Raw genomic sequence first — 230686 nt, 5'->3', positions numbered from 1 at the left:
GGTGCCGGCGCAGCGGCTCGACCTCGTGGAACGAGCCCTCGTCGAGGAGCAGGGCGATCCGCTCGCGCACGGTGAGCTTGCCCTTGGCCTTCTGGGCGGCGGTCGCCCGCTCTCCCGGGCCGGCGAGCACGCGTTCGCGCAGTCCGGCCAATTCCGCGACCTGGGACTTCATGTCTCCCTGCCTCTACGTGAGGTGACGTGACGTCGGTTCTCGATGGGGCGGACCGGTACCTGACCGATCGTGCCAACCCGGGCTGACCGTGTGCTGACGGGTCGCTTGTGTGCGTCAACGCCCGCCCGGGTCAGGCGGGTTGCAACAGGCGGTCGCCGGTGAGGGCGGGGTCGTGGGAGAGGATCGCGCTCTCGACCCGGCGCAGGGCGGGGGAGGGGGCGATGCCGAGTTCGTCGTCGAGCCGGCGCCGCATCCGGCGGAAGACGTCGAGGGCGTCGGCCTGCCGTCCCGCGCCGTACAGGGCGATCATCAGCTGCTCGCAGAACCGCTCCCGTAACGGATGGTTGGTGTGCGCCTCGGCCAGCTCGGCGAGCACGGCGGCGTGCCGGCCGAGCCGCAGCTCGGCGTCGAAGCGCAGCTCCATCGCCCGCATCCGGTACTCCTCGTAGCGGGCGCCCGCCAGCTCGCACAGGGTCCCGCCGGGAAAACCGCCGAAGACCGGCCCGCGCCACAGCGCCAGCGCGTCCCCGAGCAGCCGGGCGGTGTGCCCGGCGTCGTCCGGCCCGGCGGCCTCGGCCAGCCGCACCGCACGGGTGAACTCGGCCGCGTCCAGCTCGCCTTCGCCGAGCCCGAGCCGGTAGCCGGCCGGATGCATCGTCACCCGCGACACCGGCCGGTCCGGCTCCAGCACCCGGAGTCTGCGGCGCAGCCGGCTGATGTGCGCCTGCAGGGCGTTGGCCTGGTTGTCGGGTACGGCCTCGCCCCACATCTCCTCGGCCAGGCTCTCCCCGGATACCGGTCGGCCCTCGCTGATCAGCAGCGTCTGCACCAGGATGCGCTGCAGATCACCGGGCACGTCCGCCGGGCCCGTGTCAGTGCGTATCTGCAGCGGGCCGAGAACGGAGAACCTCAGCATGGCTTTCCCCCTTGATGACAATTCCTCGACGGTGTTTCCGGGGTGGTGCTGCGGTGGAAGACGGGATACCCGAACACGCCACGCCCCGGCGGGCCTCGAATCCTTCTCCAGCGGCCCGCCGGGGCGTTCGCTCCGCCGGGACGGGGGGCGGCCGGCGGTTCCTGGGAAACCGGTGCTACGCCGTTGTCGGCGGAGCACCGGCTGAGGGTGAGTCTGTTTCCGTGCGGCCGAAACACTGAATTCGCGTTCACCCGCACACGGAAATCGTGGCCCGGCTCCGGTTCACCGTGCCGTTCACAGGGACCACATTGACAGTGCCTGCTGACGGAATGCTGACACGCGTCTGACGCAGGTAATGAATTCCCGACGGCCCTTTTCCCGGGCAACCTCCCGGTGTTGTACTCCCCTCGACGGAAAACGCTCCCGAAAGGGGTACCGGAATGACCGCGATCACCACCGAAACCGGAACGGACAACCGGATTCTCGATGCGATACGCAGGCACACCGACAGCGAGAACCCGAGTTCCTTCCTGGCGCTCAACAGCGGAAACAGTGTCTTCACCGTCCCGGGCGCCGACGGTGTCGTCGTCCACCGCCGTACCGGCCGCTGGGCCGTGCAGTTCGGCGGGCCCTTCGCCGCCGCGGCGGACTACGACACCCTCCTCGACGCGTTCCGGCGCCACGCCCACGACGAGGGTCTGCGTGTCGTCGGCGTCCAGCTCCAGCGCGCCGACGCCGAGCGCTATGCCGAGCGCGGCTTCACGGTCAACCAGGTCGGCGCCTCCTGGGCCGTGAGCCTCGCCGAGTTCACGCTGCGCGGCACCCGGTTCATGCAGCTGCGCAACAAGATCTCCCGCGCCCTGCGCAACGGCCTGCTGATCCAGGAGGTGGACGCGGCCGACGTGGGCGAGGCCATCGCCGCCATCGACTCGGCCTGGCTGGGCTCCAAGGGCGGCGCCCAGCAACTGGAGTTCCTCGTCGGCCAGATCGGCGGCGCGGCCCAGGCCCACCGCCGGCTCTTCGTCGGCACCATCGACGGCACCCCGGTCGCCTACATCTCGTACTCGCCGGTCCACGGCGCCCGCGCCGGCTGGATGCACGACCTCAGCCGCCGTGTCCCCGAGGGCTCCCCGGGGCTGATGGAGGCCATCAACGCGCACGCCATCGAGGTGTTCCGGGCCGAGGGAGTCGACTGGCTGCACTTCGGCTTCACGCCGTTCACCGGACTGGACGCGAGCCACGAACTCGACGGCCACAGCCCCGCGTTCCAGTGGCTGATGCACGCCCTGTGGGCCGAGGGCGCGGCGCTGTACCCGGCGCAGACCCAGCTGTCGTACAAGCAGAAATGGGCGCCCGACCTGCTCATCCCCGAGTACGTGGCCTTCGACGGACCGCAGGCCTCCCTGCCCGGGTTCGCCCACATCTTCCGTGCCTGCAACGCCTTCTGACCCGCCCTCACCACAAGGAGCCGACGACATGAGCCAGTCCACCGAGGAACTCCAGCACGCCATGGTCGAGCAGCTGATGGCCGTCATCGGGGCCCCCGACGACGAGACGGTCGCCGAGGCCGCCGACTCCGTCGTCCGGACCCTGGACGAGCGGATGCGCGCCGAGGCGGCCGCCTGAACGCGGCACCTGGCTGGATCAGACCGGCATCAGTGCCACATCAGTGCCGCACGGAACGCTGGACGTACGTTCGCCCGGCGGTCCGGGCCCGGGAGCACCGCACTGCGCTCCCGTCGCCCGGGGCCGCCGGGCGGACCCGGACAGGACCTGTCCCGCTGTCCCGCGACGGTGACCGCACGCGGGACCTGAAGTCGACTCGCGGCGCCCGCAGCTCCGCCCGGCAGCGGCGCCGCCGCCCCATCCGGGCACTTCTCCCAAGGAGAGCAACGCATGCAGCGTCCGCACACACAGACGGCCGGGGACATCCGGACGGCCGGGGCCCCGGCCTCCGAGGCCGTCCCGCGCCCCGGCGCCTCGGCGACCTTCGCCGAACTGCTCAAACGCGTCAAGGCCGAGGGCCTGCTCGATCTGGACCCGCGCTACTACGTGGGCAAGCTCGCCCTCAACACCACCCTGCTGCTGCTCGGGTTCGCCGCCTTCTTCGAGCTGGGCGACACCTGGTGGCAGCTCGTCACGGCCCTGTGGATGGGCCTGTGCGGCGGCCAGTCGGCGTTCATGTGGCACGACGCCGGCCACAAGGCGATGTTCCGCAGCAAGAAGGCCGCCTCCGCGGTCGGCTATGTGCACGCCAACCTGGTCAACGGGGTCAGCTACGGCTGGTGGGTCAACCACCACAACCGGCACCACTCCAACCCCAACCACCTGGACATGGACCCGGACATCGGCCGGCGCACCGCCATCTTCGACATCAAGCAGTACCCGACCCGCAAGGGCACCCAGAAGCTCGTCGTGCGCTACCAGAGCGTGCTGTTCTTCGTGCTGCTGGTGCTCGAAGGCTTCAAGATGCTGAAGACGGCGGTCCTGTCGATCGCCCAGGGCAAGACCAAGCGGCCCGTGCTGGAGACGTCCCTGATCCTGCTGCGCGCCGCCGTCTACCTCACCTGCGTCTTCACCGTCCTGTCCCCGGCGCTCGCGGTCGCGTTCATCGTCGTCCAGCACGCCTCCCTCGGCGTCTACTTCGGCATGATCTTCGCCCCGAACCACAAGGGCATGCAGATACGCGACGGCGAGGAGGAGACCCTGGACTGGCTGGAGCGCCAGGTCCTCACCTCCCGCAACATCCGGCCCAGCCTGCTGACCGACTTCCTCTACGGCGGCCTCAACTACCAGGTGGAACACCACCTGTTTCCGGCCATGCCGCAGAAGAGCCTGCCACGCGCCCGCGAACTGACCCGGGCCTACTGCGCCGAACGCGGAGTGCCGTACCACGAGGTCGGGTTCTGGGCCTCCTACCGCGAGGTCGCCTCCTATCTGCACGAGGTCAGCGCCCCCGTCCGCCGCGGCGACGTGGAGGAGGAGCTGCGGCGCCGGGCCCTGGAATCGGTCTGACCCCCACTCCCCATATCCACAAGGCGACTTGTCGCCACACCCCACACCCCACACCTCACACTCCACACCCCGGCCCCCGGGCCGCACACGCCCGGGTCCGCCGGTGGCCCGGGCGGTTCACTGGCCAGGGGCGGCGCGGGAATCCGTAAGGAGCCAGCTCCATGTCCCAGACCACCGCGGCGGCGGGCGGTCTCACCGCTCCCGCCCCGATCGGCGCCCGCCTGGACCGGATGCCGATCACCCCGCTGCACCGCAGACTCACCGCGGTCATCGGTGTCGGCCTGTTCTTCGACACCTTCGAGAACAACCTGTCCGGCACCATCGGCAAGGTGCTGCAGAGCGACTTCGGCTTCGGCGCGACCTCGCTCAAGCTCGTCCTGGCCGCCGCGTTCCTCGGCCAGTTCACCGGCTCCCTGACGCTCGGCCGGATCGCCGACCGGTTCGGCCGGCGCCGGGCCTTCCTGGTCAATCTGGCCGTCTACTCGGTCTGTTCCCTGCTCGGCGCCCTCTCGCCGAACGCCGCCTGGCTGATCGTGACCCGCTTTCTCGCCGGTGTCGGCATCGGCGCCGAACAGGCCCTGTCCGACTGCTACCTGGCCGATGTGCTGCCCGCGAGCCGCCGTGGCCGGTTCATCGCCTGGGCCTACACCCTCGCCTTCTGCGGGGTGCCCGCGGTCGGCTTCGCCGCGCTCTGGCTGGTGCCGCTGACCCCGCTCGGCGTGGCCGGCTGGCGGTGGCTGTTCGTGCTCGGGGCGCTCGGCTCGGCCATCGTGTGGTTCCTGCGCCGGGGACTGATCGAGTCCCCGCGCTGGCTGGCGGCGACCGGCCGCACCGCGGAGGCGGAGCGGCTGGTCGCCCGGCTGGAGGCCGAGGCGGCCGGCCGCGGCCTGCCGCTGACGGAGCCGGCGCCGCGGCCCGCGGCTCCCGTGGAGCGCGCCCGCCTGCGGGACATCCTCCGGCCCGGCCTGCTCCGCCGCACCCTCGTCCTCTGGCTGTTCTGCGTGCTCTCGGTCGTCGGCTACTACGGCTTCGGCACCCTCGCCCCGCAGATCGTCGCCGCCAAGGGCTACGGCATCGTCGCCGGCCTCGGCTTCACCGCCCTGTCCTTCCTCGGCTACCCGGTGGGCTCCGCGCTCGCCCTGCCGGTCGTGGACCGGATCGAGCGGCGCACCCTGATCGCCCTCTCGGCGGCCGCGATGGTCGCGGCGGGACTCGGCTTCGCCTGGGCGGGCTCCGCCGCCGCCATCGTGACCTGCGGCTTCGCCTACACCCTCAGCAGCAACCTCTTCTCCAGCGTCTCCCACGTGTACCTCTCCGAGCAGTACCCCACCGCGATCCGGGCCACCGCCTCCGGCGCCGCCTACTCGCTGTCCAAACTCAGCGCCGCCGCCCTGCCGTTCGTCCTGCTGCCGGTCCTGGACGCGCACGGTGCCGGTGCCCTGTTCGCCGTCATCGCCGCCGCCATGGCCGTGCTCGCGCTCACCGTGCTGACCCTGGGCGAGCGCACCACCGGCACCCCGCTCGACTGAACCCACCTGCCAACCGAAGGAATTGACCATGGCCTACGTCATCGGACTGCCCTGCGTCGACATCAAGGACCGCTCCTGCATCGACGAATGCCCCGTCGACTGCATCTACGAAGGCCGCCGCGCCCTGTACATCCATCCGGAGGAATGCGTCGACTGCGGGGCCTGTGAACCGGTCTGCCCGGTCGACGCGATCTACTTCGAGGACGACCTGCCCGAGGAGTGGGGCGGCGACCACGCGGCCTCCAACGCGGACTTCTTCGCAGGCCTCGGCTCCCCCGGCGGCGGCACCGCCCTCGGCCCCCAGGACCATGACTCGGCGCTGGTCAGCGCGGTGACGAAGGGGGTGCCGGCGGTATGAGCGGCATCCTCGCCGGCAAGCGGATCCTGGTCACGGGAGTGGTCACGGACGCCTCCATCGCCTTCCATGTGGCCCGGATCGCCCAGGAGGAGGGCGCCGAGGTGCTGCTCACCGGCTTCGGCCGGCTCTCCCTGATCGAACGGTTCGCGAGCAAACTCCCGGGGCCCGCCCCGGTCATCGAGCTGGACGTCACCGACCAGGACCACCTGGACACCCTCGCCGAGCGCATCGGCACCCACACCGACGCCCTCGACGGCGTGGTCCACTCCATCGCCTACGGCCCCCAGGGCGCCTTCTCCTTCCTCGACGGCACCTGGGCCGACGTCTCGACGGCCGTGCAGGTCTCGGCGTACTCCCTGAAGTCCCTCACCACGGCCTGTCTGCCGCTGCTCAAGCGGCGCGGCGGCTCGGTCGTCGGCCTCACCTTCGACGCGAGCGTGGCCTGGCCGCACTACGACTGGATGGGCGTCGCCAAGGCCGCCCTGGAGTCCACCAGCCGCTATCTGGCCCGCGACCTCGGCGCCCACGGCATCCGCTGCAACCTCGTCGCGGCCGGTCCCCTGCGCTCGATGGCCGCCAAGTCCATCCCCGGCTTCGCCGACCTCGCCGACGTGTGGAGCACCGACCGCGCACCGGCCGGCTGGGACCTCACCGACCCCGGCCCGGCCGCCCGCGGGGTCGTCGCCCTGCTGTCGGACTTCTTCCCGCGCACCACGGGCGAGATCGTCCACGTGGACGGCGGGGTGCACATGACCGGCGCGTGAGCGCGCGCACGCGAAAGGGGCGGGAGTCGCACTCCCGCCCCTTTCGCCGTGCCCTCACTCGGTCGCGCCCCCCGGCAGGATCCGCCGGAACCCGGTGTACGGCACCAGCGCCTCCGGCAGCACCACGGAGCCGTCGCCCCGGACGCCCTGCTCCAGCAGCGCGGCCACGGTGCGGCCGACCGGCAGGGCCGAGCCGTTCAGCGTGGCCGCCGGTGTCTTGCGGCCGTCGGCCCGCTTCACCCGGATGTCCGCGCGGCGGGCCTGGAAGGTGCCGCAGTCGGAGACCGAGGAGATCTCCCGGTAGGAGCCGCCGCCGGGCAGCCAGACCTCGATGTCGTACGTCATCCGCGCCGAGAAGCCCATGTCGCCCGCCGGCAGCAGCACGGTACGGAAGGACAGTTCGAGCCGGCGCAGGCACTCCTCGGCATGCCCGACCATCAGCTCCAGCTGCTCCTGCGCCTGCTCCGGCGCGCAGATCCGCACCAGCTCCACCTTCTCGAACTGGTGCAGCCTGAGCACACCGCGGGTGTCCCGGCCGTACGCCCCCGCCTCCGCGCGGAAGCAGGGGGTGCGGGCGGTGAAGGCGTACGGCAGGGTCCGTGCGTCCAGCAGCTCGCCGGCCACCAGGTTGGTCAGCGGCACCTCGGCCGTCGGGATCAGGAACAGCTCCCGCTCGCCCACCTGGGTGCGGAACAGGTCCTCCTCGAACTTGGGGAGCTGCCCGGTGCCGGTCATGGTGTCCCGGCTGACCAGGAACGGCACGGACTGCTCGGTGTAGCCGTGCTCACGGGTGTGCAGGTCGAGGAGGAAGTCGCCGAGGGCCCGCTCCAGCCGGGCCCCGGCACCCCGGGCCACGCTGAACCGGGCGCCGGACAGCCGGGCCGCGGCGGGGGAGTCGAGGATGCCGAGCGCCTCGCCGATCTCGGCGTGGTGGCGGGCGCCCTCCGCCGGGCGCGGGGCCGGGCCGCCGCGCCGTATCTCCAGGGCCTCCTTCTCCGAGTCGCCGTCCGGAACCGAGTCCAGCGGCAGATTCGGGACGGAGAGCATCAGCTCGCACAGCTCGCCGGCCGCCTTCCGGGCGGCGCTCTCCGCCTGCTGCACCTCGGCCCGCAGCGCCCGCGCGGCCTCCTTCTCCGCCTCGGTGGGCGGGCCGGAACGGCGGGCCTTGGCCGTACGGTTCAGCTCGGTGCGCAGCCGGGTGACCTCGGCCTGGGCGGCCGAGCGGGCGTGCAGCGCGGCACCGAGGGCGTCCAGGTCGAGTGCGTGGCGGCGGCGGGCCAGACGCCGTACGGCGTCGGGGCCCGCCTCGATCAGCTCGTGCGGATCATGCATGACGGTCTCCTGTCAGGGCGGGGGACGGCTGCGGTGCGGGCGCGGGGAGGTGCCGGGTGCCGAGCCGGCGGTAGCGCAGCGGGTGCGCGGCGCGCAGCCGGGCGGCGTACGCCAGCCCGCCGAGCGCGACCAGCGGCAGCAGCCAGGGCAGGGCGGCGATCACCTTCGACGGGGAACCGGTGAGCATGTCGAAGTTGCCGACGACCAGCCACACGGAGGCGGCGAGCCCGGCGAAGCCGAGCAGCGGGGCGAGGATCTCCCGCCACCAGTGCCCGCCGCCCCCGCGCAGCCGCAGCCCGAGCACGGACAGCGCGGCCAGCGCCTGCAGGGCGACGATGCCGAGGGTGCCGAGGCCGAGCATGCTGGTGGTGAGATCGGCGTACGGGTCGAGCCCGGCGACGGCGAAGCCGCCCACGACCACCGCGGTCAGCGCACTCTGCGCGAGGCTCGCCCGGTGCGGCGACCGGTGCCGCGGATGCTCGGCGGCCAGAGCGCTCGGCAGCAGCCCGTCCTCGGCGAGGACCTGCGCATACCGGTTGGCGGCGCTGTGCAGCGCCAGCGTCGCCGCGAACAGGCTGGTGCACAGCATCACTTGGAGCCCGGTGCTGCCCGCCTTGCCGAGGAAGTCGTCGCCGAGCACGAAGAACAGATCGCCCATCTCCTTGCCCGCGACCTCCCGCACCCGGCCGCTGCCGATCGCACCGACCGCCAGCCAGCTGGTCAGCGCGTAGAAACCGGCGATCAGGACGACCGCCGCGTAGGTGGCGCGCGGCACGCTGCGCCGCGGGTCCCGGGCCTCCTTGCCGTACAGGGCGGCCGACTCGAAGCCGATGAAGGACACGAACGCGAACATCAGCGAGACCCCGGCACCGGGACCGGCGGCCGTGTGGGGTGAGAACGAGACGGCGGGCAGCGCGTGCACCCCGTGCCGGGCGAGGATCGCCACGTCGAGGGCGGCCAGCACACCGATCTCACCCAGCATCAGCAGGGCGAGCACCCGGGCGCTGAGCGCGATCTCCCGGTACCCGAGCACGGCGGTCAGCACCAGCCCGACGGCCGCACACCACTCCCAGGAGACCGTCAGCCCGTGGGCGGCCAGCACCAGTTGGGTGAAGTAGCCGAGCGCGCCCGCCAGCCCGATGGTCGCGCAGTTGTAGGAGAGCAGGGCGACATAGCCGGCGGCCACGGCAGGCGGCCGCCCGAGCCCGTCGGCGACGGAGGCGTAGAAGCCGCCCGAGCCTCCGGTACGGCGGGCACTGACCGCGTATCCGACCGAGAAGCAGAGCAGCGTGACTCCGGCGAACAGGAACGCCGCCGGTACGCCCGCCCCGTCACCGAAGGCGAACGCGAGCGGCACGGTGCCGACCATCGCGGACAGCGGGGCGGCAGCGGCGACGATCAGGAAGAGGATGTGCCCGGTACCGAGCCGACCGGGTGGGGACGGGGATCCACTGGTGGACATGGGGACTCCAGAGCAGGGGGACGTGAAAGGGAAACAGCCGCCCGCGGAGCTTTCTCGGCGGGCGGCTGCTGCGGACGGCGTCAGGCGGGTGCGATCGCCAGCGCCGTGTTCTGCCCGCCGAATCCCAGCGAATTGCTCAACGCCAGATCGATGGGCATCTCGGTCAGGGTCTGGGCCAGCTTGATCTCGATCCGGGGATCCGGCATGACCAGGCCCGCAATGGGCGGAATCAGTTCGTGCTCCACACTGAGCACGGCGAACGCGGCCTCGACCGCCCCCGCCGCACCCAGCAGATGCCCGGTGACTCCCTTCGTGGACGTGACCAGCGGATCCCCGCGCAGGGTGCGCTGGATCATGCGGGCCTCGGACAGGTCGTTGAGCGGTGTCGACGTGCCGTGGGCGTTCACGTGCTGCACGTCGTCCGGGTCGGCACCCGCGTCCGCGAGCGCCGCCCGCACCGCCGCCTCGATGCCGACGCCGTCCGGATGCGGCGACGTCATGTGGTGCGCGTCGGCCGTCGCGCCGTAGCCGATGATCCGGCCGTGGACATGGGCGCCCCGCGCCCGTGCGTCCGCGACCCGCTCCATCACCAGGATGCCGGCGCCCTCGCCCGCGACGAATCCGTCCCGGTCGGCGTCGAACGGCCGGGACGCGGACGCCGGATCGTCGTGCCGTTTCGACAGCGCGCCCATCTGGGCGAACCCGGCCATGACCAGCGGGGTGACCATGGCCTCGCTGCCGCCCGCGAGGACGATGTCGCAGCGGCCGAGGGCGAGCAGGTCCCGGGCCGTGCCGATGGCGGTCGCGCCGGAGGCGCACGCGGTGGCCACCACCAGGTTCGGTCCGGTCGCCCCGAACTCGATGGCCGTCTGACCGGCCAGCATGTTCGGCAGCTGCATGGGCAGCAGCAGCGGCGACACCCGGTCGGCGCCCTGCTCGCGCAGCACATGGTGCTGGTCCTCGACCGTGCCCGGACCGCCGTCGGCGCAGCCCAGCACCACACCCACCCGCGCGCCGTCCCAGGTCTGCGGGTCCAGGCCCGCGTCGGCCACCGCCTCGTGCGCGGCGACCAGCGCGAACTGCACGAACCGGTCCAGCCGGTGGGCGCGCCGCGCACTCAGCAGGGTCTCGGGATCGAAGCCGGGCACCCGGCAGGAGATCTGTACGGGATTGTCCGCCAGTACCGGATCCAGGGCGGCGGCCGGCCTGCCGTCGCAGACCGCAGCCCAGCTCGGCCCGACCCCGATCCCGCCCGGGGTCACGAGGCCGAGCCCGGTGACGGCGATGTCCATGCCGGCCATCAGACCGTCGCGCTCCGCTCCTCCATGAGCCGGACCATGTCGGCCACGGTCTCGGCCTCCAGGAGGTCGTCGTCACTGATGTCCAGGTCCAGCTCGGACTTCAGCAGCAGCGACAGCTCCACCACGGCCAGCGAGTCCAGCTCGATGTCCTCCCGGGTGGCCTCCAAAGTGATGGCCTCGGGCGACACCTTGAGCTTGTTGGACAGGATTTCCTTCAGCTGCTCCAGCATGTCGGTTCCTTTCGAGGGAGTTCAAATGGTCTGCAACTGGGGCCAGTTGACAGTGGTCGCGCCCCAGGACAGCCCCCCGCCGAACGCGGTGAGCAGCACCCGGTGGCCCGCGGCGAGCCGCCCCTCGGCGGTGGCCTCGGCCAGCAGCAGCGGGATCGAGGCGGCGCCGGTGTTGCCGACGCGCGCGATGTTGCTCAGCTGCCGCTCGGCGGGGATGCCGAGCCGGTCCGAGACGGCGTCCAGGATCCGGGCGTTGGCCTGGTGCGCCGCGAACCTGTCGATGTCGCCGAGGCGCCAGCCGGCCAGCTCGGCGGCCTCGGTGGACGCGGCGGTCATGTGCTCCACCGCGTGCCGGTAGGTGTCCCGCCCGAGCATGCGGAAGTAGTGGTCCTCCGGGGCGGCCGGCCGGTTCGAGGACCGCTGCCGGGAGCCGCCGGCCGGCACCTCGATCAGATGGCTCAGCTCGCCGTCGCTGCCGAGCACCAGCGGGCCGATCGCCCCGGGCTCGTCGGCCCGGCCGGCCCGCAGCACCACCGCGCCCGCGCCGTCCGCGAAGATCACCGCGGTGGTGCGGTCGGCCGGGTCGACGATCGTGGTGAAGGCGTCGGCGGCGATCAGCAGCACGCTGTCCGCGATCCCGGCCGCGATCAGCCCGGCGGCGGACGCGAGGCCGTACAGGAACCCCGAGCACACGGCCGCCACGTCGAAGGCCGGCACCGGTCCGAGCCCCAGCCGCGCGGCCACCTGCGGCGCGGTCGCGGGACAGGGCTGGTCCGGGGTGGTGGTGGCGAGCACCACCGCCCCGACCCGCTCGTCCCCGGCGGACTTCAGCGCCCTGAGGCCCGCCTCCACCGCCAGATCACCGGTGGAGGTGCCCGGCGAGACCACGAACCGCTCGGCGATGCCGGTGCGTGAGCGGATCCAGGCGTCGGAGGTGTCCAGCCGGGCCGCCAGGTCGTCGTTGGTCACCCGGTTGGGCGGGACGTACGACCCGATGCCGGCGAGCACCGCGACCCGCCCGGCGCTCATGCGCCGGCCTCCGAGGCGAGGACCTCGACGGGCAGGCCCATGTAGGCCATGCGGACCTCGGCCATCTCGTCGGTCCACCGCTCCGCCATGTCGTAGCGCTGCTCGGCGGTGGTGTCGAGCAGCCGCACACCCGGCCAGATCTCGTAGTCCCCGATCCGGTCCGCGTGTTCGTGCATGCCCTGCTGGAACAGTTCCTCGCGGTGCAGGACGAACTCCCGGTCCGGGATCTCGTCCCACAGCTTCACGCCCGCACGCAGGATCTCCAGCAGCCGCGGCTTGTACTCCGGGTGCTCTATCACATGGTCGCGCAGGATGGTGCTGGCCACGGTGAGGTGCCGGATCTCGTCGATCGCGGTGCCGCGCGAGATCTCGCCGGTCGCCGGGGACAGCGGGGTCCACTTGCGCTCGCTCAGCTCGGCGGCCGGGGCGAGCACGCCCTCGATGATGATGGCGAACACGGCGACCCCGCCGGGGAAGTCGGCCCGGTCGCGGACGATGTCCAGGGTGAAGTCCACCACCGGGTCCAGGACCCGCTTGCGGTAGTCCCGGGCCATCTGCTCGATGTCCCTGAGCAGCGTCTTCCGCGGCACGCCCAGCTCCACCAGGTGCTCCCGGAACACCCGGGCGTGCCGGGCCTCGTCGAGCAACTGGGTGGCGTAGAACTCCATCTGCGGGATGCCGGGCGCGATCGAGACATAGTGGCCGAGCAGCCGGGTGGCCAGCTCCTCCGCCAGCGCCCGGAAGCCGAACTCCAGCACCAGCGCCTGGCGCAGCGGACCCGGCGCCTTCAGGAAGTCCGGGGTGAGCGCGTTGTCGTGGTGCCCGCTCACCCCGCGGTCGCGCAGGGTGCCCTGGGCGACGGAGGTGATCCAGTAGGCGAGGTCGCACTCCTCGGGGCCGAGGGTGAGTTCCTTCGCGCCGTCCAGCAGGCCGGGCGCCTTGTCCCAGTCGGCCTCGGGGGCTGTTGTCATAACGGGGTCGGTCATGATGCGGCGGCCTCCTTCGCCGGGCGCAGGGAGCCGGCGTACAGCCCGCCGGTGTAACTGAACAGCGGCAGCCCGTCGTCCGCCGTGGCGCGGACGACGTGGCCGAGCAGCAGCTCGCTGTCGCCCGCCGCGTGCGCGGAGTGGAAGCGGCACACGTAGTGGGCGAGCGCGCCCGCGATCAGCGGGGCGTGCGCGTACCGGTCCGCCGTCCAGGCCAGGCCCGCGAACGCGGCGTCGCCGTCCGGCCGGGCGCTGTCCGCGAACCGCCGTGCCACATCGGCCTGTTCGGCGCCGAGGACGTTGATCGCGAACCGGCCCTCGGCGGCCGCGAGCCGGGCGAAGGACGAGCCCGCCCGCAGCACGACCCCGACGAGCAGGGGTGAGCGGGAGACCAGGGTGACCGTGCTGGCGGTCGTCCCGTGCATCCGGTCCTCGGGGCCGGTGGTGAGCACCGACACCGGGGAGGCCAGGTGGTACAGGGCGCGCCGGCGCTCGGCCGGGTCCTGCCGGACCGGGCGCCGTACATCCGTGGCGGTGGTCATCGCACGGCCTCCGTCTCCCGTACGGCAGGTGAGGACAGATGTCCGACCGGCACCGGGTCCATGGCGTGCCCGACCGGCTTGGGGTGGGGCAGGCCCAGGTCGTCCAGCAGCCTCAAGTAGCCCTCCTGGCGGACCGGTTCGAAGGGCAGCGCGAAGGACTTCATGAAGTTGCCGAACAGGCCGCGGTCGCCGAACAGATGGAAGGGCAGCACCAGCAGCGCCCACTCCGGCTTCACCAGCCAGCACCACAGCGCGGCGACCGCGCCCTGCGTGATCAGGCTGTGCATGACGTTGTAGAGGACGTAGTACGCCTTGGGGATCGGCCGGCCGCCGCTCCTGCGGAACGCGACGGCGCCGGGGATGTAGCCGATCAGGTCGATGTAGAGGAACAGTCCGAGCGCCGGCAGCCAGCGGATGTCGCCGAAGTGGTAGACGATCAGGCCGGTGGTGACGGCGAGGCCCACCAGGTACTCGGCGCGGTGCAGCGAGTAGGTGCGCGGGGTCTCGAAGGGGTTCGCCTGGTCCATGGTCAGCTCCTCGCGCGGGTCCTAGGCGCCGACCGCGGCGGGCTGGGTGAGTTCGATGCCGCCCTGGATGCGCACGGCCGGGTACAGGCCGGTCAGCGCCCAGGCGACGGTCTCCTTGATGACCCGCTCGGCGATCGGGTCGAGGATGCCCTCCAGGCTCGGGATGCCGAAGTCGAAGTCGGCGTCGAAGCGGACGGTGACATCGCCACCGGACTGCTGGATCGACCAGGTCCCGCGGAAGGAGTCGAAGTCGCCGTCGGACTGCTCGAAGCGGATCTCGCCGCTGTCCGGCAGCACCGTGTCGTCCTCGGTCCAGCGCAGCAGGCCGCTGCGGAAGTGCAGCTCCCAGCTGGAGGAGGCCTTCGGGTCGGGGTAGGAGGCGTGCACGGTGGTCGCGTTGACGTGGGGCGCGAGGTCCGGGTACTTCTCCCAGCGCCGTACGGCGTGCAGGACCGTTTCGGCCTGCTCCGCGGGTATCAGGGCATCGAGTTCGACGTGCCGCACGATCAGTTACCGCCTTCCGGCATCTTGGCCGCGCCCTTGATCAGGTCGCGGGTGGCCAGGTCGAAGGAGTCGACGAGGAAGTCCACGTCGGTGTCGTCCAGCACGGCGGGCGGCGTGAACCGCACCACCGAGCTGCCGTTCATGGAGTGGTTGGCGACCACACCGTGGTTGAACAGCTCGATCAGCAGCTCGCCGGCGAGGCCCGCCTCGACCAGCTCCACACCGATGAGCAGGCCCCGGCCGCGCACGTCCACGACCAGCTCGGGGATGTTGCGCCGGGCGACCTCCGCGATCCGCGGCAGCAGCCGGGCGCCGAGGTCCATGGCCCGGGTGACCAGGCGCTCCTCCTTGACGGCCCGGATCGCGCCCTGCACCGCGGCCATCAGCACCGGCTGCCCGGAGAAGGTGGCGGTGTGGACGTAGGGGTCCTTGTCGAAGGGGCGGAACGCCTTGCGGGTGGCGACGGCCGCCGACACCGGCAGCACGCCGCCGCCGAGCGCCTTGCCGGTGAGCAGCACATCCGGGACGACGCCCTCGATGTCGGCGCCCCACCACTCGCCGAGCCGCCCGAACCCGGACTGCACCTCGTCGAGGATCAGGAACCCGTCGTACTCACGGACCAGTTCCTCGACCCGCTTGAGGTAGCCCTTCGGCGGGACGATGACCCCGCCCTCGCCCTGCACCGGTTCGAGGATCACGCACACCTCGCCCGGGTGGGCGCGGAGTTCGGCCTCCAGTGCGTCGGCGTCGCCGTACGGCAGGTGCTGGAAGTCGGGGACGAGCGGGCGGAACGGCGCCTGGTAGACGTCCTTGGCGGTCGCCGACAGGGCACCCATCGTCTTGCCGTGATAGCCGCCGCGCATCGAGATCGTCCGCTTGCGTCCGCCCGCGCGCGCCAGTTTGAGCCCGGTCTCCACGGCCTCCGCGCCGGACAGCGCGAAGTGCACCCGGTCCAGGCCGGACGGCAGCACGGAGACCAGGGCCTCGGCGGCGCGGGCCACCGTCGGCTCCAGCAGGATGCGGGTCGCGGTGGGGTGGGTGCGCAGCTGGCGCTCCACCTCCTCCATGACGATCGGGTGCCGGGCGCCCATGATGAACACGCCGTAGCCGCCGGCGTTCAGGAAGCGCTCACCGTCGCTCGTGGTGAGCCAGGCGCCCTCGGACGCCACCTCCATATGACTGCCGAACAACTCGGCGAGCGTGGCCCGGCCCTTGCTGAGGTGGGCCCGGTAGAGATTGAGGATCTCCGCCTCGTCGTCGACGGCCGAGGCCGCCGGTGATTCCTGCATAACGGTCACGTGTCGCTCACTCCAAAGAGATGGGTGGGTCATAACGCCGATGGGGTGCGGCACTCGCTACGCCAGAACCAGCGCACCCCCGCCGAAATAGGCGAGCAAGGGCTCCGCGGCACCGACGCGGGACGGCGGATGAAAGGCCAGCGCCCGGGTGGCGGCCGCGGCCTGCGCGCCGGCCGGGTTGCTGATGAAGTCCAGCCCGCCCAGCAGCTCCAGCGCCCGCCCCACGATGTCCGGCAGCGCGTTCTGCACGGCGTACCGGGCGACCAGCACCCGCGCCACCGACGCCTCGTCGCCGGGCTCGGGGCCGGTACCGGTGGCCACGCCCTCCAGCAGGGCGAGGGCGGCCTCCATGTCGACGGCGAGCGCCGCTCGCTCCTCGGCGCCGCCCCGCTTGCGCTCCAGCACCTGCTCCACCAGCGCGGCGGCGGAGCCCGCGTACCCGGCGGAGATCAGCATCTCGAACCACACGAACCCGGCGGACTGCAGATCGTCCAGGCGGGTCGGGTCGTCGGCGCCGGCCCGCACGACCATCTCGGCCGGCACGAACACGTCCTCCAGCCGCACCTCGTCGCTCTCCGCGCCGGCCAGCAGGTCGTTGCCCCAGAAGTCGTGCACGGACATGCCGGGCGCGTCGGCGGGCACGATCGCCAGCGCCAGCTCGGGGTCGCCGCCGTCCTCGCCGTGGATCGCGATGGACGCGGTGAGCAGGCTCATCGAACGGGACAGGCTGCACGGCTTCTTCGCCCCGGAGAGCAGGAACCCGCCCTCCACCGGGCGCGCGGTCACGGCCGGCTTGAGGATGTTCTGCGCGGTACGGCCCTCGGCCCAGCCGGAGGCCATCACCTGCTGCTCCGGCACGATCCGGTGCAGCAACTCGGTCTGCGCGGCGGTGAGCCGGCCGTCCTTGACGGCGAGCGAGTACAGCATGGCGGCGGTGAAGTGGTGCATGGACACCGCCGCGACCAGCGACGGCGACAGCGCGCCGAGCGCCAGCTGCACCCGCAGCGCCTCCAGCGGGGCGGCGCCGTGGCCGCCGTAGACCTCGGGGATGAGCAGGCCGACCCCGCCGTGGATGCGGAACAGGTCGATCACCGGGCTGCCGGGCTTCTCCCGCTCGGCGTACGGGATCTGCTCCAGCTCCTTGAGCAGTCCGGGGTGGAACCGCTCGCAGACGGTCCGGGCGGCATCGAGGGAACGCACGGGAAACCTCCGCAGGTCGGGGTGTGGTCAGGCGCCGAAGACCGCGTCGTACGGGCTGACGTCGCGGGCGATGCTGACTCCCTGGACGTGGGAGGTCTTGAGCATCGGGTAGTTGGCCTCGCCGAACGCGCCGCCGGTGCGGCCGGTGCCGCCGTGGCTCGGCAGATACGGCAGGAAGCCGATGTGGGAGTCGTTGACCTTCAGCAGGCCGCCGTTGACCGTGCGCCGGACGAAGGTCTCGACGACATGGTCCGAGCGGGACCACAGGGAGTTGCGCAGCCCGTAGTCGTTGCTGTTGACGAACTGCAGGAACGCTTCGAGCAGGGCGTCGTCGTTGTCGCGCTCGGCGACCACGATCGGGACCAGCGGGAAGAACGTCTCCTCGCGGACCACGTCGTAGGTCCGCGCCCGGTCCAGGCCGTCCACCCGCACCACTGTCGGCTGCAGGAAGACACCCGTCTCGGAGACCGTGCCGTCGACCTCGGTGCGGTGGCCGCCGGTCACCAGCTCGGCGCCGTTGTCCAGGGCCTGGCGCAGCAGCCGGAAGAAGCGCTCGCTGCGCCGGACCGGCGACAGCAGCACGTCCTCCTCCTCGGGCAGGCCCGGACGGATGCCCTTGACCTGCTCGCGCACCTCGGCGATCACCGCCTCGGCGATGTCCGGGTGGACCAGGACGTAGTTGGGCACCATGCAGATCTGCCCGGAGCCGTAGAACGCCTCCGTGATGGCCTCGGCGGCCCACTTCACGTCGGCGTCCTTCCACACCACGATGCCGTCGTTGCCGGCGAGTTCCAGGATCGGCTTCTTGCCGTGCGCCACGCAGGCCTGCTCGAAGCGCAGGCCCTCCTGGCTGCCGCCGATGTAGAAGATGTCGTCGATCAGCGGGTCGGCGATCCAGCGGTCCATGGTCTGCTTCGGGTTGGAGCACACCGCGTTGAGCACACCGGGCGGCGCGTCCAGCTCCTTCAGCAGCGGGGCGACGATGTCCCGCAGCAGCCACATCGTGGACAGCGCGATGCTGCGCGGCGCCCGCACCACGACCGCGTTGCCGGCCATGAGGGCCAGCACGCACAGAGCGGCACTGGGCAGCGGGGCGTTCTGCGGCGGATTGAAGGCGACCACGCCGTCCGGCTGGCGGTGCAGGATCAGCTTGCGGCCGTTGTACTCCTTCTCCACCCGCATCTGCTTCGTGTACCAGCGCAGGGAGCCGGGGGCGTAGATCTGCAGCAGGCAGCTCAGCTCCCAGCGGGCGAGCTTCACGGGGTGGGACTCGGCGACCAGCATGCGCAGGAACTCGTCCTGGTGCTTGATCAGTTCCTCGCGGAAGCGGGTGCCCAGGCGCATCCGCCGCTCCAGCGGTACGGCCGCCCAGTCGGGCGCGGCAGCGGCGGCGGCCTGGGTGGCCAGGTCGATGGCGGAGTCGTCCGCGATCGCGCAGCGCCCGACGACATAGGGGTGCCGCGCCGCCTCGGACTCCGGGTCCTGTTCGAGGGAGCGCTTCAGGCTCACGCTGGTGAACACGTCTTCCAGCAGGGAGCGTCCGCTGACGGTGTAGACCCAGCCGTCGCCCGCGACGTCCTTGCCCGCGATATAGAGGTCGTAGCTCTTCAATCCGGAAGGTGCCTCAGCACTCTCCTCCTGCGCGGCTTCGCGAAGCATCTTCAGCCTTTCGGATATGGCGTGTGGATTTCTTGAAGCGAAACCGAGCCTGACAGCGGAATCTGACCCGGCGCTGACACCGGACTGATCCAGCCAAAAGCCCGGCCGATCGGGCGGTCCCGGTCTGTCAGTGGGGCGTCAGCCTGCGCTGCTTGCATGAGGCGCATGCCACCTGTCGACAGCACGAGCCGGCGCCTGCGCGAGCTGCCGCGCAGCGAACTCGCCGAAGAAATCGAGTCGATCGTCCTCGGAAAGTTCCGGGCCGTTCTTCTCATGGACGAATCCGAGGATCTTCCCCTCGACGTCAGCTATTTCGATCTCGGCCTCACCTCGCTGCGGCTGACCGAGATACGGCAGAGCCTGGAGCGGCTGCTGGATCTGTCGATCAACGTCAGCGTGCTCTTCAACGAGCCGACGATCGCCCATCTCGTGGACCACCTGACCCAGGAACTCCTGGACATTCGCCAACCGAGCAACTGAGGAGTCGTTCCATGCCGCGTACGGAATCAGAGCAGGCGCCCGAGCCGGTCGCGATCGTCGGAATCGGTCTGCGGTTCCCCGGCGGCAGCGGCTCGCCCGACGAGTTCGACGCCTTCCTGGCGGAGGGCCGCAGCGGAATAGGCCCGATCCCGCGGGACCGCTGGGACGTCGAGGCGTTCACCCCCGAGGGCCCCGACGACAAGGGCAAGATCATCGCCTCGGCCGGCGGGTTCCTCGACCGCATCGACCTGTTCGACGCGGGCTTCTTCAACATCTCCCCGAAGGAAGCCCGCTACATGGACCCCCAGCAGCGCTTATTGCTGGAGACCGCCTGGCAGGCCCTGGAACACGCCGGTATCGACCCGGCGCCGCTGCGCCGCGGCAACGGCGGCGTCTACATCGGCGCCAGCTCCATCGACTACGCCCTGGAGCTGGACTCGCTGCCGTACGAGGAGATGGACGGCCACCTCGCGTCCGGCATCACCATGTTCCCGCTCTCCGGGCGCCTGTCGTACTTCCTCGGCTGGCGCGGCCCGAGCATGAGCGTCGACACCGCCTGCTCCTCCTCCCTGGTCGCCCTGCACCTGGCCGTGCAGGCGCTGCGCGCCGGCGAGACCGACATCGCGCTGTGCGGCGGCGTCAACGCCCTGCACCACCCGCGCATCCCGGTGATGTTCTCCAACGCCCAGATGCTCGCCCCGGACGGGCGGTGCAAGACCTTCGACGAGTCCGCCGACGGCTACGCACGCGCCGAGGGCTGCGGCATCGTCGTCCTCAAGCTGCTGTCCGCCGCCGAACGCGACGGCGACCGCGTCCTCGCCCTGGTGCGCGGTACGGCTGTCGGCCAGGACGGCGACAGCGCGGGCCTGACCGTGCCCAACGGACCCGCGCAGGAGAAGGTCATCCGCAGCGCCCTGGCCGCCGCCCACCTGGCCCCCGGGGACATCCAGTACGTCGAGGCACACGGCACCGGCACCCCCCTCGGCGACCCCATCGAGTTCGGCGCCATCGGCGATGTGTTCGTGGACTCCCACACCAAGGACCACCCGGTGCTGGTCGGCTCGGTGAAGACCAACCTCGGCCACATGGAGCCCGCCTCCGGCATCGTCGGCGTCATCAAGACCGTGCTCCAGCTGCGCGCCGGCACGATCTACCCGCACCTCAACCTCGACACCCCCTCGGGCCGCATCCCCTGGGACCTCTACCCGATGCGCGTGCCCACCGCCCGCGAACCCTGGCACGCCGAGGTACGGCGGGCGGTCGTCAACAGCTTCGGGTTCGCCGGGACCATCGGAGCGGTGGTGCTGGAGCAGGCTCCCGAGAGCGAGACGCGCGAAGCGGTCGAGGGCGCGGCACCGCTGTTCACCCTGTCGGCGAAGAACGCCGCAGCCCTGCGCGAACTGGCCGCCGAATACCGGGGGTTGGTGGACGATCAGCCCCTGGCGGCACTCTGCCACAGCGCCAACACGACCCGCGCCCACCACCCTTACCGCATCGCCGCACCGGTCGCCGACCGGGCCGCACTGGCGAGGCTCCTGGACCGGGCCGCCGAGCAGGAACACGAAGGGCCCTCGGGCATCCGCAAGACCGCGTTCCTCTTCACCGGCCAGGGCTCCCAGTACGCCGGCATGGGCGCCGCCCTGTACGAGGCCTTCCCCGTCTTCCGCGCCCATGTCGACGAGTGCGACGAGCTGTTCGCCGCCCACCTCGGCCGCTCCGTGCGCGACCTGCTGCTCGGCACCGCCGCCGACCCCGAGGCGATCGACCGCACCGAGTACACCCAGCCCGCCCTGTTCACCCTGGAGTACGCCCTCGCCCGGCAGTGGATGGCCTGGGGTGCCCGCCCGAACGTCCTCATCGGGCACAGCATCGGCGAGGTCGTCGCCGCCGCCGTGGCCGGGCTGTTCGACCTGCCCGACGCCGTCACCCTGGTCGCCGCCCGCGCCCGCCTCATGCAGGCCGTGCGCACCGAGGGCGGGATGGCCGCCGCCACCGCGCCCGTCGAGGACGTCGAGCCCCTGATCCAGGGCCGTGACGGTCTCGCGCTCGCCGGGGTCAACGCCCCCGACCAGACGGTGATCTCGGGCCCCACGGCCGCCCTGGACGAGGTCGCCGGCATCCTGCGGGACAGCGGCGTGCGCGTCGAGCGGCTCAAGGTCTCGCACGCCTTCCACTCCCCGCTGATGGCCGAGGTCTACGACGACTTCCGCGCCGCCCTCGACGGCATCACCTTCCACGAGCCGCAGATCAGCCTGATCTCCAACGTCACCGGCCGCCTCGCCCGGTTCCGCGAGATCGGCGACGCCGACTACTGGGTACGGCACATCGGCGAACCCGTCCGCTTCCTCGACGGCATCCGGGCCGTCGCCAAACGCGGCCGGCACGCCATGGTCGAGATCGGCCCGCAGGCCGGGCTCACCGCGCTCGCCCGGCGCGGCGTCACGGTCGAGGACCACCTGTGGCTCGCCAGCCTGCGCCGCCGCGACACCACGACCACGACCACCCTCACCGCGCTCGCCGACTACTACACGACCGGGCTCACCGTCTCCTGGGCCGACTACCACGCCGGGCACCCCGCCCCGGCCCGCGTGGACCTGCCGACGTACGCCTTCCAGCGCAAGCGCTACTGGCTGCCCTCCGTCACCCCGCGCCGCTCCGCCGCGCAGGGCAGCGCCCGGCACCCGCTGCTCGGCATCGAGGAGCGGTTCGCCAGCGGAGTACGGGAGTTCACCGCGGAGTTCACCGCCGAGGAACTCGGCGCGCTCGCCGACCTCGCCGACGGCGGCCGTACCGTCCTGCCCGCCGGCGCCTACGTCGATCTGCTGCTCGCCGTGCAGGACGCCGTCCAGGGCCACGCCCGTTCCGCCGTCCGGGACCTGTTGCTGCTCGCCCCGCTGGAGCTGCCCGCCGAGACCGTGACCGCGCTGACCACGCGCTGGCGGCCCCGGCACGGCGGCGGCGCCGAGGTCGAGGTGTTCACCGTCGTCGGCGGCGAGGAGAACCTGCACGCCACCGCCGTCGTCGCCGCCGACCCCGAACCCCTCGTCCCCGTCTCGGAGCTGGCCGAGCTGGCCGCCACGCTCGCCCCGGCCGGGCAGCAGATAGACGACGAGGACATCTACACCGACCTCGCCTCGGTCGGCCGCCCCCAGGGACCGCGCATGCGGCTGCTGCTGCGCGCCGCCCGGCACGGAGACGGGCTGGTCACCGGCGAGCTGACCGGCCGCGACGCCACCGCCGTCGAGCACGTCCCGGCCGAGCTGCTGGAGGCCGCCGTGCAGGCCCTGGTCGTCCTCGACCCCGAGGGCCCGGTGTTCGTACCGCGCGAGATCGCCGCCGTACGGCACTTCCGCAAGCCGCGCGGAGAGCTGCTGCGCCTGCTCGCCCGGGTGCGCGGCGAGCAGGACCGGCGGCTGGCCGACGTACTGCTGCTGGAGAACGGCGAGCCCGTCGCCGAACTGCTCGGCGTGCGCATGGCTCGGCCCGAGGGCCGCGCCGGCCGCCGCCAGTTCCTGCACCGCCCCGACTGGGTGCGCCGCGCCCTGCCGGTCAGGGAACACGCCCCGGCCCGGCACGTGGTCCTGCTCGACCCGTCCGCGGCCCGCGCCGCCGAACTCGCCGCCGAACCCGGCCTGAAGGTCACCTGGCTGACCGACCTCACCGACCTCAAGGCCACCCTGGAGGACCCGACGGTCACCGACGTCTGCCGGCTGTGGCGGCAGCGCCCCGAGCCGATGTCCGCCGCCCGGCTGCGCGCCGAGTGCGAGGACAACTACCGTGAACTCCTCGCTCTGACCGGCGCGTTGGAGGCCGCCGCCCGGCCGCCCCGGCTCTGGCTGGTCACCGAGGGCGCCCAGTGGCTGCCCGGCGACCCGGCCGGCGACGGCGGCCACCTCGGCGCCGCCACCCTGTGGGGCTTCGGCCGGGTGCTGCTCACCGAGTACCCGCAGTACCGGGCCACCCTCGTCGACCTCGCCCCCGGCAGCGGCCTCACCCCGCTCGCCGACGAGTGGCGGGCCGAGCCGCCCGGCGAGTACCAGGTCGCGATCCGGCCCGGCCGCCGCTATGTCCGCCGGCTGCTCGCCGGGGACGCCACGCTCACCTGGAGCGGCGATTTCGAGCTGCGCGCGTCCGACTCCGGGGACCTCTCCGACCTGGCCCTGGCCCCGGCCACCGGCCGGGCGCCGGCGCCGGACGAGGTCCAGGTCCGGGTGACCTCCGTGGGCCTGACCGCCAAGGACGCCCGCACCGCACTGGACACCGGCCGGGCGGAACGCGCGGCCGAGGGGGAGGAGGAACCCCCGCCGCTGCTCGGGCAGTTGGCCCGTGGCACGGTCCTCGCCGCCGCCCGCGGCACCGGCTTCGCACCGGGCGACGAGGTGCTCGTACGCCACGACGGCACCTTCCGCTCCACGCTCACCGTGCCCGCACCGGCCGTCGTCCACGCCACCGGCTCCGACGACACCGCGCCCGGCTTCCGCCTCGACGAGACCGGCGAGGCCCTGCGCACCGCCCTCACCGACCCCGCCCAACGCGCCTGGGTCACCCTCCCCGAGGACCCGGCCGAGGAGCAGCCCGACACGGTCGAGGAGGGCCCGGGAGGACTGCGCGCCGACCGCACCTACCTGGTCACCGGCGGCCTCGGCGGCCTCGGCCTGGTCACCGCCCGCAAGCTGGCCGCCCTCGGCGTTCGGCACCTGACCCTGGTCAGCCGCAGCGGCCGGGCCACCGAGGAGGCCTCCGCACTCCTCGCCGACCTCGCCGCCGACGCCGAGATCGACGTCGTACGCGCCGACGTCTCCCGCCCCGAGGACGTCCGGCGCCTGGTCCGGCACCTCGCGGCCGGGCCGTACCCGGTCGGCGGGATCGTGCACGCCGCCGGCTCCTACGACAAGAAACTGATCTCCGAGCTGACCTGGGAGTCCGTCGACGCCCAGCTCGCCGCGAAGGCCTACGGCGGCTGGCTGCTGCACGAGGCCGCCGAGGAATCCCTCCCCGAGCTGGACTTCTTCGTCACCTACTCCTCCATCGCCTCCGTCCTCGGCGGCGCCACCCAGGGCCACTACGCCGCCGCCAGCGCCGCCCTCGACGCGCTCGCCGAGTGGCGCGGCCGGCGCGGGGTGCCGGGCCTGTCGGTCAACTGGGGCGCCTGGGCCCGGGTCGGCATGTCCGCCCGGCTGGAGGAACACCTCAGCCAGGAGATCGAACGCAGCGGCGTCCGCTTCTTCTCCCCGACCCGCGCCCTGGACACCCTCGCCCGGCTCTGGGGGCGCCCGCGCACCCAGCGGATCGTCGGCGAGTTCGACTGGGACCGCTATGTCTCCGGCAGCGTCACCGGCGACCTGTTCTACGACCGGCTCGCCCGGCAGACCCCCGACGACACCGCCACCGGCCTCGACCTCGCGGCCCTGGCCGCGCTGCCCGAGGCCGACCGGCTCACCGCCGTCACCTCCGTGGTCCGCGACAAGGTCGCCGCCGCCCTGCACCTGGAGGAGGGCGACGAACTGGACACGAACAGCGAGTTCGTCTCGCTGGGCCTGGACTCCCTGATGGCCCAGCAGGTCAAGGCCGCGCTGGAGCAGACGTTCCGGCTGCCCCTGCCGGCCTCCCTCACCCACGACCACCCCACGGTCCGCGCGCTGGCCCGGTTCGTCTTCGGGCAGCTCGCCCCCGCAGCGTGAACAGCAAGGGACGGGAAACCGAGATGACCGACATACCGAGGGAGCGCTGGACGCTCCACCACTCCGCCCGCGCCCACGCCGGCAGCCGCCCGGACCATCCCGCGATCGTCTGCGAAGGCCGGGTCACCACCTACGACAAGCTCCACCGCGACAGCAACCGCGCCGCACACGCCCTGCACACCAGCGGCGTCCGGCGCGGCGACCGGATCGCCTACCTGGGCCGCGAGTCCGCGAACTACTACCTCGTGATGATCGCCTGCGCCAAGGCCGGCGCGGTCCTGGTCCCGGTCAACTGGCGGCTCACCCCGAACGAGGTCGACCACATCCTGCGCGACTCCGGCGCCGCGCTGATCTTCGTGGACGACGAGTTCTGGGACACCGTCGCCACCGTCCGCCACCAACTGCGCGGACTGCGCCGGGTGATCCGGGTCGACGGCACCGACGCCGACGGCGAACCCGCGCGCGGCGCGGGACTGCTCGCCTGGGCGGCCGACCAGCCCGAGACCGACCCCGCGCCCGGCACCGGCCCGGACGACGCCGTCATCCAGATCTACACCAGCGGCACCACCGGCCTGCCCAAGGGCGCCGTCCTCGCCCACCGCAGCTTCTTCACGCTGCCGCACGCGAGCCGCGCCGAGGGCGTCGACTGGATCGACTGGCGGCCCGAGGACGTGGCCCTGATCTCGCTGCCGGGCTTCGGGGTGGCCGGCATCGGCTGGTTCCTGCACACCTTCAACGCGGGCGGCACCAATGTGATCATGCCGCGGTTCGACCCGCAGGAAGCGGTACGGCTCATCCGCGCCCACCGCGTCACGACCACCTTCGCCGCCCCCGCGATGCTCCAGGCGATGGCGGGCGAACGCGAGGCGGGCCCCGAGGCGTTCGGTTCGCTCCGCAAGATCGCCTACGGCGCCGCGCCGATGTCCGAGACGCTGCTCAAGCAGTGCCTGGAGACCTACGACTGCGAGTTCGCGCAGATCTACGCCAGCACCGAGACCGGCAGCGTGGCGGTGTGCCTCCCGCCGGACGCCCACCACCCCGGCAGCACCCGGCTGACCTCGGTGGGCCGCCCCTGCCCCGGCACCGAGGTCAAGGTGATCGCCCCCGACGGCGCACCCGTGCCGCCCGGCACCATCGGCCAGATCTGCGTCCGCACCCCCTCCCGGATGCTCGGCTACTGGAACCTGCCCGAGGCCACCGCCCGCACCCTGGTGGGGGAGTGGCTGCACATGGGCGACGCCGGCTACCTCGACGAGGACGGCTACCTCCACCTCTGCGACCGCATCAACGACACGATCATCGTCGCCGGGCAGAACATCTACCCGGCGGAGGTCGAGAAGGCCCTCGCCGCGCACCCGGCGGTCGCCGAGGCGGCCGTGGTCGGCCTGCCCGACGACCGCTGGGGCGAGAGCGTCCACGCGGTGGTGGTCCTGCGCCCCGGCACCACGGCCACCCCCCGGGAACTCCTGCTCTCCCTGCGGGGCCGTATCGCCGACTACAAGATCCCGAACACCTACCACTTCGCGGACGCCCTGCCCCGCAACCCGTCGGGGAAGATCCTGCGCCGCGCGGTGCGCGACCGGCTGACAGCGCCGGCGAGGGACCCCCTGGGGAGCACACTGTGACATCACTGCGGATCGGCATCCTCCTGCCCACCCGTGAGCAGGCCATCAACGGCACCTACGCGGCAGCCCCGCTGCTGGACTTCGCCCGCCGGGCCGAAGCCCTCGGGTTCGACTCCCTGTGGGCCGGCGACTCCCTGACCGCCCGCCCCCGCCTGGACCCCCTGGTCGTGCTGTCGGCCGCGGCGGCGGCCACGCAGCGCATCACCGTCGGCACCGCCGCCCTCACCCCCGCCCTGCGCCACCCCCTCATCGGCGCGAACATGATCGCGAGCCTCAGCCATGTCGCCGCCGACCGGCTGATCCTCGGCCTCGGTTCGGGCTTCCCCATGGCCGAGACCGAGGAGGAGTTCGCCTCGGTCGGCGCCTCGTTCCAGGGCCGCGTCGGCCGCCTGGACGAGATCACCGCACTGTGGCGCACGGCCTGGCGCTCCGGGGAGGACGGCGAACCCACCGAGTTCGACGGGAGGTTCTGGCAGGCGGACCACCTGGACCGGCTCCCCGCACCGGCGCTGCCCGGCGGCCCGCCCCTCTGGCTGGCCGGCAGCGACACCGCCAAGGTCCTCGCCCGCGCCGCGACCCGCTACGACGGCTGGCTCCCCTTCCTCCCGGACGTCGACGCCTACGCCCGCGCCCGCCGCCGTATCCACGAACTCGCCGAGGAGGCGGGCCGGTCGGTCACCCCCGCGCTGTACGCCACGATCACCGTGAACAGCAACGAGGCGGCGGCCAAGGCCGAACTGGAGCACTACATCAGCCACTACTACGGCCGCTCCCTGCAGCAGATGAGCAGCATCCAGGCCTACGCCTTCGGCAGCGCCGAGAAGTGCGCGGAGTGGCTCGGCGGCTATGTCCGGGCCGGTGCCCGGCACCTGGTCGTGCGGATCGGATCCCTCGACCCCGAGCCCCAGTTGAAGGAGATCGCCGAGGTGCTGCTGCCCGCGGTACGCGCCCTCGGCCCGTCCACCACCGTTGGGAGTACCCAGTCGTGACCACCGCCCCCGGCACCCTCGGCAGCCAGATGTCCAGCGAAGGGCACTGGTTCCACCCCGTGGAGCCCTCGCCCGACGCCTCGATCCGGCTGTTCCTGCTGCCCCACGCCGGCAGCGGCGCCATCATCTACCGCGACTGGGAACGGCTGCTGCCGCCGGACATCGCCGCGCAGGCCGTCACCCTGCCCGGCCGCCACAACCGCCGCGAGGAGCAGACGTACGAGAACTTCTGGCCGCTGCTCGACGCGCTGCACGAGGCGGTGCTGAACGACCTGGACGAGCGGCCTTTCGCCTTCTTCGGGCACTGCCTTGGCGCCCAGCTGGCCTTCCGGCTGGCGATCCGCATGGAGGAGGAGGGCGGCCCCGCTCCCGTCATGGTCGGCATGTCCGGCTGGTCGCCCGTCGGCTTCTTCAAGCCGACCGAGGAGCAGAGCCGGATGCCGGAGCCCGAACTCATCGAATGGATCAAGAAGTTGGGGTCCTTCCCGGCCGAGATCTACGACAACCCCGAGATGCTCGCCCTGGTCGTGCCCGCCCTGCGCGCCGACCTCAGGGTCGCCGGGGACTACGACGACGACGGCGCCGGCGTCAGCTGCCCGCTCGCCTCCTACGGCGGCCGCAGCGACCCGCTCCAGGAGGCCCCGGACGCCATGACCCACTGGGCCGGCCGCACCCCCGACTACCACGGTCACCACGAGTACGAGGGAGGCCACTTCTACATCGACACCCACGCCCCGGCCGTCACCGCGCACTTCGCGCACCGGCTCCAGCGACTGGCCGCCGGCACGGTGCGCTGACCGTCCCGGGCCCGCGTCAGCGCGGCGTCAGCGCGGCGCGGGACAGTGCTCGGAGGACCGTCGTACCGAGCGCCGTCCCGTGTCCGTCGCATGCGCCGCGGACACTGTGGCACACCCCCCACCAGCACAAAACGACCTAGGAGGGTCGTCCATGACCACCGAAGCGGAACTGACCGGCAGCGCGGCCTCGGCCGCCTCGCCACCGGACATCGAGGAGGCTGAAGGCAAGCCCGCCTGGGGTGCGCTCTGGGTCGTGCTGGCCGGCCTGTTCATCACCAACGTCGACTTCTTCATCGTCAACGTGGCCATCCCCTCGCTCCAGCGGAACATGCACGCGACCAGCGCCGAGATCCAGCTGGTCGCCGCCACCTTCAACATCGGCCTGTCCGCCATGCTCATCACCGGCGGCCGGCTCGGCGACCTCTACGGCCGCCGGAAGGTCTTCTCCATCGGCCTGGCCCTGTTCACCCTCGCCTCACTGGCCTGCGGCATCGCCCCGAACATGGCCGAGCTGATCGTGGCGCGCGCGGTGCAGGGCGCCGCGGCCGCCCTGGTCATCCCGCAGGTCCTCGGCATCCTGACCACGGCCTACGCGGGCAAGGCCCGGGTCGCCGCGTTCAACGCCTACGGCATCACGCTGGGCGCCTCGGCCGTGTTCGGCCAGCTGATCGGCGGCCTGCTGATCAAGGCCGACCTCTTCGGCTGGGACTGGCGGACCATCTTCCTGATCAACGCCCCGATCGGCGCGGTGGTCCTGCTGCTCACGCCGAAGACGGTGCCCGAGTCCCGGGCCGAGGGCCACACCGGCCTCGACTGGACCGGTGTGATCCTGGTGACCGCCGGCCTCACGGCCATCGTGCTGCCGCTGGTCCAGGGCCGTGAGCAGGGCTGGCCGACCTGGACCTGGGAGTGCCTGGTGGCAGCGGTGCCGCTGCTGGCCGCGTTCTGGTGGACCCAGCGCCGCAAGGCGGCCCGTGACAAGTCGCCGCTGATCCACCCGAGCCTGTTCGAGGACCGCGCGTTCGGCGTGGGCGTCGTCTCGCTGCTGGTGTTCTTCGCCGCGATGGCCTCCTTCTTCCTGGTCCTCGCGCTGTATCTGCAGGAGGGCCGCGGCCTGTCCGCGCTCCAGTCGGGTCTGCTGTTCATCCCGCTCGGCCTCGGCTTCTTCATGGGCTCCGCACAGTCGCCCAAGGCCGCGGCCAAGCTGGGCAAGCAGGTCCTCACCGTCGGCGCGCTGATCCAGGCGGTCGGCAACATCGCGCTGGCCGCGACCGCCTGGCAGCTGGACAGCAGCGGTGCCGTGGCCTGGTGCATCCCGGCGATGGTCGTCGCCGGGTTCGGCATGGGCTTCGTCGTCGCCCCGCTCGCCTCGCTGGTCCTGGAGGGCGTCGCCCCGCACCACGCGGCCGCGGCCTCCGGTGTCTTCTCCACCGCCCAGGAGATGGGCAACGCCGTCGGCATCGCGGTCATCGGCGTCGTCTTCTTCGGCGCCGCCGGCCACCACGTCACCGCCCACTCCTACGCCCACGCCTTCAGCACGGGCCTGCTGGTCCAGGCGGGCATCTGCGCCGTCGTGGCCCTCCTGGTCCAGCTGCTCCCGCGCAAGGCGGAGACCTCCTGAGCCGCAACCCCACCCCCCACGGCGAATAGCACAACCCACCCGACGGGCACGCGAATCGAGACCTCCGCGTGCCCGTCACTCATGCACCGGAAAAACGGAGGCCGACATGCCAGAACTCCCCCTATGGCCCATGCCCCGCTCCTGCCCCTACGCGCCCCCGGACGACTACGCCGATCTGCGTGACGAACCCCCGCTGAAGGTACGCATCCGCGGCGGCGAAGCCTGGCTGGTCACCCGCCACGCGGATGTGCGCCAGGTGCTCAACGACGACCGCTTCAGCGCCGACGACCAGCAGCCCGGCTTCCCGATCCGGATCCAGCTGCCGCCCGAGCCCGGCGTGATGTCCTTCAGCCGGATGGACGACCCGGAGCACGGCCGGCTGCGCCGCATGGCGATGACCGAGTTCACCGCGCGCCGCACCCGCGCCCTGCGCCCCGAGGTGGAACTCCTCGTGACACAGCTGCTGGACGAGCTGGAGGCGGGCCCCAACCCGGTCGACCTGGTGGCGAACTTCGCCGTACGGCTGCCCGCCCTGGTGATCGCCCGGATGCTCGGCGTACCGGAGGAGGACGAGGCGGACTTCACCGAGCAGAGCCGGGTGATCCTGTCCCAGGAGGCCAGCCCCGAGGAGACGTACGCGGCCTTCCTCACGATGTCCCGGTTCCTGGACCGGCTCGCCGCGCAGCGCACCGCCGAGCCGCGGGACGACCTGATCAGCCGGCTGGCCAACCGGTATGTGGCGAGCGGCGAGCTGACCCACGAGGAACTCGTCGCCATGGCCCGCTTCTTCCTCGTCGCCGGGCACGAGACCACGGCCCACCAGATCAGCCTGAGCGTCCTCAGCCTGCTGCGCGACCCGGACCAGCTGGCCGAACTCCGCGCCGACCCCGCCCTGTTCAAGCCCGCCGTCGAGGAACTCCTGCGCTACTGGTCCATCTCGCAGGACAACCAGGTGCGCGCCGCCGTGGACGACGTCGAGCTGAGCGGGGCGAGCATCCGCAAGGGGGACGGCGTGATCGTCGCGATCCCCGCCGCCAACCACGACGAGTCGGTGTACCCCGGCGCCGGCCGCCTCGACATCCATCGCAACGCCTCCGGCCACCTCGCCTTCGGCTTCGGCGCCCATCTGTGCCCCGGCGCCTCGCTGGCCCGCGTGGAGCTGGAGGTGTGCCTGAGCCTCCTCTTCGCCCGCTTTCCCACGCTGCGCCTGGCCGTGGAGCCGCAGGAGGTCCGCTTCCGCGAGAACACGATCGTGTACGGGCTGGAGGAGCTTTCGGTCACCTGGTGACGACGCCCGAGACACCGAGGGCCCGGAGCCGCCGAGATCACGGCGGCCCCGGGCCCTCGGCGGTCGACCCGTGTTCAGGAGATGGCGTGGCTGAGCCAGAAGTCCAGCAGCCGGCGGTCGCCCAGGACCGTCATCCGCGGGCTCTCGGGCCGCAGCCGCCCCTTGACCACGAGCAGCAGATCCGAGGGAGAGGCGATCACGGTGGCGTCGGCCCGCCAGCCGTCCGGGGCACCCGTGGTCACCTGGACGCCCCCCGCGGCGCAGGTGACCAGCCAGCCGGAGGGGCCGTTCGCGGGCTCCTCCGCCGAGCGGAAGCACAGCGTCTCGCCACCGCGTGGCACCTCGGCGAACCGGGGCGAGAGGAACGGCCTGGCCTCGGGCACCCCGAAGGCGACCAGGCAGAAGTCCACGCAGTCCAGGGCGACCTCCGTGTCCATCGCGAACGGCAGGCCGGCCAGGAGGGACGCATCGGCCCGGTGCACGGCCGTCTCGAACACCGCCCAACGCGGCCAGAACTCCTTGTTCTGCTTGCCGTGCGGTGCCCAGATCGGCACCTCGGGCCCCACCCCGTCGATCGCCTCGACGAGCCGGTCCGCTCCCTCGACGACGAACCGCGCCCGCAGCTCCGGGTCGGCGAGGTGGCTCTCCTCGGCGGCACCCCGCGTCCCCAGCTCGGCCACGCGCTCGGTCCAGCTCCTGTCCTCGGCGGGATCACCGGCCGCGTCACCGGAGAGGTCACCGCCGGGCAGGATGAACTCGGTGGTGCGGGTGGTCAGGATCGTGGTCGCCCAGTCATGGCCCTGGCGCACATGCCGGACCAGGTCGCCCAGCGTCCACCCCGGGCAGGTCGGGACGGGCTCGGTGAGCGGGATCGTACGGCCGGCCTCGGCCAACAGGGCCGCCTCCCGGCGGAGTTCGGTGGTGCGGCGGCGGATGGTCAGGGCCGCACGGGTCGGCGCGGTCATGGGCATCACTCCTTTCGAGACGGGTGCGGAAGTCGGTGCGCGCGGCGGACGGAACAGGTGCCGTCGACGCGCCGATCCGTTCATTCGAACCCTCGGATCTGACCGGAAGCTGACGCGACCGACTGCGCGCGGCCCGATGTCAGCGGCGCGTCAGCGCCGGATCAGCGGTGCTCGGCAGAGTGGTTGCTGACCGGTCCGCCGCCGGTGCGACCGACGGGAAGGAGTACGCCAGCCATGGCAGACACCGCAGCCCCGGCTCCCACCCGGGCCCTCGTCCTGGCCAACCCGGCCTCCGGCAGCCACTCGCCCGAACTGGTCGAGGACGTACGGCAGTTGTGTGCCTCCTGCCTGGAGCACACCGAGGTCCACCTGACCACCGGCCCGGGCGATGCCACGGCCGCGGTGCGCAGGGCCCTGCAACGGCCCGCCGGGGCGTCCCCCGGGACACCCGACCTGATCGTCGTCATCGGCGGGGACGGCACCGTCCGGGAGGCCGTCCAGGGCCTGGTGCCCGTCACCGGGAACGCCACCCTCGCGGTGGTGCCCGGCGGCACGGGCAACTCCGGCTACAAGATGCTGTGGGGCGACCGCCCCTGGAGCGAGTCCCTGAAGGCGATCCTCACCGACTACGGCATCGGCGGCAGTGCCCGGCTGCGCCGCCTGGACCTGGCCCGCCTCGCCGAGACCCGCAACCATGTGTATCTGGGCGCCTGTTCGGGCGTGATCGCCGACGCGCTGATCACCGCCCGGGACCTGCCGCTGACCGGGCGGGAGCGCTACGCCCGCGCCTTCGCCGACACGGCCGCCGGCTATCTGCCCTACCCGGGCCGGGTCACCGTCGACGGCCGTGTCGTGCACGAGGGGCCCACGGTCCTCGCCAACGTCGGCGGCGGCCGCTACCGCGGCGGCCGGTTCCTGGTGCTGCCCGACTCGCTGCTCGACGACGGACTGCTCGACGTCTGTGTGATCGGCGGCGCCGTCCCGGCCGCCGAGGTGCCCGGACTGACCCTGGACGCACGGCACATGGACCATCCGGCGACCGTCTACGCCCGCGGGCGCACCATCACCGTCGAGCGCACCGACGGCCACCGGCTCCCGCTGGAGCACGACGGCGAGTACCAGCACGGCATCGGCGCCACCGCCACCTTCGAGGTGCTCCCCGGAGCCCTGCCGGTGTGGGCGCCCGCCACCCCCTGAACCACCTGTCCGAAGAACCGAAGAAGCACGCCGTTAAGGAGATCGCCCGCATGAGCGACCTGACCACCACCGTCACCCGCTACCTCGACATCTGGAACGAGGCCGACGCCGGCAAGCGCGCCGCGGCCATCGCCGAGCTGTTCACCGCCGACGCCCCGTACATCGACCCGCTCGCCGCGGTCGAGGGCCACGAGGGCTTCGGGGCCGTGGTGGCCGGCGCCCGCGACCAGTTCAAGGGCCTCAGCTTCGAACTGCACGGCGCCGTCGACGCCCACCACAACCAGGCCCGCTTCCAGTGGGGCCTGGTGACCGAGCCGGGCGCCGAGCCGATCGCCATCGGCTTCGACGTCCTCGTCACCGACGAGCAGGGCCGGATCAAGGGCGTCTACGGTTTCCTGGACAAGGTCCCGGCCGCGTAACACCGCCCACGCACACGCGGGAGCACCGGGCGACGGTGCTCCCGCAGCCGTGTTCCGCCCCCCGGACGTCCAGCCGCACGCACGGAAGGTGTAGCCGCCATGACCGCCGTCCTCGCGGAGAGCGTCGCCCGGACGCTGTGCGCCGACTGGGCCGAACAGGCCCGCACCGCCGCCCGGGCCGCCCGTGGCCGCGCCCCCGCCGACACCCCGCTGCGGGAACTCTCGCACTGGGCCGCGACCCTGCGCCCGCAGGACATCCCGTGCCGGGTGCTGAAGCTCGCCGCGAGCCAGGTGCTGTCCCAGATCTCCTCGATCCGGGCCGGCCTCCAGCACCCGCTCGGCAGAAGGCTGGTGGCCGCCTTCGGGCACCCCATGCAGCGCGACCCGCGCCAGGCGGCCGGCGTCTTCGCCGCGCTCGGCTCCTGGCTCAACCTGGACGACACCGCGTACGCCGGACACCTGTCGAACTCCACCGTGGCCGTGCCGCTCGCCTTCGCCTACGCCCGTCAGCTGGACGGGCTCTCACTGCTCACCGCCGTGGTCGCGGCCAACGAGTGCGCGGCCCGGATCACCGCGTCGGCGACGCTTGGACCCCTGCGCGGCCAGAGCGCCGTCCACACCCATCTGGCCGGGGCGGTGGCCGGCCGGCTGCACTGCGACCGGGCCCCGGCGACCCTGTTCGAGAACGCCTTCGGGCTGGCCTTCGCGATGCCCAACTGGCCGCTGATGCGGGCCTTCTTGGCCAGCGACGCCCGCCTGTTCAACACCTTCACACCGGTGCGCACCGCGATGGACGCCTGCGACGCCGCGTACGCCGGGCTGCGCGGGGCGCCGGACATCATGGAGCACAGCGACGGCTTCCTGGCCCGCTTCGCGACCGTGCCGCTGCCGCAGGCGCTGGCCAAGGGGCTCGGCCGCCGCTGGCACACGGACACCCTGTCGTTCAAGATGCACCCGGGCGGCCCCGGCATCGACGCGGCCGTGGACTGCGCGGCCGAGATCCACCGCGAACTCGGCGCGCTCCGGCCGCGGGACGTGGCCGAGGTGGTGGTCGAGGCGTCCCTGTACACGCTGTTCGCGGGGGAGCGGGCGGCCCGCTATGTCACCGGGCCGGGCTCCCCGCTGGGCGCGCTGGTCCTGGACGTGCCCTACCCGGTCGCCACCACGCTGCTCACCGGCGGATTCGGCGTCGACGACTTCTCCCCGCCGCTCCTGGACGACCCCGACCGGTGGGCGCTGGCCCAGCGGATACGACTGGAGCACGACACCGAGATGACCCGCGAACTCTTCCTGTCCGACGCCCCGTTCGGCGAGGCGGTGCGGGAGGCGGGGGAGCTGGCCGTGCCGTGGCTGCGCGGCTTCGGCGGCGACGAACTGGTCGACCTGGTGGGCGCGTCGGCCGCCGACGACCGGGACTTCTCCCGGTCCACCAAGGCGACCGGTGCCCGCGTCACCGTACGCCTGACGGACGGCCGTACGGTCTCGCGCACCCGGCTGATCCCCGTCGGCGCCGCCGGACCGGAGACCCGGGCGGGCCATGCCGAGCTGGTGCGGGAGAAGTTCCTGTCGGTGGGCGGCGCCCAGCAGGTCGCCGACACCGTGGACCGGCTGCACCGGATGCGCCCACGCGCGGTCCGCCGCTGGATAGAGACGGCGTTCCTGGACTGATCCACCCGCACCTGGCCCAGTCACCTGTGGTCGAGTCCGCCTTGCTCCCGCGCGACCGCACCCCGCAGTACCACCGCTCCCGCCGCCGGCCGGCGCAACGAGGCCACGAACTTGTAGCGCGAACCCCGGTACACCGACCGTACCCACTCCACCGGCTGTCCCTCCGCGTCCCGCGAATGACGGGACAGCAGCAGCATCGGCAGGCCGACGTCGGTGGCGAGCAGCTGTGCCTCGCGCGGGGTCGACAGCGAGGTCTCGATGGTCTCGTCGGCCTCCGCGAGATGGACGCCGTACACCTCGGCGAGCGCCGTGTACAGCGACGGATACGTGGCCAGGGACGTGCGCAGACCGGGGAAGCGGCGCGCGGACAGATGGGTCGTCTCGATCGCCATGGGGTCGCCGCTCGCCAGCCGCAGCCGCTCGATGCGCAGCACCCGCTCCCCGATGCCGATGCCGAGCAGCCCCGAGAGCCGCTCATCCGCCGGCACCTCCCCGATGTCCAGCACCTGTGAGGCGGGCGTGAGGCCCTGCGCCCGCATGTCCTCGGTGTGCGAGGTGAGCTGGAGCGTGCGGTACAGCTTGGGCTGGGCGACGAAGGTGCCCTTGCCCTGGATGCGGTCCAGGCGGCCCTCGCCCACGAGTTCCGTGAGCGCCTGCCGGATGGTGGTCCGGGAGGTGTCGAAGCGGACGGCGAGCAGGCGCTCGGCCGGCATGGCCGAGCCGGGCTGCAGCTCCTCGGCCATGGCGAGCAGCCGCTGTTTGATCCGGTAGTACTTCGGCACGCGCGCGGTGCGGCCGGACGCCGCTCTGTGCGGCTGGGCGCTGCTGACGTCGGTGGTCATGCCTGCCTTCCCGGCTGTGTCGACGGTCTCCCGTTATAGCGACCGACTGCCCTATGGTCTAGTCCAACTCGCCCGTGCAGGTCCGGTCCATCCGGACGCCCGGGCGAAAGGGGTGGAAACGGACGGACGCGCTCCGGTGACGTTCTCGTAACGGCCGGAATCGCCTTCCTGGACCACCCTTGACACCCCGAAAGGTCTAGGCCAAGCTCCACCGTACTGGTCTACACCATTAGTGGCCAGGTCCCGAGCCCTACGTGCAACAGCGTCGTACGCAGGTCACCGCCGAGGGCGTGGGGGGTTAGTGGCATCCCTGAGGAGGGTGGCGTGAAGCGCAAGCTCGCTGCCGCGATCGTGATCGCGGGCATGATGGTCTCCGTTGCGGCGTGTGGCGGAAACGGCGGCAAGGACAGCGGCAAGGACGCGGGACCGGCCGGCTGGAAGGGCCAGACGCTGACGGTCTGGACCATGGACGGCTCCGCGCCGCCGCAGTGGACCAAGGACGTCCAGACCGCCTTCGAGAAGAAGACCGGCGCGAAGGTCAAGTTCGAGATCCAGAAGTGGGACGGGATCCAGCAGAAGATCACCACCGCCCTCTCCGAGGACAACCCGCCGGACGTCCTGGAGGTCGGCAACACCCAGACCCCCGCCTACGCGGCCACCGGCGGCCTCGCCGACCTCGCCGACGTCAAGCAGGCGGTCGGCGCCGACTGGACCCCCTCGGTCTCCCAGTCCTCCCTCTACGAGGGCAAGCAGTACGCCGCCCCCTGGTACTTCGCCAACCGCGTCGTCATCTACAACAAGGCGATCTGGGCGAAGGCCGGCATCACGTCCACCCCGAAGACCCGCGACGAGTTCTTCAAGGACCTGGACACCATCGGCAAGAAGACCGACGCCGAGCCGCTCTACCTGCCCGGCCAGAACTGGTACTTCCTCGACGGCCTGATCATCGGCCAGGGCGGCGACCTGGTGAAGAAGCAGGGCGGCAAGTACGTCTCCAACCTCGCCGACCCCAAGGTCTCCGCCGCCATGCAGACCTACAAGAAGTACGCCTCCTACTCCAAGGCCCCCAAGGACAAGGACGAGGCCACCCCGCAGCAGGCCACCATCTTCGCCAAGGGCAAGACGGGCGCCATCATCGGCATGGGCTGGGAGGCCGGCACCGCCATCCAGACCAACAAGTCCATCGAGAAGGACCTCGGCTACTTCACCGTCCCCGGCGCGACCGCGGACAAGCCCGAGGGTGTCTTCCTCGGCGGCTCCAACCTCGCCGTCGCCCAGAACAGCAAGAAGCAGTCCCTCGCCAAGGAGTTCCTGAAGGTCGCCCTGTCCGACCAGTACGAGGGCGAACTGGCCAAGCTCAATGGCATCGTCCCGAACAAGACGTCCCTGCAGAGCAACCTCAAGGGCAACGCCGCCGCCGAGGCCGCCGCGCCCGCCGCCGCCGGCGGTGGCACCACCCCGCTGATCCCGGAGTGGGCCGCGGTGGAGAACACCCCGAACCCGATCAAGTCGTACATGACCGCGGTGCTGAACGGCAAGGACCCCGCGGCGGCCGCCAAGGACGTCGAGGGCGAGATCAACAAGCGCCTGGCCCAGCAGAACTGACGACCCGCGCCGGGGGCGCCCGCGGACGCCCCCGGCTCAGTCGTCCGTACGGCCGGTTCGGCCATGGAAGAGATGACTCATGTCAGTGCAGACCCAAGGCACGGACACGGCCGGGGAGCCCGCTGTCCGCAAGGCCCGGATACCGAGGCCGCCGCGGGGTGCGGACCGTGACTCCGGGACCCCGTCCCGCCGCGGTGCCGCCGCCCCCTACCTGCTCCTGCTGCCCGCACTGCTGGCCACGCTGGTTCTGCTCGGCTGGCCCCTGGTCAAGAACGGCATGCTGTCGTTCCAGAACCTCAACCCGCGCCAGCTCATCCAGCACCTCACCGAGTGGAACGGCATCGAGAACTACCGCCAGGTGCTGTCCGAGTCGGAGTTCTGGCACGTCGTCGAGCGCACCGTCTTCTTCACCGCCGCCAACGTCGTGCTCATCATGGTGCTCGGCACCCTGATCGGGCTGCTGCTGGCCCGGCTCGGCAAGAGGATGCGGCTGCTGCTCATGGTGGGCCTCGTGCTGGCCTGGGCGATGCCCTACGTCGCCGCCACCACCGTCTACCAGTGGCTGTTCGCCCAGCGTTTCGGCGTCGTCAACTGGGTCCTGGACAAGCTCGGCTGGCACTCCATGGCCGACTACAACTGGCTGGGCAGCCAGTTCTCCACGTTCTCCGTGGTCATCCTGCTGATCGTGTGGCAGTCGATCCCGTTCGTGGCGATCAACCTGTACGCCGCCACCACCACGATCCCCAGGGAGCTGTACGAGGCGGCGTCCCTGGACGGCGCCGGCACCTGGCAGAGCTTCACCTCGGTGACCCTGCCCTTCCTGCGGCCCTTCCTGTACGCCACGACCTTCCTCGAGGTCATCTGGGTCTTCAAGGCGTTCACGCAGATCTTCGCGATCAACCAGGGCGGCCCCGACCGCCTCACCGAGACCCTGCCGATCTACGCCTATGTCGAGGGCGTAGGCAACCAGCACTTCGGGGTCGGCGCGGCGATCTCCTTCCTGACCATCCTGGTCCTGCTCGCCATCACCTCGTACTACCTGCGCATGGTGCTCAAGCAAGAGGAGGACGAGCTGTGAAGCGCTCGCTCTTCGGCCGCATCTGGCCCAACGCGACCGCCGCCGTCCTCTTCGTCGGCTTCGTGTTCCCCGTCTACTGGATGTTCGCGACGGCCTTCAAGCCGACCAATGACATCATCTCCGAGAACCCGGTGTGGTTCCCGACGAACGTCACCCTCAGCCACTTCAAGAAGGCCGTCGACGCCGACCACTTCTGGACGCTGGTCGTCAACTCCGTCACCGTCACGGTCCTGTCGGTCCTCTTCTCGCTCGTCATCGCCCTGTTCGCGGCCTTCGCCCTGGCCCGGATGCGGTTCCGGGGCCGACGCGGGCTCATCGTGACGTTCATGCTGGCGCAGATGGCCCCCTGGGAGGTCATGATCATCGCCATCTACATGATCGTCCGCGACAACGACATGCTGGACAGCCTCGTCCCGCTCACCGTCTTCTACACGATGATGGTGCTGCCGCTGACCGTCCTGACGCTGCGCGGCTATGTGGCAGCCGTACCGAAGGACCTGGAGGAGGCGGCCATGGTCGACGGCTGCACCCGCTTCCAGGCCTTCGTCCGGGTCATCCTCCCGCTGCTGGCGCCCGGCCTCATGGCCACCTCGCTGTTCGGTTTCATCACCGCCTGGAACGAGTTCCCGCTCGTCCTGATCCTCAACAAGGACATCGAGAAGCAGACGCTGCCGCTGTGGCTGTCGCAGTTCCAGACCGCCTTCGGCGACGACTGGGGCGCCACGATGGCCGCCTCGTCGCTGTTCGCGCTGCCCATCCTGATCCTCTTCATCTTCCTGCAACGCAAGGCTGTCAGCGGTCTGACCGACGGCGCCGTGAAGGGATGACGCCCCGATGACCACACTCGCCACCGGCGCAGACACCCTCACCCGCGACGCCCTCGCGGTGCTCCAGCCGGGCTTCGACGGCACCACCGCGCCCGACTGGGTGCGCCGCCGCCTCGGCGAGGGCCTCGCCTCCGTCGCCCTGTTCGGCCGCAACGTCGTCACCGAGGGACAAGTCACCGCACTCACCGCGCAGTTGCGCGCCGAACGGGACGACCTGCTGGTCGCCATCGACGAGGAGAGCGGCGACGTCACCCGCCTCGACGTGCGCACCGGCTCCTCCTTCCCCGGCAACCACGCCCTCGGCGCCGTCGACGACCCCGGCCTCACCCGGGCCGTCTCCCGCGAGCTGGGCCGGCGCCTGGCCGCCTGCGGCGTCACCTTCGACTGGGCGCCCTCCGCCGACGTCAACGCCAACCCCGCCAACCCCGTCATCGGCGTGCGCTCCTTCGGCGCGAGCACCGACCTCGTCGCCCGGCACACCGCCGCCTGGGTGGAGGGCCTGCAGTCCACCGGCGTCGCCGCCTGCACCAAGCACTTCCCGGGCCACGGCGACACCAACGTCGACTCCCACCACGCCGTACCCCGCATCGACGTCGACGCCGACACCCTGTACGCCCGCGAACTCCCCCCGTTCCGCGCGGCCATCGCCGCCGGCACCCGGGCGATCATGAGCGCGCACATCCTCGTGCCCGCCCTCGACCCCGACCGCCCCGGCACCCTCTCCCGCCGCATCCTCACCGAGCTGCTGCGCGAGGAGCTGGGCTACCAGGGCCTGATCGTCACCGACGGCATGGAGATGCGCGCGATCTCCGGCACCTACGGCCTGGAGCACGGCGTGGTCCTCGCGATCGCGGCGGGCGCGGACGCCATCTGCGTCGGCGGCGGGCTGTGCGACGAGGCCACCGTGCTGAACCTGCGGGACGCGCTCGTGGCCGCCGTACGCTCCGGCGAACTGCCCGAGGAGCGGCTCGCCGACGCCGCCGCCCGGGTGCGCGCGCTGGCCCGCTGGACGGCCGAGGCCCGCAGCGACGCGGCCGGCACCGAGCCCCGCCCGGAGATCGGCCTGGTCGCGGCCCGCCGCGCCCTGACCGTGACCCGGGCAGGCAGCGCCGCACCGCTCACCGCACCGGTGTACGTCGCCCAGTTCGAGCCGGCCCGCAACATCGCCGTCGGCGACCAGACCCCCTGGGGCGTCGCCGCCGAGCTGGAGCGGCTGCTGCCCGGCACCGACTCCGCCTCCTTCACCGGCGACGGCGCCGGAGCGGCCGCCCTCCCCGCCGCCGGCGGCCGCCGGATCGTCGCCGTGGTGCGCGACGAACACCGGCACGACTGGATGCGCACCGCACTCGACACCCTGCTCGCCGCCCGCCCCGACACCGTCGTCGTGGAGATGGGCCTGCCGCAGGCCGCCCCGCGCGGCGCCCTGCACATCGCCACCTACGGCGCCGCCCGGGTCTGCGGTGTGGCGGCGGCGGAGGCCGTCGTCGCGGGCTGACCCGCGTACGCCACGGGCCGCCCGCCGGTGCGGGCGGCCTGCTCGCTCTTGCTCTTCTCCCGGATCTCAAACCGCACTTGTGCTCCAGAGGAACCGCATGCGAACGCCCCACCCCCACCTGCACCGAGCCGCCTCCGCGCGCCCCTACTTCAGCGCCGACGGCGAGACCTACCTCACGCCCACCCCACTGCGCCACATCGAGAAGTCCCAGCCCCTCAGGGTGCTCTCCGAGGACGACTTCGCGTTCTGGCAGACGTACGGCTATGTCGTCGTCCGCGAGGCCATCACCCCCGGCGAGGCCAAGCAACTCCTGGACTTCGCCTGGCAGTTCCAGGGCCTCGACCCCGACCGTCCCGAAACCTGGTACGAGGAACCGGAGTTCCGCTCCGAACTCGACCAGCACCTGTTCATCTACGGCTTCGTCGAGGCCTACCACCACCAGCTCATCTGGGACAGCCGCCAGACCCGGCGGGTCCACGACGCCTTCGCGGACGTCTGGGACTGCGACGAGCTGTGGGTCACCCTGGACCGGCTGAACCTCAACCCGCCCAACATACGCACGCGGTCCCGCTCCCTGATCGAACCCACCGAAGAGGGCTTCGACATCGAACTGCACTGGGACGTCGACACCACCCTCGCCGTCCTGCCGCAGCGCGTCCAGGGCATCATCGCCCTGGGCGACACCCGGCCGGAACTCGGCGGCTTCCAGTGCGCCCCGGAACTCTTCCGCCGCTTCGAGGAATGGCGCGTGGCCCAGCCGCCCGGCCGCGACCCGGTCCGCCCCGGCACCGACCGCGCCGCGTTCCCGGTGGTCCGCCCCGACCTCCAGGCCGGCGACCTGCTCATCTTCAACGGGCTGCTGGCGCACGGCGTGGCACCGAACCTCTCTGACAACGGTGTCCGAGCCGTCCAGTACCTGTCGATGATGCCCGCCCTGGAGGAGCACACGGCGCTGCGCGACTCCCGGATCGACTCCTGGCGCACCCTCGCCACCCCCGAGTGGAACGCCACCCTCCTCGGCGACGCCCGCGAGCCCGAGGCCCACCGCTACGGACCGGCCACGCTCAACCCGCTCGGCCGGAGACTGCTCGGGCTGGACTCCTGGACCGCCGCCACGGAAGAGGCACAGTGAACCGCATCTGCCTCTGCCTGCCCACCAACCGGGCCTGCCCCGCCACCATCGCCGCGACCCACCAGGAAGCCGCCTACGCGGCCGAGCGCTTCGGCGCCGACGTCCAGCTCCTGATCCTCGACTCCTGCGACGAGAGCACCCGCGCCGCGCACGCCCGGGTCGTCGCCGGACTCCACCCGGTGCCCGGCGTAACCGTCCACCACCTCGACGAGGACGCCCAGCGCGCCTTCCTGCGCCGCGCCGTCGAACGGGCCGGCCTGCCCGGCCCCGACCGCCTGCTCCGCCTCCTGCTCCCGCCCGCCGTCTCCTACGGCGCCTGCACCAACCGCGCCTTCCTGCTGGCCGCCGCCCTCGGCTGCGCCTCGCTGCACCGCAGGGACTCCGACAGCACCTACCAACTCCACGCCGGGGAACCGGTGTTCCCCGTCCACCACGAACTGCCCTGGCTGGGCCGCCCCGCCGCCGAGGCTGCGGCCGGCGGCCTGCGCACCGACCTCGACCAGGCGCTCTCGCGCCGCCCGGTGTCCCTCGCCGGAGCCTCCTTCATCGGCGAACTCTCCGTCGACATCCGGGAGATACGGCAGCTCGACGAGGGCGTGTACCACGACGTCGTCAGCCTCTGGGCACCCGGCGACTGGAGCGAGGACCGCAAACGGGAGCTGGTCGAGGAGTCCTTCACCGGCGCGGGCACCACACCCTTCACCGGCGACCGGGCGACCCTCACCCGGGTCGACCCCATGCGGGTCGACATGTGCAACATCGCCTTCGACCGCGCGGTGTACGAACGGATCCCGCTGCCGCCCGCCACCGACACCATCGGCAGCGACTACTTCCTCCTCCACGTGGTCCACGACGCCCGCCTGCCCGGCATCCTGCACAACCGGAACATCGAGAACTTCCACACCCCCGAACGCCGCACCGACACCGGTTTCCCCGCCTACCAGCGGCGGTTCGTGAAGTTCCTCCTGTCGATGCTCTACTTCCACGACGTCTACGCCCGCATGACCACCGAGGGCGACCGCCTCCTGGACGACCACGGCCGGATACGAGCCGACCGGATCGCCCGGCTCCTGCGCGACAGCACCGCCCTGGACCGGACCGAGAACGCCTGGCGCCTGGACCGCGTGGACACCGCGTACCGGAAGCTCGGCGGGCGGTACGCCGTCCTGGCCGACCAACTCGCCGTAGAGCGCGACCAGTTGATCGGCAATGCGGCATCGGACATCAATGACTTCGCCTACCTGACCGAGGTCTGGCCGTCACTGATCGAAGCAGCTCGCACATGACCGACCTGAAGGGGCGCGGAGAACTGCGCGAACCCCTCGCCACCCAACTCGCCGCAGCCGAGTCCGACCGCATCATCTACGACCTCACAGGCATCGAGCATCAGTACCACGCGCTCCTGAGCGAGTTGCCCGGAATACGCATCCGCTTCGCCCTCAAGGCCTGCCCGGTCGACGAAGTCCTCCGCTGCCTGGCAGAGCGCGGCGCCGGTTTCGACGCCGCCGGCCCCGCCGAGATCACCCAGGCCCTCCGAGCCGGCGCCCCCGCCGCCCGCATCCACTACGGCAACACCATCAAGTCCGACCAGGACATCGCCGAGGCCCACCGCCTGGGTGTCCGCACCTTCGCCACCGACAGCGTCGAGGACGTCACCGCCGTCGCCGCGCACGCGCCCCGCGCCCGGGTGTTCTGCCGCCTCGCCACCAGCGGGGAGGGCGCCCTGTGGGGCCTGAACCGCAAGTTCGGCTGCGCCCCGGGAGACGCCGTCCGCGTGCTGGCCACGGCCCGCGCGGCCGGTCTCACCCCGGCCGGGCTGTCCGTCCACGTCGGCTCCCAGCAGATGACCGCGGAGGGCTGGCAGCAGGCCTTCGACACCCTCGCCGAGACCCTGACGGCGCTGGCCGGGCAGGGGATCGCACCCGACCACGTCAACCTCGGCGGCGGCCTGCCCGCGCTCGGCTACCGGGACCGCCGCGGAAACCCCCTCGACCCGCCCCTCGACAAGATCTTCACCGTGCTCCGCGAGGGTATGGCCCGGCTGCGCGCCCTCAGCTGCTCGCCGCTCGCCTTCGTCATGGAACCCGGCCGCCATCTGGTCGCCGACCACGGCGCCGTCCGCGCCCATGTCTCCCGGCTCACCCGGCGCCGCCAGCCGGACGGCACGGACACGCACTGGCTGTACCTGAGCTGCGGCAAGTTCAACGGCCTGTACGAGATGGACCAGTTGACGCACCGGATGGTCTTCCCGGACCACCTCGACGCACAGGACCACGTCTCCGCGATCGTCGCCGGCCCCAGCTGCGACAGCGACGACGCCTACGGCGACGGCCGGCACCCGGTGCGCGTGCCCCGCTCGGTCACCTCCGGCGACCCGGTCTGGATCCTGTCCGCCGGCGCCTACGCCACCAGCTACATGACCCAGGGGTTCAACGGCATACGCCCGCTGCCCTGCGTCTGCGTACGAGGGTCAGGAAGGACACCACTGACATGAGAGACCTCATACGGGGCGTCACCGAGGCCGACTGGTCTCAGGTCGCGGCCCTGGAAGCGGAGGCGTACGCGGACACCTCGCTGACGGAGGGCGAGGCTGCGCTGCGCTCCCGGGCCTCGGCGGGCACCTGCTTCGTCCTCGACCTCGACGGCCGGATCGCGGGCTACGTCCTGGCCCTGCCCTACCCGAGATTCCGCTACCCCGACCTCGGCATGCCCGAACCGGCCGTCCACCGCCTTGCCACCAACCTCCATCTGCACGACCTCGTCGTCACCGCGTCCCTGCGGCGCAGAGGGCTCGGCACCCGTATGGCCGGCCATCTCGCGGACGCGGCCCGCACCCGCGGCTTCGCGACCATGTCGCTGATCGCGGTCGCCGGCAAGGAGCCCTTCTGGCGGGCCAACGGCTACCGCCCGCACCACGGGGCACCCCTGCCCGCCGGTTACGGCCGGGGCGCGGTGTACATGTCGACGCGGCTGGCCGCGCTGCGGAAGGCGAGCTGATGACGACACCCTCCTTCCAGCGCGCCAAGTGGTCGATCGCGGCACTCTTCTGCTTCCTCGGCTTCCAGTACGGCACCTGGGTCTCGCGCCTCCCCGCGCTCAGGACCCGGCTGGACCTGGGAGCCGGGGAGGTGGGCCTGCTGCTGATGGCCTGCGGGGCCGGCGCGGCGGCCTCCTTCCCGCTCGTCGCCGCGCTGACGCGCCGCCTAGGGTCGCGGCGGCTGTCATTGGCCTCGGCCGCCTGCCTCGTCGCCGTACTGGCGGCGCTGTCCGCCGTCCCGGACTACCCGCTCGCCCTGCTCGCCGTCTGCGTCGACGGGGTGGCGGTCGGCTGCCTCAACGTCGCCATGAACGCCCAGGGGGCGGCGCTGGAGCAGGCGTACGGCCGCACCGCCATGGCCCAGCTGCACGCCACGTTCAGCGCCGGCCTGCTCGCCGCCGCCCTGCTCAGCTCCGGCGTGACGACCCTGACCGCCTCCGTCCCGGCCCACTTCACCGCGGCCGGGGCCCTGTTGCTGCTCCTGCTCGCGCTCGCCCGCCCCGGCCTGCTGACCCACCCGGAGTCCCGGACGCCCAACGAGCCCAAGAAGCATCGAGGTTGGGCTCTGCCGTCCGGGACGACCCTGCTGATGGGCTGTGCGATGGCCTTCGGCACCATCGCCGAGGGCGCGATGAACGACTGGTCGACGCTCTATCTGAAGGTCGTGGTCAGGGCGTCGGCGACGGTGGCGCCGCTGGGCATCGCCGTCGTCTCGGTGATGATGCTGCTGGCCCGGGTGTGCGCGGACCGCTGGCGCACCCGCTTCGGCGACGGGCGGGTGGTCCGGGCCGGCGGCGCGGTGGCCGCCGCCGGGCTGGCCCTGGCCCTGGCGGCGGGCGGGGTGGCCCCGACCCTCCTCGGCTTCGCCTGTGTCGGCCTCGGTGCCGCCGCCATCACCCCGTGCGTCTATGTCGCGGCCGCCGGCCACGGCTCCGACGCCCTGGCCCTGGTCGCCGCGATGGGCACCACGGGCCTGCTGGCGGGCCCCGCCCTGATCGGTTTCGTGGCGGGCGCGACCGACCTGACCCTGGGCATGACCACGGTCGTCGCATCGGCGCTGATCGTCACGCTGACGGCGTTCCGGATCCCCTGGGCCGACCGCGACTCCGCTCCGGCCGCCGGGACTCCGGCTGCGGCGCACGAGAACGCGTAGGGCCCCGGCCGACGGCGGAACCGGGCGCGGGGCCGGGGCGCGTCACCGAAGGGCGATCACATTGGTGGCCTTCTCGCCGACCACGTCGAAGAGGACCCGCTGGCCCTCGCGCGTGGTCTGTGTCTCCATGCCGGAGAAGAGGCGCCGTTCACCGTCCTCGTCGGTGATGACGCCCACGCCGTCGGCGTCGTTGTACACGGCGATGGTTCCGAGCGGCATCGTCCTGACCTCCGTGGGTGGGTCGTGAACTCCTGATGTCCCCCGGTGAGCAGAGCATCACCCGCTGTGCCCGACGGGGGAAGGGGCATACGGCGCGTCGGCCAGTGTTTGACCGGATGTCATCTGTCTGCGGCGAGTCCCCGTTCCAGGCCAATTCTGTTCGCACCTATATCTCGTGCGATTACCGCGTCCCCTCATCTGAAAGAAATCCGATCGGACCCGTCGGTTTCTCTCTGAACCAGGTGCGCTACGGCGGCTTTCCGCAGGAGGAGGTAAACCGTGGCGTGCCCCTCATCGAGAAGCAGAGCGGCAATTTCGACATGGCCGACGAAGGAAAGAGGTTCCTGCAGAAGGGGATGGCCGGGTTCCGCCGAGCAGTCCACTCAGGCACTCAACAGCGACACCCTGGCGCCGGGGATGTCTCGGGGTCCGTGCGCGATCTGGAGGGCGAGCGCGACCCGTGGCTCGTCCGGCAGACGGCGCACGAGGCGTTCGACGTGATGGGTTTCCTCGGCCCCCTCTTTTCAGAAGCTGTCCGCGGTGGATCTCGCCAGCGGCGCTCAGCGCGTCGTCGCGAGCGGCCTGGGCGACATCGGCGAGGTGGCCGTGGACGGGAACGGCATGGCCTTCACCACGGACTACGGCGGCTCCCGGCTGCTCGCGGTGGACCTGTCCAACGGCTCCTCCCGCCTGGTCGCCGGCGTCCCCGCGGCGTACGGCGTCGCGCTGGACGGAGCGGTCAAGGCCTATGTCGGCAACTGGAACGACGGCAGCTGATCGCGGTCGACCTGCACAGCGGCGAGAAGAGGACAGTCGCCAGCGGTCTGGCGCATGCCTCCGGAGTGGCGCTGGACCCGAGCGGCAAGGCGTACGTCGGCCAGCGCGCCGCCCGGGCCCTGGGAAGCATCGGCAAGGTCGTGGCCCCCGCGCCGTAGGGGACGGGTCGTCCGGGGGCCCGACCCCGGACGACTCCTCACCGCACCGCTGCGGATCGGGTCAGGGCGGTCAGCAGCCGGAGCAGGGCGCGGTGTTGGTCGGGCTCCCGGAGATAGAAGTGCCCGCCGGGCAGCAGCGTCAGCTGGAAACGGTCCGTGGTGTAGCGCGCCCACTGGGCCAGCAGTTCGCGCGGCAGGTCCCGCCGGCCGCCGACCACGTACAGCGGGCTTCGCAACACGGGCCCGGGTGCGTGCCGGTAGGTCTCGGACACGCACACATCCGCTCGGAACACCCCCATCAGCAGGGCGCGCACCGCGCGGTCCTGGTGCAGGGCGAGCGGCACGCCGCCCCCGTACCGTTCGTCGATGGCCGCGAGCAGGTCCTCGTCCGGCAGGTGGCGCAGGCCGTCGTCGCGCGGATGGTGCGGTGGGGCGCAGGCGGAGACCAGAACGAACTCGGGACCGGGACGGCCCGCGGCCTGGAGCCGGCGGGCCGTCTCGTACGCCGTCAGCCCGCCCAGGCTGTGCCCGAAGAAGGCGTACGGAGCCCGGAAGGTGACGCTGTCCAGCAGCCCGGCGACCACCTCGGACATGGCGTCGAGGGGCGCGGCCCGCACATGCGAGCCCCGGCCCGGCAGCTGCACGCCGTGGATCTCCGTCTGACCGAGTTCGTCCGCCCAGCGCAGGAACTCACCCGGCGAACCCCCGCTGTGCGGAAAGCAGTAGAGCCGCAGAGCGGCCTGCGGGCGCGGCTGCCGGCACACCAGCCACGGGGACACGGCGGGCGTCCCGCCGGCGGGCCCGGTCATCCTTCGTCGTCCTTGCCGGGAGAGGACAGCGCGACCTCGATGCCCGTACCCTCGCCGACCGCCCGCCGATGGACGCTGCGGGCGCTGATGACGTCCTGGACGGCGAGACCGAGGGATTCGAAGACGGTGATCTCGTCGTCCGAGGTCCGGCCCGCACACCTGCCGAGCAGCACCTCACCGATCTCGCCCCGGAGGTGCTCGGCGCCGAGGCGTCCCTCGCGGAGGGGGACGAGAAGGTCACCGGCCTCGGTGAGAGCCGATTCCCGGCTGTCGGCCAGCACGGTGGACCGGGCGACCAGATCGCCCGTCAGCTCCCGCCGCTCGGGAAAGACCGCTCCGACGGCGTTGACATGCGTGCCGGGCGCGACATGAGCACCGTCCAGCACCGGTTCGGCGGCGGAGGTGACGGTGCAGATGACATCCGCTCCGGCGACGGCGTCCGCCGCCCGGGTGACGGCGCGGGCCGTGGTCCCGGCGCTGCCCGCGGGCAGCAGGGAACCGCACTCCGCCGCAAGGTCGCGTGCGCGAGCCGCGTCGCGGCCCCACACCCGGACCTCCCTGAGCGGGCGTACCCGCGAGATCGCCCTGATGTGGGCGCGGGCCTGGACGCCGGTGCCGAGGATCGCGAGCACCTCCGCGTCCTTGCGGGCAAGGAGGTCGGTGGCCACCGCGGAGGCCGCGGCGGTCCGGATCCCGGTGATGCTCGTGGCGTCGAGCAGCGCCAGCGGGACACAGGTCACCGGGTCGAGAAGGAGGACGACACCCGGGTGCGGGTCGAGTCCCCGCGCCGGATTCCCCGGCTGCACGGCGATGGCCTTCAGACCGAACCCCCCGCTCGGCCCGCCCACTTCACCGTCCCCGGTCGAGGGTACGTACGCGGGCATGGTGGCCAGCACCTCGCCTTCGGCGCCCGGGGTCATACGGCGCTGGGGCTGCCGGACCCGCCCGGAGCTGTACAGGGTGAACGCGGTGCGCATGTCCGCGATCGCGTCGGTCATCGGGTAGAGCCTGCGTACGGCTGCGGCGTCGATCACCAGCACGGTGGCCTCCTTCCTCGGACGACGACTCACAGGGGCAGGGACTGGCCGATGATCTCCTTCATGATCTCCGTGGTGCCTCCGTAGATGGTCTGCACCCTCGCCTGCGTGTACGCCCGCCCGACGAGGGAGTCCGTGCTGAAGCCGTATCCGCCGTGCAACTGCAGGCAGCGCCGGATCACGTCGTCGCAGAGTTCGGAGTTCCACCACTTGGTCATGGAGGCCTCCTCCACCGACAGCTCGCCCCGGTCGTGCGCCATCACGCACCGGTCGGTGAACGCCCGGGCGACCCGCAGGGCCGTCGTCATCTCGGCGAGCTGGAAGCGGTTGTACTGGAAGTGGCCTATCGGCTGCCCGAAGGCGCGCCGGTCCCGGCAGTACGCCAGCGTCTCCTCCAGAACCCGCTCGGCCAGGGCCAGAGAGGTGACGGCGATGGAGAGGCGTTCACGGGGCAGGTTCCGCAGCAGATACAGAAAACCCAGACCGCGCTGTCCGAGCAGGTCCTCCTGCGCGACCCGGACCTCGTCGAAGGAGATCTCCACGGTGTCCAGCGAGTGGATACCGATCTTGGACAGCGGTCTGCCGATCGTCAGACCGGGCGCCTGGGGCCGCAGTGCGACGAGGGTGGCGGCCGCCGGGCCGCCCGGCCGGCGGGCACCGGGGTCGGCTGCGGCGACGATGAACAGCCCGGCCAGCAGGCCGTGGGTCACGAAGCTCTTGCGGCCGCTGAGACGATAGGAGCCGTCCCCGGCGGGCCGGAGCGTGGTGCGGATCGCGGCGACGTCGCTGCCGGCGTCCGGTTCGCTGATGGCCACCGTGGCGATCAGTTCGCCGGAGCAGAAGCCGGGGAGCAGGCGGCGCTTCTGCTCCTCGGTGGCGAGCTGCGCCAGATACCCGCCCGCCACCTCGCTGTGCAGGTTGAACGCGGGGCTGAGGGTCCCGGCGCGGGCCAGTTCCTCGCCCCGTACGACGTGGAAGCGGTAGTCGTCGACGCCGCCCCCGCCGTAGGCGGTGTCCATGTCCGGGGCGAGCAGGCCCTGCCGGCCGGCGGCGCGCCAGACCTCCGGGTCGACGGCTCCGGCCTCCTCCCACTTGGGCAGGTTGGGGGTGATCTCGCGGGCCACGAACTCCCGTACGACCTGGCGGAACGCCTCGTGTTCCGCGGTGAAGATGTCACGCCGCACGGCTGCCTCCCGGGCCTTTCGTCCCCGCGCCGTCCAGGGGGCGGCAGTCGGGCAGCAGGGTGCGCAGCCGCTGGATCATGACATGGCAGTAGCCGGCGTTCTGCTCCATGGTGCGGTGCCGCGGCACGGGCATCTTGCCCTGCCCCGGATGCGTGAAGCGCACGGCCGTGCTCGCCGCGGTGCCGTCCGGCAACAGCCCGAGCCGGGCCGGCAGTTGTGCGTGCTTCTCAGGCAGGGCGATCGTGAGGGTGGTGTCCCCGGTCTCCAGCAGCCGCGCCTCGGACAGCGGGACGCCGGGCGGCCGCACGGACTCGCGGTAGATGTAGGGGCGGGCCACCAGATCGAGGTCGAGAGCCAGCCGGGCGGCCGGGTCCGACCACCACGGCTGCGTACGGGCGAACTCGGCGAGCAGCCGGTCGAACTGCTCCCGGTGCGAGTGCAGCACCAGATGAGCGGCCTTGCCGATGTTGAGCAGATCGTAGTTGTCGGCCGTGGAGACGGAGTCGGCGACGAAACGGCTGAGTTCGTGGTCCGACCGCTGCCAGTGGCGGGTGGCCGCGGCGAAGAACGCGTCGTACGGCTGGATGCCCGCGCGGTCCAGATAGCGGGCGAGCCAGTACGCGCCACGGGCGTTGTACAGGCTCTGCACCACGTAGTAGAACCAGGTGCCCTGCTCGCAGTCCTCCTTGCTCACCCACCGGGTGGCGACGACGACATCGGCTTCGGCGGCGGGGTCGGGGGCGCGTTCGGTCTCGATGCCGAAGATCTCGCGCTGGTCGTACAGCGCGGTGTTGTGCAGCAGGAGCTGCGGATAGATCGTCAGGGTGTCGGCCTCCATCCGGCACAGCCGCGCCACTCCGGCCCGGAAGGTGTCCAGGGTGTCCCCGGGGAGCGGCCAGATCAGCTCGATGAAGGAACTGATGTTCTTCGCGTTCAGGGAGCGCTGGAGGTCCGTGTAGGTGGTCTCGCGGATGTTCTGCCGGTCGATGAGGCGCAGGGCCTCGGGGTTGACGGTCTGCAGGGAGATCGGCTGACTGGTCACCAGTCCGCCGCGGACGAGGATCCCGGTGATCTCGGCGACCCGCTCCGGCCGGTTCTTGGCGGCGGCGATGACCAGGGACGTGGGGAACCCGAACTGCTCCTTGCAGTCCACGATATGGCGGCTGAGTTCCACGTCGCGCGGGGAGAGCCCCCAGTTGGCGTCGGCGATGAACACGCTGACGATGCCGTGTTCGGCGATCCACCGGATGTCGCCGCGGACGCGTTCCTCCTCGAACTTGTACACCTTGGAGTTGGTGGCCGCGCCCCAGAAGCAGAAGCCGCAGTGGAAGGGGCAGCCGCGGTTGGTCTCCAGCACGGTGAACGTGTACTCACCCTCGTCGAACAGGCCGGCCGCGAACGGCGACGGCACGTCGTCGAGGACCCGCATGCGGGGCGGCTTGTCGGTGGTGACCAGTGCCCCGTCCGGGCCGCGGTAGCTGATCCCGGAGACCTCGGTCAGATCGGGCGCGTCCCGCACAGCCACCTGGTGGAGGAATTCGTAGAACGGCTGCTCGCCCTCGCCGTTGCAGACGACGACGTTGCGCGTGCCGGGCGGGATGTACTGCTCCGCGTGGCCGATCACCTGCGCGCCGCCGAGCAGGAACCAGGCATCGGGGCGGCGCGCCAGAAGCTCGCCGAGCAGCTGCCGGACCAGCCCCATGTTCCAGATGTAGCAGCTGAAGGCGTAGACGTCGCTGTCCTCGGACAGCAGGTCGGCGAGGAGTGTTCCGGGGTCCTCGCGCAGCCCGCGGGAGAAGAACGCGAAGTCGCAGCTGTCCGTGATGGCGGGGTCCTGCGACGCGTACGCCTGGAGGTAGCCCGAGACGAGCGGGACGGTGTTCTCGTAGACGCTGAGTTCGACGAAGGTGACCCGGGTCATGAGGCGATCGCCTCCGCGGCGGTGCGCGCCGCCTCGACCGACGCGGCGAGGTCGGCCAGTACGGGGTGGGCGTACACATCGTCCGGACGGAGCGCGATGCCCTGCCGGCGGGCCCGGGCGACCAGCCGGATCACCCGGAGCGAGTCGCCGCCGATCTCGAAGAAGTCGTCCTCGGCGGCCACGCAGGGGACGCCCAGGACGTCCTGCCAGAGTGCCACCAGGGCCCGGACGCCGGAGTCGTCCCCGGTGCGCGGGGGCCCGGCCGCCGGCCGGCCTCCTGAGCCGTCGGCGCACTCCGGCTCACGCCGGGCGAGGGCGCGGCGGTCGACCTTGCCCTCCGGGGTGAGCGGAAGCTCCGGCACCACCGTGATCGTCGCGGGCACGAGGTGGTCCGGCAGCCGCTCGGCGACAAAGGCCCTGATCTGCCGTGGGTCGGGGGCCCCGCCGCGTGCGGTGACATAGCCGGCGAGCCGCGGTTCCGCCTCGTCGGTGCCGACGACCACGGCGCGATCCACCTCCGGGTGACGCCGCAGTACGGCCTCGGCCTCGGCCGGCTCCACCCGGACGCCGCGGATCTGCACCTGCTCGTCCAGGCGCCCCAGATAGTGCAGCTGCCCTGCCTCGTCCTGGCGCACCAGGTCGCCGGTGGCGTACATCCTCGCGCCGGGCAGCGCCCGGAACGGGTCCGTCCGGAAGGGGCCGTCGTCGTCGCCCGGCGCGTGCAGATAGCCGAGGGCCACGCCGACTCCGCCCACGTGCAGTACGCCGGGGGCGCCCTGGGTCACGGGCGTCAGCTGCGCGTCCAGCACGTAGGCGGTGACACCGGGCAGCGGCCGGCCGATCGGCGGCGGCACATCGCCGGCCGGCTCGTACCGCTCGTCGACGAGGGAGCAGGTGGCGACGACGGTGCACTCGGTGGGCCCGTAGTTGTTGTGCACGCGGAACGGCAGCCCGGCCGGCGGGCGGCGGGTGAGCCGGTCGCCGCCGACCAGCAGCTCGCGCAGCGCGCACCCCTCGTCCGGGCCCGGCCAGTCCAGCGTGAACAGGTGCTCGGCGAGCGGCGTGGGCACGAAGGACACGGTGATGCCGCTGCGGCACAGCCAGTCCCGGAGCCGCTCGGGGTCCTGCCGTACCCCGTCGGGCGCGATGTGCAGGGACGCTCCGGCGGCCAGGCAGGTCCAGGTCTCCAGGGCGAACGCGTCGAACGTGGGCCGTACGAGCTGGCTGACCCGGTCGCCCGGCTCCACCTGATAGCGGTGCCGGTACCAGTCGACGAGGTTCGCCAGGCCCGGGTGGCCGATGAGGACTCCTTTGGGCCTGCCGGTCGACCCGGAGGTGTAGTTGAGGTACGCCGGCCCGTCCGGCTCCGGCCCTCCTGCCGCGGCGGGAGCGGGCCCGGCACCCTCCGCGCGGTCGCTCTCCCCGCAGTCCAGGTACGCCATGCCGGGCAGGCGTTCCGGATCGACCCGGCTCAGCAGCTCCGGTCTGCTGACCACCGCCCGGGCCGTACTGTCGCCCAGCAGATAGCGGGTCCGCGGGGCGGGCTGCCCGGGGTCCAGCATCAGATACCCGGCTCCGGCCGACATCACCGCCGAACAGGCGGCCACGGCATCCACGGACCGTTCCAGCAGGACGGCGACGACGTCGCCGGACCGTACTCCGGCCGCGCACAGCCGTCCGGCCAGCTCGCGTGTACGGGCGTGCAGCCGGGCATAGCTGAGGGTGGCCGCCCCGTCGGTGACCGCGACGGCGTCCGGCCGCCGGGCGGCATGGGCGGCGATGCGCTCCGGGACGGTCGACCGGCCGTGCGGTGAGAGCAAAGGGGCTGGGGTCGCGTTGAACACTCCGTCGCCTCCTGACGCGGTGAACACCCCGTACGGGCGCACCAGTCTGTGCCGGGCCCGGCACGCCCGGCTATGGGACGCAGGTCCCTGGTGCGTACGGCGGCGCGGAGCGGTGGCGGGCCGTTGGTCCCGGACGGGCCGCGGACCCGGCCCGCCGACTTGGCTCACTCCCCACTTTCGTCAAGCGCGACAGCCGGTATAGCAAGGAAGGCATCTTTGCCGACTCCGCATCTGGGGGGCAGACGTGCGCCATCGATTACAGGGTTCACCCGGGCCGCACTCCGGCGGCAGCTCCGCGTGGTTCCCCTCTCACGGGGACTCCTCGGCGGACTCCCGCACCGGCACCGGGACCAGCTCACTCGGCAGTCGCACCCGACCACGGGTGCGACTGTTCTGCGTTCCGCACGCCGGGGCGTCCGCCGCCGCGTACCGGCCGTGGGTGCGGGCGGCGCCCGAGGGCGTCGAGGTGCGCCCCGTGGAGCTGCCCGGCCGGGGGTCCCGCTTCGGCGAACCGCCGCTGCGGCGGCTGGGGGAGGTGGCGGACGAGCTGTCCGAGGCCCTGCTCACGCTCCTGGACCGGCCGTACCGACTGCACGGGCACAGCATGGGCGCGCTCATCGTCTTCGAGACCGCCCGCCGCCTGCGGCGCACGGGACAGCAACAGCCCGAGCGGATCGTGGTCTCCGGGATGGCGGCGCCCCCGTCCTGGCCGTCCCGGCCGCCCCTGCACGCCCTCGCCGCCGACGAACTCCTCGACCGCGCGGGCGCGTTGCTGGGACTGCCCCGGGAGATCGCGCAGGACGAGGACGTACGGGAGCTGCTGCTGCCGGTGCTGCGCGCGGACCTGGAGCTGACCGAGACCTACCGCTACCGGCACCAGGATCCCGGCCCGCCGCTGAGCGTCCCGCTGACGGTGCTGTGCGGCACACGCGACCCGATGGTCCCCGCGGCGGACGCGGCGCGATGGGCGCGGATGACCAGCGGGCACTGCTCCGTCCAACGCTTCGAGGGCGGCCACCACTTCCTGCACGAACATCCGGGTGTCCTGGACGCCGTTCTGGACGGCCTCGGGTCTGCCTGCTCCACGCGACGTGAGGACCGGTGATACGCGATGCTCGGCGACGGCCACCGAACCCACCGCCAGGACTGTGGACGCTTCGACGAATGGCTCCGGCTCGCGGACCTCGACCGCATGACGCTCGCGGCGCTGCTCGTCGGCAGGACCCAGCAGTGCGGGCCGGCCCGGCGGGCGGACCCGGCCGGCCCGGTCGCGACCGCCGTGCTGTGGCTGTGCGACGAGTGCGGTGGCGCACCCCCGCCCCTGGTGCTGGACGTCCTCGTCGAATACGCCCGGGCCGTCCACGAGAAGGCCCAGCACACGGTGCGCCGCGCCACCGAACTGGCGGACCTCACGGCGGTCCTGGCGGCCGGCAGCGGGGCGGTCCCTGAGGCGGAACCACACCTCGCGCCCCCGCCCGGCCCGTCCACCCCGCCCGAGGAGCTGGACCTCACCGGCCGGGAGTACGAGATCCTGCGGCTGATCGGCGTGGCCCTGACGAACCGTCAGATCGCTTCCATGCTGGGGATCTCCGAGAAGACCGTCAAGAACCACATCACCTCGCTCTTCGCGAAGCTGGGGGTGTCCGACCGCACCGAGGCGCTGGTCGTCGGACTGCGCGACGGACTCCTCGCCGTACAGACCGGCTAGGACCTGTGTCCCATGGCAGCCCGTCCGCCGGCCTCACACACTGAAGGCCGACGAGGGCTCCCATGAGGACGGAGATGCTCAGTGGCAGAGGACGAGCGGTACCAGGTCGTGGTCAACGAGGAACTCCAGTACGCCACTGTCCCGGCCTCCTGGCCCCTGCCGCCGGGATGGCGGACGACCGGCCGGACCGGGACGGTCCAGGAGTGTCTGGAGTACGTGGAGACGCACTGGACGGACATGCGTCCCCTGTCGCTGCGCCGGGCCATGGAGCAGGCGGGCGCGAGCCGCCTGCGGAAGGGACGGTGAGGTGTGGCGGAACTACTGGAGTTCGGACGGGGCCCACTGCACGCGATCGACCTGACCAACCCGGTGGTGCATGCCGAACGCGAGCTGCGGCCGGTGTGGCGACTGCTCAGGGAGCGCGGTCCGGTCGCCCGGCATCCGGTACCCGGCGGGCCCGGGTTCTGGGTCGTGGCGTCGTACGGCCTGGCCATCGAGGTCTTCACCGGGCTCGACCGGTTCACCTCGGCCCGGGGCAACAACATCGCGACCCTGCTGCGCGGCGGGGACCCCGCGGGGGGCCGGATGCTCGCCGTCTCCGACGGCCCGCGGCACAAGCGCATCCGCCGGGAACTCGGGCGGGCCTTCACCCCGCAGGCCCTCGCCCCCTACGAGGAGCGGATCGCCGCGGGCATCGGGGAGCTGGTGCGCGCCGCGGTGGCCCGCGGGGACAGCGATTTCGCCCAGGAGGTGGCCCGTCCCGTCCCGATGGCCGTGGTGTGCGATCTGCTGCGGGTCCCCGAGGCCGACCGCCCCGCGCTGTACGCGGACGCCAGCGCAGCCCTCGCCTCCGAGGTGCCCGTCAGCGCGGACCTGGACACCCGGCTGGCCCGCAACGAGATCCTGCTCTACTTCGCCAAACTGGTCCGCTCCTACCGCGGGGAGCCCGGGGACGACCTGCTGGGGCTGCTGGTCCGGCTGACGGACAGCGCGGTCGAACTGACCGAGGACGAGCTGCTCTACAACTGCTACAGCCTGCTGCTGGGCGGCGAGGAGACCACCCGCTACACGATGAGCGGCGCCGTCCAGGCCCTGGCCGAATGGCCCGGCGAGTGGCGGCGGCTGGTCATGGGCGAGGTGGGCGTCGAGTCCGCGGTGGAGGAGCTGCTGCGCTGGACGACGGCTTCGATGCACTCGGGCCGCACCGCCCTGTGCGACAGCGAGCTGGCGGGGGCGCGGATCGCCGCGGGCGATGTGGTCACGGTGTGGAACGCGGCGGCGAACTTCGACGAAGCACAGTTCCCCGACCCCGACCGGCTCGACCTGGGGCGCACCCCCAACCGGCATCTGGCGTTCCTGCACGGTCCGCACATCTGCCCCGGTGCCCGGCTGGCCCGGCTGGAGCTGACCGCCCTCGTCCAGGCGCTCCTGACCCATGCGGACAGCTGGGAGGTCACCGGCGAACCGACACCGGTCTACTCGACCTTCATGAAGGGGTTCAGCGGGCTGCCGGTGCGGTTCACTCCGCGTCGCGGCGCCCGGCCCGCCCCGGGGACACCGGCCAGGACGGGAAGGACAGGAGACCACCGCAGTGACCACTGAGCAGACCTCCGCCGGCACACGTACCGCCGCGCGAACCGCTCCGGCGGACGCCGGCACCCCGCTGTCCGCGCTCCCGCCCCTGCTCCATGAGAGGTTCGCCGCCGTGGCCCGCGCCATGCCCGACGCCGTGGCGCTGACCTCGGACGACGGAAACCTCACCTACGCGCAGGTACGGGAGCGCGCCGGACGCCGGGCAGCATGGCTGCGAGCGGCCGGATCCGGTCCCGACACGGTCGTCGGCATCCATCTGGACCGCTGTGCCGACGCGGTGATCACCATGCTGGCTGTGCTGGAGGCCGGGGCCGCCTATCTGCCGCTGCCCCTCGACTACCCCGCCGCACGCCTGTCCCTCATGCTCCGGGACTCCGGGGTGACGCTGGTGGTGACCCGGCGCGCGGTGACGTCCGGCCCGTTCCCTCAGACGGTCCGTACGCTCCACCTGGAGGACGAGAGGGAGGACGAGCCGCAGGAAGGGGCGACCGTCGGACACCCCCCGGCACCCCTGCCGGACCCCGCCCCCCTCTCCCCGGACAACCTGGCCTATCTCGTGTACACCTCCGGCAGCACAGGCACCCCCAAGGCGGTCGGAGTCACGCACCGAGGCGCCGTCAATCTCGTCGACCCGGGCCAGTCCTATGTGGACTTCGGACCGGCGCAGACCTTCCTCCAGCTCGCTCCCCTGGCCTTCGACGTGGCCGCGTTCGAGATCTGGGGCGCGCTGGCCAACGGCGGCAGGCTGGTCATCGCCGCACCCTCCTATCAGGCCGTCGAGGAACTGCCCGACGTGCTCATCCGCGAGCGTGTCACCACGATGCTGATCACCACGACGCTCTTCAACGTGCTGTGGGACATACGGCCCGAGGCGTTCGACAGTGTGCGCCGGCTGATCGTCGGCGGCAGCGTGATGTCCGTGGACCGGGCCCGGCAGTTCACCGAACGGCACCGGCGGCGCGGCGCGGACAACCGGATCATCAACGGCTACGGGCCGTCCGAGGCCACGACGCTGGTCAGCGCGCACTCCATGGCGCGGATCCCGGCCGGCGAGACCAACCCCCCGCTCGGCACCCCGATCACCGGGGTGTCGCTGTGGCTGGTCGACGAACGGCTGCGCAGGGTCCGCCCCGGTGAGGAGGGCCAGATCTTCATCGGCGGCACGGCCGTCACCCGCGGCTACCTGGGCCGCCCCGGCGCCACCAGCCTGCGGTTCGTCCCCGACCCCTGGGCCGGTGCGCCCGGCGCCCGCATGTACGCGACCGGCGACAAGGGGCGGCTGCGCCCGGACGGCCTGATCGAGTACACCGGACGCTTCGACGACCAGGTGAAGGTGCGCGGCTACCGGGTGGAGCTGGGCGAGGTGGAGGCCGCCCTGCGCGACCACCCGCGGGTGCGGGACGTGAGTGTCGTCCTCGTACGGGACGAGTCGGGCGCCGAACGACTTGTCGCCCATGTGGTGCCCGAACCACCCGGAACGGACCTCACCCGCATTCTCAAGGCCCATGTGACCGACCTGCTCCCGGAGTTCATGAGGCCCAGCGCGTACGCCGGCCACGCCGAGCTGCCGCGCGGCCTGACGGGCAAGGTGGACCGGGAGGCCCTGGTCCGTCTGAGCCGGCCGGGCGCCCAGGAGGCGGACGGCACGTACGACGCGCGGGCGAGGCGGCGGCTGTCCCGGACCGAGGCGGTCATGGCCGGCATCTGGGTGGAACTGCTGGGCGTGCAAGGGGTCGCCCTGGACGACGACTTCTTCGAACTGGGCGGTGACTCGCTGCTCGCCGTACGGGCGGTACTGACGGCGGAGGAACGAGGCGTGCCGGTCACCCTGGCCCAGATCCTCACCCGCACCACGCTGCGCGAACTCTGCGCGGACCTGCCCGAGTCCTGAACCGCGCACAACGAACCGGCGGCCGCACCACGGCCGCCGGTCGATGCGCGTCAGCCGACGGGTGTGCTTTCGCCGCAGGCCAGGGCGTGCCGTTCGTACTCCGCGCCGTATTCACGGTTGCACCAGCGGTTGTAGGCCACGACACACAGGTCGCGATGACCGGGCGCGGGGCCGGTCGCGGCGATGTCGGTGGCGTGGTGCCACAGGGCACCGTCGTCGAAGACCAGAGCCTGGCCGGGTTCGAGGGTGACCTCGAAGAAGGGCTCGCCGCCACCGGAGGGCATCAGCTGATTGCGGCCGCCGGTGACGTTCCTGCGGTCCATCACCGCGATCATGCTGAAGTCGTGGCCGTCCCGGTGCGGTCCCTCCGGCACCGAGACACCCCGCTCACCGGCACGGGCGACCAGGCGGTTCTGGTGGACGTTCAGCTGCCACACCTCGTCGCGGTCGAGACCCAGTGCCCGGGCCCCCGCCAGGATCTGCGGGGCAAGGCTCACGCGCAGCGGATCGAAGTGACGGAGCACCCCACCGGCGAAGCCGTTGATCCGGGAGGACTGTACGAACGGACGGTGCGGCAGGAGTTCGAGCGACCAGTCGTCATGGGCCCGGTCGAAGACCATGCGGTACTGCGCGAAGCGGCGATGCCGCTGCTTGCCGCCGGCGTACGGGTCAAGCGGAAGCGAGGCGTAGTCGGCCAGGACCTGAGGGTCGGGTACCGGCACGCGGATCACCTGGTAACGCCCTGCCCACGGTGTCTCCATGGACCCTCCAGCTTCTTCAGGGGCGAGCGAGCTGATGACCGTTCATCACATGACATACCCGCCTATTTCGCCGATAAGCGGAATAGGCGGGTATGCGGCGGTACTTGGCAGAGCTGAGGTCAGATGTCCCGGAAGGTCTCGATCTGCGCCCCGACAGAGTTCAGGCGCTCGGCGAGATCCTCGTACCCCCGGTTGATGACGTACACGTTGCGCAGCACCGAGGTGCCCTCGGCCGCCATCATGGCCAGCAGGACGACGACGGCGGGGCGCAGGGCCGGCGGGCACATCATCTCGGCGGCGCGCCAGCGGGTCGGGCCCTCGACCAGTACCCGGTGCGGGTCCAGCAGCTGCAGGCGGCCGCCGAGGCGGTTGAGGTCCGTGAGGTAGATCGCGCGGTTGTCGTAGACCCAGTCGTGGATCAGCGTCTTGCCCTGCGCCACCGCCGCGATGGCCGCGAAGAACGGGACGTTGTCGATGTTCAGGCCCGGGAAGGGCATGGGGTGGATCTTGTCGATGGGCGCTTCGAGCTTGGAGGGGCGCACGGTGAGGTCCACCAGGCGGGTGCGGCCGTTGTCCGCGAAGTACTCGGCGCTGCGGTCGTGGTCGAGGCCCATCTCCTCCAGGACCGCCAGCTCGATCTCCAGGAACTCGATGGGGACGCGGCGGACCGTCAGTTCCGACTCGGTCACCACGGCGGCGGCCAGCAGGCTCATCGCCTCGACCGGGTCCTCGGAGGGGGAGTAGTCGACGTCGACGTCGATGTTCGGCACGCCGTGCACGGTGAGCGTGGTGGTGCCGATGCCCTCGACCTTGACACCGAGGGCCTCCAGGAAGAAGCACAGGTCCTGGACCATGTAGTTGGAGGAGGCGTTGCGGATGACCGTGACGCCGTCGTGGCGGGCGGCGGCCAGCAGCGCGTTCTCGGTCACGGTGTCGCCGCGCTCGGTCAGCACGATCGGGCGGACGGGGCGGACCGTGCGGTCGACCTGCGCGTGGTACTGGCCCTCGGTGGCCGCGATGTCCAGGCCGAACCGGCGCAGCGCGATCATGTGCGGCTCGATGGTCCGGGTGCCGAGGTCGCAGCCGCCGGCGTACGGCAGCTTGAAGGCGTCCATGCGGTGCAGCAGCGGGCCGAGGAACATGATGATCGAGCGGGTGCGTACGGCGGCCTCCGCGTCGATCGCCGTCATCTCCAGCTCGGCGGGCGGCACCAGCTCCAGGTCGACGCCGTCGTTGACCCAGCGGGTTCGCACGCCGATGGAGTTCAGCACCTCCAGCAGGCGGTAGACCTCCTCGATGCGGGCCACCCGGCGCAGCACCGTGCGGCCCTTGTTCAGCAGCGAGGCGCACAGCAGCGCCACACAGGCGTTCTTGCTGGTCTTCACGTCGATGGCGCCGGACAGACGGCGACCGCCCACCACGCGCAGGTGCATCGGACCCGCATAGCCCAGCGACACGATCTCGCTGTCCAGGGCTTCACCGATTCGGGCGATCATCTCAAGGCTGATGTTCTGGTTCCCGCGCTCGATACGGTTCACCGCGCTCTGGCTGGTGCCGAGCGCCTCGGCCAGCTGTGTCTGTGTCCAGCCTCGGTGCTGCCGAGCGTCACGGATGAGCTTGCCGATGCGTACGAGGTAGTCGTCTGCCATGGGGTTGAGGCTATCTCAGATATGAGATGGTGCCCGTCAAGGGGGTCCATTCGAGTGACGACACGTCAGTGACCGGTCCGGACGCGGCACTCCGTGTCGAATGCCGCAGTGTTCCCCTTTGTCGGCGAAGTGCCGTTATCAACGGATGGGTGCACCTTTGCTTGAGCCCTGGGCCCGGCCGGGCATGACCATCCAGCCCCCATGTACTAGAGTTATCTCGACATCGAGATATCTGCCGAGGCGCACCGTAGCCGCCACTCCGGTAAGGGTGACCTAACTTAGCCTTACCTTACTGGATCGGCCAAGTAGGCATGGCGGCACGATTGACGGTGGTACGCGCACATCAATGAAGGAGACTGTCGTGTCGGCGAACAGCTTCGACGCCCGCAGCACGCTGCAGGTGGGCGACGAGTCGTACGAGATCTTCCGGCTGGACAAGGTGGAGGGCTCGGCCCGCCTGCCGTACAGCCTCAAGGTCCTGCTGGAGAACCTGCTCCGCACGGAGGACGGCGCGAACATCACCGCCGACCACATCCGTGCCCTCGGCGGCTGGGACTCCCAGGCCCAGCCCAGCCAGGAGATCCAGTTCACGCCGGCCCGCGTGATCATGCAGGACTTCACCGGCGTGCCCTGTGTCGTGGACCTCGCGACCATGCGTGAGGCCGTGAAGGAGCTGGGCGGCGACCCCGCCAAGATCAACCCGCTGGCGCCGGCCGAGCTGGTCATCGACCACTCCGTCATCGCCGACAAGTTCGGCACGAACGACGCCTTCAAGCAGAACGTCGAGCTGGAGTACGGCCGCAACAAGGAGCGCTACCAGTTCCTGCGCTGGGGCCAGACCGCCTTCGACGAGTTCAAGGTCGTCCCGCCGGGCACCGGCATCGTCCACCAGGTGAACATCGAGCACCTGGCCCGTGTCGTGATGGTCCGCGACGGCAAGGCCTACCCGGACACCCTGGTCGGCACCGACTCGCACACCACGATGGTCAACGGCCTCGGCGTCCTCGGCTGGGGCGTCGGCGGCATCGAGGCCGAGGCCGCCATGCTCGGCCAGCCGGTCTCCATGCTCATCCCGCGCGTCGTCGGCTTCAAGCTGACCGGCGAGCTGCCCACCGGCACCACCGCCACCGACCTCGTGCTCACCATCACCGAGATGCTCCGCAAGCACGGTGTGGTCGGCAAGTTCGTCGAGTTCTACGGCGAGGGTGTGGCGGCGACGAGCCTCGCCAACCGCGCCACCATCGGCAACATGTCGCCGGAGTTCGGCTCCACCGCCGCGATCTTCCCGATCGACGACGAGACCCTGAACTACCTGCGCCTGACCGGCCGCAGCGAGCAGCAGGTCGCGCTCGTCGAGGCCTACGCCAAGCAGCAGGGCCTGTGGCTGGACCCGAAGGCCGAGCCGGACTTCTCCGAGAAGCTCGAACTGGACCTGTCCACGGTCGTGCCGTCCATCGCCGGCCCGAAGCGCCCGCAGGACCGCATCGTCCTCGCGAACGCCGCCCAGCAGTTCGCGCTCGACGTCCGCAACTACGTCGACACCGCCGACGAGGCCGGCAAGGAGTCCTTCCCGGCGTCCGACGCCCCGGCCTCCGTCGACGGCGTCCCGTCCCGTCCGGTCACCGTGACCGCCCCCGACGGCACGACGTACGAGATCGACCACGGCGCCGTCACCGTCGCCGCGATCACCTCCTGCACCAACACCTCCAACCCGTACGTCATGATCGGCGCCGCCCTGGTCGCCAAGAAGGCGGTCGAGAAGGGCCTGACCCGCAAGCCGTGGGTCAAGTCCACCCTCGCCCCGGGTTCGAAGGTCGTCACCGACTACTTCGAGAAGTCCGGCCTCACCCCGTACCTGGACAAGCTGGGCTTCAACCTCGTCGGTTACGGCTGCACCACCTGCATCGGCAACTCCGGCCCGCTGCCGGAGGAGGTCTCCAAGGCCGTCAACGACCACGACCTCGCGGTCACCTCGGTCCTCTCCGGCAACCGGAACTTCGAGGGCCGGATCAACCCCGACGTCAAGATGAACTACCTGGCCTCCCCGCCGCTGGTCGTCGCGTACGCCATCGCGGGCTCCATGAAGGTGGACATCACCCGTGACGCCCTGGGCAACGACCAGGACGGCAACCCGGTCTACCTGAAGGACATCTGGCCGACCGAGGCCGAGGTCAACGAGGTCGTCGCGGGCGCCATCGGCGAGGACATGTTCGAGAAGTCCTACGCCGACGTCTTCGCGGGCGACGCCCAGTGGCAGGCGCTCCCGGTCCCGACCGGCAACACCTTCGAGTGGGACGCCGAGTCCACCTACGTCCGCAAGCCCCCGTACTTCGAGGGCATGGGCATGGAGCCGGCCCCGGTCGAGAACATCACCGGTGCCCGCGTCCTGGCCAAGCTGGGCGACTCGGTCACCACCGACCACATCTCCCCGGCCGGCGCCATCAAGGCCGACACCCCGGCCGGCAAGTACCTCACCGAGCACGGTGTGGAGCGTCGTGACTTCAACTCCTACGGCTCCCGCCGAGGCAACCACGAGGTCATGATCCGCGGTACGTTCGCCAACATCCGCCTGCGCAACCAGATCGCGCCGGGCACCGAGGGCGGCTACACCCGCGACTTCACGCAGGAGGGCGGCCCGGTCTCCTTCATCTACGACGCCTCGCAGAACTACCAGGCCGCCGGCACCCCGCTGGTCGTCCTGGCCGGCAAGGAGTACGGCTCCGGCTCGTCCCGCGACTGGGCGGCCAAGGGTACGGCCCTCCTCGGCGTCAAGGCCGTCATCGCCGAGTCGTACGAGCGCATCCACCGCTCGAACCTCATCGGCATGGGCGTGCTGCCGCTCCAGTTCCCGGAGGGCCAGTCCGCCGAGTCCCTCGGCCTGACCGGTGAGGAGACCTTCTCCATCATCGACGTCGTCACGCTGAACGAGGGCACCACGCCGAGCACGGTCCAGGTCTCCACCGACACCGGTGTCGAGTTCGACGCGGTCGTCCGCATCGACACCCCCGGTGAGGCCGACTACTACCGCAACGGCGGCATCATGCAGTACGTGCTGCGCAACCTGATCCGCAAGTAAGCGGTACGGCACGGCACTTGAGGGCCGCATCCCCGAAAGCCGGGGGTGCGGCCCTCAGCCGTACCGCGACCAGGTCATCGCCGCGGCTCAGGTGGAACACAGCCTTCCCTCAGCGGACCGGTACAGCATTGCTCCATGCCGGCAAGAACGCGCAGAGGAGCCCCAGGATGACGCGCCGCCTGCTGCTCCTGCTCACCGCCATCGTCGTCTGCGTGTGCGGCGCGCTCGGGCTGACCACCGTCTTCGCCCAACGCGCCTACCTGATGGGTGAGTTGGACGACCGGGTGAACGACGCCGCCGTGCACGGGGTGACCGGTGCCGCGCGCCACCCCGAACGCCCCGGCGACCTCACCTTCCTGCGCACCGGCGGCCATCCGTCCGGACTGCTCGCCGCCCGGTTCGGCCCCGGCGGACAGATCCTGGCCGGAGCGGTCGTCCGCCGGGACGACGGTCCCGGCCCGCTCACCGCGGCCCAGCGCTCCGCTCTCACCGGCGTTCCCGACGACGGCACCACCCGCACCCGCACCGTCCCCGGCCTCGGCACCTACCGCGTCACCGTCCTCGACGCGAGCGGCATCCGCGTCCTGGCCGGCCTGCCCATGGACGACCTGCGGCACACCCTCGACGGACTCGTCCGGATCGAGGCCGCGGCCACCGCCGTCGCGCTCGCCCTCGCGGGCGGCGGCTGCGCCCTCGCCGTACGACGGCAGCTGCGCCCGCTCGGCCGGGTCGCCGCCACCGCCGCCGAGGTCGCCCGGACGCCGCTCGGACCGGACCGGCCCGCCGGCCTCGCCCGGGTCCCCGCACCCGATGCCGACCCCGGCACCGAGGCCGGCCAGGTCGGCGCCGCCCTCAACCGCATGATGGACCAGGTCGAGGCCTCGTTCGCCGAACGCCGGCGCAGCGAGGAACGCATGCGCCGCTTCATCGCCGACGCCGGTCACGAACTGCGCACCCCGCTCGCCTCCATCGCCGGCTACGCCGAGCTGATGAACCGCGGCGCCGCACCGGCCACAGCGGATCTCGCCTGGCGCCGGATCGGCGTGGCGTCGGCCCGGATGACCGGCCTGGTCGAGGACCTGCTGCTGCTCGCCCGCCTCGCCGAGGACCGGCCCTCGCAGACGGCCGAGGTGGACCTCGCGATACTGGTCGCGGAGGCGGTACGGGACGCTCGCGCGGCCGGCCCGGACCACGTGTGGCGCATCGAGCTTCCCCCAAGGCCCCCGCTCCCGGTCATGGGCGACGGGCCACGGCTGAGGCAGGCGGTGTCCGCGCTGCTGGCCAACGCCCGGGTGCACACCCCGCCCGGTACGACGGTCACCGTCAGCGTCGGGACCACCGCCGGCCACCACACCGTCAGGGTCCGCGACGACGGCCCCGGCATCCCGCACGACCTGCTCCCCGCGGTCTTCGACCCGTTCACCCGCGCCGACGCCTCCCGTACCCGCGCGGGCCTCGGCGAGGGCGGCTCGGGGCTGGGGCTAGCCGTGACGGCGGCGATCACCCGCGCGCACGGCGGCGCCGTCCACGTGGACAGCGTGCCCGGCCGGACCGAGTTCACGGTCGCTCTCCCGGCACCCGCTCCACCACCCCCGGCCGGCCGCCCCACCTCCCACCCCCTGAGCACGTCGGCCTGACCCCCGGCCCCTCCTCACTCCGCCAGGAGTGCGTCCAGGTCCGGGATGGTCAGTTCGGCCCAGATCACCTTGCCCTGAGGGGTGTACCGGGTGCCCCAGCGTTCGGCCAGTTGGGAGACGAGGAACAGGCCCCGGCCGCCCTCGTCGGTCGTCGCCGCGTACCGCAGATGCGGCGAGGTGCTGCTGCCGTCGGACACCTCGCAGATCAGCGTGCGGTCATGGATCAGCCGCACATGGATCGGATCGGAGCCATAGCGGATGGCATTGGTGATCAGCTCGCTCAGCACCAGTTCCATGCCGAAGCCCAGCTCGGACAGGCCCCACTCGGCCAGCTTCTCGGACACGGCGGCGCGCATCCCGGACACGGCGGCCGGGTCGTGCGGTACGTCCCAGTCGGCGACCTGTTCGGCCGGCAGCGCCCGGGTGCGTGCGATGAGCAGGGCGACGTCGTCCGCGGGACGCTCGGGCAGCAGCTCCTCCAGCACCGCCCGGCAGCTCTCCTCCGGCGGCCGGTCGGGGTGACCCGCCAGCGACCGGCGCAGCAGCTCCATCCCCACGTCCAGGTCGCGCGAGCGGTCCTCGACCAGACCGTCGGTGTACAGCGCGAGCTGGCTGCCCTCCGCCAGCTCGAACTCGGCCGTCTGGAACGGCATGCCGCCCAGGCCCAGCGGCGGCCCGGCCGGCAGATCCGGGAAGGTGACGCTGCCGTCGGGCGCGATCAGCGCGGGCGCCAGATGCCCGGCCCGCGCCATCACACAGCGGCGCGTCACCGGGTCGTAGATCGCGTACAGGCAGGTGGCGCCGACGATCTCACCGGCCGTCTCGGGACAGGCCTCGTCCTGGTCGATCCGGCCGACCAGGTCGTCCAGATGGCTGAGCAGCTCGTCGGGCGGCAGGTCGAGGGTGGAGAAGTTGTGCACCGCGGTCCGCAGCCGGCCCATCGTCGCGGCGGCGTGCAGACCGTGCCCGACCACATCGCCGACGGCCAGCGCCACCCGGCTCCCCGGCAGCGGGATCACATCGAACCAGTCGCCGCTCACACCCGACTGCGCGGGCAGATAGCGGTAGGCGACGTCGAGGGCGCTCTGCGCGGGCAGCGCCCTCGGCAGCAGGCTGCGCTGCAGGGTCACGGCCAGGGCGTGCTCGCGGGTGTACCGGCGGGCGTTGTCGATGCTGACCGCGGCACGCGCCACCAGCTCCTCGGCCAGCGACAGCTCCTCCGCGTCGAAGGGCTCCCGTTTGGAACGCCAGAAGTTGGCCATGCCCAGCACGATGCCGCGGGCCTGGATGGGCGCGGCGATGAGCGAGTGGATGCCGTAGTCGAGGATCTGCCGGGCGCGCTGCGGATCCTGCGCGGTCCAGCCGTCGGCGGTCGACAGGTCGGTCACCAGCTCGGACCGGCCGGCGCTGTAGCCGCGGGCCTGCGGAGTGGAGGGCAGGAAGTCGATCAGCCGGCCCTTCTCGTAGAGCGGGTGATCGTCCCGTATGCCGCTCACCGCGATGCGCCGCATGTCCGTCGCCGTGGGCGCCGGCTCCTCGCCGTGCAGCACGGCGTCGGCCACGTCCACGGTGACGAAGTCGGCGAAGCGGGGCACCGCGACCCGCGTCAGCTCGTCGGCCGTCCGGACCACGTCGAGGCTGCTGCCGATGCCCAGTCCGGCGTCGTACAGCAGCTCCAGCCGCTCCCGCGTCACCTCGGCCCGGCCGGTGATGGCCTGCAGCTCGGTGCAGTCGCGGAGGGTCACCACGGCCGCGCTGGGGCCGCCCGTGCGGTCCGTGGGCCGCTGGTTGACGGCCAGCAGCCGTCCCCCGGCGAAGTGCACCTCGTCGGAGGCGGCGCGCCCGGAGACGAGCAGCTCCACCGTCGCGGGGTCGAGACCCGGCAGCTCCCGCACGGTGCGCCCCTCGGCGTCGGGGGGCAGCTCCAGCAGCCGTCTGGCCTCGTCGTTGACCAGCAGCAGCCGGCCGTCGTCCCCGACGATGAGCACGCCCTCGCGCACCGAGTGCAGCACCGTGTCGTGATGCTCGTACATACGGGTCATCTCGTCCGCCCCCAGGCTGTGCGTCTGCCGCCGCAGCCGCCGGCCCACCAGTGCCGTACCGCCGGTCGACACCACCAGCGCTCCGGCCCCGGCGGCCAGGATGATCGGCAGCTGGCGGTCCACCTGGACGTTCACGTTCTTCACCTTGAGCCCGGCGGAGACGAGGGCGACGACCTTGCCGTGGGTGTCGTAGATCGGGACGGTCGCCTGTTCCTCGTGGCCGAGCGGCCCGTGGACCTCCTCGGTGTAGACCTTCCCGGCCAGTGACGGGCCGATCCGGCCCACGAACCGATGCCCGATCTTGCTCGGCATGGGATGGGTGTAGCGGATGCCCTGGGTGTTCATGACCACGATGAAGTCGACGCCCGCGGACTTGCGTGCCGCCTCGGTCAGGGGCTGGAGGATCTTGGACGGGTCGGGGGTGTGCAGCGCCTGCACCACGCCGGGGGAGTGCGCGAAGGTCTGCGCGACGGCGATCGACCGGCGCCTGGCCTCGGTGCTGGTGTCACGTTCCGACTGCAGGACGAGAGCGATGACGCCGCAGACCACGAGCAGGACCACAAGCGCCACTTGCAGAAGGAAGACCTGCCCGGCGACACTGCGCGGACTCCTGCCGGCCTTGAAGCGCCAGAAGCTACGCCTGAATCGGGCGGATGCATCCGACATGCGGCATTTGTAGCACTGGTCGGTCCCGCTGCCTATGGCCGTTTCGTGACGCGGGCACATTTTCCTCGCCTCGTGCGTCGCACAAGGAGACTCTCACCCCTCGGGTCACGGTGGCGGCGGGTTTGTGCGGCCCGGGAATCCCGGTCGCTCTGGGCGGACCCGGCGGTCGTGTGCACCGGGTCCGCGAGCCGGACGGGGGAGGGGGGTCGGTTGGACACCCGCCCGGGTGGTGCCGGCCTGTGACGTCGTCCTGCGGAGTGAGACAACGTTGTCCAATGGTCCGTACACGACTCTACCGCCTCAACCGACAACGATGTCAACCCACTTGGAGTAGCCCGACCGGGTGATCCCGGCGGGTGTCAGCCGGGGCGTATGTGGTCTCCCGTGGTACCGGTGGCGCACGTTACTGTCCCTGCGGCTTGTGCGACCTGTGGTGCGCGGCCCGTCCGTCAGGAAGGGCCCCATGCGTTTCAGATCCCTGTGCCTGCTGACGGCCGCCGTGCTCGCGCTCGGCGGAGCCACCCCCGCCCTCGCGGCGGCCGCCGCACCCCCCGACCTCGTCAAGGACCCCACCCGCTACGTCGATCCGCTGATCGGCACCAAGAACGGCGGCAACGTCTTCCCGGGCGCCGTCGTGCCCTTCGGCATGCTCTCCTGGAGCCCCGAGAACACCCCGGGGGCCGCCACGAGAACCGCCGCGCCCGGTGGCTACCAGTACGACACCACCCGCATCCGGGGCTTCAGCCTCACCCATATGTCCGGCACCGGCTGCGCGGGCGGCAGCGGCGACATCCCCTTCTTCCCGTACGCCGGCGAGGTCACCTCCTCCCCGGCGAGCGACACCGAGGACGCCGTCTACGCCTCCGGCTTCACCCACGCCGACGAGACCGCCGAGCCCGGCCACTACAAGGTGGGCCTGGCCTCCGGGGCCACCGCCGACCTCACCGCCACCGCACGCACCGGCTCGGCCCGCTTCACCTTCCCGGCCGGCAAGCCCGCCTCGCTGCTGGTGCGCACCGCCAACTCCGAGGTGGGCTCGGCGGATTCGTCCGTCACGATCGACCCGCGGCGCCGTACCGTCTCCGGCTCGGTCACCTCCGGTGACTTCTGCGGCTACCTCGACCCCGAAGGCCGACGCGCCTACTACACCCTGTACTTCACCGCCCGCTTCGACCGCGCCTTCAAGAACGCCGGCACCTGGCGGGACGACAAGCTGAACCCCGGCTCCCTGACGGCGTCCGGCGGCACCGGCGGCTTCGCGCACGGCGGGCGACCCGTCGCGGGCAAGGGCGCCGGCGGCTATGTCGAGTTCGTACCCGGCACCGGCCCGGTCGGCGTCCAGGTGGGCATCTCCTACGTCAGCAAGGCGGCCGCCGAGGCCAACCTCGCCGCCGAGAACCCGCCCGGCCGCTCCTTCGACGCGGTCGCGAGCGCGGCCCGCGGGGCCTGGCGCGAGCGGCTCGGCGCGATCCGTGTCGGCGGCGGCACGGACGCCGACCGCACCACCTTCTACACCGCCCTGTACCACGCGCTGCTGCACCCGAACGTCATCAGCGACACCGACGGCCGCTACCGGGGCAGCGACGGCAGGCCGCACCGGGTCGGCCACGGCCACCTCGCCCAGTACGGCACCTTCTCCGGCTGGGACGTCTACCGCGACCAGGTGCAGCTGCTCACCCTGCTCGACCCGCGCACCGGCTCCGACATCGCCCAGTCGCTGTACGAGCTGGCCGGACAGAACGGCGGGGTCTGGGACCGCTGGCTGCACGGCGCGAGCGGCACCCATGTCATGAACGGCGACCCCTCGCCGACCGCGCTGGCCGGCATCCGCGCCTTCGGCGGCACCGACTTCGATCTGCCCGGCGCGCTGGGCTCCCTCGTCGAGGCGGCCACCGTCCCCACCGAGCAGGACCGCTCCCCGGCGGGCAGGCCGGTGCTGTCCGCCGGCCAGCGGCCGTCCCTGGACACGTACCTCAGGCTGCACTACATGCCGAGCGTCTCCAGCGCCTGGGGCGGCGCCGCCGAGACCCTGGAGATGTCCACGGCCGACTTCTCGCTCTCCCAGCTCGCGGCGGCGGCAGGGGAGAAAGAGACCGCCGCCGCCTTCGCCCGGCGCGCCCACTGGTGGCAGAACAGCTTCGACATCGCCGCCGACCCCGGCGGCGGCTACATCGCCGACCGCAGGGCCGACGGCAGCTGGGTCACCGGCTTCACCCCGGACACCGGCAACGGCTTCGTCGAGGGCTCGGCGGCCCAGTACACCTGGATGGTCCCGCACGACCCGGCGGGCCTGTTCGCCGCGATGGGCGGCCGGGACAAGGCCCTCGCACGGCTCGACGACTTCTTCCACGACGCCCACGGGGGCTGGGCCTTCACCGGCCACGGCGGCACCAAGTCCGAGCTGGACAACGAGCCGTCGATCAACGTCCCCTACCTGTACGACTACGCGGGCGCTCCCTACAGGACACAGGAGACCGTACGGGCCGCGATGCGGCAGCTGTGGTCGGCCGCGCCCGGTGGCATCCCCGGCAACGACGACCTCGGCGCGATGTCGTCCTGGTACGTCTTCGCCGCCCTCGGCATGTACCCGCAGGTGCCCTCCCGCGCCGAACTCGTCCTCGCCTCACCGCTGTTCGAGCGCGTGGAGATCAGCCGGCCGCAGGGCAACGACATCTCCATCCACGCGAGGGGCGCGGCACCAGGCGCACCGTACGTCCGGTCCCTGCGGGTCGACGGCCGCACCAGTGACCGTCCCTGGCTGCCGGCCTCCTTCGTCCGCGACGGCGGCCGGCTCGACTACACCCTGTCCGCCACCCCGGACCGCGCCTGGGGCGCGGACAGCCCGCCGCCGTCCTTCCGCGAGGGCGAGCAGCCCTACCAGATCGGCGTCGGCCCCACCGCCGCCACGCTCGCGCCCGGCGCCCGCACCAAGACCGTCATCCGCGCCCTGTCCCTGAACGGCGGCACCGGCCCCGAGGTGCGCTTCCGGGTGGACGCCCCGCCCGGCGTCACCGCCACGCCCGCCGGGGGCACGGTCACCGGCGGCGTCCAGGAGATCACGCTCACCGCCGCCGGGGACGCCGCGCAGGGCTTCGCCGACGCCGAGGTCACGGTGACCTCGGGCGACACGTCGTACGAGCAGCCGGTCTCGCTCACGGTGGCCGCCCCCGGCACCCTGCTCGCCGCCTACGACAACACCGGGATCTCGGACGACAACGGCAACCACGACGAGGCCGACTACGACGGCGGCGGCTGGAGCTACTCCCGCCAGGCCCTCGCCGCGGCCGGCCTGACCCCGGGCGGCCGGTCCACGGTCGACGGGCTCACCTTCACCTGGCCCGGCTCGCCCGACGGCCGCCCGGACAACGCCTCCGGAACCGGCCAGGCCATCGAACTGCCCCGCCCCGCAGGCGCGTTGTCCTTCATCGGCAGCGCGGTCAACGGCGACCAGCGGACCAGGGCGACCGTCACCTACACCGACGGCACGACCGACACCGTCGACCTGTCCTTCACCGACTGGACCGTCGGCGGCGGAGCCGGCACCGTCCGGTACGGCAACGAGGTGGTCGCCAGGGCGCCGTACCGCAATGTCGCGGGCGGCGGCCGGGACCCGGTGGCGTCCTACGTCTTCGCCACCAAGCCGTTCACGGCGCCGGACGGCAAGGCCGTCGCGAGCATCCGGCTCCCGCACGACGGCGACCTGCACGTGTTCACCCTGGCCACCGGCTGACCCAGGACAGGAAAGGGGCGGACCCGGACCGGCCCGCCCCTCTTTCCCTGCCCGGGTCAGGCCAGCAGCTCCACCTCCGCCAGCGTCGCCGTGCCGTCCAGGACCAGCCGGTACCTCGTGTAGGTGCCCGGCGCGGCGATGGTGAACGCCCGGGTCTGGCGGTCCCAGGTGAAGGACTCCCCGGAGCGGTGGTCCAGGGTCTTCCAGGAGCTGCCGTCCGCGGAGCCCTGGAGGGTCCAGCCGGTCGGCGCCCTGGTGTGGTCGGTGGACGAGGTCAGCGTGTACTGGACGGCCTTCACCGCCCCGGGCACCGGCAGGTCCACCGAGCCGACCGTGGCGTCCGTGGCCGAGGTGTTGTCGAACAGCGGCCCGTCGCCCCTCAGGACGTCCTGCCGGGGCGCCGGGACGTTGTCGTCCTGGGTGATGGAGACCGGGGCCGCGTCCTTGCCCGTGCCCCATGTCGAGGGCTCGGCGCCCATGGCGAACTCCAGCACCCCGCCCTTGGACAGCAGCGCGTGGGGGAGCGAAGTGGAGTTCCAGGGGCGGCCGTTGAACGTCACACCTTGGATGTAGACGTTCTTCGCGCTGTTCCGCGGCGCCTTGACGACCAGGTCGTGGCCGTTCTCCAGATGCACGGTGACCTTCTTGAACAGCGGGGAGCCGACGGAGTACTCGCCGCTGCCCATGACGAGGGGGTAGAAGCCGAGCGCGGAGAAGAGGTACCAGCCCGACTGCTCGCCGTTGTCCTCGTCGCCGTGGTAGCCCTGCCCGATCTCGCTGCCGGCATAGAGCCGGGAGAGGATCTCGCGGACCGCCGACTGGGTCTTCCAGGGCTCGCCGGCCGCGTCGTACATGTACGACACATGGTGCGCGACCTGGTTGGACTGCCCGAGCATGCCCATCCGGACATCCCGTGCCTCGGTCATCTCATGGATGACACCGCCGTAGGAGCCGACGAACTCCGGCGAGGCGGTCTCCGGGGTGGAGAAGAACGCGTCGAGCTTCTCGGCGAGAGCCTGCCGGCCGCCGTAGAGGTTGGCCAGGCCCCGGCTGTCCTGCGGGACGCTGAAGGCGTAACCCCAGCCGTTGGTCTCCGTGTAGTCGTAGCCCCACACGCGCGGGTCGTACGTCGAGGAGTCGACGCGCCAGTCGCCCTGGGCGTCACGGCCCTGGAAGAAGCCTCCGGCCGCCTTGGGGTCGAACAGGTTCACATAGCCGCGGGCGCGGTTGAGGAAGTACTCGGACTCCTCCTTGTAGTGCTTGTCGCCCGTCTTCTGGAACAGCGCCTCGCCCATCTTCGCGATGCCGTAGTCGTTGACGTATCCCTCCATCGCCCAGGACAGGCCCTCGGTGGTGGCGGTGCTGGTGTAGCCGAGGAACGGCGAGGTGGTCATGCCCTTGCGGCCCACGCCCGACATCGGCGGCACCACGGTCGCGTTCTTCAGGGCCGCCTGGTACGCCGCCTTCGCGTCGAACTGCACGCCCTTGACATAGGCGTCGGCGAACGCCACGTCCGAGGAGGTACCGGTCATCAGGTCGGCGTAGCCGGGGGAGGACCAGCGGGAGGTCCAGCCGCCGTCCTTGTACTGCTGCACGAACCCGTCGACCATCTCGCCCGCCTGCGAGGGCGTGAGGAAGGAGTACGCCGGCCACGTGGTCCGGTAGGTGTCCCAGAAACCGTTGTTGACGTACACCTTGCCGTCGACGATCTTCGCACCGGTGTGGGTCGGGGTGTCCTGGCTCTGCATCGGGGAGAAGGGGGAGGCGTACTGGTAGGCGTCCCCGACCTTCTCGAAGCCCGAGTTCGGGTACAGGTACAGCCGGTACATGCTGGAGTACAGCGTGGTCAGCTGGTCCGGGGTCGCGCCCTCCACCTCGACCTTGCCGAGCAGCTTGTCCCAGGTGCGCTGGGCCTGCTGCCTGACCGTGTCGAAGGAGGTGCCGTCCGGGATCTCCTGGCGCAGGTTGTCCTTGGCCTGGTCGACGCTGATCAGCGAGGTCGCCAGGCGCAGTGTGACCGTGCGGTCCGCGCCCGCGTCGAAACGCAGGTAACCCTTCACCCCGCTCGATCCGCCGTCGGTCACCGGCTTGTCGAACTGGCCGTACACGAACAGCCGGGTCGCCCCGGTGGACAGGCCCGACTTCACGTCCGAGTAACCGGTGACGACCCCGTTCTCCTTGTCGAGGGTCAGCCCCGCCTGCTCGGTGACGTTGTCGAACAGCACGCTCGCGTCGTCGCCGGGGTAGGTGAAGCGCAGCGCCGCCGCGTGGTCGGTCGGGGTCATCTCGGCCCTCAGGCCGTTCTCGAAACGGACTCCGTAGTAATACGGCCGCGCGGTCTCGTTCTCGTGCCGGAACGGCAGCTCGCGCGCCTCGCGCCCGGTGTCCGGAGTCCCGGCGGCGGCCGACGGCATCACCTGGAAGGTCTGCCGGTCACCCATCCAGGGGCTCGGCTCATGGCTCGCGCTGAACGCCTGGATCGTCGGCAGGTTCGCGTCGTTGTTCGCACGCGCGTACTCGTACAGCCAGCTCAGCGAGGACGCGTTGGTCACCGGCGTCCAGAAGTTGAAACCGTGCGGGAGCGCGGTCGCCGGGAAGTCGTTGCCGCGCGAGAAGCTGCCGCTGGAGTTGGTGCCGCGCGTGGTCAGCGCGTAGTCCGACAGATGCGCCTTCGGCTTCTCCGCGGCAACCGGTTTCAGGGACACGTCGTCGATCCAGCCCCGGAACTTCGCCGGCCCGTCGGGGGAGTCGTACCCCACGAGGATCCGGTCGACCGTCTTGCCGGCCGCCACCGAGCCGATCCGCGCGACCACGTTGTTCCACTGGTTGACGTACAGCGACTTCGACGCGCCCTGCCCGCGCGGCGACAGCGGGAATCCGTGCTGGTCCAGCGCGCCCAGGTCGCTCAGATAGGTGCCGTCCGTGAAGGCCAGGTCGAGGGAGACGTTCGTGGCGTCGTAGTCGCGGTCGCCGTCGGCCATCGACGGGAAGATGCGGTACGACAGCTGGGTGTCGTCGCCGACCTTCACCCGCACGTCGAAGACCTTGTTGTACGAGTACGCCCGGCCGCCCGCCGTGTGCCGCCCGGCGTAGCGCAGTGCCCTCGTTCCGGTGAATCCGGCCCGTGCCTTGGCCGTGGGCGAGCCGGTCGGGCCCTTGTCGACCAGTGTCAGCATGTCCTGCGGCACCGGGCCGCCCGCGCCGCCGGTGGAGAACTGCACATCGGCGAGCTGCAGGATGTCGGGGGCGCCGTTGTTCTTCGTGACCTCCAGCCGGAAGTGCTGGTACGCGGCCGGCTCGGCCAGGTCGTAGGACTTGGTCTGGAAGCGCTCGGTGAAGTTCTCGTCCGAGCGGGTGTCGACCGTCTTCCAGTCCTTGCCGTCGGTGGAGCCGAGCAGCGTCCAGTCCCTCGGGTCGCGCTGGTCGTAGTCGTTGGCCGAGGTGAGCGCGTACGTCCGGAGCTTGATGGGCTGGTCGAGGTCGAACTCCACCCAGCCGGTGGGCTGGAAGGTCAGCCATTTGGTGCCGGGCTCGCCGTCGACCAGGTTCTCCTTCACCTCGCCCGCGCCCGTGTTCTCGCCGCTCGCCCGGACATCGGTGACATGGTCGGTCACATTGCCCGGGATGCCGGTGCTGTAGCCGCCGTCGACACCCGAGGCGCGCTTCCTGCCGTCCGGTCCGGTGTCGACGGTGTTCAGCCAGTCGGGTGCCGGATCGCCCGTCTCGAACGAGGATGCGAACGCCCGGTCGGCGGCCGGAGCCTTGGCGGGCAGGGCGACCGCCGCACCCTGTGCGCCGACGGCCATGACAAAGGCGGCCGTGAGGACGACCGCCGGACCCCATCTGTGCCGAGTTCTCCGCTGCATCTACGGATTCCCCTCCTGCGCCCCCTCCCGACAACGTTGTCACCATGAGGCGCAGGAACCAGTAGGTCGCCAAGTGGCCCGTGATGTCAAGGGTGTTGGGTGTGGCATTCAGGGACTTATGTCGCGAATTTTTGTGCCAGGCCACCTGCGGGGGGCTCATCATTCCCCGAGGTCTCAACTCGGAAAAGACCCGACGCGAACCCTGCATTCGATCTTGCTCAGTCGACCGAAAGTGGACTATACCTGTCGGCACTTCCAGCATGACCCTGCACGACCCAGCACTACCCGACAGCGGTGCCGGGGAGGATCCGGTTCACCGCCTGAGTCCTGGAGAAGGCGAGGACTTGAGCATGGGATCCACCTCTCACCACGGTGCCGAAGGCGTCGGCCGTCGTGATCTGATCAAGCGGTCCGCCGTACTCGGCCTGGTCGCGGCCCCCGGCATGGGCCTGCTCTCCGCCTGCGCGAGCAGCGGCGGGGGCGGGCAGACCAAGGACAAGGCGGGAAAGAAGACCGCCAAGAACCCGCTCGGCGTCAATGAGACCGCCCAGATGGAATTCGTCCTCTTCGACGGCGGCTTCGGCAAGGAGTACGCCCAGGACGCGGTGAAGATCTATGAGAAGGACTTCCCCAAGGCGCATGTGAAGTTCTCCGCCACCCAGAAGATCCAGTCCACCCTCCAGCCCCGCTTCAACCAGGGCAACCCGCCGGACCTCATCGACAACTCCGGCGCCGAGCAGATGGACATGGGCGTGCTCGTCGGCAAGAGCCAGCTGACCGACCTCACCCCGCTGCTGGACGCGCCGTCGTACGACGACCCGAACAAGATGGTCCGCGACACCCTGCGCCCCGGCATCGTGGAGATGGGCCAGTTCGACGGCAAGCCGGTCTGGATCCTCTACTACGCCTACACGGTGTACGGCGTCTGGTACTCCCAGAAGGCCCTGAACTCGCTCGACGCGGAATACCCGAAGACCTGGGACGAGATGCTGCAGGTCTGCGAGAAGGCCAAGAAGAAGGGCATGGCGGGCTGGACGTACGCGGGCAAGTACCCGTACTACCTCCCCTTCTCGCTGTACCCGATGATCGGCAAGGTCGGCGGGCGCGAGGTGCTCGACGCCATCGACAACCTGGAGCCGAACGCCTGGAAGCACCCGGCCGTCAAGGCCTGCCTCGACGCGTACTACGAGCTGTACCAGAAGGGCTACGTCCTCAAGGGCACCCCGGGCCTGGACCACATCCAGTCCCAGACCGCCTGGGCCAAGGGCGAGGCGCTGTTCATCCCGAACGGCTCCTGGGTGGAGAACGAGTCGGCCAACGTCATCCCGGGCGACTTCGACCTCGCCGTCTCCGCGCCCTCCGGCATCGACTCGTCCGACAAACTGCCCTTCGGCACCATCTGGGCCTCCGGCGGTGAGCCCTTCATCGTGCCCGCCCATGCCGCGAACGCCGAGGGCGGCATGGAGCAGCTGCGCATCATGCTCTCCGAGGCGTCCTCGAAGAACTTCACGGCCAAGGTGAAGTCGCTGACCGCGTACAACGGCGGCACCACCGGCATCACCCTCACCCCGGGTCTGAAATCCGGCGTGGCGGCGCTGAAGCTGGCCGGATCCAACGTGGTGAATCCGCGCCTGCAGGACTGGTATGTGCAGCTGCAGAAGGAGAAGATCGGTGTGGCCGGTCTCGGGGAGATGATGGCCGGCCGGCTCACTCCCGCCGAGGCCGTCAAGAAGATCCAGGGATTCGCCGACGAGGCGGCCAAGGACACCTCGATCAAGCACTACAAGCACCAGTAACCAGCACCCTTTCAACGCACCGGAGTGGCGATGCAGCACGGCAAGTACCGGTTCATTGTGGGGTTTCTGGCGCTGCCCCTGGGACTGTACGCGCTCTTCGTGGTGTGGCCGTTCATCCAGTCCATCTATTACTCGTTCACGGACTGGACCGGCCTGAGCCCCGAATTCAAGATGGTCGGCTTCGACAACTACAAGAGGATGCTCCACGACGACATCTTCTGGAAGTCGTTGCAGCACAGTCTGCTGTTCGCTCTGGTGCTCCCGCTGGTGACGATCAGTCTGGCGCTGTTCTTCGCCTTCATGATCAATGTGGGCGGGCGCCGGAGGAAGGGCGGCCCCGTGATCTCCGGGGTCCGGGGCTCGTCCTTCTACAAGATCGTGTACTTCTTCCCGCAGGTGCTGTCCATCGCGATCGTCGCGCTGCTCTTCCAGTTCGCGTACAACCCGGACAGCGGCGCGATCAACTCGCTGCTGCGCGGCATCGGCCTCGACAGCGTCCAGCCGCTGTGGCTGGGCGACCCGAGCCTCGCGCTGTGGTGTGTGATGGCGGTGCTGGTGTGGTCCACGACCGGCTTCTTCGTGGTCCTGTTCTCGGCGGGCATGGCCTCGATCCCGACGGAGCTGTACGAGTCGGCGCTGCTCGACGGCGCGGGCCGGGCCACCACCTTCTTCCGCATCACCCTGCCGCTGCTGTGGGACACCGTGCAGTCCGGCTGGGTCTACATGGGCATCCTCGCGCTCGGCGCCGAGTCGTTCGCGGTCGTACAGATCATGACGACCGGCCCGGGCGGGCCCGACTACTCGACCACGGTGATGGTCCTGTACGTGTACCAGAAGGCGTTCCGGGACGGTCAGGCCGCCTACGCCACCACCATCGGCGTCGCCCTGCTCGTCGTCACCCTCGCCTTCGCGGCGATCGTGATGCGGCTGGGCCGCCGCGAGCGGTTGGAGTTCTAGGGCCTTTCTTTCGGATCAGGCCGGCCTCAGGGGACGGCGCCTGCCAACCCGACCCGAGCGGGGTCTGGTGCGTGCAGATGCAAGGCGGAGGAGGGAGTCGACGCGTGGGGGTACCCCCGCGCGAGCCCCATTCGAGCGTGGGGGAGTCGGCGAGTACGACAACGCGGCAGATGTGCGTGCCAGGGCCCGCGACCCCGGCAGGATCCGAAAGAGAGGCCCTGAGAACCGATGAAGACGACCGAGACCCCCGCACCGCGGCCGGCCGAGTCCGGCGCCAGCGTCTCCAAGGTCGACGCACCCGCCCCGAAGCCCGCCCGGCAGAAGAAGGAGGGCGGTGTCCTCAACGTCTTCTCGCACGGCGTGCTGATCATCTGGGCGATCATGGTGGTCATGCCGCTGCTGTGGGCGGTGATGACGTCCTTCAAGTCGGACAGCTCGATCTTCGGCTCGCCCTGGTCCCTGCCGGACAAGCTGCACTTCGACAACTGGTCGCGGGCCTGGACCCAGGCCAACATGGGCGACTACTTCCTGAACACCGTCCTGGTGGTGGGCGGCTCGCTCATCGGCACCCTGGTGCTCGGCTCCATGGCGGCGTACGTCCTCGCCCGCTTCGACTTCCCGGGCAACCGGTTCATCTACTACCTGTTCGTCGGGGGCATGAGCTTCCCGATCATGCTCGCGCTGGTCCCGCTGTTCTATGTCGTGAACAACATGGGCATGCTGAACACGATCCACGGCCTGATCCTGGTCTACATCGCGTACTCGCTGCCCTTCACGGTGTTCTTCCTCACGGCCTTCTTCCGCACCCTGCCCTCCTCGGTGGCGGAGGCGGCCTTCGTGGACGGCGCTTCGCACACGCGTACGTTCTTCCAGATCATGCTGCCGATGGCCAAGCCGGGCCTGATCAGCGTGGGCATCTTCAACTTCCTCGGGCAGTGGAACCAGTACATGCTGCCCACGGTCCTCAACACCGACCCGGACAAGAAGGTGCTCACCCAGGGCCTGGTCCAGCTCGCGGTCAGCCAGGGCTACAAGGGCGACTGGTCCGGTCTCTTCGCCGGCCTGGTCATGGCCATGCTGCCGGTGCTCGGGGCGTACATCGTCTTCCAGCGCCAGGTCGTCCAGGGCCTGACCGCGGGGGCGCTGAAATAGCCCGCTGAGCCCGGTGGGGTGACGCCCCGCGTCCGTCCGAGGCACGCCGCTTCCCTTGCGGGGGCGGCGTGCGCGTGTGTTTCCCGAGGGTCCCGAAACGGTTCAACCTCTTGACGTAAGCAGCCCCGAACGGCTCAGCTTAGAGTTCACTAGTTGGACATACGCGGGGCCTCGCCGAAGCGGCCTCGCGCTCAGGAGGTCGTCGTGGAGACTCCAGGGTCGCAGTCGTCGCTGCACCGAGCCAACCTGGAGCGGGTCGTACGGGCCGTTCGCCTGGCCGGGTCCCTCACGCAGGCGGAGATCGCGCGGACGACCGGTCTGTCCGCCGCCACGGTCTCCAATATCGTGCGGGAGCTGAAGGACGGCGGAACCGTCGAGGTCACGCCCACGTCGGCGGGCGGGCGGCGGGCTCGCAGCGTCAGCCTGAGCGGCGACGCCGGGATTGTGATCGGCGTCGACTTCGGGCACACCCACATGCGCGTCGCGATCGGCAACCTCGCCCATCAGGTACTGGCCGAGGAGTCCGAGCCGCTGGACGTCGACGCCTCCGCCGCACAGGGCTTCGACCGGGCCGAACAGCTGGTCAGCCGCCTGATCGCGGCCACCGGCGTGAGCCGGTCCAAGGTGGCCGGGGTGGGCCTCGGCGTGCCCGGCCCGATCGACGTGGAGTCGGGCACCCTCGGGTCCACCGCCATCCTGCCCGGCTGGACCGGCACCAAGCCCGCCGAGGAGCTGCGCGAGCGGCTGGGCGTGCCCGTGCACGTGGACAACGACGCCAACCTCGGCGCCCTCGGCGAGCTGGTCTGGGGCAGCGGGAAGGGCGTGCGGGACCTCGCGTACATCAAGGTCGCGAGCGGTGTCGGCGCCGGTCTGGTGATCGACGGGAAGATCTACCGGGGTCCGGGCGGCACGGCCGGAGAAATCGGGCATATTACACTCGATGAATCCGGCCCGGTCTGCCGTTGCGGGAACCGCGGCTGCCTGGAGACGTTCGCGGCCGCGCGCTATGTGCTCCCGCTGCTCCAGCCCAGCCACGGCCCCGACCTGACGATGGAAGGCGTCGTACGGCTGGCCAGGGACGGTGACCCGGGCTGTCGTCGGGTGATCGCCGACGTCGGCCGCCACATCGGCAGCGGGGTGGCCAACCTGTGCAATCTGCTGAACCCGAGCCGGGTGGTCCTCGGCGGTGATCTCGCCGAGGCCGGTGAGCTGGTGCTCGGGCCGATCAGGGAGTCCGTCGGCCGCTACGCCATTCCCAGCGCGGCGCGCCAACTGTCCGTTCTCCCGGGGGCACTTGGGGGCCGTGCGGAAGTGCTCGGAGCGCTCGCCCTCGCCCTCAGCGAGATGGGCGATTCGACTCTTTTGGACGGATCACTGTCGATGGCGACCCCTGCCTTCACTTAGAGAACGGATGGCACCGTTGCCATCTCGTTAAGGATTTACTTCTTGACGTCGCACGTGTGGCCGAGTTGACTTCCAGCCACCTCGGCCGCAACGACGCGGCCTCGTCAGGGAGGTTTGTGAAGTGAACGCACGTATGCGTCGTGCCGCCGTTGCCGTAGCCGCCGGTGCGATGGCGGTCTCGCTGGCCGCCTGTGGCAGTGCCAAGGAGTCGAAGGGCGGCAGCTCTTCCTCCTCGTCGCCGAAGAAGGGCGACAACATCAAGGTCGGTCTCCTGCTTCCGGAGAACAAGACCGCGCGTTACGAGAAGTTCGACAGGCCGCTGATCGAGAAGAAGATCAAGGAACTGACGAACGGCAAGGCCACCATCCAGTACAACAACGCCCGCCAGGACGTGAACCTGCAGGCGCAGCAGGTCGACACCATGATCACCAACAAGGTGGACGTCCTGATCCTGGACGCGGTGGACGCCAAGGCCATCCAGAACTCCGTGCAGAAGGCCGTGGACGCCGGCATCAAGGTCGTCGCCTACGACCGCCTGGCCGAGGGCCCGATCAGCGCCTACACCTCCTTCGACAACGAGAAGGTCGGCGAGACCCAGGGCCAGGCCCTGCTGACGGCGCTGGGCAGCAAGGCCAACAAGTCCTCCCAGATCGTCATGATCAACGGCTCGGTCACCGACCCGAACGCCGCCCAGTTCAAGGCGGGCGCCCACAAGGTCCTCAACGGCAAGGTCACGATCGCCAAGGAGTACGACACCAAGGAGTGGTCGCCGGACAACGCCAACTCCGAGATGGAGGCGGCGATCTCCGCGGTCGGCAAGGACAAGATCGCGGGTGTCTACTCCGCCAACGACGGCATGGCCGGCGGTATCATCACCGCCCTCAGCGCCGCGGGCGTCAAGGTCCCGGTCACCGGCCAGGACGCCGAGCTGGCCGGCGTGCAGCGCATCGTCGCCGGCACGCAGTACATGAGCGTCTACAAGCCGTACGCCCCCGAGGCCGACGCCGCCGCCACGATGGCCGTCTACCTCGCCCAGGGCAAGGCGCTGGACTCCGTCTCCAAGGACAAGGTCTCCAGCAACTCCCAGAAGGACGTCCCCTCGGTCCTCGTCCCGGTCACCGCGCTGACCAAGGACAACATCAAGGACACCGTCATCAAGGACGGCGTCTACACCGTCGCCGACATCTGCACCGCCGACTACAAGGCGGCCTGCGACAAGCTCGGCCTCAAGTAAGCGGCGTCAAGTCCCTTCCCGTACCCGGGTGTTCGTCCTTGAATGCCCGTAGGGAAGCCGACTGCCCGCTCCCCAGGCTCCTCCGGCGTCCCGCGCAACACACAGCCCCGCAAGCTCGGCGCGGGGCGCCGGACGGAACTCCCCCCAATCTTTCTGCACAACCTCCCGCCGGGTCAGGCGGCGAAGGAGATGGTTCACGTGTCCGCTACGCCCGTGCTGGCGTTGCGCGGGGTCTCCAAGCGATTCGGTGCCGTTCAGGCGCTCACCGACGTAGAGCTTGAGGTCCACGCCGGTGAAGTGGTCGCCCTGGTGGGCGACAACGGCGCCGGAAAGTCCACGCTGGTCAAGACGATCGCCGGCGTGCACCCGATCGACGAGGGTGCCATTGAGTGGGACGGCAAGCCCGTCTCCATCAGCAGGCCGCACGACGCCCAGGCCCTGGGCATCGCGACGGTGTACCAGGACCTCGCGCTGTGCGACAACATCGACGTCGTCGGCAACCTGTTCCTCGGCCGTGAGCTGAGGAAGTGGGGCGTCCTGGACGAGGTCGAGATGGAGCGCCGCTCGCGCGAGCTGCTGACCACGCTGTCGATCCGCATCCCCAGCGTCCGCATCCCGATCGCCTCGCTCTCCGGCGGTCAGCGCCAGACCGTGGCCATCGCCCGCTCCATGCTCGGCGACCCCAAGCTGGTCATCCTCGACGAGCCCACCGCCGCCCTCGGCGTCGAGCAGACCGCCCAGGTCCTCGACCTGGTGGAGCGCCTGCGCGAGCGCGGCCACGCCGTCATCCTCATCAGCCACAACATGGCGGACGTGAAGGCGGTGGCCGACAAGGTCGCCGTGCTGCGCCTCGGCCGCAACAACGGCGTCTTCGAGGTCAAGACGACCTCGCAGGAGGAGATCATCTCCGCCATCACCGGCGCCACCGACAACGCCGTGACCCGCCGTGCGGCGCGCTCGAACGGGGAGGTTTCCAAGTGAGCGTCGACAAGACCTCCGCGAACGTCGACGAGACGCCCTCGCAGGACGACCCCGTCGTCGAGAACCCCGAGGCCGCGGCCGCCGCGGTCACCGCGGTCGACCCCCGCCTGCTGGTGCAGCAGGAGGGCCTGGTCGGCTACTGGCACGAGTTCAAGCGGAAGATGAAGGCCGGCGAGCTGGGTTCCCTCCCGGTCGTCGTGGGCCTCGCGGTCATCTGCATCATCTTCCAGGTCCTGAACTCCAACTTCCTGTCCGCGCAGAACATCAACGACATCACGATCACGATGGTCGGCACGGGCATGATCTCGGTCGGCATCGTCTTCGTGCTGCTGCTCGGTGAGATCGACCTGTCCGTCGGCTCGGTCAGCGGCGCGGCCAGCGCCCTCGCCGGTGTCCTCGCCGTCAACCAGGGCTGGCCCGAGTGGACGGCGGTGCTCATCGCCATCGCCGCCGGCATCGCCATCGGCGCGCTGCACGGCTTCTTCTTCGCGGTGCTCGGCGCTCCCGCCTTCGCCGTGACCCTGGCCGGCCTGCTGTTCTGGCTGGGCTTCATGCTGAAGGTGCTGGGCGCGGACGGCACGATCAACCTCGACCCGAACGGCCTGGTCGGCAGGCTGACCACGTACTACTTCTCGGACGTGGCCGCCGCCTACGGGCTCGCCGTCGTCGTGGTCGCCGTGTTCTTCCTCACCTCCTTCCTCGCCAACCGGCGCCGGGAGGCCGCGGGGATCCCGGCCCGGCCGCTCACCGACACGCTCCTGCGGACCGTGCTGCTGGCCGTGATCTCCTTCGCCGCGGCCTACATGTACAACCAGTACAAGGGCCTGCCGCTGGCCACGGTGATCTTCCTCGCCTTCCTGATCGCCACGGACTTCGTGCTGCGCCGTACCTCCTACGGCCGCAAGATCTTCGCGCTCGGCGGCAGCGTGGAGGCGTCCCGCCGTGCGGGCATCAACGTCACCGCGGTGCGGATCTCCGTGTTCGCCATCTCCGGTGGGTTCGCGGCGATCGGCGGCCTCTTCCTGGCGTCGAAGATCGCGTCGGCCAACCAGAGCGCCGGTACCGGTGACCTGCTCATGAACGCGATCGCGGCCGCCGTCATCGGTGGTACGTCGCTCTTCGGCGGCCGCGGCCGCACCTGGAACGCGCTGCTCGGTGTGCTGGTGATCGTCTCGATCCAGTACGGGCTGCAGCTGGAGTCCATCGCGGAGCCGGTGAAGTACATGATCACCGCCGCGGTCCTGCTGACCACGGTCGTGATCGACTCCATCACCCGCAAGACGCAGAAGACGGCCGGCCGCGCGTAAAGGCGCCGCCTGTCTTCGCTCACTCGACGTGCCCGGCGCCGTAAAGGTGCCGGGCGCTGTCATGTCTTGTAAAGCCGGAACATTAGACTCGGGCGAGCCCGGCGAAAGCTCGATCAGCTCTACTGCAAGGAGGCACGGGTGCCGCTGCTGACCCGCATCACGGGACCGCGCGATCTGGACCGGCTCAGCCAGGAGGAGCTGGACCAGCTGGCGGGGGAGATCCGGAGCTTCCTCGTCGAGGCCGTCTCCAAGACCGGCGGCCACCTCGGCCCCAACCTCGGTGTGGTGGAGCTGACCATCGCCCTGCACCGGGTCTTCGACTCGCCGAAGGACAAGGTGCTCTGGGACACCGGCCACCAGTCCTATGTGCACAAGCTGCTCACCGGCCGGCAGGACTTCTCCCGGCTGAAGCAGAAGGGCGGCCTGTCCGGCTACCCCGCGCAGGCCGAGTCCGAGCACGACGTCATCGAGAACAGCCACGCGTCGACCGTGCTCGGCTGGGCCGACGGCATCGCCAAGGCCAACCAGCTGAAGAAGCGGGACAGCCATGTCGTCGCCGTCATCGGAGACGGCGCCCTCACGGGTGGCATGGCCTGGGAGGCCCTCAACAACATCGCCGACGCCAAGGACCGCCCGCTGGTCATCGTCGTCAATGACAACGAGCGGTCGTACGCCCCCACGATCGGCGGTCTCGCCAACCACCTGGCCACGCTCCGCACGACCGACGGGTACGAGCGGTTCCTGGCCCGTGGCAAGGACATCCTGGAGCGCACCCCGGTCCTCGGCCGGCCCCTGTACGAGACCCTGCACGGCGCCAAGAAGGGCCTGAAGGACTTCATCGCCCCGCAGGGCATGTTCGAGGACCTGGGCCTGAAGTACGTCGGCCCGATCGACGGCCACGACATCGAGGCGCTGGAGTCGGCCCTCGCCCGCGCCAAGCGGTTCGGCGGGCCCGTCATCGTGCACTGCCTCACCGAGAAGGGCCGCGGCTACCAGCCCGCCCTCCAGGACGAGGCCGACCGGTTCCACGGCATCGGGCCCATCCACCCCGACACCGGTCTGCCGGTCAAGGCCTCGGGCGCCGACTGGACCTCCGTCTTCGGCGACGAGATGGTCGAGCTGGGCAGGGAACGCGACGACATCGTGGCGATCACGGCGGCCATGCTCCAGCCGGTCGGCCTGAAGAAGTTCGCCGACACCTTCCCGGACCGGATCTACGACGTCGGCATCGCCGAGCAGCACGCCGCCGTCTCCGCGGCCGGCCTCGCGCACGGCGGGCTGCACCCCGTCTTCGCCGTGTACGCCACCTTCCTCAACCGCGCCTTCGACCAGGTCCTCATGGACGTGGCCCTGCACAAGTGCGGGGTCACCTTCGTGCTCGACCGGGCCGGCGTCACCGGCACCGACGGCGCCTCCCACAACGGCATGTGGGACATGTCGATCCTCCAGGTCGTGCCGGGCCTCAGGCTGGCCGCTCCGCGCGATGCGGAGCAGGTGCGCAAGCAGCTGCGCGAGGCCGTCGCGGTCGACGACGCGCCGACCGTGGTCCGCTTCTCCAAGGGCGCCGTCGGCCCCGCCGTACCCGCCGTGGGCCGCGTCGGCGGCATGGACGTGCTGCGCGAGCCGGGCACCGGCACGCCGGACGTGCTGCTGGTCTCGGTCGGCGCCCTCGCCCCGATGTGCCTGGAGATCGCCGCGCTCCTCGACAAGCAGGGCATCTCCACCACCGTCGTCGACCCGCGCTGGGTCAAGCCCGTCGACGAGGCCATGGCCCCGCTGGCCGAGCGGCACCGGGTCGTCGTCACCGTCGAGGACAACAGCCGCGTCGGCGGTGTCGGCTCCGCGATCGCCCAGGCCCTGCGCGACGCGGGCGTGGACGTACCGCTGCGCGACTTCGGCATCCCGCCGCGCTTCCTGGACCACGCCTCCCGCGGCGAGGTGCTCGCCGAGATCGGCCTGACCGCGCCGGACATCGCCCGCCAGGTCACCGGCCTGGTGGCCAAGCTGGACGGCCGGTACGACGGTACGGCCGCCGAGGTGGACGCGGTGGAGCCCGCGCGCGACTGACCGGAACGCGGCCTCACGGGCCGGTTCCGCCACTCCTTGCGGTGGCGGAACCGGCCCGTTTGCGTGAACCTGCCTGTGCCGGGGCATACGCTTCCCGACCCTCCCGATCATGCCGTGGCATGCCGGGAAACCCACGAGCGTGGGAGGTAGGCACGTGAGCAGCGCGCTGTTCAGGACGAAGAATGTCGAGCAGTCCATCCAGGACACCGAGGAACCCGAGCATTCGCTCAAGAAGTCCCTCTCCGCACTCGACCTGACCGTCTTCGGCGTCGGTGTCATCATCGGCACCGGCATCTTCGTCCTCACCGGACAGGTCGCCAAGAACAACGCCGGTCCGGCGGTGTCCCTGGCCTTCGTGGCGGCCGGCGTGGTCTGCGGGCTCGCCGCCCTCTGCTACGCCGAGTTCGCCTCCACGGTCCCCGTGGCGGGCTCCGCGTACACGTTCAGCTACGCCTCCCTGGGCGAGCTGCCCGCCTGGATCATCGGCTGGGACCTGGTCCTGGAGTTCGCGCTGGGCACGGCGGTGGTGGCGGTCGGCTGGTCCGGCTACATCCGCTCGCTGCTGGACAACGCCGGCTGGCATCTGCCGGACTATCTGGCCGGCCGGGACAACGCGTCCGGCTTCGGCTTCGACATCCTCGCCGCCGCCCTGGTGCTGGTGCTCACCGGCATCCTCGTCCTCGGCATGAAGCTGTCCGCCCGGATCACCTCGCTCGTCGTCGCCATCAAGGTGGTCGTGGTCCTCATCGTGATCGTCGCCGGTGCCTTCTTCATCCACGGCGACAACTACAAGCCGTTCATCCCGCCCGCCCAGCCGGTGCCCGCGGGCGGCAACCTCAAGGCTCCGCTCATCCAGCTGATGTTCGGCTGGGCACCCGCGAACTTCGGCGTGATGGGCATCTTCACCGCCGCCTCGGTGGTGTTCTTCGCCTTCATCGGCTTCGACATCGTGGCCACGGCCGCCGAGGAGACCCGCAACCCGCAGCGGGACATGCCGCGCGGCATCCTCGGCTCCCTGCTCATCTGCACCGTCCTGTACGTCGCCGTGTCCATCGTCGTCACCGGCATGGAGAAGTACTCCAAGCTGTCCGTGGAGGCGCCGCTCGCCGACGCCTTCAAGGCCATCGGGCATCCCTGGTACGCGGGCGTCATCAGCTTCGGCGCCGCCGTCGGTCTGACCACGGTCTGCATGATCCTTCTCCTCGGCCAGACCCGGGTGTTCTTCGCGATGAGCCGCGACGGACTGCTGCCGCGCTTCTTCTCCCGTGTCCACCCGCGCTTCAGGACCCCGCACCGGCCGACCATCCTGCTCGGCGTGATCATCGCGATCGTCGCCGGGTTCACCAGCCTGAGCGAGCTGGCCGAACTGGTGAACATCGGCACGCTCTTCGCGTTCGTCGTCGTGGCGATCAGCGTGATCATCCTGCGCCGGACCCGCCCCGACCTGCCGCGTGCCTTCCGCACCCCGTGGGTCCCCGTCATCCCGGTCCTGTCGGTGTGCGCCTCGCTGTGGCTGATGCTCAACCTGCCCGCCGAGACCTGGCTGCGGTTCGCCATCTGGATGGTGATCGGTTTCTTCGTCTACTTCCTGTACGGCCGCACACACAGCCGCCTGGCCCTGCGGGACAAGGAGGCTCAGCAGGCCGCGGGAAACACCCCGTAACCGATCCCTCCGCGGTCACCCGGACGGCGTACCGGACACGCCCGCCAGCCCTCCTCGCCCATCACCGCGGTGCCGCTGCCGTTGCCGATGCCGGGCGTAGCCTTGCTCGCCTCCTGCGGCGGGCTCCGAACTCCATGTCCACTACTACCTGCGACTCACCCCGCGCTCGCCCTGTTGGCCACGGCCACGCCGCATGTCCTGCGCGCCGAGCGCCGTGCGGCCGCCGTCCGCGCGTCGGCCGGGACCTCGCCCAGGGCTCTTTCGCCCCACGCCCCGAACGCGCCCACGCCAAGCGGCTCGCGGCCGCACCCCCGCCGTCCGCTGCCTCGCCGCGGGCCTGCTCACCGACTCCAGCGGCGGTCGGGACGGCCCCGAGGTCAGCGAGAAGTACGCCGTCGCGGGCGCCCGGCCGGTCTTCCGGCAGGAGCTGGACCGCCACCCCGGCCCTGGTCGTCGGGGACTCGCGAGGGAAGCCGTACGCCCTCAACCGCGTCCCGGCCCTGCGCCGGCTGCCGGGGGAGTGGCGGCGGGCTCAGGCCAGTACCGAGCGGGGGCCGGTGACCTGTGCGCCGTGCTCCTGGACCCTGCGGCGCAGCTCACGGTCGGCCGTGACCACCAGACACGGTCGGTCTCCGGCGGCCGCCGCGAGAGCCACGATGTGGTCGTCGCCGCTGCCGGGCGCTTCCTCGACGCGCACCCCGGGGACCGGGGCCACGCCCCGGGCCGCGCCCTCCACCACCAGGACCAGCTCCACCGGACCGGGCAGACCGGCCACTCCGGACCGCGCGAGGGGCGCCAGCCGGTCGCGCAGGCGCTCGGCGGCACCGCGGCGGTCGCGCCACCAGCCGTCGGGCACCGACCCGACGACGTTCGCACCGTCGACGAGGAGCAGGGGAAGGGCCTCGTCGGCCGCACCCGAGGTGTCTGTCATGTCCGGCAACAGCCCTGTTCCGTTCTGTTCCGTCACGTTCGCCGAGTTCGTAGCCGACTCACTGTGTCACGGGCTTCTCCGCCCACCGGCGCGTGATCTCGGCGATCGCGGCGGCCGCCCGATCGGCGGGCTGTCCGCCGTCCCGGATCGTGGGGGAGAACTCGACGTGCAGGAACGGCACACGGTCGGCGTCGGCCGTCTGGCCCTGCACGTTCGTCCTGCCCTCCAGCGGGCAGGACCGCACCCAGGCCCGGCACACCTCGAAGCCGTGGCCGCGCAGGGCGTCGGCAAGTTCGCTGCCCTCCGGCCGGGCCGCCGTCCCGGCCCCGGTGGAGGCGATCACGTCGTAGTCGGGCGCGGCGGAGGCGGCGAAACCGTGCAGCTGGATCCCGGGCATCCCGCGCCGGGCAAGCTCGGCGCAGATGGCGTGGAAGACGGTGTCCGTGCGGTGCGCCACATCCGCGGAGTTGCCGACTCCGGCTTTGCGATGCGCGCCGGCGATCACCAGGATCCCACCGGGGGAGCCGCGCAGCACCCGCACGCCCAGCTGCTCGGTACCCAGGTCGAAGCCGGGATGCGGAACCTGGACCGACCAGCTCGGGCGGTGGTCCAGATCGAGATAGATCCGGCCCCAGCCGCGCGGAGCCACGGCCGAATCGGTGCGGTCGGCCACCTCCGTGTAGCGGTGCCCGGAGGGCCGGTCGAGGACCGTGCGCACGGTGAAGTCCCGTTCCGAAAGACGCTGTACCGCTTGTTCGCGGTGTCCGTCGAGCAACAGGCCGACCGCCGCTGCGATGCCTTCGCGGTCGGCAGGGCCGGGCCGCCGGTAGCCCCGGCCGGGGGCGAACCGGCTCGTGTAGTCGGCCACCTCGCGCGCCAGGTCGATCTGCGCCGCACCCTGCGGGGCGGGCCGGCCGGAGTCGTGCGCGGCGCCGCCCGGGCCGCGGAGCAGGACGGTGAGACCTGTGGCGAGACCGGCGATGACCAGCAGAATTGCTGCGATCGTCAGGGTGCGTGAGCGATGGGGTCTCATGGTTGTACCAAGATATCCCGGTGAACATTCGCCGTAGCCGGACCCTGCTGTCCCTGCTGACCCCGCTCTCCCTGCTCGCCGCTGTCTCCGGCTGTGGTCTCCTCTCGGACGACGCCGGAGCCCAGGGCGGCGGGCGCTCCTTCACCGTCGCGGCCGCCGGGGACATCCTGATGCATCCCGAACTGGTCGACCAGGCGCGCAAGGACGCGGGGCGCACCGGCAAGGGCGTGGACGGGCTGGACTTCGGGCCGATGATGGCCGGTATCAAGCCGGTGATCAGCAAGGCGGACCTGGCGATCTGCCACTTCGAGCCGGTGATGGGCCCGGCGAAGGGCCCGTTCGAGGGCTTCCCGGATTTCCAGGTGCCGCCGCAGCAGGCGAAGACGATCAAAGACATCGGTTACGACACCTGCTCCACCGCCTCCAACCACACGCTCGACCACGGCTACGCCGGAGTGAAGCGCACCCTGGACGCGCTGGACGCCGCCGGACTGAGGCACACCGGCTCCGCCCGGACCGCGAAGGAGGCAATCACCCCGCTGGTCATGGACGTCAAGGGCGTCAAGGTCGCGCAGCTCTCCTTCGCCTACGGCTTCAACGAGCCGCACAAGCTGCCGAAGGGCGAGCTGTGGCTGGCCAACCAGCAGGACCTGGGCCGGATCAAGGCCGCCGAGCAGCGGGCCCGCAAGGCAGGCGCCGAGGTGGTGATCCTCTCCCTGCACTGGGGCCGTGAGCACCATCCGGAGCCGTCCGGCGGGCAGCTCTCCTTCGCCCGGCAGATCGCCCGGCACACCGGCATCAACCTGGTCATCGGCCATCACGCGCATGTCGTGGAGCCGATGGAGAAGGTCGAGGGGACCTGGATCAGCTACGGGCTCGGCAACCAGATCGCCCGGCACGAGGTGCCGACGGGGCTGACCGAGGAGGGTGTGATCGCCTGGTTCACGTTCACCGAGCGGGGCAAGGGGCACTGGGACGTCCAGCCGCGCTACGAGCCGACGCTGCTGACGATCCCGCCGGACGCCGAGAACGTCCGGGACGGCGGCACCGCCGACTACGCCGACGACGACGCGCGGGACTACCGCCTGCTGGACGTGCCGGCCGCGCTGCGCGACGACCACGGCCTGACGGATGCCCAGAGGGCCCGGCTGCGGCTGGCCTTCGAGCGCACCCAGGGCACGCTGCTGAACCGGGGCGCGGGCGCGGACGGGCTGAAGCCCCTGACCCCGCTGCCCTAGCCGGAGTCAGCTTCACGTCGGAAACGTATGTGTCCGCTCTCGTTCAACGGTTGAGCGATGTTGCCTAGATCACGTAGGACTTACGGCAACTTAACCCCTCTCTTATCTGTCTCAGGTTTCTGGGCGTGCTCTTACCATTGGCGCGCTCGCACCGGATTCAAGAGAGGACCCTTCCGTGGCGTCATCGCCCCCGGCGCGGCAGCACCGAGCCCGCCGCAGAGCCGACATGTCGCTGATCGGAGGCATCCGTCCGCCGATCGCGGTCCTCTCGGCCCTGCTGCTGACGCTCGCCGGCATCACGGCACTCGTCCTCGGCCGGGTCGATGACGCCGGGGTGTCGAAGGCGGTACTGACGTCCCAGCAGCACTTCGCCGAGGACGGCGCCATCGCGCTGCGTGCCTCCATCGATGAGTCCGCGACCGACGTCACTCGCTCCGCCGCGCTGTTCAGCGCCGGAGAGCCGGTCTCCGGCGACGCGGTCCTCGACAAGCTCGGCAGCACTTACCAGAAGTGGATGGGCACCGCCGTCGTCGAGGTCCGCAGCGGCAAGCTGGTCGCGGCCCGCGGCGAGACGGTGCCGCTGACCGACGTGGACCTCGCCTCGCTCAGCGGCGAGGACGGGCTGACCCCGCGCATGGTGCGGCTGAAGAACGGCGAGGTGCGGCTGCTGTCCTTCGGGCTGCTGACCTGGCCGGGCAAGCCGCAGCTGCTGCTGGTCGCCTCCCGGAACCTGAAGTTCCCCGGCATCAGCCTCGGCCAGTTCCGCTCCATCGCCGTGGTCGACTCGGCCGGCGCGATCCTCAGCAGCGACGGCATCGCCGCCCCAGAGTCGGCGCGCAACAGCGTCGACCGCAAGGACATCAAGGACTCCACCAAGCAGCTGAAGGACTTCGCCCAGCTCGCCGCCCGCAGGGCGGGCCAGGATCCGCGCAGCAGCAAGGAGCCCGGCGCCGGCGGCTACCAGGGCGTCAGCGGCAGCCTGCTCGGCGGGAGACTGCTCGGCGACCGCTCCGTCGCCGGCTACGCCACCCTCGCCGCACCCGAACCCGGCGAGGTCACCACCGCCGGCGGGCTCGGCCTGTCCGTGGTCTCCATGGTCAAGGTCACCGAGGAGTCCGGCCGGGCCGGCTCCCCGGTGTTCGGACTGGCGGCGGCCGGCGCGCTGCTCGTCGTCGGCGCGCTGGCCGTGGCGGTGCTGCTCGGCACCGTGCAGCGCCCGCTCATCCGGCTGTTCCTGGAGTCCCGCCGGCTCACCCGCGGCGATCTGACCCGGCCCGTCACCGTCCCCGGCTACGGCGAGGCGCGCCGCATCGGGGGCGCCCTGGAACGGCTGCGCCGGCAGCTGCTCGGCGAGAGCGCCGAGGCCACCGGCCCGGCCGAGCCCTCGCGCGGGGCGCGCCGGGTGGGCACGAGCGCCCTCCTCGCGATCTGCGCCGTACTGCTGCTGGCCTGGGCCGCGCCGCTGATGCTGCTGTTCAACCGCGCCGACAGCACGGCCGACGTCCCCCGGCAGCTCGTCAACGACCAGCGTGAACGCACCGACACGCTCAGCGACCGGGTGCGCCGCGCGCTCAACGAGGGCGACGCCGACCTGCAGTCGGTCGCCTCCCTGATCGGCGACAAGACCTCACCCGAGGGCATGGAGACGGTGCTGGAGCGCACCTACAACGAGAACAGGCGCTACCGCTCCCTCTACGTCGTGAACTCGGACGGCGAGATCCAGGCTCGCGAGGGCAAGGACCCGAAGGTGATCCGGTCCGACCGGGCCTCCGGCAAGCCCCTGCGGCTGCTGGGCCACGGCGGCAAGGAGCCCGTGGTCGTCGCCTCCGCCGAGATCCCCGGCCGGGGCGGGGCCCAGCTGGTCGGCGAGTTCCGCGTCGAGTTCCTCAACGCGCTGCTGACCCGGCCGGGTCTCGGCGTGGTGCGGCTCGTGGACGACCGGCACGAGATCATCGCCGGCAACACCGGCTTCCTCGCCTTCCAGTCGCTGCCCGACCGGCATCTGAAGGACCTCGTCGCGGCCAGCGCCCAGCGGCTCGGCAAGAAGCCGCGCCCGAGCGGCGTGCTGTACCGAGAGAGCGGGGTGCGGATCGCCGCCGCCGCGCCGTTCTCCGGCAGCGGCTCGGCGGAGTCGCTGCACTGGAGCGTGGTCAGCTGGCAGCCAGTCGACCGCCTCGCCATCCCGGAGTACGACGCCCAGAACCGCACCGTCCTCGCCGGACTGCTCGGCGCCGCCGCGGCCGTGGCCTGCCTGGGCTGGCTGCACATCGTGGTCGCCCGGCCGCTGCGCGCCCTCGCCGACCGGGCCGAGGCGCTGGCCGGCGGCGACCACAAGACCGTCCTGTTCCCCCAGCACCACGACGAGGTCGGCGCCGTCACCCGCTCGCTGGAACTCATCCGGCAGCAGCTGCAGGACCAGCGCCGGCACCAGCCCCGCCGCACCCCGCCCCAGCAGCACACAAGGAACTGATCACCCGTGTTCTTCCTCTACACCGTGCTGCTGGTCGGCTGCGCGATCCTGGTCACAGCGGGCGTCGTGGAGCAGCGGCGGCACTTCGGCAACCTGGACCACATACCCACCCGGGTCCTGGTCAACGGCATCCGCGGCAAGTCCTCCATCACCCGGCTGTGCGCGGGCGCCCTGCGCGGCGGTGACCTGGTCACCGTCGCCAAGACCACCGGCACCGCGGCCCGGTTCATCCACCCGGACGCCACCGAGGAGCCGGTCTACCGCAAGTTCGGCATCGCCAACGTGGTCGAGCAGATCGGCATCGTGCGGCGGGCCGCCGCCTACAAGCCGGACGCGCTGGTCATCGAGTGCATGGCCGTCATGCCGGCCCTGCAGGAGATCAACCAGTCCAAGCTGATCCGCTCCACCATCGGCGTGCTGTGCAACGTCCGCGAGGACCACCTCGCCGAGATGGGCCCCACCCTGGACGACGTGGCCCGCTCGCTGTGCCGCTCGATGCCCGAGGACGGCATCTGTGTCACCGCAGAGAAGGACCGCTTCCACATCCTCCAGGAGGAGGCGGACGCCCGGAACTGCAAGCTGGTCTACGCCGACCCGGAGACGGTGACCGACGACGAGCTGCGCGGCTTCAGCTGGTTCACCTTCAAGGAGAACGTGGCCATCGCCCTCGCCGTCGCCGAACTCCTCGGCGTGGACCGCGAGACCGCCCTGCAGGGCATGTACGACGCCCCGCCGGACCCCGGTGTCCTCTCCGTCGAGCGCTATCTGACGCACGAGGGCAAGAAGCTGCGCTTCGCCAACGTCTTCGCGGCCAACGACCCCGAGTCGACGCTGATGAACATCAACCAGCTGCTCGACCTCGGCGCCATCCACCGCCCGCTCAACGTGGTCATCAACTGCCGCCCCGACCGCGTCGAACGCAATGGGCAGATGGGCGAGATCATCCCCGACCTCGATCCCGAGCGCGTCTTCGTCATCGGCCACCCGGCCAAGTCCGCCATCGACGCCATCCCCGCCGAGTTCCGCTCGCGCGCCGTCGACCTCGGCGGCGACAAGCGCGACCCCGAGGAGTTCATGGGCAAGATGCTGGAGATGCTCGGCCCGGACACATCGATGGTCGCGATCGGCAACATCCACGGCCAGGGCGAGATCCTGCTGGAGCACCTCGCCGAACTGCCGCCGGACGAGAGCGCCGACGAGCCCGCCGCCGCGGCCCCGGCCCGCAGCGGCGCCGCCGCGGCACCCGCCGTGGTCGAGCACGTCGAGACCATGCAGCTGTACGTCCCCCGCATCGACCCCTACCAGCGCTACCCGGAGGCGTACGAGGCCCGGTACGCGGGGGCGCAGCCGTACGTCCCGCAGCTCCCCGAGCAGACCTCGTACGAGACGGCGTACGAGGTGTCGTACGAGACCTCGCACGACACCTGGACCGAGCCGCGGCCGTACCACGGCCACGGCCCGGTGGCCGGACAGCCCGAGTCCCGCGGCCTGTTCGAACCCCGCGTTCCGCCCCAGCCTTCCGCCGACGACAGCCAGCAGTGGCACAGCCCAGGAGAACCGCGTTGATCCCCTCCGTCCTCACCCCCGAGATCGCCGCGATCGGCATCGGCCTGGGCCTGATGTTCTCGCTCATGTGCTACCTGACGACCAATCTGTCGCCGGGCGGCATGATCACCCCGGGCTGGCTCGCGCTCACCCTCATCGAGGATCTCCAGCGCGCCGCGCTCGTCGTCGGCGTGACCGTGCTGACGTACCTCGCCACGCTGCTGCTGCAGAAGTTCGTGATCCTCTACGGCAAGCGGCTCTTCGCGGCCGTCGTGCTCAGCGGCGTGCTCATCCAGGCCACCGTGATCATCGTGCTGCAGATGGAGTTCCCGCTGCTGTACGCCAACCAGACGCTCGGCTTCATCGTCCCCGGCCTGGTCGGCTACCAACTGGTCCGCCAGCCCAAGGGCGCCACCCTGCTGTCCGTCGGCACGGTCACCCTCGCCACCTATGTGGTGCTGACCGCCGGCATTCTCCTGGGCGCCATGCCGTCCGCCTGAACCCGCCCGTATCCGACGCATTCCTGGAGCCCCCACCATGCCGAAGCGCAAAGGCCGCCCCGTCGTCCACACGGTGACGGTCCTGGCCCTGCTCGCGGGCAGTGCCTTCTTCACCTACGAGCTGCGCAAGGACGAGAAGGCGAAGCTCCCCGCCGCCCAGACGATCACGGAGAACCTGCACAGCTCGGGCGGGGCGACCGGCAAGCAGACCTGGGAACGGCTGAACAACCCGGCGCGCTCGGTGCTGCGCGACGGCAAGGGCGACGTCATCGCCGCCTTCACGGACGGCGCCCGCACCGCCACTCTCAAGGGCCCGACGCGTACCTTCACCGAACCCGTCAACACCACCACCAAGGTGGTGACCAACGACTGGGTCCGTCTCATGCCGGAGGCGTGGACCAAGGGGTCCGAGAAGCAGCAGTGGTTCAAGGACTGGTTCAAGCAGTACTACGGCAGCGAGGAGGACGACGTCTTCGCGTTCGCCTTCCAGTACGCCGTGGGCGCGCCGGTCAAGAAGGACGACCAGGGCATCCAGTACGCGGGGCACGCCACCTACGGCCCCCTCAAGTCCGACGGCGTCGACCGCTACGAGCAGACCGATTTCTACGACTACCTGGGCATCCCGTACACCTTCCGGGACGGTGTCACGGTGTACCCGCAGAAGGACCGCCTGCGCGCCGTCGACTGCTCCGGCTATCTGCGCCTGGTCTACGGCTACCGGGCCCGCTTCCCGCTGATGTCCGACAACGCCCACGGCAACGGGCTGCCGCGCACCGCCGACGGCATGGCCCGCGGCAAGGAGGGCGTGGACATCATCAAGCTCCAGGGCCCGAGCCCCTGGTACGTGCGGCCGAAGAACATCGACGTCCTGCAACCCGGCGACCTGCTGTTCTTCAAGATGGACCACCGCACCGCCAACCACATGGACCACTCCGCGATCTACCTCGGCCCGGACACCGAGGGCCACAAGGTCTTCATCTCCAGCCGCAAGGAGCAGAACGGCCCCACGATCGGCGACCAGGGCGGTGTCTCGCGGCTCGACGGCAACGGCTTCTACGCCGGGCTGTTCCGCAGCGCGAAGCGGCTGTGACCAGGCGGGCGCGGGCCGCGGCGGAGCCCCGGCGCGGAGTGAACCGGTGAACGGCGACTGGTTCCTGCGCGGCCGTGACGGCCGGCTCAGCGTCTACCAGGTGTCGGGCGACGTCGTCCGGTGCCGGGCGGAGCGCGAGCCCGGCGGCCCCTGGACCACTGTGCGCACGGTGGGCGGCGACCAGAGGCTCCACCCCGTCCTGGGGATCGGCCAGGGCGCCGACGGCTACGCCCACCTGGTCTCCTGGCGGCCCACCGGCCAGGGCGAGTCGGGCCTGGTCCACTCCACCCACTTCCACCCCCGCCTCGCCGCCCTGGACTGGAACGCCCTCGGCCACCCGCTGAAGAAGGGCGACCGCACGGGCACCCCCGCGGTCGCCGTCGACGCACAGGGCCGCGCCCATGTCTTCGTGCCCGACGGGCAGGGCGGGGTACGGCTGCTCGCGCAGAAGGAGAAGGGCGGCTGGGAGGCCTGGCGGGACCTGAAGGGCGGCGAGGTGCGCGACGGACTCGCGGCGGTCACCGGGGAGTCCGGCCTCGTCGAGCTGTACGCTGCCGTCCCCGACGGGATCCTGCACTGGCGCCAGGAGGGTGCGGGCGCCCCGCCGGTCCTCCATGAGACCCTTCGGGCCCCGGTCCGCCCGGGCACCCTCCACGCCCTGGCCACCTCGCCCGACAGCACGACCGTCCACTACACCGACACCTTCGGCGACCTGTGCGCCTGGCGCCCCGGCGGCAAGCCGGCCACCGTGCTGCCCTCGGCCGGCTCCGGCCCGGTCTCGGCGGTCCGCTGCACACTCGACGGCCACGACTGCACCCTGCTCGCCCAGCATTCGGCGAGCGGCCGCGTCGCCTTCGCCGCCCACCCGACCGAACAGGAGTCGGCGGGGGCCTGGTGGACCGAGTCCGGCCCGCCGCTGCCCGTGGACGCACGGGTGTCCCTCACCACCGACGCCGACGGCCGGGTGGCCGCGGCAACGCTGTCACCGTCGACCGGCCAACTCCTGCTGACCCGCCGGAAGGACGAGCCGGGGCTCGCGCTGGAGGCGTGGCGGCAGGTCTGAGCACGCGGAAGGGCCCCCGCCGCCGCGGGGGCCCTTCCTGACGTATCCGGTGTTACGCCGGGACGCTCGCCACGCCCTGCGCCAGGAACGTCTTGCCGTTCACGCGCTCCGAGACGCCCTCACGGTCCAGGTACGGCGTGATGCCGCCCAGGTGGAAGGGCCAGCCGGCGCCCGTGATCAGGCACAGGTCGATGTCCTGGGCCTCGGCGACGACGCCCTCCTCGAGCATGAGCCCGATCTCCTGCGCCACCGCGTCCAGCACCCGGGCCCGCACCTGCTCCTCGGTCAGCACGACATCGCCCTGCTTCAGCAGCGCGGCGACCTCCGGGTCCAGCTCCGGCTTGCCGCTGTCGTAGACGTAGAAGCCGCGCTTGCCCGCCTTGACGACGGCCGCGAGGTTCGGAGAGACCGTGAAGCGGTCCGGGAAGGCCCGGTTGAGGGTCTCCGAGACATGCAGACCGATCGCGGGTCCGACCAGCTCCAGCAGCACCAGCGGGGACATCGGCAGACCGAGCGGTTCGACGGCCTTCTCGGCGACCTCGACCGGGGTGCCCTCGTCGATGACGTTCTGGATCTCGCCCATGAAGCGGGTCAGGATGCGGTTCACGACGAACGCCGGGGCGTCCTTGACCAGAACCGCGGTCTTCTTCAGCTTCTTGGCGACGGCGAACGCCGTGGCCAGGGAGGCGTCGTCGGTCTGCTCGCCGCGCACGATCTCCAGCAGCGGAAGGACCGCCACCGGGTTGAAGAAGTGGAAGCCCACGACCCGCTCGGGGTGCTTGAGCTTCGACGCCATCTCCGTCACCGACAGCGAGGAGGTGTTGGTCGCGAGGATCGCGTGCGCCGGGGCTACCGCCTCGACCTCCGCGAACACCTGCTGCTTGACACCGATCTCCTCGAAGACGGCCTCGATGACGAAGTCCGCGTCGGAGAAGCCCTCGGCCTTGTCCAGGACACCGGTGACCAGCGCCTTGAGGCGGTTGGCCTTGTCCTGGTTGATCCGGCCCTTGCCGAGCAGCTTGTCGATCTCGGTGTGGACGTAGCCCACGCCCTTGTCGACGCGCTCCTGGTCGATGTCGGTCAGCACGACCGGCACCTCCAGACGGCGCAGGAAGAGCAGCGCGAGCTGGCTGGCCATCAGACCGGCACCGACGACACCGACCTTGCTGACCGGGCGGGCCAGGTTCTTGTCCGGGGCGCCCGCGGGGCGCTTGCCGCGCTTCTGCACCAGGTTGAACGCGTAGATGCCGGAGCGCAGTTCGCCGCCCATGATCAGGTCGGCGAGGGCCTGGTCCTCGGCGTCGTAGCCCTGCTGCAGGTCGCCGTTCTTGGCGGCCGCGACGATGTCCAGGGCGCGGTAGGCGGCCGGGGCGGCGCCGTGCACCTTGCCGTCCGCGATGAAGCGGCCCTTGGCGACGGCCTGGTCCCAGGCCTCGCCGCGGTCGATCACCGGACGCTCGACCTCGATGTCGCCCTTGAGGACCTGCGCGGTCCACAGCAGCGACTGCTCCAGGAAGTCGGCGCCCTCGAAGATCGCGTCGGCGATACCGAGGTCGAAGACCTGCTGGCCCTTGAGCTGCTTGTTCTGGTTGAGGCTGTTCTCGATGATCACCGAGACGGCCTTCTCGGGGCCGATCAGGTTCGGCAGCAGTGTGCAGCCGCCCCAGCCCGGGACCAGGCCGAGGAAGACCTCGGGGAGGGAGAACGCCGGGATGGCCTTCGAGACGGTCCGGTACGTGCAGTGCAGACCGACCTCGACGCCACCGCCCATGGCGGCGCCGTTGTAGTACGCGAAGGTCGGCACGGCCAGTCCCGCGAGGCGCTTGAAGACCTCGTGGCCGCCCTTGCCGATGGCCAGCGCGTCCTCGTGCTTCGTCAGCAGCTCGACGCCCTTGAGGTCGGCGCCGACGGCGAAGATGAACGGCTTGCCGGTGACACCGGCGCCGACGATCGTGCCCTCGGCGGCCTCCTTCTCGACCTGGTCGATGGCGGTGTTGAGGTTCGCCAGCGAGGCTGGGCCGAAGGTGGTCGGCTTGGTGTGGTCCAGGCCGTTGTCCAGCGTGATCAGGGCGAAGCGCCCGGCACCGAACGGCAGGTCGAAGTGGCGCACGTGCGCCTCGGTGACGACCTCGTCCGGGAACAGCTCGGCCGCGCCCTTCAGGAGTTCAGCGGTGGTGCTCACTTGTCGCCTCCGTCGAAGTGCGGGTTCTCCCAGATGACCGTCGCGCCCATGCCGAAGCCGACGCACATGGTGGTCAGGCCGTAACGGACGTTCGGCTGCTCCTCGAACTGGCGGGCCAGCTGCGTCATCAGCCGGACGCCGGAGGAGGCCAGCGGGTGACCGAAGGCGATCGCGCCGCCGTACTGGTTGACGCGCGCGTCGTCGTCCGCGATGCCGTAGTGGTCGAGGAGGGCCAGCACCTGCACGGCGAAGGCCTCGTTGATCTCGAAGAGACCGATGTCGGAGATGGACAGGCCCGCCTTGGCGAGGGCCTTCTCCGTGGCCGGGATCGGGCCGTAGCCCATGACCTCCGGCTCGACGCCCGCGAAGGCGTACGAGACGAGGCGCATCTTGACCGGCAGGTCGTTCTCGCGGGCGAAGTCCTCGCTCGCGATGATCGACGCGGTGGCGCCGTCGTTCAGACCGGCCGCGTTGCCGGCGGTGACCCGGCCGTGCACACGGAACGGGGTCTTCAGGCCGGAGAGGTTCTCCAGCGTGGTCCCCGGGCGCATCGGCTCGTCGGCGGTGACCAGGCCCCAGCCGGTCTCACCGGCCTCCGCGTTGGTGCGGCGCACCGAGATCGGCACCAGGTCCTGCTGGATCTTGCCGTTGGCGTACGCCTTGGCGGCCTTCTCCTGCGAGCGCACGGCGTACTCGTCGGCGCGCAGCTTGGTGATGTGCGGGTAGCGGTCGTGCAGGTTCTCCGCGGTCATGCCCATGAACAGGGCGGACTCGTCGACCAGCTTCTCGGAGACGAACCGCGGGTTCGGGTCCACGCCCTCGCCCATCGGGTGGCGGCCCATGTGCTCCACGCCACCGGCGATGACGGCGTCGTAGGCGCCGAAGGCGATCGAACCGGCCGTGGTCGTCACGGCGGTCAGGGCGCCGGCGCACATACGGTCGATGGAGTAGCCGGGCACGGACTGCGGCAGACCGGCGAGGATGCCGGCCGTACGGCCGAGGGTCAGGCCCTGGTCGCCGATCTGCGTGGTGGCCGCGATGGCCACCTCGTCGATCTTCTTCGGGTCCAGACCGGGGTTGCGGCGCAGCAGCTCCCGGATCGCCTTCACGACGAGGTCGTCGGCGCGGGTCTCGTGGTAGATGCCCTTCGGGCCCGCCTTGCCGAACGGGGTGCGGACGCCGTCGACGAAGACGACGTCCCTGACGGTACGAGGCACGATGGCTCTCCTCCAGGGTGCGGGATGGCACTGCTGCGCAACGCTGCACTGAGCGCGCGCTCAGGACCCATGCTACTTACGAGTAACGTAGCTGCACAGCCCTGTGAGAGGGAGCGGCGAAGGTCACACCGGCGAGCCTGCGCCGCGACCTGCGGTATGGCTTGATCTCGTCGTCACGAGTTGGTCGCCAACGCCGAGACCAGCACCGGTGTCACCTGCTCCACCTGCCACGGCCGCGCCCCGTACCCGGCGAGGACAAGTGCCACGGACCCGGTGTCGACGACCTTCGGCGGCTCCCAGCAGATACGCCGGACCGTGTCCGGGGACACCAGATTCTCCTGGGGCATGGCGAGCTGCTCGGCAAGGGCGGTCACCCCGGCCCGGGCCGCGGACAGCCGTGCCGCGGCGGCGGGGTCCTTGTCGGCCCACGCCCGCGGCGGCGGAGGCCCGGTGACGGGCTGCCCCGGCTGCGGCAACTGCGACTCGGTCAGCGCCTTCGCGCGCTCCACCGCCGCCTGCCACTGCTCCAGCTGCCGCCGCCCCATCCGGTGCCCGAACCCGTTCAGCATCGCGAGCGCATGGACGTTGGCCGGCACGGAGAGCGCGGCCTCCACGATGGCGGCGTCACTGAGCACCTTGCCCGGCGACACATCCCGCCGCTGCGCGATGCGGTCCCGGGTCTCCCACAGCTCCCGTACGACACCGAGCTGCCGGCGCCTGCGCACCTTGTGCATGCCGGACGTACGACGCCAGGGGTCCTTCCTCGGCTCGGCGGGCGGCGCGGCCGCGATCGCGTCGAACTCCTGCAGCGCCCACTCGAGCTTGCCCTGCCGGTCCAGCTCCTTCTCCAGGGCGTCGCGCAGGTCGACGAGGAGTTCCACGTCGAGCGTGGCATAGCGCAGCCACGGCTCGGGCAGCGGCCGGGTGGACCAGTCGACGGCGGAGTGGCCCTTCTCCAGGACGAACCCGAGAACGTTCTCGACCATGGCGCCGAGGCCTACCCGGGGGAACCCGGCGAGCCGGCCGGCCAGCTCGGTGTCGAAGAGCCGGGTCGGGACCATACCTATTTCCCGCAGGCAGGGCAGGTCCTGGGTGGCCGCGTGCAGCACCCACTCGACGCCGGACAGGGCCTCGCCGAGCCCGGACAGGTCGGGGCAGGCCACGGGGTCGATCAGCGCGCTCCCGGCGCCCTGGCGGCGCAGCTGGACCAGATAGGCGCGCTGGCCGTAGCGGTAGCCGGAGGCGCGCTCGGCGTCGACGGCGACCGGGCCGGAGCCCGCGGCGAAGGCGGCGATCACCTTGGCGAGGGCGGCCTCGTCGGCGATCACGGGCGGAATGCCCTCGCGGGGTTCGAGCAGCGGAGTCGGCGCCCCCGTCACAGAAGATCCGGCGTCGTCCGGAGGAGTGCCTCCGGTGGTGCGCAGGGAGCCGTCTGCTGCGGTGTCTTGGGCGTCGGTCACCTGTCAAGGGTATCCGTGTGTGGACGCCGCCCGTCGACGTAACGTTCCGTCGACGGGCGCGGGAGGGTCGTAAACCAGTCAGGCCGGTGAAAGCTGCGGTTCACCTGGGTGAGCCGGGCGGTGCTCCGAACGGCTCAGTGGATGATTCCGGTGCGCAGGGCCACGGCCACCATGCCGGCCCGGTCGCCCGTGCCCAGCTTGCGGGCGATCCGGGCGAGGTGGCTCTTGACGGTCAGGGCGGACAGGCCCATCGAGACGCCGATCGCCTTGTTCGACTGGCCCTCCGCGACCAGCCGCAGCACCTCGACCTCGCGTCCGGACAGCTCGCGGTAGCCGCCCGGGTGGCTCGGGGCACCCGGGGGGCGGCGGTGCATGCGGGCGGCGCCGAGGGGGGCGGCGCCGGGCCGGGTGGGCAGGCCGATGTTGGTGCGGGTGCCGGTGACGACATAGCCCTTGACCCCGCCGGCCAGGGCGTTGCGCACCGCGCCGATGTCGTCGGCGGCGGACAGCGCCAGCCCGTTGGGCCAGCCCGCGGCGCGGGTCTCGGACAGCAGGGTCAGGCCGGAGCCGTCGGGCAGATGGACGTCGGCGACGCAGATGTCGCGCGGGTTGCCGATGCGGGGACGAGCCTCCGCGATGGACGAGGCCTCGATGACATCGCGCACGCCTAGCGCCCACAGATGGCGGGTGACGGTGGAGCGGACGCGCGGGTCGGCCACGACCACCATGGCGGTCGGCTTGTTCGGGCGGTAGGCGACCAGGCTTGCGGGCTGCTCGAGGAGAACGGACACCAGGCCTCCTGGGTGGGGGGACGGGGCCGGCTTGTGGGGAGGAAGCCGGGACGAACCGTGCTTTCAAGGTCACAGTCGTCTTCGGCAGCAAACTCGCCCGCCTTTAGAGAATGATCACGATCTAGTGAGTAACAATCTGCGCAATTCGGACACGCGATCGATCATCCGAAGATCGAGTCGGCTCGAGCTGATGCGATTCAGGGTCGGAAAGTGGCCGTATCGACAAAGGGATGGTCAATAAGGCGCCCACGCGGATGAAGCCGCCCCGCCCGCCGGTCGGCTCACCGCGGCTGCGGGCCCCTGCGCTGCGGCAGTGTCACCACCGAGGCGTCCCCCGGTCCGGCCGGCGGCAGCCCCGCGACCTGGGCCAGCAGATCGCACCAGGAGGCCAGATGGGACGCCGTGTCCGGCACCCCGCCGAGGCCCTCGCGAGGCGTCCAGGACGCCCGGATCTCGATCTGCGAGGCGGCCGGCCGCTCGGACAGCCCGCCGAAGTAGTGCGAACTCGCGCGCGTGATCGTGCCGCTCGGCTCGCCGTAACCCAGCCCACGCGCCTGCAGCGCCCCGGTCAGCCAGGACCAGCAGACCTCGGGCAGCAGCGGATCGGCCGCCATCTCCGACTCCAGCTCCGCGCGCACCAGAGTCACCAGCCGGAACGTTCCGTGCCAGGCCTCGTGGCCCGCCGGGTCGTGCAGCAGGACCAGCCGCCCGTCGGCCAGCTCCTGATCGCCGTCGACCACGACGGCCTCCAGCGCGTACGCGTACGGGGCGAGCCGCTGCGGGGCGGGCGTCGGCTCCACCTCGACCTGCGGCCGCAGCCGGCTGCTGCGCAGGGCGTCGACCGCGGCCTGGAACGCCGGCGGACCCGGAGTACTGGAGCGCCGGTCCGCCTCCTCGGTGTCCTTCACGTCGTCCAATCCGTCAGCGCTGTCCGACATTCGTCCGTGAGCCGCAGCCATGCGGGGAAGAGTAAGGGGAACGGGGCCTTCGTGCAGGGCAAGACACCACGACGACGTACCCGGCGACGGGCGGGCGGCCCACCCCGGCGGCAACCCGCACACCGGGTCGGCCCCCTGCGGACGGCATGCGAGACTGGCCCCGTGACCGCCAACGACAGCATGCAGCCGACAGCGACGTACGACAGTGCCTTCCTCAGGGCGTGCAGGCGCGAACCCGTGCCGCACACCCCTGTGTGGTTCATGCGTCAGGCCGGCCGCTCCCTGCCCGAGTACCGCAAGGTGCGCGAGGGCATCCCCATGCTGGAGTCCTGCATGCGGCCCGAGCTGGTCACCGAGATCACGCTCCAGCCGGTGCGCCGGCACGGCGTGGACGCGGCGATCTACTACAGCGACATCGTCGTCCCGCTGAAGGCCATCGGCCTCGGCCTCGACATCAAGCCCGGCATCGGCCCGGTCGTCGAGGAGCCCATCCGTACCCGCGCCGACCTGGCCCGGCTGCGCGACCTCACGCCCGAGGACGTCTCCTACGTCACCGAGGCGATCGGCCTGCTCACCAAGGAGCTGGGCGCCACCCCGCTGATCGGTTTCGCGGGCGCGCCTTTCACCCTCGCGAGCTACCTCGTCGAGGGCGGTCCCTCGCGCACGTACGAGAACGCCAAGGCGATGATGTACGGCGACCCCGAGCTGTGGGCCGACCTGCTGGACCGCCTCGCCGACATCACGGCCGCCTTCCTGAAGGTGCAGATCGAGGCCGGCGCCAGCGCGGTCCAGCTGTTCGACTCCTGGGTCGGCGCCCTGGCCCCGGCCGACTACCGGCGCTCGGTCATGCCGGCCTCCGCGAAGGTTTTCGACGCCGTCGCCGGCTACGGCGTCCCGCGCATCCACTTCGGTGTCGGCACCGGTGAGCTGCTGAAGCTCATGGGCGAGGCCGGCGCGGACGTCGTCGGCGTCGACTATCGCGTCCCGCTGGACGAGGCGGTGCGCCGCGTCGGCCCCGGCAAGGCGCTGCAGGGCAACCTCGACCCGACGGTCCTGTTCACCGACAAGGACACCGTCGAGAGCAGGGCCCGCGAGGTGCTGGACGCGGCCGCGGGTCTGGAGGGCCATGTCTTCAACCTCGGCCACGGCGTCCTGCCGAACACCGACCCGGACGCGCTGACCCGCCTCGTGGACTACGTCCACTCCGCGACCGCCCGCTGACTCACCAGGTGTGACGGGGCCGCGCCCGCCTGCCGAACAGCAGGCCGCGCGGCTCCGGCGGGGGCGGCGTGCCGGGCTTGAGCGGCCAGGCCAGCAGCATGCCCGCCACGAAGCCGACCACATGCGCCGAGTACGCCACCGTGCCCGCCCCGGACACGCCGTGCCCGGACGAGTACACCGCCTGCAGCAGGAACCAGAAGCCCAGCACCAGCCAGGCGGGCAGCCGGAGCGGCAGGAAGATCAGGAACGGCACGAGGACCCAGACCCGCGCCCTGGGCCACAGCACGATGTAGGCGCCGAGGACCCCGGCGATCGCGCCCGAGGCACCGATCAGCGGGTCGCCCGACGTGTCGTTGAGCAGCGCGAAACCGTATCCGGCCGCGTAACCGCACACGACATAGAAGACGAGGTAACGGATGTGGCCCATCCGGTCCTCGACGTTGTTGCCGAAGATCAGCAGGAAGAGCATGTTCCCGAGCAGGTGCAGCCAGCTGCCGTGCAGGAACATCGCCGTGAGGACCGACAGCGGCGGCGACTTGTCGTAGGACGGCGGGGCCACGACACAGCCCGGGCCGTGCGGGCCCACGCCGGTGTCTCCCGTCGGGACCAGCCGGGGCATCTGCTGGTGGATCAGCTCTCTGGGGACCGCCGCGTAGTGGTCCATGAAGGCCTGCAGATGGCACAGCTGCGCCAGATCGCTGCCGCCGGCCACGGAACCCGCTATGCCGGGCGTGCTGAGGAACACCAGGACGTTCACGGCGATCAGCGCGTACGTCACCCGGGGGGTGCGGCGCACCGGGTTCACGTCATGGACGGGGATGACCACACAGAAGGAGTGCCCGGGATCCGACGGGCGGAATCGGTGAACGCCGCGGGGCAGGCGCGCGTATCTCCTGTCAACCGACGTGAGGACAGGCGATGAGCGAACGAATCACTCTTCCCATGCATGCTCTGCCCGACGGCGAGGCGGAGATCTCCCTGGTCGTACGGCTCCCCTGGGAGGACGTCGCGCGGCTCGGCCAGGAGGCCGGGCGGCTCGCCGCGCAGATGCAGCGGCCCGTGACCCTGGACGAGGCCGTCAGCTACCGGCTCCGCTCCACCCGGCCGTCCGCCACCCATGCCAAACCCGCGGCGGAGCAGCCGCCCGCAGCCGTCTCCGCCCTGCCCCGCATCAGCGGAACCGCCTAGGAGACGCGTACCTTCGCCGTCGCCTTTCTCGCCGCCACCAGGACCGGGTCCCACACCGGTGAGAACGGCGGGGCGTAGCCCAGGTCCAGGGCTGTCATCTGTTCCACCGTCATCCGCGCGGTCAGCGCCACCGCCGCGATGTCGACCCGTTTCGCCGCGCCCTCCCGGCCGACGATCTGGACGCCCAGCAGCCGGCCCGTGCGGCGTTCGGCGAGCATCTTGACCGTCATCGGGGAGGCGCCGGGGTAGTAGCCGGCGCGGCTGGTGGACTCGATGGTGACGGTCTCGTACCGCAGGCCCACCCGGTCCGCGTCCTTCTCGCGCAGGCCGGTGCGGGCGATCTCCAGATCGCAGACCTTGCTGACCGCCGTGCCGACCACGCCCGGGAAGGTGGCGTAACCGCCGCCGACGTTGCTGCCGATGACCTGGCCGTGCTTGTTGGCATGGGTGCCGAGGGGGACGTACTGGTCCTGGCGGGAGACCAGGTTCAGCACCTCCACGCAGTCGCCGCCCGCCCAGATGTCCTCGTGGCCGCGCACCCGCATCGCGAGGTCGGTGAGCAGGCCGCCGTGGGCGCCGAGGGGCAGACCAGCGGCGCGGGCGAGCGCGGTCTCCGGGCGGACACCGATGCCGAGGACCACCACGTCCGCGGGGTACTCGGCGTCCTCGGTGGCGACCGCGCGGGCCCGGCCGTCCTCCCCGGTGAGGATCTTGGTGACCTCGGCGTCGTTCACCATCGTGATGCCGAGACCCTCCATGGCCCGGTGCACCAGTCGGCCCATGTCCGGGTCGAGCGTCGACATGGGCTCCTTGCCGCGGTTGACGACCGTCACCTCGAAACCGCGGTTGATCAGCGCCTCCGCCGTCTCCACACCGATGTAGCCGGCGCCCACGACCACCGCCCTGCGGCCACGCGTGTGTGCCAGCGTCTCCAGCAGGGCCTGGCCGTCGTCCAGGGTCTGCACGCCGTGCACGCCGGGGGCGTCCGCGCCGGGCAGGTCGGGACGGACCGGACGCGCGCCGGTCGCGATGACGAGCTTGTCGTACGGCGTCCAGGACTCGGCGCCGGAATCGACGTCACGCGCGCGTACTCGCTGTCCGGCCACGTCGATCTCGGTGACCTCGGTGCGCAGCCGCAGATCGATCCCCCGCGCGCGGTGTTCTTCGGGGGTGCGCGCGATCAGGTCGTCCCGTTCGGGGACGTCACCGCCCACCCAGTAGGGGATGCCGCACGCCGAATAGGAGGTGAAGTGGCCGCGTTCGAAGGCCACGATCTCCAGTTCGTCGGGTCCCTTCAGCCGGCGCGCCTGCGATGCCGCGGACATGCCCGCGGCGTCGCCGCCGATGACGACCAGCCGTTCCGTCCCGCCCCGCCCACCGCTCATGCTCATGGGAACACGCTACGGGGCCACGGCATTTCAGTCCCGGCGGGTCTCGGGCGCGTCCGGGTCCGCCACCGGGTGCGCCGACGGCAGCGGGCCCACCGCGGTCATCGCCGGCCCGGGCTCAGGGCGGCGCGGCAGCCGGGGCCGTACGACCCGCAGCCACACCAGCGTCAGCAGGGCCGCGAAGGCCGCGAACGGCAGGGCGGCGCCGAGCGCGAGGGCGACCCAGCGCAGCAGGGTGACGAACACATGCCAGCCGCCCGCCAAGGCGTCCCCGATGCCGGGGGAAGCGTCCCTCGCCGCCTTCCGTACCGGCGTCTCCGACAGCGACAGCGTGATCGTGGCAAGGCTCGTGCGGTCCTTCAGGGACGCCTGCCGCGCCAGCAGCGCCTCCAGGTCGGCCTGACGGCTGCTCAACTCGCCCTCCAGCGTGACGACATCGCTCAGCTTGGCCGCACGGTCCATCAGCGCGCGGATCCGGTCCACGCCGGCCCGCTGTGACCTGACCCGGCTGTCCACGTCCACGACCTGGTCGGTGACGTCCTCGGCCTCGGCGGTGCGGTCGATCAGCCTGCCCGTTCCCTGCAGGCCGGCGAGGACCTCGTCGTACTTCGCGCCGGGCACCCGCAGGACGACCTTGGTGTGCTCATGGCCGTCGGCGCCCCTGCCGGTGTCCTCCTTGCCGACATAGCCGCCCGCGCTCTCGGCGGCGGTACGGGCCTGCCGCAGGGCCTTGGCGACGTCCTTGACCTCGACGGTGAGGGACGCGGTGCGGATGATCGCGCTCGGGGCGAGGTCCGGCGTCCTCGGGGAGGAGGTGCCCCGGGCGGACCCGCTCCGGGGCGCCTTGGCCGATCCGGCCGCCGCCTCGGCGCGGTCCGCGGCGGACTTCGCCGAACCGCCGCCCGAGTCGTCCGCGCCGCTGCATCCGGCGAGCGCGAGGGAGGCGGCGAGCAGCAGCCCGGCCAGCGCGCGGACGGGGCGTCGTCGTACGGAACACGGTGTGCGCATGGGCGGTACCCCCGGAAGACGGTGATCTGTGACGGTCCTACGACGGCGGGGCGGGCGGGAACGTTTGGCAGGCCGGGTCCCGAAGCGGTCACGGTCCGGACTCGTCGCGATCACCGGGCGGCGGCGGGAGTGTCAGTGGGGTCTGAGAGAGTGGGGCCATGAGCGCAACGGGTACGCGTACAGGGCATGTCGTCGTCATCGGAGCCGGTATCGCCGGGCTGGCCGCCGCCCACCGGCTGCTCGGACGCGGCGCGCGCGTGACCGTGCTGGAGGCCGCGGACCGGGTCGGCGGCAAGCTGCTGCCCGGCGAGATCGCGGGCGTGCGGGTCGACCTGGGCGCCGAGTCGATGCTCGCCCGCCGCCCCGAGGCGGTGGCCCTCGCGCGCGAGACGGGCCTCGCCGAGCGGCTGCAGCCGCCGGCCACCGCGACCGCCTCCATCTGGACCCGCGGCGCCCTTCGCCCCATGCCCAAGGGCCATGTGATGGGGGTGCCCGGCACGGCCGCCGCGCTCTGCGGAGTGCTGTCCGACGAGGGCCTCGCCCGCATCGAGCGCGACGCCGACCTGCCCCGCACCGAGATCGGCGACGACGTGGCCGTGGGGGAGTACGTGGCCGCCCGGCTCGGCCGCGAGGTCGTCGACCGCCTGGTCGAGCCCCTGCTCGGCGGGGTGTACGCGGGCGACGCGTACCGCATCTCGATGCGCTCGGCCGTCCCCCAGCTCTTCCAGGCCGCCCGCGCGCACGCGTCCCTCACCCAGGGAGTCCGCGAGATCCAGGCCAAGGCCGCGGCGAGTCAGCAGACCGGCCCGGTCTTCATGGGCATCGAGGGCGGCGTGGGCACCCTGCCGCTCGCGGTCGCCGACTCCGTCCGGGCACGCGGCGGCGAGATCCTGACCGGCACACCGGTCACCGGACTGCGCCGCGAGGCCGGCGGCGGCTGGCGGGTGGTGGCCGCGGAGCGGGTGCTGCACGCCGACGCCGTGATCGTCGCCGTACCCGCCCCGGCCGCCGCGCGGCTGCTGCGCGAGGAGTCCCCGGCGGCCGCCGCCGAACTGGCCGCCGTCGAGTACGCCTCGATGGCGCTGGTCACCCTCGCCTACCGCCGCTCCGGGCTGAACCTGCCCGAGGGCAGCGGCTTCCTCGTCCCGCCGGTCGACGGCCGCACGATCAAGGCGTCCACGTTCGCCTCCCACAAGTGGGGCTGGATCGCGGAGCAGGACCCGGACGTGGTCGTGCTGCGCACCTCCGTGGGCCGCCACGGCGAGACGGAGATCCTCCAGCGGGACGCCGCCGCCCTGGTCGAGGTCTCCCGGCACGACCTGCGCGAGGCCACCGGCCTGGACGCCGAGCCTCTCGAGACCCGGGTCACCCGCTGGACCGACGGCCTGCCCCAGTACCCGGTCGGGCATCACGCGCGCGTGGCCCGCGTCCGCGAGCACGTCGCCGAGCTGCCCGGGCTCGCGGTGTGCGGCGCGCAGTACGACGGCGTCGGCATCCCGGCGTGCATTGCCAGCGCGTACGCGGCCGTGGACCAGCTGGGCGGCGACCTGAGCGGAATCCGGGAGCTTGCGGCCAACCCGGTGCAGAGCCTGCACGGCGGAGCAGGAGAATAGGGACCATGAGTGACGACGCCCCCACCACCGAGTCCGGCAGGATCCCGAACAAGGGCAAGCTGGCCAAGGACCTCAACGAGGTCATCCGCTACACCCTGTGGTCGGTCTTCAAGCTGAAGGACGTGCTGCCCGAGGACCGCGCGGGTTACGCCGACGAGGTCCAGGAGCTGTTCGACCAGCTCGCCGCCAAGGACGTGACGATCCGCGGCACCTACGACGTCTCCGGCCTGCGCGCCGACGCCGACCTGATGATCTGGTGGCACGCCGAGACCAGCGACCAGCTCCAGGAGGCGTACAACCTCTTCCGCCGCACCAAGCTGGGCCGCGCCCTCGCGCCGGTCTGGTCGAACATGGCGCTGCACCGCCCGGCCGAGTTCAACCGCTCGCACATCCCGGCGTTCCTCGCCGACGAGACGCCCCGCAACTACGTGAGCGTCTACCCGTTCGTGCGCTCCTACGACTGGTACCTGCTGCCCGACGAGGACCGCCGCCGCATGCTCGCCGACCACGGCAAGATGGCCCGCGGCTACCCGGACGTGCGCGCCAACACGGTCGCCTCGTTCTCCCTCGGCGACTACGAGTGGATCCTGGCCTTCGAGGCCGACGAGCTGTACCGCATCGTCGACCTCATGCGCCACCTGCGCGCCTCCGAGGCCCGCCGGCACGTCCGCGAGGAGATCCCGTTCTACACGGGCCGCCGCAAGGACATCGCGGAGCTGGTGGCGGGCCTGGCCTGACCCCCCTGGGGGCGCGGCGCGGTACAGAGCGCCTAGTGCCGGCCGGTCCTGGCTCGCGGAGAGCCTTCCTGAGGCTTCTTCGGGGCCGGACCGCCGGAGGCAACCGGCTCCTCGTGCGGTGCGCACGACGCGCGCCGCACGGGGACGCGGCCCTCCAGCAGATACGCGTCCAGGTGCTCGTTGACGCACTTGTTCGCGCCGCCCCCGAGGCCGTGCGTCCCCGCGTCCCGCTCGGTCACCAGCACCGAGCCGTCCAGCCGCCGGTTCATCTCCAGCGCACCCGGGTAGGGCGCCGCCCCGTCCCGCTCGGCCGCCAGGATCAGCACCGGCGGCAGCTCACCCCGCCCGGTCCGCACGTCCAGCGGCTGCCGGCGGGGCGCCGGCCAGTAGGCACACGGCAGGTTCATCCACACGTTGTCCCAGGTCTCGAAGGGCGCCACCCGGGCGAGCCGGGTGTTGTCCCGGTCCCACACCTTCCAGTCCGTCGGCCAGGACGCGTCGTTGCACTCCACGGCCGTGTAGACCGCGTTGAGGTTCTCCGCCTCGGCGGCGCCCTTGAGGTCCGGCGCCGCCATCGCCACCAGCGGCTTAGGGTCGCCGTGCAGATACGCCGAGAGGGCCTGGGCCCGGCTCGGCCAGTAGCTGTCGGAGTACCCGGCCTTCAGCAGCGCGCCCTGCAGCTGGCCGGGACCGACCTTCCCGCCGGCCGCCTTGCCAGCCAGCCGCTGCCGTACGGTGTCATAGCTGAGCTGCACCTTCGCGGGGGTGTCACCGAGCCGGTAGACGTCGTCGTGGCGGGCGATCCAGTCCCGGAAGTCCGCCCAGCGCTCCTCGAACGCGGCCGACTGGTCGAGGTTGTTGCGGTACCAGATCTTCTCCGGGTCCGGGTTCACCGCCGAGTCCAGCACCATGCGCCGTACGTGCGAGGGGAACATCGTCGCGTACAGCGCGCCGAAGTAGGTGCCGTACGACGCCCCCATGAACGTCAGCCGGTCCTCGCCCAGCGCGGCCCGCAGGACGTCCAGGTCCCGGGCGTTGTTCAGCGAGGTGTAGAAGCGCAGCCTGTTCCCGGCACGCTGGGCGCAGCCGCGCGCGTATGCCCTGGCCTGGGCCATGCGCTGCCGCTTGTACTCCTCCGACGGGTGCGTCGGCGATGCGGTGGGCGCCTCGACGAAGCGCTTCGGGTCCTCGCAGGACAGCGGCGCCGAACGGCCCGTCCCGCGCGGGGCGTAGCCGACCAGGTCGTAGGCGGCGGCGATCCGCTTCCACTCCGGGAGCGCGCCGACCAGCGGGAAGAACATGCTGGACGCGCCGGGGCCGCCCGGGTTGTAGACGAGGGCGCCCTGCCGGGGGACCTTCCGCTTGCTGTTGCGCGGGTCCTTCTGGGTGGCCGGGGCCCGGCTGACGGTCAGTTTGATCTGCTCGCCGTTCGCGTGGGCGTAGTCGAGCGGGACGGTCACCGTGCCGCACCGCATGCCGCTCGGCGCCTTCGGCACGTCGGCGGAGGAACACGCGCCGAAGTCGATGCCGGCCGCCAGGGCGCGGGCCACGGCCACCTCGGTGCCGCGCAGCTCGGCCGTGCCGGGGCCACCGGGCGCCCCGCCGACGGCGGGTGCGCCGCCCGCCGGGGCCGCGGCCAGGGTCGTCAGGAGCAGGGTCCCGGCGGCCGAATACAGGGCGGCAGCTCTCATCGCGAATCCCTTCGGTGCGGCGGCGATGGCATGGCTGCCACGCCCGGCGACAACAAAAGGGATATTTCGTACGGCCGTAGGTGAAGGCAAGCACCGCGCGGCCGGTGTCGGCGCCAATGCCCCCTATGCGCCCCCGCGGCCGCCCTCACTCCCGCCAGGGCTGGTCGCGGTGCGTGAAGGCGGCACGCAGCTGCGGCTCGCCGATCGCGCGGATCCCGCGGACGGCGACCGAGGTGAGGAACGACCGTTCGTCGCCGGCCGGCCTGCGGACGAGCGCGCCCAGCAGCCGCTGCCCGGCCGGAGAGGCCCAGCGCGCGTACGGATGCACCTCGAACCGGGCGATGGCCAGGCAGCTCAGGGACAGGATGAGCGGCAGGGCGAACCACAGGCCGACCAGCAGCCGCGGTGTGCCGGTCTGGATGGGCAGCAGCAGCGCGGTCAGGCCGAGGACCACCACGGCCGGGACCGCGGCACGCACCTGGCGGACGGCCGCACCCACGGTCGCGGCGGCGCCGTCGGGGACGGCGAGACCGGCGCGCACCAGCCGGTCGGCCAGCCGGCGCACCGCCTCGGCGCCGGCCGCCCGGGTCCGCACGGGCGCGATCCGCGACTGCCCCTCCGGCCCTATGGCCCCTATGACGGACTGCTCGATCTCGTCGCGCCCCCGCGGGTCCACGACCGTGGCCCAGCCGGTGTGCGCGAGCAGCAGGCGCCGCTGGCGGGCCATGGAGACAAGGGTCACATCCGCGACCCGGGCGGGGCCGCCGGAGAGGAACGCGGCCTCGTACAGCGTCAGCTCGTGCTCATGCCTGTGCTCATGTCTGTGCTTGTGCGCCTGGTCCGCCGTCGCGGCATCCGTGTCCAGGGCCGTCGCGCGGACGGCCGCCAGACACAGCCGGGTGCAGGCCGTACCGGCGAAAGCCCAGGCCAGGAGCAGGAGTAGGACCCAGAACATGACGTGTTTCTATGCCAGAGGCCTGGGTGAACGCCATGCCTTGTTCATTATCCGGACACAGTGTTAGCGGTCTGTGACGTTCCGTTTCCCGCCCAGGTCGGGCCGGGTCAGGGGCTGCTCGGCGGCGGGCTGGTGGTGGCGGGCGGCATGGAGTACGACTCGCTCGGCGCGGGCGTGACCGGCACGGCGGCGCTGGGGGCGACCGCCGGCGGGGTCGGCACGGGGGTGGGGGAGGCGGCCAGCTCCTTGGCGAGCGCGGCGAAGTCGACGTACCCCGTCGCCTCCAGGACCTTGATGTGGTCCAGGACGGTCGCGTTGGCGTCGTCGGCGAGATCGCGGACCAGGGAGTTCTGGGTGTCGGCCCGGACCTGTGCGGTCAGCGTGTACACCCGGCCGTGCGCAAGCCGCACGACCCCGGCGAACTGGCGGTCGAAGTCCTCCCCCTGTGCCGCTCCGAGGGTGTCGAGCCACTGGTTCTGCTGCGTGTTCGGCTCGTTGGGCAGCGGTACGCCGAGCTGGGTGGCGACGGTGCGGACATGCGCGTCCAGCGAGGTGTGCCCGTCGACCAGGTGCTGGCCCGCCGTACGGACGGCCGCCGTGGTCCCCTTCCGCTCCGCCAGCTCACCGGCGGGCAGCTCCCAGAGGCTCGCCAGCCGGACCTTGGTGATGAAGTCCCGGTCCTCCGTGGACAGGGGGCCGTAGGGGGTCGTCACGGTCTGCGTGCTCAGCACGTCGGCGCCGGCCGCGTCCTGCCGGTCGGCGTAGGACCAGAGCGGGTAGAGCAGCGCCGCCGCGGTCGCCGCGAGGGCCGCGATGACGAGCCCGGTGCCGCTGAATATGCCTCGGCCCTTGATCGGGGGTCGGGGTCGCATGGCGCCTCCTGTAGCGCACCGCACGCGAATGTGCCTGGGGGGTGGGTGCGGGCGGCATATTACTGCGAGTTCCCTGCGGGGTTCCGACCGCTTGCGCAGGGTCGTCGTCCTGCCACGCTGCGTCGGCGGCCGCGGGTGCGTTGTGGCCGGTCACGCCCACGCGGCGGAGCCGCGTATCGGATACAGCCCCGCGCCCCTGGGGAGCCGCAGGGCCGTCGCCTTCGCGGCACGCCGCCGACGCCCGTGAGCGACCCCCGGTCAGCCCCCGCGCCGTACCAGGACCCTCCGCGTCGCCCGGGCCACCCGCCCGCCGGGCCTCGGGGCCGGGCCCGCTCGGTCCAGCCACCACTCCTGCAGGGCCCGCCGGGAACCAGCGTCCTCCGGTCGCCCGGCCCGCAGCAGATGCCCGGCGAAGTCCAGGGCGTCCCGCCGGTAGCCCCCGCTCATCGGCCGCTGCCGCGCGTACTCCAGGAACGCCGTCCGGTACCCCTCGCCGAGGATCACCGGCAGCTCGGGGGCCACCTTCGCCACCACGTCCGCCCGCTTCGCCGCGAGCGCCCGCGCCTGCACCCCCATCCGCGCCCGGTCGAACCCCTCCGGCACCGGAGTCCCGGCCACCAGCGAGGACAGTACGGCGGCCTGGGCGACGCCGACCCGCTCCCGCGCGCCGACCACCGGCCGTGTGAGCACGGCGACACCCCTGCCCGCCGGGCAGGTGCCGGCGGCGGCCCCCGTACCGCCACCGGCACCGGCCCTCTCCCGGCCGGCCGTCACCGCCTCTCGGATCAACGTCAACTCCCGTTCCAGTTCGGCCGGTTCGGGAAAGTTCTCGTCCCGTTCCAGCAGGACACCGGGCGGGGCGGTGCGGGAGGCCAGGTCGGTCAGGATGTCGAGCACCGGGCGCGGCACGGGGTGTGCGTGGCTGTCGTGCCAGACGCCGTCGCGCTCGAAGCCGCCCGCGACATGGACGTAGGCGATCGCCTCCACGGGCAGCGCGGCCAGCGCCTCGCCCGGGTCCTCGCCCCGGTTGACGTGGTTGGTGTGCAGGTTGGCCACATCGATCAGCAGTCGTACGCCGGTGCGCTCGACCAGCTCGGACAGGAACTGCCCCTCGGTCAGCTCCTCGTCCGGCCAGGAGAACAGCGCGGCGATGTTCTCCAGGGCCAGTGGGACGGGCAGGGCGTCCTGGGCGATGCGCACGTTCTCGCAGAGCACGTCCAGGGCGTCCCTGGTGCGCGGCACCGGCAGCAGGTGCCCGGCCTCCAGAGGCGGGGAGGCGGTGAGCGGGCCGCCCCCGCGGACGAACGCGATGTGCTCGGTGACCAGGGGCGAGCCGAGGGCCTGCGCCCGCTCGGCCAGCGCCGTCAGCCGGGCCTCGTCGGGGCGGTCGGCGCCGCCGAGGCCGAGGGAGACCCCGTGCGGGATCACGGTCACCCCGCGCTCGCGCAGCCGCAGCAGCGACTCCGGAAGGTGGCCGGGGCAGACGTTCTCCGCCACTGCCTCCACCCAGTCGATGCCCGGCATGCGCTCCACGGCGTCCGCGATCTCCGGCCGCCAGCCGATCCCCGTGCCCAGTCGCCGCACGACTCCCCCCTCCGTCGAATGACGGGGGTATGGCCCTCGCGCCCGGACCCGAACCTCCTCCATGTCGTGTTCAGAGCAACATTTGAGCTTCAGCCCCGTGCCGGCCACCGCTCGGGGCTACGGCCCAGCAGGCGCAGCGCCTCCTCCAGCGGGCCGGATCCGCCGGGTACCTCCAGTGCCGGGGCGAAGGCGAAGCCCGGGCCGCGTCGGCCGGGATCGTCCGGTACCGCACGGGCCACGGCGAGCGCGGCGACCAGGACGTGCTCGGGGAACTCCACGGGGACACCGAGGGCCGAGGCGACGTCCCAGGCGTGCACGACATAGTCGACGAAGTGGAAGCTGACCGCTCGGTGGCCAGGAACGCCGCCCAGGTTCGGCAGCGTGAACTCCCTTGCTGTCACACCCGGTTCGGCGAAGGCCGCGAGCACCGAGGCGGCGGCCGACCGGTGGGCCCCGGCGGGCGCGCTCATCTCCTCCGCCTCCCGCCAATGCTCCGGCTCCTGTCCCGCCCCGCGCGCCGCGGCGGCGAACCCGAGGTGCTGTGCGGTCATGTGCGCGACGAGCCGGCGCAGGGTCCAGCCCGCGCAGGGGGTGTCCGACGTCCAGTCCGCGTCCGTGGCCAGGTCCACCACGCGCACGGCCTCCTGGACGGCGATCCGGTCGAGTTCCACGAAGTCCGTTCCGGTCACAGTCATGGCCCGAGCATAAAACAAAGCGAACGATCGTGCTCATTTATTTGGAGGCCGACCGCAGCTTCAACTGGGCTCCAGGTCAGAGGACTTGGGGAAGGTCGGGAGGCTTGGGGAAGGTCAGGGGACCTGGGGGAGCGTGACACCGTCCACGGCCGCGCCGCGCAGCCGCTCCGCGATGCCCACCCGGGCCCTGCGGTACGCGGTCTCCTCGCCGTGCAGGACCGACAGGGCGTTCGCCGTCTCCAGCAACGCCACCAGTTCGAAGGCGAGTTGCGGGACATCGGTGTCGGCGCGCAGCTCACCCGCCGTACGCGCCTCCTCGATCGTGCGCTCGACACGGGCCGACCAGTCGCGCTGCGCGCGGACCACGGCGTCGTGCACGGGCCCCGTCCGCGCGTCGAACTCGGCCATGGCGCCGTAGAAGAAGCAGCCGCCGGGGAAGACCCGGCCGCGCGAGTACTCCAGCCACAGCTCGCACAGCCGCCACACCCGGCCGACACCGGGCGGGGCCTCGGCCGCGGGCCGGAGCACCCGGTCGGTGTAGATCCGGGCAGCCTCCCGAATGGTGGCCAGCTGCAGTTCCTGCTTGGAGCCGAAGAGCGCGAACACCCCGCTCTTGCTCAGCTCCAGCTCGGCGGCGAGGCGGCCGACGGTGAGCGCCTCCAGGCCCTCGACCGAGGCGATCTCCACCGTGCGGCGCAGCACCAGCCGACGGGTGCGATTGCCCCGCTCGACCCGCCCGTCGACCCGCGTCATCGGTCTCTCCTAGCGCAGCGCGGGATGGTCGGCGACGACCGTGCAGCTGCCCGGCGCGATCTCCGTGAACCCGGCATCCCTGACCACCGGCAGCCGGCTGCCGGTCAGCAGGGGCCAGTCGGCGGGGTCGGCCGTACGGACGGCCAGCGCGAAGCCCGCGTCGCGCCAGGCGGCGCGCTCCGCGTCGGACAGCGCCCACCAGGCCAGCTGGGCGCCGTGCCCGGCCTGGGCCATCGCCTTCCCGGCCGACATCTCCAGCTCCGGGTTCAGCCACAGCGCGGGCTGTACCGGGCCGGCGGCGACGGGTGGCTCCGGGTCGTCCAGCTCGGTGCCCGACACCTGGAGCTTGGCCAGGTCCTTGGGCCAGCCGTCGAGCGGGATCGGCGGGAAGACCCGCACCTCGGCGGACTTGCCGGTCACCGTGACCCCGGGCAGCGCCTCGGCCCGCCGCCACTCGGCGCCGCGGGCCCGCCGGACGACCTTGCGGATCCGGGCGTCCTCCCAGCTCCGCACCGCCTCGGCCCACTCCCCGTCCCCGTGCGCCCGTTCGTCCGCCAGCAGCACCAGGACCGCCCGCGCGGCCGTCTCCAGCGCATCGGTACGCGCGGGCGGCGCGCTCTTCTCGATCCGCGCGACGAGAGGCAGCACGAACTGGGGCGCCTCGTCGCGCGGGTTGCGCTCGCAGTGGAAGGGACTGTCGCTGGGGGACGTCGAAGCAGGGCTCACACCAGCCAACCCTAAGGGGCGCGGGGTGGTATCCGGCATGCGGCCACCGCGGCCACAATGCCCCCATGCAACGTGATCTACGGCTGGCGGGCGTGGGCCGCCGCTACGGCCTGCGCGGCCCCTGGGTGTTAAGAGGCATCGACCTCACCGTCACCCCCGGAACCCTCACCCGCATAGAAGGAGCGAACGGCACCGGAAAGTCCACCCTGCTCCGCCTCCTCGCAAGGCTGGACGCCCCCAGCGAGGGCCGCGTCACCGGCCGCCCCCGCACGGCGTACGTCCCGGAACGGTTCCCGTCCGCGCTCCCCTTCACCGCCCTCGGCTATCTCGTCCGCCTCGGGACGGTGCACGGCCTGAGCCGCCGGACGGCACAACGCGCCGCGGGCACCTGGCTGGAGCGCTTCGGCGCCGGGGCGTACGCCGGTACGCCCCTGGCGCAGCTGTCGAAGGGCAGCAGCCAGAAGGTGGCCGTCGCGCAGGCCCTGCTCGGCGAGCCGGAGCTGCTGGTGCTGGACGAGGCCTGGACCGGCCTGGACACGGCGGCGCGGGCCGAGCTGGAGGGGGCGGTGGCCGAGCGGACCGCCGCCGGGGGCGCCGTGGTGTTCGTCGACCACGACCCGCGCCGGCTGGCCGGGGCGCCCGACGCGACATACACCGTGCTCGGCGGCGCTCTCAAGCGCCCTACGCGCGGCGGGAGTTCGCCGACCGGGCCGCTCACCCTGGTCACCGTGCGCGGGCCGGCCGGCGGACAGCTGCCGCCCGACGCGGCCCGGACCGCCGCCTCGGCCGAGGAGACCGCGCCCGGTGTCCACCGCCTCGCCGTGCCCGCATCCCACTCCGACGTCGTCCTGCGCACCCTGCTCACGGCCCGCCCGCCCTGGCACGTGGTGAGTGTCACCCCGCCCCCGGACGATCCCGAACCGAACCCCGGAAGCCGCTCATGACCGCACTCCTGCGCTACCAGGCCGACCTGCTGGTGCGCTCCCAGCGCTGGCTGCCGCCGGTGATCCTGTACGCAGCGTTCCTCGGGATCGGTGTGCAGAGCGGCCAGCCGATCCTCGACTCGCTCGGCTACACCGCCGCCGGTCTGCTCCCGGTGGCCGCCTGGCTGGTGCGCATCTGCGTCACCGGCGAGCCGGACGCGGCCCGCGCCTGTGTCGCCGCCGCGCGCGGCCCGATGCGGGCCCACCTCGCCTGTCTGCTGACGGCGCTGCTCGCGGCGGTGGCGCTCGGGTTGGTGGCGACCGCGGTGGTGACGCTGATCAGCGATCCGGCGAGCAACGGGCACCAGGTCCGCGTGTCCCTGCTGCGGGCGGGCGCCGCCGGACTGCCGGCCACGCTCACCTGCGCGCTGCTCGGCGCGGCCGTCGGCGCGCTCACCAACCGGCCGCTGCTGCGCTCCACCGGCCGGGCCGTGCCCGCGATGCTGCTGGGCGCGCTGCTCGCGGTGGTGCTCACCGGCTCCCCGGCGCAGGCCGCGGTCCAGGGCCTGGTCACCGGCTCGCAGACCGGCCGGGCATCGGTGCCGGTGCTGCCGCTGGGCGGGGCGGCCCTGCTCACGGCTGCGGCCTTCGCCGTGGCCGCCCGGCTCACCGCCCGCCGGTCACCCTGAGCGGGCGGTGCCCCGGCTTCCCGCGCGGGCCGCTCAGCGGTGTCCGCGGCTCTCGCCGATCAGCTCGGAGACCTTCACGAACCGGTAGCCGCGCCCCCGCAGTTCCGGTACGACCGCGCGGACGACCCGCTCGGTGGTCGGGGCGGCGCTGCGGGTGCAGTGCATGACCACCACCGAGCCGGGCTTCACCCCGTCCAGCACCTGCTGGGTGACGGCGTCGGCGTCCGTGGCGAACGCGTCGCCGCTCACCACGTCCCACTGCACCGCGGTCACCCCGAGCCCGCTCAGCGCGCGCAGTGCCCGCTGGTCGTAACAGCCGCCGGGGAAGCGGAAGTAGGGCAGCGGGCGCGGCACGCCCGCGTTGTGCAGGGAGGCGTACGCCCGTTCCACGTCCGAGCGCATCTTGTCGGCGGCCACCGTCGGCAGGCCGTAGCAGTCGTCGGTGAAGGCGTAGTGGCTGTAGGAGTGGTTGGCGACCTCGAACTGCGGGTCGTTGCCGAGGCTGCGGGCCTCGGTCGGGTACTCGTCGGCCCACCGGCCGGTCATGAAGATCGTCGCCGGCACCTTCAGCGCCCGCAGGGTGCCGATGAGGTCCGGGTTGTCGAAGTGTTCGCCGGCGGCCGCGCGAGGTCCCTGGTCCGCGGTCATGTCGGCGTCGAAGGTCAGCGCGACGGTCTTGCCCTGGGTGCGCGGGCCGTGCTCGAAGACCGGGGTCAGACCGCCGGGGCCCGGGGCCAGCACGGGCGGGCGCGAGGCGGACGGGGAGGCGGAGGCGGGGGGCTCGGCGGGGGCCGGGCGGGCACTGCCCGTGGGGCCCGCGCTACCGCAGGCGGCGAGGGCCGCGCCCAGGGCGCAGACGGCGGTGAGGCGGCGTACTTGAGGGATCACTGTAGGAAAATAGGACTGGATAGCCGTTTTGTGATGCTATGGCCGTCGGCGTGGCGATACGGTCACCCGCACGGCGGTGTCCCCCTACTCCCGCCGCCGGCACGGGAGTTGGCGTCCAGGCGACCCGGATCCGCACATGGAAGCGGCAGCGGAGCGCATACCGCGACTCCGCTGCCGCTGAGGCGTGGCGACCTCACGTGCACCTCCGGAGCTGCTCACGGATCTGTCCGTGTGCGCGTGAGGTCGCCACGCATGTCCCCTGTCGGCGGTGCGGAGGCCGGCCGGTCCACCGGTCGCCGGACCGGCCCCCGCCTTCCGCCGCCAGGAGCTTGGGAACGGGCCTTCTAGTCGCCGGCGCTGTTGTTGCAGCCCATGGACGATCCGATGTGGGTGCCTTGTGCGCCCGGGTCGCCTTCGCCGTTGAGCGCGTTGCCGAGCAGGCCGTTGAGAATGCCGACCTCGCCGAGGACGTCGAGGTTCAGGTCGTGGTCCTTGCACTGGGAGCTTTGCATGACGCCGTCGTGGTCGTGTCCTCCGCCGGCATAGGCAGTGCCGGCGGTTGCGAGTCCGACGGTGCTGACGGCGGCGACCAGAACGGCGGCCTTGCGAAGTCTGTGCATGTCATCTCCATGGTGTGAGCGGGGAAGCGGTCTGCAGCAGATCGACTTCTTACAGTCACGGAGATTAGTGTGAAAATCACCCAAAGCGGACACGACGCGCCGGTGTTTTGATCTTAATTCAGGCGCTGTCCAGCATCCGTGCCCGCGCGCGACGGCCGCGGCACCACCCGCACTACCCCCGGCCGTACCGGCCTGTCAGCGTGCCCGCGGCGAGCGTATGGCCGGACAGCGCCCGCAGCAGCTCGGCGGACGAGGCCCGCGCGGTCAGCGACATGCGGCGGTCGGTGGCGTAGACCGTGAGGACGTAATGGTGCGGGTGGTCTCCGCGCGGCGGGCAGGGGCCGCCGTAGCCGGGCCTGCCGAAGTCGTTGCGGCCCTCGGTCGCCCCTCGCGGATGCTCTCCTGCGGACAGCTGCCTCGTGTGCGGGTCGATGTCCCACGCCAGCCAGTGCGTGAACGTGCCGTGCTGGGCGTCGGTGTCCAGCAGAAGCAGGGCCAGCGAGGCAGTCCGCGCGGGTACGGCGCCGAGGGCCAGCGGGGGTGAGACGTCCGCGCCGTCGCAGGTGTGGCGGCGCGGGATGGTGCCGCCGTCGGCATACGCGGAACTGGTGACGGTCAGCCGGCGGGCGGCGGTGGGGGAGGCGGTGGCGGCCGGTGCGCCACCGCCGTCGCCGCAGCCCGCCACTACGGCCGTCGCGGCGACGGCGCTCGCGACGGCCATGATGATCAACCGGTTCCTGCGCATACCCGGCACGCTAGCCGGAGCGTTAGCCGGAACGCGGTTCCCCGTCACCGTTCGGCGTGGGCTGCTGGTTGCCCCGCTCCAGGAAGTGCAGCAGTTCCACCGGGATGGGCAGGACCAGAGTGGAGTTCTTCTCGGCGGACACCGCCATCACCGTCTGCAGCAGCCGCAGCTGGAGAGCGGCGGGTGTGTCGGCCATCTGCTGGGCGGCCTCGGCCAGCTTCTTGGAGGCCTGGAGTTCGGCGTCGGCGTTGATGATCCGCGCCCGGCGTTCCCGGTCGGCCTCGGCCTGGCGGGCCATGGACCGCTTCATCGTGTCGGGCAGGGAGACGTCCTTGATCTCCACCCGGTCGACCTGGATGCCCCAGCCGACGGCAGGGCTGTCGATCATCAGCTCCAGGCCCTGGTTGAGCTTCTCGCGGTTGGAGAGCAGATCGTCCAGATCGCTCTTGCCGATGATCGACCTGAGCGATGTCTGCGCCATCTGCGACACCGCGAACTTGTAGTCCTCGACCTTCACCAGCGCGCTCGCCGCGTCGACCACCTTGAAGTAGACGACCGCGTCCACGCGGACGGTGACGTTGTCGCGGGTGATGCCCTCCTGGGCCGGGATCGGCATCGTCACGATCTGCATGTTGACCTTCTGCAGCCGGTCCACGAAGGGGATGATCAGCGTGAACCCCGGTGACCGTACGTCACCCGCGAGGCGCCCGAGCCTGAACAGCACGCCCCGTTCGTACTGCTTGACCACACGGGCCGCCATCCCCAGGTACACCAGTCCGGCACAACCCGCCGCGGCGATCGCTCCCAGCAGCTCCTGGACCATGATGACCTCCTCACAGAGAGGCCGGTGTTTGTCCGCTGCTGTAACGATATGCCACTTCCAGGCCAACCGAGCCGGAGGTGGCCGCGGCCGCGGGTCCAGGGGGCGCAGGCCCCGCTGGACCGGCCACCGCGGGCGGCCTCAGCCCACCGGCACCGTCAGTCTCACCGGCTCCGTCCCCACCGCGCTGTGCCGTTCCGCCCAGCTCTCCAGGGCCGTACGGCAGGCGTGGTCGAGGTGGTGCAGGCCGGACAGGTCCAGGCGGACCGGGCGGTCCTGGGGGAGCGACTCCAGGCTGTCCAGGATCTTCGGCAGCCGCAGGAAGGTCGCGTTGCCCGTGAGATGGGCGTCGATCGGGCCCGCGCCCTTGTCGATCACCTCCAGCCCGATGTGCGAGGCCTCCCAGGCCGTCTTGACCACGGCCAGGGCCAGGCCGATCAGCACGCCCTCGAACATGCTGACCGCCACGATGGACAGGGCGGTGACGGACAGGATCAGCGCCTCGCCCCGGTGCTCGCGCCACAGCCCGGCCAGTGCCCGCACCGGGACCAGCTTGGCGCCGGAGTGGACCAGGATGCCGGCGAGCGCCGGGATCGGGATGTAGGCCAGCACGTTCGGCAGCAGCGCGGCGAACAGCAGCAGCCACACCCCGTGCAGCACCCGGGAGGCCTTCGTACGGGCGCCTGCCTGGACGTTGGCCGCGCTGCGCACGATCACCGCGGTCATCGGCAGCGCGCCCAGCAGCCCGCACAGCGTGTTGCCCGCGCCCTGGGCGAGCAGCTCCTTGTCGTACGCGGTGCGCGGCCCGGTGTGCAGCCGGTCCACGGCCGCCGCGCTGAACAGCGACTCGGCGGAGGCGATCAGCGTGAAGGCGACGACCGTGCCGAGCACCCCGACGCCCGCCAGCTCGCCGAAGGCGCTCAGCGGCGGCGGCTGTACGGCCTCCAGCAGGCCCTGCACCTCGACCGTGGCCACCGGCAGGTCCAGCGTGAACGCGGCCACCGTGGCGAGGCCGACCGCGGCCAGCGGCCCGGGCAGCGTCCGCACCTTCGCCGGGACATGCTTCCAGAGCAGCAGCACCGCGATCGTGCCCGCGCACACCGCGATCGAGGCCACCGCCTTGCCGTCGCCGAGGGCGTCCAGGAACGCCCCGGGCAGCCCGGCGATCTTGCCCAGTCCGGAGCCGGGGGCCTTGGCCGCCAGCGCCGGATACAACTGCCCGGCGATGAGGACCAGTCCGATCCCGGCCAGCATGCCCTCGACGACGGAGACCGAGATGGCGCGGAAGTAACGGCCCAGCTTCAGCAGGCCCATGCCCATCTGGAGCAGTCCGGAGACGAGCACGATCGCGCCGAGCACGGGCAGCCCGAACTCCTTGACCGCTTCGAGGACGAGGACTGTCAGGCCGGCCGCCGGACCCGACACCTGAAGGCTGCTGCCGCGCATCAGCCCGGTGACGAGTCCGCCCACGATGCCGGTGATCAGGCCGAGTTCGGCCGGGACCCCGGAGGCGACGGCCACGCCGACGCACAGCGGCAGCGCGACCAGGAAGACGACGAGAGAGGCGGCGAAGTCCTGCCGCAGATACGGGAAGCGGGCTATGAGAGTGGTGTTCTTGCTGGTCATCGGCGCGCTCACAGGGACTCGAAGGTGTCGGTCTGCGGGCGGTGCGCCCGTACTGCCCCGGTGTGCACCTCGTAGTACCAGGCGTGCAGGCCGAGTTGGCCCTCGGCGAGCTTCCGCTCGACGCACGGGTACGAGTGCAGCCGCAGCAACTGGGTCAGGACATGGGCCTGCACACCCTGGGCGACTTCCGGGTCCTCGACCGCGCCGGCGGGGCGCGGGGTGGCGTGCGCGAGCCAGTCGCGCACGGCGGGTACGGCGGTCAGGTCGTCGCCGCGCACCAGCGCGCCGACGGCACCGCAGTGCGAGTGACCGCAGACGACGATGTCGCGGACGCCGAGCACCTCCACGGCGTACTCGATGGTGGCGGCCTCGCTGGTGGGGTGGAGCGAGGTGTGGGGCGGGACGATGTTGCCCGCGGTGCGCAGCTCGAAGAGCTGGCCGGGGCGGGCGCCCGTGATCAGGGCCGGGACGACCCGGGAATCGGAGCAGGTGATGAACAGCACCTGTGGGGACTGGCCTTCGGCGAGCTTGGCGAACTCCTCAGGGCGCTGTCCGAAGGTACGGGCGTTGTCGATGAGGGGCTGCATATGCGTGAGTTCCTCCTGGCGCGCCTGAGCGGCGCGTCGGACTTGAACGACGGGTGTGGGGGGGAGCGCGCAGCGCAGGTCAGCAGCGGAAGACCTGAAGCGCTGCCGGGATGTGCGCTCCGCGGGCTCTGGAGGCCGGGTCGTGCGCGGTGCCGGGAGTGTGCGAAGGGCCCGTACCGGCTGCCCGGCCGGATATGAGGGGGTGCGTCTGCGCGCAGCCGGGGGCCGAGCAGCGCTGCCGGTCGCGCAGACGCGAAAGAGCCAGGGGTGCGCCCGGGACGCCCGGGGTGCGGACCGACTCCTTCTCCTCGCGCACCGGCGGTACGGAGGACGGATTCGCCGGAACGACGGACTCAGTCGTGGCCTGAACGTGACTGGGCGTGTGCGCGGTTGCGAAGGTCGCGGTGAGGGCGAAGAGCTGGAGCGTGAACAGCAGTACCGCGAGGAGGGCGGAGCGCGGCCGGGTCGTCGTACCTCGGAACATGCGCCCCCCTTCGGAAGTTCACGCCTCTTGTCCAGACCAAACACTGGTCAATGGATGGTCAAGAAACACGTTAACCCTGCAAAGTCCTTTGCAGGGTTAACAGCACGTTACGAGCGCAAGAGAGCGTGAAAACCGCCGGTCGCGTGGCGCGATCCGGCTCTTGACTACGAGCCGACGAGCCCCTTCGCGTCACGGGCCAGCGCGGTGAGCCGGGAGATGGCGCGGAAGTACTTCTTGCGGTAGCCGCCGTTCAGCATCTCCTCGCTGAACAGCCTGTCGAACGGCAGCCCCGAGGCCAGCACCGGGACCTCGCGGTCGTAGAGCCGGTCCGCGAGCACCACGAGCCGCAGTGCCGTCGACTGGTCCGGCACCGGCCGCACATCGGTGAGGTACACCGCCGTGACGCCGTCGGTCAGTGCGCCGTACCGGCTCGGGTGGACCCTGGCCAGGTGCTCCAGCAGATGCGGGAAGTCGTCGAGCGAGGCGCCCGCGGTGGCGTAGGCCGCCTTCGTCACCTCTTCGTCGGAGAAGGGCTTCGGGGCCTCGGGCAGACCGCGGTGCCGGTAGTCCTCGCCGTCGATGCGCAGCGTGCGGAAGTGGGCCGAAAGCCCCTGTATCTCGCGCAGGAAGTCGGCGGCCGCGAACCGGCCCTCGCCGAGCTTGCCGGGCAGCGTGTTGGAGGTGGCGGCCAGTGCGACGCCCGCCTCGACCAGTTTGCCGAGCAGCGTCGACACGAGGACCGTGTCACCCGGGTCGTCCAGCTCGAACTCGTCGATGCACAGCAGGCTGTGGCCGGACAGGGTCTGCACCGTCTGCTGGAAGCCGAGGGCGCCGACCAGGTTCGTCAGTTCCACGAAGGTGCCGAACGCCTTGCGGGACGGCTCGGCGGGGGTGGCGTGCCACAGGGAGGCGAGCAGGTGGGTCTTGCCGACGCCGTAGCCGCCGTCCAGGTAGACCCCGCGCGGGCCGGCCGGGGCCTTGGGCGTTCTGGTTCTGAAGCCGAAGAAGCCGCGCTTGCCGGCGCCGGAGGCGTGCGCCCCGCCGAGCCCGGCCGCGAACCCCTCCAGCACCCCTACTGCCTCGGTCTGGCTGGGCTGGTTGGGGTCCGGTATGTACGTCGAGAAACGGACCGAGTCGAAGCGCGGCGGCGGCACCATCTCGGCGACCAGCCGGTCCGCGGGGACACGCGGCTCACGTTCACACAGGGAGAGGGGGCCCGCGTCGATCACAGGGCTGGATCCGGGGGCGGCGGTGGAGGACGACACGGTTACCCATGCTAAGCGCCGTGTCACACTGCACGTCATGCGACGCCTGTTCCCTGTGACCGACGAAACAGCAGCCCAGGCCTCCGGCGGGACGCCGGAGGGGGCGGGGGCGAGGGGGATTTCGGGGGCCGGGGTGACGGATGGGCCCGGGGTTCGAGTGACGGACGGGGCCCGGGAGACGGATGTGCCCGGTGCGCCCGATGTCACCGCACTCGTCGATCGCGAGTGGAGCCTCGCCGAGCTGGCCGCCGCCTACGCCTACCCCGAGCCGGAGCCGGGCGCCCTCAGGCCCTGGCTGCGGGCCAACATGGTCTCCACGCTCGATGGCGCCGCCCAGCACGAGGGGCGCTCCCAGCCCATCTCCAGCGCCGCCGACATGCGGATCTTCGGCACGCTGCGAGCCCTCGCGGACGTGATCGTGGTGGGCGCGGAAACGGTACGGCAGGAGGGGTACCGCCCCGCACGCGCGCGTGCCGAGTTCGCCGGAGCCCGCAAGGCCGCGGGGCAGGCCCCGGCACCGGCGATCGCCGTCGTCTCCGCGAGCCTGGAGCTGGACCTCTCGCTCCCGCTGTTCACCTCGCCCCAGGTGCCCACGCTGATCCTGACCGGGGCCGCGGCCGCCCCCGACCGGGTCGCCGCCGCCCAGAAGGCCGGGGCCACGGTGGTGATCGCCGGTGAGGGCATGGGCATCGAGCCCGCGCGGGCGGTCCGCGCCCTCGCCGGCCTCGGCCACACCCGGCTGCTCACCGAGGGCGGCCCCCGGCTGCTCGGCCAGCTGATCGCCGCCGAGGTGCTGGACGAGATGTGCCTGACCCTTTCGCCCATGCTCACCGCGGGCGACGCGCAGCGCATCGCCGGGGGGCCGTCGGTCGCCGTGCCGCGCCGGTTCGAGCTGGTGTCCCTCCTTGAGGAGGCCGGATTTCTGTTCGGCCGTTACCGTCGGTCCTAAATAAGCGGAATCTGTCGTTCCGTTTGGTTTCCGGAGGGCAGACTTAGTCCGGCAGAACCCGTGCGATCACGGGGCAGGATGGTTTCCGCAGGGGCTCCGTCAGGGCCCACGGAGGAGAAGAGGCGTTTGGTGTTCACGAGCGTTCTGATGATCGAGAAGGCCTTGACGTCCGCCGACGTGGAGTTCGTCACCACCTTGCACGGGGACGAGCCGGTCGCATTCCACGTGCTCCTCCAGCCGCGCGGCGACCAGGCGGACCGCCTGCTGCGGGCCATCGACGACATCGCGCTCGGCGAACTCGACGAGGCGGTCCGTGAGGGCGAGACGCCCGAGGGCGAGGACGCCAGGAGCGTCGGACAGCAGGCGCTGGACGTCTCCGTGCAGGCGTTGCGCTCGGCGGGGAGCCAGGCGGAGGGGCGGCTGGTCGAGGATCATCCGCTGGACGCGCTGAAGTCGCTCGTGGCCGAGGCGTCGGCCGACGAGGTGATCGTGCTGACCGATCCGCACTATGTGGAGGAGTTCTTCCACCGGGACTGGGCCTCGCGGGCGCGGCACAAGGTGGGGGTGCCGGTGCTGAAGCTCTTCTCGCACAGCAAGGTGTGAGGGACCCGGTGCCTCAGCGCATAGGCTAGGGCCGCTCTCGTACGTACCGTCCCCTGGGGAGAACCACATGGCACCCGGCCTTCCTGCCGCCATGGACCGACCGCACTTCATCGGCATCGGCGGCGCCGGGATGTCGGGGATCGCCAAGATCCTCGCGCAGCGCGGGGCCGAGGTGGCCGGCAGCGACGCCAAGGAGTCGGCGACCGCCGAGGCGCTGCGGGCGCTCGGGGTCACCGTGCACATCGGGCATGCCGCGGAGCACCTCGCCGACGACGCCAGCTGCGTCGTCGTGTCGTCGGCGATCCGCGAGGACAACCCCGAGCTGGCCCGCGCGGCCGCACTGGGCATCCCGGTGGTGCACCGCTCCGACGCGCTCGCCGCGCTGATGGAGGGCCTGCGGCCGATCGCCGTGGCCGGCACCCACGGCAAGACGACGACCACCTCGATGCTGGCCGTCTCCCTGACCGAGCTGGGCCTTGAGCCGTCGTACGCCATCGGCGGCGACCTGGACGCGCCCGGCTCCAACGCGCTGCACGGCGAGGGCGACATCTTCGTCGCCGAGGCGGACGAATCCGACCGCAGCTTCCACAAGTACGCGCCCGAGGTCGCGATCGTCCTCAACGTCGAGCTGGACCACCACGCCAACTACGCCTCGATGGACGAGATCTACGAGTCCTTCGAGACCTTCGCCGGAAAGATCGTGCCGGGCGGGACGCTCGTCGTCTCCGCCGACCAGCAGGGGGCGCGGGAGCTGACCCGGCGGCTCGCGGGCTCGGTGAGGACCGTGACGTACGGCGAGGCCGAGGACGCCGACGTACGGGTGACGGCCGTCGTACCGCAGGGGCTCAAGAGCCAGGTCACCGTCCTGCTCAACGGGCAGGAGCTGACCTTCGCCGTCTCCGTGCCCGGCCGGCACTACGCCCTGAACGCCGTCGCCGCGCTCACCGCCGGTGCCGCGCTCGGCATCCCGGCCGCGGAGCTGGCGCCCGCGCTCGCCTCGTACACCGGGGTCAAGCGGCGCCTGCAGCTCAAGGGCGAGGCCGCCGGTGTGCAGGTCATCGACTCCTACGCCCACCACCCCACCGAGATGACCGCCGACCTGGAGGCCATGCGCGCCGCCGCCGGCGACTCCCGCATCCTCGTCGTCTTCCAGCCGCACCTGTTCTCCCGCACCCAGGAGCTGGGCAAGGAGATGGGCCAGTCGCTGGCCCTCGCCGACGCCTCCGTGGTCCTCGACATCTACCCGGCCCGCGAGGACCCGATCCCCGGTGTGACCAGCGAGCTGATCATCGAGGCCGCGCGCGCCGCCGGCGCCGACGTCACCGCCGTGCACGACAAGGCCGAGATCCCCGCAGTGATCGCGGGAATGGCGAAGCCCGGTGATCTCGTTCTCACCATGGGCGCGGGCGACGTGACCGACCTGGGCCCGCTGATCCTGGACCGCCTGTCGCAGTAATAAGGGGCTGAGGCTCATGTCGTACGACGTCGAGAAGCCGGACGAGCAGTGGCGAGCGGAGCTGAACCCGGCCGAGTACGCCGTGCTGCGCCAGGCCGCCACCGAGCCTGCCTTCACCGGTGAGTACACGGACACCAAGACCAAGGGTGTCTACTCCTGCCGTGCCTGCGGCGCCGAACTGTTCGTCTCCGACACCAAGTTCGAGTCGCACTGCGGCTGGCCGTCCTTCTACGACCCAAAGGACACCGACGCGGTGGAACTGGTCGACGACCGCTCGCACGGCATGGTCCGCACCGAGGTGCGCTGTGCCCGCTGCGGTTCCCACCTCGGGCACGTCTTCGCGGGCGAGGGCTATCCGACCCCGACCGACCAGCGGTACTGCATCAACTCCATCTCCCTGCGGCTGGACCCCGACGAGGGCTGACCGCGCTCGCCGGCCCAGGCCTCGATCGATCGACACTCCGAATCTGGCAAAAGAGATGCTGGACGCGGCCCATTCGGTTGAAGATGAACACCATCGGAAACCAGGGAGACGGCCGGTGGCCGTACGGGGCTGCCGAGGGCGCGGGGATGGATGAGGCTTATGCCCCACTCGCTCCGGTTTGAGATTCTGTGAGGGTGTTGGGTGTGGCGCGCTGGATCCAGTCCCGTCGCAGGCCGGTGCCCGCCGACGGCGGCCACCACCGCGAGAGCGGCACCGGCCACGAGGGAACCGCGACGTCCGCGCGGGCCGAGGAGTCCCCGGCCGCCCCTGGGGCCGAGGAGACGGCGGAGGGCGGGCCGGCCACCGGGGCGGAGGCGGCCGGCGCGCGGCTGAGCGCGCTGCGAGACGCGCTGGCCGGGATCGGCACGACCCTCGACGAGGCCACGACCTGCGCCGAGCTGACCGGGGCCGCCGTACGGCTGGCCGGCGGCACGGCCGCCGTGATGCGCCGCACCGGCGAGACCATCTCCGGGTACGAGGCGATCACCGGGGACGCCGACGCGCTGCCCGACGCCCGCTGGGCCGCCGCGGTGGCCCGCGAGGCGGGCGTACCGGCGCTCGGCGCGGAGCCGGAGCGCTGGCTGGAGCACCCGGCCGGCACCCGGCCCCGGGCCGCCCTGTGCGCGCCGCTGACCAGCGGCGACGACGGGTACGGCGTCCTGGTGTGGGCGCGCTCCGGGCAGCCGCTGCGCCACGCGGAGGGCGAGCTGCTCAGCCTGCTCGCCGAGCGTGCCGCCTCCCACATCCGGCACGCCCGCGCCTACGAGACCGTCAATCGCACCGCCGGCGACCTGCAGCGCGCCCTGCTCTCCGAACCCGGCCGCCCGCACCCCAACCTCGACATCGCCATCCGCTACCTCCCCGCCGGCGGCGGTGTCCTGGTCGGCGGCGACTGGTGCGAGACGGTACGGCTGCACTTCGGGCGGACCCTGCTGGTGGTCGGCGATGTCATGGGGCACGGCCTGGAGGCCGCCGTCGACATGAACGCCTTCCGTTCCTCCCTGCGCTACATCGCCTCCGCCGACCTGCCTCCGCACCGGGTGCTGCGGCAGATGGACGAGATCGCCTCCAAGGAGGCGGACCTCAGGCCTGCCACCTGTCTGCTCGCCCGTGTCGACCCGGGGCGCCATCAGGTCACGCTGGCCAGCGCCGGGCATCTGCCGCCGGTGCTCATTGCACGGGACGGCCAGGCCTCGATCCTGCCCGTCCCCGTCGGACCGCCGCTGGGCACCGGGCTCGGCGGTTACGAGATGGCCACGTATCCGCTGGCCGCGGGGGAGACCCTGGTGCTGTTCACCGACGGGCTGGTGGAACGCCGCGGCGAGGACATCGACCGGTCTCTGGCCCGGCTGTCCGCCGTCCGCTTCCCCGTCGGGGGCGGGCTCGAAGACGTCCTGGACACCATCCTCAGCCGGCTGGACGCGCGGCACGCGGAGGACGACGTCGCCGCGCTGGCCTGCCGGCCGCACAGCCGACAGGGGGTCTCGCCGTAGGAGTGCCGTTCGTCTGCCGGCTGAGCGTCCTGGGTGGTTGCTCGCGCCCACGCGGCGGTAGGCGCATATCGGATACAGCCCCGCGCCCGTAGTGCCCCGGCAGGCAACGTTCGCCCCGTCGCGACGCTGGGCACTCCCCCACTGCCTTAAGGGCGTGGGAGGTACCCCCACTCTCGCCGCACCGGCCGAAAGCCCACGTACGCCCAGTACGAGGGCTTCCGGCCGGCACTCCCCCAGCCACGGCCGGGGGGACCCCCGGAGCACGCACCGGACGCCGCTCCTCAAGGGCGAGCGTTGCCGGCAGGGGCACTAGGGAGTCGCACCTCCGTCGGCCGTGTCGCTGGGCAGTCGTAGCGTGAACGCGGTCGAGCCCGTCTCCCTTTCCAGCCGCAGGCTTCCCCCGTGCGCCTCTGCCAGCGCCCGGGCCACCGACAACCCCAGCCCGCTGCCGCCCCGGTCGCGGCTGCGGGCCTTGTCCACGCGGTAGAAGCGGTCGAAGACCCGGGCCCGGTCGGCGTCCGGGATGCCGGGGCCCGCGTCGGCGACCCGCGCGCATGCGCCGGAGGCGTCGGCCGAGAGCGTCAGGGAGACCCGCGTGCCGGGCGGGGTGTGCACGGCCGCGTTGGTGAGCAGGTTGTCCAGCACCTGGCGGATGCGGACCGGGTCCAGGCGCAGCCGCAGCGGCCCGGCGCCGGTGTCGACGGTCAGCGGATGACCGGGGTGGCCCGCGCGGAAGGCGTCCGCGGCCTCGCGCACCAGTTCCGTCAGGTCGGTGTCGGCGCAGCGCAACGGCGTGTCGACCTCGGCCGCGTCCAGCCGGGCGAGCAGCAGCAGGTCGTCCAGGAGGATGCCCATCCGGGCGGCCTCGGCGCGTAGGCGGGTCAAGTGGCGGTCGCGTTCGGCGGGTTCGTTGGCGGCCGCGTACTGGAACAGGTCGGCGTAGCCGCGCACCGACATCAGCGGGGTGCGCAGCTCGTGGGAGGCGTCCGCGACGAACCGGCGCAGCCGCTGCTCGGCCCGCGCGCGCACCGCGAGGGAGTCGTCGATGTGCTCCAGCATCGTGTTGAAGGCCGTGCGCAGCTCCTCCACCTCCGGGCCGCCGCCCTTGCGGTCGGCGCGCAGCGGCAGCCGGGCCGCCGGGTCGGTCAGATCGTGCGAGGCGATGCCGTGGGCCGTGTGCGCCATGTCGCTGAGCGGCTGCAGACCCCGGCGCAGCATCGTGCGGCCGATGACCACGAACGCGAGCAGGGCCAGCGTGAACGCGACCACCTGGACGGTGACCAGCTGCCGCACGGTCGCCTCGACGTCCGCCATGGGGGCAGCGCTCACCAGGACCACGCCGGGCGCGACCTCGCAGGCGCGCAGCCGGTAGGTGCCCTCCCCGGCGATGTCCACGGTGCGGAACAGCTCCGTCGAGGAGTGGGCGCGGGTCTCGGCGAGCGCGGTGAACGGGGCGGTGTCGGCGGGCACGTCGGCGGGGGTGCGCAGCCGCGCCGAGCCGCCCGAGACGTCGTAGACGGCCGTGTACCAGCCGTAGTACGGCTGGCGTGTGACCGTGCCGTGCGCGGAGGCGTCCTTGGCCTGCACGACCTGCACCAGCCTCAGCTGGTCGCCGAGCTGCCGTTCCAGATAGCCGCGCATGTACGTGGTCAGGGCCGTGCCGAGCACCGCGAACACCAGCAGGGACAGCGCGCCGAGGCCGAGGGCCAGCCGGGTGCCGAGGCGGAGCCTGCCGTAGGTCCGGCGCAGCCGCCCGGTCACCCGTGATCCCGCCGGGCCGCCCCCGGTCACCTCGCCGCCCGCCGGACCACGTACCCGAAGCCGCGCACGGTGTGGAGCAGCGGTTCCTCGTCCGGACCGTCCAGCTTGCGGCGCAGCCGGCTGACCACCAGCTCCACCACGTTCGACCGGCCGCCGAAGCCGTACTCCCAGACATGGTCGAGGATCTGCGCCTTGGTGAGCACCGACGGCGACCTGCGCATCAGATAGCGCAGCACCTCGAACTCGGTCGGGGTGAGCGCGAGCAGCCGCTCGCCGCGCCGTATCTCGCGGGTGTCCTCGTCCAGCGTCAGATCGGCGACCCGCAGCACGGACCGCTCATAGCCGGGCCCGGCGCTGCGCCGCAGTACGGTGCGCAGCCGGGCCATCAGCTCCTCCACCGCGAACGGCTTGACCAGATAGTCGTCCCCGCCCCGGGTCAGCCCCGCGACCCGGTCGGCGACGCCGTCGCGCGCGGTGAGGAACACGACCGGCACCATCGTCCCCGAGCGGCGCAGCCGGTCCAGGACGCCGAAGCCGTCCAGGTCCGGCAGCATCAGGTCCAGGACCACGATGTCCGGTCCGAACTCGGCGGCACGGCGCAGCGCCTCCTCGCCCGAGTAGGCCGTGACCGCCTCCCAGCCCTCGTACCGGGCGACCGTGGCGACCAGATCGGCGATCGGCGGGTCGTCGTCCACGACCAGCAGTCGTACTTTCTGCACCCGCCCATCCTGCGACACCCGAACGGCCCCGCCCGAGCTGCCCGCCCCCACCGGTCATATCGATACTCAAGTGAAAGTCGTCCGACAGGAGAACGACAGCATCCGCGGGCGAAGCTCGTCACCCAGGACCCGATCAAGGAGATGCCGTCCGTGACGACCCTCCAGACCCGTCCCGCTTCCCCCACAGCGATCCGCCCCCGGGTCGCGGCCCGAACCGGCCTGTACACCCTGCTGGCCGCCAACGCGGCGGTGGTCGCCTGGTTCTTCGTCCAGGCCGGCTTCGCCTCGAACACGCTGATCGTGCTGGGCCGCCTCGCCGGCCTGTACGGCGCGCTCCTCATGGCCTTCCAGCTGCTGCTGGTGGCCCGGCTGCCCTGGCTCGACCGCCGTATCGGCATGGACCGGCTGACCTCCTGGCACCGCCGCACCGGCTTCGGCATCCTGTGGACCCTGCTCACGCATGCCGTGTTCATCACCTTCGGCTACGCCGAGGCGTCCTCGATGGACCCGGTGAACCAGCTCGTGAACCTCGCCGAGACCACCGAGGGCGTGCTCCGCGCCATCGTCGCGCTGGCGCTGATCGTCGTGGTCGGCGCCGTCTCGGGCCGCTGGGCCCGCCGCCGGCTCGCCTACGAGACCTGGCACTTCATCCATCTGTACACCTATGCCGCCGTGGTCCTCGCCTTCACCCACCAGGTCGCGACCGGTACGACCTTCACCTCGTCGGCGGCCGCGAGGACGTACTGGTACACGGTGTGGGGCGTGGCCCTCGGCGCGGTGGCGCTGGGCCGGGTGGCGCTGCCGCTGTGGCGGAACCTGCGGCACCGGCTGCGGGTCTCGGCGGTCGTCCCCGAGTCGGACGACGTCGTCTCCGTGTACATCACCGGCCGCGACCTGGACCGGCTGCCCGCCCGGGCCGGCCAGTTCTTCCTGTGGCGGTTCCTCACCCGGGACCGCTGGTGGCAGGCCAACCCGTTCTCCCTGTCGGCCGCCCCCGACGGCCGCACCCTGCGCCTCACCGCGAAGGCGGTCGGCGACGGCAGCGCGGGCCTGCGCCGGCTCAAGGCCGGCACCCGCGTCTTCGCCGAGGGCCCCTACGGCGCCTTCACCACCCTGCACCGCACCCGCCCGGAGTCCGTGCTGATCGCCGGCGGTGTCGGTGTCACACCGATCCGGGCGCTGCTGGAGGACCTGCAGGGCCACGCCGTGGTCATCTACCGGGTGGCCACCGACCGTGACGCCGTCCTCTACGACGAGCTGCGCGACCTCGCCCTCGCCAAGGGGGCCGAGCTGCACCTGGTGACCGGACCGGTCGTCCCCGACAAGCTCGCCCCGCGCGAGCTGGCGCGGCTCGTGCCCGACATCGGCGACCGGGACGTCTTCCTGTGCGGGCCGCCCGGGATGATGGCCGCCGTGCTGCGCAGCCTGGCCGACCTGGGCGTGCCCAAGCGGCAGATCCACTTCGAGCGTTTCAGCCTCGCGGGCTGAGAGAGGGCATCCCACCGTGAAGCGAGCCATTCCCGTCTTCGTCCTGACCGTCGCGGGTCTGATACCGGTGTGGCGTTACCACCCGTCGACCGGCACCCCGACCACGGCGACACAGGCCGTGGAGCCCGCCGCGCCCCCCACGTCCTCCACGACCCACGCGTCCTCCTCGCCCTCCGCGTCCTCGTCGTCTTCGTCGTCGTCCTCTTCTTCGTCCTCGAAGGTCGTGGCGGGCACCGCGGTGGACACCGTGAAGGGTGTCTTCCAGGTGGAGGTGACCTTCCGGGGCGACCGGATCGCCTCCGTGCGGATGCTGCAGGCGCCGCACCATCCGCAGACCAAGTGGGCCGTACCCGAGCTGATCGCGGAGACGCTGAAGGCGCAGAGCGCCCACATCGACTCGGTGTCCGGGGCCACGGTCACGAGCCACGGATACAGGGAGTCCCTCCAGGCCGCGCTCGACGCCAAGGGCGCCTGACGTGCGGCGTGTCGAGCACGTCATGGGGTTCCCGGTCTCGCTGCGGATCGACGACGAGGGCGACTTCGACGCGGCGGCGGACGCTGTCTTCGTCTGGCTGCGCCAAGTGGACGACCGGTTCAGCCCGTTCAAGCCCGACAGCGAGGTGTCCCGGTACGGGCGGGGCGAGTTGGCGCAGGGCGGGCTGAGCGCGGACCTGACGGAGGTGCTCGGCCTGTGCGCGGACCTGCGCGGCGCGACCGGCGGCGCCTTCGACGTCCGGCTGCCCGGCCGGGACTTCGATCCGTGCGCGGTGGTCAAGGGCTGGTCGGTGCAGCGGGCGGCCGAGCTGCTGACCGCGGCCGGGGCGCGGCGGTTCTGCCTCAACGCCGGGGGTGACGTGGTCGTCTCCGGCGGGCCGTGGCGGGTCGGGATACGGCATCCGGAACAGGCCGACCGGCTCTGCGCCGTGCTGGCGGTCACCGACGCGGCGGTGGCGACGTCCGGTGGGTACGAGCGCGGCGACCACATCCTCGACGGCCGCACCGGGCGCCCCGCGACCGGACTGCTCAGCCTCACCGTGCTGGCCCCGACCCTGACCGAGGCGGACGCGACCGCCACGGCCGCCTTCGCGCTGGGCGCCGACGGGCCGGCCTGGGCCGCCGCCCGTACCGGCTGCGAGGTGTTCGCGGTCGACACCGCACGCCGCGTGATCCGCACCCCCGGGATTCCGGTGGCGTAGCCATTCACCCGCCAAAACGCTGAAACACTCGCGGTCTAGACTCTCCCCGCAACGGCCTGCGCACCGACGACCTCGGCCGAAAACGGGCGGAAACCTGCCAGACCCGAAGGGTATTCGGCGTTTTGATACGGATAGACTCAGTCACGAAGCGGTACCCGGACGGCACGGTCGCGGTCGACCGGCTGTCCCTGGAGATACCGGACCGCGCGATCACCGTCCTCGTCGGACCCTCCGGCTGCGGCAAGACGACGACCCTGCGGATGATCAACCGGATGGTGGAGCCCACCGAGGGCAGCATTCTCCTCGACGGCACCGACATCCGGCAGCAGCCGGTCAACACCCTGCGCCGCTCGATGGGGTACGTCATCCAGAACGCCGGGCTCTTCCAGCACCGCACCATCCTCGACAACATCGCCACCGTGCCCCGCCTGCTCGGTACGCCCAAGAAGGAGGCCCGGGGCCGGGCCGCCGAACTGATGGAGCGGGTGGGGCTCGACGCCGCGCTCGCCAAGCGGTACCCGTACCAGCTCTCCGGCGGCCAGCAGCAGCGCGTCGGCGTGGCCCGGGCGCTCGCCGCCGATCCGCCGGTGCTGCTGATGGACGAGCCGTTCTCCGCCGTCGATCCCGTGGTACGCAAGGGGCTCCAGGACGAACTGCTGCGTATCCAGGACGAGTTGGGCAAGACCATCGTCTTCGTCACACATGACATCGACGAGGCGATCAAGCTCGGCACGATGGTCGCGGTGCTGCGCACCGGCGGCCGGCTCGCGCAGTTCGCCCCGCCCGCCGACCTGCTCAGCGCACCCGCCGACGCCTTCGTGGAGGACTTCCTCGGCGCCGACCGCGGTATCCGCCGGCTGTCCTTCTTCCCCTCCGCCGACCTGGAGTTGCAGACCGCGCCGATCGTGGGCATCGACGCCGATGCCGACACGCTCGCCGCCCGCTGCGACGCGCCCTACCTCCTCGTCACCGACCTCGACGGCCGTCCGCTCGGCTGGAGCGAGCCCGAGCGGCTCACCGCCGGGGCCGTCGACCGGGAGCAACTCCTCGACTTCGGGCGGCCGTTCGTGCCCGGCAGCGACTCGCTGCGCACCGCGCTCGACGGCGCCGTCCTCTCCCCGACCGGCTGGGCCGTCGCGGTGGACGGCGAGGGACGCGCCGTCGGTGCCGTCTCCCAGCAGGTCATCGGCGAGGCGATCCGGGCGGCCCACAGCCGGGCCGCGAACGCGACGGGGACCGCGAGCGTGACGGGGACCGCGAGCGTGACGGGGACCGCGGTCACCGCCGAGGCCACGGACGCGGCCGGGGCCGCCGACGCCGGGGCCGCCCGATGAACGGCTTCTTCGACCTGCCGAGCGATCTGCAGTACAGCTACCTCGGCCTCGTCGGCCTCCATGTGCGCGAAGGCCTGCTGCCGGTGCTGGCCGGGCTGCTCGTCGCACTGCCCGTGGCCCAGCTGTGCGTCCGCTTCCGCTGGGTCTACCCGCCCGTCCTCGGCGTCACCACCGTGCTCTACTCGATCCCGTCGCTGGCCTTCTTCGTCGTGCTCATCGACTACTTCGGGCAGAGCGAGACCACGGTGATGGTCCCGCTCGCGATCTACAGCCTGGTGGTGCTGGTCCCGGCGATCGTTGACGGTGTCCGCTCGGTGCCGCAGGAGACCCTGGCCGCCGCGCAGGCCATGGGCTTCGGCGCCGTACGCCGTTATCTCCAGGTGCAGTTGCCCATCGCCGTACCCGCCATCATCGCGGGCCTGCGGGTCGCGACCGTGTCCAGTCTCTCCCTGGTCAGCGTCGGCATGCTCATCGGCAACCAGGGCGCACTCGGCAACATGCTCTACGCCGCCACCACCTACCACCGGCCGGCCCTGGCCGTGAACTCGGTGCTGACCACCGCGGTGCTGGGCATCCTGGCCGACGCCCTGCTGGTCCTCGTCCGCCGTCTCCTCACCCCCTGGATGCCGACGAAGGGTGCCGGCCGGTGAACGTCCTGAACTTCGCGCACGCCTTCTTCAGCGACAGCGCCCACTGGCACGGCTACGACGGCATCCCCACCCGGCTCGTCGAGCACATCACGTACTCGCTGGAGGCGCTGCTGTACGCCGCCGCGATCGCGCTGCCCATCGGCCTGGTCACCGGCCACTACGGCCGTGGCGGCAACGCCCTCGCCCTGATCGCCACGGCGGGCCGGGCCCTGCCGAGCTTCGGTCTGCTGGTCCTGATGTTCATCTGGATCGGGTTCGGTCTGCTGCCGGTGATGATCCCGCTGGTCGTGCTCGCCGTACCGCCGATCCTGGTCACCACCTACGAGGCGATCCGCTCGGTCGACCCCTCGCCCGTGGACGCCGCCCGCGGCATGGGCATGTCCGAGGCACGGGTGCTGTTCCAGGTGGAGGTGCCGGTCGCGCTCCCGCTCATCCTGAGCGGCCTGCGCACGGCGGCCATCCAGATCGTCTCCACCGCCACCATCGCCGCCTACGTGAGCCTCGGCGGCCTCGGCCGGTACATCATCGACGGTCTCTACCAGAAGAATTACGACAAGGTCGTGGGCGGCGCCACCCTGGTCGCCGGTCTCGCCCTGGCCACCCTCGTGGTGTTCTGGGCCCTGTCCCGGCTCACGGTCTCCCCCGGAGTACGCCGCAGCGGCTGACGGAGACCGGATCAGGAATCCGTGGCGAAGAGACCGTTACCTGCCCGCAAGTGAGCACAGATTGAAGCCAGTCGGTGATATGTGGCACTTGACTGATGGAGAACTGGCTGGATTGGATCAGTGGGTGACTTCCACCAACCGCATCAGCAGGTCCATCCGGAGGAACCGAGGCGCGGCGGTGGTCGCCCTCGCGGCGGCGACGGCTCTGCTGGCGGGCTGTTCCTCCAAGGGCGACAAGTCCGGCAACCCCCTGACGGACGACGGCAAGGCCGCCGACGGCACCGTCGTCGTCGGGTCCAACAACTTCCCCGAGAGCACCCTGCTCGCCGACATCTACGGCGAGGCCCTCAAGGCCAAGGGGATCAAGGTCGAGTACAAGCCGAACATCGGCAGCCGCGAGACCACCTACGGGCTGATCAAGAACGGCTCCATCAAGGTACTGCCCGAGTACAACGGCGCGCTGCTGGCCTACCTCGACCCGAAGGTGAAGCCGACGACGACCGAGGCCACCACGACGGCCATCGAGGCCAAGCTGGACTCCAGGCTGACCCTGCTGGAGCCCGCGGCGGCGCAGTCCAAGGACTCGGTCACGGTCAACGCGGCCACCGCGAAGAAGTACAAGCTGACCGAGAAGTCCACCATCGCCGACCTGAAGGACATCGCGAAGGACCTGGTCATCGGCGCCTCGCCGGAGTTCCAGACCCGTCAGCAGGGCCTGCTGGGCCTGAAGTCCGTCTACGGCCTCCAGTTCAAGTCGTTCCGGGCGCTGGACGCGGGCGGCCCGCTCACCCAGGCGGCGCTGCAGAAGGACGCCGTGCAGGCGGCGGACATCTTCACCACGGACGCGACCATCTCCAAGGAGAAGTTCGTCGTCCTGCAGGACCCGAAGAACCTCTTCGGCTTCGAGAACGTCCAGCCGCTCGTCCACAAGGGCGCACTGCCCAAGAAGGGCGTCGACGCGCTCAACGCCGTCTCGGCCAAGCTCGACACCGCGACCCTGCTGGACCTGGACACCCAGGTGCAGGCCCAGAACAAGGACCCGCTGGACGTCGCCAAGGCCTGGCTGAACTCCGCGGGCCTCGCCTGAGGCCCGGTCCCCGCCCCGGTTCACCCTGTGACCCGGGGCGGTTCGGCCGACGCTGGACACTCCTACGGCGCTGAGCCAACGCCCACGCGACCCCGCGGAACACCGTGTGGGATTTCCGCGTCAAGGGGCGGGTCGATGGAAGAAATCCGCAGGCTCGCCGCTCCCGGTGGAGTCCGCCTCCCTGGTCCTCCCACGCTGGCCCGGGGCCGATTCCGGTCCCGTAGCGAGCCTGAGAGGAACCCCATGACCACGCAAGCGGTGGCTGTCGCCACTCCCTGCCGCAGGCGCTGGGCCGGCCTGGCCGCCCTGCTGCTCGGCGAGGCGATGAACCTGTTGGACGCGACCGTCGTCCAGGTGGCCGCGCCGGCCGTCCGTGCCGACCTGGGCGGACCGGTCTCCGAGGTGCAGTGGTTCGGCGCCGCCTACACCCTTCCGTTCGCCGTGCTGCTGATCACCGGCGGGCGGCTCGGGGACATCGCGGGCCGGCGCCGGATGTTCGTCCTCGGCGTCGCGGTGTTCACGGCCGCGTCCGTGGCCTGCGCGCTCGCACCGGCGCCGGGCCCGCTCATCGCCTTCCGGGCCGTGCAGGGCGCCGCGGCGGCGTTGATCATTCCGCAGACGATCGGGCTGATCAAGGCGATGTTCTCGGGGGAGGAGACGGCGAAGGCGCTGGGCAGCATCGGACCGGTGATGGGCCTGGCCGCCGTCTGCGGTCCCGTCGTCGGCGGTGTGCTGACCCACGCCGACCTGTTCGGCTCGTCCTGGCGGTCCGCGTTCTTCGTGAACGTGCCCGTCGCCGCGGTGGTGCTGATCCTCGCCCGGAACCTGCCGGAGAACCGCGCCCCGCACCGCCCGGCCCTCGACTGGCCCGGCACCGCCCTGGCCGCCCTCGGCACCGGGCTGCTCGTGTACCCGCTGATCGGCGGCGACCTCGGCCGACTCGCCGTGCGTGACTGGCTGTTGCTGATCACCGGAGTGCTGGTGCTCGCCGGTTTCGCCCGGCAGCAGCGGCGCACGGCCCGCCCCCTGCTGGAGCCCAGCCTGTTCACCCACCGCGGCTTCCCCGCCGCTCTCGTGACCTCCGCGGCCTTCTTCGCGGTGACCAACGGGCTGACCGTCGTGGTCGTCCTCCAGCTGCAACTCGACGCGCACACAGGTGTGTTGGCGTCGGGCCTGAGTCTGCTGCCGTGGTCCGCCGGGCTCGCCCTCGCGTCCTGGTGGGCGGGCTCGCGGCTGGTACGGCGGTACGGGCGCCGGGTCATGCCGTACGGACTCGGGGTGCTGCTGGCCGGACTGCTCGCAGCCGTGGCCGCCTACCGGACGACCGCGCCGGGGCATTTCCCGGTCCCGCTGCTGCCCGCCCTCGCCCTCGTCGGCCTCGGCGCCGGCCTGTTCACACCCGCCTTCTTCACCCTCGCCCTGCGGCCCCTGCGACCGCACGAGATCGGCTCGGCGGCCGGACTCCTCAACGCCGTCCAGCAACTGGGCGCCACGCTGGGGGTGGCCATGCTCGGCAGCGTGTACCTGTCCGGCAAGGGCGCGCACACCCCGCAGACCGCCTGCTGGGTGGCGGCGGCACTGCTGGCGGTGGCCTTTGCGGCCGCCAGCCGGGTCGGAACGGGGGAGGGGGAGTAGGCGGTCTCACCCGGCCCGGTGGGTGGGCGCCGTCCCGCGGCCTCGTGCGCGCGCCAGATCCGTCAGTACCGGACTCGCCGCCTTCAACGTACGCAGCACCGGACTGGTCTCCAGCGCATCGATCTCCCCGAGCGCGCCCAGCCGCCGGGTGAGGTAGCGGTGCAGGTCGGCCGGGTCGCGGCACAGGGCCTGCGCGACCAGATTGGTGCGGCCGGTGGTCGCGGCCACGAAGGCCAGCTCGTCATGGCCGGCCAGGGCGAGTCCGACCTTCTCCAGATCCGCCGGCCGCACCGACAGCCACAGCAGCGCCCGGGTGCGGACGCCGAAACGCGCCGCGTCCACTTCGACGTCGAAGAACAGCGCGCCCGCCGCCCGCAGTTCGGCCAGCCGCCGGGCCACGGTCGTGGGCGACCAGCCGGTCGCCCGGGCCAGCTCCCCCTGCCCGGCACGCCCGTCCCGCTCCAGCGAGGCGAGCAACTCAGCGTCCCCCGGCCCCGGTTGCCGTACCCCCTCGGTCCCGTCGTCGCACTCCGGCCGGGGCGGCTCGGCGGGCTGCCCGTGCCCCGTCGCGGCCACCGGGCCCCGGTACGCCAGCGCCTGCCGCTGCTCCTCGTCGAGAGCCTGGGCGCTGCGCCGCCAGTTGGCCGGTCCGCCCAGGTAGGTATGGAGCAGACAGTGCGCGGAGACGGCGGTGATGCCGCCGGTGCGCGGGACGTCGTGCAGCAGGAGGGAGCCGGGGGAGGAGTCCTCGGCCGGGGCGTGGATCACCGCCGTGATCTCCGTGCCACCCGAAGTCAGCTTCACCCAGGACGTGTCGGGCCGCCGCACCAGCGCCCCGGCGATGTCCTGTGCCGAGCGTGCCGTCGCCGTCAGCCGGACCAGCCACTGCGTGCGGCCCGCCCGGTGCGGGTCGGCGAGGCCCACCACGCGCAGCCCGGCCTCCGTGCGCAGCCGGCGGTAGCGCCGGGCGACGGTCTGCGCCGAGACCCCGAGCACCTCGGCGATCCTGCTGAACGGCGCCCGGCCGTCCAGGTGCAGCGCATGGACGAGGGCACGGTCGAGTTCGTCGAGCATGCCCCCATCCTCGCGCGGTCCGGCACTCTCAGAGGTCGAACTCGTGCGGCGGCAGGTCCAGGGTGTAGCACGCCTCGCGCACCACGGCCTGCTCCGTCTTGTCGAAGTCGCCGTCCGCGCCGCCGATCACGATGCCGATCTGGATCACGGCCCGCGCCTCGGCAGGCTTCTTCTTCGCCTTGGCGACCTCCTGCAGCACGCTCACCTTGCCGAAGGCGAAGTCGGCCGTCAGCTTGTTCAGGTTCTCCTCGAAGCGGCGGCGCAGGTCGTCCGCCGGGAAGTTCTGCAGCACCTCGTTCGTCGCGATGAGCTGGGCCACCCGCTGCCGCTCCGACGCGTCGACGGTCCCGTCCGCGGCGGCCACGAGCGCGCACATCGCCATGCTCGCGTCGCGGAACGCGCCGCTCTTCAGGTCGTTCTTCTTCGCCTCCAGCTGGGTCTGCATCTGCGACGCCGACTCCTTGATGCGGTCCCACAGGGCCATGCGCACTCCTCGTATCCACGGCCGGAGGCTCCCCCGGCACACCGGCCACAACTTCTACAGCACCGTAGAAACTAACGGGACGACCGGAAAGTTCCAGCCGTCCTGGACTGAATTCCCCGCGTACAGACCGCACACTGCCCGACACGCGGCTCGACACACATGACACAGAGGAAGGCGACAGGGGTGACAGCGCCCGGCACGGGCCACCAGGATCCCTCCGCCGAGGTGCTCACCGAGGCGGCCGTCGCCTTCGGACTCGAGAGCGATGTCACCGGGCTCGCCGAGCGGGTCGGTGGCGCGCTGCCCGCCGTCAGCCAGCACCTGACCAAGCTGAAGCTCGCCGGACTCGTCCACTCCCGCCGCGAGGGCCGCCGCCAGGTGTACTTCGCGGACGCCGCCGGACAGACCGCCGTCGTGGACGTCGTACGCCTGCTCGTCGGGCGCCTCGCCGAACGGGAGGCGGCCGCCGCGGTCCCGGCCCGCCGCCTCCGTGGCCTCTGAGCCGGTGACCGGAACGTCCCTGCGGGTGCTGCGGCGCCTGGACACCGGCCCGCGCGGGCTCACCGACGCCGAGGCCGCCGCCCGGCTCGTCACCCACGGCGAGAACACCCCGCCCCACCCGCGCACCACCTCCGCGCTCCGGCGCGGCCTGCGCGACCCGTTCACCGCCGTGCTTCTCGCCCTCGGCCTGGTCTCGGCGTCCGTCGCCTCCTGGGGCACCGCCGCGGTGATCCTCGCGCTGGTCACCGTCAGCTGTGCGCCGCGCGCGGCCGGCGAGCGGCGCGCCGACCGCTCGCTCGCCGCGCCGCGCGAACTGGTAGCCGGCACGGCCACCGTGCTGCGCCGCACGGACGCCACCGACGCCCCGCGCGCCCGCGAGGTCCACCTTCGGCGTCCTCGCGCTCGCCCTGGACGGTCCGGACGCCCTGGACGACCAGGCCGAGTTCCACTCGGGCTGGTTCACCGAGAACCTGCTCACCCAGGCGCTGGTCATGCTGCTCCTGCGCGACGGCCGGCGCCTCGCGCGCGGCGGTCGGCCCGGACCGGTCGGCGGCTCTCCTCGCCGTCGTCGGAGTGGCCGTACCGCCCAGTCCCCTGGGAGCGGCGCTCGGCATGACGGCCCTGCCCGCCGCGTACTACCTGCTGCTCGCGGCCGTCCTCGGCCTGTACGCCCTCGCGCTCGTTGCGGCGAAGGCCCGCCCCGGCACCTGCTGATCGCCTGCTGCTCGTCTCGTCCGGTCTCGTCGCGATCGTGTTCCGCTACGTCACACCCCGTCAGGCGGCCGTGCCCTCCGCCTCCTCCGGCAAGGCGTGTGCCGCCGCCCTCGCCTGCGCACGGCGTTCGCGGCGGCTGACGCGCGGCTCCTGGTCGGGGAGCCAGCCGAAGGTGAGGCAGCTGCCGGTGACACCCAGCAGGAGGCCGATGAAGAAGCCGCCCAGATTGGAGGTCACCCAGGTGCCCAGGGTGAGCAGGACGCCGGTGATGGAGTAGAACAGCCGCTGCGCGGGGTTGAAGAGGATCAGCAGTCCCAGCAGCGCCATCACCGACGGCAGCAGATACCCGGCCAGCCCCTGCATGCCGATGTGCATCACGACCTTCAGCGAGGCCTTCTCGGTCAGCAGGATCTCGCCGCCGGCCAGGGCGAGCAGCAGCCCGCCCCAGAACGGCCGACGGGCCCGCCATCCGCGGAACGCGGCCCGCGCTCCCTGATGTGGACGGTCGGCCACGGTGCTCAGCAACCCGAGTCGCTGAAGCGGAGCTTGAGGCCTGGAAGCTTGAACACGCCAGCGGTCGTCGCGTAGTTGGTCTGCCGCAGATTGGCGATGCGCACGGTGTCGGCCTGCTGGCTGAAGACCCCGATCGGACCCTTCACGCCCGCCTTGGTCAGGGTGCTGGCGTCGGTGCCGATCTCGATGTTGTTGAACGCCGCGTCGCCGGACAGCTGCGAGGAGTCGGTCGTCAGGTCGCTCGCGGTCACCTTGTCGGAACCGCTTCCCGCGGTGATCAGCAGGTTGGTGCCGCCGAGGTCGACGCTCTGGCACAGCTTGGTGAGCGTGGCGTTCTTGATCGCGGAGGTGACGATGAGTTCCTGTCCGCCGGTGTCCCCGGCGTTCGGACTGCCGTCCGCCATGGTGTCGAGACCGCCGAACTGCTCGAAACCGGTTCCGTCGAGTTCCGTCGCGGTGACCGTGAACGGCATGCCGGAGATGGCGAACTGCACGCCCAGCGCCCCTTGCGCGGTGAGGACCGCAAGACCGGCGGCGACGAGGGTGGCGGGCACCGCCATGACCGCGACCCGGCGCGCCCGGACCCGGCCCCGTCTCTCGCCACCGGTGGTCCCGGCGGTCCGCGGCGCTTCGGAGGGTGAACCGTTTCCCGGGTTCTCGGGGGTGTTGCCGGCGGACGCGACGTCCGGGGACGAGGCCATGTCTGCTCCCATGGGCATGGATCAATGCGGGTTGGGCTTCAGCGGCGCGGTGTCCTGGCGCGGACAGCGACTGTCGCGTACGCCTCCTCGCACCCCGGTGGAGCAAGGGCTTTCTCGTTACGCGGCAGTAGCCTTCCGAGGAAGTTACCGCCGGTTACTTCGGAGGGTCAAGGGAGATGTGAAAAAAGGGTGTCGGATGTGCGCGGAAAGCGACCGCAGTCCGGCAACTCCCTTTTCCCGCCTTGACGTTGACGGTTGATCAGGTCTACAACTTGCCCTGCTTCACGGATCCGTGGCGCCGGATCCGCCGAGCGGCACCGGCCGTGTTCTCCCGGCCCTCTCAGCCGGCCGCTCACCTCGGCTCACGGAAACCGTTTCACATCACCGCGGCCGTGCACGGTCCCTTCCTCCGGCCGTGCCCGACCGCTCCGCCGGCCCGGCCGAAGACCCTCCCCCCGAGGTCTTCGGCCGGTGCCCGGACTGCCGCCGTCGCCGGTCCGTCGCGTACGGAGAAGACGCCACGGCCCGGCGTCGGCGGCACCACGCGCCCCACCGCACCCTGCCGCACGGCACCCAGCACCCTGCCGTACGGCATCCGTCGCGCTCTGCCGCACGGCATCACCTGCCACCCCCCACCCCACCTCATCCGGACCCCACCCAGGAAAGAGGCACCCGCATGCGCACGCGATCCCTTCTCGCCCTCGCCGGCACCGCCGCCGCACTCGCCCTCGCGATGGCCACCCCCGCCTCCGCCGACGGCAGCGCCGTCCTCACCACCGGCAGCGCGGGCGGTACCGCCGCCGCGGTCGGCGACACCCTCACCGCGCCCCTGGCATCCGGCACGTCCGCCACGCTCTACTCCAGCGCGACCGGCACCAGCGGTGTCACCTGCAAGACCTCCCAGTTCACCGCCACGGTCACCGGCAACCCGACCGCCCCCGGCACGGCCACCGAGTCCGTCACCGGGCACACCTTCGACGCCGGCTCATGCACCAGCAACGTCATCGGTGTCACCGGCGTCAGCAGCATCACCGTCGACAACCTGCCCTACACGGCGACGGTCGCCTCGGACGGCACCCTCATCGTCTCCCCGGCCAGCGGCTCGACAATCCAGACCACGGTCAAGCTGAAGACCCTGCTGGGCTCCATCACCTGCGTCTACCAGGCGCCCTCCCTGACCGGGAAGGCGGACAACACCGACAGCAGCATCACCTTCACCAGCCAGCAGTTCACCAAGTCGTCCGGCTCGTCGCTCTGCTTCGCCAACGGTTACTTCACCGCCAAGTACGCGCCCGCGACGGACGGCGGCGCCCGGGTCTACGTCAACTAGGGCCAGATGCCGACGAGTTCATCGCCGTCGTAGTCGTACGGCGAGGGCGGCGCCCCCGGTGCACACCAGCACCGCGGCGGCGCCGCCCGCAAGCATGTGCGCGGAGCGCCCCGAGCCCGTCCTCTGCTCGGCCACCACGTGCCCCTTCTCGGGACCGGCCACCCTTCCCTCCTTCGGATCGGCTGCCTTACCCCTCTCCGGAAAGACCACGTCGGAACACGAGAAATAGGTGTCCGGCGTGCTGCTGTTCTGCCAGACGGTGTACAGGATCTGACGTCCCGTTCGGTCCGTCGGGAGCCTCGCGTCGATGTGGTACGCGCCGTTCCGCAGCGGCGGATCGGTGACCTGGGCGAAGGGCCGCTCCGGCAGATCGGCCCAGGCAAGCGGTTTCGCCGGGTCGTAACCGGGCTTGGTCAGATACAGCCTGAACGTGCCCGTGTGCGCGATCGTCGAGGCGTACGTCAGCGTCAGTGCGCCGCCCGGCGTGAGCCGTGTCGCCGGCCAGTCCCGCCGCGCCAGGTCCAGGCCCCGGTACGCCGGCAGGTTCCCGCTGCACAGACGGCCGTCCGGAATCACCTGCCGGTCGCGGCCGTTGACCCCCGCCACGCGCAGGTTGTCCCACGCCGTGAACTTGGCGCCGCCCGCTGCGACCGCCGCCCGGCACGCCGCCGAGCGAGCGGCGTCGCCGCCCTCGGGGGAGCAGGCGTACACCCGGCTGACCGGGGCCGTCGGGGCTCCGTGCGCCTGGGCAGGCCCCGCCGCCCACGGCAGAAGCAGAAGCGGGGCCGCCGCGACGGCCGCCATGATGCTCAGGCGGGCGGTCATCCGAGTCATCCGGGACATCTCCTCGGCGGGCGCGGGAACGGGGTCTGCGGGTTCCAGTACGACGGAGGCGTTCGGCGCGTTCAGCCGGCCCCGGCGCATGAGTGATCCAGGGGCGTGAAAGCACCGACCGGTTGGGATGTTTCGCGCCTGCTCCAAGGCCCCGTTGAGGAGTCGGTGGTCGGCCTCGTATCGTGGCGATCATGCGTCCGGCACCCGTCGCCCCCCGGCTGCCGAGAGCGGCCGGGTAACGAAGGGGGAACCGTTCTGGTCTTGCCTCTGGTCTCGTCCGTTCATGGACCGCCGAGGGACTCGCGCACTGCCGGATCCGTGGGTGACACGTGTCGTGTCACTGATGCGCACCCCCGACTCCCGCTGCCGCTTGGTGAGATATCGTGTGCAAGGGGTTAAGAAGAAACCGCATGTCCCGTCCGTTTCAAGCCGCGAGGAGGGGTCCCAGGATGGCGAGGCAGTTACGCGCCGAGCAGACCCGGGCAACGATCATCACGGCCGCCGCCGATCTGTTCGACCGGCACGGCTACGAGTCCACCAGCCTGAGCGACATCGTCGCACACGCGAAGGTCACCAAGGGCGCGTTGTATTTCCACTTCGCGGCCAAGGAGGACCTGGCCCAGGCCATCCTCGAACTCAACGCCAAGGCCGGGCAGCAGCTCGTCGCCGAGGTCGAGAATCGCGGCTGCTCGTCGCTGGAGGCCCTGATGCGTGCCACGTTCGGGGTCGCGAGGCTCGCCGTGGAGGACCCGGTGCCCCGTGCCGCGCTCCGTCTCGCCACCGCCGACATCGCCGTACGGCCGCCGCTCAGCCACCCGTTCACCGAATGGCTGGAATTTGCCACCAGGAAGTTCACGGCAGCCGTCAGGGAGTCGGATGTGCACGGTGATCTCGATGTCGGCATCGTCGCGCACTCCCTCGTCTCCTTCTTCGTCGGCACCCGGGTCGCCGGACGTTCGCTGGAACCGGTCGGTCGGCTTCCGCGTAGGATCGCCGAGATGTGGCACCTGCTGATCCGGGGCCTGGTTCCGGTGCACCGCCGCCCCCGCTACGTCACGCTCGCGACGCAGCTGGAGCGGGAGATCAGGACCGCCTGACGCGCGCGATACGGTGACGGACATGCCCGACACCCCGTTCGCTCCGGTGATCCTCGGCAACGAACCCGGCTCGTTCCCGCACGGCGTGCTGGCCGAGCGGCACCCCGCGATCATCGGGCAGGTACGGGACGCCTTCCCGTACGGCCCCGGGCAGCACCGGGCGCTGGATGAGCTGCTGAAGAGCTGCACCGAGGGGACGGTCGGGCCGCTGCCCGCCGATGCGCCCGACCGGGACCGGTGGCAGGAGTGGGGCCTGGCCGACTGTGCCGGGCGCTCCTGGTACGACGTGCCGTGGCTGTGGTCCGAGAGCTACTTCTACCGCCGGCTGCTCGACGCCGTCGGCTGGTTCGGCCCCGGCACCTGGCAGGGCATCGACCCTTTCCGCCCGTCCAAGCGCGCCGAACTCGACGCTCCGGAGACCGACGCGGAGCTGGCCGCGCTGGACGCGCTGCCCGGCCTGCCGGAGGAGGAACGGGCGCGCGCCCTGCTGCACGGCTCGCTGTGGGGCAACCGCGCCGACCTCGGCTTCCGGCTCTCCGCCGAAGGCGCGAAGACCCGTGACCCGGCCCCCGCCCTGGTCGCCGACGACAGCGCGGCCCTGTGGTCGCTGCTGCCACCCGGTGCCGAGGCCACGCTCGTCCTGGTCGCGGACAACGCGGGCCGCGAACTCGTCCCGGATCTGCTGCTGATCGCCCATCTCCTCGCCGAGGGCCGGGCCGCGCGTGCGGTGCTGCACGTCAAGCCGTACCCGTACTACGTCTCCGACGCCACGACCGCCGACGTCGTCGACGCGCTGCACCGGCTCCGTACGGCGCCGGGTGCGGCCGGCGGATACGCGCGCGTGCTCTGGTCGGCCATGGCGGACGGCCGCCTCAACGTGCGCGCCCACCCGTTCTCCTGCGCCCCGCTGCCGTACGAGCGGATGCCGGACGACCTGCGCGCCGAGTTCGCCGCGGCCATGCTGACCGTCTTCAAGGGCGACCTCAACTACCGGCGTCTGGTCGGCGACCGGATGTGGCCTGCGACCACGCCCTTCCAGGAGGCGACCGCCTACTTCCCCGGCCCGGTCGCCGCGCTGCGCACCCTGAAGTCGGATGTGATCACGGGCCTGTCCGCGGCGACCGAGGCCGCGCTGGTGGCGGCCGAGGACCGGCGCTGGCGCACCGCCGGCACCCATGCGCTGATCCAGGTGGACGTCAAGTGACCTGCAACGGAAGCGACTTGATGCCGTTGATGAAGTTCGACACGAGCCGCTGCGCCGGTGCGGCCAGCCGTGGCTCGGGGAGTGCGCGCAGCACCTCCTCGTAGAGCAGCCGTAGTTGCAGCCGCGCGAAGTGGGCGCCCAGGCAGACGTGCGGGCCGTCGCCGAAGGACGTGTGCGGGTTGGGGGAGCGGGCCAGATCGAGCCGGGCGGGATCGGTGAAGACCCGCTCGTCCCGGTTGGCCGAGGCGTGGAAGACCACGACCTTGTCACCGGCCCGGATCCGCTGTCCCGCCAGCTCGGTGTCGCGCGCGGCGGTCCTGCGGAAGGTCAGCACGGGCGGATGCCAGCGCAGCAACTCCTCGACAGCACAGGGAAGTTCGAACTCCCCGTCCCGCAACGACGCATAGGATCCGGGGTGTTCCGCCAGTGCCAGGAGTCCGCCGGGGGCCGCGCTGCGCACGGTGTCGTTGCCCGCGACGGTGAGCAGGAAGAAGAACATCTCCAGTTCGGCGTCGGCGAGTTCGGCGTCACCGGCGAGAGTGGTCATGACGTCGTCGGCCGGGTGGCGCCGCTTGTACGCGGCCAGCTGTCGCGCGTAGGCGAACATGTCCTTCAGCATCACCGGGGAGCGCGGGTTGACCGGCCTGCCCGTCCCGTCCAGCTGCGGCGGGCCGGCCTCGTCCGGGTCCTGGTAGCCGATGACGCGCTGGGTCCAGTGCAGCAGCAGCCGCCGGTCGCTCTCCGGGACGCCCAGCAGGTCGGCCAGGTTGAGCAGGGCGTACTCGTCGGTGACGGCGGCCACCAGATCGACCGTGCCGTCCTCCTCCCGCGCCCGCTGGAGCGCCCCGGCGAGCAGGGCGTGCGCCCGCTGCCGGGCGACGGCCGCGAACCGGTCGACCCGGCCCGGAGTGAACGCCCGGCTCACCAGCCGCCGCAACCGCCCGTGCCCCGGCGGATCCTGATTGAGCATCATGCTCCGGATGAAGGGCAGGTCCTCCGGGTCCGGATCACGGATCTGGGTCGCGCCGAGGTGGGAGGAGTACGTCGTCGCGTCCTTCAGCACCCGGACGACGTCCGCGTGCCGGGTGACCGCCCAGAATCCCGGACCGGCCGGCCAGCCCAGCACCTCCGGCTCCTCCTGCCAGGCGACCGGATGGTGGTCGCGCAGCACGCGATAGTCGTCATGGGGCACACCGGCGGCGTACCGGCGCGGGTCGAACACATCGGGTACCGGCGGGGCCTCGCGCACCCTCACGCCTCACCGGCCTCGGCCAGGGAATCAGCCGCGGGACGCGCCGGCTGCCCGGCGTCGGCCCGCAGGAAGTCCTCGACCACGCGGATCAGTTCGAGCGGGCACTCGTCCATGGCGTAGTGCCCGGCGAACGGCAGGGCCACGAGTTCGGCCCGCGGATACCAGGACAACCAGGTCTGCCGCATGACCTCCGGCGACAGGGCCGGGTCGAGTCCGCCGGCCACTGCCAGGGCCGGCACCTCGCTGCCCTCGACGTCGGCGTGGAAGTCGTCGCCCGCCCACGAGTCCAGCCAGGCCCGGAACGCCTTCACGTCGCTGCGCTCCAGCGAGCGGGCGACCATCCGGTCCAGCCAGGCCGCGGGGCGCCGGCCGCCGGTGGTGAAGTCGATGATCGCGCGCCGGTTCTCCGGCCGGTGCGCGGCGTCCGTGAACAGCGCGGCCTGCTCGCCGGCCAGCGGTACGCCCGAGGCGGGCACCGGCGAGACACCGACCATCCGGCGCAGCCGGTGCGGGACGAGGGCCGCGAGGCGCTGTGCCACCGCGCCGCCCATGGAGTGCCCGATCACCGAGAACCGCTCCCAGCCCAGCCGGTCGGCCAGCTCCACCAGGTCCGCGGCCGCCTCGGCCGTCGTGTACGCGCCCGCCGCGTCCCGGGCCTCGCCGTAGCCGCGCAGGTCGACCAGGGCGTAGGTGAAGGCGGTGCGGTCGAGGTCCGGCAGGACGGGGGCGTAGGCGGACCGGTCGGCGAACCAGCCGTGCACGGCGAACACCTTGTGGGTGCCGTCGCCGTGCACCTCATGGGGCAGCACAAAGGAGGTCATGGGCCTACCGTGGCCCGCCGTCAGGACCACGGCAAGGGCGCGGAGGGGGCATACGGGCGGTCCTCGCGGTGTTGCCGCACCCGAACCCATGGCCCCACATGCATGGCCCCACATCCATGGCTCCGACGGAGGAGAGGCGACGTCATGCGCATCGGAGTGGCACCGCACCGGCTCTGGCCCCGGTCGGAGGACGAGACCGACGACGTCGTCGAGATCGCCCGGACGGCCGAGGAACTCGGCTTCGACCATGTCATCGCGAGCGGCCACCTGCTGGCCGGAGACGTGGGCGTGACACCGGATCCGCTGGTCCTGCTGTCCGCGGTGGCCGGCGCCACCCGGCGGATCCGGCTGATCACCAGCATCCTGGTGCCCGCGCTGTACGACCCGGTCGTCCTCGCCCACCAGACCGCCACCCTCGACCGACTTTCCCGCGGTCGACTGGTCCTCGGCGTCGGCACGGGCTGGGACCGCGCGGAGTTCGCGGCCGTCGGCGTCCCCTTCGCCGGACGGGGCCGCCGTACCGACGAACACCTAACGACCGTACGGCGGTTGTGGCGCGGCGAGGACGGCACCGCGCGGCTCGGCGTCCTGCCCCGCACCCCGGGCGGCCCGCCTCTGTGGGTAGGCGGCAACAGCGACGCGGCCCTGCGCCGCACCCTGCGTCATGGCGATGCCTGGCACGGCGCGGGGGTCGACCCCGGGCAACTCGTCAAGGTGCGCGAGCGGTTGACGGAACTGGCCGGGGAGGAGGAGCGGGACCCCGCGGCCGTCCCGTTGACCGCCGGGGCGTTCCTGCTGCCCCCGGGATTCCCGGCCGCGGGGGAACTGCCGGCGCCCCCGCTGGGCGGCACGCGCGCGAGTGCCGAGAGCGTGCGGGACGAGCTGGGCAGGCTGGCGGAGGCCGGGCTGTCGTCCGTCTCGCTGTGGCTTCCGGTCGCCGCGCCCGCGTTGCCGGACGCCCTGGCCTGGGCCGCCGGTCAACTCCTGTCTCCCCGGGCGTGATCACCGGACTCGGAAGGCGAAAGTTCCGCGTCCGGCGAGCGGTTCACGCGATGGTGTGATCATGTGCCGTGCGGCGGATGGCCGTCGGGGGCCGCGGGTAGGGCCCCGGCCATGACGCAGCCGTTCGAACTCCCGCGCTTCTACATGCCGTATCCCGCGCGGCTCAACCCGCACCTCGACGAGGCCCGGGCCCACTCCACCGAGTGGGCACGCGCGATGGGCATGCTGGAAGGCTCCGGGATCTGGGACCAGGCCGACCTGGAGGCGCACGACTACGGACTCCTGTGCGCCTACACCCACCCCGACTGCGACGGCCCCGCTCTCTCGCTGATCACCGACTGGTACGTGTGGGTGTTCTTCTTCGACGACCACTTCCTCGACATGTTCAAGCGCACCCAGGACCGCGCCGCCGGAAAGGCCCATCTGGACCGCCTGCCGCTGTTCATGCCGCTGGGCCCGTCGACTCCTGTGCCCGAGCCGGAGAATCCCGTCGAGGCGGGCCTGAAGGACCTCTGGGAGCGCACGGTGCCGTCGATGTCCGCGGACTGGCGCCGCCGCTTCTCCGTGGCCACCGAGCATCTGCTCAACGAGTCGATGTGGGAGCTGGCGAACATCAACGAGGGCCGGATCGCCAACCCCGTCGAGTACATCGAGATGCGCCGCAAGGTGGGCGGCGCCCCCTGGTCCGCCGGGCTCGTCGAGTACGCGAACGCCGAGGTGCCCGCCGCCGTCGCCGGCACCCGGCCGCTGCGCGTCCTCATGGAGACGTTCGCCGACGCCGTCCACCTGCGCAACGACCTGTTCTCCTACCAGCGCGAGGTCGAGGACGAGGGCGAGAACAGCAACGGCGTCCTCGTCCTGGAGAGGTTCTTCGGCTGTACGACGCAGGAGGCCGCCGAGACCGTCAACGACATCCTCACCTCACGGCTGCACCAGTTCGAGCACACCGCGTTCACCGAAGTCCCCGCCGTGGCACTGGAGAAAGGTCTCTCCCCTGACCAGGTCGCCGCGATCGCCGCCTACGCCAAGGGACTTCAGGACTGGCAGTCGGGCGGCCATGAATGGCACCTGCGCTCCAGCCGCTACATGAACAAGGGCGCGCGCGCCGACTCGCCCTGGCAGCTCCTGAGCCACCCCGGCACCTCCGCCGCCGACGTCGGCGCACTGCTCGCCTCCGCCGCCAGGGAACGCCTGCGCGCCCACACCCATGTGCCCTACCAGAAGGTCGGCCCTTCGCTCCTGCCCGAGTTCCACATGCCCTACGAGGTGAGCCTGAGCCCCCACCTGGACGGCGCCCGGCGCAACCTCATCGCCTGGTCGCACCGTATGGGCATCCTCGAAGACGGCGTCTGGGACGAGAACAGGCTCGCCGCCGCCGACCCCGCGCTGTCCTCCGCCGGCTTGGACCCGGACGCCACCCCCGAGGCCCTCGACCTCAGCGCCCAGTGGCTCGCCTGGGGGACGTACGCCGACGACTACTACCCGCTGGTCCACGGCCGCCGCCGGGACCTCGTCGCCGCCCGCCTGGCCACGGCCCGGCTGTCGCAGTGCATGCCTGTCGAGGGCGAGCCGGCCATCGTCCCCGCCAACGCCATGGAACGCGGGCTGACCGACCTGTGGGTGCGCACGACCGCCGGGATGAGCACCGGGCAGCGGCAGACCCTCAAGGACTCCGTGGACGTGATGACCGAGAGCTGGGTGTGGGAGCTGTCCAACCAGCTCCAGAACCGGATCCCCGACCCGGTCGACTACCTGGAGATGCGGCGCGCCACCTTCGGCTCCGACCTCACGCTGAACCTGTGCCGTATGGGCCACGGCCCCGCCGTCCCGCCGGAGGTGTACCGCAGCGGCCCGGTGCGCTCTCTGGAGAACGCCGCCATCGACTACGGCTGCCTCGTCAACGACATCTTCTCGTACCAGAAGGAGATCGAGTACGAGGGCGAGATCCACAACTCCGTCCTGGTGGTGCAGAATTTCTTCGGCGTCGACTACCCGACCGCACTCCGCGTCGTACACGACCTGACGACCCAGCGCATGCGGCAGTTCGAGCACGTCGTCGCGCACGAACTGCCCGTCCTGTACGACGACTTCGAGCTGTCGGAGGAGGGGCGGGCCGCCATGGCGGGCTATGTGCTCGACCTGCAGAACTGGATGGCCGGAACCCTGAACTGGCACCGGGCCGTGGACCGTTACCGGGCCGAGTGGCTGGGCCGCCGCTCACACGGCTTCCTGCCCGACCGCCCGCCCGCCGCACTGGCCGTCTCGCTCGGCTGACCGTTGCGCTCGGCTGACCGTCGCGGAGTCTTCGCGTACGGAATCGGGCATTCTGGGAACTTCGGTGAGCCTTCAGGAGTCTTCTGGGGCAAGGGGAACAACCAGTCGCGAACACACGGGGGTGTTCGATCTTGACCGAGATCATCGACAGGCTCACCGAAGAGGGCGCCGCGGGGAAGCAGGCGCCGACGGCGGACGAACTGACGCCGTATGTCACGCCGTTACCCGTCCCGCCCGTCCTGCGTCCCGCCGCGGACGACGTCCTGCGCGAGACCGAGATCGCCGTCCGCCCGACCTGGGTGCGCCTGCACCCGCAACTGCCGCCGACCCTGATGTGGGGCTACGACGGCCATGTGCCCGGCCCGACCATCGAGGTGCGGCGCGGGCAGCGCGTCCGCATCGCCTGGACCAACCGCATACCGAAGGACGCCGAGTACCCGGTCACCTCCGTCGAGGTGCCCGCCCGCACACCCGGCACCCCGCCCGCCACCACCGAGCCCGGCCGCGAGGGCGTAGAGCCGGACAAGGACGTCGCCGCCCTGCCCGCCTGGACGGTGACCCATCTGCACGGCGCCCAGACCGGCGGCGGCAACGACGGCTGGGCGGACAACGCCGTCGGGTACGGCGACGCCCAGCTGTCCGAGTACCCCAACGACCACCAGGCGGTGCAGTGGTGGTACCACGACCACGCCATGAACATCACCCGGTGGAACGTGATGACCGGCCTGTACGGCACCTACCTCGTCCGTGACGAGGAGGAGGACGCCCTGCGTCTGCCGTCCGGGGAGCGGGAGATTCCGCTGCTGCTCGCCGACCGCAACCTCGACACCGACGAGGACGGCCGGCTCAACGGCCGGCTGCTGCACAAGACGGTGATCGTCCAGCAGAGCAACCCGGAGACCGGAAAGCCGGTCTCCATCCCGTTCACCGGCCCGTACACCACGGTCAACGGCCGCATCTGGCCGTACGCCGAAGTGGACGCCGCCTGGCACCGCTTCCGGCTGGTCAACGCCTCGAACGCGCGCATCTTCGAACTCGTGCTGATCGACGAGGACGGCAACCCGGTGCCGGGCGTCGTGCACCAGATCGGCAGCGACGGCGGGCTGCTGCCGCGCCCCGTGCCGGTCGACTTCGACGGCGACCTGCCCACGCTGACCGCCGCGCCGGCCGAGCGCTTCGACCTGCTGGTCGACTTCCGCGCGCTCGCGGGCCGGACCGTGCGGCTGGTGAACAAGGGCCGCAATCAGCCGGCGGGCGTGCCCGACCCGGCCGGAGACGTGCGCTACCCGGACGCCCTGGAGTTCCGGGTCCGCGAGTCGTGCGAGGAGGACACCTTCGAACTGCCCGAGGTGCTCTCCGGCGCCTTCCGCCGCCTCACCCACGACCTCCCGCACAACCATCGCCTGATCCTGCTCACGCCGCCCGCCACCAAGGGCGCCGGCGGCCACCCGGAGATCTGGGAGCTGACCGAGGTCGAGGATCCGAGCGGCCTGCAGCTGCCGGCCGACGGCATCGTGCAGGTCACCGGGCCCGACGGCACCACGAAGACATACCGGCGCACCTCCCGGACGTTCAACGACGGACTCGGCTTCACCATCGCTGAGGGCGGCTACGAACAGTGGAGCTTCCTCAACCTCGCGCCCATCGTCCATCCCATGCACATCCATCTGGCCGACTTCCAGCTGCTCGGCCGGGACGCCTACGACGTCTCGGGCTTCGACCCGGCCGTCGGCGGCACCCGTACACCGCTGCGGTACGACGCCGGCCGGGCGATCCCGCTCGCGCCCAACGAGCGGGGCAACAAGGACGTCTTCCGGGTGCCGGGCAGCCAGATGCTGCGGGTGATGGGCCGCTTCGACGGGGCGTACGGCCGGTTCATGTACCACTGCCATCTGCTGGAGCACGAGGACATGGGCATGATGCGGCCCTTCGTCGTCATGCCGGCCGCGGCCATGAAGTTCGACCACGGCGCCGGGCACGGCGGTCACGGAGAGGGGCACAACGGACACCCGGGCTGAGCCCAGGGTGTGATGACTACCCTCCGCCACCCTCCGGCCAGTCTCACTCGTTCGTGTCTCGTCGCGGCCCGGTGCTCCGGGTAGAGCACCAGCCGGAGGCGAGCGAACCATGGAACAGACTGCGTTGCGTCCCAAGCCCATGCCTGGTCAGGACCGGCGGGAGGGTGGCACCCCCGGCCCCGCCCACCGCCCGCATGCCGCGCCCCGGCGCGGACGGCGGCTGCGGACGGTGTTGTTCGTGCTGTTCACCAGTACCGTGCTGGTGTTGTCGGGGGTGGGCATCGGCACGGTCGGTGCCACGGTGATCGGTATGAGCAGGCTCGCCGAGCTGCAGCGTCAGTCCCGGCCGGCCGCGCCGCCGACCACGGCCACACCCACCACCCCCACCCCCGCCGTCACCCCCGGCCCCGCCGCGGCCGCCCTGTCCGGGGCGACCCTGGGCATCGAGGCCGTCGACGCGGACAAGGCGGGCGCGGTGGTCGTGGGCGTGCACGTGCCCGGCCCCGGCTATGCGGCCGGCCTGGTCCGCGGGGACGTCCTGCTGCAGTTCGGCTCCGCCCGCGTCGACACCGCCGCCGACCTCGCCCGGGCCGTGGCCCACGCACGCCCCGGAAAACCGGTACTCCTCACCGTCCGCCACAGCCACGGGGGCTACCAACAGCTGGCAGCCGTCCCCGGCGTACTGACCTGACCGACCACGCCCTACGCCCCCACGGCACGGTCCTGGTTCCGGGGTTCGCGGTCCTGGTTCCGGGGTTCGCGGTCCTGGTTCCGGGCCTCATGGCCCTGGTTCCGGGCCTCATGGCCCTGGTTCCGGGCCTCATGGCCCTGGTTCCGGGCCTCATGGCCCTGGTTCCGGATCTCATGGCCCTGATTCCGGGCCTCATGGCCCCGCTCCCGGGCCTCACGGCTCCGTGTACCCCGGGGCCAGCGCCCTCGATCCCGGGGCCCACGGCTCCGGTTCCGGCTCTGGGGCCAGGTTCCGTGCCTCGCGCCCCTGATCTCGGGGCCCGTGGCCCGCCGCGTTCGCTGCCTCGCGGCCGGGATCGCGTGTCGCGCGGTTTCGGTGTGTGCCTTGCGGGCCTGTTCTCGGGGCCCGGGGCTGCGGTTCCGGGCCTCGCGGCTCCGGTTCCGTGCCGCGCGGTTTCGATCCGTGCCTTGTGCCCCTGTTCTCGGGCCTGCGGCTGCGGTTCCGTGCCTCGCGGCTCGGGTTTCGGGCTTGGCGGCTCGGGTTCCGTGCCTTGCGACCGCGACCGCGTCCCGCGCCGTTTCGGTGTGTGCCTCGCACGCCTGACCTCGGGGCCGCGGCCGCGGTTCCGTGCCTCGCGGCTCGGGATCTGTGCCTTGCGGCCGGGATCGCGTGTCGCGCGGTTTCGATCCGGGCCTTGCGCCCCCGATCTCGGGCTCGTGGCCGCAGTTCTGTGCCCCATGACCCCGATCCAGTCCCTCGCTCCCGCGATTTCGGGGCCCGCGCCCCCGACCCCGTTCCCCTCAGCCTGGCCGTCACCCCGGGAAACCCGTTGGTCACTGTCCGCCCCGCGCGTCATGATGGCCCCATGCCGAGTCCCTTTCGCGCCGACCGCATCTCGCGGGGAGCACCGGCGATCGGCTCGCGTGAGCCTGTCCGGCCGGGCAGGATGCTGCCCGAGACGCCCTCGCCCGTTTCCGCACCCGCACCCGCGCTCGGAGGCCCGGATGACCGGTAGTACGCCCGCGCCCTTCACCGCCGCCGACTACAGGGCCCGTATGGAGCGCGCCGCGCGCTCCGCGGCTGACGCCGGCCTCGCGGGGCTGCTCGTGGCACCGGGGCCGGACATGGTCTGGCTGAGCGGCTACACGCCGACCGCCGTCACCGAACGGCTCACCGTGCTGGTCCTCACCCCCGGCCACGATCCCGTGCTCGTCGTGCCGACCCTGGAGGCCCCCGACGCCGAGCACGCGACCGGCGCGTCCGCGCTCACCCTGCGCGACTGGACCGACGGCAAGGACCCCTACGCGGTCACCGCCGCCCTTCTCGACGGCCACGGCCGGTTCGGCATCAGTGACAACACCTGGGCCATGCATCTGCTGGGCCTCCAGCGGACCCTGCCCGACACCTCCTACGCCTCTCTCACCGACGCCCTCCCCATGCTGCGCGCCGTCAAGGACGCGGCGGAACTCGACCTCCTCGCGGCAGCCGGAGCCGCTGCGGACGCAACGTTCGAGGAGATCCGGAAGGTTCCCTTCGCCGGCCGCCGAGAGTCCGACGTCGGCCACGACCTCGCGGACCTGCTGCGCCGCTTCGGCCACTCCCAGGTCGACTTCACCATCGTCGGCTCGGGCCCCAACGGCGCCAATCCGCACCACGAGGTCGGCGACCGCGTCATCCGGCACGGCGACATGGTCGTCCTGGACTTCGGCGGCCTGAAGGACGGCTACGGCTCCGACACCACCCGCACGGTCCACGTGGGCGAGCCGACCGTGGAGGAGCGCCGGGTGCACGACATCGTGCGCGAGGCCCAGGAGGCGGGCTTCCGGGCCGTACGGCCGGGCGCGGCCTGCCAGGAGGTCGACCGCGCCGCCCGCGCGGTGATCACCGAGGCCGGTTACGGCCCGTACTTCATCCACCGCACCGGGCACGGCATCGGCGTCACCACGCACGAGCCGCCGTACATGATCGAGGGCGAGGAACAGCCCCTCGTGCCCGGCATGTGTTTCTCCGTCGAGCCCGGGATCTATCTGCCCGGCCGCTTCGGGGTGCGCATCGAGGACATCGTCACGGTGACCGAGGACGGCGGCCGCCGCCTCAACAACACCACGCGCGAGATGGTCATAGTGGACTGAGACACGACACGGAGAGACCCAGGAGAGGCATCCTCGACTTCATCCCGGAACGGCGACGCGCGACCCATGACCCAGGCACCGACACCCACCGCGGACACGGTCCGCAGACTGGTCCGTTCGCTGCTCAAGGAGGGCGGCGACGGTACTGCGGGACCCGATGTGCGGCCTGTGACGGAGGGCGGCGAGCACTCCACGTGGTGGGTCGGCACCCGCCATGTGCTGCGGCTCGCCCCCGACCGCGAGGCCTCCCTGCGCCAGCGCCGCGAACTGCGCCTGCGTGACCTCGTACGGCCGCACGTCCCCGTCACCGTCCCGGTCAGCGTGGCGCACGGCGAGTGGGCACCGGGCCTCGGCTACACCCTCGACACCGCGATCTCCGGCGGCACCGCCGAGGAGCACGACGTCTCGGCCGTCGGCGAGGCCGACCTCGCCGGGCTGCTCACCGGGCTGCGCGCGGTCCCGGTACGGCAAGCCGAGGCGCTCGGCGTGCCGCGCCCCGCCCCGCGCTCCCTGGAGGCGCTGCGCCGCATGGCGGTGCACGCGGCCGAACGCCTCGCCGCCGCCGACGAGTTCGACGCCGCCCGGCTGCTCCAGCTCACCCCGCCCGGCGCCGCCCAGCTCGCCACCCAGCCCGGCACCGCCGTACTGGTCCACCACGACCTCAAGGGCGAGCATCTGGTGGTCAGCGCCGAGGGCAGGGTGCGCGGCGTCCTCGACTGGACCGACGCGGCCCTGGGCGACCCGGCCGAGGACATCGCCGGGCTCGTCCTCGCGGTCGGCTCCGGCGCGGCGGTACGCGCGGCCACCCTTGCGGGCTACGGTGCCCGCCCCTGCCTGCGCGGCCTGTGGCTGGCCCGCTGCGACACCGTCATCCGCCTCGCCGACCGCGTGGAGGGCCGCGACGACAGTCCCCTGCCGCTTCTGCGCACCCAGCTGGACCGTGCCTGGGAGCCGATCCTGCTGGAGCGCCTGACGGACTTCAAGGACGACGAGTAGCAGCCGAAGGGCTCCGACGGCGGCACCCGTCGGAGCCCGTAGCCGGTGACAGCCGTGGGCCGCCCGCTCCGGCTCAGGGCTGGGTCAGGATCACGCAGGACTCGCCGGGCACCTGGAGGAGCCCGTCGGGGCCCGGCGGCTCGACCTGGTCCCAGGCCGCGAGGACCAGTGCGGGGCGGGAGCCCAGGGGGATCGCGGCCGGCTCCTTGCCGAGGTTCACCACCACGCGTACGTCACCGCGCCGGAACGCGAGCCAGCGGGACTCCTCGTCGTACGCCACCCTCGTGTCGGCCAGGTCGGGGTCGGTGAGGTCCGGCTGCTCGTGCCGGAGCGCGATCAGCCGCCGGTACCAGCCGAGCACGCGCGCGTGGGGCTCGCGTTCCGGCTCCGACCAGTCCAGGACGGAGCGGTCCCGCGTCGCCGGATCCTGCGGGTCCGGTACGTCCTCCTCGGCCCATCCGTGCGCCGCGAACTCCCGCCGCCTGCCTCGCCGTACCGCCTCGGCCAGTTCCGGATCGGTGTGGTCGGTGAAGAACTGCCAGGGCGTGCCCGCCGCCCACTCCTCGCCCATGAACAGCATCGGCGTGAACGGCGAGGCCAGCGTCAGCGTCGCCGCGCAGGCCAGCAGCCCGGGGGAGAGGCGGGCGGAGAGCCGGTCGCCCTGGGCGCGGTTGCCGACCTGGTCGTGGGTCTGGCTGTAGCCGAGCAGCCGATGCCCGGCCGTCCGCGCGCGGTCCAGCGGCCGGCCGTGGTGCCGGCCCCGGAAGCTGGAGTACGTGCCGTCGTGGAAGTAGCCGCCGGTCAGCGTCTTGGCGAGCGCGGCGAACGGAGCCCGTGCGAAGTCCGCGTAGTAGCCCTGCGACTCGCCGGTCAGCGCGGTGTGCAGGGCGTGGTGGAAGTCGTCGTTCCACTGCGCGTGCAACCCGAGGCCGTGCTCCGCGCGCGAGGTGATGATCCGCGGGTCGTTCAGGTCCGACTCGGCGATCAGGAAGAGCGGCCGGCCCAGCTCCCCGGCGAGGCCGTCCACGGCCGCCGACAGCTCCTCCAGGAAGTGGCACGCGCGCGTGTCGTGCAGCGCGTGCACCGCGTCCAGCCGCAGACCGTCGATCCGGTAGTCCCGCAGCCACGCCAGCGCGCTGCCGACGAGGAAGGCGCGCACCTCGTCCGAGCCCGGCGCGTCCAGGTTCACCGCCGAACCCCACGGCGTGTGGTGCCGGTCGGTGAAGTACGGCCCGAACGCGGGCAGGTGGTTGCCGGACGGGCCCAAGTGGTTGTGCACGACATCCAGGACGACGCCGAGACCGAGTTCGTGCGCCCGGTCGACGAAGCGTTTCAGTGCCTCCGGGCCGCCGTACGGCTCGTGCACCGCCCACGGCGACACCCCCTCGTACCCCCACCCGTGCCGCCCCGGGAACGGACACAGCGGCATCAACTCCACATGCGTGACGCCCTGTTCCGCCAGATGCCCCAGCCGGGCCGCCGCCGCGTCCAGGGTGCCCTCGGGGGTGTACGTGCCCACGTGCAGCTCGTACAGCACGGCACCCGGCAGCCCCCGCCCCGCCCAGCGCGTACGCCACGCGTGCCGCGCGTGCTCCACGACCGCGCTCAGCCCGTCCGGGCCGTCCGGCTGGCGGCGCGAGCGCGGGTCGGGCAGCACGGGACCGTCGTCCAGTGCGAACCCGTACCGGGCGCCGTCCCTGGCCTCCGCCTCCCCCGTCCACCAGCCCGCACGCTCGGGATCGCGCGCCAACGCGCGCGTGGCGCCCTCGCAATGGAGCGTCACTCGGTCTGCCTGCGGTGCCCACACCTCGAACTGCACGGACGGTTCCCCTTCGTCTGTGATGGATCGCCTGCTCACCGTGATGTCCCGCGGTCCCCATCGTGCCCGCCCGGACGATCGATCCGCCTTCGAATATGCCCTTTCCCGGTGGTGTCGTGGCCGTACGCGCGGTTCGGTGCCGATTCCCCGTTTTCTGGACACCCGGGGTTCACTGACCGACAATCACCAGCGTGACGTCGTCCTTCGAGTTCTCCACGTACCCCGCGCGGCTGTCCGACGCGGAGCGTGACAAGGCGCTGCAGGTGCTGCGCGACGGCGTCGCCCTGGGCCGGCTCTCGCACGACACGTTCGTGCGCCGCATGGAACTGGCGCTGGCCGCCCGGCGCAGCGACGAACTGGCCGCCCTCGTCGCCGACCTACCCCAAGAGAACCGTTTCTCCCGCGCGGTCCTCGGCACCGTCGAGGCCGTCTCCGGGTTCACCGTACGGCTGCGCCGGGCCTGGCAGGCCGAGCGGCTGCCCAAGCTGCTGCTGCCGAACCCCGCGCACACCCACCCGCTGCGCATCGGCCGCGACCCGGCCAACGGGCTGCGCCTGAACCACGAGACCGTCTCCCGTGTGCACGCCGAACTCAGGCGCCAGGGCGGCCTGTGGGTCCTGCGCGACCTCGGTTCCACCAACGGCACCACGGTCAACGGCCGCCGGGTGATCGGCTCGGTCGTCGTCCGCGAGGGCGACCAGGTCGCCTTCGGCAGGATGGCGTTCCGGCTCGCCGTGAGCTGAGACGGGCTGAGCGGCGGGCCGCCCGTGTTCGAATCGGCTCACCCGCACGGGCGCGTGCCGGACCGATCGGGTGAGCCGGGCTGTGGAACCGGGCCCGGTGTGCCGATGCATCGGGCATGACGTACATCTCCCGAGTGACCGCGGCCGCCGGTGCCCTGCTGGCCTGCGCCGGTCTCCTCGCCGCGGCCCCGGCCCAGGCGGCCCCCCGCGTAGCGTTCCCCCTCTCCGACAACTGGCTCTACCTCACCGTCGTCAAGGGTGAGACCGCCCAGTCCGGCGACAAGCACGGCACGCTGCTGCTGTGCGACCCGATGCCCCTGGGGTACGCGCGCGCGGCCGAGGCCTGCGGTGAACTCTCGGCCGCGGAGGGCGACATCGCCCGCATCCCGCAGAAGAAGGTCTTCTGCCCGATGATCTACGCCCCCGTGACCGTCAGCGCGCACGGGCAGTGGAACGGACGGCCGGTCGACTACCAGGAGACCTACACCAGCAAGTGCGCCATGGAGGCGCGGACGGGAGCGGTGTTCGACACGGAGCACTGAGCCCGGCCGCAGGGCGGCGCGGGACGAGCTGCCGTGCGCCGCAGGGGCTGTCGGGCGGCGCGGCGCGGTCGGTGGTGCGCAGGCCTCAGGCCGGCCGCTCGCGGGCCTGCTGCGCCGCCACCAGCACCGTACGGGACTGGTGCTCCACCTGGTGCTCCAACGGCACCCAACGGGCCCTGAACCGCGCCGCGAAGGCATCGCACCAGGTCGTGACGAGCTGTTCCAGGCGCGGTGCCGCCCGGTCGTCCGTCTCCCGCAGCACCCGCAGCAGCATCGCCGCCGCCCGCAGCGGCAGCCGCCGCCCGAAGGCGTCCACACTGCCGACATACGCCATGGTCGTACCGGCGGGCTGCGTGTGGATCCAGTCCTCGGCCAGGCCCGGGATCAGCTCCAGCGCCCAGCGCGCCGCCCGCAGCAGCGGGCCGTCCTCGCCGTCGAGGCGGGGCAGCGCCTCGCTGAGCACCCCCTCCACCTCCAGCGCGTCCCGCAGCAGCCGCTGCGCCAGGCGTCGCATCGCCGCCGCCGGAGCCGGGTGCGGAGCCGGGTCGTCCACCAGGTCGCTGGCCCACATCGGCACCTCCACCACGGCCGTCAGACCGCCGTAGCGGTGCGCGTGGTACCAGGTGCTGTGCCGTGCGTCGTCCGGCATGCTCGGGTAGGCGGCGCCCGTCTCCGGCCCGGGCATGACATGCACCCCGGGTCCGGAGGCCGGCCAGCCGGCGGCGTCCGAGGCGCCCGTCTCCACCGGGATGTGCAGTTGCGCAGCGGACTTGGCGAAGGGCTCGGCGAGCCCCGGCACGTCCCTGGTCAGCTGCACCCAGCTGCCGCCCAGATCGGTGCCGTGCAGGGTCACCTGGAGGTAGGGCCGCAACTCGTCGATCACCCCGGTCAGCGCCCGGGTCTCGGGCGGCAGCCGGTCCGGCGGCAGCACGGACGGTGACCACTCCGGCTGCTCCGCGCCCGTCGGCCGGTAGAAGCCGAAGTGGTAGTCGAGCAGACTGCGCGGCGCCGGCGTGACATGCAGGCTCGCGCCGTCCGGATCCGCGCACAGCAGGAAGTGCCAGGACGTGTCCGTCCGCAACTCCCGCTCGGCCAGTACTCGTTCGGCCAGCACCCGCAGGGTGGAGCCCCCGGTCGGCTCGTTGGCGTGGGCGCCGGCCACCACCAGCACCGCCCGCCGGGCGTGCCCCACCGACAGCAGGTGCAAGGGTCTTCCCGCGCGGGATACGCCCACCTGCCTGAGCGAGCACAGCCCGGGTTCCTGAGCGGCCAACGCCTTCGCGGAGGCGACCAGTTCGGGAACGCTGGGGTAGCGCAGCTCCGGCAGAAGACTCACCCCCGACTTGTTCCGCCCGGCTTCGCCCTCCAAGTCCCGCACGCGGCGGGTGAACTGTCAAGCGTGCGGCGGGGGAGGCTACCGGGGGCGCCCGGACACAGTCCCGGGGGCGCGGCGCGGGCGGTGCGTGCCGTGCGCTCACTGCTGGTGCAGGCCGCGTCCCGCGAGGGTCAGGAACACCTCACCCACCGCTTCCGACAGTGTGGGGTGCGCGTGCACATGCCGGGCCACGTCGGCGGGCTCGGCGTCCCAGCCGACGATCAGCTGGCTCTCGGCGATCATCTCGGACACGTTCGGGCCGACCAGGTGCACGCCGAGCACCTGCCCGCCGCCGGCCTCGGCGACCACCTTCACCAGACCGCCCTGGCCGTGCACCATCCCCTTGGCCACGGCGGTCAGCGGCATCGTGTTGACCTCGACCGCGCGCCCACGCGCGCGTGCCTCCGTCTCGGTCAGCCCCACCGAGGCGGTCTGCGGCGAGGAGTACGTCACCCGGGGCACGGCCGCGTAGTCCACCGGGGCCGACACCCGCCCCGCCAGCGTCTCGGCGACCAGCAGGCCCTCCGCGAACGAGGCGTGCGCGAGGCCCGGCGAGGGCGGCGGAAGCAGATCCCCGACAACATGGACACCCGGCACGGCCGTCTCCAGCCGGTTCCAGTCGGCCGGTACGACGAACCCCCGCGCGTCCGTCGTCAGACCGGCCGCGTCCAGGCCGAGGCCCTCGGTGACCGGTGCCCGGCCGACGGCCACCAGCAGCCGCTCCGCCTCCACCGTGCGTATCTCGCCCCGCCCGGTGCGCACACGCGCGCGTACGCCGCTCTCCAGCACCTCCGCGTCCAGCAGCCGAGCGCCCGTCTGGACGTCGATGCCGCGCTTCTTCAGGCCGCGCGTCAGATGCCGGCTCACATCGGCGTCCTCCAGCGGCACGATCCGGTCCGCGGCCTCGACCAGGGTGACCTCCGCGCCCATGGACCGATGGAAGGAGGCGTACTCCACGCCGATCGCGCCCCCGCCCACCACCAGGACGGACGCCGGCAGCCCCGGCGCGAACAGCGCGTCGTCGCTGGTCACGACGCGGCGCCCGTCCGGCACGAGGCCCGGGAGCGTGCGCGGGCGTGAGCCGGTCGCGAGGACGATCCCACGGCGCACGGTGAAGTCACGCACGCCGAGCGCGGATCCGAGCCGCGCGCTGGGAGTGGAACCGGGGTGCGCGCCCGGCGCGGAACCGGTGCGCGGGCGCGTGACAGAGGCGTGCGGGTCCTGCGCGTGCACATCCAGCGTGCCCGGCGCGGAATCCGTATCCGTACGCACGCCTTCCACGCGCACCGCGCGCGTCCCCGTCAGTCGTGCGCTGCCCCGCACCACCCGCACCCCGGCGTGCGCCAGATGCGCCTCGACCCCCTTGTGGTTGCGCGCCACGATGTCGTCCCGCGTGGCCACCAGCGCCGCCCAGTCGATCGAGTCCAGCGTGGCCTTCACACCCCACCGCTCGCGCGCCTCGGCGATGCCGTCGACCAGTTCGGCGGCGTGCAGCATCGCCTTGCTCGGGATGCAGCCCCGGTGCAGACAGGTTCCGCCGACCATGTCGCGTTCGACGAGGACGACGTCCAGCCCGAGGGCGGCGGCGCGCAGAGCCGTGCTGTAGCCGCCCGTGCCCCCGCCGATGACGAGGACGTCCGTCGTGTTCGTGGTCCATGTGCTCATGCCCTCACCCTCCGCCCGTCCCTTGCCATGAGTCCAAGGCAATGTTCTTGTGGAAGCCATGCAGGATGCTTATGGATGCCGGGGGAGGGCGCGGAGTTGAGCCTGCGGCAGATGGAGTACTTCGTCACGGTCGTCCACGAGGTGTCGTTCACGCGCGCGGCGGACGTCCTGCATGTGACGCAGCCCGCGCTCTCGCACCAGATCAAGGCCCTGGAGAAGTCGGTCGGCGGCGCCCTGCTGGAGCGCATGGCCCGCGGCGTGCGCCTCACCCCGATGGGGCGGGCCTTCCTGCCGCACGCCGAACTCGCCGTCCGCAGCGCCGCGCAGGCTCGCCGCGCGGCCCGCGCCACCGCCGGCGCCGAGGGCGGCGAACTGCACGTCGCCACCCTGCACTCCCTGGCCGTGGGCGTCCTGCCCGACGTCTTCGCCCGCTGGCGCGCGGCCCACCCGCGGGTGCTGCTGCGCCTGCACGAGTACGCCACCGCCGAGGCGCTGGAGGAGGCCGTGCAGCGCGGCACCGCCGACCTGGCCTTCGGCCCGAAGCCCTCCGACCCGCCCGGCACCGTCGTCCCCGTCGGCGAGGAGGAACTCGTCCTGGTGGTCCCGTTCGACGACCCGCTCGCCGGCCGTACGACGGTGACGCTGCCCGAACTCGCCGACCGGGCCTGGGTCCGCTGTGCGCTGGAACCCGTCGTGCACGGCGAGCGCTTCCTCGACTGGGCCTGCGGGCAGGCCGGATTCAGGCCGCGGACCGCCGTGTGGACCGAACACAGCTCGACGGCCGTGCGGATGGCCGCCGCCGGGGTCGGGGTGTGCGCCGCGTCGGCCGACGTCGTGCGCGGTGCCGTGGGCGAGGACTGTGTGATCCTCACCCCCGACCCGGCCTGGAAGCGCTCCCTCACCGTCTACGCGCGCGTACCGCCCACCGGCGCGGCCGGGGCCTTCACGGACCTCCTGCGTGCCACCTGGCCCGCCCCGAGAGCCTCTCCGGCCCACTAGAGCCTGTCCGGCCCACTGAGCCCCGAAGAGGGGCCCGAGCCCGGACCGGCGCTTCTCACCCCTCCCCGACCCGCTCCAGCAGCACCACCGGCTGCCGCTCGAAAAGGTCCGCCACGCGCGCGTCGCCGGTGAACTCCCGCCCCGGCGTGAGCACGTCCGCCCACCGCCCGGGCGGCAGCGCCAGCCGTGTCCCGTGCCAGCCGCCCGTCTCCGAGAGCCGCAGTGACAGCCGGGTCACCGCCGTGACCACCGCACCGGAGCGCGCGAACGCCACACAGTGCCCGGCGGCCGGGCCCTCGGCGGCCAGGGGAGCGTAGGACGCGGCCGTGCCGAAGGCGTCGGGGCGCCGGGCCCGCAGCCGCAGCGCCGCCGCCGTCAGCGCGTCCTTCTCGCCGGGGAGACCGGGCGGGAACGCCACCGGCCGCCGGTTGTCCGGGTCCACCAGCGCCCGGTACTCGCCCTCCGTACCCTGGTACACGTCCGGCACCCCCGGCATCGTCAGATGGACCAGGGCGGTGCCGAGGACGTTGGCCCGGATGTGCGGCTCCAGCGCCTTGCGGAACGCCGCCACGCGCTCGCCCGGCGGCCCGCACGGACCGGCGGCGACGAACGCGGCCACCGCCTCCTCGTACGGCGGCTCCTGCTCCGTCCAGCTGGTGTACATGCCCGCCTCGCGCACATGCTTCAGCAACGCCTGCCGGACCCGCTCCTCCTCGGCGGGCCCCAGCCCGAACACCGTCTGCCAGGCTGCCCAGGCCAGCTGTCCGTCCGGTGCGCTGATGTCCTCGTCGGAGCGGCTCACCTCGGCCAGCAACTCCGCCCACCGGCCGGAGCACTCGGTGAGCACGGCCAGCGCGGCGCGGACATCGGCGCTGCGCTTGGTGTCGTGCGTGGAGACCACCGTGCCGGTGCCCGGCCAGTCGCGCTGCACGCGCGCGCAGTACGCGTGGAACTCCTCCGGGGACACCCCCGGCCGCCCGGGATCGCCGCCGACCTCGGTCGCCGACAGCAACGCCACATAGCGGTAGAACGCGGTGTCCTCCACCGACTTGGCGCGCAGCGCCGAAGCGGTCTGCGCGAACCGGGTACGGAACTCCTCCCGGTCGGCGTGGTCCGGGGCCGAGGCGTCACCGGGCGGCTCGACCAGCAGCGCGCGCACGACGCCGACGGCATCCGCCTCCTCGGGCACCACGAAGGCGAGCCGGGCCTCCTCGGCGGCCTCCTCGGTGACGACGGCGGAGGCGTCACCGGAGCCGTACGGCCGGTACACCCGCAGCCGGACCAGCAGTTCCTCCACGGCCGTGCGCAGCGCCCAGGGAGCCCGGTCGTGCAGCGCGAGGTCCGGCGAGGATGCGCACAGCCGGGTGGCGACCCGGGTGAGCCGGTCGGCCTCGGCGGCCAGCTCGTACGTGAGCACCTTGTACGCGGCCCGCCGCACCGTCGCCTCCCAGTTGCCGCCCCGGTCCGTCTGCGGAGCCGCGAACGCCCGGTACCGGCCGAGCAGTTCGTACGCCCCCGTCCGATCCGTGAACAAGCCGTCGATCCGGCGCAGGGCGTCGTAGCCCGTGGTGCCGGCGACGGGCCAGGACTCCGGCAGCCGCTCGCCGTCGGCGAGGATCTTCTCCACCACCGTCCAGCGCCCGCCGGTCGCCCCGTGCAGCCGGGCGAGATAGCCGTCGGGGTCGGCGAGCCCGTCCGGATGGTCGACGCGCAGCCCGTCGAGCACGCCTTCGCCGAGCAGCTGGAGGATCTTGGCATGGGTGGCGTCGAACACCTCCGGGTCCTCCACGCGCACCCCGATCAGCTCGGAGATGGTGAAGAACCGCCGGTAGTTCAGCTCGGTGCGGGCCAGCCGCCACCACACCGGGCGGTACCACTGGGCGTCGAGCAGCTTCGGCAGCGGCAGGTGCTCGGTTCCGGCACGCAGCGGGAAGGCGTGCTCGTGGTAGCGCAGCACATCGCCGTCGACCACGAGGTGCTCCCGCTGCGAGCCGACCGGACCGCCGAGCACCGGCAGCAGCACCCGCCCGCCCCGCGCCTCCCAGTCGATGTCGAACCAGCGCGCGTACGGCGAGCCGGGCCCTTCGCGCAGCACCTCCCACAGGGCGCGGTTGTGCCGGGGTGACATCGCCATGTGGTTCGGCACGATGTCCGCGACCAGGCCAAGACCGTGCTCCCGCGCGGTACGCGCCAGCGACCGCAGGCCCTCCTCACCGCCCAGTTCCTCGCGTACGCGCGCGTGGTCCACCACGTCATAGCCGTGCGTGGAGCCCGGCACGGCCTCCAGGACGGGGGACAGGTGCAGGTGCGAGACGCCGAGCGACGCCAGATACGGTACGGCCGCGGCGGCGGCGGCGAACGGGAACGCGGGCTGGAGCTGCAGGCGGTAGGTGGCCGTGGGCACCCCCGGTCCGGATCGCGCAGAAGTCATGGAAACGTACGTACCCACCCCGCCGCCTTTCGTGTCATCGGCCCCTGCAGGGACCCACGCACGCGTGCCTGACTTCGAGCGACGGGAACCAGGGGGGAGACCTCTGCCCGACGTCGGGCACGGGCCACCTACCGTCAGGTGATCCGCCTGATGTCGCCGGAGCGCTCAGGGGCCCGCCCGCGCCCGTCCTGGCCCTTCTGGGGGCCGCCGCGGGCGCCACGGTGCCGCTCGTCGGCAGGGCCGGATGGGCGAGCACCGCCGCCTGCTGGTGGCAGCCTGCGGCAGCGGCTTCGCCCTGCACCCCACGGCCCGACTCATGGCACCCACGCACGAATCACCCCGCGCCACACCCACCCCCGAGCAGCCCGTCACCGCTGCTGCCCACGAGCAGCCCGCAGCCACACCCGAACACGGACGCCCCGACGTCACACCCGTGCACGAGGGACTCGCCCGCGCGGCACCCACCCTCGCACCCGGCCGCGAAGATCCCGCCCCCGCATCCCCATGCCAAGCCGCCCGCCAAGCCCCCCGCCCGGCATGCGCCCGCACCGCCGGCTCGGGAGGAGGACCAGGCGGGGGACCGGCAGCCCGCTAGGGGGCTCCTGGGGGCTGCCGGCACCGGCTCGGCCCGGTTCGCTACGTCGGCCGCTGCAGCACCGTCAGGCTGCGGTCGGGCAAGGTGATCCGGTCGCCCGCCGCGACCTTGGCGCCGGAACCCGGCGGCCCCCCTTCCGGATGGCCCGTGTCGACGACCACCTGCCACTGCCGGCCGTGGTTGACCGGCACCAGGAAGTCCAGCGGCTCCGGGGAGGCGTTGAACATCAGCAGGAAGGAGTCGTCGGCGATGCGCTCCCCGCGCGTGCCGGGCTCGGAGATCGCGTTGCCGTTCAGGAACACCGTCAGCGCGGACGCCCGTGCCGAGTCCCAGTCCCGCTGGGTCATCTCCGAGCCCTCCGGGGTGAACCAGGCGATGTCGGACAGTTCGTCGTGGGTGCCCTCCACCGGACGGCCGTGGAAGAAGCGGCGCCGGCGCAGGACCGGGTGGTCCCGGCGCAGCCACACCATCGCGCGCGTGAACTCCAGCAGATCCCGAGGATCTCCGTCCTCCTCGGGCCAGCGCACCCACGCGATGTCGTTGTCCTGGCAGTAGGCGTTGTTGTTGCCGCGCTGACTGCGGGCGAACTCGTCGCCGTGGCTGATCATAGGCACGCCCTGGGACAGCATCAGCGTGGCGATGAAGTTCCGCATCTGCCGGGCGCGCAGCCGGAGCACCTCCGGGTCGTCGCTGTCGCCCTCCACCCCGCAGTTCCAGGACCGGTTGTGGCTCTCGCCGTCCCGGTTGTCCTCGCCGTTGGCCGCGTTGTGCTTGTCGTTGTACGAGACGAGGTCGTGCAGCGTGAAGCCGTCGTGGCAGGTCACGAAGTTGATCGAGGCCAGCGGCCGGCGTCCGTCGAGCTGATACAGGTCCGACGATCCGGTCAGCCGGGAGGCGAACTCGGCGAGCGTCCGCGGCTCGCCCCGCCACAGGTCCCGCACCGTGTCCCGGTACTTGCCGTTCCACTCGGTCCACAGCGGCGGGAAGTTGCCCACCTGATAGCCGCCCTCGCCCACGTCCCAGGGCTCGGCGATCAGCTTCACCTGGGAGACCACCGGGTCCTGCTGCACCAGGTCGAAGAACGACGACAGCCGGTCCACCTCGTGGAACTGCCGGGCCAGCGTGGCCGCGAGGTCGAAGCGGAAGCCGTCGACATGCATCTCGGTGACCCAGTACCGCAGCGAGTCCATGATCAGCTGGAGCACGTGCGGGGACCGCATGAGCAGCGAGTTCCCGGTGCCCGTGGTGTCCGTGTAGTAGCGCGGGTCGTCCGCGAGCCGGTAGTAGGACGCGTTGTCGATGCCCTTGAAGGACAGCGTCGGGCCCAGATGGTTGCCCTCGGCGGTGTGGTTGTAGACGACGTCCAGGATGACCTCGATCCCGGCCTCGTGCAGCGCCCGGACCGCCGACTTGAACTCCAGCACCTGCTGGCCGCGGTCGCCCCAGGAGGCGTACGCGTTGTGCGGGGCGAAGAAACCGATGGTGTTGTAGCCCCAGTAGTTGCTCAGGCCCAGGTCGGCCAGCCGGTGGTCGTTCACGAACTGGTGAACGGGCATCAGCTCCAGGGCCGTCACCCCGAGCTTCGTCAGATGGTCGACGATCGCCGGATGCGCGAGCGCCGCGTAGGTGCCGCGCAGCTCCTCCGGCAGCCCCGGGTGACGCATGGTCAGGCCCTTGACATGGGCTTCGTAGATCACCGTGTGGTGGTACTCGGTGCGCGGCGGCCGGTCGTCGCCCCAGTCGAAGTACGGGTTGATCACCACCGAGGCCATGGTGTGCGGCGCCGAGTCGAGGTCGTTGCGGCTGTCCGGGGAGCCGAAGTGGTAGCCGTACACCTCCTCGCCCCACCGGGTCGTGCCGCTGATCGCCTTCGCGTACGGGTCGAGGAGCAGCTTCGCGGAGTTGCAGCGCAGCCCGCGCCCGGGGTCGTACGGGCCGTGCACCCGGAACCCGTACCGCTGCCCCGGCATCACGCCCGGCACGTACGCGTGCCGCACGAAAGCGTCGCTCTCGCGCAGTTCCACCGCCGTCTCCGAGCCGTCGTCGTGCAGCAGAGACAGCTCTACTCGGTCCGCGGCCTCCGTGAAGATCGCGAAGTTGGTTCCGGCGCCGTCGTAGGTGGCGCCGAGCGGATACGCCTGTCCAGGCCAGACCTGCATGGATACGACTCTCCCAGGTGTGCCGCCGCCCTGGGGCCGCGTTGGCCCCCGAGTCTGCCCGAAAGTGACGGAACCTCCCCTGCCTTACGTCCCTCTTACCCACCGATCAGCGCATCCGGCGGCTCCCGTATCCGCTGTGTGCCGCACCAGTGGGGCAACACGTACTCCCCGAGTACCACGGGGAACAGGGGGACAGTGTGCGTGAGACAGTGCATCGCCATCTGGGCAAGTTAGTGGCCGCGGCGGCCGTCGCGGCCGTGGGGACCGCCGCGATGGTCGCGATCACGCTGCCGGGCACGGCCGGGGCGGACACGTCGGCAGGACCGGGAGGCGGGGGCCCCGGGCCGGTCAGGAGCCGGACGCGGTCCGGCCCGCACTGGCGGAACGGGCGCCCGCCGAGAGCGGCAGGGGCATCGGCCGGGACCCGCTGACCGACGACGAGATCCGGCGGGTCGAGAACATCGCCCTGGACCGGCAGCTGCTGAACTCCGGCGAGAACGTCGACGGCGGCCGCGGGCCGCAGCGTCTGAGCGTCGACCTCGCCGAACCCGAGGCCGGCGAGACCGACGCGGCCGACGCGCCGCGACGGGCCGACATCGTTTTCTACGACTACCGGAACGACACCCTCGTCACCAGGACCGTCGACCTGGACACCGGCAAGGCCGAGCGGACCGGCACCGAGCGGGGCGTGCAGCCGCCGCCGAGCCGGGCCGAGAACACCGAGGCCGCCCGGCTCCTGATCGCCGCCCCGCTCGGCGCGGGCCTGAAGGCGGACTACAAGGACCCCACCGGCAGGGAACTCACCTCCCCGGACCAGCTGCTGCTGAGCGGCGGCGTCTACCGGGCGGCCCCGGGCGCCCAGCCCGCGGACCTCGACGCATGCGGTGTGCACCGGTGCGTCCGGCTGTTCACCAAGGCCGTGAACGGGCCCTGGATCGACACCAGGTCGCTGGTGATCGACCTGAGCGCGCGCAAGGTCGCCGCCCTCGACCGCGGCTGACCCGAACGTCTCCGCACACCCGCCCCTCCTGTGAAGGAGCCCCTTCGTCATGCCCGAGTACGGAATCCGGCGTACCCGCAGGGCAGTGGCCGCCGGACTGACCGTGGCCGCGCTGGCCGCCGGCGCGACGACCGCCGCCGGCCCGGCCGCCGCCCGCCCGAGAGCGTCCGCCGCCGCGCCCGCACCTGACTGCGGCGCCGCCCACCGCATCGAACAGAAGCTCTCCACCGGCACGACCTGGCGCATGTGCTGGCACTACGACAGCAAGGCCGGTCTCGTCCTGGAGAGGATCAGCTACCAGCCCAAGGGCGAACCGAAGCCGATCAGGGTCCTGAACAGCGCCGGACTCGCCCAGATCCATGTCCCCTACGACGACGGCAAGCACGAGTACGACGACCTGACCGGCGAGGACTTCGCCCAGTCGCTGATGAGCCTGTCGCCCGCCGAATGCCCTGGCGGCACCATCAAGACCGTCAAGGTCCCCGATGCCGTGGACCCGGCCCACCCGAATGTGGCCGGACTGTGCACGACCACCCGCGCGCGCGGCCACGCCTACCGCATGCACGACCTCGGCGCGGACAAGGTCTACCAGGCCCAGGGCAAGGACTTCCTCGTCTACACCGTCAACCAGGTCGGCTGGTACGAGTACATCACCGAGTGGCGGTTCCAGGACGACGGAACGATCGGCATGAACGTCGGCGCGACCGGAAGCCTGTCCTGGGAGGACTACGACTCCGGCGACGGACGCGGCTGGCCCATCGGCAAGGGCGCCAAGGCCTATGCCACCAGCCACAGCCACAACGTCTTCTGGCGGCTGGACTTCGGCCTCGACGGCTCGTCCGGGGCGAAGGCCGAGCAGTACGACTCGGCCGTCGGCCCGCGCACCGGAGGGCAGGAAGGCCCCACCACCAGGACCACCCGCACCCAGGTCACCAAGGAACTCGCCGGTGACCTCAGGACCTACCGCTGGTGGCGGGTGGTCAGCGCGACCGGCAGGAACAAGGACGGGCACGCCCGTTCGTACGAGGTCGTCCCCGGCCCCACCACCAAGTACCTCGGCCGCACCTTCACCGAGCACGACCTCTACGTCACCGAGTACACCCCGTGCGAACTGTTCGCCAGCAACAACCCCGGGTGCGGCCGCGGACACCCCACCTCCGTCGACAAGTGGGTCGGCGGACAGACCCTGACCCACCCGGTGATCTGGATGAACGTCGGCTTCCACCACATCGCGCGGGACGAGGACCAGCAGCCCATGCCGGTGCACTGGCAGGGCTTCGCCATCACCCCACGGGACGTCACCGCTATGAATCCGCTCACTCCGAGTGACCTGACGTGGCAGAACGGCCATTGGGAGCCCCGCAGTTGAGGAAAGCAGTTGAGAAACCGACCTGTCCATCCGGCTGCACCGCCGACCCCTCGCGGAGTACCCTTCCTTGATCGTTGGGACGGGAAAGGCCCGGGGGGCCGGAAGGCGGTGCACGGGTGGGCTCGGGAGGGCTGGAGCTGCCCCCTGGTGACGACGGTCACGAGGGGAACTCCACAGACGTCCCGCCCGGCGCGGTGTCCCTGGCCAGGCCGATGGACGCGGGATCCATCGGGCCTGAGCTGGACTGGGACGCCGACGCCTGGCGCGAGGTGCACACCCGCGCCCAGCGGGCCGGCCGGGCCTACATCTGGCTGAACCTCGTCGAGCAGCGGCTGCGTGCGGTCGTGGCCGCCGTACTGCGTCCCATCTACGAGCCCGTCCACGGGGACGACTGGGTGGTCGCCGCGGCCGGTCCGGCCGGTCAGGAGTGGGTGCAGCGCGCGGTCGCCGTGCGGGAAGTGAGCCGCCGCAAGGGCTACTTGCTCGATCCGGCCGACGACAACGTGCTCAGCTTCCTCACCCTGCCCCAGCTGCGCGAACTGATGGTGCAGCACTGGCCCTGCTTCGAGCCGTACTTCGACGAGCGCCGTGACCTGGAACTCGCCCTGGACGAGCTGGAGGTGACCCGCAACGTCGTCTCCCGCAACCGGGCGCTGTCCGAGGCCGTCCTCAGCCAGGCCGAGCGGGCCTCGGCCCGGCTGCTGGAGATGCTCGGCGCGGGCGGTGACGTGCCCTCCGCGCGCCGGCTGCCCGTGGACGCGGTCGAGGACCTGGTCGGCGACCGGTACGCCGACGTCGTCGCCGTCCACCCGGACCGCGTGCGGCTGCTGCGCCAGTTCCCTGCCGAGGACATCTTCGGCTCCGCCCGCCGCCTGGACGCCATCGGCATCGGCCTCAACCTGCTCGTGCAGAACTTCTCCGGCCGCCGGCTGCTCCGGCTCGCCGAGTCCGGCTGCCGGGTGCGGCTGCTCTTCCTCAACCCCGCCTCCAGCTCGGTCAAGCGCCGCGAGCGCGAACTCGGGATGAAACGGGGCGAACTGAGCCGGTCCGTCGAGATGAACATCCTGCACATGCGCCGCGTCCGCTCCCGGCTGCGCGACCCGGGCGCCTTCGAGATCCAGGTCTACGACGAGACACCGCGCTTCACCGCCTACCTGGTGGACGGCGACGGCGCCGACGGCATCGGCGTGGTGCAGTCCTATCTGCGTGGGGCGCGCGGGATGGAGTCGCCGGTGCTGGTGCTGCGCAACGGCAGCAAGCTGGTCAAGTCGGAAGATGTGGGCGAAGCGGGACTCTTTCCGACATACCGCGAGGAATTCGAGCTGACGTGGGCGGATTCGCGCCCAGTGTCCTGAATCGTCCACCGCGGTAAGCGGAACGCGATCCTCGGATTGTCAGTGCCGCGTGCGAGGGTGGAGGCCACTGGGGGAAAGCACCACCAAGAAGGGGGGGGCCGCCATGGGCTGGCACCGGGAGCTGCTGATCGGCTTCGACCTGGAGACGACGGGGACCGATCCGCGCGAGGCGCGCATCGTCACCGGCGCGGTGATCGAGGTCAGGGCCGGTGAGCCCATGGGCCGCAAGGAATGGCTGGCCGATCCGGGCGTGGAGATCCCGGCCGACGCGGTGGCCGTGCACGGCATCAGCAACGAACGGGCGACGGCCGAGGGCCACCCGGCCGACCGGGTGGCCGACTCCATCGCCGACGTCCTGGTGGGGTACTGGAAGACGGGCGTCCCGGTCGTCGCCTACAACGCCGCCTTCGACCTCACCCTGCTCTCCGCCGAACTGCGCCGTCACGCCCTGCCGTCCCTCGCCGACCGCCTGGGCGGCGCTCCGCCCGCCCCGGTCATCGACCCCTACACCATCGACCGCTGGGTCGACCGCTACCGCCGCGGCAAGCGGAACCTGGAAGCGGTCTGCGCCGAGTACGGCATAGTCCTCGACGCGGCCCACACCGCGCCCGCCGACGCCCTCGCCGCGGCGCGTCTCGCCTCCGCGATAGCCGACCGCCACCCCAAGATCGCGTCCCTGGGCCCGGCCGACCTGCACCGGAGACAGATCGGGTGGTACGCGCAGTGGGCGGCGGACTTCCAGGCGTTCCTGCGCCGCAAGGGGGACACGGAAGCGGTGGTCGACGGGGCGTGGCCCCTGCGGGAGCTGACCGAGAGCCAGCCCGCGTAGACCGCCGGCCGTTGTCGGGCGGGGTGCGTCGGGGCGTGTGGTGACGGCACCCTCAGAAGGGATACCACCGCACCGTCTCGTCCCCGTCCCGCAGTGAGCCCACCCGCCTTCGGAACTCGGCCAATGCCTTCGGGTTGGTCGGCGCATGCTGGGCCACCCAGGCGCAACTGGCCGTCTCCCGAGCCCCACGGAGCACGCCGCACCCCTCCCACTCCCGCACATCCCACCCGTACGCCTCGGTGAAGGAGTCGTACGCCTCGGCGGGCAGCCCGTACCGGTCCCGGGAGAGGGCCATGACCACCAGGTCGTGCTCGCGCAGGTCGGCCGAGAAGGTCTCCAGGTCGACGAGGACCGGCCCGTCCGGCCCGATGTGCACATTGCGGGGCAGCGCGTCGCCATGGATCGGGCCCGGCGGCAGCTGGGGCGTCAGCGCGGCCGCGGCCGCCGCGAAACCGTCCCGCCGCGCCCGCAGATAGGCCGCGTCCTCGGCGTCGACCGCATCGCCCGCGAGCCGCAGCCAGCGCTCCACACCGCCCAGCAGCTCGCGGGGCGGCAAAGCGAAGGAAGGAGAGGGAAGTGCGTGCACGACCTTCAGCAGCCGCGCCAGGTCCCGCGGCTCGGCGGGCCGCACGGGCTCGGGCAGCCGGTGCCACACCGTCACCGGATGGCCCTCGACCAACCGCGGCTTCGGCTCGGCCGCCCGTACGGCCGGCACGCCCGCCTCGGCCAGCCAGCCGGCGATGTCCAGCTCGCGCCGGGCCCGTTGCAGCAGCTCGGCGTCGCGGCCCACTTTCACCACCAGATCACCGGCGGCGAACACCGCGTTCTCGCCGAGGGCGAGGAGAGCCGCGTCCCGGGCCCGGCCGGGCAGCACTCCCGCTGTGGCCAGTACGTCCCGTGCCCGTGCCTCGTCCATCGTGCCTCCGTGCCGCGCTGTCGTCCCGTCCCGTGCCCTACGCGGACCCGGCCCCGTGCGGATGCCGCGTGTGTGCCGGTCGCGGTCGGGTCCCTCCGGCCAGTCTCGCATTCGTACAGGTCGGGCGGTGCGTACGGTCCCTTGACGAGCGTCGGCCCGTAAATCCTTTCGGTCTCCGCCGACTGCGGCGCCACCCCGGCCTTCAGGAGTACTACAGCGGCGCAATCGGCCTCCCCGGGCTGCGGGCTGCGCGGACGCCTGGAGCAGGGCGGCAAGCGCTGAGCGCCTCACTCCAGCCCGGGGTGCGGCGCCTGGAGCACGCTCGGCCGGCCGACGAAGTCCCGCTCCGGAGCGAACCGCTCCTCCAGGGCGTCGGCGAGGTCGGTCATCGCGGCCGCGCAGTCGCCGTCGTACGACGAGCCGTGCATCACCGCGAGGCGGGCCGGCCGCAGCTCGGCCAGAGCGCGCAAGGTGGTCGTGAGCGCGGTGAGGCAGGACGTCTGGCGGAACAACTCCTCGGCCCGCAGCGCGGGTTCGACCAGGTCGTCACCGGTGATCGCGGGGCCGTTGCCCAGATGGGTGAACAGGTCGCCGCAGAACAGGGTTCGGGTGTTCTCCTCGTAGAGCAGCCGCGCCTCCCAATTGTGCGGTACGTGCGGGGTGTTGATGTTGCGCACCACCCGGCGCACCAGGCTGCCGCCGAGGTCCAGCATCTCGCCGTCGTCCATCGGCCGGGGCGGTCGGGCGGCCTGGTCGTTGAGGGACACCAGACAGCCGAGCGTGTTGTGGGCGACCTCGGCGTGCGGGGCGGCCGCGAGGAACTCGTTCATGGCGCCGCACTCGTCCGCCTCGACATGCCCGAAGGTGATCCAGCGCAGCCGCTCCACCGGCACCACCCGCTCGATCGCCTCGGACACCACCGGAAACAGCGCCTTCATCCCGGTGTGGAAGAGCAGCGGCTCCTCGGCCGCGACGAGGAACTGGTTGAAGGTGAACCCCGCGGGCGGGGCGATGTCGGGCACATGGGTCGAGATGCGGTGGATGCCCTCCGCGATCTCGTCGATGCGTGTCTCCACGGCGAAGCGTCCCTTTCTGCCGGGCGGACTCCGTCTTCTGTCGTACTGGGCCTTCGGCCGTCCCGCCACCGGAGGGCCGAAGAAAACGCTTTGAACGAGACGTCTCGTCTCGCCTACGGTGTGGTGCATGACCGCTCCCGCCCATATCGCCATGTTCTCCATCGCCGCGCACGGCCATGTGAACCCCAGCCTGGAGGTGATCCGCGAACTCGTCGCCCGGGGGCACCGGGTCACGTACGCCATCCCGCCGGCGTTCGCCGAGAAGGTGGCCGCCACCGGGGCCCGGCCCGTGCCCTACACCACGACACTGCCCGGACCCGACGCCGACCCGGAGGCCTGGGGGAGCACGCTGCTGGACAACGTGGAGCCGTTCCTCGCGGACGCGATCCAGGCGCTCCCGCAGCTCGCCGAGGCCTACGCCGACGACGAACCCGACCTCGTGCTGCACGACATCGCCTCTTATCCGGCCCGTGTCCTCGCCCATCGCTGGGGTGTCCCGGCGATCTCCCTCTCCCCGAACCTCGTCGCCTGGCACGGGTACGAGGACGAGGTGCTCGAACCGCTGTGGGCCGAGCCGAGGAGGACCCCGCGCGGGCAGGCGTACTACGCCCGGTTCGAGGCCTGGCTGACCGAGAACGGGATCACCGCGCACCCGGACTCCTTCGTCGGCCCGTCGCGCTCGATCGTCCTCATCCCGAAGGCCCTGCAGCCGCACGCCGACCGGGTCGACGCACGCGTCCACACCTTCGTCGGCGCCTGCCAGGGCGACCGCGCCGACCAGGGCGACTGGCAGCGGCCCGCCGGCGCAGAGAAGGTCGTGCTGGTCTCCCTGGGCTCGGCGTTCACCAAGCAGCCCGGTTTCTACCGTGAGTGCGTCCGCGCCTTCGGGGAGCTGCCCGGCTGGCACCTGGTCCTCCAGATCGGCCGGCATGTGGACCCCGCCGAGCTGGGCGACCTGCCCGGCAATGTCGAAGTGCACCGCTGGGTCCCGCAGTTGGCGATCCTGCGGCAGGCCGACCTGTTCGTCACGCACGCGGGCGCCGGCGGCAGCCAGGAGGGGCTGGCCACCGCCACCCCGATGATCGCCGTACCGCAGGCCGTCGACCAGTTCGGCAACGCCGACATGCTCCAGGGCATCGGTGTCGCACAGCGCCTCGACACCGAGGAGGCCACCGCCGACCGGATCCGTGCGGCCGCCCTCGCCCTGGTGGACGACCCGGACGTGGCGCGTCGCCTGAAGGACGTCCAGGCGGACATGGCCGAGGAGGGTGGAACGCTTCGGGCGGCAGACCTCATCGAGGCCGAACTGCCGGGGCCCGCGGGGGAGTAGCGGCGCCCTCGACGGCGGCGGCACGCCGACTCCTCGGGGGCGTGGGAGCTGCGTCCAGCAGCCCCCACGCCCCCGCAGCCGCGCACCTCCTCCCGCGCCCCGGCGGTCGGCGCGGGATCAGACCGGCAGCCGCTCGCCCTCCTCGTGCGCGGGCTGCGGGACAACCGCCTCCGGCCCCTCGTCGTGGGTGAGGTCGGGCAGCCGGTGCAGCCACTTCGGCAGATACCAGTTGCGCTCGCCGAGCAGCGCCATCACGGCCGGCAGCAGCACACCGCGGATGACCGTCGCGTCGATGAGGACCGCCGCGGCCAGGCCCACGCCCATCTGCTTCATCGACTGCATCGACAGCGTGCCGAAGATCGCGAACACCGCGACCATGATGACCGCGGCGCTGGTCACGACACCGGCCGTGGTGACCACACCGTGCTGGATGGCGTCCCTCGTCGTGCGGCCGCGCATCCGGGCCTCGCGGATCCGGGAGACGACGAACACGTGGTAGTCCATGGACAGGCCGAACAGGATCACGAAGAGGAACAGCGGCAGCCAGGTCACGATCGCGCCGACGCCCTCCGCGCCCACCAGCGTGGCACCCCACCCGTGCTGGAAGACGGCGACGAGGACGCCGTAGGCGGCGGCCACCGAGAGCAGGTTGAGCAGGATCGATGTGATCGCGACGGTCAGCGAGCGGAACGACAGGAGCATCAGCAGGAAGGCGAAGACGACCACGAACGCGAAGACCGGGACGACGGAGCCGAGCAACTGGTCGTTGAAGTCGTGGCTGCCTGCGACCTGTCCGGAGACCGGCGCCTCGACGCCCTCGACCTTGCCGAGGGTGGCCGGCCGGACCTCGTCGCGCAGCTTGTCCAGGCTCTTGACGGCCTGGTCCATGTCGGAGCCGCCGACCAGCGGCACCGAGACCACCGCGACGTTCTGCGCCGCGTGCAGCTTGACGTCGACCGGGCCGCGCGAGGCACCCGAGGAGACCGCCAGCTTCCGGAAGTCCGCCAGCGCCCGACGCACCTCGGGCGCGTTGATGTCCTTGGCCTTGACGACGACCTGGGCCGGCTCGGAGCCGCCCGGGAACGCCTCGTTCAGGTGGTCGTACGTCTGCACCATCGGCAGCGAGTTGCCGAACTCCTGGTCCAGCGTGAGCTGCTGCGTCTTCATGCCCAGCGCGGGCGCGGCCACCGCCAGCAGTGCGCCGACCGCCACGACCACGGAGACCAGCGGCCTGGCCAGCACGCCCCGCAGCACGGCACTCCAGAACCGGCTGCCGTCGTTCGCGCCGTGCCGGCGCCTGCGCCGGCCCAGGAACGGGATCCGGCCCTTCTCGACCCGCTCGCCCAGCAGCGACAGCAGTGCCGGCAGCACCGTCACCGACCCGACCATGGCGACGGCCACCACCATCATCGAGGCCAGACCCATCGCCTCGAACGTGGCGAGACCGGTGAACAGCATGCCCGCCATCGCCACGCACACGGTGACACCGGAGACGATGACCGCGCGGCCGCTGGTGGCGGCGGCGATCCTGAGGGCGGTGCCCGCGTCCCGCCCGGCCTGCCGTTCCTCGCGCTCCCGGCGCAGGTAGAACAGGCAGTAGTCGACGCCGACCGCCATACCGACCAGCAGCATCACGGAGTTGGCGGTGTCGCTCATCGCCTGCACATGGCTGACGAGGCCCATCAGGCCCATCGTCGCCATGATGGCGGTGATCGCGAGGGCCACCGGCAGCAGGGCGGCCACCAGCGCGCCGAAGGCGATCAGCAGGATGCCGAGGGCCACCGGAACCGCCGAGTACTCGGCCTGCTGGAAGTCGTTGCCGAAGGCGTCCTTGTACTGCTTGGTCATGCTGGCGCCGCCGATCTCCTCGATCCGCAGCGCGCCATGCGCCTTCTGGGCCCCGGCCACGGCGTCCATCACCGGCCGGACCCGGTTGAAGGCGGTGTCCGCGTCTCCGCGCATGTCGAACTGCACCAGCGCGCTGCGGCCGTCCCGGGAGACGGCGTGGCTGTCGTACGGCGAGGTCACGCCCGTGACCTCGCCGGTGCCCTCGACGGCCTTGACGACGTCGGCGACGGCGGCGCGGAACTCGCCGCTCGTGGCCGTGACGCCGCCGTCCTTGGCCTGGATCAGGACGGTCTCCCCGGCCGGCTCCTTGATGCCCGCGTCGTCGGTGATCCGCGCGGCGGTGTGCGTCTCGCCCTTGAGCTGGTCCTTCTCGTCCACGTTGACCCGGCCCGCGGCCGAGCCGAGTCCCATGGCGAGAGCGACGAACAGCACCCATATGCCGACGGCCGCCCAGCGATGCCGGGCGCTCCAGCCGCCGGCGCGGGCGGCCAGACCCCGCACGCGCACGTCCGTATTCCCCATGACGGGCTTTCCCCCTTGTGTGCGGTGGCGGCCCCCTGCCGCCTCCTCTGCGCTTTCTCCACCTCGACCGTATGAGCTGGATAAACATCGCTCGTCGTGCTGCCCGGTGAACTCGGCGGACCGTCCGTCACCCCTGGGGAGGACAGCGGCCCCTTACACCTATCCGCCCTTCACGGGGACGCGTCTCGGGGTTCACGCACCCTGGCTCGACCATGGACTCGCGCACGGGGGACATGGGTTGTCCGTTCTGCGGCCGGCGCGGCGGTTTGTGATTACAAAGCTTTGTTGAACAAGTCACAGGTGCGTGTAGAGGTTGATCCGACACCCGCACATCGGCGAGAGTTTCGCGCAGTCCCGCCCTGCGCGGGCCCGGCCGTCGTGCCCGCCCCCACGGGGCACGACGGCCGTTCTAGGGTGGCCGGATGACGACCTACGCGGCGCTGTTGCGCGGAATCAACGTCGGCGGCAGCAAGAAGGTGCCCATGGCCGACCTCCGCACCCTGCTGACCAGCCTCGGCCACACCGGCGTACAGACCTATCTGCAGAGCGGCCAGGCCGTCTTCACCGCCGGCCACGGTGACGAGGAGTCGCTGGCGGCGGAGCTGGCCCGGGCGATCGAGGAGCGCTTCGGCTTCCCGGTCGACGTGCTCGTACGCGACCACGCCTACCTCGCGGCGGTCGCCGAGGCCTGTCCGTTCCCGGCCGCCGACCTGGAGCCCAAGCAGCTGCACGTCACCTACTTCTCCGCGCCCGTCACCCCGGACCGCTACGCGGACATCGACCAGGCCGCCCATCTCCCCGAGGAGTTCCGCCTCGGCGACCGCTGCCTGTACCTCTACGCCCCGGACGGCCTCGGCCGCTCCAAGCTCGCCGAGGCGCTTTCCCGTCCGCGCCTGACCAAGGGCCTGATCGCCACCAGCCGGAACTGGAACACCGTCGTCAGACTGGTCGAGTTGACGGCTCCGGGAGCCTGACGGTCCGCTGCCCGAGAAAGGTGCGGCTGCTGCGCGTCCCAGCGCCCCCAGCAGTCCCAAGGCAGCGGCTCGGTACCGGACACCGCCGCCAGATCGAGTACGACGCCGTGGGCCATCAGCGGCAGGCCCGCAGGCCCGGCTCGAACCAGACACCGAAGGTGCCCGGATCCGCCTGCCCGGCCGGGCAGGCCCGCCACGCCTGCCCGGCGACGAGGAACTGGTCCCTCGGCACGTCGTCAGCGGGTCGAACGGCACGCCGCAGCGGTCGTCATGGACCTGCGGGTCGGCCAACCGCCATGAGCCGTCGGATCGTTGCCGACGCGGATCGCGCGGGAGGGCGGTCGCGTCCAGGTCGCCGGGATCGCTGTACGGCGTCTGCCGCGGAGAGAAGTCGTCCATGCCCCGCACGCTTCCCCTTGCCCCAGGGGCAACCACACCCACACCCACATCCACACCCGCGCCCTCGGCCAATGACAAGGCCGGGCACGCGCGTCGCTCGATACCGGCGGCCGGGTCACGTACGCGTGTGCGAGGCTCTGGTCCATGCGCTACATCATCATCGGGGCCGGAGCTGTCGGCGGGACCGTCGGCGGGCGGCTGGCCCAGGCCGGACGAGAGGTCGTCCTCGTGGCACGCGGCCGGCATCTGGCGGCACTCGGGGAACACGGGCTTCGACTGCGGGTGCCGGAAGGCGAGTTGACCTACCGGCTGCCCGCCGTCGACGGGCCCGGCCCGCTCGGCGAACTGCGCGCCGACGACGTCCTCGTCCTCGCCGTGAAGACACAGGACACCGTGGCCACCCTGGACACCTGGGCACAGGCGCCCGTCGCGGGCGGTGGTACGGCAGCCGAACGACTGCCGCTCGTCTGCCTGCAGAACGGCCTGGAGGGCACCCGCCTCGCGCTGCGCCGCTTCCGGCAGGTGTACGGCGTCTGCGTCTGGCTGCCCTCGACCTTCGTGGAGCCCGGCGCCGTCTCCGCCGCGGGCAGCCCGCTCACCGGCATCCTGCACCTCGGCCGTATACCGCACGGCACCGACGACACCGCCCGCCGGATCTCCGCCGACCTGGAAGCCGCCCACTTCGAGGCACCGGTCGTGCCGGACATCGCCCGCTGGCAGTACGCCAAGCTCATCTGGAACCTCGGCACCGCCTTCGAAGCGGTGTGCGGGCCCGCCGCCGACGAGGCGGCGCACGCCCTGCTCGCGCGCGTACGGGCCGAAGGCGAGGCGGTGCTCGACGCGGCCGGCATCGCGTACGCGAGCGCCGGGGAACAGCGTGCGGCCCGCGGCGACAAGGTCACCCTGCGGCCGCTGGACGGGGCCCCGCGCGGCGGCGGTTCCTCCTGGCAGTCCCTCCACCGGGGCACCGGCACCATCGAGGCCGACTATCTCAACGGGGAGATCGTCCTCCTCGGCCGGCTGCACGGCGTACCGACCCCGCTGAACGCACTGCTGCAGCGGCTCGCCAACCGGTTCGCGCGAGAGCGCCGGGCCGCCGGGTCGTTGCCGGTCGGGGAACTGGTGCGGCTGGCGGACGAGGCGGTGGTCTGATCTTCCGGGACCAAGGTGGTCCGATCCTCCGGCACTGGCGGTGGTCTGACCTCCGGCACTCGGGAGCCGGCCGGCCTGACGAAGTGGACCAGTGAACCTGGATCGGATTGGGCCGGGACATCGGCCCGCTGGGCGACTAGCGTCGCTGTCATGACGTACCGCGACACCGCCGCCGAGCCCGCCCCGACCCGCGTCGACTTCTTCTTCGACCCGGCCTGCCCCTTCGCCTGGATCACCTCCCGCTGGCTGCTGGAGGTCGAGCGCCTGCGCCCGCTCGACCTCCGGTTCCGGGTGATGAGCCTGTACCTGCACAACGACGGCAACGAACTCCCCGACTGGTACCGGGACTTGGTGGACCGCTCGATCGGCCCGGTGCGGGTCGCGGTGGCCGCCGCCGAACGGAACGGCGAGGCGGTGCTGCGCGACCTCTACACCGCGTTCGGCACCCGGATCCACGAACGCGAGATCAAGGACTTCGACCAGGTGATCATCGAGTCGCTGGCCGAACTCGGGCTGCCCGCCGACCTGTCGGCCGCCGCCCACGACCCGTCGTACGACGCCGCGCTGCGCCGCAGCCACGCGGCCGGCACCGAGCCGGAGTCGGGCGGCTATGTGGGTACGCCGACCCTGCACGTCGACGGCACGGTGTGGTTCGGCCCGGTGTTGCGCGCTGTTCCGCGCGGCGTGGAGGCGGCCGAACTCTTCGACAGTTTCCGGGTGCTGGCCCGCCACCCCGACCTCTTCGAACTCAAGCGCACCCGCACCGGCGGACTGCGCTTCGACTGACCAGGCGTCACATTGGCTGATAAACGCCCCTCACGTGCGGAGCGTGCGCGGATCGTGTGACACAGGGGCCGCGAGCGGCGCAGAACGAAGAGCCGCCGCGGTCCGACGTCACAGGGGAGCGCCGGACCGCGACGGCCCTCTACCACGCGTCCGGCCCCCGAGACCACCGCTCACCGAACTTCGCGACAAACCCAGGGGAGCGTCCCTAGGGTGAACCGCGCTGACGGCCGGAGAGGGGGCGGATGAACATGACGGGCAAACCAGCACCGGCACTGCCGCGCTGCCCTGGGCACGGACAGCCCGGGGCGCCTCGTCCGGATCTCCTCGGACGGCCGAGCCTGGGTATCCGCTCCACAACCGCCCGCGCCCGGCACGCGCGCGTGGCCGCGCACCGTCTCGGGGCCTTCGACCGCCGGTCCGGCCGCCTCGGAACGCGCGTGCCGTTCGTGCTCCTCGTCGGCCTCCGGACCCCGGTCAACGGGCACCGCTCACCCGAATGGGTGACGATTTTCAGCCCACTCGGCGGTGTTGTCGCCGCCCCCTCGTCCGGTACGGCCGGGCGGCCCGCGCCCCCGGTGGAACCAGCCGTCGGGGCAGGGTCGCGGCTTCCACGCGCCGACGTCCGGCCCCGCCCCGGCGAGGTAGCCCGCACCGAGGCACACGCCGGCAGCGGCGCCACGGCCAAGGGGGCGCCCCACGGCCTCGGCAGCCAGGCGTATCGCGTCCCCGAGGCGGCGCACGCCGGTCCGCGGGCGCAGGGCGCCTGCCCGGGCGCGCGGACGTCGGACGTCGCCCCGGACCCTCGGGCGAATCTCCAGCCGCCCTGCCCGGTCCGGGAGTTGGGCGCACACGCGAGGCCCCGGAACGGCGCCGGACCCTGCGCCGAGGCGGTCCGGACCCTCAGCACGCGGACCCGCGACATCGGTAACGTCAGGGGTCCCGGCGCCTTCGGCAGCCGGGACCTGATCCCCATGGGCGGCAAGCGGGAGCCCGGACCCCGAAGAGCACCCGCGCACCCGCGCGGACCGGGCCCCGGGATCCCGGCCGCCCGTGCCGCAGCCACAGCCAACCCCCCACACCCGCAGGCTCCTTGGGCCCACTAGCGAGGACAGGACATGAGCACCTACAACTTCGGAAACACGGGCGGCCCGGCCAACTACGGTGACTTCCGGCCCATCGACTTCAAGAACGGCACACCGGACCTCCCGACCCTGATGGCCGTCGCCGACCGGCTCACCCAGGCGCTGCGAGCCGAGTACCCGGGGATCGCCGGATACGGGGAGACCATCCAGGCGGAGCTGGCACTGTCCGCCGAGGACGGTCTGCCGCCCAACCGGGGCCGGATCCGCACCGCGCTGGACAACATCGCCATCGCGGCGGGGGCCGGGACCGGCAGCCTCACCTTCACCCGCCAGCTCACCCACGCATTCGACCTGTGACCCACCGGAGCCCCGCCGCCACGGGGCTCCGCCCGCAGCAAGCCCCGGGCGGCCACGGTGCATGCCCGCGTTCCTGGTCGGCCCGCGTGTGGCGCGGCGTGCCGGACCGGAACCGTCAGGCGCCCAGTGCCGCCAGCGCCGGCCGGCCTGCCGCGTCGTAGCGGTCCAGGAGCACCCGCGCCACCTCGGGCGCGGCACCGAGCACATCCGCCAGCACGTCCGCCCCGGCCGCGCCCCGCGCGATACGGTCCGGGAGGAAGCCCGGGGCCAGGACGTACGGCGCGACGGCGACCCGCTCGCAACCGAGGGCGCGCAGCTCGGCCACGGCGTCCTCGGTGCGGGGCAGGGATGCGGAGGCGAACGCAGGCCGCACGGCGCACCAACCGGTGTGCCACCACTCCCGCGCGATGTCGGCGATCACTGCGATCGCCTCCGGGTCGGAGGACCCCGCCGAGGCCAGTACGACCCCGGTCGAGGACTTGTCGGCGGGCGTCAACCCCGCCTCGTACAGCCGTCGTTCCAGCGCGGCCAGCAGCAGCGGGGACGGGCCGAGCACGTCCGCCTGCCGGATCCGCAGCCGCGCCGGCGCCTCCCGCAGCACGGCCGGGATGTCGGCCTTGGCGTGGAAGGCACGGGTCAGCAGCAGCGGCAGGGCGACGACGTCCCGGACGCCCTCCGCCGCCAGCGACTCCAGCACCCCGTGCACGGACGGCACGTTGAAATCGAGGAAACCGGTCTCCACGCGCAGCCCCGGCCGCAGCGACCGCACCCGCTCCACCAGAGCGTGCACGGTCGCCGCGTGCCGCGGATCGCGGCTGCCGTGGGCGATGACGAGCAGGACCGGGGCGCGCATGTCAGCCCTTCACCAGCAGACCGCGGCTGCGCAGCACCCACCGCTCCACCGGGCTGAAGATCAGCAGGTCGATGGCGATGCCGACGAACAGGATCAGGAAGATCGCCTCGAACACCATCGACATGGAGCTGGCGTTACGACCGTTCTCCAGCAGCGCGCCCAGTCCGACGCCCAGGTCGGGGGAGGAGGCGATGATCTCCGCGGCCATCAGCGAACGCCAGGAGAACGCCCAGCCCTGCTTGAGCCCGGCCAGATAGCCCGGCAGCGCCGCCGGCAGCACGATGTGCCAGGCCCCCCGCAGCCCGGTCGCGCCCATCGTGCGGCCCGCCCGCAGGAAGAGCGGCGGGACCTGGTCGATGCCGGAGACCAGCCCGTTGGCGATGGACGGCACCGCGCCGAGCAGGATCACCGCGTACATCATCGAGTTGTTCAGGCCCAGCCAGATCACCGCGGGCGGCACCCATGCCACCGACGGCAGCGACTGCAGACCGGACAGCACCGGACCGATGGCCGCACGCAGGAACTTCACCCGGGCCACCAGCAGCCCCAGCGGGGTGCCGATGGCCAGCGCGAACAGGAAGCCCAGCAGACCGCGTGAGACGGAAGTCCAGATGTAGTCGAGCAGTGTGCCCTGCAGCCAGGCCCTCTTGAACTCGCCGGCCACGTCGGCGGGCGACGGCAGCTTCGTCGGATCGCCGACGATCTTGAAGGAGATCAGCGCCTGCCACACCGCCAGCACCACGACGGTGGCGACCAGCGGGGGAAGGATCTTGTTGGCGAAGGTCTGCCGGAAGGAGGCCCGGGAGGTGACCGCGGTCTCCAGGGCGTCCAGGCCCGCCTCGACGCTTCCCGCGTCCGTGGCGGTCTTCGTCTCAGTGCTGGCCATGGCGGCGGATCTCCCCACGCAGTACTTCGGTGATTTCCAGGGACAGTTCGGCAACCGGCGCGTCCTCGATGCGCCGCGGCTGCGGGATGTCCACCTGCCACTCGCGCGCCACCCGGCCCGGCCGGGACGACAGCAGCACGACCCGCTGCGCGAGCCGCACCGCCTCACGCACGTTGTGCGTGACGAACAGCACCGACACTCCGGTCTCCGCCCAGATCCGGGTCAGCTCGTCGTGCAGCAGGTCACGGGTGATCGCGTCCAGTGCGGCGAAGGGCTCGTCCATCAGCAGCAGCTGGCTGTCCTGGGCGAGCGCGCGGGCCATGGCCACGCGCTGGCGCATACCGCCGGACAGCTCGTGCACCCGCTTGCCGTACGCGCCCTGCAGCCGGACGAGTGCGAGGAGGCGCTCGGCCCGCTCCCGCCGCTCGTTCTTCGCCACGCCCCTCAGTTTCAGGGCGAGTTCGATGTTCTTGCCCGCGGTGAGCCACGGGAACAGGGCGTGCTCCTGGAACATCAGAGCCGGCCGCCCATGCGTCGTGATGCTGCCTGCGGAGGGCTTGTCGAGGCCCGCCACCAGGTTCAGCAGAGTCGACTTGCCGCAGCCGGAGGCCCCCAGGAGGGTGACGAACTCGCCCGGCGCGACATCGAGGCTGATGTCGTCCAGGACGAGCTGCTGCCCGCCCGGATGAGGAAAGGACTTCGAGACGTGCTCGATGCGCGCCGCGTGCTCTATGGACTCGGCGGCCTTGGCGAACGTCGTGGCCATGGTCGTCACCTCCTGGGAACTCATCGGCTACGGGGGTTACTTGACGCCGAGACCGGCGTCCGCGACGGCGGGCTCGCCCTCGGCCTTGAGGACCTTGTTCAGCAGGGTGAGGTCATAGATGCCGGCCAGCTTGGGGCTGTCCAGCAGACCGGCCTTGACCGCGTGCTGCGCCTCGGTGTTCAGGGTCGAGGCCAGCGGGTCGTTGGTGAACTGGATGGACTTCCAGGCCGGGTCGAGGACCTTCGCCGGCAGCGCCTTGCCGGCATCCGCCGCCAGCTGCTGGTTCGCGGCAGCCTTCGCCTGGTCCGGGTTGGCGTTGATCCACTTGTTGGCCTCGACCGAGGCCTTCAGCACCGCCTCGACCGCCTTCGGGTGCTCCTTGAGGAAGGCCTGCCGCACGATGATGTTCGTGATCACGAACTTCTTGTCCGGCCACAGCGACGCCTCGTCCAGCAGCACCTTGCCGCCCTCGGCGACCAGCTTCGACGCGGTCGGCTCCGGCACCCAGGCACCGTCGATGGAGCCGGACTTGAAGGCGTCCGGGGTCACCTTGTTGTCAGTGCGGACGACCGACACATCGCCCTTGCCGCTCTGCGCGTCGACCTTCCAGCCCTGCGAGGCGATCCAGTTGAGGAACGCCACGTCCTGCGTGTTGCCCAGCTGCGGCGTCGCGATCTTCTTGCCCTTGACGTCCTGCAGGGACGTGATCTTCTTCGGGTTCACGACCAGCTTCACCCCGCCGGACGCCGAACCGCCGATGATCCTGAGGCTCTTGCCGTCGGACTTGGTGTAACTGTTGATCGCCGGGGAGGGGCCGATCCAGCCGATGTCGATGGAGCCCGAGTTGAGGGCCTCGATCTCGGACGGGCCCGCGTTGAAGGTCTGGTACGTCGCCTTGGAGGCGCCCAGCTCCTTCTGGAAGAAGCCCTTCTGGTTGGCGACGAGCGCGGTGGCGTGTGTCAGATTGCCGAAGTAACCGATCTTCACGGAGTCGAGCCCGTCGATCTTCTGGGCCCCGGCGGCGATCTTGGCGGTGTCGTCCTTCTTGGCCTCGGACCCGTAACTGCAGGCGGCCAGGGTGAGCAGGGGGAGTGCGGCGATCGCGGCTGTCGCGCGACGGAAGAGCTTGGCAGGCACGGGAGGCGTTCCTCTCGTTGGCCCGGCGGTCACGGTCTTTCAGGTCGTGGCCGGGAGGTCGGCAGGTTTACGGCGGTGGGGGGTGAGGGCGCGCAAGCGGTGCGCGTACGTCAGCGCACACATCGCGCCACTCCGCCCTGCCCGCTGCCGAGGGCGCCGCTGCCGATGCGGCCGCCCTCCTTCGCGAACGTCGAGTAGACGTCGGTTGTCGTCATGGTCAGAAGTCCCAGCCGTCGTCGTCGGCCGGGTCCTTGACCGGCTCGGGCGTGGCGAAGGACTCGCCGACCATGCCCGCGGTCAGCGTCGTGCCGTCGCTCGGGTCGATCAGGATGAAGGAGCCCGTGCGGCGCGAGTCGGCGTAGGAGTCGACCGGCAGCGGCTCGGCGGTACGGATCTTCACCCGGCCGATGTCGTTGGCGACCAGCTGCCCCGGGTGCGGGTGCAGCGACAGGTCGTCCAGCGTGAGCCGGGACGGGATGTCCTTCACGATCGCCTTGACCGTGCGGGTGCCGTGCTTGAGCAGCACCCGGTGACCGACGGTCAGCGGGGCGTCGGCCACATGGCAGACGGTCGCCTCCACGTCCTGCGTGGTGGGCGGCGCGTCCTGCGTCGGCACGATGAGGTCGCCGCGCGAGACGTCGATGTCGTCCTCAAGAAGGACGGTCACCGACTGCGTCGTCCACGCCACGTCGACGGGCTTGCCCAGCAGGTCGATCCCGGAGATCTTCGTCGTCCGGCCCGAGGGCAGGACCGTGACCTCCCCGCCGACCCGGAAGGTGCCGGCGGCGATCTGGCCCGCGTAGCCCCGGTAGTCCGGGTGCTCGGCGGTCTGCGGCCGGATCACGTACTGCACGGGCAGCCGGGCGTGGCAGTGTGCCAGGTCATGGCTTACGGGCACGGTTTCCAGGTGTTCCAGGACGGTCGGGCCGCCGTACCAGTCCATGTTCGCGGACGGCTCCACCACGTTGTCACCGGCCAGCGCCGAGATCGGGATCGCGGTGACCTCGGGGATGCCCAGCTCGGTCGCGTACGCCGTGAACTCCTCGGCGATCGCGGCGAACACCGTCTCCTCGTATCCGGCGAGGTCCATCTTGTTGACCGCGAGGACGACGTGCGGGACGCGCAGCAGGGCCGCGATCGCCGCGTGCCGGCGGGTCTGCTCGACCACGCCGTTGCGGGCGTCGACGAGGATCACGGTCAGCTCGGCGGTGGAGGCACCGGTGACCATGTTGCGGGTGTACTGCACATGGCCCGGCGTGTCGGCCAGGATGAAGCGGCGCCGGGGCGTGGCGAAGTAGCGGTACGCCACGTCGATCGTGATGCCCTGCTCCCGCTCGGCGCGCAGGCCGTCGGTGAGCAGCGCGAGGTCCGGCCCGTCCTGGCCGCGGCTCGCCGAGGCCCGCTCCACGGCCTCCAGCTGGTCGGTCAGGACCGACTTGGAGTCGTGCAGCAGCCGCCCGACGAGCGTGGACTTGCCGTCGTCGACGGAGCCGGCGGTGGCGAACCGCAGCAGCGTGGTGGCCGAGAGCGCCTCGGTCGTGGTCGTGCTCATGGCTAGAAGTACCCCTCGCGCTTGCGGTCTTCCATCGCGGCCTCGGACATCTTGTCGTCGGCACGGGTCGCGCCCCGCTCGGTGAGCCGGGAGGCGGCGATCTCGGCGATCACGGCGTCCAGCGTGGTCGCGTCGGAGTCGACGGCACCCGTGCAGGACATGTCACCGACGGTCCGGTAGCGCACCAGCCGCTTCTCGGTACTCTCGCCGTCCTTCGGGCCGCCCCACTCGCCCGCGGTCAGCCACATCCCGCCCCGCTGGAACACCTCGCGCTCGTGCGCGAAGTAGATCTGGGGCAGCTCGATGCCCTCGCGGGCGATGTACTGCCACACGTCCAGCTCGGTCCAGTTGGACAGCGGGAACACCCGGACGTGCTCACCGGGGGCGTGCCGGCCGTTGTACAGGTTCCACAGCTCGGGGCGCTGGCGGCGCGGGTCCCACTGGGAGAACTCGTCGCGCAGCGAGAACACCCGCTCCTTGGCGCGGGCCTTCTCCTCGTCCCTGCGGCCGCCGCCGAAGACCGCGTCGAACTTCTCGCTCTGGATCTTCTCCGTCAGCGGAAGCGTCTGCAGCGGGTTACGGGTGCCGTCGGCACGTTCCTTGAGCACACCGCGGTCGATGTAGTCCTGGACGGAGGCCACATGGAGGCGCAGCCCATGGGCGGTCACCACACGGTCCCGGTACTCAAGGACTTCCGGGAAGTTATGGCCCGTGTCCACATGCAGCAGCGAGAAGGGAACCGTGGCCGGCGCGAACGCCTTCAGCGCCAGGTGCAGCATGACGATGGAGTCCTTGCCACCGGAGAACAGGATCACCGGGTTCTCGAACTCGCCGGCCACCTCGCGGAAGATGTGCACCGCCTCGGACTCCAGCGCGTCCAGATGCGACAGGGCGTACGGGCTGTCCGTGCCCTCGCCGCCGGTCGCGGCCTTGGCGACGGTCGTCATGCCAGTCCCCTCTCGCTCAGCAGGGCGTACACCGACGCCGCCGACTCCTGCACGCTCTGGTGCTGCGACTCGATCCGCAGGTCGGGCGCCTCCGGCTCCTCGTACGGGTCGTCGACCCCGGTCAGCCCGGTCAGCTCGCCCGCGGCCTGCTTGGCGTACAGCCCCTTCACGTCCCGCACCGAGCACACCTCGACCGGCGTCGACACGTGGATCTCCAGGTACGGCGTGCCGTTCTCGGCATGCCGCCCCCGCACCGCGTCCCGGCTGTCCGTGTACGGGGCGATCACCGGGACCAGTGCCTTCACGCCGTTGCGGGCGAGCAGTTCGGCGACGAAGCCGATGCGCTGCACGTTGGTGTGCCGGTCCTCGCGGGAAAAGCCGAGGCCCGCCGAGATGAACTCGCGGATCTCGTCGCCGTCGAGCACCTCGACGCGGTGGCCCTGTGCGCGCAGCCGGCCGGCCAGCTCGTACGCGATGGTGGTCTTGCCGGCGCTCGGCAGACCCGTGAGCCAGACGGTGGCTCCGGTGGTCACGTGGTTCTCCTGCTTGTCGTGAGTCGTCATCCGTGCAGCCCGCACTCGGTCTTGGCCCGCCCGGCCCAGCGGCCGGCCCGCGCGTCCTCGCCCTCAAGGACCCGGCGGGTGCACGGGGCGCAGCCGATGGAGGCATAGCCGTCCATCAGCAGCGGGTTGGTCAGTACGCCGTGTTCGGCGACGTAGGCGTCCACGTCGTCCTGCGTCCAGCGGGCGATCGGGGAGATCTTGACCTTCTGCCGCTTCTCGTCCCAGCCGACCACCGGGGTGTTCGCCCGGGTCGGGGACTCGTCGCGGCGCAGGCCGGTCGCCCACGCCTGGTAGCCCTTCAGACCTTCCTCCAGCGGCTTCACCTTGCGCAGGGCGCAGCACAGGTCGGGGTCGCGGTCGTGCAGCTTCGGGCCGTACTCCGCGTCCTGCTCGGCGACCGTCTGCTTCGGCGTGAGCGTGATGACGTTGACGTCCATCACGGCCTCGACGGCGTCGCGGGTGCCGATGGTCTCCGGAAAGTGGTAACCGGTGTCGAGGAAGACCACATCCACGGCCGCCTCGCCCTTCCGCACGCGCGAGGCGAGATGGGCGACGACGGCGTCCTCCATGGACGAGGTGACGCAGAACTTCGTGCCGAAGGTGTCGACCGCCCACTGCAGGACCTCCAGGGCGGAGGCCTCCTCCAGGTCGCGGCCCGCCTGCTCGGCGAGCGCCTTCAACTCCTCGGTCGTACGCTGTTCCTGGGCGGTCGTCATATCCGGTCGTCCCCTCCGTTGTCGACCCGCTGCAGCCCCCGGGCGAGCAGCCCGAGGAACTTCAGCTGGAATGCGCGGTTGCACGCCCCGCATTCCCAGGCGCCGTGACCCTGCTCGCCCGGACGCAGGTCCTCGTCGCCGCAGTAGGGGCAGTAGAAAGGCGCGGCACGCTCGCTCACGACAGCGCCTCCTCGGAAGCCCGGGACGCCCAGGTGGCAAACCGCTCGCCGTCCTCGCGCTCGGCCTGGAACCGCTTCAGCACCCGCTCGACGTAGTCGGGCAGTTCCTCCGCGGTGACCTTCAGACCGCGCACCTTGCGGCCGAAGCCCGCCTGAAGGCCGAGGGCGCCACCGAGGTGCACCTGGTAGCCCTCGACCTGCTCGCCCCGGTCGTCGAGGACCAGCTGGCCCTTGAGACCGATGTCCGCGACCTGGATACGGGCGCAGGCGTTCGGGCAGCCGTTGAGGTTGATGGTGATCGGCTCGTCGAAGTCCGGCAGACGGCGCTCCAGTTCGTCGATCAGCTGCGAGCCGCGCTGCTTGGTCTCGACGATGGCGAGCTTGCAGAACTCGATGCCGGTGCAGGCCATGGTGCCGCGCCGGAAGGAGGACGGCCGCGCGGTGAGGTCCAGCGCCTCCAGGCCCTCCACCAGCGAGTCGACCTTGTCCTGCTCGACATCGAGGACGATCATCTTCTGCTCGACGGTGGTGCGCACCCGGCCCGAGCCGTGTGCCTCCGCGAGATCGGCGATCTTGGTGAGCGTGGCGCCGTCGACGCGGCCGACACGCGGCGCGAAACCGACGTAGTAACGGCCGTCCTTCTGCCGGTGCACACCGATGTGGTCACGCCACTGCTGCACGGGCTGCTCGGGGGCGGGCCCGTCGGTCAGCTTGCGCTGGAGGTACTCGTCCTCCAGCACCTGCCGGAACTTCTCCGCGCCCCAGTCGGCGACGAGGAACTTCAGCCGGGCGCGGGTGCGGAGCCGGCGGTAGCCGTAGTCACGGAAGATCGAGATGACGCCCTCGTAGACGTCCGGGACCTCGTCGATCGGCACCCAGGCGCCGAGCCGCACACCCAGCTTGGGGTTGGTGGACAGTCCGCCGCCGACCCACACGTCGAATCCCGGGCCGTGCTCGGGGTGCCGTACGCCGACGAACGCCACGTCGTTGATCTCGTGCACGACGTCCAGCAGCGGCGAGCCCGAGATGGCCGTCTTGAACTTCCGGGGGAGGTTCGAGTACGCCTTGTTGTTCAGGACGCGGCGCTTCATCTCCTCCAGCGCCGGCGTGGCGTCGATGATCTCGTCCTCGGCGATGCCCGCCACCGGGGAGCCGATGATCACACGCGGGGTGTCGCCGCAGGCGGTGACCGTGGACAGGCCCACGCCCTCCAGGCGCTCCCAGATCTCGGGCACGTCCTCGATCCGGATCCAGTGGTACTGCACGTTCTGCCGGTCGGTGATGTCCGCGGTGCCGCGCGCGAACTCCTGGGAGATCTCGCCGATCACCCGCAGCTGCTCTGTGGTGAGCGCGCCGCCGTCGATGCGCACCCGCAGCATGAAGTACGAGTCGTCCAGCTCCTCCGGCTCCAGCACGGCGGTCTTGCCGCCGTCGATACCGGGCTTGCGCTGGGTGTACAGCCCCCACCAGCGCATCCGGCCGCGCAGGTCGTTCGGGTCGATCGAGTCGAAGCCGCGCTTGGAGTAGATCGTCTCAATGCGTGTCCGCACATTGAGACCGTCATCGTCCTTCTTGAACTGCTCATTGCCGTTGAGCGGGGTGAAGTGACCCACAGCCCACTGACCCTCACCGCGGTGACGGCTCACCTTGCGGCGGGGCGCGGAGGCGGCGGGGTTCGGTGGAGTGGCGGCCATGGTTCTACGTCCTTCGGGACCGGTGGGAATCAGCTCTGACCTGCGAAAATGCGCGCACGCGGGCAGGCGTGCGCGTCCTTGCGCAAGGGGAATCAGGTGCGGGGGCTCTCGGCGGTGCTGGGGCGGTCAGCTCGCCGGACAGATGGCGCTGGACATGCGGCCGAGGTCGACGTGCCGCCGACTCACCAAGGCAATTCCAGTTCCAGACATGACGGAAGCGTGTCACGGCGATCTGGACACAGTCCAGCTTTATCCAGAATGCGGACACCCTTGTCCCGGAATATGGGACAAGGGTGTCGTCGCTCACATGCGCCGCAGGAGGGCTTGTCCCGGGCAGGCCAAGCGCAGTATCAGCAGGGACGTCAGACGGGGTACGCCCCGGGCCAGGGCCCCGGCGCCGCCGTCTCGGGCTCCGGCTCGACCTTGGTGTCGAACAGGGTGAAGCCGCGCCGCCGGTAGTTGTCCATGGCGAAATCGCCGTCCTTGCTGCACGTGTGCAGCCACACCCGCTTCGTCGGCGTCCGCTCGGGCCACCGCTCGGCCAGGTCCCAGGCGCGCGCCGTACCGTACGACAGCAGATGGCCGCCGATGCGCCGGCCGCGGAAGGCCGGGAGCAGCCCGAAGTACACGATTTCGACCACGCCCTCGTCCTGCGGTTCCAGCTCCACATAGCCGGCCGGGGTGCCCTGGTCGTAGGCCACCCAGGTCTCCACGCCGGGCCGGTCCAGATACTCCTGCCACCGCGCGTACGTCCAGCCCAGCCGGTCGGTCCAGTGGATGTCCCCGCCGACCGAGGCGTACAGGAAGCGGCTGAACTCGGGGGAGGGCACCTCGGCACGGACGATCCGGACGTCGCCCTCGGGCGTGGCGGCAGGCAGAAGGCTCGCCGGGGACGTCTGCTCCAGGGACCAGGTGGTGACAGGGACGCTGCTCATGCGGGCCAGGGAATCATCCCGCCCCCCACCCTGTCGATCGCCGACGTCACGCAGCAGCGGACACCGGTCACGCCGGAGCGGACCATCGGTCGACTTCCCGGTCATACCGGAGCCGGCCTCGGTCGCCGTGGGCTCGGACCCGTCACCCCACCGACCGGTCCAGCTCGGCCAGGGGCAGGACGAAGAGCATGTGGTCCGACAGCGACCACACCTCGCCCGTCTCCTGCCAGTAGGAGAGGGACCCCGTCGACTGCGCCCAGCAGCGGTGCGAGCCGTCCGCGCCGCAGCGGGCCGCACTCGACCCCGCGACGTCCTGCCGCCACAGCCCGCCGTGTCCGTCCCGTGAGCCGGGCAGACGTCCCATATACCAGGACGTGTCGTCCGCCCCGGGCTCCCGGTACGACAGCACACCCCGGATCCCGGCCGCCCGGGTCCGGTACGCCTCTTCCGGCTGCACGCGGCCCGCGGTGTCCGTGCCGAGCAGCCCGCCGCGCCCCGGAGCCGTACTGAAGGCATACCGCCACAGCCGGGCGTTCCGGGCGCCGTCCGGCTCGGTCCACTCCGCGGCGACCAGGCTGTCCGGCACGGTGCCCCGGTCGACGGCCAGCGCGCCGGGGCAGGGCGGGCCGGAGCGGGCGCAGCGGCCGCCGGTGAACCGGTACGAGCCGACCGCGGGCATCACATACCGGTAGCCGTCGGCGGACCAGCCGCCGGGCACCCGGCCGATCGCGGGCCCGTCGACGTTGGTGCGCTGGATCCGGTCGACGTCATAGACATAGAGCGCGTCGGCGCTGCCGGTCCTGGTGGTGACCAGCAGCTTGCCCTGGTACCAGACCATGCCGGAGACCGCGGAGGACAGGCCCCGGTAGTCCCGGCCGCCGTCGACCGGAACCACCAGCAGCACCCAACGGTAGGCGAGGCGGCCGGGGTCGTCGGCGTCCACGAAGGCGACCCTGGCCAGGCCCCGCTCGGCGGCGCGGCCGGCGGTGGTGCTGTGGGTCCAGCCGGCGAGGACGACCCGGTGGCTGCCCCAGACGCCGTCGTCGTCGGCGTCCCCGGACGTGGTCACCGACGCCGGCCGCCAGTCGCTGCCGGCGGAGTCGGCCGTGTCCCAGCAGTAGGCGCGGGCGACGGACGGCGTCACGGGCAGGGACGCGCGGTCGGCGGCGGAACAGTCGGCGGACGCGCGCATCGCGCGGTCGGCGTTCGCCACGACGGCGTCCACGCCGACCGGGCGGCCCATCGCGGCGGACAGCCGGTCCAGTGTGCGCGCGGGCACCAGCCGCTCCTGGAGCCGGAGCGGGGCGGTGTCCGCCGGGGAGGAGAGCGGCTTGAGCGCGCCGGGGCTGTCGGTGACGTCCGCCTGGGAGGCGCTGATCAGGGTGGCGGCCGCGGTGAGCGCCAGCGCGGTCCCGGTCAGAAACGCACGCAGTGCGGCGCCGCGCCGACGCCGCCGGTGTCTGCCGCGATGCTTCATCTCGTCCCCTCTTCCAGGGCTCCTTCGCCGCTGTGGCGCGCGGGCCGGTGGCGGTCCAACTGCGCCTGTCGATCAGTATGTTGACGTAAGGAGCGGCTGGGGAAGCCCTTAAGGGATGCTACGGCAGCAACGGCCCGTGCAGGGCCGAGACCCCGCAAATATGCGGAAGACACGCTCACCGGGCCGCGGGTCCGTCGCCCGGCGCGGCCGTCCGCCGCCGCGCGATCGCCGGTGCCGTCGAGGAAGGCAGCAGGTCACGAGGGTCGTCGGGGAGCAGCACCTCGATCTCCGTGTCCTCGCGGAAACGATACGGCCGATGCTGGAGAAGTTCCCCGAAATACCGTCGGATCCGCGACATCTCGGCCCGAACCGTCACTGTGCGTGAGGGATCCCCGAACAGATCCTCGGCCAGGGCCGCCGCCCCCCGGCCCGAGCGGTGCGCGGCGAGCAGATACAGCAACTCGGCGTGCCGGGGACTGAGTTCACGCGACCAGGAACCCGCCGAAGCGGACACGGTCAGCGTACCCCGGCCCGGCCTGGCCAGGTCCAGCACGATCCGTGTGGCGGTGCCGAGTGGTTCCTCCGCCGCCCGCAGCAGCCAGCCCCCGGCCAGCGGCTCCACCGCGCACGAACCCAGCGACGGCAGCCACCGGCGGCCCGGCGCCAGCGACTTGGGCAGCGCGATCCGCCGTACGTACGGCATCCCGGTCACGGCCGCCGTCCAGCCGTCCCGGTCCACCACCAGCGCCCGCCCCTCCAGCCGGGCCAGCACCGGCGCCGCCACCGACCGCAGCCGCTCCAGCGAGTCCCGATGCAGCTCCCGCAGCCGCGCCTCGGCCAGCTTGGCCACCGAGTCCACCCAGGCGAGCGTCGCCGGATGCATGGTCTCCAGCGGGCCGCTGACGTCCACGACACCGATCAGCCGCCCGTCCCTGGGATCGGTGATCGGCGCGCCCGTACAGGTCCAGGAGGCGTGCGAGCGGACGAAGTGCTCGGCGGCGAAGACCTGCACGGGCCGTCGTACCACCGCCGGCGTGCCCACACCGTTGGTGCCGACGACGTCTTCCCGCCAGTCCGCACCGAGTTCGAAGCCCAGGCCGTCCGCCTTGCGCAGCACCGGCGGCGCCCCCTCCCGCCACAGCACCCGCCCGTCGGCGTCCGCGACGACCATGATGTGCTGCGCGACATCGGCGACCGAAAGCAGCCCCTCCCGCAGCACCGGCAGCACATGCCGCAGCGGTGACTCCTCGCGCCGGCGCCGCACTTCGTCGAAGGGCAGCAGCCCGGATCTGAAGTCGTGATCGGGATCGACACCGCTGCGCAGCATCCGTCCCCAGGACTGCTCGATCACCGGACGCGGTGTGATCTTCGCACGTCTACCGGCGAGTGTGGCGTCGCGTGCCTCGCTCAGCAGTCGCGCCGCCCGCGTCGCGTCCACGGCGGCCAGGCGCGCCACGTTCATCGGCGGGTTCACCACGGGAGTCCTCCCGGAAAGGGCTTCGAACATACTTGTCAAGCCGTCCGGGCGGCGGTTTCCGGTCCGGCTGTTCCTCTCATACTGCCGCTCCGAGCAGGCCGGAGGCACACACTCCGCGCACGTGCCCCGACAAGTTGCAACCCCCTGCAACCCTGGTGGACGGTCCGAAGGTGGCCGAGACTTGACCCCGACGCGCCTTCGCGTCCGCGGGCTTCAACTGGCCCAGGTGGTGGGGGTGGTGCCGTGTCGGCGCAGCACCACCCTCGCCGGAGATCCGGCCGCCGCGCGGCAGGGGGTACGGCCTCACCCGCGTGGACGGCCGCGGGCTTCAGGAGATCGGGCGCGCTCGCTCCACAACCGCTTTCAGATCCAGGCCCGTTGGCAGGGTGCCGAAGGACGCGCCGTGGTCGCCGCCCAGGCGGGAGGCGCAGAAGGCGTCCGCGATCTCCGGCGGCGCATGGCGGACCAGCAGCGACCCCTGCAGGACCAGCGCGAGGCGTTCCACGAGCCGCCTGGCCCGGCCCTCGGCGGCGTCCAGATCGGCGAGTTCGGTGAAGAGGTCCTTCACGGCCCGGTCCAGACGGTGATCGGCGCCGTGGGCCCGGCCGATCTCGGTCAGACAGGCGTCCAGCGCGCCCGGCTCCCGCTGCAGCGCCCGGAGCACGTCCAGCGCCTGGACGTTCCCGGCCCCCTCCCAGACGGAGTTCAGCGGCGACTCCCGCACCAGCCGGGGCAGCCCCGACTCCTCGACGTAACCGTTTCCGCCCAGGCACTCCGCCGCCTCGACCGCAACGGGCGCGCACCGCTTGGTGATCCAGTACTTGGCGGCCGGCACCGCCAGCCGCAGGAAGGCACGCTCCCGCTCGCCGCCGTCGTCGTAGGCGGCCGCGAGCCGGAGGGCGAGGGCGGTTGCGGCCTCCGACTCCAGTGCGAGGTCCGCGAGGACATTGCGCATCAGCGGCTTGTCGACCAGCCGGCCGCCGAAGGCCTCCCGGTAGGTGCAGTGGTGGATCGCCTGCGTCACCGCCTGCCGGATCAGGCCCGCCGACCCCAGCGCGCAGTCCAGCCGGGTCGCCGCGACCATCCCGATGATGGTCCGCACCCCGAGCCCCTCCTCGCCGACCCGGCGCGCCCAGGTGCCGGCGAACTCCACCTCCGCGGAGGCGTTGGAACGGTTGCCCAGCTTGTCCTTCAGCCGCTGGATGAGGAAGACGTTACGGGAACCGTCCGGCAGCACGCGCGGGACCAGGAAGCACGTCAGTCCGCCCGGCGCCTGCGCGAGCACCAGGAAAGCGTCCGACATCGGCGCCGAACAGAACCACTTGTGCCCGGTCAGCGTGTACGCGCCCGCCTCGGCGAGCGGCCGGGCCTGAGTGGTGTTCGCGCGGACATCGCTGCCCCCCTGCTTCTCCGTCATGCCCATGCCGAAGAGTGCGCCGGACTTCTGCGGCGCGGGCCGCAGCTCCCGGTCGTAGATCGTGGACGTCAGCCGCGGCTCCCACTCGGCGGCGAGCCCGGAATCGGCACGCAGCGCGGGCACGGCCGCATGGGTCATCGACAGCGGGCAGCAGTTCCCCGCCTCGACCTGGGTCCAGACCAGAAAACCGGCAGCCCTGCGGACATGCCCCGACGGCCGGTTCCAGGCAGCCGTCAGCCCCGCCGAGACACCCTTGCCGAGCAGCCGGTGCCACGCCGGATGGAAGTCGACCTCGTCGATCCGGTGGCCGTACCGGTCATGGGTACGCAGCCGGGGCGGATGCTCGTTCGCCTGCACCCCCCACTCCTGCAGCTGCGCCGAGCCCGCGGAGCGCCCCAGCACGGACAGCTCCGCACGCACCTCGTCGAGGTCGTCCGGACCCGTGTACCGCGCGACGGCCTCCACCAGGGCCCGGTCGGCGGCGAAGACGTCATAGCCGACCAGCGGGGGCGGCTGGTTCGTCACGGTGTGGGTAGAGGTGCCTGCCATGATTGCGAACCTACCCGGGACGGCGGCGATGATGGCCTCCAGAGTGGCACAGCGGCACCACCGGCCGCGCCGGAAACGATCGCCCGCCCCGGAAGGTGAGGGCGGTCCGGTCCTGCGGATACCTTTGGGTCGTGCAGCCAGCAAGTGAACCCCCCGAGCGGCCCGCCGGTCGCCTCCACCGGGCCAGAGCCCTCTACCGGAACGTCTCCAAGCGCAGGACCGCCTGGCTGCTGCTCAAGGACACCGTCAACTCCTGCATGGAGTACCGCATCCTCGGCCTGGCGGCCGAGGCCGCCTTCTTCACGCTGCTGTCCGTGCCGCCCTTGCTGCTCTGCCTCATCGGCCTGCTCGCCTATGTGGACACCTGGACGGGCGCCCACACCATCAGCAGCCTGGAGACCAACATCCTCGACGCCTCACGGACGGTCCTGTCCGACAAGGGCGTGAAGGACATCACCGAGCCGATCCTGCACGACGTGATGAAGGGCCGCCCCGACGTCATCTCCATCGGCTTCCTCTTCGCCCTCTGGTCGGGTTCCCGCGCGGTGAACGTCTTCATCGACACCATCACCGTCATGTACGGCCTCGACGGCGTCCGGGGCATCGTGAAGACGCGGATGATGTCGTTCCTGCTGTTCATCGTGGCGCTGCTGATCGGCTCGGTCGCGCTGCCGCTGATGGTGGCGGGCCCGGACGCGGTGGTCCGGGTGGTGCCCTGGTCGGAGACGGTGGTGCAGGTCCTGTACTGGCCGGTCGTCATCGTCCTGTCGATCGCTTTCCTGACCACCCTCTACCACGTCTCCGTGCCTGTCCGTTCCCCGTGGATCGAGGACGTGCCCGGCGCCCTGGTCGCCCTGGCCATGTGGGTCCTCGGCAGCGTCCTCCTGCGGGTCTACCTCGTCCACACCATCGAGGGCGCCACCATCTACGGCTCCCTCGCCGCCTCCGTCGCCGTACTCCTGTGGATCGGCGTGTCGGCCTTCGCCGTCCTCGTCGGCGCGGCCGTGAACGCCGCCATCGACCGGGTCTGGCCCGCCGCCGCCACCGCCGCCGCCCGCGCCGCGAACGAACGGATCCGCGAGGCCCAGGTCGCCGAGTACGTCGCCTGGGCCGCCGCCGCCCGGGAAACCGACCCGGACGACCCCGACATGCCCTCCGAGTTCCCCGAGCGCTGGTCCCGCTTCCTGCCCCCGGAAGACGTCACGGCCCGCCTGCGCACCCACGCCAAGCACGCCGCCCACCACGCCGCCCCCCACGGGCACAAGGCCAATGGCCGGCACCCGCACGAGGCGGGCGGGGACAGCGGGACGGCACAGCAGGGGAAGTGACCTGTACGTGCCGTGGGACGCGGGTGGCGGTGCGTCGGCACGTACGTACGTGCCGACCTGGCACGTATCCGCATGTCGGCCAGAGCGCGGCTCGGCAGCGCGTCACGGCCTGCCCCTGCCCCCGGGCAGGACCCCGCACCGCCGTCATCAGACCGTCCACGCCCCCGCCGCCGCGGCCTCCCGCGCGTAGTCCCCGAAGTCCCGCGGCGCCCGGCCCAGCACCTGCCGCACACCGTCCGAGACATGCGCGTTCCGCCCGTCGAGCAGCGACGTGAACAGCTCCACCAGGAACTCCACCTCCTCGGGCGGCACCCCGAACCCGGCCAGCCGCTCCCCGTAGTCCCGCGGCGACACCGCCCGGTACGCCAGCTCCCGCCCCGTCGCCGCCGCGACCTCGGCGACCGCCTCATCGAAGGTCAGCAGGCGCGGCCCGGACACCTCCAGCGCCCGCCGCGCATACCGGTCGCCGCCGGTGAGAGCGGCCACCACCACGTCCGCGACATCCCGCACATCGACGAACGGCTCCCGCACCTCTCCGCCCGGAAACACCAGCTCCCCACCCGTCCGCAACTCCTCCAACAGCGGCCCCTCGCTGAAGTTCTGCGCGAACCACGCGGCCCGTACGGCCGTCCACTGCGCCCCCGACCCCGCCAGCGCCTCCTCAGTCGGCAGGGCCTGCTCCTCGCCGCGGGCCGACAGCAGCACCAGCCGCCGTACCCCGAGCCCCACCGCCGCACGGGCGAGCCGCCCGACCGCCTCGGGCGCGTCCGGAGCGCCCACATCCGTCGGGTACACCAGGTACGCCGCGTCCGCGCCGCGCAGCACCGGCTCCCAGGTCGACCGGTCCTGCCAGTCGAAACCCCGTGCGCGCGACGCGGCACGCACCGTCAGGCCCGCCGCCCGCGCCACCGCCGCGACCCGGCTGCCCGTACGGCCGGACGCACCGGTCACCACCACGGTCGACACCGTCGTCGAGGCCGTCGTCGAGACCACTGTCGGCACTGTCGTCGATTCCGCTGTCGAGGCCGACGTGTTCCCTCGGCTCCGCACGTCCTGCATGTCCTGCATACCGTGCATGCCCTGCGTGTGCTGCGTGTTCTGTGAGTTCTGCGTCATGTCCGGCAGTCAACTGCCGTACGGGGCCGGTCGACATCGCCGAGCCGCTCGCGCCCATAAGCGTGCGTCTACGCTGCCCCCATGGACGCACTCGCAGGACTGCTGGACGGTCCACGCGCGCGTGGCGCCTTCATGATCCGGGCGTGCTTCGACCCGCCGTGGGCGGTGCGCGTGGCGGACGAAGCGCCGCTGACCGTGATGCTCATGGCGCGCGGCACCGCCTGCATCACCCCGGACGGCGACGGCGTGCCGGTGCGGCTCGGCCCCGGAGACCTGGCGATCGCGCGCGGCCCGGACCCGTACACCTGCGGCGACGAGCCGGACACCGCCCCGCAGGCGCTGATCCTGCCCGGCGGCGAGTGCCGCTACCCCGACGGCACCTCCCTGAACGGCTCCATGGACCTCGGGGTACGCACCTGGGGCGACCGCCCCGACGCCGGCACGATCATGCTGATCGGCACCTATCTGATGCGCGGCGAGATCCACGGCCGCCTCCTCGACGCCCTGCCGCCGCTGGTGACCCTCCCCGCCGAGGTGTGGGACTGCCCGCTCACGCCCCTGCTGGCCGAGGAGATCGTGCGCGACGAACCCGGCCAGGAGGTCGTCCTGGACCGCCTGCTGGACCTGCTGCTCATCAGCGCGCTACGAGTCTGGTTCTCCCGCCCCGAGGGGGCGGCCCCCGCCTGGTACCGGGCGCTGGCCGACCCGGTCGTCGGCCGTGCGCTGCGCCTGCTCCAGGGCGACCCGGGGCACACATGGACGGTGGCCGCGCTCGCCGCCAAGGCCGGGGTGTCCCGCGCGGCCCTCGCCCGCCGCTTCACCGACCTCGTCGGCGAACCCCCGATGTCCTACCTGACCGGCTGGCGGCTCGCCCTGGCCGCCGACCGCCTGCGCGAAACGGACCTCACCCTCGACAGCATCGCCCGCCATGTCGGCTACGGCAGCGCCTTCGCCCTCTCCACCGCCTTCAAGCGCGTGTACGGAGTGAGCCCGCAGGAACACCGCGCGGGCCGCCAGGGCCGCCAGGGCCGACCAGGTTCGCCTTGAGACGCGACCTTGAGACGCGACCTTGAGGGCTGCCCCTGAGAGCCGCGCCGCGCGTCTCCACTCCCGGGTGCAGACGGGACGATGGAGACCGTGGCCCGGTGATCCCATCAGCCATCCACCTGTCTTCCACCCGCTTCTCCACCCGTGCTCCGATCCGCCCGGCACCGCTTCGGACCTAGCGTTTTCCGCAGGTCGGCGCCGTCCGGCCGAGGGCAGGGAGGCGGAGGACATGGCGGATGCGGCGGGCGTGGCGAATGCGGCACAGGCACCGGAGGCGGCAGAGGCGACGGGTCGGGTACGACGGCCGGGCGCGGGGGCCGGTGTGGACGGCGGGTCCGGCAAAGGCGGCACGGCCTACGGCCCCTTGCTCTCGATCGCCGTCGACATCCTCCTGCCGCTCCTCGTCTACTACGCGGCCCGTGCCCTCGGTGCAGGACAGGGCCCAGCGCTGCTGCTCAGCGGCGCGCCCCCCGCCCTGCGGCTGGTGACCGGTGCGGTGCGCCAGCGCCGGATCGACGGGGTGGACCTGTTCTTCACGGTGCTGCTGGCCGCTGCCGCAGTGGCCGCACTGATCGGTGGCAGCATTCGCATCCTGCTGTTCAAGGACGCGGCGCTGTCCCTCGCGGTCGGCGGCTGGGTGCTGGGCACCGCGTTCACCGGAAGACCGCTGGCCTTCCAGCTCGGGCAGCGACTGCACCGGGGCCCGGCGGCCCGGACTCGGGCCCGGACATGGCAGGACTCCGCCGAGTTCCGCCGAGGTTTGTGCGTCCTCACCATGCTCTGGGGCGCCGAGCAACTGCTCGACGGCGGCCTCGGCACACTCGCCGCGGCCACGCTGCCCACCGACATCGTGCCGCTCCTGGCCCGGGTCCTCTCGCTCCTGCTGCTCGCCCTGACCGCCACGGCCACCGCTGTCTACGCCCGGCGCTTCCGCACCCGCCACGGCCTCCGGCTGTTCGGCGAACCACGCCGGTCTCGCCGCGTCCCGTGACCCGTCGCCCGAACTCACCGGACGGTCGCACGCCGGACGCCGGGGTGCGCCACCGACGTAGGCTGGCACACGTGTACGCGGAGCGGGCGTCCCGGCTGAGGGGCGCGGTCGTATGGACGAACGTCCCGGATGGTCCGCACGGCCCGGACATCCCGGACGGCCCGGAAGGGTCAGGTGGCGGACCCCTCGTGCTGCCCGACGGCTGCATGGACCTGCTGTGGAGCGAGGGCCGGCTGCTGGTGGCGGGCCCCGACACCGGCCCTTACCGCCCCGAGGGCCCGCCCCGCTCCTGGGCAGGCGTCCGGTTCTTCCCGGGAACCGCGCCCGCGCTGCTCGGCGTACCCGCGCAGGAACTGCGCGATCTGCGGGTCGACTTGTCCGACCTGTGGCCCGCCGCCCGGGTCCGGCGACTGCGCGAGCGGGTCGAGGCAGCGCCCGACCCGGCCACGGCACTGGAGGACATCGCCCTGGACCGGGCCGCGCGGACCACGGCTCCCGATCCGCTGCTGCACCGGCTGGTGGAGCGCCTGGACGAGGGCTGCCCGGTGTCCGCCACGGCCGCCGAACTCGGCATCGGCACCCGCACACTGCACCGCCGCTGCCTGAGCGCGTTCGGCTACGGCCCCAAGACCCTGGCCCGCATCCTGCGCCTGCAACGGGCGCTGGCGCTGGCCCGCTCCGGGACGACGTACGCCGAGACGGCCATCCGTGCCGGGTACGCCGACCAGCCCCATCTCTCCCGTGAGGTACGGGAGTTGACGGGCCTGCCGCTCGGGGAGCTACTCGGCGGCGGGTAGCGGGGCGAACAGGTCGACGCCGTTGCCGTCAGGGTCGTGCACACTGGCGTACCGCTGACCCCAGAACGCGTCCCACGGCTTCAGCTCCCCGTGGTACCCGGCGGCCACGAGGTCCTCGTACAGGGCGTCGACCTCGGCGGGGGAGTCGCACCGGAAGGCGAGCCCCACGCGTCCACCGCCCTCGGGCGGCCGCCAGCCGGAGTGGAAGGAACGGACGGTCTCCTCGGTGTCCAGCGCGAGCACCAGCCCACCGGGCAACTCGGCCTCGACATGCGGCTGTTCCTCGGCACCGGGAGGGAAGACCAGCCCGAGGCGGCGGTAGAAGGCGAGCGAGGCGGCCAGGTCGGAGGCCACCACGCCGATCACGGCGAATCGTGCAGTCATGCGATCACCGTAGGCGGACAGCAACCGACCGGTCTTGAAGAAATCGGACACCCTCGGCCGGCATCGGGCGCTGCCTGCTTCTGCACACGTTGGCCTGTCCGAGGTCAGCCGACCGTGGCTACGCCCCGCGCCCCGCGCCCCGGGCCTCAGCCGAAGGTGACCGGCCCGTTGGGCGTGTTCACGGTGAAGGAGAGCGAAACCGGTCCCGTGGTGAGTGCCAGCCCGGTGCCCAGGGCCGCGAGCGGGCCGTGCACCTCCTCCGGGTCCGGTGCCGTGGCGGACACCTCCAGCAGCGGCGTGACCGGCAGGCCCGAGGACGTCGGGTGGCGGGAGCTGCCCCAGTCGATCAGAAACGGGACCAGACCGGAGGGATGGGCGTGGCCGCCGTCGGTCAGCCGCCACCGCAGCACCGTGCCGTCCGGCGTACGGCGGCTCATCGGGTGCACGGGCCCTGGGTCGTAACCCCGCGCGCGGGCCGTCTTGATCGCCGACTCCAGGTGTGGCGGACTGATCGCCCAGGTCAGCGTGCGTGGCCCGGCCAGCTGGTCGACCCCGAACGGCCGTGGTTCGGCAGGCTCGGGTTGCTCGGGGTCGGGTCCGAGGATCTCCAGATAGCTCCGGCCGCCCAGCCCCACCAGATGGTTGCGCGTGCCGAGGTCGGGATGCGCACCGCCGGGCACGGGCATCACCCCGGTCCGCTGCGCGAAGTCGGCGACCGTCGCCGCCAGGTCGGGCGTGGCGAGGACGAGATGGTCCAGGAGCGGGGGAACGGCGTTCATGCCCGGCGAGGCTACGGTCACCAACCCGGCGCTTCAAGGGAGTTGGTGTCAGGCGGCTGGCCGCTCGCCAGGCGGTTCGGCCGTGCTCGCGCGCACCATCAGCCGGGTCGACAGCTCGGTCCGCGTGCTCTCCGGGTGCTCCCCGTGCATCAGCCGCACCAGCAGCCTCAGTGCGGTCGCCGCCATCTCACCGAGCGGCTGGCGGACGGTGGTCAGCGCCGGGGCGGCCCAGCGGGCCTCGGGCAGATCGTCGAAGCCCACGACACTCACATCGCCCGGCACCCTCAACTCCCGCTCCGCGAGCGCCTCGTACACCCCGAGGGCCATCCGGTCGGAGCACACGAACACAGCGGTCGGCGGTTCGGGCAGGTCCAGCAGTTCGTGCGTGCGCAGCCGGGCCGCGCTCACGTCGAAGCCGGCGTACCGCATGTAATCGGCGGGGTGCCGCACCCCGGCCGAGGCGAGAGCGGAACGGTAACCGGCTACCCGGTCGCTGCCGCACATCGAGCGCCGGTGCCCGGCGATCACCGCGATCCGCCGGTGACCGAGCCCGAGCAGATGCTCGGTCGCACTCACCCCGCCCTGCCAGTTGGCCGCCCCGACCGAGGCCACCCCGGCGGGCGGCTCGTGCGCGGGGTCGATCAGCACGTACGGGATGCGATGGTGGTCCAGCCAGGCGTACTGCGACGGCGACAGCTCCGCCAGGTTGAACAGCACGCCCGAGGAGCCCCGCGCCGTCAGCTTGTCCAACCAGCCCCGCTCCGGCCGGCCGCTCCGGGGCCGGGGCAGCCCGGTCGAGACCACCACCTCCAGGCCCGCCTCGTACGCCGCCGCCTCCACCCCGTGCAGCACGGCACCCGACCATGGGCTCTCCAGCGAGTGCACCACCAGGTCGACCAGGCCCGGCGTCTTCGCGGTGTCGAAGCGGGGCCGGCGCACATAGCCGAGCCGGTCCAGGGCCTCGGTGACCCGGCGACGGGTCTCCGGTGCCACGTCCTCCCGGCCGTTGACCACTTTCGACGCGGTGGGCACCGACACCCCCGCCTCCCGGGCCACCACAGCCAGCGTCGGCCCGACCGGCACGCGCACACTCCCCGTACGGACCACAGGAAACCGCCTCTCCGGCCCGCCCCTGGGCCAGCGAAAGTTGCGACCGACGCTGCTTGCGTGGGCTGCTCACCGAGCAGACAGAAAGCGCTTCCTACGATAGATGCGCGTCAACACGACGTGAAGACATGGGAATTCACGGGATGACGGGCGGCCGGGACTTTCGAAACTCCGAACATCGGGAGAGCGGGCGGGCGGGGCCAGTCGGCGGGTGGAACCGGCTACGGGGTGCTCGGCGCGGGCGCGGGCGCGGGGCGGGTCTGGCTGTGGACGCCGTCACTTGAGGGCTGCAGCTGAGGGCTGCAGCGCCGAGTGGACGAAGTCCCCTCATCACCGGCCGTGCCGGTGGACAACCTCCGTCACGCGACCCGCACCAGGTCCGAGAGCCGCACCTCATGGGCCAGGGGCAGCCCCGCGACCAGCCGTTCCAGCTCGTCGACGACCACTCGTCCCAGCCGCTCCAGCTCATTGCCGAGAGAGCCGGCGATGTGCGGAGTGAGGACGACGTTCGGCAACCGGTACAGCGGCGATCCGGCCGGCAACGGCTCGGGCTCGGTGACGTCCAGGACCGCCTGGAGCCGGCCGGACACCAGTTCCTCGGTCAGGGCGTCGTGGTCGACCAGGGCGCCCCGCGAGGTGTTGATCAGCACCCCGCCGTCCCGGATCAGGGCGAGCCGCGCACGGTCGAGCAGGTGGTGGGTCTCGGGGATGTCCGGCGCGTGCAGGGTGACGATGTCGCTGCGCCGCAACAGGTCTTCCAGAGGCAGCGGTTCGGCCCCCAGCGCGGCGGCTTCGGAAACGCTTGCGTAAGGATCGTGGAGCAGGACCTCGAAGTCGAACGGCCGCAGCAGTTCCATCAGCCGACGGCCCACCCGGGAGGCGCCGACGACTCCTACCCGGCGGCCGACGTTGCCGATGGCCGACGTCTCGGCGGGGGAGGGCGGCGTGTGCGTGGTGCGGTAGCGCTCGCGCTGCGTGAAGAAGTCCTTCCCCGCGAGCAGGATCATGGCGAGCGTGTACTCGGCGACGGGCAGCGCGTTGGCGGTGACCGCGCTGGAGACGGCGATCCCGCGCTCCCACAGGGCGTCGCCGATCAGCGAGCGAACCGATCCGGCGGCGTGCAGTACCGCTCGCAGCCGGGGCGCCACGGCCAGGGTGTCCGCGTCCAGTCCGGGGCAGCCCCAGCCCGTGATCAGCACCTCGGCACCGGCCAGCGACGCGGCGGCGGCACGGTCGGCGGGGTTCCGCACGACGAGCGCGGGATCGATCTCGGCCGTCTGCCGCAACCGGGCCATGAGCGGCGGAGGGAAGAGCAGGGGGAGATGCACCGGATCCATGGCGAACACGGCCCTGGGCAACTGGGCGCTGGGCATGACCCTCCTGAGGCACTGTGGGAAACGGTTCGGAAAGCGCCTTCTACGCTAGTTCTGGCGTTGAGCGGGAGGCAATCGGTGGGGCGGGTGACCGAAGGGCTGGTCGTCTCCGCCACATGGCGAGTGAAAGCGCCGGGCTGAGAGGCAAGTTACGGATTCGGGTGACGGTATGAAGGTGAGCTGGGGACGGTGTCCGGGCTGCGCCTGGCCATGTGAGGCCGCGGTCCCTGCCGGTCGAAAGGCCGCCGACGTACGGACGGAGACCGTGAAGGGCTAGCTCGACTCCGACGTCCCCTTCGCCGCCTCCACCTGGGGCACTGGCCGGAACCGCGCCCAGCGTCCCAGACGGCCGTATCCTCCGCCTTCCGAGGCCAGGTCCGCCCCGCCCGGGCCATGCTCCACTTCGGCACCCTGATGTACGCCAAGTAACCGCCGTACGCCGAACGGCCCAGCGCCGGGCCTGTGCGCCGGAATACCTCCGCACCCTGTGATGCTCTGATGTGAACGGTGCACTCAGCGCGGCTGTGAAGGACGCGGGAGCACGGCGAAGGGCTGGTGGGCGATGACGGCAGACCAGACAGGCCCCGTGGTCAGGACGCCCCACGGGGCCGTACGCGGCCGGTACGAGAAGGGGATCGCGGTGTTCCGGGGCATTCCGTACGGCGCCCCGCCCGTCGGCCCCCGTCGGTTCCGGCCGCCCGAGCCGCCCGAGCCCTGGGACGGCGTACGCGACGCCGGCGCCTTCGGCCCGACCGCGCCGAAACCGCCGTACTCCGAGGCGTTCGCCCAGTACCTGTCCGACCCCGAGATCCCTGGCGACGACTTCCTCAACCTCAACGTATGGACCCCCGAGCCGGACCCCGCCGCCCGGCTCCCCGTCCTCCTCTGGATCCACGGCGGCGCCCTGACCAGGGGGTCCTCCGCCGTCACTGTCTACGACGGCAGTACCTTCGCCCGGGACGGCGTCGTCTGCGTCTCGATCAACTACCGGCTGGGCGTGGAGGGCTACGGACTCTTCCCCGACGCCCCGCCCAACCCCGGCCTGCGCGACCAGCTCGCCGCCCTGCGCTGGGTCCACGAGGCGATCGGCGCCTTCGGCGGCGACCCCGACCGGATCACCCTGTGCGGACAGTCGGCCGGCGCCATCAGCGCCGGGACCCTGCTCGCCGCGCCCCAGACCCGCGGCCTGATCCGGCGGGCGGTGCTGCAGAGCGGCCCACCCGAGGCCTCCGACCGCGACCGGGTACGGCGGATGGTGCGCCGTATGGCCGCCCGCCTGAAGATCCCTGCCACCGCCGAGGCCTTCGCCGCCGTCGACCGCGACCTGCTGCTGCGCACCCAGGCCGAAGTCGGCCGGCTCAGCAGCCCGGTGCTCGGCGGACCCGCCTTCGGGATCGTCGTCGACGACGACCTCGTCCCCCGCGACCCCCTCGAGGCCCTCATCGACGGCGATGCCGCCCCGGGCGTGGAGCTGCTGATGGGCTGGACCCGGGACGAGTACCGGCTGTGGCTGGTGCCCGGCGGACTGCTCGAACACGTCGACCGGCTCGGCCCTGTCTCCCTGGCGGGCGCCATGGCCCGCTGCCGCACCGGACACGAGGTGCCCCGCGGCTACCGTGCGCTGCACCCCGACGCGGGCACCGCCGAGATCGTCGGCCAGATGGTCACCGATCATCTGCTGCGCATCCCCCTGCACCGCCTCGCCGACTCCCGCCCGGGCGCCTCGTACCTCTACGAGTTCGCCTGGCCGTCCCGCCTCCCCTCCCTCGGCGCCTGCCACGCCCTGGAACTGGGCTTCGTCTTCGACTCCGGCGCCACACCCGAATCGAAGAAGCTGGCCGGCGAGGGCGCCCCGCAGGAGCTGTGCGATGCGATGCACGGCGCCTGGGTGCGGTTCGCGACGACCGGAGACCCCGGCTGGGAGCCCTGGGGCGCGTCCCATCCCGCACGGATCTTCGGTGACGGTATGCCATACACCTCATACGGCCCACGGGATGCGGAATTCGCCCTCTGGTCGACAGCCGCCACCGTCCCCGAACCCGCACCGGCCGCCGACCCCCGGCCTCCCGGAGCGGAACTGGCGGCAGCGGTACGACGCCTGCGCCGCTCGGTAGGCGCCAGACGCCGCTGACGGTGCCTCAAAAGCCAGAAAGGCAGGGGGCGAAGGGGGGCGCGACCAGCCACCGTGCGGAGCCGCAGTCGTCGTCCAAGGCCCGGCCCACCACGGCGATTTCGCGATCCTCACAAACCGGCGGCGGCGATCGCCGCGATGCCCTCCGGCCCCACCCGGCAGCACCCCCCGATCAACCGAGCGCCCGCCTCCCGCCACGCCCTGACCTGCCCGGCACTGAACGTCGTACTCCCGGTCCACGCCCGGGCCTCGGCATCCCAGGCCTCCCCGCTGTTCGGATAGACCACGACCGGCTTGCCGGTGATCCTGGAAGCGATTTCCACGGCGGGGACCACGTCCTGCGGCGCGCAGCAGTTCACGCCCACCGCGATCACCTCGTCCACGTCCGCGGTCAGGGCGAAGGCCTCCTCCAGGGGCTGCCCGGCGCGCGTGTGCCGACCGTCGACCGTGTACGACAGCCAGGCCGGCACCCCCAGCCCGCGCACCGCTCCGAGCAGCGCGGCGGCCTCGTCGGCGTCCGGCACCGTCTCCAGCGCGAGGACGTCCGGCGCGGCGGCGGCCAGCACTTCCATGCGCGGCCGGTGAAAGCGTTCCAGCTCGGCGACGCTCAGCCCGTACCGGCCCCGGTACTCGGAGCCGTCCGCGAGCATCGCCCCGTACGGTCCGACGGAGGCCGCCACCCACAGCGGCCGCTCGATGCCCGAGTCCTTGGCCTGCCGGGCCGCCTCGCGGGCGAGGTCCACGCTGAGTGCGAGCAGCCGCGCCGCGTCGTCGTGGCCGACACCCCGTCGCGCGAAGCCCTCGAAGGTGGCCTGGTAGCTGGCGGTGATGGCCACCTCGGCGCCCGCTCGGAAGTAGGCGAGATGTGCCCGGGTGATCGCTTCCGGGCGCTCGGCGAGCAGCCGCGCCGACCACAGTTCGTCGCTCAGGTCGTATCCGGCCGACTCCAGCTGGTTGGACATGCCGCCGTCGAGCACGACCGTCCTGGTGGCGAGGGCGTGGGCGAGGCTGGGGGAGGTGCTGCTGGTCATGTCACGACGCTAGTCGACCCCGAGCGCGGAAAGAGCTTTCCCTTCGCTCCCGTCGGACCCATTGACCTCGCAACGGCCCACCCTTACCTTTTCGGCGTTCGGGATAACAGATGATGTTCGAAATATCGAGCAATTACTCGTCGAGAGGCAGTCCGCATGAGCCGCGCCCACGACCTGCCCGACATTCCCAGCCGCAGACTGATGCTGAAGAGCGCCGCGCTGGCCGCGGGCGCCTTGGCCGGCGCTCCCGGCACGGCCCGGGCGGCGGCGGCCTCCACCCCCGACGCCGAGAAGACGGTTCCCTACAGCAATCCCCTGATCCGGCAGCGCGCCGACCCGCACATCACCCGGCACACCGACGGCCTCTACTACTTCACGGCCACGGTTCCCGAATACGACCGCATCATCCTGCGCCGCTCGCGCACGCTGAACGGCCTCGCCACAGCGGCCGAGTCGGTGATCTGGCGGGCCCACACCTCCGGGCCGATGAGCGCGCACATCTGGGCGCCCGAGCTGCACCGCATCGGCGGCAAGTGGTACATCTACTTCGCCTCGGCCCCCGCCGAGGACGTGTGGGCGATCCGCATCTGGGTGCTGGAGAACGCCAACCACGATCCGCTCCGGGGGACTTGGGTGGAACGAGGCCAGATCAGCACCGCCTGGGAGACCTTCTCCCTCGACGCCACCACGTTCGAGCACCGCGGCAACCGTTATCTGGTCTGGGCACAGCACGAGCCCGGCATGGACAACAACACCGCGCTGTGGATCTCGAAGATGGCCAACCCCTGGACACTGACCGGCCCCCAGGTGAGGCTCTCCACCCCCGAGTACGACTGGGAGTGCGTCGGATACAAGGTCAACGAGGGGCCGTACGCCCTGCGACGCAACGGCCGTGTCTTCCTCACCTACTCGGCCAGTGCCACCGACTGGCACTACTGCATGGGCCTGCTGACCGCCGACGCCGGCAGCGACCTGCTGGACGCCCGGAGCTGGTCCAAGTCACCCGTCCCGGTCTTCACCAGCAACGACACCACCCACCAGTACGGCCCCGGCCACAACTGCTTCACTCTCGCAGAGGACGGCCGCAGCGACGTCCTCGTCTATCACGCCCGCCAGTACAAGGAGATCACCGGAGACCCCCTGCACGACCCCAACCGGCACACCCGGATCCAGCGGCTCGGCTGGAAGCCCGACGGCACCCCGGACTTCGGCATCCCCGTCGCCGACACCTAGGCCTGCGACGGGGGTGCGAACCAGCAGTGGACGCACGGCATCTGAGCCGGGCTCAGGACAGCAGGTCGATGGCGTCGGCGGCCGTGCCCGCGCTGAGGTAGCCCGTGGTTCCCGAGCCGCTCACCACGTCGATCTTCAGCACGTTGTACTGGCTGGTGTCCGTCTGCCAGGCACTGGCCGGGACGCTGTAGCTGAAGGTGTGGTTGTTGCCCCGGTAGGAACCCACCGTGAGGGACCGGGTGCTCGGCTGGGTGGGCGGGGAGGGGATCGGCGACGTCCAGGCGCCGTTGACGGTGACCTGCGGCCGTCCGTTGGCGTAGGCCGTCGTCACGCCGATTCTCAGGGTGTGCGCGGTGGCGGCCTGGGCGGAGGTGAGCTTGAAGTAGATAAGCAGGCCGCTGTTGACGTCCTTCCACAGATAGCAGGGGAAGGCGGAGGTCTCGGAACCGCTTCCGATCACCACGTTGCCGGTCCAGGTGGCGGCCCGTACGTCCGAGGGATGCGCGTACGTCATCAGGTCGGCGTTCTTGAAACCGCTCGGCGTGCCGTCCCAGGTGCCGATCCGCCAGATCGCGCTTGCGTTGGACGGGTCGTTGGAGGAGGGGACGGCGAGGGTGTCGAGCATGGTCGTGGCGCCCGCGGAGACGGTCACCTGTGTGCTGTACACGGCCAACTCGCCCTTGTGGACGGTCAGCGTGTACGTACCCGGCAGGACCCTGGACACCGAGAAATAGCCGTCGGAAGCGCGTGCGGAACCCCAGTACTGCGCCGCCGAGTTGGCGAGGCCGACCGTGTACGCGTACGCCGTGTCCCGGCCGGTGATGCCGACGCCGGCGATCCGGCCCCGGCCGCTGTCGGGAACGTACCCGGAGATGCCGAGCGAGTCGGCCCACGGCGTGGTCAGGGTGCCGTGGTACAGCGCGGACGACGGCGTACCGCCGTCCGTGAAGGCGATGACGTACGGGCCCTGCAGGCCGTACCGCTCGGACTCGGTCTGGTTCTCGCCGTAGTAGAGGATTTCGTAGAGGCCGCCGCCGTCGGCGCCCTGGTGGCGCAGCAGCGAGCGGTAGAAGGGGCCGCCGGAGGCCTTCTCGTGGTTGCTGCGGACGATCCACAGTCCGACGCCGCCGGTGGTCCAGCCGGTGTAGTCGTAATCGACGACCCGCAGTTTCGAGTAGTGCTTGGAGCGGGTCTGGCCGTCGGGCTTCGCGAACACGTCGGAGGCCTCGACGGTGCTGGTGGTGTACGTGTAGGAGTCCGGTTCGTCGTTGAGGAACAGGCCCGCCTTCACGCGCACGATGTACCGGGTCGCCGTGACCGAGGAGTCGGCCTTGTCGGTCCACAGATAGATGTTGTTCTCGCCGCTGCGGGCCGCGTAGTAGTGCCGCAGGGTGCCGTGGGCGACGGAGACCAGGATGGTCGGGCCGGACCGGGCCAGGGTGACGGTGGAGGCGCCGAGACCGGATTCGACGTGGGAGTTCTTGCCGCCGTAGCCCTGGTACTCGGTGCCCCTGTACACCAGCGAGGTCAGGTCGCCGTTGGTCTTGCTGACCTTGAAGACGAGGTTCGCGCCGGTGTCGACGACGTAGTTCGAGCCGTCGTCGCTCCAGCCGAAGCCGGCCGCCGCCGCGGAGCCGGCGAGCGGGCCGGCGAGGGCCGCCGCACCGGCGGCGGCAGCGGTGCCGAGGACGAAAGCGCGGCGGGCCACCGCGCCGTTCGGGGATCCGGACATGGGGGTGCCTCCTTCGGGAGGTCCGGGGAGTGCGGGTGTCTGGCAGGGTGACAGTCGAACCGTCTTCGCGAAAGGGCTTTCGCGCGGGGGAAGTTGACGAATGAGTTATTTTTCTTCGAAGGCTAGAAAGCGCTTGTCCGAAGCGGTACGGTCCAGTCTCCGGACCTTGCCGACCGCCCGCCCGACGGCCCGAGGAGTACGAGTGAGACGTCTTGGCGCAGCACGCGGCGCCGTACTGACGGCGGTCACCCTGTGCGTCACCCTGGCGGCGGCCCCCACCCCGGCCCGGGCACACGGCGGACGGCCGTACGGCAACGCCGCATGCACCGACACCGCCTGTCACTTCGACGTCCCACCGGGCACGTACGACGTGACGGTCCGGCTCGGCGGCGGGACGGCGTCCAGCACGCGCATCACGGGAGAGACCCGCCGCACGCTGCTCCCGGAGACCGCCGTACCGGCCGGCGAACACCTCACCCGCAGCTTCACCGTCAACGTCCGTACCCCCGAGGGCGAGCCCACCGGCCCCGACGGAACCCCCGGCCTGGATCTGACCCTCGGCGGCTCCGCCCCCGCCCTCGCCGGCATCCGGCTCACCCCGGCCCGGCACGCCCGCCAGATCATCCTGATCGGCGACTCCACCGTCTGCGACCAGCCCGCCGACCCCTATTCCGGCTGGGGCCAGCAGCTGCCGCAGTATCTGCGCAAGGGCCTGTCCGTCGCCAACTACGCCGACTCCGGCGAGAGCACCGTCACCTATCTGGCGAACCCCCTGCTCTGGGGGACCGTCCAGCCGCTGATCCACCCCGGCGACCTCGTGCTCGTCCAGCTCGCCCACAACGACAAGACCACGGACGAGGCCACCTACCGGGCCAACCTGGAGACCCTCGTCACGGGCATCCGGGACCGGGGCGGCGAACCGGTGCTCGTCACCCCGATCGTCCGCCGCTGGTTCAACGCCGACGGCACCCTGAACAACGACACCGCCTTGCTGGTGAACGGTCTCGGCGTTGATCTGCCGGCCGTCATCCGTTCCGTCGCCACCGCCGCGCGCGTCCCCTTGATCGACCTCACGGCGAAGACGAAGACGCTGGTGGAGTCCCTCGGGCCGGAGGGCTCCAAGGCGATCTACCTCTACGACGAGAAGCGCGACAACACGCACACCTCCGTGCACGGCGCAACCGTCTACGCGGGCCTGGTGCGCGAGGGGCTGCTCGCCCTGCACCTGGTGCCCGAGGGTGCCGTGCGGATGGGATGAACCCCTGGGGCGTCCCGACCGGAACCGGGGCGCCCCAGGCCCCGCCAGGAAGGACGGCCACCGCCGTGATCGAACTGCCCGCCGACGACCGCGAGTCCAGCCCGTACACCGGTTACACCCGCGCCCACTGGGAGGCCGCCGCCGACGCCCTGCTGGTCGCCGTCGCGCCCTACGCCACCTCCGACCGCGCCCTCTACCACCTCCCCGGCGACCATGTGAGCCATGCGGGCCACCTCTCCGACGGTCTGGAGGGGTACGCCCGTACGCTGCTGCTGGCCGCCTTCCGCCGCGACGAGACCGCGCTCGGCCGCTATGCCGAGGGCCTCGCGACCGGGCCCGGCGGGGTGTGGCCGCGCATCGAGCACCGCAGCCAGCCGCTCGTCGAGGCCGCGTCCGTCGCCCTCGCGCTGCGGCTGACCCGGCCGCTGCTGTGGGACCGGCTCGACGACCGGGTGCGGCAGCGCACCGCCGACTGGCTGGCGGACGCGCTCAGCGCCGAACCCTGGCCGTGCAACTGGGAGTTGTTCCCCGTCACCGTCGGCGGCTTCCTCCAGGAGATCGGCCACCGGCCGGAAGCGGCCCGCAAGGCGATCGACCGCGGCCTGGAACGGATCGAGGGCTGGTACCTCGGCGACGGCTGGTACACCGACGGCGACGGCCGCAAGTTCGACTACTACAACGGCTGGGCGATGCACCTGTACACTGTCCTCCACGCGTGGCTGGCCGACGACAGGGAACTGCTCTCCGTGTACGGCCGACGGCTGTCACGTCATCTCGCCGACTACGCACGCCTGTTCGGCGGCGACGGTGCCCCCCTCCATCAGGGCCGCTCCCTGACCTACCGCTTCGCGACCACCGCCCCGCTCTGGCTCGGCGCGCTGGCCGGCCAGACCCCCCTCACCCCCGGCGAGACACGGCGCCTTGCCTCCGGCGCGCTGCGGTACTTCCTCGACGGCGGCGCGGTCGACGAGCGCGGTCTGCTCCCGCTGGGCTGGCTCGGCCCCGATGAGTCGCTGGTGCAGAACTACTCCGGCCCGGCCTCCCCGTACTGGGCCGGTAAGGGGTTCCTCGGGCTGCTGCTGCCGCCGGAGCACGAGGTGTGGACGGCGACCGAGGAACCGGGACCGGCCGAGCGCGCCGACGCGGTGCACTCCCTACCGGTCCCCAACTGGCTGTTGCAGTCCACGCGTTCGGACGGACTGGTGCGGCTGCACAACCACGGCAGCGACGACGTCCGCTACGACCCCTACTACACCCGGTTCGCCTACTCGACCGCGACCGTGCCCGACGTGTCGTACGACAACAGCGTGATCGTCGGCGGCGATCCGAGCCGGACGGAGATCGAGCCGCTCGGCACGGGCGAGGGGTGGATCGCGTCCCGGCACACCGTGCGCGACGGGATCACCGTCACCAGTCTGGTGGTCGCCGAGGGCGCGGTGGAGGTGCGTGCCCATCTCGTGGCCGGGGCCGAGCCCGGGACGCCGGTGCGGGTCACGGGATGGGCGGCACCGGACGGGCTCCGGGCCGAACTCCTGCCGGTGTGGGGCCTGTCGGCGGAGCTGACCGGAAAGACCGGGGTGGGCGAGGCCACGCTGTTCGTGGCGCTCGCCCGGCTCACCGGCGAGCCGGACGCCCGGCCGCTCGCAGACCTGGTGTCCGTGCGGGTGGAGGAGGACCACGAGGTGAGCGTCCGCTGGGCGTCCGGCGCGGAGAGCGCCTTCGCTCTCATGACTGCGGACGGCCGGCTCTCACGGCTTGAGGCGGGCGATGCTCAGGCTCGTCGTGGTGGGTGACGCACTGGTGAGAGCGGTCGCGCAGGACAGGGTGACGGGTGCGCAGGCCCAGGTGAGGGTGGTGGTTTCCGGTGGTGCGGTCCCGAGGCCGCGCACATTGTTCGCCGTATGCCGAAGCATTCCGTGCCTAGCGTGGCCTCATGACCGTACAGCCCACCGTGACGACGTTCGCCGAACTCCACCAGCGGCCCGGCGCGCCGTTGCTGTTGCCCAACGCCTGGGACCATGCCTCGGCGGCCGCGCTCGCCGCCCGGGGTTTCCCCGCGATCGGTACGACGAGCCTGGCCGTGGCGGCGGCCGCCGGTCTGCCCGACGGTGCGGGCGCGACCCGGGAGCACACGCTGAACCTCGCCCTGACCCTCGGCTCGGAGCCCTATCTGCTGTCCGTCGACGCCGAGGACGGCTTCGGCCGGGAGCCCGGCGAAGTGGCCGAGCTGGCCAGGGAGTTGTGGGCCGTGGGGGCGGCCGGGGTCAATCTGGAGGACGGGCTGGGGCCGAGCGACGGGTTCGCGGCGAAGATCGTCGCGGTGAAGGCTGCCGTGCCCGGCCTGTTCGTCAATGCCCGCACCGACACGTACTGGTCCGGTGACGGCGACGAGACGGAGACCCTGCGGCGGCTCGACGCATATCAACAGGCCGGGGCCGACGGGGTGTTCGTGCCCGGACTGAGTGACCCCCGGCGGATCGAGGCGCTCGTCCGGCGGCTCGACGTGCCCCTCAACATCCTCTACTCGCCCGCCGGGCCGACCGTCGCCCAGCTGGCTGACCTCGGCGTGCGCCGCGTCAGCCTGGGCTCGCTGCTCTACCGGCGGGCACTCGGTGCGGCCCTGGACGCGGCGGCCGACATCGCCGCAGGGCGCACTCCGGGCGGCGCCACGCCCACCTACGCCGAGGTCCGCGCACTGGAGCGCAGCGTGTCGGTGAGCAGGTCCGCGAACGCCACCGGATGATCGACCGCGCCCAGGTGTCCGCCGGGGAACTCCATGAACGCAGCGCCCAGTTGCCTGGCGAGCACCGTGGCGGTCCGGTGGAGCACCTGGCCGCGCGCGTCGACGCCGGCGGCGAGCGTGAGGCCGCCCGGGGCCGCGGTGAAGGACGGCAGATACGAGGTGAACGGGCGCAGTACGCACGCCAGGAAGACCCCGAACGCGGTGGCCGCTTCGCCCTCCGCGGGCGGGCCTCCGGCGCCGTCCAGCTGGCCGATCAGCTCGGCCCGCCGCTGCGCCCCGTCCGGCAGCACCGTCACGCACGGCGGTTCGTGCGCGACCACGTGCGCCAGCCGCTCGGGGTGCCGGGCGAGCAGGTCCAGGGCGGCGATGCCACCGGAGCTGGTCCCGAGTACGTACGCGGTGTCGCCCGCCGGAAGCACCGCTTCCAGCACCCGGTGCGCGCCCTCGCTCCAGTCCGCCACCCGCTGCTCGGGAACCGGCACGCCGAGCCGGCCGTGGGCGAGCCCGAGCGGGTCGTGCGTCACCACGGTGAAGTGCGCGGCCAGCCGCTCGGTCAGCGGCCCCAGCCCCATCGGATGTCCGGCCCCGCCCGGCAGGACCAGCAGCACGGGGCCATGGCCCGAAACGTCGTAGTGAAGCGGTTCAGTCATCTTTCCTCGTCTCCCGCGGCCAATGGGTGAGGGCCAGGTGCAGGGCGTCGATCGCCTTGTCCCAGGAGGCCTGTACGTCCCGGTCGGCGCCGAAGCCGCCGGCGGACTCCAGGGCGCAGTAACCGTGGAAGGTGCTGCGCAACAGGCGTACGGCATCCGTCAGGTCGGGCTCCTGAAGGCCGTAGGCGCGCAGCATGCCGTAGGTGATCTCGGCGGTGCGGCGCATCGCGGCGGAACCGGCGATCAGGGACTGGTCGATGCGGATCTGGGTGGCCGCGTACCGGCCGGGGTGCTCCAGGGCGTAGGCGCGGTAGGCACCGGCGAAGGCGGCCAGCGCGTCCTTGCCCGCGCGGCCGGCCACGGCCACGGCGATCCGGTCGATCAGCTCGCCGCCCGCGTGCAGCGCGAGCCGCGTGCGCAGGTCCGCAAGGCCCCGGACATGCGAGTACAGACTCGCGTCCTTCACACCGAAGCGGCGGGCCAGCGCGGTCAGGGTGACGTTCTCGAAGCCCGCCTCGTCGGCGAGTTCGGCGGCGGCCGCGACGACACGGTCCGCGGTGAGGCCCGCTCGGGCCATGGGAGCCTGCCTTTCTCGATCCTGAGCGATCCCGGAGTCTCGATTCCGGACTCTCGATTCCGGACTCTCGATCCTGGAGTCTGATCCTAGAGCCTCTAGGTTACAGGCTAGGTATACCAGGAAGTTGGCCTGAAGCCGTTCTGCAGCGTTCGGGCGCACGGTGTTTCCGGCCTGTTCGGGAACTCTCGGTGCGAGGTGGTGCCGTATGACGTCGACGACGGACACGAGGCCTGTGCGGCGGGCGCCGCTGTTCCCCCGGGCGGCGCCCCTGCCGGTGTCCGGTTACTGCCCGCCCCCCGGGCAGGTGGACGTCTGGCTGGTGCCGGTGTCACCCCATCAGTGCACCGAGGCCGAACGGTCGGCGCACCTCCTCGGTCCGGACGCGACGCGGCGTCTGGACCGGGGGGTGCACCCCCGGCTGCGCCCCCGCGTCCTGCTCGCCGAGGTCACCCTCCGGCTGCTGCTCGCCGCGTGCGCCGGACTGCCGCCGCAGCTGGTGCGCCCCGTGCGCGAGCGGTGCGCCGCGTGCCGTGGGCGGCACGGCAGACAGGTGCTGCCGGAAGTGCCGGGACTGCACTTCTCCACGGACCACACCGCCGAAACCGTTGTCTGCGCGCTGGCCGCCGCCCCCGTCGGGATCGCCGCCGAGGAGCGCGAGCCGTGGGACGCCGGACTGCTCGACGCCGACACCCTGGCGCCCCAGCTGCACCCGGCCGAACGGCTCGCCATCGCCGTCCAGCCGCCGCGCCGCCGCGGTGCCGCCCTCCTCAACTGCTGGACCCGCAAGGAGGCTTACCTGCGCGGCTCGCACAACGGTCTGGAGGCCGACCGCGGCACCATCTGCGTAGGCCCCGGCCCCGGGTACGGCACCCCGCTCGCCCGCGTCGACAGCTGGTCGCTGCTGCCGGTCCCCGCCGGAGCCGGCGTGTCGGCGGCCGTGGCCCTGCGCCGGGCCGGCGAACTGCCGCCGCGGGTCCGCACCTTCGGCGCCGACCTCACCGCGTGGCGGCACGCCGCGCCGCACCGGCCCGCGGAACTTTCCCGGCTTCCCTCCGGCTCGGAGAAGGGCAACTAGCCTGCCGGTAAACCTTTGTTCAAGTGGCAGGCGCCCCCGGCTTCCTTCGTCGCACTGAGGTTACGATCACGCGCGGACCGTGACACGCGGGTCGACTGGATCCACGGGGGTGTCAGAGCGTGTCGGTCCCGGTGCGCGTCGACGTACAGCGCGGTATGCCGGCGCACGGCGACTCGATGTCCCCCGCCGTCGAGCCATGTCGGTCGATGCAGGCCCTCGGGACCTGGAGACGGAGAGCATGACGCAAACGGGGGAGCAGGGCCCAGCGGTGTTCCGCGTGCTGGGCCCGCTGGAAGTGCGTACGGATGACCGGCCCCTGGAACTGGGGGGCCTCAGACAGCAGCGGCTGCTGGCCACGCTGCTGCTGGAACCGAACCGGGTCGTGCCGGCCTCGCATCTCGCCGAGGCCGTCTGGGACGAGGACCCGCCGGCCACTGCGGCCCAGCAGATCCGCAAGACCGTCGCCGAGCTGCGCCGCCGTATCCCCGGCGGCGCGGCACTCATCCGCACCGAGGGCGTCGGCTACCGCACCACGGTCGGCGACGACCAGCTGGACTCGCTGCGGTTCCGGGCCCTGTTGCGGCAGGCCCGGGACGGCCGGCGCGGCGACAGCGCGGGCACCGCCGCGCTCCTGGAGGAGGCGCTCGGCCTGTGGCGCGGCCCCGCCCTCGACGGGCTCGGCGGACTGGCCGTACAGAGCGCCGCGACCGCCCTCGACGACCAGCGCACCACGGCCGCCGAACAGCTCTACGCCATCCGGCTGGACCAGGGCGCCGGCTCCGAACTCGTCCCTGACCTGCGGCGGTTCGTGTCCGTCCATCCGCTGAACGAGCGGCTGCGCGGCCAGTTGATGCTCGCGCTGTACCGCTCGGCGCGGCAGGCCGAGGCCCTGGAGACCTACGCCGACATCCGCGGGCAGCTCGCCGACGAACTCGGTGTGGACCCCTCCACCGAACTCAGCGGCCTCTACGAGGACATCCTGCGCAACAGCCCCGCCCTCGGCCTGCGTTCCTCGCTGTCCGAGCAGGCCCGCGCCGACGCCTTCCGGCCGGCCCCCGTACCCGTCGGCGGACCGCCGAACTCCCTGCCGTACGACCTGCCCGGGTTCACCGGACGCCAGGAGGAACTGCGGCTGCTGGAGAAGTGGACCCACGACCAGAGCGGCGAACACCTCAAGATCGTCTCGCTGGAGGGGATGGGCGGCAGTGGCAAGACCGCGCTCGCCGTGCACTTCGCCCACCGCCTGCGCGAGCGCTACCCCGACGGCCAGCTCTACATCGACCTGGCCGGCTTCTCGCCCGGACGCGAACCCCTCGCCTCCGGAAGGGCGCTGGAGGTACTGCTGCGCACCCTCGGCATCCCCGGCGAACGCATCCCCGAGGACCCGCTGAGCCGGATCGCGCTCTGGCGGGTCACCACCGCCGGCCTGCGCCTCCTCGTCGTCCTCGACAACGCCGCCGACGCCGCCCAGGTCAGGCCGCTGCTGCCGTCCTCCGCGGACTCTCTCGTCCTGGTCACCAGCCGCAGCCGGCTCGCCGGCCTCGACGGGGTCGCCGCTCTCGCCGTGGGCGCGCTCACCCCCGAGGACTGCCGGGCACTGCTGGCCCGCACCCTCGGCGCCGAACGCCTCGCCGCCGACCCGGCCGCCGCCGAGGAACTGATCGGCCTGTGCGGGCGGCTGCCGCTCGCCCTGCGCATCGCCGCCGGACGGTTCGCCGACCGGCCCCGCTGGACCCTCGGCCACCTCGTGCGCAGGCTGCGCAACCGGGAGCGCACCCTTGCCGAACTCAGCCAGGGCGACCGCAGCGTCGAGTCCAGCATCGGGCTGTCGTACGACGCCATGCAGGCCGAGCGCAGGCGCGCCTTCCGCCTCCTCGGGCTCTTCCCCGGCGACGACCTCGACATCACCGCGGCCGCCGCCCTCCTCGGCGCCGACCACTACACCGCAGAGGAGCACCTGGAGGCGCTGGTCGACGTCAACCTGCTGGAGCAGCGCACCGAGGAGCGGTACGGCTTCCACGACCTGGTCCGCAGCTTCGTCCGGGTGCTGCCGGACGGGTCCACGCACGCCGAGGACCACGATGCCCGCCGCCGGCTGCTGCGGCACTACGGCGACACGGTGCACGCCGCCCAGCGGGTCCTGTACCGCAGGCAGGACGAGCGGGCCGGTGACGGTGACAGTCACACTGGCGGTGGCGGTGGCGGTGGCGGTGGCGGTGGCGGTGACGACGGCAGCTCGTGGCTCGCCGGGTTCGCCGGGTCCGCGCAGGCCGTCGACTGGTTCAACCGGGAACGCGGCAACCTCGTCGCGCTGCTC

Annotated in this window: 191 protein-coding genes and 3 pseudogenes (2 of these 194 only partly in view); 102 read left to right on the top strand and 92 right to left on the bottom strand. The window is 71.9% G+C overall.

Annotation, left to right across the window (positions count from 1 at the left end):
• Together AB0L75_RS03225 and AB0L75_RS03220 are read right to left on the bottom strand one after the other, a co-directional pair.
• Positions 1 to 172, bottom strand: partial view of an acyl-CoA carboxylase subunit beta gene (locus AB0L75_RS03225; RefSeq protein ID WP_365174581.1) — the 5' end (the start) only. Its footprint begins 1373 nt before the window's first position; the window shows 172 of its 1545 coding nt (coding positions 1-172); the start codon lies at positions 170 to 172; its stop codon lies beyond the left edge, outside the window.
• Between the two features lie 130 nt (positions 173 to 302).
• Complete coding sequence (locus AB0L75_RS03220; protein WP_365174579.1) at positions 303 to 1088, bottom strand: AfsR/SARP family transcriptional regulator; 786 nt, start codon at positions 1086 to 1088, stop codon at positions 303 to 305.
• Between the two features lie 440 nt (positions 1089 to 1528).
• Between AB0L75_RS03220 and AB0L75_RS03215 the strand changes: the two genes are divergently transcribed.
• The 6 genes from AB0L75_RS03215 (at position 1529) to fabI (ending at position 6754) form a co-directional block, all read left to right on the top strand.
• Positions 1529 to 2536, top strand: a complete 1008-nt coding sequence (locus AB0L75_RS03215) for a DUF2156 domain-containing protein (protein WP_365174576.1) — start codon at positions 1529 to 1531, stop codon at positions 2534 to 2536.
• A 28-nt stretch (positions 2537 to 2564) separates the two neighbouring features.
• Positions 2565 to 2714, top strand: a complete 150-nt coding sequence (locus AB0L75_RS03210; protein WP_365174573.1) for a hypothetical protein — start codon at positions 2565 to 2567, stop codon at positions 2712 to 2714.
• A 270-nt stretch (positions 2715 to 2984) separates the two neighbouring features.
• Entirely contained in the window at positions 2985 to 4103 is a 1119-nt protein-coding gene (locus tag AB0L75_RS03205; RefSeq protein ID WP_365174570.1) for an acyl-CoA desaturase, read from the top strand.
• Positions 4104 to 4264: 161 nt separating this feature from the next.
• A complete protein-coding gene (locus AB0L75_RS03200) occupies positions 4265 to 5632 on the top strand; it encodes an MFS transporter (protein WP_365174567.1) in 1368 nt (455 codons plus the stop codon).
• Between the two features lie 28 nt (positions 5633 to 5660).
• Positions 5661 to 5990, top strand: coding sequence for a ferredoxin (gene fdxA / locus AB0L75_RS03195; RefSeq protein WP_365174564.1), 330 nt, complete (start codon positions 5661 to 5663; stop codon positions 5988 to 5990).
• The gene (fabI, locus tag AB0L75_RS03190) at positions 5987 to 6754 is read left to right on the top strand and encodes an enoyl-ACP reductase FabI (RefSeq protein WP_365174561.1); all 768 of its coding nucleotides are present in this window, start codon (positions 5987 to 5989) and stop codon (positions 6752 to 6754) included. Before fdxA ends, fabI begins: the two co-directional genes overlap by 4 nt.
• 54 nt (positions 6755 to 6808) lie before the next feature.
• Here fabI and serS read toward each other — a convergent pair whose 3' ends face one another.
• The 12 genes from serS to AB0L75_RS03130 all read right to left on the bottom strand — a co-directional run bounded on the left by serS (position 6809) and on the right by AB0L75_RS03130 (position 18824).
• A complete protein-coding gene (gene serS / locus AB0L75_RS03185) occupies positions 6809 to 8086 on the bottom strand; it encodes a serine--tRNA ligase (RefSeq protein WP_365174558.1) in 1278 nt (425 codons plus the stop codon).
• Entirely contained in the window at positions 8079 to 9548 is a 1470-nt protein-coding gene (locus AB0L75_RS03180; RefSeq protein ID WP_365174555.1) for an APC family permease, read from the bottom strand. Before AB0L75_RS03180 ends, serS begins: the two co-directional genes overlap by 8 nt.
• A gap of 80 nt (positions 9549 to 9628) precedes the next feature.
• Entirely contained in the window at positions 9629 to 10849 is a 1221-nt protein-coding gene (locus tag AB0L75_RS03175) for a beta-ketoacyl-[acyl-carrier-protein] synthase family protein (protein WP_365174552.1), read from the bottom strand.
• Positions 10849 to 11079, bottom strand: coding sequence for a phosphopantetheine-binding protein (locus AB0L75_RS03170; protein ID WP_365174549.1), 231 nt, complete (start codon positions 11077 to 11079; stop codon positions 10849 to 10851). Before AB0L75_RS03170 ends, AB0L75_RS03175 begins: the two co-directional genes overlap by 1 nt.
• Positions 11080 to 11100: 21 nt before the next feature.
• Positions 11101 to 12108 carry a beta-ketoacyl-ACP synthase III gene (locus AB0L75_RS03165; RefSeq protein WP_365174546.1) on the bottom strand — a complete coding sequence of 336 codons (1008 nt, stop codon included), beginning with the start codon at positions 12106 to 12108 and terminating at the stop codon, positions 11101 to 11103.
• Positions 12105 to 13094, bottom strand: a complete 990-nt coding sequence (locus AB0L75_RS03160; RefSeq protein WP_365174543.1) for a VlmB-like protein — start codon at positions 13092 to 13094, stop codon at positions 12105 to 12107. The genes AB0L75_RS03165 and AB0L75_RS03160 overlap by 4 nt, the downstream gene beginning before the upstream one ends.
• Complete coding sequence (locus AB0L75_RS03155; RefSeq protein ID WP_365174540.1) at positions 13091 to 13636, bottom strand: flavin reductase family protein; 546 nt, start codon at positions 13634 to 13636, stop codon at positions 13091 to 13093. Before AB0L75_RS03155 ends, AB0L75_RS03160 begins: the two co-directional genes overlap by 4 nt.
• Positions 13633 to 14163 carry a hypothetical protein gene (locus AB0L75_RS03150; protein ID WP_365174537.1) on the bottom strand — a complete coding sequence of 177 codons (531 nt, stop codon included), beginning with the start codon at positions 14161 to 14163 and terminating at the stop codon, positions 13633 to 13635. Before AB0L75_RS03150 ends, AB0L75_RS03155 begins: the two co-directional genes overlap by 4 nt.
• Before the next feature lie 21 nt (positions 14164 to 14184).
• Positions 14185 to 14667: an SRPBCC family protein gene (locus AB0L75_RS03145; RefSeq protein ID WP_365174534.1), complete on the bottom strand. Its 483-nt coding sequence runs from the start codon at positions 14665 to 14667 to the stop codon at positions 14185 to 14187.
• Between the two features lie 2 nt (positions 14668 to 14669).
• Complete coding sequence (locus tag AB0L75_RS03140; RefSeq protein WP_365174531.1) at positions 14670 to 15965, bottom strand: aspartate aminotransferase family protein; 1296 nt, start codon at positions 15963 to 15965, stop codon at positions 14670 to 14672.
• A 57-nt stretch (positions 15966 to 16022) separates the two neighbouring features.
• A complete protein-coding gene (locus tag AB0L75_RS03135; RefSeq protein ID WP_365174528.1) occupies positions 16023 to 17165 on the bottom strand; it encodes an acyl-CoA dehydrogenase family protein in 1143 nt (380 codons plus the stop codon).
• Positions 17166 to 17192: 27 nt separating this feature from the next.
• Entirely contained in the window at positions 17193 to 18824 is a 1632-nt protein-coding gene (locus AB0L75_RS03130) for an aldehyde dehydrogenase family protein (protein WP_365174525.1), read from the bottom strand.
• A 165-nt stretch (positions 18825 to 18989) separates the two neighbouring features.
• On the opposite strand from AB0L75_RS03130, the gene AB0L75_RS03125 reads away from it, so the two are divergent.
• The 7 genes from AB0L75_RS03125 to AB0L75_RS03095 all read left to right on the top strand — a co-directional run bounded on the left by AB0L75_RS03125 (position 18990) and on the right by AB0L75_RS03095 (position 31305).
• A complete protein-coding gene (locus tag AB0L75_RS03125; protein ID WP_365174522.1) occupies positions 18990 to 19304 on the top strand; it encodes an acyl carrier protein in 315 nt (104 codons plus the stop codon).
• Positions 19305 to 19315: 11 nt separating this feature from the next.
• The gene (locus AB0L75_RS03120) at positions 19316 to 24985 is read left to right on the top strand and encodes an SDR family oxidoreductase (protein WP_365174519.1); all 5670 of its coding nucleotides are present in this window, start codon (positions 19316 to 19318) and stop codon (positions 24983 to 24985) included.
• Between the two features lie 23 nt (positions 24986 to 25008).
• Positions 25009 to 26610 carry a fatty acid--CoA ligase gene (locus tag AB0L75_RS03115; protein WP_365174516.1) on the top strand — a complete coding sequence of 534 codons (1602 nt, stop codon included), beginning with the start codon at positions 25009 to 25011 and terminating at the stop codon, positions 26608 to 26610.
• A complete protein-coding gene (locus tag AB0L75_RS03110; RefSeq protein ID WP_365174514.1) occupies positions 26607 to 27599 on the top strand; it encodes an LLM class flavin-dependent oxidoreductase in 993 nt (330 codons plus the stop codon). Before AB0L75_RS03115 ends, AB0L75_RS03110 begins: the two co-directional genes overlap by 4 nt.
• A 29-nt stretch (positions 27600 to 27628) precedes the next feature.
• Complete coding sequence (locus tag AB0L75_RS03105; protein ID WP_365174882.1) at positions 27629 to 28396, top strand: thioesterase domain-containing protein; 768 nt, start codon at positions 27629 to 27631, stop codon at positions 28394 to 28396.
• Between the two features lie 151 nt (positions 28397 to 28547).
• A complete protein-coding gene (locus tag AB0L75_RS03100; protein ID WP_365174511.1) occupies positions 28548 to 30017 on the top strand; it encodes an MFS transporter in 1470 nt (489 codons plus the stop codon).
• A gap of 106 nt (positions 30018 to 30123) precedes the next feature.
• Positions 30124 to 31305: a cytochrome P450 gene (locus tag AB0L75_RS03095; RefSeq protein ID WP_365174509.1), complete on the top strand. Its 1182-nt coding sequence runs from the start codon at positions 30124 to 30126 to the stop codon at positions 31303 to 31305.
• Between the two features lie 74 nt (positions 31306 to 31379).
• Here the strand turns inward: AB0L75_RS03095 and AB0L75_RS03090 are convergent, their stop codons facing one another.
• The gene (locus AB0L75_RS03090; RefSeq protein WP_365174506.1) at positions 31380 to 32270 is read right to left on the bottom strand and encodes a maleylpyruvate isomerase N-terminal domain-containing protein; all 891 of its coding nucleotides are present in this window, start codon (positions 32268 to 32270) and stop codon (positions 31380 to 31382) included.
• Between the two features lie 234 nt (positions 32271 to 32504).
• On the opposite strand from AB0L75_RS03090, the gene AB0L75_RS03085 reads away from it, so the two are divergent.
• From AB0L75_RS03085 to AB0L75_RS03075, 3 genes are all read left to right on the top strand, one after another.
• Positions 32505 to 33467 carry a diacylglycerol kinase family protein gene (locus tag AB0L75_RS03085; protein WP_365174503.1) on the top strand — a complete coding sequence of 321 codons (963 nt, stop codon included), beginning with the start codon at positions 32505 to 32507 and terminating at the stop codon, positions 33465 to 33467.
• A 50-nt stretch (positions 33468 to 33517) separates the two neighbouring features.
• Positions 33518 to 33886 (top strand): nuclear transport factor 2 family protein, encoded by a 369-nt coding sequence (locus tag AB0L75_RS03080; protein WP_365174500.1) that lies wholly within the window; start codon positions 33518 to 33520, stop codon positions 33884 to 33886.
• Between the two features lie 99 nt (positions 33887 to 33985).
• Positions 33986 to 35554: an MmgE/PrpD family protein gene (locus AB0L75_RS03075; RefSeq protein ID WP_365174498.1), complete on the top strand. Its 1569-nt coding sequence runs from the start codon at positions 33986 to 33988 to the stop codon at positions 35552 to 35554.
• A gap of 20 nt (positions 35555 to 35574) precedes the next feature.
• Here the strand turns inward: AB0L75_RS03075 and AB0L75_RS03070 are convergent, their stop codons facing one another.
• Positions 35575 to 36396: a GntR family transcriptional regulator gene (locus tag AB0L75_RS03070; protein ID WP_365174495.1), complete on the bottom strand. Its 822-nt coding sequence runs from the start codon at positions 36394 to 36396 to the stop codon at positions 35575 to 35577.
• A 324-nt stretch (positions 36397 to 36720) separates the two neighbouring features.
• Here AB0L75_RS03070 and AB0L75_RS03065 point away from each other — a divergent pair, with 324 nt between their 5' ends.
• From AB0L75_RS03065 to AB0L75_RS03025, 9 genes are all read left to right on the top strand, one after another.
• Positions 36721 to 38001: an extracellular solute-binding protein gene (locus AB0L75_RS03065; RefSeq protein ID WP_365174492.1), complete on the top strand. Its 1281-nt coding sequence runs from the start codon at positions 36721 to 36723 to the stop codon at positions 37999 to 38001.
• 79 nt (positions 38002 to 38080) lie between these two features.
• Entirely contained in the window at positions 38081 to 39079 is a 999-nt protein-coding gene (locus AB0L75_RS03060) for a sugar ABC transporter permease (protein ID WP_365174489.1), read from the top strand.
• A complete protein-coding gene (locus tag AB0L75_RS03055; protein WP_365174486.1) occupies positions 39076 to 39906 on the top strand; it encodes a carbohydrate ABC transporter permease in 831 nt (276 codons plus the stop codon). The genes AB0L75_RS03060 and AB0L75_RS03055 overlap by 4 nt, the downstream gene beginning before the upstream one ends.
• A 7-nt stretch (positions 39907 to 39913) precedes the next feature.
• Positions 39914 to 41401 (top strand): glycoside hydrolase family 3 N-terminal domain-containing protein, encoded by a 1488-nt coding sequence (locus AB0L75_RS03050; RefSeq protein WP_365174483.1) that lies wholly within the window; start codon positions 39914 to 39916, stop codon positions 41399 to 41401.
• A 97-nt stretch (positions 41402 to 41498) separates the two neighbouring features.
• The gene (locus AB0L75_RS03045; RefSeq protein WP_365174480.1) at positions 41499 to 42533 is read left to right on the top strand and encodes a phytanoyl-CoA dioxygenase family protein; all 1035 of its coding nucleotides are present in this window, start codon (positions 41499 to 41501) and stop codon (positions 42531 to 42533) included.
• Entirely contained in the window at positions 42530 to 43819 is a 1290-nt protein-coding gene (locus AB0L75_RS03040) for a DUF6271 family protein (protein WP_365174478.1), read from the top strand. Before AB0L75_RS03045 ends, AB0L75_RS03040 begins: the two co-directional genes overlap by 4 nt.
• Positions 43816 to 45027, top strand: a complete 1212-nt coding sequence (locus tag AB0L75_RS03035; protein WP_365174475.1) for an alanine racemase — start codon at positions 43816 to 43818, stop codon at positions 45025 to 45027. Before AB0L75_RS03040 ends, AB0L75_RS03035 begins: the two co-directional genes overlap by 4 nt.
• Positions 45024 to 45530 carry a GNAT family N-acetyltransferase gene (locus tag AB0L75_RS03030; protein WP_365174472.1) on the top strand — a complete coding sequence of 169 codons (507 nt, stop codon included), beginning with the start codon at positions 45024 to 45026 and terminating at the stop codon, positions 45528 to 45530. The genes AB0L75_RS03035 and AB0L75_RS03030 overlap by 4 nt, the downstream gene beginning before the upstream one ends.
• Positions 45530 to 46723 (top strand): MFS transporter, encoded by a 1194-nt coding sequence (locus AB0L75_RS03025; protein ID WP_365174469.1) that lies wholly within the window; start codon positions 45530 to 45532, stop codon positions 46721 to 46723. The genes AB0L75_RS03030 and AB0L75_RS03025 overlap by 1 nt, the downstream gene beginning before the upstream one ends.
• A gap of 42 nt (positions 46724 to 46765) precedes the next feature.
• On the opposite strand, the gene AB0L75_RS03020 is transcribed toward AB0L75_RS03025, so the two are convergent.
• The gene (locus AB0L75_RS03020) at positions 46766 to 46942 is read right to left on the bottom strand and encodes a hypothetical protein (protein WP_365174466.1); all 177 of its coding nucleotides are present in this window, start codon (positions 46940 to 46942) and stop codon (positions 46766 to 46768) included.
• Between the two features lie 540 nt (positions 46943 to 47482).
• Here AB0L75_RS03020 and AB0L75_RS03015 point away from each other — a divergent pair.
• Positions 47483 to 47719 carry a hypothetical protein gene (locus tag AB0L75_RS03015; protein WP_365174464.1) on the top strand — a complete coding sequence of 79 codons (237 nt, stop codon included), beginning with the start codon at positions 47483 to 47485 and terminating at the stop codon, positions 47717 to 47719.
• 196 nt (positions 47720 to 47915) lie between these two features.
• On the opposite strand, the gene AB0L75_RS03010 is transcribed toward AB0L75_RS03015, so the two are convergent.
• From AB0L75_RS03010 to AB0L75_RS02990, 5 genes are read right to left on the bottom strand one after another with little or no spacing between them, the layout of a single operon-like run.
• A complete protein-coding gene (locus AB0L75_RS03010; protein WP_365174461.1) occupies positions 47916 to 48686 on the bottom strand; it encodes an alpha/beta fold hydrolase in 771 nt (256 codons plus the stop codon).
• On the bottom strand, positions 48683 to 49726 hold the full coding sequence (locus tag AB0L75_RS03005; protein WP_365174458.1) for an ornithine cyclodeaminase family protein: 1044 nt from the start codon (positions 49724 to 49726) through the stop codon (positions 48683 to 48685). Before AB0L75_RS03005 ends, AB0L75_RS03010 begins: the two co-directional genes overlap by 4 nt.
• A 26-nt stretch (positions 49727 to 49752) precedes the next feature.
• Positions 49753 to 50907, bottom strand: a complete 1155-nt coding sequence (locus AB0L75_RS03000) for an acyl-CoA dehydrogenase family protein (RefSeq protein WP_365174455.1) — start codon at positions 50905 to 50907, stop codon at positions 49753 to 49755.
• Positions 50897 to 52828, bottom strand: a complete 1932-nt coding sequence (locus AB0L75_RS02995) for a radical SAM protein (protein WP_365174453.1) — start codon at positions 52826 to 52828, stop codon at positions 50897 to 50899. Before AB0L75_RS02995 ends, AB0L75_RS03000 begins: the two co-directional genes overlap by 11 nt.
• Positions 52825 to 54672 (bottom strand): non-ribosomal peptide synthetase, encoded by a 1848-nt coding sequence (locus AB0L75_RS02990; RefSeq protein ID WP_365174451.1) that lies wholly within the window; start codon positions 54670 to 54672, stop codon positions 52825 to 52827. The genes AB0L75_RS02995 and AB0L75_RS02990 overlap by 4 nt, the downstream gene beginning before the upstream one ends.
• Positions 54673 to 55054: 382 nt before the next feature.
• Here AB0L75_RS02990 and AB0L75_RS02985 point away from each other — a divergent pair, with 382 nt between their 5' ends.
• The 5 genes from AB0L75_RS02985 to AB0L75_RS02965 all read left to right on the top strand — a co-directional run bounded on the left by AB0L75_RS02985 (position 55055) and on the right by AB0L75_RS02965 (position 59864).
• Positions 55055 to 55777, top strand: coding sequence for an alpha/beta fold hydrolase (locus AB0L75_RS02985; protein WP_365174449.1), 723 nt, complete (start codon positions 55055 to 55057; stop codon positions 55775 to 55777).
• Between the two features lie 6 nt (positions 55778 to 55783).
• Positions 55784 to 56380, top strand: coding sequence for a response regulator transcription factor (locus AB0L75_RS02980; RefSeq protein WP_365174447.1), 597 nt, complete (start codon positions 55784 to 55786; stop codon positions 56378 to 56380).
• Positions 56381 to 56461: 81 nt separating this feature from the next.
• Positions 56462 to 56686 carry an MbtH family NRPS accessory protein gene (locus tag AB0L75_RS02975; RefSeq protein WP_365174444.1) on the top strand — a complete coding sequence of 75 codons (225 nt, stop codon included), beginning with the start codon at positions 56462 to 56464 and terminating at the stop codon, positions 56684 to 56686.
• Between the two features lie 3 nt (positions 56687 to 56689).
• Positions 56690 to 57982 (top strand): cytochrome P450, encoded by a 1293-nt coding sequence (locus tag AB0L75_RS02970; protein ID WP_365174442.1) that lies wholly within the window; start codon positions 56690 to 56692, stop codon positions 57980 to 57982.
• Positions 57972 to 59864, top strand: coding sequence for a non-ribosomal peptide synthetase (locus tag AB0L75_RS02965; protein ID WP_365174440.1), 1893 nt, complete (start codon positions 57972 to 57974; stop codon positions 59862 to 59864). The genes AB0L75_RS02970 and AB0L75_RS02965 overlap by 11 nt, the downstream gene beginning before the upstream one ends.
• Before the next feature lie 50 nt (positions 59865 to 59914).
• Here the strand turns inward: AB0L75_RS02965 and AB0L75_RS02960 are convergent, their stop codons facing one another.
• Positions 59915 to 60625, bottom strand: a complete 711-nt coding sequence (locus AB0L75_RS02960) for a 2OG-Fe dioxygenase family protein (RefSeq protein WP_365174437.1) — start codon at positions 60623 to 60625, stop codon at positions 59915 to 59917.
• Positions 60626 to 60744: 119 nt separating this feature from the next.
• Positions 60745 to 62274, bottom strand: coding sequence for a UDP-N-acetylglucosamine 1-carboxyvinyltransferase (locus AB0L75_RS02955; protein ID WP_365174435.1), 1530 nt, complete (start codon positions 62272 to 62274; stop codon positions 60745 to 60747).
• A 361-nt stretch (positions 62275 to 62635) separates the two neighbouring features.
• On the opposite strand from AB0L75_RS02955, the gene acnA reads away from it, so the two are divergent.
• Positions 62636 to 65350, top strand: coding sequence for an aconitate hydratase AcnA (gene acnA, locus AB0L75_RS02950; RefSeq protein ID WP_365174432.1), 2715 nt, complete (start codon positions 62636 to 62638; stop codon positions 65348 to 65350).
• A 167-nt stretch (positions 65351 to 65517) separates the two neighbouring features.
• The gene (locus tag AB0L75_RS02945; RefSeq protein WP_365174429.1) at positions 65518 to 66987 is read left to right on the top strand and encodes a HAMP domain-containing sensor histidine kinase; all 1470 of its coding nucleotides are present in this window, start codon (positions 65518 to 65520) and stop codon (positions 66985 to 66987) included.
• Positions 66988 to 67001: 14 nt separating this feature from the next.
• On the opposite strand, the gene AB0L75_RS02940 is transcribed toward AB0L75_RS02945, so the two are convergent.
• Complete coding sequence (locus tag AB0L75_RS02940) at positions 67002 to 69695, bottom strand: SpoIIE family protein phosphatase (RefSeq protein WP_365174426.1); 2694 nt, start codon at positions 69693 to 69695, stop codon at positions 67002 to 67004.
• A gap of 463 nt (positions 69696 to 70158) precedes the next feature.
• Here AB0L75_RS02940 and AB0L75_RS02935 point away from each other — a divergent pair, with 463 nt between their 5' ends.
• On the top strand, positions 70159 to 73425 hold the full coding sequence (locus AB0L75_RS02935) for a GH92 family glycosyl hydrolase (RefSeq protein ID WP_365174424.1): 3267 nt from the start codon (positions 70159 to 70161) through the stop codon (positions 73423 to 73425).
• 56 nt (positions 73426 to 73481) lie between these two features.
• Here AB0L75_RS02935 and AB0L75_RS02930 read toward each other — a convergent pair whose 3' ends face one another.
• Positions 73482 to 77291, bottom strand: coding sequence for a GH92 family glycosyl hydrolase (locus AB0L75_RS02930; RefSeq protein WP_365174421.1), 3810 nt, complete (start codon positions 77289 to 77291; stop codon positions 73482 to 73484).
• Positions 77292 to 77641: 350 nt separating this feature from the next.
• On the opposite strand from AB0L75_RS02930, the gene ngcE reads away from it, so the two are divergent.
• The 9 genes from ngcE (at position 77642) to AB0L75_RS02885 (ending at position 89852) form a co-directional block, all read left to right on the top strand.
• The gene (gene ngcE, locus AB0L75_RS02925; protein ID WP_365174419.1) at positions 77642 to 79087 is read left to right on the top strand and encodes an N-acetylglucosamine/diacetylchitobiose ABC transporter substrate-binding protein; all 1446 of its coding nucleotides are present in this window, start codon (positions 77642 to 77644) and stop codon (positions 79085 to 79087) included.
• A 30-nt stretch (positions 79088 to 79117) separates the two neighbouring features.
• A complete protein-coding gene (locus tag AB0L75_RS02920; protein ID WP_365174417.1) occupies positions 79118 to 80044 on the top strand; it encodes a sugar ABC transporter permease in 927 nt (308 codons plus the stop codon).
• A 228-nt stretch (positions 80045 to 80272) separates the two neighbouring features.
• On the top strand, positions 80273 to 81196 hold the full coding sequence (locus AB0L75_RS02915) for a carbohydrate ABC transporter permease (protein ID WP_365174414.1): 924 nt from the start codon (positions 80273 to 80275) through the stop codon (positions 81194 to 81196).
• Between the two features lie 204 nt (positions 81197 to 81400).
• Entirely contained in the window at positions 81401 to 82600 is a 1200-nt protein-coding gene (locus AB0L75_RS02910) for an ROK family transcriptional regulator (RefSeq protein WP_365174412.1), read from the top strand.
• Positions 82601 to 82733: 133 nt separating this feature from the next.
• Positions 82734 to 83834, top strand: a complete 1101-nt coding sequence (locus tag AB0L75_RS02905; protein ID WP_365174879.1) for a substrate-binding domain-containing protein — start codon at positions 82734 to 82736, stop codon at positions 83832 to 83834.
• 189 nt (positions 83835 to 84023) lie between these two features.
• Positions 84024 to 84815 (top strand): ATP-binding cassette domain-containing protein, encoded by a 792-nt coding sequence (locus AB0L75_RS02900; RefSeq protein ID WP_365174409.1) that lies wholly within the window; start codon positions 84024 to 84026, stop codon positions 84813 to 84815.
• The gene (locus tag AB0L75_RS02895; RefSeq protein WP_365174406.1) at positions 84812 to 86122 is read left to right on the top strand and encodes a sugar ABC transporter permease; all 1311 of its coding nucleotides are present in this window, start codon (positions 84812 to 84814) and stop codon (positions 86120 to 86122) included. Before AB0L75_RS02900 ends, AB0L75_RS02895 begins: the two co-directional genes overlap by 4 nt.
• Positions 86123 to 86260: 138 nt before the next feature.
• Positions 86261 to 88189 carry a 1-deoxy-D-xylulose-5-phosphate synthase gene (dxs, locus tag AB0L75_RS02890; RefSeq protein WP_365174402.1) on the top strand — a complete coding sequence of 643 codons (1929 nt, stop codon included), beginning with the start codon at positions 86261 to 86263 and terminating at the stop codon, positions 88187 to 88189.
• Between the two features lie 154 nt (positions 88190 to 88343).
• Entirely contained in the window at positions 88344 to 89852 is a 1509-nt protein-coding gene (locus AB0L75_RS02885; RefSeq protein WP_365174399.1) for an amino acid permease, read from the top strand.
• A gap of 532 nt (positions 89853 to 90384) precedes the next feature.
• On the opposite strand, the gene AB0L75_RS02880 is transcribed toward AB0L75_RS02885, so the two are convergent.
• Together AB0L75_RS02880 and AB0L75_RS02875 are read right to left on the bottom strand one after the other, a co-directional pair.
• Positions 90385 to 90783, bottom strand: a complete 399-nt coding sequence (locus AB0L75_RS02880) for an NTP pyrophosphohydrolase (RefSeq protein WP_365174397.1) — start codon at positions 90781 to 90783, stop codon at positions 90385 to 90387.
• A gap of 58 nt (positions 90784 to 90841) precedes the next feature.
• A complete protein-coding gene (locus AB0L75_RS02875) occupies positions 90842 to 91816 on the bottom strand; it encodes a hypothetical protein (RefSeq protein ID WP_365174395.1) in 975 nt (324 codons plus the stop codon).
• Positions 91817 to 91842: 26 nt separating this feature from the next.
• On the opposite strand from AB0L75_RS02875, the gene AB0L75_RS02870 reads away from it, so the two are divergent.
• The 6 genes from AB0L75_RS02870 to AB0L75_RS02845 all read left to right on the top strand — a co-directional run bounded on the left by AB0L75_RS02870 (position 91843) and on the right by AB0L75_RS02845 (position 99722).
• The gene (locus tag AB0L75_RS02870) at positions 91843 to 93054 is read left to right on the top strand and encodes a CapA family protein (RefSeq protein WP_365174877.1); all 1212 of its coding nucleotides are present in this window, start codon (positions 91843 to 91845) and stop codon (positions 93052 to 93054) included.
• Positions 93055 to 93280: 226 nt separating this feature from the next.
• Positions 93281 to 95524: a HAMP domain-containing protein gene (locus AB0L75_RS02865; protein ID WP_365174392.1), complete on the top strand. Its 2244-nt coding sequence runs from the start codon at positions 93281 to 93283 to the stop codon at positions 95522 to 95524.
• A gap of 6 nt (positions 95525 to 95530) precedes the next feature.
• Complete coding sequence (gene pgsB, locus AB0L75_RS02860) at positions 95531 to 97090, top strand: poly-gamma-glutamate synthase PgsB (RefSeq protein ID WP_365174390.1); 1560 nt, start codon at positions 95531 to 95533, stop codon at positions 97088 to 97090.
• A complete protein-coding gene (locus AB0L75_RS02855) occupies positions 97087 to 97569 on the top strand; it encodes a poly-gamma-glutamate biosynthesis protein PgsC/CapC (RefSeq protein ID WP_228616435.1) in 483 nt (160 codons plus the stop codon). The genes pgsB and AB0L75_RS02855 overlap by 4 nt, the downstream gene beginning before the upstream one ends.
• 37 nt (positions 97570 to 97606) lie before the next feature.
• Positions 97607 to 98659, top strand: coding sequence for an NlpC/P60 family protein (locus AB0L75_RS02850; protein ID WP_365174387.1), 1053 nt, complete (start codon positions 97607 to 97609; stop codon positions 98657 to 98659).
• 46 nt (positions 98660 to 98705) lie between these two features.
• The gene (locus AB0L75_RS02845; RefSeq protein ID WP_365174384.1) at positions 98706 to 99722 is read left to right on the top strand and encodes a hypothetical protein; all 1017 of its coding nucleotides are present in this window, start codon (positions 98706 to 98708) and stop codon (positions 99720 to 99722) included.
• Positions 99723 to 99774: 52 nt separating this feature from the next.
• Here AB0L75_RS02845 and AB0L75_RS02840 read toward each other — a convergent pair whose 3' ends face one another.
• The 5 genes from AB0L75_RS02840 to AB0L75_RS02820 form a co-directional block, all read right to left on the bottom strand.
• Positions 99775 to 101904, bottom strand: a complete 2130-nt coding sequence (locus tag AB0L75_RS02840; RefSeq protein WP_365174381.1) for a 3-hydroxyacyl-CoA dehydrogenase NAD-binding domain-containing protein — start codon at positions 101902 to 101904, stop codon at positions 99775 to 99777.
• Positions 101901 to 103121, bottom strand: coding sequence for an acetyl-CoA C-acyltransferase (locus AB0L75_RS02835; RefSeq protein WP_365174379.1), 1221 nt, complete (start codon positions 103119 to 103121; stop codon positions 101901 to 101903). Before AB0L75_RS02835 ends, AB0L75_RS02840 begins: the two co-directional genes overlap by 4 nt.
• 173 nt (positions 103122 to 103294) lie before the next feature.
• Positions 103295 to 104581 (bottom strand): ribonuclease D, encoded by a 1287-nt coding sequence (locus tag AB0L75_RS02830; RefSeq protein ID WP_365174376.1) that lies wholly within the window; start codon positions 104579 to 104581, stop codon positions 103295 to 103297.
• 134 nt (positions 104582 to 104715) lie between these two features.
• Positions 104716 to 105372, bottom strand: coding sequence for a response regulator transcription factor (locus tag AB0L75_RS02825; RefSeq protein WP_023545949.1), 657 nt, complete (start codon positions 105370 to 105372; stop codon positions 104716 to 104718).
• A 281-nt stretch (positions 105373 to 105653) separates the two neighbouring features.
• Positions 105654 to 106331: a DUF3000 domain-containing protein gene (locus AB0L75_RS02820; RefSeq protein ID WP_365174372.1), complete on the bottom strand. Its 678-nt coding sequence runs from the start codon at positions 106329 to 106331 to the stop codon at positions 105654 to 105656.
• A gap of 141 nt (positions 106332 to 106472) precedes the next feature.
• Between AB0L75_RS02820 and hemE the strand changes: the two genes are divergently transcribed.
• A complete protein-coding gene (gene hemE, locus AB0L75_RS02815) occupies positions 106473 to 107531 on the top strand; it encodes a uroporphyrinogen decarboxylase (RefSeq protein ID WP_365174369.1) in 1059 nt (352 codons plus the stop codon).
• Position 107532: 1 nt separating this feature from the next.
• On the opposite strand, the gene AB0L75_RS02810 is transcribed toward hemE, so the two are convergent.
• The gene (locus AB0L75_RS02810; protein ID WP_365174367.1) at positions 107533 to 108357 is read right to left on the bottom strand and encodes a rhomboid family intramembrane serine protease; all 825 of its coding nucleotides are present in this window, start codon (positions 108355 to 108357) and stop codon (positions 107533 to 107535) included.
• A 92-nt stretch (positions 108358 to 108449) separates the two neighbouring features.
• Here AB0L75_RS02810 and AB0L75_RS02805 point away from each other — a divergent pair, with 92 nt between their 5' ends.
• Positions 108450 to 108719, top strand: coding sequence for a hypothetical protein (locus tag AB0L75_RS02805; protein WP_365174365.1), 270 nt, complete (start codon positions 108450 to 108452; stop codon positions 108717 to 108719).
• Here the strand turns inward: AB0L75_RS02805 and AB0L75_RS02800 are convergent.
• Complete coding sequence (locus tag AB0L75_RS02800; protein WP_365174363.1) at positions 108716 to 110110, bottom strand: FAD-dependent oxidoreductase; 1395 nt, start codon at positions 110108 to 110110, stop codon at positions 108716 to 108718. The genes AB0L75_RS02805 and AB0L75_RS02800 overlap by 4 nt on opposite strands.
• A gap of 27 nt (positions 110111 to 110137) precedes the next feature.
• Positions 110138 to 111115 (bottom strand): DUF4349 domain-containing protein, encoded by a 978-nt coding sequence (locus AB0L75_RS02795; protein ID WP_365174361.1) that lies wholly within the window; start codon positions 111113 to 111115, stop codon positions 110138 to 110140.
• Positions 111116 to 111273: 158 nt separating this feature from the next.
• On the opposite strand from AB0L75_RS02795, the gene hemG reads away from it, so the two are divergent.
• A complete protein-coding gene (hemG, locus tag AB0L75_RS02790; RefSeq protein WP_365174359.1) occupies positions 111274 to 112728 on the top strand; it encodes a protoporphyrinogen oxidase in 1455 nt (484 codons plus the stop codon).
• A 5-nt stretch (positions 112729 to 112733) separates the two neighbouring features.
• Positions 112734 to 113465 (top strand): hydrogen peroxide-dependent heme synthase, encoded by a 732-nt coding sequence (gene hemQ, locus AB0L75_RS02785; RefSeq protein ID WP_365174357.1) that lies wholly within the window; start codon positions 112734 to 112736, stop codon positions 113463 to 113465.
• A 32-nt stretch (positions 113466 to 113497) separates the two neighbouring features.
• Here the strand turns inward: hemQ and AB0L75_RS02780 are convergent, their stop codons facing one another.
• The 7 genes from AB0L75_RS02780 to AB0L75_RS02750 all read right to left on the bottom strand — a co-directional run bounded on the left by AB0L75_RS02780 (position 113498) and on the right by AB0L75_RS02750 (position 120780).
• The gene (locus AB0L75_RS02780) at positions 113498 to 115156 is read right to left on the bottom strand and encodes an alpha/beta hydrolase (protein ID WP_365174353.1); all 1659 of its coding nucleotides are present in this window, start codon (positions 115154 to 115156) and stop codon (positions 113498 to 113500) included.
• Between the two features lie 145 nt (positions 115157 to 115301).
• Positions 115302 to 116111 (bottom strand): TIGR04222 domain-containing membrane protein, encoded by an 810-nt coding sequence (locus AB0L75_RS02775; protein WP_365174350.1) that lies wholly within the window; start codon positions 116109 to 116111, stop codon positions 115302 to 115304.
• Between the two features lie 107 nt (positions 116112 to 116218).
• The gene (locus AB0L75_RS02770; RefSeq protein WP_365174348.1) at positions 116219 to 116983 is read right to left on the bottom strand and encodes a DUF4142 domain-containing protein; all 765 of its coding nucleotides are present in this window, start codon (positions 116981 to 116983) and stop codon (positions 116219 to 116221) included.
• 258 nt (positions 116984 to 117241) lie between these two features.
• Positions 117242 to 118567, bottom strand: coding sequence for a DUF692 domain-containing protein (locus tag AB0L75_RS02765; RefSeq protein WP_365174345.1), 1326 nt, complete (start codon positions 118565 to 118567; stop codon positions 117242 to 117244).
• 89 nt (positions 118568 to 118656) lie between these two features.
• On the bottom strand, positions 118657 to 119262 hold the full coding sequence (locus AB0L75_RS02760; RefSeq protein WP_365174343.1) for a TIGR03086 family metal-binding protein: 606 nt from the start codon (positions 119260 to 119262) through the stop codon (positions 118657 to 118659).
• Between the two features lie 114 nt (positions 119263 to 119376).
• On the bottom strand, positions 119377 to 120015 hold the full coding sequence (locus AB0L75_RS02755; protein ID WP_365174341.1) for a TetR family transcriptional regulator: 639 nt from the start codon (positions 120013 to 120015) through the stop codon (positions 119377 to 119379).
• Between the two features lie 9 nt (positions 120016 to 120024).
• Positions 120025 to 120780, bottom strand: coding sequence for a peptidyl-tRNA hydrolase (locus AB0L75_RS02750; RefSeq protein WP_365174338.1), 756 nt, complete (start codon positions 120778 to 120780; stop codon positions 120025 to 120027).
• A 26-nt stretch (positions 120781 to 120806) separates the two neighbouring features.
• Between AB0L75_RS02750 and AB0L75_RS02745 the strand changes: the two genes are divergently transcribed.
• Entirely contained in the window at positions 120807 to 121685 is an 879-nt protein-coding gene (locus AB0L75_RS02745) for an ATP-binding cassette domain-containing protein (protein WP_365174336.1), read from the top strand.
• On the top strand, positions 121682 to 122353 hold the full coding sequence (locus AB0L75_RS02740; protein ID WP_365174334.1) for an ABC transporter: 672 nt from the start codon (positions 121682 to 121684) through the stop codon (positions 122351 to 122353). Before AB0L75_RS02745 ends, AB0L75_RS02740 begins: the two co-directional genes overlap by 4 nt.
• Positions 122354 to 122386: 33 nt before the next feature.
• Here the strand turns inward: AB0L75_RS02740 and AB0L75_RS02735 are convergent, their stop codons facing one another.
• The 8 genes from AB0L75_RS02735 to zapE all read right to left on the bottom strand — a co-directional run bounded on the left by AB0L75_RS02735 (position 122387) and on the right by zapE (position 129388).
• On the bottom strand, positions 122387 to 123241 hold the full coding sequence (locus AB0L75_RS02735) for a polysaccharide deacetylase family protein (protein ID WP_365174331.1): 855 nt from the start codon (positions 123239 to 123241) through the stop codon (positions 122387 to 122389).
• Positions 123242 to 123585: 344 nt separating this feature from the next.
• The gene (locus AB0L75_RS02730; RefSeq protein WP_365174328.1) at positions 123586 to 123861 is read right to left on the bottom strand and encodes a hypothetical protein; all 276 of its coding nucleotides are present in this window, start codon (positions 123859 to 123861) and stop codon (positions 123586 to 123588) included.
• Positions 123862 to 124033: 172 nt separating this feature from the next.
• Complete coding sequence (locus AB0L75_RS02725; protein ID WP_365174325.1) at positions 124034 to 124606, bottom strand: YbhB/YbcL family Raf kinase inhibitor-like protein; 573 nt, start codon at positions 124604 to 124606, stop codon at positions 124034 to 124036.
• A 22-nt stretch (positions 124607 to 124628) separates the two neighbouring features.
• Complete coding sequence (locus tag AB0L75_RS02720; RefSeq protein WP_365174322.1) at positions 124629 to 125429, bottom strand: slipin family protein; 801 nt, start codon at positions 125427 to 125429, stop codon at positions 124629 to 124631.
• A gap of 138 nt (positions 125430 to 125567) precedes the next feature.
• Positions 125568 to 127052, bottom strand: coding sequence for a SulP family inorganic anion transporter (locus AB0L75_RS02715; RefSeq protein WP_365174320.1), 1485 nt, complete (start codon positions 127050 to 127052; stop codon positions 125568 to 125570).
• 8 nt (positions 127053 to 127060) lie between these two features.
• Positions 127061 to 127639, bottom strand: coding sequence for a carbonic anhydrase (locus AB0L75_RS02710; RefSeq protein WP_365174317.1), 579 nt, complete (start codon positions 127637 to 127639; stop codon positions 127061 to 127063).
• A 79-nt stretch (positions 127640 to 127718) separates the two neighbouring features.
• Positions 127719 to 128123 carry a hypothetical protein gene (locus tag AB0L75_RS02705; RefSeq protein WP_365174315.1) on the bottom strand — a complete coding sequence of 135 codons (405 nt, stop codon included), beginning with the start codon at positions 128121 to 128123 and terminating at the stop codon, positions 127719 to 127721.
• A 164-nt stretch (positions 128124 to 128287) separates the two neighbouring features.
• Positions 128288 to 129388, bottom strand: coding sequence for a cell division protein ZapE (gene zapE / locus AB0L75_RS02700; protein ID WP_365174312.1), 1101 nt, complete (start codon positions 129386 to 129388; stop codon positions 128288 to 128290).
• Between the two features lie 37 nt (positions 129389 to 129425).
• Between zapE and AB0L75_RS02695 the strand changes: the two genes are divergently transcribed.
• The 5 genes from AB0L75_RS02695 to AB0L75_RS02675 all read left to right on the top strand — a co-directional run bounded on the left by AB0L75_RS02695 (position 129426) and on the right by AB0L75_RS02675 (position 134373).
• Positions 129426 to 130337, top strand: a complete 912-nt coding sequence (locus AB0L75_RS02695; RefSeq protein ID WP_365174310.1) for a pyrimidine reductase family protein — start codon at positions 129426 to 129428, stop codon at positions 130335 to 130337.
• Positions 130338 to 130466: 129 nt separating this feature from the next.
• The gene (locus AB0L75_RS02690; RefSeq protein WP_365174308.1) at positions 130467 to 130940 is read left to right on the top strand and encodes an indole-3-glycerol phosphate synthase; all 474 of its coding nucleotides are present in this window, start codon (positions 130467 to 130469) and stop codon (positions 130938 to 130940) included.
• A gap of 67 nt (positions 130941 to 131007) precedes the next feature.
• A complete protein-coding gene (murC, locus tag AB0L75_RS02685) occupies positions 131008 to 132396 on the top strand; it encodes a UDP-N-acetylmuramate--L-alanine ligase (protein WP_365174306.1) in 1389 nt (462 codons plus the stop codon).
• A 16-nt stretch (positions 132397 to 132412) separates the two neighbouring features.
• Positions 132413 to 132820 carry a peptide-methionine (R)-S-oxide reductase MsrB gene (gene msrB, locus AB0L75_RS02680; protein WP_365174303.1) on the top strand — a complete coding sequence of 136 codons (408 nt, stop codon included), beginning with the start codon at positions 132413 to 132415 and terminating at the stop codon, positions 132818 to 132820.
• A gap of 203 nt (positions 132821 to 133023) precedes the next feature.
• The gene (locus tag AB0L75_RS02675) at positions 133024 to 134373 is read left to right on the top strand and encodes a SpoIIE family protein phosphatase (RefSeq protein ID WP_365174300.1); all 1350 of its coding nucleotides are present in this window, start codon (positions 133024 to 133026) and stop codon (positions 134371 to 134373) included.
• A 309-nt stretch (positions 134374 to 134682) separates the two neighbouring features.
• Here the strand turns inward: AB0L75_RS02675 and AB0L75_RS02670 are convergent, their stop codons facing one another.
• A complete protein-coding gene (locus AB0L75_RS02670; RefSeq protein WP_365174298.1) occupies positions 134683 to 136134 on the bottom strand; it encodes a HAMP domain-containing sensor histidine kinase in 1452 nt (483 codons plus the stop codon).
• 26 nt (positions 136135 to 136160) lie between these two features.
• Positions 136161 to 136853: a response regulator transcription factor gene (locus AB0L75_RS02665; RefSeq protein WP_365174295.1), complete on the bottom strand. Its 693-nt coding sequence runs from the start codon at positions 136851 to 136853 to the stop codon at positions 136161 to 136163.
• 150 nt (positions 136854 to 137003) lie between these two features.
• Here AB0L75_RS02665 and AB0L75_RS02660 point away from each other — a divergent pair, with 150 nt between their 5' ends.
• From AB0L75_RS02660 to AB0L75_RS02625, 8 genes are all read left to right on the top strand, one after another.
• Positions 137004 to 138341 (top strand): ferredoxin reductase family protein, encoded by a 1338-nt coding sequence (locus AB0L75_RS02660; protein WP_365174293.1) that lies wholly within the window; start codon positions 137004 to 137006, stop codon positions 138339 to 138341.
• Between the two features lie 16 nt (positions 138342 to 138357).
• Positions 138358 to 138816, top strand: a complete 459-nt coding sequence (locus AB0L75_RS02655; protein WP_365174291.1) for an FMN-binding protein — start codon at positions 138358 to 138360, stop codon at positions 138814 to 138816.
• Between the two features lies 1 nt (position 138817).
• Positions 138818 to 139537, top strand: coding sequence for an FAD:protein FMN transferase (locus AB0L75_RS02650; protein ID WP_365174289.1), 720 nt, complete (start codon positions 138818 to 138820; stop codon positions 139535 to 139537).
• Between the two features lie 122 nt (positions 139538 to 139659).
• Entirely contained in the window at positions 139660 to 140871 is a 1212-nt protein-coding gene (locus AB0L75_RS02645; protein ID WP_365174287.1) for an ABC transporter ATP-binding protein, read from the top strand.
• Positions 140868 to 141521 carry an ABC transporter permease subunit gene (locus AB0L75_RS02640; protein WP_365174285.1) on the top strand — a complete coding sequence of 218 codons (654 nt, stop codon included), beginning with the start codon at positions 140868 to 140870 and terminating at the stop codon, positions 141519 to 141521. The genes AB0L75_RS02645 and AB0L75_RS02640 overlap by 4 nt, the downstream gene beginning before the upstream one ends.
• On the top strand, positions 141518 to 142186 hold the full coding sequence (locus tag AB0L75_RS02635) for an ABC transporter permease (RefSeq protein WP_365174283.1): 669 nt from the start codon (positions 141518 to 141520) through the stop codon (positions 142184 to 142186). The genes AB0L75_RS02640 and AB0L75_RS02635 overlap by 4 nt, the downstream gene beginning before the upstream one ends.
• 124 nt (positions 142187 to 142310) lie before the next feature.
• Positions 142311 to 143273: an ABC transporter substrate-binding protein gene (locus AB0L75_RS02630; protein ID WP_365174281.1), complete on the top strand. Its 963-nt coding sequence runs from the start codon at positions 142311 to 142313 to the stop codon at positions 143271 to 143273.
• A 243-nt stretch (positions 143274 to 143516) separates the two neighbouring features.
• Positions 143517 to 144908: an MFS transporter gene (locus tag AB0L75_RS02625; RefSeq protein WP_365174278.1), complete on the top strand. Its 1392-nt coding sequence runs from the start codon at positions 143517 to 143519 to the stop codon at positions 144906 to 144908.
• A 6-nt stretch (positions 144909 to 144914) separates the two neighbouring features.
• Here AB0L75_RS02625 and AB0L75_RS02620 read toward each other — a convergent pair whose 3' ends face one another.
• A complete protein-coding gene (locus AB0L75_RS02620; RefSeq protein WP_365174275.1) occupies positions 144915 to 145982 on the bottom strand; it encodes an AsnC family transcriptional regulator in 1068 nt (355 codons plus the stop codon).
• A 28-nt stretch (positions 145983 to 146010) separates the two neighbouring features.
• Positions 146011 to 146466 carry a TerB family tellurite resistance protein gene (locus AB0L75_RS02615; protein ID WP_365174273.1) on the bottom strand — a complete coding sequence of 152 codons (456 nt, stop codon included), beginning with the start codon at positions 146464 to 146466 and terminating at the stop codon, positions 146011 to 146013.
• Positions 146467 to 146649: 183 nt separating this feature from the next.
• Here AB0L75_RS02615 and AB0L75_RS02610 point away from each other — a divergent pair, with 183 nt between their 5' ends.
• A complete protein-coding gene (locus tag AB0L75_RS02610; protein WP_365174270.1) occupies positions 146650 to 146967 on the top strand; it encodes a transcriptional regulator in 318 nt (105 codons plus the stop codon).
• Positions 146957 to 147316 (top strand): annotated as a pseudogene (locus AB0L75_RS02605) (cation-transporting P-type ATPase); the annotation flags it as partial. The gene AB0L75_RS02610 and the pseudogene AB0L75_RS02605, both read left to right, overlap by 11 nt.
• 425 nt (positions 147317 to 147741) lie before the next feature.
• On the opposite strand, the gene AB0L75_RS02600 reads toward AB0L75_RS02605, so the two are convergent.
• Both AB0L75_RS02600 and AB0L75_RS02595 read right to left on the bottom strand, forming a co-directional pair.
• Positions 147742 to 148194: a DUF6114 domain-containing protein gene (locus AB0L75_RS02600; RefSeq protein WP_365174267.1), complete on the bottom strand. Its 453-nt coding sequence runs from the start codon at positions 148192 to 148194 to the stop codon at positions 147742 to 147744.
• A 5-nt stretch (positions 148195 to 148199) separates the two neighbouring features.
• The gene (locus tag AB0L75_RS02595) at positions 148200 to 148895 is read right to left on the bottom strand and encodes a DUF6230 family protein (protein ID WP_365174874.1); all 696 of its coding nucleotides are present in this window, start codon (positions 148893 to 148895) and stop codon (positions 148200 to 148202) included.
• 676 nt (positions 148896 to 149571) lie between these two features.
• On the opposite strand from AB0L75_RS02595, the gene AB0L75_RS02590 reads away from it, so the two are divergent.
• Complete coding sequence (locus AB0L75_RS02590; RefSeq protein ID WP_365174264.1) at positions 149572 to 150225, top strand: Tat pathway signal sequence domain protein; 654 nt, start codon at positions 149572 to 149574, stop codon at positions 150223 to 150225.
• Between the two features lie 18 nt (positions 150226 to 150243).
• Here the strand turns inward: AB0L75_RS02590 and AB0L75_RS02585 are convergent, their stop codons facing one another.
• Positions 150244 to 151059 (bottom strand): lytic polysaccharide monooxygenase, encoded by an 816-nt coding sequence (locus AB0L75_RS02585; RefSeq protein ID WP_365174262.1) that lies wholly within the window; start codon positions 151057 to 151059, stop codon positions 150244 to 150246.
• Between the two features lie 449 nt (positions 151060 to 151508).
• Here AB0L75_RS02585 and AB0L75_RS02580 point away from each other — a divergent pair, with 449 nt between their 5' ends.
• Both AB0L75_RS02580 and AB0L75_RS02575 read left to right on the top strand, forming a co-directional pair.
• Entirely contained in the window at positions 151509 to 152156 is a 648-nt protein-coding gene (locus AB0L75_RS02580; protein WP_365174259.1) for a ScbR family autoregulator-binding transcription factor, read from the top strand.
• Between the two features lie 22 nt (positions 152157 to 152178).
• On the top strand, positions 152179 to 153360 hold the full coding sequence (locus AB0L75_RS02575) for a damage-control phosphatase ARMT1 family protein (protein WP_365174257.1): 1182 nt from the start codon (positions 152179 to 152181) through the stop codon (positions 153358 to 153360).
• Here AB0L75_RS02575 and AB0L75_RS02570 read toward each other — a convergent pair.
• Together AB0L75_RS02570 and AB0L75_RS02565 are read right to left on the bottom strand one after the other, a co-directional pair.
• Complete coding sequence (locus AB0L75_RS02570) at positions 153353 to 154615, bottom strand: cytochrome P450 (protein WP_365174255.1); 1263 nt, start codon at positions 154613 to 154615, stop codon at positions 153353 to 153355. The genes AB0L75_RS02575 and AB0L75_RS02570 overlap by 8 nt on opposite strands.
• Positions 154612 to 155433 carry an alpha/beta hydrolase gene (locus AB0L75_RS02565; RefSeq protein ID WP_365174253.1) on the bottom strand — a complete coding sequence of 274 codons (822 nt, stop codon included), beginning with the start codon at positions 155431 to 155433 and terminating at the stop codon, positions 154612 to 154614. The genes AB0L75_RS02570 and AB0L75_RS02565 overlap by 4 nt, the downstream gene beginning before the upstream one ends.
• Positions 155434 to 155577: 144 nt before the next feature.
• On the opposite strand from AB0L75_RS02565, the gene AB0L75_RS02560 reads away from it, so the two are divergent.
• From AB0L75_RS02560 to AB0L75_RS02535, 6 genes are all read left to right on the top strand, one after another.
• Positions 155578 to 156435: an LLM class flavin-dependent oxidoreductase gene (locus tag AB0L75_RS02560; RefSeq protein WP_365174250.1), complete on the top strand. Its 858-nt coding sequence runs from the start codon at positions 155578 to 155580 to the stop codon at positions 156433 to 156435.
• A 111-nt stretch (positions 156436 to 156546) separates the two neighbouring features.
• Entirely contained in the window at positions 156547 to 158709 is a 2163-nt protein-coding gene (cyc2, locus tag AB0L75_RS02555) for a germacradienol/geosmin synthase Cyc2 (protein WP_365174248.1), read from the top strand.
• Positions 158710 to 158840: 131 nt separating this feature from the next.
• A complete protein-coding gene (phsA, locus tag AB0L75_RS02550) occupies positions 158841 to 160727 on the top strand; it encodes an O-aminophenol oxidase PhsA (protein WP_365174245.1) in 1887 nt (628 codons plus the stop codon).
• A gap of 109 nt (positions 160728 to 160836) precedes the next feature.
• Complete coding sequence (locus AB0L75_RS02545; RefSeq protein ID WP_365174243.1) at positions 160837 to 161418, top strand: PDZ domain-containing protein; 582 nt, start codon at positions 160837 to 160839, stop codon at positions 161416 to 161418.
• A 1004-nt stretch (positions 161419 to 162422) separates the two neighbouring features.
• Complete coding sequence (locus tag AB0L75_RS02540; protein ID WP_365174241.1) at positions 162423 to 163550, top strand: aminopeptidase P family protein; 1128 nt, start codon at positions 162423 to 162425, stop codon at positions 163548 to 163550.
• A 66-nt stretch (positions 163551 to 163616) separates the two neighbouring features.
• Complete coding sequence (locus tag AB0L75_RS02535; protein WP_365174238.1) at positions 163617 to 164546, top strand: aminoglycoside phosphotransferase family protein; 930 nt, start codon at positions 163617 to 163619, stop codon at positions 164544 to 164546.
• Positions 164547 to 164619: 73 nt separating this feature from the next.
• Here the strand turns inward: AB0L75_RS02535 and treZ are convergent, their stop codons facing one another.
• Entirely contained in the window at positions 164620 to 166365 is a 1746-nt protein-coding gene (treZ, locus tag AB0L75_RS02530; RefSeq protein WP_365174236.1) for a malto-oligosyltrehalose trehalohydrolase, read from the bottom strand.
• A gap of 191 nt (positions 166366 to 166556) precedes the next feature.
• Here treZ and AB0L75_RS02525 point away from each other — a divergent pair, with 191 nt between their 5' ends.
• Entirely contained in the window at positions 166557 to 167108 is a 552-nt protein-coding gene (locus tag AB0L75_RS02525) for a DUF1707 and FHA domain-containing protein (RefSeq protein WP_365174234.1), read from the top strand.
• A gap of 116 nt (positions 167109 to 167224) precedes the next feature.
• Entirely contained in the window at positions 167225 to 167650 is a 426-nt protein-coding gene (locus AB0L75_RS02520; protein ID WP_365174232.1) for a subtilase-type protease inhibitor, read from the top strand.
• Positions 167651 to 167735: 85 nt separating this feature from the next.
• Here the strand turns inward: AB0L75_RS02520 and AB0L75_RS02515 are convergent, their stop codons facing one another.
• Together AB0L75_RS02515 and AB0L75_RS02510 are read right to left on the bottom strand one after the other, a co-directional pair.
• The gene (locus tag AB0L75_RS02515) at positions 167736 to 168986 is read right to left on the bottom strand and encodes a M14 family zinc carboxypeptidase (RefSeq protein ID WP_365174230.1); all 1251 of its coding nucleotides are present in this window, start codon (positions 168984 to 168986) and stop codon (positions 167736 to 167738) included.
• Between the two features lie 138 nt (positions 168987 to 169124).
• Positions 169125 to 170690 (bottom strand): dihydrolipoyl dehydrogenase, encoded by a 1566-nt coding sequence (locus AB0L75_RS02510; RefSeq protein WP_365174228.1) that lies wholly within the window; start codon positions 170688 to 170690, stop codon positions 169125 to 169127.
• 96 nt (positions 170691 to 170786) lie between these two features.
• On the opposite strand from AB0L75_RS02510, the gene AB0L75_RS02505 reads away from it, so the two are divergent.
• Entirely contained in the window at positions 170787 to 171689 is a 903-nt protein-coding gene (locus AB0L75_RS02505; protein ID WP_365174871.1) for a LysR family transcriptional regulator, read from the top strand.
• Positions 171690 to 171744: 55 nt separating this feature from the next.
• Here the strand turns inward: AB0L75_RS02505 and treY are convergent, their stop codons facing one another.
• Together treY and glgX are read right to left on the bottom strand one after the other, a co-directional pair.
• The gene (gene treY / locus AB0L75_RS02500) at positions 171745 to 174120 is read right to left on the bottom strand and encodes a malto-oligosyltrehalose synthase (RefSeq protein ID WP_365174225.1); all 2376 of its coding nucleotides are present in this window, start codon (positions 174118 to 174120) and stop codon (positions 171745 to 171747) included.
• A gap of 636 nt (positions 174121 to 174756) precedes the next feature.
• Complete coding sequence (glgX, locus tag AB0L75_RS02495; RefSeq protein ID WP_365174223.1) at positions 174757 to 176874, bottom strand: glycogen debranching protein GlgX; 2118 nt, start codon at positions 176872 to 176874, stop codon at positions 174757 to 174759.
• Between the two features lie 197 nt (positions 176875 to 177071).
• Here glgX and AB0L75_RS02490 point away from each other — a divergent pair.
• From AB0L75_RS02490 to AB0L75_RS02475, 4 genes and pseudogenes are all read left to right on the top strand, one after another.
• Positions 177072 to 177874 (top strand): annotated as a pseudogene (locus AB0L75_RS02490) (Tat pathway signal sequence domain protein).
• 49 nt (positions 177875 to 177923) lie between these two features.
• Complete coding sequence (locus AB0L75_RS02485; protein WP_365174220.1) at positions 177924 to 179243, top strand: copper amine oxidase; 1320 nt, start codon at positions 177924 to 177926, stop codon at positions 179241 to 179243.
• 116 nt (positions 179244 to 179359) lie between these two features.
• The gene (locus AB0L75_RS02480; RefSeq protein ID WP_365174218.1) at positions 179360 to 180598 is read left to right on the top strand and encodes an SAV2148 family HEPN domain-containing protein; all 1239 of its coding nucleotides are present in this window, start codon (positions 179360 to 179362) and stop codon (positions 180596 to 180598) included.
• 103 nt (positions 180599 to 180701) lie between these two features.
• Positions 180702 to 181427, top strand: a complete 726-nt coding sequence (locus tag AB0L75_RS02475) for a 3'-5' exonuclease (RefSeq protein WP_365174215.1) — start codon at positions 180702 to 180704, stop codon at positions 181425 to 181427.
• Between the two features lie 52 nt (positions 181428 to 181479).
• Here the strand turns inward: AB0L75_RS02475 and AB0L75_RS02470 are convergent, their stop codons facing one another.
• On the bottom strand, positions 181480 to 182343 hold the full coding sequence (locus AB0L75_RS02470) for an aminoglycoside phosphotransferase family protein (protein WP_365174213.1): 864 nt from the start codon (positions 182341 to 182343) through the stop codon (positions 181480 to 181482).
• A gap of 287 nt (positions 182344 to 182630) precedes the next feature.
• A complete protein-coding gene (locus AB0L75_RS02465; protein WP_365174211.1) occupies positions 182631 to 183419 on the bottom strand; it encodes an MBL fold metallo-hydrolase in 789 nt (262 codons plus the stop codon).
• Positions 183420 to 183509: 90 nt separating this feature from the next.
• On the opposite strand from AB0L75_RS02465, the pseudogene mgt reads away from it, so the two are divergent.
• Positions 183510 to 184749, top strand: a pseudogene (gene mgt / locus AB0L75_RS02460) (macrolide-inactivating glycosyltransferase).
• A gap of 117 nt (positions 184750 to 184866) precedes the next feature.
• Here mgt and AB0L75_RS02455 read toward each other — a convergent pair.
• Positions 184867 to 187119 carry an MMPL family transporter gene (locus AB0L75_RS02455; RefSeq protein ID WP_365174209.1) on the bottom strand — a complete coding sequence of 751 codons (2253 nt, stop codon included), beginning with the start codon at positions 187117 to 187119 and terminating at the stop codon, positions 184867 to 184869.
• Between the two features lie 422 nt (positions 187120 to 187541).
• Between AB0L75_RS02455 and AB0L75_RS02450 the strand changes: the two genes are divergently transcribed.
• The 4 genes from AB0L75_RS02450 (at position 187542) to AB0L75_RS02435 (ending at position 191869) form a co-directional block, all read left to right on the top strand.
• The gene (locus AB0L75_RS02450; RefSeq protein ID WP_365174207.1) at positions 187542 to 188093 is read left to right on the top strand and encodes a DUF1697 domain-containing protein; all 552 of its coding nucleotides are present in this window, start codon (positions 187542 to 187544) and stop codon (positions 188091 to 188093) included.
• A gap of 543 nt (positions 188094 to 188636) precedes the next feature.
• Positions 188637 to 189644 (top strand): 2-dehydropantoate 2-reductase N-terminal domain-containing protein, encoded by a 1008-nt coding sequence (locus tag AB0L75_RS02445; protein ID WP_365174204.1) that lies wholly within the window; start codon positions 188637 to 188639, stop codon positions 189642 to 189644.
• A 150-nt stretch (positions 189645 to 189794) separates the two neighbouring features.
• Positions 189795 to 190430, top strand: coding sequence for a DsbA family protein (locus AB0L75_RS02440; RefSeq protein WP_365174201.1), 636 nt, complete (start codon positions 189795 to 189797; stop codon positions 190428 to 190430).
• A gap of 1115 nt (positions 190431 to 191545) precedes the next feature.
• Positions 191546 to 191869 (top strand): hypothetical protein, encoded by a 324-nt coding sequence (locus AB0L75_RS02435; RefSeq protein ID WP_365174198.1) that lies wholly within the window; start codon positions 191546 to 191548, stop codon positions 191867 to 191869.
• 115 nt (positions 191870 to 191984) lie between these two features.
• Here AB0L75_RS02435 and AB0L75_RS02430 read toward each other — a convergent pair whose 3' ends face one another.
• From AB0L75_RS02430 to AB0L75_RS02360, 15 genes are all read right to left on the bottom strand, one after another.
• Positions 191985 to 192722, bottom strand: coding sequence for a sirohydrochlorin chelatase (locus AB0L75_RS02430; protein ID WP_365174196.1), 738 nt, complete (start codon positions 192720 to 192722; stop codon positions 191985 to 191987).
• 1 nt (position 192723) lies between these two features.
• Positions 192724 to 193608, bottom strand: coding sequence for an ABC transporter permease (locus AB0L75_RS02425; RefSeq protein ID WP_365174194.1), 885 nt, complete (start codon positions 193606 to 193608; stop codon positions 192724 to 192726).
• Entirely contained in the window at positions 193595 to 194398 is an 804-nt protein-coding gene (locus tag AB0L75_RS02420) for an ABC transporter ATP-binding protein (RefSeq protein ID WP_365174192.1), read from the bottom strand. The genes AB0L75_RS02425 and AB0L75_RS02420 overlap by 14 nt, the downstream gene beginning before the upstream one ends.
• Positions 194399 to 194410: 12 nt before the next feature.
• Positions 194411 to 195511 (bottom strand): aliphatic sulfonate ABC transporter substrate-binding protein, encoded by a 1101-nt coding sequence (locus AB0L75_RS02415; RefSeq protein WP_365174189.1) that lies wholly within the window; start codon positions 195509 to 195511, stop codon positions 194411 to 194413.
• A gap of 217 nt (positions 195512 to 195728) precedes the next feature.
• Positions 195729 to 197063, bottom strand: coding sequence for a GTP-binding protein (locus tag AB0L75_RS02410; protein ID WP_365174186.1), 1335 nt, complete (start codon positions 197061 to 197063; stop codon positions 195729 to 195731).
• 2 nt (positions 197064 to 197065) lie between these two features.
• Positions 197066 to 198010, bottom strand: a complete 945-nt coding sequence (cysD, locus tag AB0L75_RS02405; protein ID WP_365174183.1) for a sulfate adenylyltransferase subunit CysD — start codon at positions 198008 to 198010, stop codon at positions 197066 to 197068.
• Positions 198007 to 198543, bottom strand: coding sequence for an adenylyl-sulfate kinase (gene cysC, locus AB0L75_RS02400; protein ID WP_365174868.1), 537 nt, complete (start codon positions 198541 to 198543; stop codon positions 198007 to 198009). The genes cysD and cysC overlap by 4 nt, the downstream gene beginning before the upstream one ends.
• Positions 198544 to 198569: 26 nt before the next feature.
• Entirely contained in the window at positions 198570 to 199289 is a 720-nt protein-coding gene (locus tag AB0L75_RS02395; RefSeq protein ID WP_365174180.1) for a phosphoadenylyl-sulfate reductase, read from the bottom strand.
• Positions 199286 to 199468 carry a hypothetical protein gene (locus tag AB0L75_RS02390; protein ID WP_365174178.1) on the bottom strand — a complete coding sequence of 61 codons (183 nt, stop codon included), beginning with the start codon at positions 199466 to 199468 and terminating at the stop codon, positions 199286 to 199288. The genes AB0L75_RS02395 and AB0L75_RS02390 overlap by 4 nt, the downstream gene beginning before the upstream one ends.
• Positions 199465 to 201162 carry a nitrite/sulfite reductase gene (locus tag AB0L75_RS02385; protein ID WP_365174176.1) on the bottom strand — a complete coding sequence of 566 codons (1698 nt, stop codon included), beginning with the start codon at positions 201160 to 201162 and terminating at the stop codon, positions 199465 to 199467. Before AB0L75_RS02385 ends, AB0L75_RS02390 begins: the two co-directional genes overlap by 4 nt.
• 126 nt (positions 201163 to 201288) lie before the next feature.
• The gene (locus AB0L75_RS02380) at positions 201289 to 201372 is read right to left on the bottom strand and encodes a putative leader peptide (protein WP_309486338.1); all 84 of its coding nucleotides are present in this window, start codon (positions 201370 to 201372) and stop codon (positions 201289 to 201291) included.
• Between the two features lie 152 nt (positions 201373 to 201524).
• On the bottom strand, positions 201525 to 202097 hold the full coding sequence (locus tag AB0L75_RS02375; protein ID WP_365174174.1) for a GNAT family N-acetyltransferase: 573 nt from the start codon (positions 202095 to 202097) through the stop codon (positions 201525 to 201527).
• A 142-nt stretch (positions 202098 to 202239) separates the two neighbouring features.
• Positions 202240 to 203574, bottom strand: a complete 1335-nt coding sequence (locus AB0L75_RS02370; protein ID WP_365174171.1) for a hypothetical protein — start codon at positions 203572 to 203574, stop codon at positions 202240 to 202242.
• A 175-nt stretch (positions 203575 to 203749) separates the two neighbouring features.
• Positions 203750 to 205036, bottom strand: coding sequence for a GAF domain-containing protein (locus AB0L75_RS02365; protein ID WP_365174168.1), 1287 nt, complete (start codon positions 205034 to 205036; stop codon positions 203750 to 203752).
• A 343-nt stretch (positions 205037 to 205379) separates the two neighbouring features.
• Complete coding sequence (locus AB0L75_RS02360; protein ID WP_365174165.1) at positions 205380 to 207017, bottom strand: acyl-CoA dehydrogenase family protein; 1638 nt, start codon at positions 207015 to 207017, stop codon at positions 205380 to 205382.
• A 131-nt stretch (positions 207018 to 207148) separates the two neighbouring features.
• Between AB0L75_RS02360 and AB0L75_RS02355 the strand changes: the two genes are divergently transcribed.
• The gene (locus AB0L75_RS02355) at positions 207149 to 208345 is read left to right on the top strand and encodes a YihY/virulence factor BrkB family protein (RefSeq protein WP_365174162.1); all 1197 of its coding nucleotides are present in this window, start codon (positions 207149 to 207151) and stop codon (positions 208343 to 208345) included.
• A gap of 147 nt (positions 208346 to 208492) precedes the next feature.
• On the opposite strand, the gene AB0L75_RS02350 is transcribed toward AB0L75_RS02355, so the two are convergent.
• Positions 208493 to 209461, bottom strand: coding sequence for an NmrA family transcriptional regulator (locus tag AB0L75_RS02350; RefSeq protein ID WP_365174159.1), 969 nt, complete (start codon positions 209459 to 209461; stop codon positions 208493 to 208495).
• An 81-nt stretch (positions 209462 to 209542) separates the two neighbouring features.
• Between AB0L75_RS02350 and AB0L75_RS02345 the strand changes: the two genes are divergently transcribed.
• From AB0L75_RS02345 to AB0L75_RS02335, 3 genes are all read left to right on the top strand, one after another.
• Entirely contained in the window at positions 209543 to 210508 is a 966-nt protein-coding gene (locus tag AB0L75_RS02345; protein WP_365174156.1) for an AraC family transcriptional regulator, read from the top strand.
• A gap of 229 nt (positions 210509 to 210737) precedes the next feature.
• Positions 210738 to 211499, top strand: a complete 762-nt coding sequence (locus AB0L75_RS02340; protein ID WP_365174153.1) for a VC0807 family protein — start codon at positions 210738 to 210740, stop codon at positions 211497 to 211499.
• Between the two features lie 71 nt (positions 211500 to 211570).
• On the top strand, positions 211571 to 212296 hold the full coding sequence (locus AB0L75_RS02335) for an AraC family transcriptional regulator (RefSeq protein WP_365174151.1): 726 nt from the start codon (positions 211571 to 211573) through the stop codon (positions 212294 to 212296).
• Here AB0L75_RS02335 and AB0L75_RS02330 read toward each other — a convergent pair.
• From AB0L75_RS02330 to AB0L75_RS02315, 4 genes are all read right to left on the bottom strand, one after another.
• The gene (locus tag AB0L75_RS02330) at positions 212279 to 212680 is read right to left on the bottom strand and encodes a VOC family protein (RefSeq protein ID WP_365174148.1); all 402 of its coding nucleotides are present in this window, start codon (positions 212678 to 212680) and stop codon (positions 212279 to 212281) included. The genes AB0L75_RS02335 and AB0L75_RS02330 overlap by 18 nt on opposite strands.
• Before the next feature lie 146 nt (positions 212681 to 212826).
• Positions 212827 to 213459, bottom strand: coding sequence for a VOC family protein (locus AB0L75_RS02325; RefSeq protein ID WP_365174145.1), 633 nt, complete (start codon positions 213457 to 213459; stop codon positions 212827 to 212829).
• A 48-nt stretch (positions 213460 to 213507) separates the two neighbouring features.
• Positions 213508 to 214566 (bottom strand): substrate-binding domain-containing protein, encoded by a 1059-nt coding sequence (locus tag AB0L75_RS02320; RefSeq protein ID WP_365174143.1) that lies wholly within the window; start codon positions 214564 to 214566, stop codon positions 213508 to 213510.
• 359 nt (positions 214567 to 214925) lie between these two features.
• Positions 214926 to 215939 carry a hydroxyacid dehydrogenase gene (locus AB0L75_RS02315; protein ID WP_365174140.1) on the bottom strand — a complete coding sequence of 338 codons (1014 nt, stop codon included), beginning with the start codon at positions 215937 to 215939 and terminating at the stop codon, positions 214926 to 214928.
• A 562-nt stretch (positions 215940 to 216501) separates the two neighbouring features.
• Between AB0L75_RS02315 and AB0L75_RS02310 the strand changes: the two genes are divergently transcribed.
• Positions 216502 to 218070, top strand: a complete 1569-nt coding sequence (locus AB0L75_RS02310; protein ID WP_365174138.1) for a carboxylesterase family protein — start codon at positions 216502 to 216504, stop codon at positions 218068 to 218070.
• 110 nt (positions 218071 to 218180) lie between these two features.
• Here the strand turns inward: AB0L75_RS02310 and mmuM are convergent, their stop codons facing one another.
• Positions 218181 to 219101, bottom strand: coding sequence for a homocysteine S-methyltransferase (gene mmuM / locus AB0L75_RS02305; protein ID WP_365174135.1), 921 nt, complete (start codon positions 219099 to 219101; stop codon positions 218181 to 218183).
• 156 nt (positions 219102 to 219257) lie between these two features.
• Between mmuM and AB0L75_RS02300 the strand changes: the two genes are divergently transcribed.
• Positions 219258 to 220334, top strand: coding sequence for a glycoside hydrolase family 43 protein (locus tag AB0L75_RS02300; protein ID WP_365174133.1), 1077 nt, complete (start codon positions 219258 to 219260; stop codon positions 220332 to 220334).
• A gap of 52 nt (positions 220335 to 220386) precedes the next feature.
• On the opposite strand, the gene AB0L75_RS02295 is transcribed toward AB0L75_RS02300, so the two are convergent.
• Positions 220387 to 222066 (bottom strand): rhamnogalacturonan lyase B N-terminal domain-containing protein, encoded by a 1680-nt coding sequence (locus AB0L75_RS02295; protein WP_365174131.1) that lies wholly within the window; start codon positions 222064 to 222066, stop codon positions 220387 to 220389.
• A 202-nt stretch (positions 222067 to 222268) separates the two neighbouring features.
• Here AB0L75_RS02295 and AB0L75_RS02290 point away from each other — a divergent pair, with 202 nt between their 5' ends.
• The 3 genes from AB0L75_RS02290 to AB0L75_RS02280 all read left to right on the top strand — a co-directional run bounded on the left by AB0L75_RS02290 (position 222269) and on the right by AB0L75_RS02280 (position 226067).
• Positions 222269 to 223324, top strand: coding sequence for a rhamnogalacturonan acetylesterase (locus tag AB0L75_RS02290; protein WP_365174128.1), 1056 nt, complete (start codon positions 222269 to 222271; stop codon positions 223322 to 223324).
• A 68-nt stretch (positions 223325 to 223392) separates the two neighbouring features.
• On the top strand, positions 223393 to 225117 hold the full coding sequence (locus tag AB0L75_RS02285; protein WP_365174866.1) for a DUF2264 domain-containing protein: 1725 nt from the start codon (positions 223393 to 223395) through the stop codon (positions 225115 to 225117).
• Between the two features lie 140 nt (positions 225118 to 225257).
• Positions 225258 to 226067 (top strand): isocitrate lyase/phosphoenolpyruvate mutase family protein, encoded by an 810-nt coding sequence (locus AB0L75_RS02280; RefSeq protein ID WP_365174126.1) that lies wholly within the window; start codon positions 225258 to 225260, stop codon positions 226065 to 226067.
• Here the strand turns inward: AB0L75_RS02280 and AB0L75_RS02275 are convergent.
• Positions 226001 to 226717: an alpha/beta hydrolase gene (locus AB0L75_RS02275; protein WP_365174123.1), complete on the bottom strand. Its 717-nt coding sequence runs from the start codon at positions 226715 to 226717 to the stop codon at positions 226001 to 226003. The two genes, AB0L75_RS02280 and AB0L75_RS02275, sit on opposite strands and share 67 nt — an antisense overlap.
• Positions 226710 to 227294 (bottom strand): TetR-like C-terminal domain-containing protein, encoded by a 585-nt coding sequence (locus AB0L75_RS02270; RefSeq protein WP_365174120.1) that lies wholly within the window; start codon positions 227292 to 227294, stop codon positions 226710 to 226712. Before AB0L75_RS02270 ends, AB0L75_RS02275 begins: the two co-directional genes overlap by 8 nt.
• Positions 227295 to 227499: 205 nt before the next feature.
• Between AB0L75_RS02270 and AB0L75_RS02265 the strand changes: the two genes are divergently transcribed.
• Together AB0L75_RS02265 and AB0L75_RS02260 are read left to right on the top strand one after the other, a co-directional pair.
• Entirely contained in the window at positions 227500 to 228369 is an 870-nt protein-coding gene (locus AB0L75_RS02265; protein WP_365174117.1) for a 4-phosphopantetheinyl transferase, read from the top strand.
• A gap of 238 nt (positions 228370 to 228607) precedes the next feature.
• On the top strand, positions 228608 to 230686 hold the 5' portion of the coding sequence (locus tag AB0L75_RS02260) for a BTAD domain-containing putative transcriptional regulator (RefSeq protein ID WP_365174114.1). 1011 nt of this gene lie beyond the right edge of the window; only the first 2079 of its 3090 coding nucleotides appear in the window; it begins with the start codon at positions 228608 to 228610; the stop codon falls past the right edge of the window.

It is taken from the genome of Streptomyces sp. NPDC052101 (genome assembly GCF_040680235.1).
Lineage (GTDB): Bacteria > Actinomycetota > Actinomycetes > Streptomycetales > Streptomycetaceae > Streptomyces.
This window is presented reverse-complemented; position numbering and strand designations above follow the sequence as displayed.

Excerpts from the sequence above, each read along its gene's own strand:
- AB0L75_RS03090 (WP_365174506.1), bottom strand. The coding sequence starts at position 32,270 with ATGACCGCGCCGACCCGTGCGGCCCTGACCATCCGCCGCCGCACCACC.
- AB0L75_RS02800 (WP_365174363.1), bottom strand. The coding sequence starts at position 110,110 with ATGAGCATGAGCGGTGGGCGGGGCGGGACGGAACGGCTGGTCGTCATC.
- AB0L75_RS03170 (WP_365174549.1), bottom strand. The coding sequence starts at position 11,079 with ATGCTGGAGCAGCTGAAGGAAATCCTGTCCAACAAGCTCAAGGTGTCG.
- AB0L75_RS02425 (WP_365174194.1), bottom strand. The coding sequence starts at position 193,608 with ATGGCCAGCACTGAGACGAAGACCGCCACGGACGCGGGAAGCGTCGAG.
- AB0L75_RS02930 (WP_365174421.1), bottom strand. The coding sequence starts at position 77,291 with ATGCAGCGGAGAACTCGGCACAGATGGGGTCCGGCGGTCGTCCTCACG.
- AB0L75_RS02780 (WP_365174353.1), bottom strand. The coding sequence starts at position 115,156 with ATGAGAGCTGCCGCCCTGTATTCGGCCGCCGGGACCCTGCTCCTGACG.
- AB0L75_RS03075 (WP_365174498.1), top strand. The coding sequence starts at position 33,986 with ATGACCGCCGTCCTCGCGGAGAGCGTCGCCCGGACGCTGTGCGCCGAC.
- AB0L75_RS03160 (WP_365174543.1), bottom strand. The coding sequence starts at position 13,094 with ATGACCGACCCCGTTATGACAACAGCCCCCGAGGCCGACTGGGACAAG.
- AB0L75_RS02435 (WP_365174198.1), top strand. The coding sequence starts at position 191,546 with ATGAGCACCTACAACTTCGGAAACACGGGCGGCCCGGCCAACTACGGT.
- AB0L75_RS02315 (WP_365174140.1), bottom strand. The coding sequence starts at position 215,939 with ATGCCCAGCGCCCAGTTGCCCAGGGCCGTGTTCGCCATGGATCCGGTG.
- AB0L75_RS02875 (WP_365174395.1), bottom strand. The coding sequence starts at position 91,816 with ATGAGACCCCATCGCTCACGCACCCTGACGATCGCAGCAATTCTGCTG.
- treY (WP_365174225.1), bottom strand. The coding sequence starts at position 174,120 with ATGACTTCTGCGCGATCCGGACCGGGGGTGCCCACGGCCACCTACCGC.
- glgX (WP_365174223.1), bottom strand. The coding sequence starts at position 176,874 with ATGCAGGTCTGGCCTGGACAGGCGTATCCGCTCGGCGCCACCTACGAC.
- mmuM (WP_365174135.1), bottom strand. The coding sequence starts at position 219,101 with ATGACCAGCAGCACCTCCCCCAGCCTCGCCCACGCCCTCGCCACCAGG.
- AB0L75_RS02955 (WP_365174435.1), bottom strand. The coding sequence starts at position 62,274 with ATGGCAGACGACTACCTCGTACGCATCGGCAAGCTCATCCGTGACGCT.
- AB0L75_RS02545 (WP_365174243.1), top strand. The coding sequence starts at position 160,837 with ATGGAACAGACTGCGTTGCGTCCCAAGCCCATGCCTGGTCAGGACCGG.
- AB0L75_RS02310 (WP_365174138.1), top strand. The coding sequence starts at position 216,502 with ATGACGGCAGACCAGACAGGCCCCGTGGTCAGGACGCCCCACGGGGCC.
- AB0L75_RS02590 (WP_365174264.1), top strand. The coding sequence starts at position 149,572 with ATGCGCACGCGATCCCTTCTCGCCCTCGCCGGCACCGCCGCCGCACTC.
- AB0L75_RS03080 (WP_365174500.1), top strand. The coding sequence starts at position 33,518 with ATGAGCGACCTGACCACCACCGTCACCCGCTACCTCGACATCTGGAAC.
- AB0L75_RS02905 (WP_365174879.1), top strand. The coding sequence starts at position 82,734 with ATGCGTCGTGCCGCCGTTGCCGTAGCCGCCGGTGCGATGGCGGTCTCG.
- AB0L75_RS03215 (WP_365174576.1), top strand. The coding sequence starts at position 1,529 with ATGACCGCGATCACCACCGAAACCGGAACGGACAACCGGATTCTCGAT.
- AB0L75_RS02920 (WP_365174417.1), top strand. The coding sequence starts at position 79,118 with ATGCAGCACGGCAAGTACCGGTTCATTGTGGGGTTTCTGGCGCTGCCC.
- serS (WP_365174558.1), bottom strand. The coding sequence starts at position 8,086 with ATGCATGATCCGCACGAGCTGATCGAGGCGGGCCCCGACGCCGTACGG.
- AB0L75_RS02865 (WP_365174392.1), top strand. The coding sequence starts at position 93,281 with ATGTCGCTGATCGGAGGCATCCGTCCGCCGATCGCGGTCCTCTCGGCC.
- AB0L75_RS02380 (WP_309486338.1), bottom strand. The coding sequence starts at position 201,372 with ATGTCTGGAACTGGAATTGCCTTGGTGAGTCGGCGGCACGTCGACCTC.
- AB0L75_RS03175 (WP_365174552.1), bottom strand. The coding sequence starts at position 10,849 with ATGGCCGGCATGGACATCGCCGTCACCGGGCTCGGCCTCGTGACCCCG.
- AB0L75_RS02450 (WP_365174207.1), top strand. The coding sequence starts at position 187,542 with ATGACGACCTACGCGGCGCTGTTGCGCGGAATCAACGTCGGCGGCAGC.
- AB0L75_RS02850 (WP_365174387.1), top strand. The coding sequence starts at position 97,607 with ATGCCGAAGCGCAAAGGCCGCCCCGTCGTCCACACGGTGACGGTCCTG.
- cyc2 (WP_365174248.1), top strand. The coding sequence starts at position 156,547 with ATGACGCAGCCGTTCGAACTCCCGCGCTTCTACATGCCGTATCCCGCG.
- AB0L75_RS02995 (WP_365174453.1), bottom strand. The coding sequence starts at position 52,828 with ATGACCCGGGTCACCTTCGTCGAACTCAGCGTCTACGAGAACACCGTC.
- AB0L75_RS02565 (WP_365174253.1), bottom strand. The coding sequence starts at position 155,433 with ATGACCTCCTTTGTGCTGCCCCATGAGGTGCACGGCGACGGCACCCAC.
- AB0L75_RS02720 (WP_365174322.1), bottom strand. The coding sequence starts at position 125,429 with ATGGTCCAGGAGCTGCTGGGAGCGATCGCCGCGGCGGGTTGTGCCGGA.
- AB0L75_RS02960 (WP_365174437.1), bottom strand. The coding sequence starts at position 60,625 with ATGGAGACACCGTGGGCAGGGCGTTACCAGGTGATCCGCGTGCCGGTA.
- AB0L75_RS02795 (WP_365174361.1), bottom strand. The coding sequence starts at position 111,115 with ATGCGCACACCGTGTTCCGTACGACGACGCCCCGTCCGCGCGCTGGCC.
- hemQ (WP_365174357.1), top strand. The coding sequence starts at position 112,734 with ATGAGTGACGACGCCCCCACCACCGAGTCCGGCAGGATCCCGAACAAG.
- AB0L75_RS03045 (WP_365174480.1), top strand. The coding sequence starts at position 41,499 with ATGCGAACGCCCCACCCCCACCTGCACCGAGCCGCCTCCGCGCGCCCC.
- AB0L75_RS02385 (WP_365174176.1), bottom strand. The coding sequence starts at position 201,162 with ATGGCCGCCACTCCACCGAACCCCGCCGCCTCCGCGCCCCGCCGCAAG.
- AB0L75_RS02560 (WP_365174250.1), top strand. The coding sequence starts at position 155,578 with ATGCGCATCGGAGTGGCACCGCACCGGCTCTGGCCCCGGTCGGAGGAC.
- AB0L75_RS03070 (WP_365174495.1), bottom strand. The coding sequence starts at position 36,396 with ATGACCACCGACGTCAGCAGCGCCCAGCCGCACAGAGCGGCGTCCGGC.
- AB0L75_RS03010 (WP_365174461.1), bottom strand. The coding sequence starts at position 48,686 with ATGACCGGGCCCGCCGGCGGGACGCCCGCCGTGTCCCCGTGGCTGGTG.
- AB0L75_RS02340 (WP_365174153.1), top strand. The coding sequence starts at position 210,738 with ATGGCGGATGCGGCGGGCGTGGCGAATGCGGCACAGGCACCGGAGGCG.
- AB0L75_RS02430 (WP_365174196.1), bottom strand. The coding sequence starts at position 192,722 with ATGCGCGCCCCGGTCCTGCTCGTCATCGCCCACGGCAGCCGCGATCCG.
- AB0L75_RS02915 (WP_365174414.1), top strand. The coding sequence starts at position 80,273 with ATGAAGACGACCGAGACCCCCGCACCGCGGCCGGCCGAGTCCGGCGCC.
- cysD (WP_365174183.1), bottom strand. The coding sequence starts at position 198,010 with ATGACGACCGTCGCCAAGGCCGCGACCGGCGGCGAGGGCACGGACAGC.
- AB0L75_RS02620 (WP_365174275.1), bottom strand. The coding sequence starts at position 145,982 with ATGCTCGACGAACTCGACCGTGCCCTCGTCCATGCGCTGCACCTGGAC.
- AB0L75_RS02350 (WP_365174159.1), bottom strand. The coding sequence starts at position 209,461 with ATGACGCAGAACTCACAGAACACGCAGCACACGCAGGGCATGCACGGT.
- AB0L75_RS03200 (WP_365174567.1), top strand. The coding sequence starts at position 4,265 with ATGTCCCAGACCACCGCGGCGGCGGGCGGTCTCACCGCTCCCGCCCCG.
- AB0L75_RS02365 (WP_365174168.1), bottom strand. The coding sequence starts at position 205,036 with ATGAACGTGGCGCGCCTGGCCGCCGTGGACGCGACGCGGGCGGCGCGA.
- AB0L75_RS02420 (WP_365174192.1), bottom strand. The coding sequence starts at position 194,398 with ATGAGTTCCCAGGAGGTGACGACCATGGCCACGACGTTCGCCAAGGCC.
- murC (WP_365174306.1), top strand. The coding sequence starts at position 131,008 with ATGGCACCCGGCCTTCCTGCCGCCATGGACCGACCGCACTTCATCGGC.
- msrB (WP_365174303.1), top strand. The coding sequence starts at position 132,413 with ATGTCGTACGACGTCGAGAAGCCGGACGAGCAGTGGCGAGCGGAGCTG.
- AB0L75_RS03130 (WP_365174525.1), bottom strand. The coding sequence starts at position 18,824 with ATGCTTCGCGAAGCCGCGCAGGAGGAGAGTGCTGAGGCACCTTCCGGA.
- AB0L75_RS02280 (WP_365174126.1), top strand. The coding sequence starts at position 225,258 with ATGACCGTACAGCCCACCGTGACGACGTTCGCCGAACTCCACCAGCGG.
- AB0L75_RS02325 (WP_365174145.1), bottom strand. The coding sequence starts at position 213,459 with ATGAACGCCGTTCCCCCGCTCCTGGACCATCTCGTCCTCGCCACGCCC.
- AB0L75_RS03035 (WP_365174475.1), top strand. The coding sequence starts at position 43,816 with ATGACCGACCTGAAGGGGCGCGGAGAACTGCGCGAACCCCTCGCCACC.
- AB0L75_RS03150 (WP_365174537.1), bottom strand. The coding sequence starts at position 14,163 with ATGGACCAGGCGAACCCCTTCGAGACCCCGCGCACCTACTCGCTGCAC.
- AB0L75_RS02750 (WP_365174338.1), bottom strand. The coding sequence starts at position 120,780 with ATGCCGGATACCACCCCGCGCCCCTTAGGGTTGGCTGGTGTGAGCCCT.
- AB0L75_RS02775 (WP_365174350.1), bottom strand. The coding sequence starts at position 116,111 with ATGTTCTGGGTCCTACTCCTGCTCCTGGCCTGGGCTTTCGCCGGTACG.
- AB0L75_RS02510 (WP_365174228.1), bottom strand. The coding sequence starts at position 170,690 with ATGAGCACATGGACCACGAACACGACGGACGTCCTCGTCATCGGCGGG.
- AB0L75_RS03220 (WP_365174579.1), bottom strand. The coding sequence starts at position 1,088 with ATGCTGAGGTTCTCCGTTCTCGGCCCGCTGCAGATACGCACTGACACG.
- AB0L75_RS02900 (WP_365174409.1), top strand. The coding sequence starts at position 84,024 with ATGGTTCACGTGTCCGCTACGCCCGTGCTGGCGTTGCGCGGGGTCTCC.
- AB0L75_RS02725 (WP_365174325.1), bottom strand. The coding sequence starts at position 124,606 with ATGCGCAGGAACCGGTTGATCATCATGGCCGTCGCGAGCGCCGTCGCC.
- AB0L75_RS02805 (WP_365174365.1), top strand. The coding sequence starts at position 108,450 with ATGAGCGAACGAATCACTCTTCCCATGCATGCTCTGCCCGACGGCGAG.
- AB0L75_RS03105 (WP_365174882.1), top strand. The coding sequence starts at position 27,629 with ATGTCCAGCGAAGGGCACTGGTTCCACCCCGTGGAGCCCTCGCCCGAC.
- AB0L75_RS02760 (WP_365174343.1), bottom strand. The coding sequence starts at position 119,262 with ATGACTGTGACCGGAACGGACTTCGTGGAACTCGACCGGATCGCCGTC.
- AB0L75_RS03125 (WP_365174522.1), top strand. The coding sequence starts at position 18,990 with ATGCCACCTGTCGACAGCACGAGCCGGCGCCTGCGCGAGCTGCCGCGC.
- AB0L75_RS02730 (WP_365174328.1), bottom strand. The coding sequence starts at position 123,861 with ATGCACAGACTTCGCAAGGCCGCCGTTCTGGTCGCCGCCGTCAGCACC.
- AB0L75_RS02595 (WP_365174874.1), bottom strand. The coding sequence starts at position 148,895 with ATGGCCTCGTCCCCGGACGTCGCGTCCGCCGGCAACACCCCCGAGAAC.
- AB0L75_RS02520 (WP_365174232.1), top strand. The coding sequence starts at position 167,225 with ATGACGTACATCTCCCGAGTGACCGCGGCCGCCGGTGCCCTGCTGGCC.
- AB0L75_RS03030 (WP_365174472.1), top strand. The coding sequence starts at position 45,024 with ATGAGAGACCTCATACGGGGCGTCACCGAGGCCGACTGGTCTCAGGTC.
- AB0L75_RS02295 (WP_365174131.1), bottom strand. The coding sequence starts at position 222,066 with ATGTCCGGATCCCCGAACGGCGCGGTGGCCCGCCGCGCTTTCGTCCTC.
- AB0L75_RS02710 (WP_365174317.1), bottom strand. The coding sequence starts at position 127,639 with ATGCAGCCCCTCATCGACAACGCCCGTACCTTCGGACAGCGCCCTGAG.
- AB0L75_RS02360 (WP_365174165.1), bottom strand. The coding sequence starts at position 207,017 with ATGGCAGGCACCTCTACCCACACCGTGACGAACCAGCCGCCCCCGCTG.
- AB0L75_RS03205 (WP_365174570.1), top strand. The coding sequence starts at position 2,985 with ATGCAGCGTCCGCACACACAGACGGCCGGGGACATCCGGACGGCCGGG.
- AB0L75_RS02330 (WP_365174148.1), bottom strand. The coding sequence starts at position 212,680 with ATGACTGCACGATTCGCCGTGATCGGCGTGGTGGCCTCCGACCTGGCC.
- AB0L75_RS02445 (WP_365174204.1), top strand. The coding sequence starts at position 188,637 with ATGCGCTACATCATCATCGGGGCCGGAGCTGTCGGCGGGACCGTCGGC.
- fabI (WP_365174561.1), top strand. The coding sequence starts at position 5,987 with ATGAGCGGCATCCTCGCCGGCAAGCGGATCCTGGTCACGGGAGTGGTC.
- AB0L75_RS02640 (WP_365174285.1), top strand. The coding sequence starts at position 140,868 with ATGAACGGCTTCTTCGACCTGCCGAGCGATCTGCAGTACAGCTACCTC.
- AB0L75_RS02345 (WP_365174156.1), top strand. The coding sequence starts at position 209,543 with ATGGACGCACTCGCAGGACTGCTGGACGGTCCACGCGCGCGTGGCGCC.
- AB0L75_RS03180 (WP_365174555.1), bottom strand. The coding sequence starts at position 9,548 with ATGTCCACCAGTGGATCCCCGTCCCCACCCGGTCGGCTCGGTACCGGG.
- AB0L75_RS02580 (WP_365174259.1), top strand. The coding sequence starts at position 151,509 with ATGGCGAGGCAGTTACGCGCCGAGCAGACCCGGGCAACGATCATCACG.
- AB0L75_RS02300 (WP_365174133.1), top strand. The coding sequence starts at position 219,258 with ATGAGCCGCGCCCACGACCTGCCCGACATTCCCAGCCGCAGACTGATG.
- AB0L75_RS02370 (WP_365174171.1), bottom strand. The coding sequence starts at position 203,574 with ATGAAGCATCGCGGCAGACACCGGCGGCGTCGGCGCGGCGCCGCACTG.
- AB0L75_RS02705 (WP_365174315.1), bottom strand. The coding sequence starts at position 128,123 with ATGTTCCGAGGTACGACGACCCGGCCGCGCTCCGCCCTCCTCGCGGTA.
- AB0L75_RS02455 (WP_365174209.1), bottom strand. The coding sequence starts at position 187,119 with ATGGGGAATACGGACGTGCGCGTGCGGGGTCTGGCCGCCCGCGCCGGC.
- AB0L75_RS03155 (WP_365174540.1), bottom strand. The coding sequence starts at position 13,636 with ATGACCACCGCCACGGATGTACGGCGCCCGGTCCGGCAGGACCCGGCC.
- AB0L75_RS03100 (WP_365174511.1), top strand. The coding sequence starts at position 28,548 with ATGACCACCGAAGCGGAACTGACCGGCAGCGCGGCCTCGGCCGCCTCG.
- AB0L75_RS02745 (WP_365174336.1), top strand. The coding sequence starts at position 120,807 with ATGCAACGTGATCTACGGCTGGCGGGCGTGGGCCGCCGCTACGGCCTG.
- AB0L75_RS02625 (WP_365174278.1), top strand. The coding sequence starts at position 143,517 with ATGACCACGCAAGCGGTGGCTGTCGCCACTCCCTGCCGCAGGCGCTGG.
- AB0L75_RS02375 (WP_365174174.1), bottom strand. The coding sequence starts at position 202,097 with ATGAGCAGCGTCCCTGTCACCACCTGGTCCCTGGAGCAGACGTCCCCG.
- AB0L75_RS02585 (WP_365174262.1), bottom strand. The coding sequence starts at position 151,059 with ATGACTCGGATGACCGCCCGCCTGAGCATCATGGCGGCCGTCGCGGCG.
- AB0L75_RS03115 (WP_365174516.1), top strand. The coding sequence starts at position 25,009 with ATGACCGACATACCGAGGGAGCGCTGGACGCTCCACCACTCCGCCCGC.
- AB0L75_RS03050 (WP_365174483.1), top strand. The coding sequence starts at position 39,914 with ATGACCACACTCGCCACCGGCGCAGACACCCTCACCCGCGACGCCCTC.
- fdxA (WP_365174564.1), top strand. The coding sequence starts at position 5,661 with ATGGCCTACGTCATCGGACTGCCCTGCGTCGACATCAAGGACCGCTCC.
- AB0L75_RS03120 (WP_365174519.1), top strand. The coding sequence starts at position 19,316 with ATGCCGCGTACGGAATCAGAGCAGGCGCCCGAGCCGGTCGCGATCGTC.
- AB0L75_RS02980 (WP_365174447.1), top strand. The coding sequence starts at position 55,784 with ATGCTCGGCGACGGCCACCGAACCCACCGCCAGGACTGTGGACGCTTC.
- AB0L75_RS02540 (WP_365174241.1), top strand. The coding sequence starts at position 162,423 with ATGACCGGTAGTACGCCCGCGCCCTTCACCGCCGCCGACTACAGGGCC.
- AB0L75_RS02410 (WP_365174186.1), bottom strand. The coding sequence starts at position 197,063 with ATGAGCACGACCACGACCGAGGCGCTCTCGGCCACCACGCTGCTGCGG.
- AB0L75_RS02615 (WP_365174273.1), bottom strand. The coding sequence starts at position 146,466 with ATGGCCCTGTGGGACCGCATCAAGGAGTCGGCGTCGCAGATGCAGACC.
- AB0L75_RS02940 (WP_365174426.1), bottom strand. The coding sequence starts at position 69,695 with ATGTCGGATGCATCCGCCCGATTCAGGCGTAGCTTCTGGCGCTTCAAG.
- AB0L75_RS02770 (WP_365174348.1), bottom strand. The coding sequence starts at position 116,983 with ATGCGACCCCGACCCCCGATCAAGGGCCGAGGCATATTCAGCGGCACC.
- AB0L75_RS02535 (WP_365174238.1), top strand. The coding sequence starts at position 163,617 with ATGACCCAGGCACCGACACCCACCGCGGACACGGTCCGCAGACTGGTC.
- AB0L75_RS02475 (WP_365174215.1), top strand. The coding sequence starts at position 180,702 with ATGGGCTGGCACCGGGAGCTGCTGATCGGCTTCGACCTGGAGACGACG.
- AB0L75_RS02715 (WP_365174320.1), bottom strand. The coding sequence starts at position 127,052 with ATGACCAGCAAGAACACCACTCTCATAGCCCGCTTCCCGTATCTGCGG.
- AB0L75_RS02755 (WP_365174341.1), bottom strand. The coding sequence starts at position 120,015 with ATGACGCGGGTCGACGGGCGGGTCGAGCGGGGCAATCGCACCCGTCGG.
- AB0L75_RS03210 (WP_365174573.1), top strand. The coding sequence starts at position 2,565 with ATGAGCCAGTCCACCGAGGAACTCCAGCACGCCATGGTCGAGCAGCTG.
- AB0L75_RS02440 (WP_365174201.1), top strand. The coding sequence starts at position 189,795 with ATGACGTACCGCGACACCGCCGCCGAGCCCGCCCCGACCCGCGTCGAC.
- AB0L75_RS03025 (WP_365174469.1), top strand. The coding sequence starts at position 45,530 with ATGACGACACCCTCCTTCCAGCGCGCCAAGTGGTCGATCGCGGCACTC.
- AB0L75_RS02935 (WP_365174424.1), top strand. The coding sequence starts at position 70,159 with ATGCGTTTCAGATCCCTGTGCCTGCTGACGGCCGCCGTGCTCGCGCTC.
- AB0L75_RS02270 (WP_365174120.1), bottom strand. The coding sequence starts at position 227,294 with ATGGCCCGAGCGGGCCTCACCGCGGACCGTGTCGTCGCGGCCGCCGCC.
- AB0L75_RS02485 (WP_365174220.1), top strand. The coding sequence starts at position 177,924 with ATGCCCGAGTACGGAATCCGGCGTACCCGCAGGGCAGTGGCCGCCGGA.
- AB0L75_RS02265 (WP_365174117.1), top strand. The coding sequence starts at position 227,500 with ATGACGTCGACGACGGACACGAGGCCTGTGCGGCGGGCGCCGCTGTTC.
- AB0L75_RS02695 (WP_365174310.1), top strand. The coding sequence starts at position 129,426 with ATGCGACGCCTGTTCCCTGTGACCGACGAAACAGCAGCCCAGGCCTCC.
- AB0L75_RS02275 (WP_365174123.1), bottom strand. The coding sequence starts at position 226,717 with ATGACTGAACCGCTTCACTACGACGTTTCGGGCCATGGCCCCGTGCTG.
- ngcE (WP_365174419.1), top strand. The coding sequence starts at position 77,642 with ATGGGATCCACCTCTCACCACGGTGCCGAAGGCGTCGGCCGTCGTGAT.
- AB0L75_RS03085 (WP_365174503.1), top strand. The coding sequence starts at position 32,505 with ATGGCAGACACCGCAGCCCCGGCTCCCACCCGGGCCCTCGTCCTGGCC.
- AB0L75_RS02575 (WP_365174257.1), top strand. The coding sequence starts at position 152,179 with ATGCCCGACACCCCGTTCGCTCCGGTGATCCTCGGCAACGAACCCGGC.
- hemG (WP_365174359.1), top strand. The coding sequence starts at position 111,274 with ATGAGCGCAACGGGTACGCGTACAGGGCATGTCGTCGTCATCGGAGCC.
- AB0L75_RS02880 (WP_365174397.1), bottom strand. The coding sequence starts at position 90,783 with ATGACAGACACCTCGGGTGCGGCCGACGAGGCCCTTCCCCTGCTCCTC.
- AB0L75_RS02740 (WP_365174334.1), top strand. The coding sequence starts at position 121,682 with ATGACCGCACTCCTGCGCTACCAGGCCGACCTGCTGGTGCGCTCCCAG.
- AB0L75_RS02945 (WP_365174429.1), top strand. The coding sequence starts at position 65,518 with ATGACGCGCCGCCTGCTGCTCCTGCTCACCGCCATCGTCGTCTGCGTG.
- AB0L75_RS03165 (WP_365174546.1), bottom strand. The coding sequence starts at position 12,108 with ATGAGCGCCGGGCGGGTCGCGGTGCTCGCCGGCATCGGGTCGTACGTC.
- AB0L75_RS02395 (WP_365174180.1), bottom strand. The coding sequence starts at position 199,289 with ATGACGACCGCCCAGGAACAGCGTACGACCGAGGAGTTGAAGGCGCTC.
- AB0L75_RS03095 (WP_365174509.1), top strand. The coding sequence starts at position 30,124 with ATGCCAGAACTCCCCCTATGGCCCATGCCCCGCTCCTGCCCCTACGCG.
- AB0L75_RS03020 (WP_365174466.1), bottom strand. The coding sequence starts at position 46,942 with ATGCCGCTCGGAACCATCGCCGTGTACAACGACGCCGACGGCGTGGGC.
- AB0L75_RS02820 (WP_365174372.1), bottom strand. The coding sequence starts at position 106,331 with ATGGCTGCGGCTCACGGACGAATGTCGGACAGCGCTGACGGATTGGAC.
- AB0L75_RS02470 (WP_365174213.1), bottom strand. The coding sequence starts at position 182,343 with ATGGACGAGGCACGGGCACGGGACGTACTGGCCACAGCGGGAGTGCTG.
- AB0L75_RS03060 (WP_365174489.1), top strand. The coding sequence starts at position 38,081 with ATGTCAGTGCAGACCCAAGGCACGGACACGGCCGGGGAGCCCGCTGTC.